224 protein-coding genes, 3 tRNA genes and 1 riboswitch (2 of these 228 cut by a window edge) are annotated in these 223,680 nt (G+C 64.8%); of the genes, 111 read left to right on the forward strand and 116 right to left on the reverse strand.

Going from position 1 to position 223,680, the window contains the following annotated elements:
* Positions 1-102, forward strand: the 3' portion of a protein-coding gene (locus tag CIT40_RS00800; protein ID WP_162307802.1) for a hypothetical protein. 840 nt of this gene lie to the left of the window's left edge; 102 of the gene's 942 nt are visible here — the last part of the coding sequence; its start codon lies off the left edge, out of view; the stop codon is at positions 100-102.
* Positions 103-202: 100 nt separating this feature from the next.
* Positions 203-925 carry a bifunctional nicotinamidase/pyrazinamidase gene (pncA, locus tag CIT40_RS00805; protein WP_094894105.1) on the forward strand — a complete coding sequence of 241 codons (723 nt, stop codon included), beginning with the start codon at positions 203-205 and terminating at the stop codon, positions 923-925.
* Between the two features lie 64 nt (positions 926-989).
* Here pncA and grpE read toward each other — a convergent pair whose 3' ends face one another.
* Positions 990-1,607, reverse strand: coding sequence for a nucleotide exchange factor GrpE (gene grpE / locus CIT40_RS00810; protein ID WP_094894104.1), 618 nt, complete (start codon positions 1,605-1,607; stop codon positions 990-992).
* A gap of 96 nt (positions 1,608-1,703) precedes the next feature.
* Positions 1,704-2,792 (reverse strand): heat-inducible transcriptional repressor HrcA, encoded by a 1,089-nt coding sequence (gene hrcA, locus CIT40_RS00815; protein ID WP_094894103.1) that lies wholly within the window; start codon positions 2,790-2,792, stop codon positions 1,704-1,706.
* A gap of 181 nt (positions 2,793-2,973) precedes the next feature.
* Between hrcA and rph the strand changes: the two genes are divergently transcribed.
* From rph to hemW, 3 genes are read left to right on the forward strand one after another with little or no spacing between them, the layout of a single operon-like run.
* Complete coding sequence (gene rph / locus CIT40_RS00820) at positions 2,974-3,687, forward strand: ribonuclease PH (RefSeq protein WP_094894102.1); 714 nt, start codon at positions 2,974-2,976, stop codon at positions 3,685-3,687.
* 11 nt (positions 3,688-3,698) lie between these two features.
* Positions 3,699-4,334 carry an RdgB/HAM1 family non-canonical purine NTP pyrophosphatase gene (gene rdgB / locus CIT40_RS00825; protein WP_094894101.1) on the forward strand — a complete coding sequence of 212 codons (636 nt, stop codon included), beginning with the start codon at positions 3,699-3,701 and terminating at the stop codon, positions 4,332-4,334.
* The gene (gene hemW, locus CIT40_RS00830) at positions 4,321-5,475 is read left to right on the forward strand and encodes a radical SAM family heme chaperone HemW (protein ID WP_094894100.1); all 1,155 of its coding nucleotides are present in this window, start codon (positions 4,321-4,323) and stop codon (positions 5,473-5,475) included. Before rdgB ends, hemW begins: the two co-directional genes overlap by 14 nt.
* 113 nt (positions 5,476-5,588) lie before the next feature.
* Here hemW and CIT40_RS00835 read toward each other — a convergent pair whose 3' ends face one another.
* Positions 5,589-6,821, reverse strand: a complete 1,233-nt coding sequence (locus CIT40_RS00835; RefSeq protein WP_193550896.1) for a penicillin-binding protein activator — start codon at positions 6,819-6,821, stop codon at positions 5,589-5,591.
* A gap of 352 nt (positions 6,822-7,173) precedes the next feature.
* On the opposite strand from CIT40_RS00835, the gene rsmI reads away from it, so the two are divergent.
* The 7 genes from rsmI (at position 7,174) to CIT40_RS00870 (ending at position 14,356) form a co-directional block, all read left to right on the forward strand.
* Positions 7,174-8,124 carry a 16S rRNA (cytidine(1402)-2'-O)-methyltransferase gene (gene rsmI, locus CIT40_RS00840; RefSeq protein WP_094894098.1) on the forward strand — a complete coding sequence of 317 codons (951 nt, stop codon included), beginning with the start codon at positions 7,174-7,176 and terminating at the stop codon, positions 8,122-8,124.
* Positions 8,111-8,512, forward strand: coding sequence for a YraN family protein (locus CIT40_RS00845; RefSeq protein WP_094894097.1), 402 nt, complete (start codon positions 8,111-8,113; stop codon positions 8,510-8,512). Before rsmI ends, CIT40_RS00845 begins: the two co-directional genes overlap by 14 nt.
* Positions 8,513-8,522: 10 nt before the next feature.
* Positions 8,523-9,467, forward strand: a complete 945-nt coding sequence (gene gshB / locus CIT40_RS00850; protein ID WP_094894096.1) for a glutathione synthase — start codon at positions 8,523-8,525, stop codon at positions 9,465-9,467.
* Positions 9,468-9,927: 460 nt separating this feature from the next.
* The gene (gene cpaB, locus CIT40_RS00855; RefSeq protein WP_094894095.1) at positions 9,928-10,755 is read left to right on the forward strand and encodes a Flp pilus assembly protein CpaB; all 828 of its coding nucleotides are present in this window, start codon (positions 9,928-9,930) and stop codon (positions 10,753-10,755) included.
* Positions 10,756-10,768: 13 nt separating this feature from the next.
* Positions 10,769-12,286 carry a type II and III secretion system protein family protein gene (locus CIT40_RS00860; RefSeq protein ID WP_094894094.1) on the forward strand — a complete coding sequence of 506 codons (1,518 nt, stop codon included), beginning with the start codon at positions 10,769-10,771 and terminating at the stop codon, positions 12,284-12,286.
* Between the two features lie 49 nt (positions 12,287-12,335).
* Positions 12,336-13,070, forward strand: coding sequence for a CpaD family pilus assembly protein (locus CIT40_RS00865; protein ID WP_094894093.1), 735 nt, complete (start codon positions 12,336-12,338; stop codon positions 13,068-13,070).
* Positions 13,067-14,356 carry a CpaE/TadZ family protein gene (locus CIT40_RS00870; protein ID WP_094894092.1) on the forward strand — a complete coding sequence of 430 codons (1,290 nt, stop codon included), beginning with the start codon at positions 13,067-13,069 and terminating at the stop codon, positions 14,354-14,356. The genes CIT40_RS00865 and CIT40_RS00870 overlap by 4 nt, the downstream gene beginning before the upstream one ends.
* 20 nt (positions 14,357-14,376) lie before the next feature.
* Here CIT40_RS00870 and CIT40_RS00875 read toward each other — a convergent pair whose 3' ends face one another.
* Together CIT40_RS00875 and CIT40_RS00880 are read right to left on the reverse strand one after the other, a co-directional pair.
* Positions 14,377-15,165 (reverse strand): tetratricopeptide repeat protein, encoded by a 789-nt coding sequence (locus CIT40_RS00875; protein WP_094894091.1) that lies wholly within the window; start codon positions 15,163-15,165, stop codon positions 14,377-14,379.
* Between the two features lie 74 nt (positions 15,166-15,239).
* Positions 15,240-15,485, reverse strand: coding sequence for a PilZ domain-containing protein (locus tag CIT40_RS00880; RefSeq protein WP_091965316.1), 246 nt, complete (start codon positions 15,483-15,485; stop codon positions 15,240-15,242).
* 227 nt (positions 15,486-15,712) lie between these two features.
* Between CIT40_RS00880 and CIT40_RS00885 the strand changes: the two genes are divergently transcribed.
* From CIT40_RS00885 to CIT40_RS00900, 4 genes are all read left to right on the forward strand, one after another.
* On the forward strand, positions 15,713-17,251 hold the full coding sequence (locus tag CIT40_RS00885; protein WP_094894090.1) for a YifB family Mg chelatase-like AAA ATPase: 1,539 nt from the start codon (positions 15,713-15,715) through the stop codon (positions 17,249-17,251).
* Between the two features lie 97 nt (positions 17,252-17,348).
* Positions 17,349-17,834 (forward strand): hypothetical protein, encoded by a 486-nt coding sequence (locus tag CIT40_RS00890; RefSeq protein ID WP_094894089.1) that lies wholly within the window; start codon positions 17,349-17,351, stop codon positions 17,832-17,834.
* Positions 17,835-17,959: 125 nt separating this feature from the next.
* Positions 17,960-20,185 carry a PAS domain-containing hybrid sensor histidine kinase/response regulator gene (locus tag CIT40_RS00895; protein WP_162307803.1) on the forward strand — a complete coding sequence of 742 codons (2,226 nt, stop codon included), beginning with the start codon at positions 17,960-17,962 and terminating at the stop codon, positions 20,183-20,185.
* Positions 20,157-21,353: an AI-2E family transporter gene (locus CIT40_RS00900; RefSeq protein ID WP_244611889.1), complete on the forward strand. Its 1,197-nt coding sequence runs from the start codon at positions 20,157-20,159 to the stop codon at positions 21,351-21,353. The genes CIT40_RS00895 and CIT40_RS00900 overlap by 29 nt, the downstream gene beginning before the upstream one ends.
* Positions 21,354-21,357: 4 nt before the next feature.
* Here CIT40_RS00900 and CIT40_RS00905 read toward each other — a convergent pair whose 3' ends face one another.
* The 8 genes from CIT40_RS00905 to hisB all read right to left on the reverse strand — a co-directional run bounded on the left by CIT40_RS00905 (position 21,358) and on the right by hisB (position 26,620).
* Complete coding sequence (locus CIT40_RS00905; protein ID WP_094894086.1) at positions 21,358-21,597, reverse strand: hypothetical protein; 240 nt, start codon at positions 21,595-21,597, stop codon at positions 21,358-21,360.
* Between the two features lie 100 nt (positions 21,598-21,697).
* A complete protein-coding gene (gene coaA, locus CIT40_RS00910; RefSeq protein WP_094894085.1) occupies positions 21,698-22,654 on the reverse strand; it encodes a type I pantothenate kinase in 957 nt (318 codons plus the stop codon).
* Positions 22,655-22,683: 29 nt separating this feature from the next.
* Positions 22,684-23,004: a phosphoribosyl-ATP diphosphatase gene (locus CIT40_RS00915; RefSeq protein ID WP_094894084.1), complete on the reverse strand. Its 321-nt coding sequence runs from the start codon at positions 23,002-23,004 to the stop codon at positions 22,684-22,686.
* An 88-nt stretch (positions 23,005-23,092) separates the two neighbouring features.
* Positions 23,093-23,869, reverse strand: a complete 777-nt coding sequence (hisF, locus tag CIT40_RS00920; protein WP_094894083.1) for an imidazole glycerol phosphate synthase subunit HisF — start codon at positions 23,867-23,869, stop codon at positions 23,093-23,095.
* A gap of 3 nt (positions 23,870-23,872) precedes the next feature.
* Positions 23,873-24,616, reverse strand: coding sequence for a 1-(5-phosphoribosyl)-5-[(5-phosphoribosylamino)methylideneamino]imidazole-4-carboxamide isomerase (gene hisA / locus CIT40_RS00925; protein ID WP_094894082.1), 744 nt, complete (start codon positions 24,614-24,616; stop codon positions 23,873-23,875).
* 166 nt (positions 24,617-24,782) lie between these two features.
* Positions 24,783-25,433, reverse strand: a complete 651-nt coding sequence (hisH, locus tag CIT40_RS00930; RefSeq protein WP_094894081.1) for an imidazole glycerol phosphate synthase subunit HisH — start codon at positions 25,431-25,433, stop codon at positions 24,783-24,785.
* Complete coding sequence (locus CIT40_RS00935; protein ID WP_094894080.1) at positions 25,430-25,960, reverse strand: DUF2628 domain-containing protein; 531 nt, start codon at positions 25,958-25,960, stop codon at positions 25,430-25,432. The genes hisH and CIT40_RS00935 overlap by 4 nt, the downstream gene beginning before the upstream one ends.
* A 66-nt stretch (positions 25,961-26,026) precedes the next feature.
* Entirely contained in the window at positions 26,027-26,620 is a 594-nt protein-coding gene (gene hisB / locus CIT40_RS00940) for an imidazoleglycerol-phosphate dehydratase HisB (protein ID WP_094894079.1), read from the reverse strand.
* A gap of 191 nt (positions 26,621-26,811) precedes the next feature.
* Between hisB and hslV the strand changes: the two genes are divergently transcribed.
* The 4 genes from hslV to CIT40_RS00960 all read left to right on the forward strand — a co-directional run bounded on the left by hslV (position 26,812) and on the right by CIT40_RS00960 (position 30,705).
* Positions 26,812-27,372 (forward strand): ATP-dependent protease subunit HslV, encoded by a 561-nt coding sequence (gene hslV, locus CIT40_RS00945; protein ID WP_094894078.1) that lies wholly within the window; start codon positions 26,812-26,814, stop codon positions 27,370-27,372.
* 181 nt (positions 27,373-27,553) lie between these two features.
* A complete protein-coding gene (locus CIT40_RS00950) occupies positions 27,554-28,186 on the forward strand; it encodes a DUF2585 domain-containing protein (protein ID WP_094894077.1) in 633 nt (210 codons plus the stop codon).
* Between the two features lie 49 nt (positions 28,187-28,235).
* Positions 28,236-29,540, forward strand: coding sequence for an ATP-dependent protease ATPase subunit HslU (gene hslU / locus CIT40_RS00955; RefSeq protein ID WP_094894076.1), 1,305 nt, complete (start codon positions 28,236-28,238; stop codon positions 29,538-29,540).
* A gap of 28 nt (positions 29,541-29,568) precedes the next feature.
* Positions 29,569-30,705, forward strand: coding sequence for a hypothetical protein (locus CIT40_RS00960; protein WP_094894075.1), 1,137 nt, complete (start codon positions 29,569-29,571; stop codon positions 30,703-30,705).
* Positions 30,706-30,885: 180 nt separating this feature from the next.
* On the opposite strand, the gene CIT40_RS00965 is transcribed toward CIT40_RS00960, so the two are convergent.
* From CIT40_RS00965 to CIT40_RS00975, 3 genes are read right to left on the reverse strand one after another with little or no spacing between them, the layout of a single operon-like run.
* The gene (locus tag CIT40_RS00965) at positions 30,886-31,488 is read right to left on the reverse strand and encodes a Smr/MutS family protein (RefSeq protein ID WP_094894074.1); all 603 of its coding nucleotides are present in this window, start codon (positions 31,486-31,488) and stop codon (positions 30,886-30,888) included.
* Entirely contained in the window at positions 31,485-33,020 is a 1,536-nt protein-coding gene (gene mltA / locus CIT40_RS00970) for a murein transglycosylase A (protein ID WP_162307804.1), read from the reverse strand. Before mltA ends, CIT40_RS00965 begins: the two co-directional genes overlap by 4 nt.
* The gene (locus CIT40_RS00975; RefSeq protein ID WP_094894073.1) at positions 32,998-33,705 is read right to left on the reverse strand and encodes a Tim44/TimA family putative adaptor protein; all 708 of its coding nucleotides are present in this window, start codon (positions 33,703-33,705) and stop codon (positions 32,998-33,000) included. Before CIT40_RS00975 ends, mltA begins: the two co-directional genes overlap by 23 nt.
* Positions 33,706-34,118: 413 nt before the next feature.
* Here CIT40_RS00975 and secB point away from each other — a divergent pair, with 413 nt between their 5' ends.
* On the forward strand, positions 34,119-34,601 hold the full coding sequence (secB, locus tag CIT40_RS00980) for a protein-export chaperone SecB (RefSeq protein ID WP_094894072.1): 483 nt from the start codon (positions 34,119-34,121) through the stop codon (positions 34,599-34,601).
* Positions 34,602-34,608: 7 nt separating this feature from the next.
* Here secB and dnaQ read toward each other — a convergent pair whose 3' ends face one another.
* The 4 genes from dnaQ to CIT40_RS01000 are packed head-to-tail and all read right to left on the reverse strand — an operon-like array spanning position 34,609 to position 37,458.
* On the reverse strand, positions 34,609-35,322 hold the full coding sequence (dnaQ, locus tag CIT40_RS00985; protein WP_094894071.1) for a DNA polymerase III subunit epsilon: 714 nt from the start codon (positions 35,320-35,322) through the stop codon (positions 34,609-34,611).
* Positions 35,323-35,363: 41 nt separating this feature from the next.
* Positions 35,364-35,963, reverse strand: coding sequence for a dephospho-CoA kinase (coaE, locus tag CIT40_RS00990; RefSeq protein ID WP_094894070.1), 600 nt, complete (start codon positions 35,961-35,963; stop codon positions 35,364-35,366).
* Between the two features lie 38 nt (positions 35,964-36,001).
* Positions 36,002-36,610 (reverse strand): Maf family protein, encoded by a 609-nt coding sequence (locus CIT40_RS00995; protein ID WP_094894069.1) that lies wholly within the window; start codon positions 36,608-36,610, stop codon positions 36,002-36,004.
* A gap of 8 nt (positions 36,611-36,618) precedes the next feature.
* On the reverse strand, positions 36,619-37,458 hold the full coding sequence (locus tag CIT40_RS01000; protein WP_094894068.1) for a pyruvate, water dikinase regulatory protein: 840 nt from the start codon (positions 37,456-37,458) through the stop codon (positions 36,619-36,621).
* A 458-nt stretch (positions 37,459-37,916) separates the two neighbouring features.
* On the opposite strand from CIT40_RS01000, the gene hemJ reads away from it, so the two are divergent.
* The 7 genes from hemJ to CIT40_RS01035 all read left to right on the forward strand — a co-directional run bounded on the left by hemJ (position 37,917) and on the right by CIT40_RS01035 (position 46,609).
* Positions 37,917-38,351, forward strand: coding sequence for a protoporphyrinogen oxidase HemJ (hemJ, locus tag CIT40_RS01005; RefSeq protein ID WP_094894067.1), 435 nt, complete (start codon positions 37,917-37,919; stop codon positions 38,349-38,351).
* 247 nt (positions 38,352-38,598) lie between these two features.
* Complete coding sequence (gene rho, locus CIT40_RS01010) at positions 38,599-39,864, forward strand: transcription termination factor Rho (protein WP_008133567.1); 1,266 nt, start codon at positions 38,599-38,601, stop codon at positions 39,862-39,864.
* Between the two features lie 313 nt (positions 39,865-40,177).
* Positions 40,178-41,530, forward strand: coding sequence for a tRNA uridine-5-carboxymethylaminomethyl(34) synthesis GTPase MnmE (gene mnmE / locus CIT40_RS01015; RefSeq protein ID WP_094894066.1), 1,353 nt, complete (start codon positions 40,178-40,180; stop codon positions 41,528-41,530).
* Positions 41,531-42,016: 486 nt separating this feature from the next.
* On the forward strand, positions 42,017-43,897 hold the full coding sequence (gene mnmG / locus CIT40_RS01020) for a tRNA uridine-5-carboxymethylaminomethyl(34) synthesis enzyme MnmG (RefSeq protein ID WP_094894065.1): 1,881 nt from the start codon (positions 42,017-42,019) through the stop codon (positions 43,895-43,897).
* Between the two features lie 9 nt (positions 43,898-43,906).
* Positions 43,907-44,680, forward strand: a complete 774-nt coding sequence (gene rsmG / locus CIT40_RS01025) for a 16S rRNA (guanine(527)-N(7))-methyltransferase RsmG (protein ID WP_094894064.1) — start codon at positions 43,907-43,909, stop codon at positions 44,678-44,680.
* A gap of 29 nt (positions 44,681-44,709) precedes the next feature.
* Positions 44,710-45,564, forward strand: coding sequence for a ParA family protein (locus CIT40_RS01030; protein WP_094894063.1), 855 nt, complete (start codon positions 44,710-44,712; stop codon positions 45,562-45,564).
* Positions 45,565-45,721: 157 nt separating this feature from the next.
* Positions 45,722-46,609 carry a ParB/RepB/Spo0J family partition protein gene (locus CIT40_RS01035; RefSeq protein ID WP_162307805.1) on the forward strand — a complete coding sequence of 296 codons (888 nt, stop codon included), beginning with the start codon at positions 45,722-45,724 and terminating at the stop codon, positions 46,607-46,609.
* Between the two features lie 313 nt (positions 46,610-46,922).
* On the opposite strand, the gene holA is transcribed toward CIT40_RS01035, so the two are convergent.
* The 3 genes from holA to leuS form a co-directional block, all read right to left on the reverse strand.
* Positions 46,923-47,951 carry a DNA polymerase III subunit delta gene (gene holA, locus CIT40_RS01040; RefSeq protein ID WP_094894061.1) on the reverse strand — a complete coding sequence of 343 codons (1,029 nt, stop codon included), beginning with the start codon at positions 47,949-47,951 and terminating at the stop codon, positions 46,923-46,925.
* Between the two features lie 63 nt (positions 47,952-48,014).
* Positions 48,015-48,566, reverse strand: a complete 552-nt coding sequence (lptE, locus tag CIT40_RS01045) for an LPS assembly lipoprotein LptE (protein ID WP_094894060.1) — start codon at positions 48,564-48,566, stop codon at positions 48,015-48,017.
* Complete coding sequence (leuS, locus tag CIT40_RS01050; protein ID WP_094894059.1) at positions 48,553-51,189, reverse strand: leucine--tRNA ligase; 2,637 nt, start codon at positions 51,187-51,189, stop codon at positions 48,553-48,555. Before leuS ends, lptE begins: the two co-directional genes overlap by 14 nt.
* A gap of 262 nt (positions 51,190-51,451) precedes the next feature.
* On the opposite strand from leuS, the gene CIT40_RS01055 reads away from it, so the two are divergent.
* Complete coding sequence (locus CIT40_RS01055; RefSeq protein WP_094894643.1) at positions 51,452-52,432, forward strand: GGDEF domain-containing protein; 981 nt, start codon at positions 51,452-51,454, stop codon at positions 52,430-52,432.
* Here the strand turns inward: CIT40_RS01055 and CIT40_RS01060 are convergent.
* From CIT40_RS01060 to CIT40_RS01070, 3 genes are all read right to left on the reverse strand, one after another.
* A complete protein-coding gene (locus CIT40_RS01060) occupies positions 52,429-53,136 on the reverse strand; it encodes a hypothetical protein (protein ID WP_148667250.1) in 708 nt (235 codons plus the stop codon). The genes CIT40_RS01055 and CIT40_RS01060 overlap by 4 nt on opposite strands.
* Positions 53,108-54,130 (reverse strand): thiamine-phosphate kinase, encoded by a 1,023-nt coding sequence (locus CIT40_RS01065; protein ID WP_094894057.1) that lies wholly within the window; start codon positions 54,128-54,130, stop codon positions 53,108-53,110. Before CIT40_RS01065 ends, CIT40_RS01060 begins: the two co-directional genes overlap by 29 nt.
* A gap of 769 nt (positions 54,131-54,899) precedes the next feature.
* Positions 54,900-56,597 carry a diguanylate cyclase domain-containing protein gene (locus tag CIT40_RS01070; protein WP_094894055.1) on the reverse strand — a complete coding sequence of 566 codons (1,698 nt, stop codon included), beginning with the start codon at positions 56,595-56,597 and terminating at the stop codon, positions 54,900-54,902.
* A 108-nt stretch (positions 56,598-56,705) separates the two neighbouring features.
* On the opposite strand from CIT40_RS01070, the gene CIT40_RS01075 reads away from it, so the two are divergent.
* Positions 56,706-57,395 (forward strand): YggS family pyridoxal phosphate-dependent enzyme, encoded by a 690-nt coding sequence (locus tag CIT40_RS01075; protein WP_094894054.1) that lies wholly within the window; start codon positions 56,706-56,708, stop codon positions 57,393-57,395.
* 132 nt (positions 57,396-57,527) lie between these two features.
* On the opposite strand, the gene CIT40_RS01080 is transcribed toward CIT40_RS01075, so the two are convergent.
* Both CIT40_RS01080 and CIT40_RS01085 read right to left on the reverse strand, forming a co-directional pair.
* The gene (locus CIT40_RS01080) at positions 57,528-58,313 is read right to left on the reverse strand and encodes a 2-keto-4-pentenoate hydratase (protein WP_094894053.1); all 786 of its coding nucleotides are present in this window, start codon (positions 58,311-58,313) and stop codon (positions 57,528-57,530) included.
* A gap of 6 nt (positions 58,314-58,319) precedes the next feature.
* Positions 58,320-58,913 (reverse strand): L,D-transpeptidase family protein, encoded by a 594-nt coding sequence (locus CIT40_RS01085; protein ID WP_094894052.1) that lies wholly within the window; start codon positions 58,911-58,913, stop codon positions 58,320-58,322.
* 179 nt (positions 58,914-59,092) lie between these two features.
* Here CIT40_RS01085 and CIT40_RS01090 point away from each other — a divergent pair, with 179 nt between their 5' ends.
* Positions 59,093-59,779: a response regulator transcription factor gene (locus CIT40_RS01090; protein WP_007598630.1), complete on the forward strand. Its 687-nt coding sequence runs from the start codon at positions 59,093-59,095 to the stop codon at positions 59,777-59,779.
* A gap of 58 nt (positions 59,780-59,837) precedes the next feature.
* Complete coding sequence (locus CIT40_RS01095) at positions 59,838-60,281, forward strand: cyclic nucleotide-binding domain-containing protein (protein WP_094894051.1); 444 nt, start codon at positions 59,838-59,840, stop codon at positions 60,279-60,281.
* 113 nt (positions 60,282-60,394) lie between these two features.
* Here CIT40_RS01095 and xth read toward each other — a convergent pair whose 3' ends face one another.
* From xth to CIT40_RS01155, 12 genes are all read right to left on the reverse strand, one after another.
* The gene (xth, locus tag CIT40_RS01100) at positions 60,395-61,210 is read right to left on the reverse strand and encodes an exodeoxyribonuclease III (RefSeq protein ID WP_094894050.1); all 816 of its coding nucleotides are present in this window, start codon (positions 61,208-61,210) and stop codon (positions 60,395-60,397) included.
* Positions 61,211-61,362: 152 nt separating this feature from the next.
* A complete protein-coding gene (locus tag CIT40_RS01105; protein WP_094894641.1) occupies positions 61,363-62,118 on the reverse strand; it encodes an outer membrane lipoprotein carrier protein LolA in 756 nt (251 codons plus the stop codon).
* Between the two features lie 151 nt (positions 62,119-62,269).
* Positions 62,270-64,744: a DNA translocase FtsK gene (locus tag CIT40_RS01110; protein WP_094894049.1), complete on the reverse strand. Its 2,475-nt coding sequence runs from the start codon at positions 64,742-64,744 to the stop codon at positions 62,270-62,272.
* A gap of 9 nt (positions 64,745-64,753) precedes the next feature.
* The gene (locus CIT40_RS01115) at positions 64,754-65,968 is read right to left on the reverse strand and encodes an aminotransferase class I/II-fold pyridoxal phosphate-dependent enzyme (protein ID WP_094894048.1); all 1,215 of its coding nucleotides are present in this window, start codon (positions 65,966-65,968) and stop codon (positions 64,754-64,756) included.
* Between the two features lie 226 nt (positions 65,969-66,194).
* The gene (locus CIT40_RS01120; protein WP_094894047.1) at positions 66,195-66,599 is read right to left on the reverse strand and encodes a GFA family protein; all 405 of its coding nucleotides are present in this window, start codon (positions 66,597-66,599) and stop codon (positions 66,195-66,197) included.
* A gap of 218 nt (positions 66,600-66,817) precedes the next feature.
* Positions 66,818-68,266: an ammonium transporter gene (locus CIT40_RS01125; protein ID WP_094894046.1), complete on the reverse strand. Its 1,449-nt coding sequence runs from the start codon at positions 68,264-68,266 to the stop codon at positions 66,818-66,820.
* A 38-nt stretch (positions 68,267-68,304) separates the two neighbouring features.
* Positions 68,305-68,643, reverse strand: a complete 339-nt coding sequence (locus CIT40_RS01130) for a P-II family nitrogen regulator (RefSeq protein ID WP_008142813.1) — start codon at positions 68,641-68,643, stop codon at positions 68,305-68,307.
* Between the two features lie 403 nt (positions 68,644-69,046).
* Positions 69,047-69,649, reverse strand: coding sequence for an ATP-dependent Clp protease proteolytic subunit (locus tag CIT40_RS01135; RefSeq protein ID WP_094894045.1), 603 nt, complete (start codon positions 69,647-69,649; stop codon positions 69,047-69,049).
* A 39-nt stretch (positions 69,650-69,688) separates the two neighbouring features.
* Entirely contained in the window at positions 69,689-70,045 is a 357-nt protein-coding gene (locus tag CIT40_RS01140; RefSeq protein WP_094894044.1) for an SRPBCC family protein, read from the reverse strand.
* Positions 70,042-70,356 (reverse strand): ArsR/SmtB family transcription factor, encoded by a 315-nt coding sequence (locus CIT40_RS01145; RefSeq protein ID WP_094894043.1) that lies wholly within the window; start codon positions 70,354-70,356, stop codon positions 70,042-70,044. Before CIT40_RS01145 ends, CIT40_RS01140 begins: the two co-directional genes overlap by 4 nt.
* Before the next feature lie 53 nt (positions 70,357-70,409).
* Positions 70,410-71,711 (reverse strand): ammonium transporter, encoded by a 1,302-nt coding sequence (locus CIT40_RS01150; protein WP_094894042.1) that lies wholly within the window; start codon positions 71,709-71,711, stop codon positions 70,410-70,412.
* Between the two features lie 77 nt (positions 71,712-71,788).
* Positions 71,789-72,127 carry a P-II family nitrogen regulator gene (locus CIT40_RS01155; protein WP_094894041.1) on the reverse strand — a complete coding sequence of 113 codons (339 nt, stop codon included), beginning with the start codon at positions 72,125-72,127 and terminating at the stop codon, positions 71,789-71,791.
* 248 nt (positions 72,128-72,375) lie between these two features.
* Between CIT40_RS01155 and CIT40_RS01160 the strand changes: the two genes are divergently transcribed.
* Complete coding sequence (locus tag CIT40_RS01160) at positions 72,376-73,272, forward strand: DUF4339 domain-containing protein (protein ID WP_094894040.1); 897 nt, start codon at positions 72,376-72,378, stop codon at positions 73,270-73,272.
* A 40-nt stretch (positions 73,273-73,312) separates the two neighbouring features.
* Here CIT40_RS01160 and tesB read toward each other — a convergent pair whose 3' ends face one another.
* On the reverse strand, positions 73,313-74,176 hold the full coding sequence (gene tesB / locus CIT40_RS01165) for an acyl-CoA thioesterase II (protein ID WP_094894039.1): 864 nt from the start codon (positions 74,174-74,176) through the stop codon (positions 73,313-73,315).
* A gap of 138 nt (positions 74,177-74,314) precedes the next feature.
* On the opposite strand from tesB, the gene CIT40_RS01170 reads away from it, so the two are divergent.
* Positions 74,315-75,535, forward strand: a complete 1,221-nt coding sequence (locus tag CIT40_RS01170; protein ID WP_094894038.1) for a ubiquinone biosynthesis hydroxylase — start codon at positions 74,315-74,317, stop codon at positions 75,533-75,535.
* Positions 75,536-75,560: 25 nt separating this feature from the next.
* Here the strand turns inward: CIT40_RS01170 and CIT40_RS01175 are convergent, their stop codons facing one another.
* Both CIT40_RS01175 and CIT40_RS01180 read right to left on the reverse strand, forming a co-directional pair.
* Entirely contained in the window at positions 75,561-75,758 is a 198-nt protein-coding gene (locus tag CIT40_RS01175) for a Trm112 family protein (protein ID WP_094894037.1), read from the reverse strand.
* Positions 75,759-75,859: 101 nt separating this feature from the next.
* Entirely contained in the window at positions 75,860-76,390 is a 531-nt protein-coding gene (locus CIT40_RS01180) for a TetR/AcrR family transcriptional regulator (protein ID WP_162307806.1), read from the reverse strand.
* A gap of 103 nt (positions 76,391-76,493) precedes the next feature.
* Between CIT40_RS01180 and CIT40_RS01185 the strand changes: the two genes are divergently transcribed.
* The 7 genes from CIT40_RS01185 (at position 76,494) to CIT40_RS01215 (ending at position 81,237) form a co-directional block, all read left to right on the forward strand.
* Positions 76,494-76,844 (forward strand): hypothetical protein, encoded by a 351-nt coding sequence (locus CIT40_RS01185; RefSeq protein ID WP_094894035.1) that lies wholly within the window; start codon positions 76,494-76,496, stop codon positions 76,842-76,844.
* 33 nt (positions 76,845-76,877) lie between these two features.
* Positions 76,878-77,681 carry a crotonase/enoyl-CoA hydratase family protein gene (locus tag CIT40_RS01190; RefSeq protein ID WP_094894639.1) on the forward strand — a complete coding sequence of 268 codons (804 nt, stop codon included), beginning with the start codon at positions 76,878-76,880 and terminating at the stop codon, positions 77,679-77,681.
* Entirely contained in the window at positions 77,678-78,136 is a 459-nt protein-coding gene (locus tag CIT40_RS01195; RefSeq protein WP_094894034.1) for a PaaI family thioesterase, read from the forward strand. Before CIT40_RS01190 ends, CIT40_RS01195 begins: the two co-directional genes overlap by 4 nt.
* Complete coding sequence (locus tag CIT40_RS01200; protein ID WP_094894033.1) at positions 78,127-78,939, forward strand: SDR family oxidoreductase; 813 nt, start codon at positions 78,127-78,129, stop codon at positions 78,937-78,939. Before CIT40_RS01195 ends, CIT40_RS01200 begins: the two co-directional genes overlap by 10 nt.
* A gap of 220 nt (positions 78,940-79,159) precedes the next feature.
* Positions 79,160-79,438 (forward strand): PepSY domain-containing protein, encoded by a 279-nt coding sequence (locus tag CIT40_RS01205; RefSeq protein WP_094894032.1) that lies wholly within the window; start codon positions 79,160-79,162, stop codon positions 79,436-79,438.
* 100 nt (positions 79,439-79,538) lie between these two features.
* Entirely contained in the window at positions 79,539-80,117 is a 579-nt protein-coding gene (locus CIT40_RS01210; RefSeq protein WP_094894636.1) for a cytochrome b/b6 domain-containing protein, read from the forward strand.
* 160 nt (positions 80,118-80,277) lie between these two features.
* Positions 80,278-81,237: an IS5 family transposase gene (locus CIT40_RS01215; RefSeq protein WP_094894031.1), complete on the forward strand. Its 960-nt coding sequence runs from the start codon at positions 80,278-80,280 to the stop codon at positions 81,235-81,237.
* 213 nt (positions 81,238-81,450) lie between these two features.
* Here CIT40_RS01215 and CIT40_RS01220 read toward each other — a convergent pair whose 3' ends face one another.
* Positions 81,451-82,128 (reverse strand): LON peptidase substrate-binding domain-containing protein, encoded by a 678-nt coding sequence (locus CIT40_RS01220; RefSeq protein WP_094893267.1) that lies wholly within the window; start codon positions 82,126-82,128, stop codon positions 81,451-81,453.
* A gap of 86 nt (positions 82,129-82,214) precedes the next feature.
* On the reverse strand, positions 82,215-83,138 hold the full coding sequence (gene trxA / locus CIT40_RS01225) for a thioredoxin (protein WP_094893266.1): 924 nt from the start codon (positions 83,136-83,138) through the stop codon (positions 82,215-82,217).
* A gap of 273 nt (positions 83,139-83,411) precedes the next feature.
* Between trxA and CIT40_RS01230 the strand changes: the two genes are divergently transcribed.
* A tRNA-Gly gene (locus CIT40_RS01230) sits at positions 83,412-83,486 on the forward strand.
* 140 nt (positions 83,487-83,626) lie between these two features.
* On the opposite strand, the gene CIT40_RS01235 is transcribed toward CIT40_RS01230, so the two are convergent.
* Positions 83,627-84,277, reverse strand: coding sequence for a nucleotidyl transferase AbiEii/AbiGii toxin family protein (locus CIT40_RS01235; RefSeq protein ID WP_094893265.1), 651 nt, complete (start codon positions 84,275-84,277; stop codon positions 83,627-83,629).
* 3 nt (positions 84,278-84,280) lie between these two features.
* Positions 84,281-84,541 carry a hypothetical protein gene (locus CIT40_RS01240; RefSeq protein WP_094893264.1) on the reverse strand — a complete coding sequence of 87 codons (261 nt, stop codon included), beginning with the start codon at positions 84,539-84,541 and terminating at the stop codon, positions 84,281-84,283.
* 163 nt (positions 84,542-84,704) lie between these two features.
* Here CIT40_RS01240 and CIT40_RS01245 point away from each other — a divergent pair, with 163 nt between their 5' ends.
* From CIT40_RS01245 to CIT40_RS01255, 3 genes are all read left to right on the forward strand, one after another.
* Positions 84,705-85,691 carry an NAD-dependent epimerase/dehydratase family protein gene (locus tag CIT40_RS01245; protein ID WP_094893263.1) on the forward strand — a complete coding sequence of 329 codons (987 nt, stop codon included), beginning with the start codon at positions 84,705-84,707 and terminating at the stop codon, positions 85,689-85,691.
* Between the two features lie 345 nt (positions 85,692-86,036).
* Positions 86,037-87,305: a PQQ-dependent sugar dehydrogenase gene (locus tag CIT40_RS01250; protein ID WP_094893262.1), complete on the forward strand. Its 1,269-nt coding sequence runs from the start codon at positions 86,037-86,039 to the stop codon at positions 87,303-87,305.
* 177 nt (positions 87,306-87,482) lie between these two features.
* Positions 87,483-88,067: a c-type cytochrome gene (locus CIT40_RS01255; protein WP_094893261.1), complete on the forward strand. Its 585-nt coding sequence runs from the start codon at positions 87,483-87,485 to the stop codon at positions 88,065-88,067.
* A gap of 81 nt (positions 88,068-88,148) precedes the next feature.
* Here the strand turns inward: CIT40_RS01255 and panE are convergent, their stop codons facing one another.
* From panE to CIT40_RS01275, 4 genes are all read right to left on the reverse strand, one after another.
* Entirely contained in the window at positions 88,149-89,072 is a 924-nt protein-coding gene (gene panE / locus CIT40_RS01260; RefSeq protein ID WP_094893260.1) for a 2-dehydropantoate 2-reductase, read from the reverse strand.
* Positions 89,073-89,185: 113 nt separating this feature from the next.
* Entirely contained in the window at positions 89,186-89,794 is a 609-nt protein-coding gene (locus CIT40_RS01265; protein WP_167443386.1) for a 2-hydroxychromene-2-carboxylate isomerase, read from the reverse strand.
* 102 nt (positions 89,795-89,896) lie between these two features.
* Positions 89,897-91,246 (reverse strand): MATE family efflux transporter, encoded by a 1,350-nt coding sequence (locus CIT40_RS01270; RefSeq protein WP_193550899.1) that lies wholly within the window; start codon positions 91,244-91,246, stop codon positions 89,897-89,899.
* A gap of 81 nt (positions 91,247-91,327) precedes the next feature.
* The gene (locus CIT40_RS01275) at positions 91,328-91,924 is read right to left on the reverse strand and encodes a DUF2239 family protein (protein ID WP_094893257.1); all 597 of its coding nucleotides are present in this window, start codon (positions 91,922-91,924) and stop codon (positions 91,328-91,330) included.
* 160 nt (positions 91,925-92,084) lie between these two features.
* On the opposite strand from CIT40_RS01275, the gene CIT40_RS01280 reads away from it, so the two are divergent.
* A complete protein-coding gene (locus tag CIT40_RS01280; protein ID WP_094893256.1) occupies positions 92,085-92,750 on the forward strand; it encodes a glutathione S-transferase family protein in 666 nt (221 codons plus the stop codon).
* A gap of 44 nt (positions 92,751-92,794) precedes the next feature.
* On the opposite strand, the gene CIT40_RS01285 is transcribed toward CIT40_RS01280, so the two are convergent.
* Positions 92,795-94,090 (reverse strand): MFS transporter, encoded by a 1,296-nt coding sequence (locus CIT40_RS01285; RefSeq protein WP_094893255.1) that lies wholly within the window; start codon positions 94,088-94,090, stop codon positions 92,795-92,797.
* A gap of 84 nt (positions 94,091-94,174) precedes the next feature.
* On the reverse strand, positions 94,175-95,926 hold the full coding sequence (gene ggt / locus CIT40_RS01290; RefSeq protein WP_094893254.1) for a gamma-glutamyltransferase: 1,752 nt from the start codon (positions 95,924-95,926) through the stop codon (positions 94,175-94,177).
* A 104-nt stretch (positions 95,927-96,030) separates the two neighbouring features.
* Between ggt and CIT40_RS01295 the strand changes: the two genes are divergently transcribed.
* Entirely contained in the window at positions 96,031-97,416 is a 1,386-nt protein-coding gene (locus CIT40_RS01295) for an MFS transporter (RefSeq protein ID WP_094893253.1), read from the forward strand.
* Between the two features lie 151 nt (positions 97,417-97,567).
* Here CIT40_RS01295 and purH read toward each other — a convergent pair whose 3' ends face one another.
* The 3 genes from purH to CIT40_RS01310 form a co-directional block, all read right to left on the reverse strand.
* Positions 97,568-99,160, reverse strand: a complete 1,593-nt coding sequence (gene purH, locus CIT40_RS01300) for a bifunctional phosphoribosylaminoimidazolecarboxamide formyltransferase/IMP cyclohydrolase (RefSeq protein WP_094893252.1) — start codon at positions 99,158-99,160, stop codon at positions 97,568-97,570.
* 25 nt (positions 99,161-99,185) lie between these two features.
* A riboswitch (ZMP/ZTP riboswitch) is annotated at positions 99,186-99,267 on the reverse strand.
* Between the two features lie 58 nt (positions 99,268-99,325).
* Complete coding sequence (locus tag CIT40_RS01305) at positions 99,326-101,044, reverse strand: heparinase II/III family protein (protein WP_162307808.1); 1,719 nt, start codon at positions 101,042-101,044, stop codon at positions 99,326-99,328.
* A gap of 156 nt (positions 101,045-101,200) precedes the next feature.
* Complete coding sequence (locus tag CIT40_RS01310; protein ID WP_094893250.1) at positions 101,201-102,547, reverse strand: RsmB/NOP family class I SAM-dependent RNA methyltransferase; 1,347 nt, start codon at positions 102,545-102,547, stop codon at positions 101,201-101,203.
* Positions 102,548-102,731: 184 nt separating this feature from the next.
* Between CIT40_RS01310 and CIT40_RS01315 the strand changes: the two genes are divergently transcribed.
* Both CIT40_RS01315 and CIT40_RS01320 read left to right on the forward strand, forming a co-directional pair.
* Positions 102,732-102,929: a DUF1674 domain-containing protein gene (locus tag CIT40_RS01315; protein ID WP_094893249.1), complete on the forward strand. Its 198-nt coding sequence runs from the start codon at positions 102,732-102,734 to the stop codon at positions 102,927-102,929.
* Between the two features lie 51 nt (positions 102,930-102,980).
* A complete protein-coding gene (locus CIT40_RS01320; protein ID WP_094893248.1) occupies positions 102,981-103,571 on the forward strand; it encodes a thermonuclease family protein in 591 nt (196 codons plus the stop codon).
* Positions 103,572-103,623: 52 nt separating this feature from the next.
* Here the strand turns inward: CIT40_RS01320 and CIT40_RS01325 are convergent, their stop codons facing one another.
* Both CIT40_RS01325 and acs read right to left on the reverse strand, forming a co-directional pair.
* Positions 103,624-104,139 carry a L,D-transpeptidase gene (locus tag CIT40_RS01325; RefSeq protein WP_094893247.1) on the reverse strand — a complete coding sequence of 172 codons (516 nt, stop codon included), beginning with the start codon at positions 104,137-104,139 and terminating at the stop codon, positions 103,624-103,626.
* Positions 104,140-104,583: 444 nt separating this feature from the next.
* Entirely contained in the window at positions 104,584-106,530 is a 1,947-nt protein-coding gene (gene acs, locus CIT40_RS01330; RefSeq protein ID WP_094893246.1) for an acetate--CoA ligase, read from the reverse strand.
* Positions 106,531-106,931: 401 nt separating this feature from the next.
* Here acs and CIT40_RS01335 point away from each other — a divergent pair, with 401 nt between their 5' ends.
* Positions 106,932-108,101, forward strand: coding sequence for a DNA topoisomerase IB (locus CIT40_RS01335; protein WP_094893245.1), 1,170 nt, complete (start codon positions 106,932-106,934; stop codon positions 108,099-108,101).
* Positions 108,102-108,193: 92 nt separating this feature from the next.
* Here CIT40_RS01335 and CIT40_RS01340 read toward each other — a convergent pair whose 3' ends face one another.
* From CIT40_RS01340 to tsaD, 3 genes are all read right to left on the reverse strand, one after another.
* A complete protein-coding gene (locus CIT40_RS01340; RefSeq protein ID WP_094893244.1) occupies positions 108,194-108,607 on the reverse strand; it encodes an EVE domain-containing protein in 414 nt (137 codons plus the stop codon).
* Positions 108,608-108,722: 115 nt separating this feature from the next.
* Entirely contained in the window at positions 108,723-109,703 is a 981-nt protein-coding gene (locus tag CIT40_RS01345) for an NAD(P)H-dependent glycerol-3-phosphate dehydrogenase (RefSeq protein WP_094893243.1), read from the reverse strand.
* Between the two features lie 2 nt (positions 109,704-109,705).
* Positions 109,706-110,779 carry a tRNA (adenosine(37)-N6)-threonylcarbamoyltransferase complex transferase subunit TsaD gene (tsaD, locus tag CIT40_RS01350; protein WP_094893242.1) on the reverse strand — a complete coding sequence of 358 codons (1,074 nt, stop codon included), beginning with the start codon at positions 110,777-110,779 and terminating at the stop codon, positions 109,706-109,708.
* Positions 110,780-110,929: 150 nt separating this feature from the next.
* Here tsaD and CIT40_RS01355 point away from each other — a divergent pair, with 150 nt between their 5' ends.
* The 6 genes from CIT40_RS01355 to CIT40_RS01380 all read left to right on the forward strand — a co-directional run bounded on the left by CIT40_RS01355 (position 110,930) and on the right by CIT40_RS01380 (position 117,216).
* Entirely contained in the window at positions 110,930-111,676 is a 747-nt protein-coding gene (locus tag CIT40_RS01355; RefSeq protein ID WP_094893241.1) for a uroporphyrinogen-III synthase, read from the forward strand.
* 65 nt (positions 111,677-111,741) lie between these two features.
* A complete protein-coding gene (locus CIT40_RS01360) occupies positions 111,742-112,992 on the forward strand; it encodes a COG4223 family protein (RefSeq protein WP_094893240.1) in 1,251 nt (416 codons plus the stop codon).
* A 36-nt stretch (positions 112,993-113,028) separates the two neighbouring features.
* Entirely contained in the window at positions 113,029-114,765 is a 1,737-nt protein-coding gene (locus CIT40_RS01365) for a heme biosynthesis protein HemY (RefSeq protein WP_094893239.1), read from the forward strand.
* A 100-nt stretch (positions 114,766-114,865) separates the two neighbouring features.
* Positions 114,866-114,941: transfer RNA gene (locus CIT40_RS01370), tRNA-Thr, on the forward strand.
* A 124-nt stretch (positions 114,942-115,065) separates the two neighbouring features.
* Positions 115,066-116,715 (forward strand): hypothetical protein, encoded by a 1,650-nt coding sequence (locus CIT40_RS01375; RefSeq protein ID WP_244611890.1) that lies wholly within the window; start codon positions 115,066-115,068, stop codon positions 116,713-116,715.
* Between the two features lie 108 nt (positions 116,716-116,823).
* Positions 116,824-117,216 carry a hypothetical protein gene (locus CIT40_RS01380; protein WP_094893238.1) on the forward strand — a complete coding sequence of 131 codons (393 nt, stop codon included), beginning with the start codon at positions 116,824-116,826 and terminating at the stop codon, positions 117,214-117,216.
* A gap of 132 nt (positions 117,217-117,348) precedes the next feature.
* Here CIT40_RS01380 and CIT40_RS01385 read toward each other — a convergent pair whose 3' ends face one another.
* The gene (locus tag CIT40_RS01385) at positions 117,349-118,410 is read right to left on the reverse strand and encodes a polysaccharide deacetylase family protein (RefSeq protein WP_094893237.1); all 1,062 of its coding nucleotides are present in this window, start codon (positions 118,408-118,410) and stop codon (positions 117,349-117,351) included.
* A gap of 253 nt (positions 118,411-118,663) precedes the next feature.
* On the opposite strand from CIT40_RS01385, the gene CIT40_RS01390 reads away from it, so the two are divergent.
* Positions 118,664-118,984 carry a hypothetical protein gene (locus tag CIT40_RS01390; RefSeq protein WP_094893236.1) on the forward strand — a complete coding sequence of 107 codons (321 nt, stop codon included), beginning with the start codon at positions 118,664-118,666 and terminating at the stop codon, positions 118,982-118,984.
* A gap of 172 nt (positions 118,985-119,156) precedes the next feature.
* A complete protein-coding gene (locus CIT40_RS01395) occupies positions 119,157-119,369 on the forward strand; it encodes a cysteine rich repeat-containing protein (protein WP_094893235.1) in 213 nt (70 codons plus the stop codon).
* A gap of 92 nt (positions 119,370-119,461) precedes the next feature.
* Here the strand turns inward: CIT40_RS01395 and CIT40_RS01400 are convergent, their stop codons facing one another.
* Entirely contained in the window at positions 119,462-121,150 is a 1,689-nt protein-coding gene (locus CIT40_RS01400) for an MFS transporter (RefSeq protein ID WP_094893234.1), read from the reverse strand.
* Positions 121,151-121,288: 138 nt separating this feature from the next.
* Between CIT40_RS01400 and CIT40_RS01405 the strand changes: the two genes are divergently transcribed.
* From CIT40_RS01405 to CIT40_RS01435, 7 genes are all read left to right on the forward strand, one after another.
* A complete protein-coding gene (locus tag CIT40_RS01405; RefSeq protein ID WP_094893233.1) occupies positions 121,289-122,662 on the forward strand; it encodes a hydrolase in 1,374 nt (457 codons plus the stop codon).
* A 31-nt stretch (positions 122,663-122,693) separates the two neighbouring features.
* Complete coding sequence (locus tag CIT40_RS01410; protein WP_094893232.1) at positions 122,694-124,064, forward strand: cytochrome P450; 1,371 nt, start codon at positions 122,694-122,696, stop codon at positions 124,062-124,064.
* A gap of 49 nt (positions 124,065-124,113) precedes the next feature.
* The gene (locus CIT40_RS01415; RefSeq protein WP_094893231.1) at positions 124,114-125,523 is read left to right on the forward strand and encodes an adenylate/guanylate cyclase domain-containing protein; all 1,410 of its coding nucleotides are present in this window, start codon (positions 124,114-124,116) and stop codon (positions 125,521-125,523) included.
* 283 nt (positions 125,524-125,806) lie between these two features.
* Positions 125,807-126,295 carry a tellurite resistance TerB family protein gene (locus CIT40_RS01420; protein WP_094893230.1) on the forward strand — a complete coding sequence of 163 codons (489 nt, stop codon included), beginning with the start codon at positions 125,807-125,809 and terminating at the stop codon, positions 126,293-126,295.
* A gap of 224 nt (positions 126,296-126,519) precedes the next feature.
* Positions 126,520-127,299: an SDR family NAD(P)-dependent oxidoreductase gene (locus CIT40_RS01425; protein ID WP_094893229.1), complete on the forward strand. Its 780-nt coding sequence runs from the start codon at positions 126,520-126,522 to the stop codon at positions 127,297-127,299.
* 121 nt (positions 127,300-127,420) lie between these two features.
* Positions 127,421-128,215 carry a glutamine amidotransferase gene (locus CIT40_RS01430; RefSeq protein WP_094893228.1) on the forward strand — a complete coding sequence of 265 codons (795 nt, stop codon included), beginning with the start codon at positions 127,421-127,423 and terminating at the stop codon, positions 128,213-128,215.
* A gap of 148 nt (positions 128,216-128,363) precedes the next feature.
* Positions 128,364-129,176 carry an enoyl-CoA hydratase gene (locus tag CIT40_RS01435; protein WP_094893227.1) on the forward strand — a complete coding sequence of 271 codons (813 nt, stop codon included), beginning with the start codon at positions 128,364-128,366 and terminating at the stop codon, positions 129,174-129,176.
* A 107-nt stretch (positions 129,177-129,283) separates the two neighbouring features.
* Here CIT40_RS01435 and CIT40_RS01440 read toward each other — a convergent pair.
* A tRNA-Ala gene (locus CIT40_RS01440) sits at positions 129,284-129,359 on the reverse strand.
* 222 nt (positions 129,360-129,581) lie between these two features.
* On the opposite strand from CIT40_RS01440, the gene CIT40_RS01445 reads away from it, so the two are divergent.
* Genes CIT40_RS01445 through folD form a run of 3 tightly spaced genes read left to right on the forward strand, consistent with a single transcriptional unit; the run spans position 129,582 to position 131,126 of the window.
* On the forward strand, positions 129,582-129,872 hold the full coding sequence (locus CIT40_RS01445) for a YggT family protein (protein WP_007598721.1): 291 nt from the start codon (positions 129,582-129,584) through the stop codon (positions 129,870-129,872).
* A 14-nt stretch (positions 129,873-129,886) separates the two neighbouring features.
* A complete protein-coding gene (locus CIT40_RS01450; protein WP_094893226.1) occupies positions 129,887-130,231 on the forward strand; it encodes a DUF167 domain-containing protein in 345 nt (114 codons plus the stop codon).
* Positions 130,232-130,241: 10 nt separating this feature from the next.
* Positions 130,242-131,126, forward strand: coding sequence for a bifunctional methylenetetrahydrofolate dehydrogenase/methenyltetrahydrofolate cyclohydrolase FolD (gene folD, locus CIT40_RS01455; RefSeq protein WP_094893225.1), 885 nt, complete (start codon positions 130,242-130,244; stop codon positions 131,124-131,126).
* 37 nt (positions 131,127-131,163) lie between these two features.
* Here the strand turns inward: folD and ppa are convergent, their stop codons facing one another.
* Positions 131,164-131,700, reverse strand: coding sequence for an inorganic diphosphatase (ppa, locus tag CIT40_RS01460; RefSeq protein ID WP_018318963.1), 537 nt, complete (start codon positions 131,698-131,700; stop codon positions 131,164-131,166).
* Between the two features lie 177 nt (positions 131,701-131,877).
* Positions 131,878-132,387 (reverse strand): GNAT family N-acetyltransferase, encoded by a 510-nt coding sequence (locus CIT40_RS01465; RefSeq protein WP_018318962.1) that lies wholly within the window; start codon positions 132,385-132,387, stop codon positions 131,878-131,880.
* A gap of 263 nt (positions 132,388-132,650) precedes the next feature.
* On the opposite strand from CIT40_RS01465, the gene CIT40_RS01470 reads away from it, so the two are divergent.
* The 4 genes from CIT40_RS01470 to CIT40_RS01485 are packed head-to-tail and all read left to right on the forward strand — an operon-like array spanning position 132,651 to position 135,749.
* A complete protein-coding gene (locus CIT40_RS01470; protein ID WP_094893224.1) occupies positions 132,651-133,550 on the forward strand; it encodes an alpha/beta hydrolase family protein in 900 nt (299 codons plus the stop codon).
* On the forward strand, positions 133,547-134,014 hold the full coding sequence (locus CIT40_RS01475) for a DUF2269 family protein (protein WP_094893223.1): 468 nt from the start codon (positions 133,547-133,549) through the stop codon (positions 134,012-134,014). The genes CIT40_RS01470 and CIT40_RS01475 overlap by 4 nt, the downstream gene beginning before the upstream one ends.
* 8 nt (positions 134,015-134,022) lie before the next feature.
* Positions 134,023-135,342: an SDR family oxidoreductase gene (locus tag CIT40_RS01480; RefSeq protein WP_162307809.1), complete on the forward strand. Its 1,320-nt coding sequence runs from the start codon at positions 134,023-134,025 to the stop codon at positions 135,340-135,342.
* Positions 135,342-135,749, forward strand: coding sequence for a thiol-disulfide oxidoreductase DCC family protein (locus tag CIT40_RS01485; protein WP_094893221.1), 408 nt, complete (start codon positions 135,342-135,344; stop codon positions 135,747-135,749). The genes CIT40_RS01480 and CIT40_RS01485 overlap by 1 nt, the downstream gene beginning before the upstream one ends.
* Before the next feature lie 104 nt (positions 135,750-135,853).
* On the opposite strand, the gene CIT40_RS01490 is transcribed toward CIT40_RS01485, so the two are convergent.
* The 6 genes from CIT40_RS01490 to CIT40_RS01515 form a co-directional block, all read right to left on the reverse strand.
* The gene (locus CIT40_RS01490; protein ID WP_094893220.1) at positions 135,854-137,101 is read right to left on the reverse strand and encodes a flavin monoamine oxidase family protein; all 1,248 of its coding nucleotides are present in this window, start codon (positions 137,099-137,101) and stop codon (positions 135,854-135,856) included.
* Between the two features lie 234 nt (positions 137,102-137,335).
* Entirely contained in the window at positions 137,336-139,162 is a 1,827-nt protein-coding gene (typA, locus tag CIT40_RS01495) for a translational GTPase TypA (RefSeq protein ID WP_094893219.1), read from the reverse strand.
* A 238-nt stretch (positions 139,163-139,400) separates the two neighbouring features.
* Entirely contained in the window at positions 139,401-139,682 is a 282-nt protein-coding gene (locus CIT40_RS01500) for a hypothetical protein (RefSeq protein ID WP_094893218.1), read from the reverse strand.
* Positions 139,679-141,124, reverse strand: coding sequence for a radical SAM protein (locus CIT40_RS01505; RefSeq protein WP_094893217.1), 1,446 nt, complete (start codon positions 141,122-141,124; stop codon positions 139,679-139,681). Before CIT40_RS01505 ends, CIT40_RS01500 begins: the two co-directional genes overlap by 4 nt.
* A complete protein-coding gene (locus CIT40_RS01510; RefSeq protein ID WP_094893216.1) occupies positions 141,121-141,837 on the reverse strand; it encodes a prolipoprotein diacylglyceryl transferase family protein in 717 nt (238 codons plus the stop codon). Before CIT40_RS01510 ends, CIT40_RS01505 begins: the two co-directional genes overlap by 4 nt.
* 81 nt (positions 141,838-141,918) lie before the next feature.
* Positions 141,919-142,683, reverse strand: a complete 765-nt coding sequence (locus CIT40_RS01515) for a Crp/Fnr family transcriptional regulator (protein ID WP_094893215.1) — start codon at positions 142,681-142,683, stop codon at positions 141,919-141,921.
* A 174-nt stretch (positions 142,684-142,857) separates the two neighbouring features.
* Between CIT40_RS01515 and CIT40_RS01520 the strand changes: the two genes are divergently transcribed.
* Positions 142,858-143,241 (forward strand): response regulator, encoded by a 384-nt coding sequence (locus CIT40_RS01520; protein ID WP_094893214.1) that lies wholly within the window; start codon positions 142,858-142,860, stop codon positions 143,239-143,241.
* A gap of 3 nt (positions 143,242-143,244) precedes the next feature.
* Here CIT40_RS01520 and CIT40_RS01525 read toward each other — a convergent pair whose 3' ends face one another.
* Positions 143,245-144,786, reverse strand: a complete 1,542-nt coding sequence (locus CIT40_RS01525) for an alkaline phosphatase D family protein (protein ID WP_094893213.1) — start codon at positions 144,784-144,786, stop codon at positions 143,245-143,247.
* A gap of 122 nt (positions 144,787-144,908) precedes the next feature.
* Positions 144,909-146,354 carry a TAXI family TRAP transporter solute-binding subunit gene (locus tag CIT40_RS01530; RefSeq protein ID WP_094893212.1) on the reverse strand — a complete coding sequence of 482 codons (1,446 nt, stop codon included), beginning with the start codon at positions 146,352-146,354 and terminating at the stop codon, positions 144,909-144,911.
* Between the two features lie 152 nt (positions 146,355-146,506).
* Between CIT40_RS01530 and CIT40_RS01535 the strand changes: the two genes are divergently transcribed.
* Together CIT40_RS01535 and CIT40_RS01540 are read left to right on the forward strand one after the other, a co-directional pair.
* Complete coding sequence (locus CIT40_RS01535; RefSeq protein ID WP_094893211.1) at positions 146,507-146,797, forward strand: 4a-hydroxytetrahydrobiopterin dehydratase; 291 nt, start codon at positions 146,507-146,509, stop codon at positions 146,795-146,797.
* A gap of 95 nt (positions 146,798-146,892) precedes the next feature.
* Positions 146,893-147,282, forward strand: a complete 390-nt coding sequence (locus CIT40_RS01540; protein WP_094893210.1) for a YkvA family protein — start codon at positions 146,893-146,895, stop codon at positions 147,280-147,282.
* A gap of 166 nt (positions 147,283-147,448) precedes the next feature.
* Here the strand turns inward: CIT40_RS01540 and CIT40_RS01545 are convergent, their stop codons facing one another.
* Complete coding sequence (locus CIT40_RS01545) at positions 147,449-148,423, reverse strand: NADPH:quinone oxidoreductase family protein (protein WP_094893209.1); 975 nt, start codon at positions 148,421-148,423, stop codon at positions 147,449-147,451.
* Between the two features lie 221 nt (positions 148,424-148,644).
* Between CIT40_RS01545 and CIT40_RS01550 the strand changes: the two genes are divergently transcribed.
* The 6 genes from CIT40_RS01550 to argG all read left to right on the forward strand — a co-directional run bounded on the left by CIT40_RS01550 (position 148,645) and on the right by argG (position 154,522).
* On the forward strand, positions 148,645-149,481 hold the full coding sequence (locus CIT40_RS01550) for an SDR family oxidoreductase (RefSeq protein WP_094893208.1): 837 nt from the start codon (positions 148,645-148,647) through the stop codon (positions 149,479-149,481).
* Positions 149,482-149,588: 107 nt separating this feature from the next.
* Positions 149,589-150,236, forward strand: a complete 648-nt coding sequence (locus tag CIT40_RS01555; protein ID WP_094893207.1) for an invasion associated locus B family protein — start codon at positions 149,589-149,591, stop codon at positions 150,234-150,236.
* 186 nt (positions 150,237-150,422) lie between these two features.
* Positions 150,423-151,625 (forward strand): dual-specificity RNA methyltransferase RlmN, encoded by a 1,203-nt coding sequence (gene rlmN / locus CIT40_RS01560; RefSeq protein WP_094893206.1) that lies wholly within the window; start codon positions 150,423-150,425, stop codon positions 151,623-151,625.
* A 140-nt stretch (positions 151,626-151,765) separates the two neighbouring features.
* Positions 151,766-152,260: a hypothetical protein gene (locus tag CIT40_RS01565; RefSeq protein WP_094893205.1), complete on the forward strand. Its 495-nt coding sequence runs from the start codon at positions 151,766-151,768 to the stop codon at positions 152,258-152,260.
* Between the two features lie 54 nt (positions 152,261-152,314).
* Positions 152,315-153,091, forward strand: coding sequence for a phosphatase PAP2 family protein (locus CIT40_RS01570; RefSeq protein WP_162307810.1), 777 nt, complete (start codon positions 152,315-152,317; stop codon positions 153,089-153,091).
* A 93-nt stretch (positions 153,092-153,184) separates the two neighbouring features.
* The gene (gene argG / locus CIT40_RS01575) at positions 153,185-154,522 is read left to right on the forward strand and encodes an argininosuccinate synthase (RefSeq protein WP_094893203.1); all 1,338 of its coding nucleotides are present in this window, start codon (positions 153,185-153,187) and stop codon (positions 154,520-154,522) included.
* A gap of 147 nt (positions 154,523-154,669) precedes the next feature.
* Here argG and CIT40_RS01580 read toward each other — a convergent pair whose 3' ends face one another.
* The 10 genes from CIT40_RS01580 to sdhC form a co-directional block, all read right to left on the reverse strand.
* Positions 154,670-156,775 (reverse strand): OmpA family protein, encoded by a 2,106-nt coding sequence (locus CIT40_RS01580; protein WP_109862241.1) that lies wholly within the window; start codon positions 156,773-156,775, stop codon positions 154,670-154,672.
* Between the two features lie 185 nt (positions 156,776-156,960).
* Entirely contained in the window at positions 156,961-157,203 is a 243-nt protein-coding gene (locus CIT40_RS01585; RefSeq protein ID WP_094890224.1) for a hypothetical protein, read from the reverse strand.
* Entirely contained in the window at positions 157,203-157,688 is a 486-nt protein-coding gene (locus CIT40_RS01590) for a pyridoxamine 5'-phosphate oxidase family protein (protein WP_094890253.1), read from the reverse strand. The genes CIT40_RS01585 and CIT40_RS01590 overlap by 1 nt, the downstream gene beginning before the upstream one ends.
* A gap of 66 nt (positions 157,689-157,754) precedes the next feature.
* Positions 157,755-158,141: a VOC family protein gene (locus CIT40_RS01595; RefSeq protein ID WP_094890225.1), complete on the reverse strand. Its 387-nt coding sequence runs from the start codon at positions 158,139-158,141 to the stop codon at positions 157,755-157,757.
* A gap of 20 nt (positions 158,142-158,161) precedes the next feature.
* Positions 158,162-158,983, reverse strand: coding sequence for an FkbM family methyltransferase (locus CIT40_RS01600; protein WP_162307811.1), 822 nt, complete (start codon positions 158,981-158,983; stop codon positions 158,162-158,164).
* A gap of 86 nt (positions 158,984-159,069) precedes the next feature.
* The gene (locus CIT40_RS01605; protein WP_094890227.1) at positions 159,070-161,016 is read right to left on the reverse strand and encodes an ABC transporter ATP-binding protein/permease; all 1,947 of its coding nucleotides are present in this window, start codon (positions 161,014-161,016) and stop codon (positions 159,070-159,072) included.
* 203 nt (positions 161,017-161,219) lie between these two features.
* Positions 161,220-162,002 carry a succinate dehydrogenase iron-sulfur subunit gene (locus tag CIT40_RS01610; protein WP_094890228.1) on the reverse strand — a complete coding sequence of 261 codons (783 nt, stop codon included), beginning with the start codon at positions 162,000-162,002 and terminating at the stop codon, positions 161,220-161,222.
* A 103-nt stretch (positions 162,003-162,105) separates the two neighbouring features.
* On the reverse strand, positions 162,106-163,956 hold the full coding sequence (gene sdhA / locus CIT40_RS01615) for a succinate dehydrogenase flavoprotein subunit (protein ID WP_094890229.1): 1,851 nt from the start codon (positions 163,954-163,956) through the stop codon (positions 162,106-162,108).
* A 3-nt stretch (positions 163,957-163,959) separates the two neighbouring features.
* On the reverse strand, positions 163,960-164,364 hold the full coding sequence (gene sdhD, locus CIT40_RS01620; RefSeq protein ID WP_094890230.1) for a succinate dehydrogenase, hydrophobic membrane anchor protein: 405 nt from the start codon (positions 164,362-164,364) through the stop codon (positions 163,960-163,962).
* The gene (gene sdhC, locus CIT40_RS01625) at positions 164,361-164,759 is read right to left on the reverse strand and encodes a succinate dehydrogenase, cytochrome b556 subunit (RefSeq protein ID WP_094890231.1); all 399 of its coding nucleotides are present in this window, start codon (positions 164,757-164,759) and stop codon (positions 164,361-164,363) included. Before sdhC ends, sdhD begins: the two co-directional genes overlap by 4 nt.
* A 515-nt stretch (positions 164,760-165,274) precedes the next feature.
* Between sdhC and CIT40_RS01630 the strand changes: the two genes are divergently transcribed.
* Positions 165,275-166,135: a sulfite exporter TauE/SafE family protein gene (locus tag CIT40_RS01630; RefSeq protein ID WP_094890232.1), complete on the forward strand. Its 861-nt coding sequence runs from the start codon at positions 165,275-165,277 to the stop codon at positions 166,133-166,135.
* Here the strand turns inward: CIT40_RS01630 and CIT40_RS01635 are convergent.
* Together CIT40_RS01635 and CIT40_RS01640 are read right to left on the reverse strand one after the other, a co-directional pair.
* The gene (locus CIT40_RS01635; protein ID WP_094890233.1) at positions 166,132-166,641 is read right to left on the reverse strand and encodes a hypothetical protein; all 510 of its coding nucleotides are present in this window, start codon (positions 166,639-166,641) and stop codon (positions 166,132-166,134) included. The two genes, CIT40_RS01630 and CIT40_RS01635, sit on opposite strands and share 4 nt — an antisense overlap.
* A gap of 28 nt (positions 166,642-166,669) precedes the next feature.
* Positions 166,670-168,199 carry a malonate--CoA ligase gene (locus CIT40_RS01640; RefSeq protein ID WP_094890234.1) on the reverse strand — a complete coding sequence of 510 codons (1,530 nt, stop codon included), beginning with the start codon at positions 168,197-168,199 and terminating at the stop codon, positions 166,670-166,672.
* Between the two features lie 85 nt (positions 168,200-168,284).
* Between CIT40_RS01640 and CIT40_RS01645 the strand changes: the two genes are divergently transcribed.
* The 4 genes from CIT40_RS01645 to CIT40_RS01660 all read left to right on the forward strand — a co-directional run bounded on the left by CIT40_RS01645 (position 168,285) and on the right by CIT40_RS01660 (position 171,542).
* Positions 168,285-169,046, forward strand: coding sequence for an SDR family oxidoreductase (locus tag CIT40_RS01645; protein WP_094890235.1), 762 nt, complete (start codon positions 168,285-168,287; stop codon positions 169,044-169,046).
* A gap of 335 nt (positions 169,047-169,381) precedes the next feature.
* Entirely contained in the window at positions 169,382-169,936 is a 555-nt protein-coding gene (locus CIT40_RS01650) for a fasciclin domain-containing protein (protein WP_094890236.1), read from the forward strand.
* 182 nt (positions 169,937-170,118) lie between these two features.
* Positions 170,119-170,748 (forward strand): cytochrome b/b6 domain-containing protein, encoded by a 630-nt coding sequence (locus tag CIT40_RS01655; protein WP_094890237.1) that lies wholly within the window; start codon positions 170,119-170,121, stop codon positions 170,746-170,748.
* An 11-nt stretch (positions 170,749-170,759) separates the two neighbouring features.
* Positions 170,760-171,542 (forward strand): molybdopterin-binding protein, encoded by a 783-nt coding sequence (locus CIT40_RS01660; protein ID WP_094890238.1) that lies wholly within the window; start codon positions 170,760-170,762, stop codon positions 171,540-171,542.
* 105 nt (positions 171,543-171,647) lie between these two features.
* On the opposite strand, the gene CIT40_RS01665 is transcribed toward CIT40_RS01660, so the two are convergent.
* A complete protein-coding gene (locus CIT40_RS01665; RefSeq protein ID WP_094890239.1) occupies positions 171,648-172,850 on the reverse strand; it encodes a YbfB/YjiJ family MFS transporter in 1,203 nt (400 codons plus the stop codon).
* Between the two features lie 227 nt (positions 172,851-173,077).
* Between CIT40_RS01665 and leuB the strand changes: the two genes are divergently transcribed.
* Together leuB and CIT40_RS01675 are read left to right on the forward strand one after the other, a co-directional pair.
* On the forward strand, positions 173,078-174,190 hold the full coding sequence (leuB, locus tag CIT40_RS01670) for a 3-isopropylmalate dehydrogenase (protein WP_094890240.1): 1,113 nt from the start codon (positions 173,078-173,080) through the stop codon (positions 174,188-174,190).
* Between the two features lie 118 nt (positions 174,191-174,308).
* Positions 174,309-174,944, forward strand: a complete 636-nt coding sequence (locus CIT40_RS01675; RefSeq protein WP_094890241.1) for a DapH/DapD/GlmU-related protein — start codon at positions 174,309-174,311, stop codon at positions 174,942-174,944.
* A gap of 135 nt (positions 174,945-175,079) precedes the next feature.
* Here the strand turns inward: CIT40_RS01675 and CIT40_RS01680 are convergent, their stop codons facing one another.
* Complete coding sequence (locus tag CIT40_RS01680) at positions 175,080-175,502, reverse strand: hypothetical protein (RefSeq protein ID WP_094890242.1); 423 nt, start codon at positions 175,500-175,502, stop codon at positions 175,080-175,082.
* A gap of 125 nt (positions 175,503-175,627) precedes the next feature.
* Positions 175,628-176,422: a hypothetical protein gene (locus tag CIT40_RS01685; RefSeq protein WP_094890243.1), complete on the reverse strand. Its 795-nt coding sequence runs from the start codon at positions 176,420-176,422 to the stop codon at positions 175,628-175,630.
* 116 nt (positions 176,423-176,538) lie between these two features.
* Between CIT40_RS01685 and CIT40_RS01690 the strand changes: the two genes are divergently transcribed.
* On the forward strand, positions 176,539-177,573 hold the full coding sequence (locus CIT40_RS01690; protein WP_094890244.1) for an aspartate-semialdehyde dehydrogenase: 1,035 nt from the start codon (positions 176,539-176,541) through the stop codon (positions 177,571-177,573).
* A gap of 109 nt (positions 177,574-177,682) precedes the next feature.
* Here the strand turns inward: CIT40_RS01690 and CIT40_RS01695 are convergent, their stop codons facing one another.
* The gene (locus CIT40_RS01695; RefSeq protein WP_094890245.1) at positions 177,683-178,327 is read right to left on the reverse strand and encodes a carbonic anhydrase; all 645 of its coding nucleotides are present in this window, start codon (positions 178,325-178,327) and stop codon (positions 177,683-177,685) included.
* A gap of 110 nt (positions 178,328-178,437) precedes the next feature.
* Here CIT40_RS01695 and CIT40_RS01700 point away from each other — a divergent pair, with 110 nt between their 5' ends.
* Entirely contained in the window at positions 178,438-179,319 is an 882-nt protein-coding gene (locus tag CIT40_RS01700; RefSeq protein WP_094890246.1) for an HpcH/HpaI aldolase/citrate lyase family protein, read from the forward strand.
* Between the two features lie 80 nt (positions 179,320-179,399).
* Here CIT40_RS01700 and CIT40_RS01705 read toward each other — a convergent pair whose 3' ends face one another.
* Positions 179,400-180,371: an AraC family transcriptional regulator gene (locus tag CIT40_RS01705; RefSeq protein WP_094890247.1), complete on the reverse strand. Its 972-nt coding sequence runs from the start codon at positions 180,369-180,371 to the stop codon at positions 179,400-179,402.
* A 525-nt stretch (positions 180,372-180,896) separates the two neighbouring features.
* Here CIT40_RS01705 and CIT40_RS01710 point away from each other — a divergent pair.
* Positions 180,897-182,573: a methyl-accepting chemotaxis protein gene (locus CIT40_RS01710; RefSeq protein WP_094890248.1), complete on the forward strand. Its 1,677-nt coding sequence runs from the start codon at positions 180,897-180,899 to the stop codon at positions 182,571-182,573.
* Between the two features lie 78 nt (positions 182,574-182,651).
* On the opposite strand, the gene CIT40_RS01715 is transcribed toward CIT40_RS01710, so the two are convergent.
* The 4 genes from CIT40_RS01715 to CIT40_RS01730 form a co-directional block, all read right to left on the reverse strand.
* Positions 182,652-183,071 carry a hypothetical protein gene (locus CIT40_RS01715; RefSeq protein ID WP_094890249.1) on the reverse strand — a complete coding sequence of 140 codons (420 nt, stop codon included), beginning with the start codon at positions 183,069-183,071 and terminating at the stop codon, positions 182,652-182,654.
* Between the two features lie 228 nt (positions 183,072-183,299).
* Positions 183,300-184,085 carry a glycosyltransferase family 32 protein gene (locus CIT40_RS01720; RefSeq protein ID WP_094890250.1) on the reverse strand — a complete coding sequence of 262 codons (786 nt, stop codon included), beginning with the start codon at positions 184,083-184,085 and terminating at the stop codon, positions 183,300-183,302.
* A gap of 78 nt (positions 184,086-184,163) precedes the next feature.
* Positions 184,164-184,769 (reverse strand): 3-isopropylmalate dehydratase small subunit, encoded by a 606-nt coding sequence (gene leuD, locus CIT40_RS01725; protein ID WP_094890251.1) that lies wholly within the window; start codon positions 184,767-184,769, stop codon positions 184,164-184,166.
* 243 nt (positions 184,770-185,012) lie between these two features.
* Positions 185,013-185,411 carry a metallopeptidase family protein gene (locus tag CIT40_RS01730; protein ID WP_109862243.1) on the reverse strand — a complete coding sequence of 133 codons (399 nt, stop codon included), beginning with the start codon at positions 185,409-185,411 and terminating at the stop codon, positions 185,013-185,015.
* Between the two features lie 155 nt (positions 185,412-185,566).
* Here CIT40_RS01730 and CIT40_RS01735 point away from each other — a divergent pair, with 155 nt between their 5' ends.
* The 3 genes from CIT40_RS01735 (at position 185,567) to CIT40_RS01745 (ending at position 186,821) form a co-directional block, all read left to right on the forward strand.
* Positions 185,567-185,845 (forward strand): hypothetical protein, encoded by a 279-nt coding sequence (locus CIT40_RS01735; RefSeq protein ID WP_162307812.1) that lies wholly within the window; start codon positions 185,567-185,569, stop codon positions 185,843-185,845.
* Positions 185,846-185,892: 47 nt separating this feature from the next.
* The gene (locus CIT40_RS01740; protein WP_094890666.1) at positions 185,893-186,150 is read left to right on the forward strand and encodes a hypothetical protein; all 258 of its coding nucleotides are present in this window, start codon (positions 185,893-185,895) and stop codon (positions 186,148-186,150) included.
* Between the two features lie 143 nt (positions 186,151-186,293).
* Positions 186,294-186,821 (forward strand): hypothetical protein, encoded by a 528-nt coding sequence (locus tag CIT40_RS01745; RefSeq protein WP_109862244.1) that lies wholly within the window; start codon positions 186,294-186,296, stop codon positions 186,819-186,821.
* Between the two features lie 56 nt (positions 186,822-186,877).
* Here the strand turns inward: CIT40_RS01745 and CIT40_RS01750 are convergent, their stop codons facing one another.
* The 7 genes from CIT40_RS01750 to ffh all read right to left on the reverse strand — a co-directional run bounded on the left by CIT40_RS01750 (position 186,878) and on the right by ffh (position 192,879).
* A complete protein-coding gene (locus CIT40_RS01750; protein WP_094890668.1) occupies positions 186,878-187,087 on the reverse strand; it encodes a hypothetical protein in 210 nt (69 codons plus the stop codon).
* A 95-nt stretch (positions 187,088-187,182) separates the two neighbouring features.
* Positions 187,183-188,589, reverse strand: coding sequence for a 3-isopropylmalate dehydratase large subunit (gene leuC, locus CIT40_RS01755; protein ID WP_094890670.1), 1,407 nt, complete (start codon positions 188,587-188,589; stop codon positions 187,183-187,185).
* Positions 188,590-188,915: 326 nt separating this feature from the next.
* Entirely contained in the window at positions 188,916-189,296 is a 381-nt protein-coding gene (gene rplS / locus CIT40_RS01760) for a 50S ribosomal protein L19 (RefSeq protein WP_094890672.1), read from the reverse strand.
* Positions 189,297-189,407: 111 nt separating this feature from the next.
* Positions 189,408-190,163 (reverse strand): tRNA (guanosine(37)-N1)-methyltransferase TrmD, encoded by a 756-nt coding sequence (gene trmD / locus CIT40_RS01765; protein WP_094890674.1) that lies wholly within the window; start codon positions 190,161-190,163, stop codon positions 189,408-189,410.
* A 127-nt stretch (positions 190,164-190,290) separates the two neighbouring features.
* A complete protein-coding gene (gene rimM / locus CIT40_RS01770; protein ID WP_094890676.1) occupies positions 190,291-190,848 on the reverse strand; it encodes a ribosome maturation factor RimM in 558 nt (185 codons plus the stop codon).
* An 8-nt stretch (positions 190,849-190,856) separates the two neighbouring features.
* Complete coding sequence (gene rpsP, locus CIT40_RS01775; protein WP_007598827.1) at positions 190,857-191,189, reverse strand: 30S ribosomal protein S16; 333 nt, start codon at positions 191,187-191,189, stop codon at positions 190,857-190,859.
* A 142-nt stretch (positions 191,190-191,331) separates the two neighbouring features.
* Positions 191,332-192,879, reverse strand: coding sequence for a signal recognition particle protein (gene ffh / locus CIT40_RS01780; RefSeq protein ID WP_094890677.1), 1,548 nt, complete (start codon positions 192,877-192,879; stop codon positions 191,332-191,334).
* Between the two features lie 315 nt (positions 192,880-193,194).
* On the opposite strand from ffh, the gene CIT40_RS01785 reads away from it, so the two are divergent.
* On the forward strand, positions 193,195-194,259 hold the full coding sequence (locus CIT40_RS01785) for an MBL fold metallo-hydrolase (protein ID WP_162307813.1): 1,065 nt from the start codon (positions 193,195-193,197) through the stop codon (positions 194,257-194,259).
* Positions 194,260-194,419: 160 nt separating this feature from the next.
* Here the strand turns inward: CIT40_RS01785 and CIT40_RS01790 are convergent, their stop codons facing one another.
* Positions 194,420-195,136 carry an SIMPL domain-containing protein gene (locus tag CIT40_RS01790; protein ID WP_162307814.1) on the reverse strand — a complete coding sequence of 239 codons (717 nt, stop codon included), beginning with the start codon at positions 195,134-195,136 and terminating at the stop codon, positions 194,420-194,422.
* 5 nt (positions 195,137-195,141) lie between these two features.
* Positions 195,142-195,939, reverse strand: a complete 798-nt coding sequence (locus CIT40_RS01795) for a GyrI-like domain-containing protein (RefSeq protein ID WP_094890681.1) — start codon at positions 195,937-195,939, stop codon at positions 195,142-195,144.
* Positions 195,940-196,197: 258 nt separating this feature from the next.
* Here CIT40_RS01795 and dapF point away from each other — a divergent pair, with 258 nt between their 5' ends.
* Positions 196,198-197,073: a diaminopimelate epimerase gene (dapF, locus tag CIT40_RS01800; RefSeq protein ID WP_094890685.1), complete on the forward strand. Its 876-nt coding sequence runs from the start codon at positions 196,198-196,200 to the stop codon at positions 197,071-197,073.
* On the forward strand, positions 197,073-198,329 hold the full coding sequence (mtaB, locus tag CIT40_RS01805) for a tRNA (N(6)-L-threonylcarbamoyladenosine(37)-C(2))-methylthiotransferase MtaB (RefSeq protein WP_094890686.1): 1,257 nt from the start codon (positions 197,073-197,075) through the stop codon (positions 198,327-198,329). The genes dapF and mtaB overlap by 1 nt, the downstream gene beginning before the upstream one ends.
* Positions 198,330-198,473: 144 nt before the next feature.
* On the opposite strand, the gene CIT40_RS01810 is transcribed toward mtaB, so the two are convergent.
* Entirely contained in the window at positions 198,474-199,583 is a 1,110-nt protein-coding gene (locus tag CIT40_RS01810; RefSeq protein ID WP_094890688.1) for a DUF2336 domain-containing protein, read from the reverse strand.
* A 285-nt stretch (positions 199,584-199,868) separates the two neighbouring features.
* Positions 199,869-200,570, reverse strand: a complete 702-nt coding sequence (locus tag CIT40_RS01815; protein WP_162307310.1) for an RluA family pseudouridine synthase — start codon at positions 200,568-200,570, stop codon at positions 199,869-199,871.
* Positions 200,571-200,648: 78 nt separating this feature from the next.
* On the opposite strand from CIT40_RS01815, the gene ftsY reads away from it, so the two are divergent.
* Positions 200,649-201,596 carry a signal recognition particle-docking protein FtsY gene (gene ftsY, locus CIT40_RS01820; RefSeq protein WP_094890692.1) on the forward strand — a complete coding sequence of 316 codons (948 nt, stop codon included), beginning with the start codon at positions 200,649-200,651 and terminating at the stop codon, positions 201,594-201,596.
* 2 nt (positions 201,597-201,598) lie between these two features.
* Complete coding sequence (locus CIT40_RS01825; protein ID WP_094890694.1) at positions 201,599-202,198, forward strand: septation protein A; 600 nt, start codon at positions 201,599-201,601, stop codon at positions 202,196-202,198.
* Between the two features lie 134 nt (positions 202,199-202,332).
* Here the strand turns inward: CIT40_RS01825 and CIT40_RS01830 are convergent, their stop codons facing one another.
* The 5 genes from CIT40_RS01830 to ccmA all read right to left on the reverse strand — a co-directional run bounded on the left by CIT40_RS01830 (position 202,333) and on the right by ccmA (position 205,548).
* A complete protein-coding gene (locus tag CIT40_RS01830; RefSeq protein ID WP_094890695.1) occupies positions 202,333-202,926 on the reverse strand; it encodes a DsbE family thiol:disulfide interchange protein in 594 nt (197 codons plus the stop codon).
* Positions 202,923-203,108, reverse strand: a complete 186-nt coding sequence (gene ccmD / locus CIT40_RS01835; protein WP_094890766.1) for a heme exporter protein CcmD — start codon at positions 203,106-203,108, stop codon at positions 202,923-202,925. Before ccmD ends, CIT40_RS01830 begins: the two co-directional genes overlap by 4 nt.
* Entirely contained in the window at positions 203,105-203,896 is a 792-nt protein-coding gene (locus tag CIT40_RS01840) for a heme ABC transporter permease (RefSeq protein WP_094890696.1), read from the reverse strand. Before CIT40_RS01840 ends, ccmD begins: the two co-directional genes overlap by 4 nt.
* A gap of 103 nt (positions 203,897-203,999) precedes the next feature.
* Positions 204,000-204,668 (reverse strand): heme exporter protein CcmB, encoded by a 669-nt coding sequence (gene ccmB, locus CIT40_RS01845; protein WP_028150494.1) that lies wholly within the window; start codon positions 204,666-204,668, stop codon positions 204,000-204,002.
* A gap of 277 nt (positions 204,669-204,945) precedes the next feature.
* Entirely contained in the window at positions 204,946-205,548 is a 603-nt protein-coding gene (gene ccmA / locus CIT40_RS01850; protein WP_094890698.1) for a heme ABC exporter ATP-binding protein CcmA, read from the reverse strand.
* Between the two features lie 238 nt (positions 205,549-205,786).
* Between ccmA and acnA the strand changes: the two genes are divergently transcribed.
* The 3 genes from acnA to CIT40_RS01865 all read left to right on the forward strand — a co-directional run bounded on the left by acnA (position 205,787) and on the right by CIT40_RS01865 (position 210,425).
* Entirely contained in the window at positions 205,787-208,507 is a 2,721-nt protein-coding gene (acnA, locus tag CIT40_RS01855; protein WP_094890700.1) for an aconitate hydratase AcnA, read from the forward strand.
* Positions 208,508-208,725: 218 nt separating this feature from the next.
* On the forward strand, positions 208,726-209,502 hold the full coding sequence (locus CIT40_RS01860) for a DUF1223 domain-containing protein (protein WP_094890702.1): 777 nt from the start codon (positions 208,726-208,728) through the stop codon (positions 209,500-209,502).
* Between the two features lie 554 nt (positions 209,503-210,056).
* Positions 210,057-210,425, forward strand: coding sequence for a DUF2794 domain-containing protein (locus CIT40_RS01865; RefSeq protein WP_094890704.1), 369 nt, complete (start codon positions 210,057-210,059; stop codon positions 210,423-210,425).
* Positions 210,426-210,542: 117 nt separating this feature from the next.
* Here CIT40_RS01865 and CIT40_RS01870 read toward each other — a convergent pair whose 3' ends face one another.
* From CIT40_RS01870 to CIT40_RS01885, 4 genes are all read right to left on the reverse strand, one after another.
* A complete protein-coding gene (locus CIT40_RS01870) occupies positions 210,543-211,073 on the reverse strand; it encodes a GNAT family N-acetyltransferase (protein ID WP_094890705.1) in 531 nt (176 codons plus the stop codon).
* A gap of 339 nt (positions 211,074-211,412) precedes the next feature.
* On the reverse strand, positions 211,413-212,204 hold the full coding sequence (locus tag CIT40_RS01875; protein WP_028139228.1) for a Bax inhibitor-1/YccA family protein: 792 nt from the start codon (positions 212,202-212,204) through the stop codon (positions 211,413-211,415).
* A 282-nt stretch (positions 212,205-212,486) separates the two neighbouring features.
* Positions 212,487-215,057, reverse strand: a complete 2,571-nt coding sequence (locus CIT40_RS01880) for an ABC transporter permease (RefSeq protein WP_094890707.1) — start codon at positions 215,055-215,057, stop codon at positions 212,487-212,489.
* A complete protein-coding gene (locus tag CIT40_RS01885) occupies positions 215,054-215,773 on the reverse strand; it encodes an ABC transporter ATP-binding protein (protein WP_094890767.1) in 720 nt (239 codons plus the stop codon). The genes CIT40_RS01880 and CIT40_RS01885 overlap by 4 nt, the downstream gene beginning before the upstream one ends.
* Before the next feature lie 55 nt (positions 215,774-215,828).
* Here CIT40_RS01885 and CIT40_RS01890 point away from each other — a divergent pair, with 55 nt between their 5' ends.
* The 9 genes from CIT40_RS01890 to CIT40_RS01930 form a co-directional block, all read left to right on the forward strand.
* The gene (locus CIT40_RS01890) at positions 215,829-216,464 is read left to right on the forward strand and encodes an arylesterase (RefSeq protein WP_162307311.1); all 636 of its coding nucleotides are present in this window, start codon (positions 215,829-215,831) and stop codon (positions 216,462-216,464) included.
* 174 nt (positions 216,465-216,638) lie between these two features.
* A complete protein-coding gene (gene thpR, locus CIT40_RS01895; RefSeq protein ID WP_094890711.1) occupies positions 216,639-217,175 on the forward strand; it encodes an RNA 2',3'-cyclic phosphodiesterase in 537 nt (178 codons plus the stop codon).
* A 201-nt stretch (positions 217,176-217,376) separates the two neighbouring features.
* Positions 217,377-218,561, forward strand: coding sequence for a cell division protein ZapE (gene zapE / locus CIT40_RS01900; protein WP_094890712.1), 1,185 nt, complete (start codon positions 217,377-217,379; stop codon positions 218,559-218,561).
* 178 nt (positions 218,562-218,739) lie between these two features.
* A complete protein-coding gene (gene mdh, locus CIT40_RS01905; protein WP_094890714.1) occupies positions 218,740-219,708 on the forward strand; it encodes a malate dehydrogenase in 969 nt (322 codons plus the stop codon).
* Between the two features lie 212 nt (positions 219,709-219,920).
* On the forward strand, positions 219,921-221,117 hold the full coding sequence (gene sucC, locus CIT40_RS01910) for an ADP-forming succinate--CoA ligase subunit beta (protein ID WP_094890715.1): 1,197 nt from the start codon (positions 219,921-219,923) through the stop codon (positions 221,115-221,117).
* A gap of 4 nt (positions 221,118-221,121) precedes the next feature.
* Positions 221,122-221,601: a DUF1579 family protein gene (locus tag CIT40_RS01915; RefSeq protein ID WP_094890717.1), complete on the forward strand. Its 480-nt coding sequence runs from the start codon at positions 221,122-221,124 to the stop codon at positions 221,599-221,601.
* Between the two features lie 3 nt (positions 221,602-221,604).
* On the forward strand, positions 221,605-222,240 hold the full coding sequence (locus tag CIT40_RS01920; RefSeq protein WP_148667161.1) for a hypothetical protein: 636 nt from the start codon (positions 221,605-221,607) through the stop codon (positions 222,238-222,240).
* 23 nt (positions 222,241-222,263) lie between these two features.
* Positions 222,264-223,148: a succinate--CoA ligase subunit alpha gene (gene sucD, locus CIT40_RS01925; protein ID WP_094890720.1), complete on the forward strand. Its 885-nt coding sequence runs from the start codon at positions 222,264-222,266 to the stop codon at positions 223,146-223,148.
* Positions 223,149-223,285: 137 nt separating this feature from the next.
* On the forward strand, positions 223,286-223,680 hold the start of the coding sequence (locus CIT40_RS01930; protein WP_094890722.1) for a 2-oxoglutarate dehydrogenase E1 component. The gene runs 2,587 nt beyond the window's last position; only the first 395 of its 2,982 coding nucleotides appear in the window; it begins with the start codon at positions 223,286-223,288; its stop codon lies off the right edge, out of view.

Raw genomic sequence — 223,680 nt, forward strand, 5'->3', positions numbered from 1 at the left:
GGCGCCTCGCTGCGCATCGTCGCCAGCGCCCCGCGCGACCAGTGGCCGGCCGCCTTCACCCGCTTCCGCGCCGTGCGCGACGGGATCCAGCCGAAGGGGTAGCCCAACCCCTCACCAATGCCGGCCGCATTTTCGGGCTTCTGTTCGTATACGAACGGAACTAGGCTTTGCTCCCGTTGGACCATCCCAAGGGAGGCGAACGATGCTGGACCGACGACAAATCCTCGCAATGCTTGGAACGACGGCGCTCGCGACTCTCGCGCCAACCGCGCTGTTTGCGGCCGCATCGATCAAGCCGGACGATGCATCCGCGCTGCTCGTGATCGACGTGCAGAACTGCTTCCTGCCCGGCGGCAGCCTCGCGGTGAAAGAGGGCGAGCAGGTCGTGCCCGTCATCAACAAGATCTCGAAAGCGTTTGCGAATGTGGTGATGACGCAGGACTGGCACACGCCGGGCCACGTCTCGTTTGCATCGGTGCATTCCGGCAAGAAGCCGTTCGAGACCGTCGATCTTCCCTACGGCAAGCAGGTGCTGTGGCCCGACCATTGCGTGCAGGGCACCGACGGTGCTTCGCTCTCGAAGGACCTTGCGATCCCGCATGCCGAGCTGATCATCCGCAAAGGCTTTCACAAGGACGTCGACAGCTATTCGGCCTTCCTCGAAGCCGACGGCAAGACCTCGACGGGGCTTGCCGGCTATCTCAAGGGGCGCAAGATCAAGCGCGTCTTCGTCGCCGGCCTCGCGACGGATTTCTGCGTCGCATGGACCGCGCTCGACGCGCGCAAGGCGGGCTTCGAGGTCTATGTGGTGGAAGACGCCTGCCGCGGCATCGACAATCAGGGATCGCTCGCCAAAGCCTGGGCCGATATGGCCAAGGCCGGCGTGAAGCGGATTCAGTCTGCGGATATCGCGGTGAGCGCCTAGAACACGCTCTATCCTTCCGTCATTCCGGGGCGCGCGTCAGCGCGAGCCCGGAATGACACCAAATTCAGTTGGCAGCGCCGCTCGACTCGTTGCTGTTCGCGGCCGGCGCGGGCTTCGCGCCGCCCTTGGCGACGCCGACCAGGGCCGGGCGCAACACGCGCTCGCCGATCGTGTAGCCGGCCTGCATGACCTGCACCACGGTGCCTGACGGCACCGACGCATCAGGCACCTCGTACATCGCCTGGTGGAAGTTCGGGTCGAACTTCTGGCCCTGCGGATCCAGCTTCTTCACGCCGTGCTTTTCCAGCGCGCTGTGCAGCGAGCGCTCGGTGAGCTCGACACCCTCGATCAGCGCGGTCAGGCCGGGATCGGCCGTGGCGCGCGCCTCGGGCGGAACGGCATCGAGCGCGCGCTGGAGATTGTCGGCGATGTCGAGCACGTCGCGGGCAAAGCCGGTGATGCCGTAGAGGCGGGCGTCGGCGACCTCCTTGGTGGTGCGCTTGCGCAGATTCTCCATCTCGGCCAGCGTCCGCAGCATGCGGTCACGCGCCTCGGCGGCTTCCTTCTGCAACGTTTCGACTGAGCCGGGCTCGGGATCGTCGGGCATGATGTAGGGTTTCGACACCACGGGCTCGCCGGTCGGCGGGGTCATATCGTCGGGTTGCCGGTCTCGATCGGTCATCGGCTGTAATCTCGAACTCGTTTGCAGGGATTGTTGGCCCGGATATCGTGCCTAAGCCGACGAAAATCAAGCGCCCGTGATCGGATCAACCGCCGGTCAGCCTCCCAGCAGGCGACTGACGATGCGGGCGGCGTAGTCCACGGTCGGGATCACGCGGGCATAATTCAGCCGCGTCGGCCCGATCACGCCCAAAACGCCGACGATATGGCCGGCGGCATCCCGATAGGGCGAGATGATGGTGGAGGACCCCGACAGCGAAAACAGCTTGTTTTCGCTGCCGATGAAGATGCGCACGCCCTCGGCGGTCTCGGCGCGTCCCAGCAGGTCGATCACGCCGCGCTTGGTCTCGAGATCGTCGAACAAGAGCCGGACCCGCTCCAGATCCTCCAGCGCATGCAGATCCTCGAGCAGATTGGCGTGGCCGCGGACGATGAGCTGGCGGTCCTCGTTCTCGCCGCCGGACCAGCTGGCGATGCCGGCGGAAATCACCTTCTGTGCCAGCTGGTCGAGCTCGGCGCGGGCCTCTCCAAGCGCCGTCTCGAGCTCGAGCCTGGCCTCGGCCAGGGTACGGCCGCGGATGCGCGCATTGAGGAAATTGCCGGCCTCGGTGATCGCCGAGGAGGGAACTCCAGGGGGCAGCGACAGCACGCGGTTTTCGACCTGGCCATCCTCGCCGACCAGGATCACCAACGCCTTTTCCGGTTCCAGGCGCACGAATTCGATGTGCTTCAGCCGCGCATTGGATTTCGGTGTCAGCACCACCGCGGCGGCGCGGGTCAAGCCCGAGAGCCGCGTCAGCGCCTGGTCCAGCGCCGCCTCGACCGAGTGCGCCTGGCCGACGGAGGTGAGCTGGCTCTGGATCGACTGCCGCTCGGCCTCGTTGAGGTCGCCGACCTGCATCAGGGCATCGACGAAGAAGCGCAGGCCGAGTTCCGTCGGCAGCCGGCCGGCGGAGGTGTGCGGCGCATAGATCAGGCCGAGCTGTTCCAGATCGGCCATGACGTTGCGGACCGAGGCCGGCGACAGCGGCATGGCGATCAGGCGCGAAATATTGCGCGAGCCCACGGGCTCACCGGTCGCGAGATAACTTTCGACAATTTGACGAAAGATGTCGCGAGAACGCTCGTTGAGCTGAGCGAGGCCCGCGCGCGGCGCGATCAGATGGATCGGATCGTGATGGGCCACAGACGGTAACTCCTGTCAGACGCACGTAATTTGTCCATCCGGGAGGGTTCTGACAAGCGCCGCGTTTGCAGGGCGGAAAACCAGGGGCGAAAAAGCCTTGTCCTTTCCCCTTGCCGCATACCCTCACCCCACCTACAAGCACCGCGAACAGCCCTTACCTGCGAGTTTTGGAGGATTTCCCATGCGGCCAAGCCGCCGTGCGCCCGACGAATTGCGCCCCGTGACGCTGGAGCGCGGCGTGGTCAAATACGCGGAAGGCTCCTGCCTGGTGAAATTCGGCGACACCCATGTGCTGGTCACCGCCACGCTGGAAGATCGCCTGCCGCCGTGGCTGAAGGGCCAGGGCCGCGGCTGGGTGACCGCAGAGTACGGCATGCTGCCGCGCGCGACCTCCGAACGCACCCGGCGCGAGGCCGCCGCCGGCAAGCAAAGCGGCCGCACCGTCGAGATCCAGCGCCTGATCGGCCGCTCGCTGCGTACCATCGTCGATCTCGAAGCGCTCGGTGAGCGCCAGATCACGGTCGATTGCGACGTGCTCCAGGCCGACGGCGGCACGCGTACGGCCTCGATCACAGGCGCCTGGGTCGCGCTCGCCGATTGCATCAGCTGGATGAAGGCGCGCAACATGATCAAGGCCAACGTGATGCGCGACAACGTCGCCGCGATCTCCTGCGGCATCTACAACGGCGCGCCGGTGCTCGATCTCGACTACGCCGAGGATTCGGAAGCCCAGACCGACGCCAATTTCGTCATGACCGGCGATGGCCGCATCATCGAGGTGCAGGGCACGGCGGAACGCGAGCCGTTCACGCAGGACGAGTTCCTGGCGCTGATGGCGCTGGCCCAGAAGGGCATCGCGCGTCTCGTGGACTTGCAGAAACTGGCTGTCGCGTAGTCAATAGGCCCATGCACCGCCGAATCACCGGAAAGCTGGTCATCGCCACCCACAATCCCGGCAAGCTCGCCGAGATGAAGGAGCTGCTCGCGCCTTACGGCATCGAGGCGGTGTCCGCCGGTGAACTCGGCCTCGGCGAGCCCGACGAGACCGGCAACGATTTCCGCAGCAATGCCGCGATCAAGGCGATCGCGGCGGCGCAGGCGACCGGGCTTCCCGCCTTCGCCGATGATTCCGGAATTGTGGTCGACGCGCTCGACGGCGCGCCCGGAATCTACAGCGCGCGCTGGGCCGGCCCGACCAAGGATTTCAACGCGGCGATGGCGCAGATCGAGCGCCTGCTGCAGGAGCGCGGCGCGACCACACAGGACAAGCGCAAGGCGCATTTCGTCTCCGCGCTCTGCGTTGCCTGGCCCGACGATCATCTCGAGGAGGTCGAGGCGCGCGTCGACGGCACGCTGGTCTGGCCGCCACGCGGTACCGCCGGCTTCGGCTATGACCCGATGTTTTTGCCCGACGGCCACAACCGTACCTTCGGCGAGATGGAAAGCATCGAGAAGCACGGCCTGCCCCCGCTCGGCCTCGGCCTCTCGCACCGCGCCCGCGCCTTCGTGAAACTGGCGGAGATCTGCCTTGAGCCGCGCTAACAAAGCTTTCGGCGTCTATGTGCACTGGCCGTTCTGCCTGTCAAAGTGCCCCTATTGCGATTTCAACAGCCACGTCCGCCACGCCGCGATCGACGAGGCGCGCTTCGCCTCCGCCTTCGCGCGCGAGATCGAAACCACCGCGCAGCGCGCGCCGGGCCGTGAGGTCAGCTCGATCTTCCTCGGCGGCGGCACGCCGTCGCTGATGCAGCCTTCAACCGTCGGCGCGGTGCTCGATGCCATCGGCAAGCACTGGACCGTCGCCGGCGACGTCGAAGTGACGCTTGAGGCGAATCCGACCAGCGTCGAAGCCACGCGCTTTGCCGGCTATCGCGCAGCCGGCGTCAACCGCGTCTCGCTCGGCGTGCAGGCGCTCGACGATGCCTCGCTGAAGGCGCTCGGCCGCATGCACAGTGCGCGCGAGGCGCTCGACGCTGTCGCGATCGCGCGCCGCTCGTTCGACCGCTATTCGTTCGACCTGATCTACGCCCGTCCCGACCAGACGCCGGCGATGTGGGCCGATGAACTTCGTCTCGCGATTGACGAGGCGGCCGAGCATCTGTCGCTCTATCAATTGACGATCGAGGAAGGCACGCCGTTCTTCGGCCTGCACCAGGCCGGCAAGCTGAAGACGCCGGACGAAGCGGTCGCGCGCGCGCTCTACGACGTCACGCAGGAAACCTGCGACAAGCTCGGGCTGCCAGCCTACGAGATCTCCAATCACGCGCGGCGCGGCGCCGAGTGCCGGCACAATCTGGTCTATTGGCGCGGCGAGGAATATGCCGGCATCGGCCCGGGCGCCCATGGCCGGCTCGACATCGACGGCATCAGGCACGCCATCGCCACCGAGAAGCGTCCCGAGGCCTGGCTGATGCGGGTCGAGACCAACGGCCATGGTGTCGTCACCGACGATCTCCTCAACAGCGAAGAGCGCGCCGACGAATTCTTGTTGATGGGATTGCGTTTGGCCGAGGGCATCGACCCCGAGCGCTACAAGGCTCTCTCCGGCCGCCCGCTCGACCCCAAGCGCATCGCGCTGCTGCGCGAGGAAGGCGCCATCACGGTCGATGCGACGGGCCGCCTGCGCGTGACCAGCAGCGGATTTCCGGTGCTCGATGCGGTGGTCGCGGATCTGGCGGCGTAAGCAGCTGTCGTAGGGTGGGCAAAGCGAAGCGTGCCCACGCATTTTTCTATCGAAAGAGATCGTGGGCACGGCGCAAGAGCGCCTTTGCCCACCCTTCCGCACCGTCGTCCGGATTAAGCCCCAAAACTCTTCGGCGAGCCCGCGACCGCGACGCCGCCACCTTGCGTCACCTTCATCACCGCAAGTCCGCGCTCATTGGTTCCGTCGGCGCGGAAGCGGAACAGGCCGTCGATGCCGGCGAAGCCCGACGGATTGGTGAGCACGTCCGGCGAGAAGCGCGTGGTGCCTTGCGTACGCGCCAGCGCGGCGACGAGCGCGACCGCGTCATAGGCCAGCGTCGCGGTGCGAATCGGCTCCGCGCCATATTTGGTGCGATAGCGGCCGGAGAACGCGCGAAAACCGGCTGGATCGGGCGCGGCGTAGAGGCCGCCCTGCAGGCTGGCATTGGCATAGACCCGCGGATTGTCCCACAGGCCAGTGCCGAGCAGCTGGATGTTGCGCAGATTCGCGCCTGCGGCTGTCATTGCATCGGCGACCGACACCACGGCGTCGCCGTCATCGGCGATGAGCAGCGCGTCCGCGCTGCCGAGCTGCTGCGCCACGGTGCGCGCCGGCGTGGCGCGATCGGCGCCGTATTTCTCGAAGGCGACGATGCGCCCGCCGCGCCGCGGCACCGCGGCCTTCACGGCGGCCTCGACGACATTGCCATAGGCATTCTCGGGCACCAGCACGGCGACGGAGCGCTTTCCGATGCTGGCGGAATATTCGACGATGCGGTTGACGTCGGACTCCGGCAGGAAGGACAGCAGATAGACGCCGCGGCCGGAGATGCTCGAATCGGTCGAGAACGCGATCACCGAAATGCCGCGCGTGCGCGCGACTTGCGCCACCGCCGGCACCGATTGCGCGAACAGTGGTCCCAGAATGATCTCGGCGCCTTCGTCGACGGCCTGCTGCGCGGCCGCCTGCGCGCCTTGCGGGCTGCCATTGTCGTCCTTGATCAGCAGCTGGATGTTCGGGTTCTGAAACTCCGCCAGCGCCATCTCGGCGGCGTTGCGCATGGATTGCGCGGCCAGGCCGGCATTGCCGGCGGCCGAGAGCGGCAGGATCACGGCGACCTTCACACCTCCGGTACCTGCGGTCGTCGCCTGCTGCGGGGGACCCGCCGGCTGGGCCGGCGGCGTCGAGCTCGAGAACGGGCTGGAAAACTGGCTCAGACTCTGCTGCACGCCGGCGCAGGCCGACAGCAGGGGCGCGCCGAGCAGCAGGCCGAGCGCGCTCCGGCGGGTCGCCCCTGACATCAGGGACCCCGGAATGGGAGATTTTGGATAACGCGGGCCCACCATGGCAGCTTCTCTTCTGACCCGCCGGCGCCGGCCGGTCATGATACTCGTTCCACGACACAAGCCGCGGATTCAGGCATATTGTCGGCAAATAGTTAACCGAAACAAAAGGATAATAGCCGATTAACGCGGCCGCTTTCCGGTTCCAGCAGCTGTTTGCCCTCGCTCATTCAGCATCAAGGCGGCGTTTCGGTCGCGAATATGGCGCGAGAGCCCTCACTGCCTCTCGACGTGATCCTGGATCGATCACATTCCCGTCCGTTCCTCGCCCCTCACCTCGGTACGATCTTTGGGCACGATCTTTTTCGGCGAGCCGGTTCCCAGCCCTACGGATCGTGCCTAAGTTGGCTTCATTATGCGCGCAAAGCCGGCCCCGATAAATACGCCTGAAGCTCAAGACGCCGCCTCGCGCGGCTTCTCCATCGATGCCCATCGTCTAGCGGCGCCGAAGGCGGCACCGGGGCTGCATCTGGTCGCAACCCCCATCGGCAATCTCGGCGACATCACGCTGCGGGCGCTCCAGACCCTCGCGGGCGTCGACGTCATCGCCTGCGAGGATACCCGCATCACCCGGCGTCTGACCGAGCGCTACGCCATCGCGGCGCAGCTCAAGCAATATCACGAGCACAATGCGGAAGCAGCGCGCCCGAAAATCCTGGAGGCGCTGGGGCAGGGCGGCTCGATCGCACTGGTCTCCGACGCCGGCACGCCGCTCATCTCCGATCCCGGCTTCAAGCTGGTGCGCGAGGTCTGCGCCGCCGGCCATGCGGTGTATGCCCTGCCCGGCCCGTCCTCGGTGCTGGCGGCGCTGGCGGTCGCGGCGCTGCCGACCGACCGCTTTTTCTTCGAAGGCTTCCTGCCGGCGAAGTCAGCCGCACGAAAGGCGCGCTTGACGGAACTTGCGCGCATCGACGCCACGCTGGTGATGTTCGAGTCCGGCAACCGCGTGCAGGACACGCTCGCAGAGCTCGCCGAGATCATGGGCACGCGCGAGGCCGCGATCTGCCGCGAGCTGACCAAGCTGCACGAGCAGATCTCGCGCGCACCGTTGAGCCAGCTGGCGCGCGAGGCCGATGCGCTGGAGACGCGCGGCGAGTTCGTGCTGGTGATCGCTCCGCCGGCTGATGACGCCGAGATGCTGACATCGGACGCGCTGGACGATCTGTTGCGCGAGCAGCTTGCCGCGCACAGCGTCAAGGATGCCGTGGCGCATGCGGTCGCGCTCTCGGGCCGGCCGCGCCGCGAGGTCTATGCCCGCGCGCTGGAGCTCGCCAAGGACCTGAGGGACGGCGATGGCGAAGATTGAGGTGCCGGCGGAACCGAAGGTCGCCTCGCCCGAGCGTGTCGCCGCGTTCCACACCGGCATCTCCGCGGAGAGTCGCGCAGCCGCCTATCTGATGGCCAAGGGCTACCGCATCCTCGCCAGGCGCTACCGCACCCCGCATGGCGAGATCGACATCGTGGCGCGCCGCCGCAATCTGATCGCCTTCGTCGAGGTCAAGGCGCGGGCCACGCTGGATGACGCCGCCTTCGCCGTGACGCCGCGCCAGCAGCAGCGCATCATCGACGCCGCGCAAGGCTGGCTCGCCGCGCATCCCGAGCATGCCGAATTCGAATTGCGATTCGACGCCATGCTGATTGCGCCGAAGCGACTTCCGCGCCATGTGTTGGCGGCATTCGACGCCTCGACCTGAAAGGCAGACCATGAAACTGAACGTCGCCGTCCAGATGGACCCCATCGCCCGCATCAACATCAAGGGCGATTCCACCTTCGCGCTGCTGCTGGAGGCGCAGAAGCGCGGCCATGGCCTGTCTTATTACACGCCCGACAAGCTCTCGATGGTCGGCGAGGAGATCGTCGCTCCGGTTCAGCTCCTGACGGTGCGCGACGAGCCCGGCAACCACTTCACGCTCGGCGAGTCCAGGCGCGAGGCGCTGAACGGCTTTGACGTGGTGCTGCTGCGCCAGGACCCGCCGTTCGACCTCGCCTACATCACCTCGACGCATCTTCTGGAGCGCATCCATCCGAAGACGCTGGTGGTCAACGATCCCGCCTCGGTGCGCAACGCGCCGGAAAAGCTGTTCGTAATGAACTTTCCGCAACTGATGCCGCCGACCCTGATCTCGCGCGACCTCGACGAGATCAACGCCTTCCGCGACAAGCACGGTGCCGTCGTGATGAAGCCGCTGCACGGCCATGGCGGCGCGGCGGTGTTCCGCGTGATGCCGCAGGACATGAATTTCGGCTCGCTCTACGACATGTTCTCGGTGACGTTCAAGGAAGCGTGGGTGATCCAGCAATTCATCCCCGAGGTGAGGCACGGCGACAAGCGCATCATCCTGGTCAACGGCGAGTTCGCCGGCGCGGTCAACCGCGTGCCCGCCGCCGACGATCTTCGCTCCAACATGGTGCGCGGCGGCGCGGCGCAGGAGACCGAGCTCACCCCGCGCGAGCGCGAAATCTGTGCCACCGTAGGCCCGGCGCTGCGCGAGCGCGGCCTGCTGTTCGTCGGCATCGACGTCATCAACGGCAACCTCACCGAGATCAACGTGACCTCGCCGACCGGCATCCGCGCCATCGCGCGCCTCGGCGGGCCTGATGTTGCGGCGAAGGTCTGGGACGTGATCGAGCAGAAGCGGGCGAAGTAGGAACTTTAGGGCCCGCCGCCACCAATCTGTCGCCGTCGTCCTGAGGTGGCCGCTTCTTCAGCGGCCCTCGAAGGACGACAGCCCGGCTGCTGCCCCATTGGGGCGTCCATCCTTCGAGGCTCGCCTTGCGATGCGTTGCATCGCAAGGCTCACACCTCAGGATGACGGATCGCCACCGTCGTTGCTTCGGTTTCTTCGCCGTGACGGCTGGTCTTCACATCACTAACCACCCATTCACCATGACGCCCGGCGCTTCATTCGATCGCAGGAGCCGGCCCGCGTGAATCTACGGGGCCGCTGGCCGAGACAATAACGCCTCGTTCACCATCTGCCGAGAACCAGCATCGCAGCCGGCCGGCGCGTTCCGCCTCGCAACACCCCTTATACTTTTACTCCCTACTCATCGACACGGGGGAACACGCCAAGTGCGGTTCGAGTGCCCCGCGTATGAGTAAAGCGTATGAACACCGCACGCATCGTCGTTCTCGTCATCGCGCTGGGCGCCGGCGGCGTCGCGGCCTATCTGGCGAGCGGCTTCGACAACAAGCCCGCACCCGTCCTGCCTGTCGCCGAGAAGCTGCCGACCGTCGAAGTGCTCGTCGCCAAGTCCGACATCGGGCTCGGGCAGGCCGTGAAGCCCGAGGACCTGCAATGGCAAGCCTGGCCGGCAGCGACCGCGAGCAGCGCCTTCATCCGCCGCGACAGCAGGCCCGAGGCGCAGAGCCAGATCGCCGGCTCGATCGCCCGCGTGCCCCTGATGCAGGGCGAGCCGATCCGCGAGCAGAAGCTGGTCAAGGCCGACGGCTCCGGCTTCATGGCTGCGATCCTGCCCGCCGGGATGCGCGCCGTTTCCACCGAGATTTCAGCCGAGACCGCCGCCGGCGGCTTCATCCTTCCGAATGACCGCGTCGACATCGTCCTGACCCGCCGCCTGAAGAACCCCGACGGCGCCAACAACAATAATGGTCCGACCGGCGGCAACGACCTCGTCCTGTCCGAGGTCCTCCTGACCAATATCCGCGTGCTCGCGATCGATCAGGCGCCAAAGGAGAAAGACGGCCAGAACGCCGTCGTCGGCAAGACCGTCACGCTCGAACTCAAGCCGGAACAGGTCGCCACGCTCTCGGTCGGCCGCCAGGCCGGCACACTCACGCTCGCGCTGCGCAGCATCGCCGACGCCAACGCGATCGAGCTCTCGGCCGAAGATTTGGCGGCGAAGCGCTCGGGCGGCGGCGTGAACGTAATCCGTTATGGCGTGCAGGCAAGGCAACTGACGTCACAGAAGTGATGATGGGGATACAATGAACGACGGGGAAGATCGGACCGGCCTGCGCCTTCGGGGGAAGCGCACGCGCTCGTTCTGGACGAGGACGATGCTGTTGCTAGGGCTGCTCGCAGCCCCCGACCTCGTCAGCGCCGCGGATGCGCCGGTGGGCGACCAGGCGCCGATGCAGGCACCGGATCTCGGCGTGTCGTCGGTCGCGACCATCGCACCGGCGAGGACTCGTTTTCTCTCGCTTGGCGTCGGCAAATCCGTCGTCATCGACCTGCCGCGCGAGGTCAAGGACGTGCTGGTGGCAGATCCCAAGATCGCCAATGCAGTCATCCGCTCGGCGCAGCGCGCCTATATCATCGGCGGTCAGGTCGGCCAGACCAACGTCGTTTTCTTCACCGCAGACGGCCAGCAGGTCGCCGCCTATGACATCGCAGTGAAGCGCGACCTCAACGGCATGCGCGCGGCCCTGCGCCAGTCGCTGCCGGGCGTTCAGATCGAAGGCGTCGGCGACAGCGTGATGCTGACCGGATCGGTGTCGAGCCCGGTCGAGGCCCAGCAGGCCGGCGACGTCGCCGCAAAACTGGTCGGCGGTTCGGACAAGGTCGTCAACAACATCGTCGTGCGCGGCCGCGACCAGGTGATGCTCAAGGTCGTCGTCGGCGAAGTGCGCCGCGACATCGTCAAGCAGCTCGGCGTCGATCTCAGCGCCAGCCTGAACGCCGGCACCGCGGTGGTGAATTTCAACAATTCCAACCCGTTCTCGGTCTCGGGCGGGCCGATCGTCGGCAGCAACGGGCTCGGCCTCGGCGGCATCACCAAGGGCGTCGCCACCGTCAACGCGACCATGCGCGCGATGGAAAGCGCCGGCGTCATGCGCACGCTCGCCGAACCGAGCCTGACCGCGATCTCGGGCGAATCCGCCACCTTCATCGCCGGCGGCGAATTCCCGATTCCGGCAGGCTATTCCTGCGATCCCGTCACCCACGTCTGTACCACCCAGATCACCTACAAGAAGTTCGGCATCTCGCTGAACTTCACCCCGGTCGTGCTCAGCGAAGGCCGCATCAGCCTGCGCGTGATGACCGAGGTCTCGGAGCTGTCGAATACGAATTCGATCACCTTGACGCAGGCGGTGTCCTCGACCTCGAGCAACTCGATCACCATCCCCTCGATCCAGACCCGCCGCGCCGAGACGACGCTGGAGATTCCCTCCGGCGGCTCGATGGCGATGGCCGGCCTGATCCAGCAGCAGACCAAGCAGGCGATCAACGGCCTTCCCGGCATCGACCAGGTGCCGATCATCGGCGCGCTGTTCCGCAGCCAGGACTTCGTCAACAACGAGACCGAACTGATGGTGATCGTGACGCCCTATGTGGTGCGCGCGGTCGCCCAGAAAGAATTGGCGCGGCCCGACGACGGCTTCGCGCCGGCCTCGGACGCGCAGACCGCACTGCTCGGCCGCATGAACCGCCTCTATGGCGTCGCGCGCCGCGTCGATCCGATCGCCGGCACGCCGGGCGATTTCGGCTTCATCATCGACTGAGGCGAACGGACGGCCGGGGAACGGGAATCGGGCAAGAGGGGACCAGGCGATGACGACAACATCAGCCGATCGACGTCGCAAGCTGCAGGTCGCGCTGGCACTGACGGGGCTCTCCGTCATGCTGGGCGCCTGCAACACCACCGGTGAGATCGTCACCCAGACGGTGCCGACCGACTATCGCCAGCGCCACCCGATCGCGGTGCAGGAAGGCAAGAAGTCGATCGTGATCTTCGTCGGCAAGGCGAGGGGCGGCCTGTCGCCCGCGCAGCATTCGGACGTCGCGGGCGTCGCCCGGGACTGGGTGCGCGAGGGCACCGGCTCGGTCGTCGTCGACGTTCCCGTCGACAGCGCGAATTCGCGCGCGGCGGCCGCGACCTATCAGGAAATCCGTTCCGTGCTCGCATCCGGCGGCGTGCCGTCGCGCGCCATCGTCCAGCATCCCTATCGCCCCGAGGATCCCGGGCTGCTGCCCACCATCCGCCTGAGCTATTCGAAGATGGCCGCGGTCGCCGGCCCCTGCGGACTGTGGCCGGAAGACCTCGGCCCCTCGATCCTCGATCCCGGCTACAACGAGAACCGCCCCTACTTCAATCTCGGCTGCGCCAGCCAGCGCAATCTCGCCGCGATGATCGACAATCCGGCCGACCTCGAGCAGCCGCGATCCGAAACGCCGGCCTATACCGCGCGGCGCGACATCGCCTTCGATCGCTACCGCAAGGGCACCGCGATCTCGACTCCCAATTCCGAAGCCGACAAGGCCAAGCTCAGCGACACAGGCAAATGACCGTTATCAACGACGAAGAAGCGGACGATCCAGGCCACCCCGAGGAACACATTGCGCCGGTTCCCCGCATCTCGGTGCAGGCGTTCTGCGAAACCGAGAAGACCCTGGCCGCGGTGACCGCGGCGGGGCAGGACCGCCGGCTGGCCAAGGCGCACCTCACCGCCAAGGACGGCGGCCTTGCCGCGGCGATCGAAGTCTATGAAACGATGCCGACGCCGAACGTGATCGTGATCGAATCCGACGGCACCCGCGACATCCTCGAGGGGCTCGACGACCTCGCCGGCGTCTGCGACCCCGGCACCCGCGTGGTCGTGATCGGCAATCCCAACGACACCGCGCCCTATCGCGAGCTGGTGCGCCGCGGCGTCAACGATTATGTGGTGGGACCGGTCGAAACCCTCGACGTGGTCCGCTCGATCTGCAGCCTGTTCTCGGCCTCCGAGGCCATCATCACCGGCCGCGTCATCGCGGTGGTCGGCGCCAAGGGCGGCGTCGGCGCCTCCACCGTCGCGCACAATCTGGCCTGGACCATCGCGCGTGACCTCGCGCTCGATTCCGTCGTGATCGACCTCGACCTCGCCTTCGGCACCGCGGGCCTCGACTACAATCAGGACCCGGTTCAGGGCATCGCCAACGCGGTGCTGTCGCAGGACCGGCCGGACACCGCGCTGATGGAGCGCCTGCTCTCCAAATGCACCGAGCGCCTCAGCCTGCTCGCAGCGCCCGCCACGCTCGACCGGGTCTATGATTTCGGCGCCGAAGCGTTCGACGCCATATTCGACACGCTGCGCATGACCACGCCCTGCATCGTGCTCGACGTTCCCCACCAATGGTCCGGCTGGACCCGGCGCGCGCTGGTGAACGCCGACGACATCGTCATCGTGGCCGAGCCGGATCTCGCCAATCTGCGCAACACCAAGAACATGCTGAGCGTGCTGAAGGCGGCGCGGCCGAACGACCGGCCGCCGCTGTACTGCATCAACCAGGTCGGCATGCACAAGCGCGCGGAGATCGACGTCAAGTCGTTCGCCAAGACCATGGAAAGCCAGCCGATCGCGGTGATCCCGTTCGATTCGAAACTGTTCTCGACCGCAGCCAATAACGGCCAGATGATCGCGGAGGTCTCCAAGGGCCACCGCACCACCGAGCTGTTCCAGAACATGGCGAACCGCCTCGCCGGCCGCGGCGAGGTCAAGAAGCCGAAGCGCTCGCTGTTCGGGCCGCTGCTGAAGAAGCTGAAGAGCAGGTCAAGCCGCAACTCCGCGCCGCATCGCAAGGCGTCGTAAGCGTCCACAAACGGGGCGGATTACTTGTCCGCCCGCTGCTGCTGCTTCTTCGCCAGCAGCTGACGCAGCGCCGCGACCTTGGCCGCGGCCTGGTCAGGCGGCAAATCTGCCTTCACGAGGATTTCGGCCTCGGCCTCACGGCCCTGCAATCCCAGCACGAGCGCGAAATTGGCGCGGATCCGCGCATCGTTCTGATTGCGCTGATAAGCACGGCCTAGCACCTGTTCGGCCTTCGGCAGATTGTTTTGCAGCATATAGGACAGGCCGAGATTGGACAGCACGGCCGGCTCGTCCGGCACGATCTTCAATGCCGCGGCATAATATTGCTGCGCTTCCTCGTTGCGGCCGAGCTGATCGAGCGCCGCACCCTGCGCCGACAGGATGCGCCAGTCCGGATCCTCGGGCGTATGCGCGCGGCTGAGGACGTCGAAGGCCTGCTGGAAACTGCCGCTGTCGGCGAGCGCGCGGCCATAGCCGGCGAGCAGCGCCTTGTTGCTGGGATGGGCGAGCACCGCCTGCTCCATGACCGCAACCGCCTGCGCGCGCTGGCCGCTCTCGCGCAGCGCCTTGCCGTAGGCGAGCGCAATATTGGGATCACTGGGCTTGGCGCGATAGCGCTCGCGCAACGCGTCCAGTTCGGGCCTGGCATCGGCCTTGGTGTTGGCCTTGGCGGCCGTTTCCGATCTGACACCGAGCGCGCCGGTCACATCCTCGATGCCCGCGGTCTGGCAGCCGCCAAGCGCGAGCGCGACAAGGGCGGGAAGCAGCAATCTCGCCGGGGGAGGGGCGAGGGGCGAACGCTTGGACATACTCTGATCACTCGGCAACTGATCAGAGATGCTTACCGATTAACGCTAAAGTCCCGTTAAGGACCCGCGAGACCTCAGTCGGTGAACTCGGCACCGAATTCGCAGCCGATGCGCCAGCGCAGGCGGCACTGGCGGGAATAGTCGGGGGCGAAAATGATGGTGAATTGTGGCGGCACCTCCAGGAATTCCGCCACCACTTTCACGCCGCCATCCGAGATATCGGTGATGGTGCAGTCCCGCGGCAGCGAGCCCGCGCCAAAATGGATCTTGGCGAGCCGGCTGCACATCCGACGTTCGCTTCTCCGGCGATTTGCAAGCATTTGAACTGTTCACCCGTTGACCACGGCCCATCCCGCAAGCGTAGGAATAGCCGACATTTGTTGGGATGTGCTGAGCGGAGCCGGTTGCATTCGAGGCGTAGTGTCGGCGTGGCGTTTACGATTGATTAGGGTTCGCTCCCCGTCCGGGATCGTTCCCGTATTGTTCTTGCGGAGAGCGGCGGGCTCTGCTACCCCTAATTGTGCAAAAGGGGCAGGCTGGTTTGAGCATGGTTCAGCGGGTTTCCACCGTCGCCTTTGAGGGGGTCGAGGCCCGTGCGGTCGACGTGCAGGTGCAGGTCGCGCCCGGTTTGCCGGCGTTCGCGATCGTCGGCCTGCCGGACAAGGCGGTGTCGGAGGCGCGCGAGCGGGTGCGCTCGGCGCTGATTGCCTCGGGGCTGGCGCTGCCGGCGCGGCGGATCATCGTCAATCTGGCGCCGGCCGACCTGCCGAAGGAAGGCAGCCATTACGACCTGCCGATCGCGCTCGGGCTGATGGCGGCGATCGGCGCGATCCCGCCGGATGCGCTGACCGGCTTCACCGTGCTCGGCGAGCTCGGTCTCGACGGCTCGATCGCGCCCGTGGCCGGCGTTCTTCCCGCCGCGTTCGGCGCCAATATGCGCGAGGAAGGGCTGATCTGCCCGGTCTCGTGCGGTTCCGAAGCGGCGTGGGCGAGCCCGGACATCCAGATCATCGCCGCACACTCGCTGATCCAGATCGCCAACCACTTCAAGGGCACGCAGGTGCTGTCGCGGCCGTCACCGAAGGTGCATGAGCCCGCCGCCTCCACGCTCGATTTGCGCGACATCAAAGGTCAGGAAAGCGCCAAGCGCGCGCTGGAGATCGCGGCCGCAGGCGGCCATCATCTGCTCATGATCGGGGCGCCCGGCGCCGGCAAGTCGATGCTGGCGGCGCGCCTGCCCTCGATCCTGCCGCCGTTGTCACCGGGCGAATTGCTCGAGGTCTCGATGATCGCCTCGGTCGCCGGCGAGATCAAGGACGGCGCGCTGACGGCGCGGCGGCCGTTCCGCTCGCCGCATCATTCCGCGAGCATGGCCGCGCTCACCGGCGGCGGCATGCGCGCAAAACCCGGCGAGATCTCGCTGGCGCATCAGGGCGTGCTGTTTCTCGACGAATTGCCGGAGTTCGATCCGCGCGTGCTGGATTCGCTGCGGCAGCCGCTTGAGAACGGCGAGGTCGCGGTGTCGCGCGCCAATCATCGCGTCACTTACCCCGCGCGCTTCATGCTGGTCGCGGCGATGAATCCGTGCCGCTGCGGCAACGCGTACGAGCCCGGCTATGCCTGCAAGCGCGGCCGCGTCGACCGCTGCACCGGCGACTACCAGGCGCGCATCTCCGGCCCGCTGATGGACCGCATCGATCTGCGCATCGAGGTGCCCGCCGTGACCGCGGCGGATCTGATCCTGCCGCCACCGGCGGAAGGCTCCGCCGAAGTCGCCGCGCGCGTCGCGGCGGCGCGCGACATCCAGCTCGCGCGTTATGCCGATGCCGGCCTGCCCAAGGTTCGCACCAATGCCGAAGCCCCGGCCTCCGTGCTGGAGGAGGTCGCAAAACCGGACGCGCAAGGCGCCAAACTGCTGCGCGACGCGGCCGAGACCATGCGGCTGTCGGCGCGCGGCTATCACCGCGTGCTGCGGGTGGCGCGCACGCTGGCCGACCTCGATCGCGCCGACAAGATCGGCCGGCTGCATCTGGCCGAAGCGCTGTCCTACCGCGCACTCGCGGAGGATGTGCGGCAGATGGCTTGATCATTCCACGCATCAACCCGGCGGTAACGAGTTTCCTTTACGCTCTGCAAACCATAAGGCCCACTGAGTTCCCGTACCGGGCCCGGCGAGTAGAGTCATGTTGCGTTTAAAGGTCCTGGCCTCGGTTGTTCCCTTGTTGGCGGCTGCGGTGTTCGCCCGCGCGGAGATCGGATCGGTCTCGCATCCGTGCATCGCCCTCGGCGAAACCTCGGTCGAGCTCACCTCCCTGTTCTGGACCGCCGGCGTCCATGTCGCCTTCACCGAAGATCCCGCCCGCGCCACGGTGCGGGTTCAGATCACCGACGATGCGGACACTGCGGATTTCGCCGTGGTCGACGACGGTCCCGGTTCCGAGCCGGAGTCCTGTCAGGCCAATCCTGCAACGCGCCTCGTCTCGATTGCCGCTCAGCCGGTCGATGGCGGCCAGGTGATCTATCTCTCCGCCGAAGGGCCGGCGGATTACCGCATCTATGTGCGCTCGAAGTCGTTCTCGCAGCGCGAGGCCGCGGCGCTGATCGTCGGCGCTCATGGTAGTCAATATGGCGGCCATCGCCCGCTCCCGCTCCAGGCCGCCTCGCTCTGAAGCATTAACACCTCGTCAACCCTGTTTGGAGGCGGCGCCAAAGCCTCAAGCTGTTCGCAAGGTCGGCGCGACATCGTCGCAGCCGGCGGGTCGCAGGATTTCGAAAAGAGTCAGGGTCGGTGGCGATGGGTCGGACGTTCCGGATCAAGGTGCGCATGCGCCGCTTCAGGCGACAGCATCCCCGCATCGCCTTCGCGATCCGCTCCTTCATGATCTTCTCGGCGACCTTCGGCGGCGCCTATGGTTTCGTGTCCGGCAGCCGGTCTGAGAACTCCGGCTACGATCCCTACACATTTGCGATCGGCGCGAGCTTCCTGTTCGCGCTCGCCTGCCTCGGCCTTGCGACGCTGAGCATGCGCCTGCGCTTCGTGAACAAGCGGCTGCGAACGCTCGCCGCCCACAACGAGGCGCTGATCGATCGCAATTGGGAGCTGAAGGAAGCGGAAGAGCGGGCCCGCAGCCTGTTCGAGCAGCAGGGCGACCTGATCGTGCTGCGCGCACCCGATGGCCGCATCACCTTTGCCAACGACGCCTATTGCGCGCTCGCAGCACAGGCGCGCAGCGCGCTGGTCGGCACCCGTTTCGATTTCGACGTGCTGGAGCAGGGCGACAGCGCCCGCGAGAGCAGCGGCACACGCATCCACGATCAGAAGATCGCAACCCCGCTCGGCGCGCGCTGGATCGCCTGGCGCGAAGGCTATGTCCGCCTCGATGCCGGCCAGCCCGCCGAATTGCAGAGCGTGGGACGCGACGTCACCGATCGCACCGAGACCGAACGCGCTTTGTCCGACGCGCGCGACCAGGCCGACGCCGCCAACCGCGCCAAATCACGCTTCCTCGCGATGGCCTCGCACGAAATCCGCACGCCGCTGAACGGCATCATCGGCATGGGCGGCCTCCTGCTCGACACCAATCTGACCCCTGAGCAGGCGACCTATGCCAAAGCGGTGAAAACCTCGGGCGAAGCCTTGATGGCGTTGATCGAGGAACTGCTCGATTATTCCAAGATCGAGGCCGGCAAGCTCGATCTCGAGCAGCGTCCCTTCGCGCTCTCGACCCTGGTCGAGGAAATCACCGAGCTGCTCGCGCCGCGCGCGCAGGCCAAATCGCTCGAGATCGCCGCCTATGTCGACGAGCGCCTGCCGCTGGAGGTGGTCGGCGACGCCGCGCGGCTGCGCCAGGTCCTGCTCAATCTCGCCGGCAACGCCATCAAATTCACCGCGAGCGGTGGCGTCGCGCTGATCGTCGAGCCCGGCATCTGGCCGAACGAGATCAGCTTCATGGTCCGCGACACCGGTATCGGCATTGCGCCGGAGGCGCAGCAGCGCATCTTCCGCGAATTCGAGCAGGCCGACGAGCGCGTCGCCCGCACCTATGGCGGCACCGGGCTCGGCCTTGCCATCAGCGAGCGCATCGTCAAGCGCATGGGCGGCCGGATCACGCTCGCCAGCGAGCCGGGCAAAGGCTCGACCTTCGAGATCGCGGTGCCGCTTCCGCCGTCGCAGGCCGGCGCAGGACAGACGGCCTTTCCGAGCCCCGACCTTACCGGCAAGTCGATCCTCCTCGTCGCCGACGGCATCGAGGCCTCGCTGATCGCGCGGCGCCTCGAGCGCTGGGGTGGCCAGACCTGCATGGTTGCGGATGCGGCGGTCGCCGAAGCGCTGCTGCCGGAACGCTCATGGCACGCGGTGCTGATCGATCGTGCGATCGGTCCCGCCGCAGCCGACCGGCTGGGGGAAATGGCCCGCACACATGCGCTGCAGCGCCTGGTGCTGCTGACCTCGAGCTCGCGCCACGAAAAACCGTCGCCGGCCTTCACCGGCTTTCTGGTGAAACCGCTGCGGGCGGCCTCGCTCGCCGCGCGCCTTGCGCTGACGCCGGAGGTCGCCTCGCCGGATCTCGCGCCGGAACCGCCGGCTGACGCCGCCGGCGCGATCGCTGCCAAAGGCCTGTCGATCCTCGTCGCCGAGGACAACGAGATCAACGCGCTGTTGATGCGCTCGCTGCTGACGAAGCTCGGCCATCGCGTCGTCATCGCCGTGCACGGCGAGGCCGCGCTGGAATCCTGGCTCGCCGCATCGTCGGCCGGCACGCCCTATGATCTCGTGCTGATGGACATCCAGATGCCGCAGCTCGACGGCATCGAGGCGACCAAGCGCATCCGCGCGCATGAGGCCGCGACGAGCGGCCACCACACGCCGATCCTCGCGCTCACCGCCAACACTCTGGTGGAGGATCGCTACGCCTGCTTCGAGGCGGGCATGAACGGATTCCTGATCAAGCCGCTCGATCGCGACAAGCTGGACGAAGCGCTGGCAGGCCTTGCGGCGTCACGGCGGCTGGCCGTCTGATCCGGCGTCTCGCGGGAACCGGCGCGGGAGGGGCGGGCATGACTTTTCGTCCCGCCGCAGTCCTGTGCTACCAGCGTCCCTTCAGTCGCGACCGAAGGGCCAACGGCAGGTGAAAACATCGGAAGACCGCTCATTCCTCGTCTGGCTTGGCGTCATCTCCATCGCGTTCGGCTGGGTGCTTTGGCCGTTCTCCGGCGCATTGCTGTGGGCCACGCTGCTGGCGATTATCTTTGCGCCGGTCTATCGGCTTTGCCTGAAAAAGTTCCCGGAATGGCGCAACCTTGCCGCAATTTCCACCGTCGTCGTCGTGATCATCCTGGTCCTGATCCCCGTCGGGGTCGTGATCGCTTCGCTCATCGACCAGGGAGGCGAGCTGTATCAGCGCGTTCAGACCGGCGAGATCAGTCTTGCCCATCCCCTTCAGCAACTGAAATCCGCGCTGCCGGACTGGGCTTCGTCCATGTCGGACCGCCTGGCCAGCATCGATTTTTCGGCCGTAAAGGAGCGCCTGTCGAGTCTCGTCGTCCCGGCCGGCCAACAACTGGCGGGGCACGCGATCGATCTGGGCCAGTTGACGCTGGAGTTCGTCGCGAGCCTGCTCGTGATGCTGTACTTGCTGTTCTTCTTCCTGCGCGACGGGGACGAGCTGAATCTGCGCATCCGCGGCGCGGTGCCGCTGCGGGCGAGCCACACCTCCGAGATCATGGATGCGTTCACCCTCGCGGTTCGCGGGACGATCAAGGGAATCATCCTGGTTGCCCTGATTCAGGGCGCGCTCGGCGGAGTGATTTTCTGGCTGCTCGGCCTGACCGCCCCGCTGCTGGCCGGCGCCATCATGGCGCTGCTGTCGCTCTTGCCGGTGCTTGGCTCCGCGCTGGTCTGGGCTCCCGCCGGCCTCTATTTGCTGCTGGCGGGCTCGGTCACGAAGGGAATCATCCTGCTCGCATTCGGGACATTTGTGATCGGCCTTGCCGACAATTTCCTCCGCCCGATCCTGGTCGGCCAATCGATCAAGATGCCGAGCTACATCGTGTTGCTCGCCACCCTGGGCGGGCTTGCGGCTTTCGGGGCGAACGGCTTCGTCATCGGCCCGCTCGTCGCCGCCATGTTCCTGACGGCCTGGCAGGTCTTCGTCCGCTCGAAAGAGCAACGCGACGTCCGGAACTGACCTGCTACGCGGCGTAGGCCATGAAGCGCGGCGCGGAGAGCTTGGGCGGCGGCCCCTGCGTGCCCTCGAATATCGTGTCGGTCTTTGCCGCGCGCTTGCAATGCGGGCAGACGAAGAGATGCGAAATCACCGGAACGGGCACGTCCGCGAGCAGCTCCGAGCGGTACCACCTCATCTCGATATGGCAATCCGGGCAGGTCGGTGCTTCCAGTTGTTCCGCAGCGCTTCTGAGACGATCAACCATCGAACCCTCGCGTTTCCGAAGGTCATAACGCAATACCTTTCGCCGGTCTGCAACAAAAGACACGCGGCGCAAACGCGCAGGGCCCCGCCGGCCGCCGCGATTACAGGCGCCTGAGCGCCACGCTCTCCACGGCGTGATCGGCACCCTTCTTCAGGATCAGCGTCGCACGGGGGCGGGTCGGCAGGATGTTGTCCTCGAGATTGGCGAGGTTGGTCCGCTCCCAGATCGCGGTCGCGGTCGCGGTGGCTTCCTCGTCCGACAGCAGCGCGTAGCGGTTGAAATAGGATTTCGGGTTGGTGAACGCGGTATCGCGCAGCGCCAGGAAGCGCTTGATGTACCAGCGCCGCAGCGCCGCCTCGTCGGCGTCGATATAGACCGAGAAGTCGAAGAAGTCGGAGACCACCGGCACCGCCTTGCCGTCGCGCGGCAGCTTGCCGGTCTGCAGCACGTTGACGCCCTCGACGATCAGGATGTCGGGCTGGTCGATCTCGGCCCATTCGTTCGGCACGATGTCGTAGGTCAGATGCGAATAGACCGGCGAGCGGACATGGCGGCGTCCCGACTTGATGTCCGACAGGAAATTGAGCAGCAGCGGCAGGTCGTAGCTCTCCGGAAAGCCCTTCTTCTGCAGGATGCCCTGCTGCTCGAGCAGGGCCTTCGGGTAGAGAAATCCGTCGGTGGTGATCAGCTCGACCTTCGGACGCGGCGACCAGCGCGCCAGCAGCGCCTGCAGCACGCGGGCGGTGGTGGATTTTCCGACCGCGACCGAACCGGCGACGCCGATGATGTAGGGCATCTTGCGGTCGCGGATGTTGAGGAACTGGCGCTCCGCATAATACAGGCGCTGCATCGCATCGACATAGATCGAGAGCAGGCGCGACAACGGAAGATAGATGTCCTCGACTTCCTTGAAATCGAGGCGATCGTGCAGCGAGCGCAGCCGGTCGAACTCGCCCGGCTCCAGCGTCATCGGCGTATCGTCGCGCAGGCGCGCCCACTCTTCGCGCGAATAGATGCGGTACGGATTATACTGCTGCTCGGGTGCGCGGATATCCATGACGCAACCTTCTCCGTTGGGGGCTTATGTCAGCCCTTACGCGACGCTTTCTCTTCCAGCCCCGACATATTCGTACGCTTGTCGAGCGCGGCTTCCACCTCTTCCAGCTTTACGCCGCGGGACTTGAGCAACACAAGGAAGTGATAGAGCAGATCGGCACTTTCAGCGATCAGATGCGCGCGATCGTTTTCGACTGCTGCGATTACGGTTTCGACTGCTTCCTCACCGAACTTCTTGGCGCAATGCTCGGCGCCCTTGTCCAGGAGCTTGCGGGTATAGGACGCTTCGCCGCCGGCCGCCGCGCGGGCGTCGATGGTCTCGGCCAGATCGTGGATCGTGAAACGCGGCATCGGAATTACTCGGAAACACACTTGGCAGCACATTTGGCCAGAGGCCAATCCCCGGCGGCCTGTGTAGCATTTTTATGAAGCGGAGTCGTCAGGCATCGAGGCGCATGGCCAGTCCGCGCCGGGCCATATGCTCCTTGGCTTCACGAATGGTGAATTCCCCGAAATGGAAGATCGAGGCGGCCAGCACCGCCGTGGCGTGGCCGTCGCGGATCCCGTCGACGAGGTGATCGAGATTGCCGACGCCGCCCGAGGCGATCACGGGCACGGCCACGCTGTCGGCGATCGCCCGGGTCAGCGGGATGTCGAATCCCTGCCTGGTGCCATCGCGATCCATCGAGGTGAGCAGGATTTCACCGGCGCCGAGCGAGACCACTTCCTGGGCGTATTCGATGGCGTCGATGCCGGTCGAGTTGCGGCCGCCATGGGTGAAGATCTCCCAGCGCTCGCCACCGCCCGCGCGCTTGACGCGCTTGGCGTCGATCGCGACCACCACGCATTGCTCGCCGAATTTTTCGGCTGCTTCCTTGACGAACTCGCGCCGGGATACCGCGGCACTGTTGATCGAGACCTTGTCCGCGCCGGCGCGCAGCAGCGTCTTGATGTCGTTGACCTCGCGCACGCCGCCACCGACGGTGACAGGCATGAAGCAGGCCTCCGCGGTGCGCCGGACCACGTCCAGCATGATGCCGCGGTTCTCATGGGTCGCGGTGATGTCGAGGAAGGTGAGCTCGTCGGCGCCGGCGGCGTCATAGGCGATCGCCGCTTCGACCGGGTCGCCGGCGTCACGCAGATCGACGAAGTTGACGCCCTTGACGACACGGCCGTCCTTGACGTCGAGGCAGGGGATCACGCGCACCTTGAACATGTGTCAGCTCCCGGGCGCGCGCGCGTTGCGGATCAAGGTGAGGGCGGCGGCCGGATCGAGCCGGCCGTCATAGAGCGCGCGGCCGGCAATCGCGCCGGCGAGCTTTTTGGCGCGCGGTGTCAGCATGGCTTTCACGTCTTCGATCGAGGCGAGGCCGCCTGAGGCAATCACGGGGATCGAGATGGCGTCGGCGAGCGCGATGGTCGCGTCGAGGTTCAGGCCCTTGAGCAGCCCGTCGCGCGCGATGTCGGTGAAGATGATGGCGGCGACGCCGGCATCCTCGAAGCGCCGTGCGATCTCCAGCACCGTCACCTGCGAGGTCTCGGCCCAGCCTTCGACCGCGACCTTGCCGTCGCGCGCGTCCAGCCCGACCGCGACGCGGCCCGGGAATTTCTTCGCGGCAGCTTTCACCAGCTCCGGATCACGCACCGCGGCGGTGCCGATGATGACGCGGGTGATGCCCTTGTCGAGCCAGGCTTCGACGGTCTTGAGATCGCGGATGCCGCCGCCGAGCTGCACCGGGATCTTGATCGCCTTCAGCATCGCCTCGACGGCCTCGGCATTCACCGGCTTGCCGGCGAAGGCACCGTCGAGATCGACGACGTGGAGATATTCGAAACCCTGCGCGACGAAGCTCTGCGCCTGCGCGGCGGGATTGAGGTTGAACACGGTCGCGCGCGCCATGTCGCCTTGCTCGAGGCGCACGCACTGGCCGTTCTTGAGGTCGATGGCGGGGAAGAGGATCATGATTGAGCCAAGAGTTTTCCGAGCGCACGGTGCGCTCCCTCCCCCCTTGTGGGGGAGGGTTGGGGAGAGGGGTAAGCCACGAGCTCCGCCGTCGCGGCTACCCCCCTCCCGAATGCTTCGCATTCGACCTCCCCCACAAGGGGGGAGGTAACAAGAGAGGCAACCATCACGGTTTCCATCGCAAAAAGTTCGAGATCAAAGCGAGGCCGAAGCGCTGGCTCTTCTCGGGGTGAAACTGCGTGCCGATGGCGGTGTCCTTGCCGACGATGGCGGTGACCGGCCCGCCATAGTCGGCGCGCGCGAGCACGTCCGCCTCGTTGGCAGCATTGAGGTGGTAGGAGTGCACGAAATAGGCGTGCTGGCCCTTGGGGCCGAGCGGCAGCCTCTCCAGCACCGGATGCTCGCGCAGGACGTCGAGCGTATTCCAGCCCATGTGCGGGATCTTCAGGCTCTCGTCGCGCGGGGCGATCTTCTCGACGTCGCCGCCGATCCAGTTCAGGCCTTCGGTGACGACATGCTCCTTGCCGCGACTCGCCATCAGTTGCATGCCGACACAGATGCCGAAGAACGGCCGCGCCTTGACGCGGACCGCTTCGTTGATCGCTTCGACCATGCCGTTGACGGCATCGAGCCCGCGCCGGCAATCGGCGAAGGCGCCGACGCCCGGCAGCACCAGACGATCGGCCTCGTAGGCCTGATCCGGGTCGCTGGTGACGAAAACCTTCTGCGGATTTTCGAGACTGCGCGCGGCGCGCTCGAAGGCTTTCGCGGCGGAATGCAGATTGCCGGAACCGTAATCGATGATGGCGACGCTCATCTTGACCCTCCCGGTTCTGGAAACAACCCGATGATGCCGCCGGCCGGAATCGGCGGCGGGTTCGAGAATGGCTGACCCGGCACGTTGCGGGTCGGCGGCGGGCCGCCGCGGTCGACAGCCCATTGATCATTGACGATGCCGCGCTGTGACTTGCTCCAGCGTTCGAAGAAGCGGCGCTCGGCGGTGTCCTCGTCGTCGGCAATCACCACGTCGAGCTGCCGCCATTTTCCGCGCGACAGCGTCCAGCGGCGCAGGCTCGAGGCCTCGAAACCCGTCAGGAGCGCGACAATGACATCGGCGAAGAAGATCGAACCGCGCCCGAGGCCGAGGCCGGACAGCCCCGCGTTGAACGCAGCGACGAAGACCAGATAGCCGATCAGCGCCAGCCACAGCCTGTTCCACAGCAGCCAGACCGGACCGAAGATCATCGCCCAGAAATGGAATCCGTCGCGCACGAACACGAACTTATCGGTCGCGCGCAGATCGGCTCCGGCGGGGGAGGGAGCATGAACTGTGTAGACAGGCATGGTGATGCCCCGTTGCTCGAGAATTCGGTGATACCGCAAGCGGCGCGTGCCGCCGGCCGAAAGATGTCAGCCGCCGAGCGAGCCCTTGGTGGACGGGATTTCTCCCGCCGCCTTCGGGTCGATCGCGACCGCTGTGCGCAGCGCCCGCGCCAGCCCCTTGAAGCAGGACTCGGCAATATGGTGGCTGTTATCGCCATATAGGGTCTCGACGTGGAGAGTCACGCCGGCGTTCATGGCGAAGGCCTGGAACCACTCGCGCACCAGCTCGGTGTCGAACTCGCCGATCTTGTCGCGGGGGAAGTCGGCCTTGAACACCAGGAACGGGCGGCCCGAGATGTCGATGACAACGCGCGACAGCGTCTCGTCCATCGGCATGTGCACGCCGGCGTAGCGGGTGATGCCCGCCATGTTGCCGAGCGCCTGCTTGACCGCCTGGCCGAGCGCGATGCCGGTATCTTCGGTGGTATGGTGGTAATCAATGTGCAGATCGCCCACCGCCTTGACCGTGAGGTCGATGCGGGAATGGCGGGCGAGGAGATCGAGCATATGGTCGAAAAAGCCGATGCCCGTCGCGATATCAGCCACGCCGGTACCATCGAGGTTCACGGAGACCTCGATCTCGGTTTCCTTGGTCTTGCGCTTGATCGTCGCGGTGCGCATTGAAAGCTGGCTCTCATCCTGGCTCGGGGCCGAAAACGCCGGTCTTTTAACAGCCAAATGACGCCTTCGCTACTGCGGGATCGCGTTGGCAGGCAGCACTTCCACCTATGGTGAGCGAAATTCGGCCCGGAACGGCCCGTTGTGCGCCTGCGCCGGACCGCCTAAATCAGGCGGGACAACGAGGATCATTCATGCAGGCTTCCCAAAACAGCTCGCCGGGCTGGCACGGCACCACGATCCTGACCGTCCGCAAGGGCGGCAAGGTGGTGGTCGGCGGCGACGGCCAGGTCTCGATCGGCCAGACCGTGATCAAGTCCAACGCCAAGAAGGTCCGGAAACTCGGCAAGGGCGACGTGATCGGCGGCTTCGCCGGCGCGACCGCCGACGCCTTCACCCTGTTCGAGCGCCTGGAAGCCAAGCTCGATCAATATCCGGGGCAGCTGACCCGGGCCGCGGTGGAACTCGCCAAGGACTGGCGCACCGACCGCTATCTGCGGCGGCTGGAAGCCATGATGATCGTGGCCGACAAGGACGTGTCCCTGGTGCTGACCGGCACCGGCGACGTTCTGGAGCCCGAGGCCGGCGTGATGGCGATCGGCTCCGGCGGCAATTACGCGCTGGCCGCCGCGCGCGCCCTGCTCGACACCGACAAGGACGCCGAAGCCATCGTCCGCCGCTCGCTGGATATCGCTGCGGATATTTGCGTCTACACCAACCGGAATTTGACCGTCGAAGCGCTGGCGACCGGCTAGAGGATCCATCGGTGGATGAACAGCGCTGCTCCGGGCTCGGTCTAACCTCTCCCGCTTGCGGGAGAGGTCGCGCCAAAGGCGCGGGTGAGGGCTCTCACCTCTTGGGGGTTCTTGCTAGCGGAGACACCCTCTCCCCAACCCTCTCCCGCAAGCGGGAGAGGGAGCGCAGCACCGCCTTGGCATGACGCTCGCGCCCACCAAAAATGCCACGACAACGATCCCCCCAGCCACCTGGGTCGGCATCGCGCTGTTGCTGCTGGCGCTGCAGGCCGCGATCCTGTTCGGCATGGGGCGAGTGCCGATCTGCACCTGCGGCTATGTCAAGCTGTGGCACGGCGTGGTGAACAGCTCGGAGAATTCGCAGCACATCGCCGACTGGTACACTTTCTCGCACGTGCTGCACGGCTTCCTGTTCTACGGCCTGACCTGGCTGCTGTTCGTGCGCCTGCCCTTGCTGTCTTTCCCTCTTCCAAGCTTATCCTGGCCGGCACGGCTGATCATCGCGATGCTGATCGAGGGCGCCTGGGAGATCGTCGAGAACTCGCCCTTCATCATCGAGCGCTACCGCGCCGGCACGATCTCGCTGGATTATTTCGGCGACAGCATCGTCAATTCGGTCTCGGACAATGTGGCCATGATGCTCGGTTTCCTCGCCGCGCGCGTGCTGCCTGTCAGCGTGACAATCCTGCTCGGAGCAGCCTTCGAGATCATGCTGGCGCTGCACATTCGCGACAATCTGACGCTCAATATCCTGATGCTGATCCATCCGATCGAAGCCGTGAAGCAATGGCAATCCGGCCCGCCTATCATCTGACGCAAAATCCGGCTTGTCCTCCCCCGCATCTGACCCTAGCTAAGGTCCCATGACAGACTTCTCTCCCCGTGAAATCGTTTCCGAACTCGACCGTTTCATCGTCGGCCAGGCCGACGCCAAGCGCGCCGTCTCGATCGCGCTGCGCAACCGCTGGCGCCGGCAGCAGCTCGAAGGCTCCTTGCGCGAGGAGGTGCTGCCGAAAAACATCCTGATGATCGGCCCCACCGGCGTCGGCAAGACGGAAATCGCGCGGCGGCTCGCCAAGCTCGCGAATGCGCCGTTCCTGAAGGTGGAAGCGACCAAATTCACCGAGGTCGGTTATGTCGGCCGCGACGTCGAGCAGATCGTACGCGATCTCGTCGAGGTCGCGATCGCCCAGGTCCGCGAGAAGAAGCGCAAGGACGTGCACGCCCGCGCGCAGCTCGCCGCCGAGGAACGCGTGCTCGATGCGCTGGTCGGCGCCAACGCCTCTTCCGCGACGCGCGAATCCTTCCGCAAGAAGCTGCGGGCCGGCGAGCTCAACGACAAGGAAATCGAGGTCGAGACACAGTCGTCCGGCAGCGGCATGCCGATGTTCGAGATCCCGGGCATGCCGGGCGCGCAGATGGGCGCGATCTCGATCGGCGACATCTTCGGCAAGCTCGGCGGCCGCAGCAAGACGCGGCGGCTGACGGTCGAAGGTTCGCACGAGATCCTGGTCAACGAGGAATCCGACAAGCTGCTGGACACCGATCAGCTGACGCAGGAGGCGATCAACGCGGTCGAGAACAACGGCATCGTGTTCCTCGACGAGATCGACAAGATCTGCGCGCGCGAAGGCCGTGCCGGCGGCGACGTCTCGCGCGAGGGCGTGCAGCGCGATCTCTTGCCCCTGATCGAGGGCACCACGGTCTCGACCAAGCACGGCGCGGTCAAGACCGACCACATCCTGTTCATCGCCTCCGGCGCCTTCCACGTCGCCAAGCCGTCCGACCTGCTGCCGGAATTGCAGGGTCGCCTGCCGATCCGCGTCGAATTGCAGGCGCTGACCCGCGACGACATGCGCCGCATCCTGACCGAGCCCGAGGCCTCGCTGATCAAGCAATATGTCGCCCTGATGCAGACCGAGGGCGTGGCGCTCGACATCACCGACGGCGCCATCGACGCGCTCGCCGACGTCGCGGTCGCCGTCAACTCCACCGTCGAGAACATCGGCGCGCGGCGGCTGCAGACCGTGATGGAGCGGGTGCTGGACGAGATCTCCTTCACCGCCCCCGACCGCAGCGGCGAGACCGTCAGGGTCGATGCGGATTTCGTGCAGAAGCACGTCGGCGACCTCGCCAAGAACGCCGATCTGAGCCGGTTCATTTTGTAATTTGGAGCGGTCACGCTATTGATGCGGCGTGACCCTGCGCATCCTGCAAAACACTTGGCGAAATCCTTGGCGGCTCCTGCTCGTGATCAACGCGGCGGTCATCGCCGGCGTATTCATTCACAAGATCCAGCTGCCGCCTTACGTCCCCTACATCCATCTGCTGGTCGACTACCATTTCGGCTTCATCAAGCGCGCACTGATCGGCGCCATTGTCGCGCTGTTCACCGACAAGGTGCCGGTGTGGCTGGTGTTCGCACTGGGCGGTGCGACGTGGCTGGTGACGGTTGGACTGTACGCAAAGTTATTTCAGAAGACGTTCGGCTTTACCGCGAAAACGCTGCCGCTGTTCGTCTTCATCGCGGGCTCGCCGTTCTTCCGGAAGAACTTCATGCACACGCTCGGCCATTTCGACATCTACGGCTGTGCGCTGGCGCTCGTCCTGCTGCTGATGCCGGCGGGCTCGTTGCTGTTCGTTGCAACGGCGGCGTTGTTCTCGATCATCCTCGTGCTGATCCACCACATTCATCTGCTGATGTACGTGCCGACCATCGTCACCATCGTCGTGCTTAGGCATTATCTCGCTTGCGGCTGCACCCGCAGCAATGTCACGTTTGGTGTTGTCGCTCTCGCGATTGTCTCCGCGCTGTTCTTCGCCGCGCAATTCCTGGGAACGATGCCGATCCCGGAAGCGGATTTCGTCGCGTACCTGAAAGCCCGGATGGCCGATCCGTCACGGACCGACCTGCTGCAATTCGCCTATATCTGGTACCAGCCGCTGGCGAAGGAGATCTCGGACACCTGGGACCGCCTGCCGCACAACATCCTCGGCGTACCCGTGTTCGCGTTGCTGATCTGGCTGCACGCCCCACTGTGGCGCTTCTTCGCGAACCTGATCGGCGCGCTTGCCAATGAGACGCACCGTCGTCTCGTGCTTGCGGCGCTGATCGGTGTCAGCCTCGCTTACCTCGTGATGTTCGCGATGGTGTTCGACTATTCGCGCTGGATCTCGAACTGGGCGGTCTGCATGTTCCTGATCCTGCACGCTGTGAAGATGCTGCCCGCCGCGCGGGAGACGCCGCTGATTGCGGCAGAGGATCGGAAGACCAACATCTTCGGCCTGATCCTCACGCTGATCCCACGCGTCGGAATCATCCGGCCGTTTTAAGCTTCGCTCGCAACCACAGCAGCGATGCGCTCCCTCCCCCGCTTGCGGGGGAGGGTTGGGGAGAGGGCTATCTCAACAGCGGGAATCCCCCAGAGGAGAGAACCCTCACCCGCCGCGCGTTCCGCACGTCGACCTCTCCCGCAAACGGGAGAGGCAAGAGAAGCCGCACGCGTCGGGCTGCTAAAACCTCGCCCGCCTGATCCGCACATACAGCGCGCCCTCGCCGCCATGGCCGATATGGGCTGTCTCGAAGCCGACCACGAAGCTGCGGAATTCCGGCAGGCTCAGCCATTCCGGCACCTGACGGCGCAGCACGCCGCTTTCGCCGCCGCTGCGGCCCTTGCCGGTGATGACGAGCACGAAGGTCAGTCCGTCGTGATGGGCGCGGTGCAGGAAGCCGGTCAGGGCACGATGCGCGCGCGTCTGGGTCATGCCGTGCAGATCGAGCCGCGCCTCGATCTCGCTGCGGCCGCGCGACAGCTTTGTCCGCTCGCGCTTGCCGAGCGGCGCCAAAGGCGGGACGGCCGGTTTTACCGCGCGCGGCGCCGGTGCAGCAGCGACCGGCCGTGGCGATGACGCAGGCTGCGTGACGGGTGCTGCGGACAAAGGCTCGCTGCGCGGAGCGGCGTGCGCCTTGACCACTGCCTTGGCCGCGCGCTGCTTCCTCAGCGGCTTGACCTGTTTGGCCACGACCTCCCACAGCTCGCGCTCCTCCTCGCTCAGCGCGCGGCGGCGCGGCGAGGGGCGAGGCTCCAGCACGGGCGGACGGGACGATCGCTTCATTGCTGCCGTTGAGGACGTTTCTTTACCGGCCGCTGCGGTTCGCGATCGGCCTCGATTGCGGGACGCGGCGCCGGCAACGGGACTGGACCCGCGATGGCGACCGTGTCGCTCTTGGTGTCCGCGGGGGCGGCAGCAGCCGGCTTTGCCGTCCCTTTTCCGGGATCGGTTTGCGGAAACAGCTTTGCGATCTTCTCCGAGGGGCGCGGATCAGGCACCGGCAGGCGCGCAGCCCGCGCCGAGGGATCCAGCCCCTTCGGCACCAGCATCACGAAATGCATGGGGTGGCGCAGCCGACCGGAGACGCGGCCTGCTTCCTGACCGGCGCCGAAATAGAGATCGGCGCGCGCGGGACCGATGATGGCCGAGCCGGTGTCCTGCGCGATCATCAGCCGATGGAACGGCGTCTTCGAGCGTTCGGACTCGATCGGCAGCTCGCCCTCGATGAAGAACGGCGTGCCGTAGACATGCAGCGCCTTGTCGACCGCGATCGAGCGTCCCGCCGTCAGCGGAATACCCTGCGCGCCCACCGCCTCCTCCTTGTCGGAGAGATTGACCTCGCGGAAGAAGATGTAGGAGCGGTTCTGGCGGCGCAGGTCCTTGGCACCGTCAGGATTTTGCGCCATCCACTCCCTGATCTTCTGCATCGACATCTCTTCCTTCGGAATGATGCCGCGCTCGATCAGGACGCGCCCGACTGCGGTATAGGGATAACCGTTATAGGCGTCGTAGTTCAGCCGGACCGAGCCGCCGTCGTCGAACTTGATCCGCGCCGAACCCTGGATCTGCGCGAACAACAGATCGGTCGGATCCTTCAGCCAGGCGATCTCGAGCCCGCGGCCGGCGATCTTGCCATCCTCGATCTCGGCCCGATCGTAATAGGGCACCAGCTTGCGGCGGCCGATCTTGCGATAGACCGGCCCCTTGTTGGGCAGGCTCACCGAATCCTGCTTGTAGCCGCGCACGAACAGATTCGAGGGGCGGCGATAGACCGGAACGTTGTAGACGTCGGTCTGCGTCCTCGATCCCTCCAGCACAGGCTCGTAATAGCCGGTGACGAAACCATCGGGCTCGCCGAGTCGCGAGATCCGCAGCGGCGCAAAATTCTCCTCGAAGAAGGTCTTCGCCTTGGCGTCGTCGGCGAGCTCGAGCGATTTCGCCGCCCGGCAAGGTTCGTTCAATGAACCTGCCAGCGCCTTCGGCTCGGATGCTCCGGTCTGCGCATTGATCGGTTTGCAGCTGGCGCGAAACGTCTTGTATGCCGCGAGGTGATTGTCGTCGCTCCAGCCCTTCACGTCCGCCCAGGCCAGCGGCAGATATTGCGCGCCGGGAATTTCGAACGGCAGCGGGAGCTGCGGATAGGGCAAGGCCCGCAGCGGAGCGGCAGGCAATTGCGGCGGATGATGGTGATGGCTGCGATAATGGCGCCGCGCCGCTTCGGCGCCGAGCGAAAACGAGGACAGCGCGACGACGCCTGCGCAAAGCGCGGTCGCGCCGGTCTTCAGAAAGACCTTAATTCGCGCTTCCGGTGCCAACCAGCTTCCAGTTCGGATCGCGGGAGGTGATGTCGCGGGCGAAAGTCCAGATGTCGGTGATGTCGGCAACCGTGTCGGCGCTGCCGTCGACGATGTTGCCGGCCTTGTCCCGGGTGGCGGAGATCATCTGCGAGACGAAGCGGATCGTGAGCTGGGCGGTGCGGTCGCGCAGCTCGGCGCCGACGAGCTCGGCCTTGTCGATCGAGACGAAGCGGGTCTCGGTCTTCTGCTCTTTCGTCTCGCGCTCCTTGATTGCGGCCTCGAAGCTCTCATAGACGTCCGCCGACAACAGGTCGCGCAGCGCGCGGCGGTCGCCGTTGGCAAAGGCCAGCACGATCATCTCGTAGGCACCCTTGGCGCCCGAGATGAAATGACGCGGGTCGAACGTGGAATCCTTCTCGACGATGGCATCCAGGCCCTGCGCCAGCGCGGTGCCCGGCTCGGTCAGACCCTTCCAGCGGTCGGACGGCGGGGTCGGCTCGGCCGTCGGCGCCAGCGGAGCCTGGTCGATCACCTTGCCCGGCATGGTCACGACGTTGTTGTCCTGGGCACCACCGAGCGCATTGCGGGCGGCGGTCCGATCGAACGGCGGCCGCTCGTTGCCGGTTCGCTGCCCGAGCACGCTGCGCAGCCGCAGAAAGATGAAGACCGCCAGCGCCAGGAAGATGATGGTGTAGATGTCCACGTCGGATTCGCTTTCTGGTCTTTGCTCTGGGTCTACGCTTTGGGGTCGTCGCCGGGAAAATCAATCCGGCCAGTCAACCGTTCCACACGGGAACGGCAAGTCTACATCACCATTTTAGGTCCGCGTCAGGTCCTTCGGGATGTAGGCACGAAATCCTGCCCGGCCAATGGCGCCTTTTGGCACAGTGCCGAGTGTAGCGCGTTTTATGCTTAAGGGGAAACCCGATCCTGCCCGGAAATCGCGTATCTTCAATCATTTAAGGCGCAGTTTCGTGGAAAGGGCCGGATCAGTGCGGCAGTTGCGGCGCGGCGGCAAATCCCGCCTCCGGGACCGTTCGTCCTTGTGGAACGAGGCGGCCCTATGTTAGCCAACCGCCGCGAAATTCAGCCCAAATCGGGTAAGGAGAGACTCTCATGACCAACGGTAACGGCACCCCTCCCGAGGCGGCCCAGGCTCCCCAGCTCAACGTGCTGGCGCAATATACCAAGGACCTTTCATTCGAGAATCCGAACGCGCCCGGCTCGCTCCAGCAGCAGAGCCAGCCCCCCCAGATCAACATCCAGATCAATGTCAGCGCCAACAACCTCAGCGAGCAGGAGTTCGAGGTGACGCTGTCGGTCGAGGGCAAGGCCGAGACCGCCGGCAAGATCATGTTCTCGTTCGAGCTGGCCTATGCCGGCGTGTTCCGCATCGCCAACGTGCCGAAGGAAAATCTGCATCCGCTGGTCATGATCGAGTGCCCGCGCCTGCTGTTCCCGTTCGCCCGCGAGATCATCGCGACGGCGGTGCGCGACGGTGGGTTCCCGCCCCTGATGCTGGATCCCGTCGACTTCGTCGGTCTCTATCGCCAGAACATGGAGCGGCAAATGGCCGCCCCGACGAGCGGCCAAGCATAGGCCAAGCCTAACCGGCCGGAGGCGCTGGAGCGGGCAAAAACTCGTTCCAGATCGCTTTGTCGCCGAGCGTTGCGATGAAGGCCCGGTGGGCCTCGCGCTCGGCATCTGAAACCCGTAGCGCGAGCGGCACCAGCCGCTGCCGCCGCGGCGCATCGCCGGCGGCATTGACGCGAATCTCCTGGGCGTCCGACGCCAGCAGCAGCTGCGACTGCCGCGCCCCGACCAGATCCACATAGACCTCGGCCAGCAGTTCGGCGTCCAGCAGCGCGCCGTGCTTGGTGCGGCGTGAGTTGTCGATCGCATAGCGCGAGCAGAGATCGTCGAGCCGGTTGGACACGCCGGGATGCTTGCGGCGCGCCAGCAGCAGCGTATCGACCAGCCGTTCGCGCGGGATCGCCGCGCGTTTGATCTTGTCGAGCTCGGCATTGATGAAGCCGATGTCGAACGAGGCGTTGTGGATCACCAGCGGCGCATCGCCGATGAACTCCAGGAACGCATCGGCGACCTCGTGGAACAGCGGCTTGGTCGACAGAAACTCGGCCGACAGCCCATGCACCGCGAAGGCTTCCGCCGGCATGTCCCGTTCGGGATTGATATAGACGTGATACGTCTGCCCGGTCGGCATGCGGTTGAGCATCTCGACGCAGCCGATTTCGACCAGGCGATCACCGCGAAGCGGATCGAGGCCGGTGGTTTCGGTATCGAGAACGATTTCGCGCATGTCTTGAGATCGGTGTCGTGAGAGCCGCGTGAGACGGCGAATCAGGCTCGCCGCTGCGGCATCTTAACCACCTCGGCCAGGATGTGGGCGATTTGCGCGCGCACCGGTTCAAGTCCGTGCGACGTATCCACCACGAAATCGGCCCGCTTGCGCTTCTCGGCGTCCGGCGTCTGCTTGGCGATGATGGCGTCGAGCTTGGCTTCGTCCATGGTGCCGCGCGCCAGCACCCGCTCGCGCTGGAGTTCCGGCGAGGTCGAGACCACGACCACGGCGTCCACGCGCGTCTCGCCACCGGTCTCGAACAGCAGCGGGATGTCGAGCACCACGACCGGCGCCTCGGCGGCTTCCGCCTCGGCGAAGAACTTTTGCCGGGACGCGCCGAGCATCGGATGGACGATCTGCTCGAGCTGCTTGATCGCGGCGGGATCATGCACGACGCGCGCCGACAGTTTTGGCCGGTCCACCTTGCCGTTCACGGTGGTGCCGGGAAAGGCGGCTTCGATCGCGGGCGCCGCTTCGCCTTCATAGAGCTGATGCACGGCGGCATCGGCATCGTAGACGGGCACACCGGCCTCCGCGAACAATTTCGCGGTGGTGGATTTTCCCATCCCGATTGAGCCGGTCAGTCCCAGGATCCGCATCAGCGTCCAGCCAAGTCCTTTATCCACATGTCTGTCATTCACACGGCAACTAGCCGTTCGCGTCGCAGGAACGCAAGCAGCGGCAGCAGCGGCAGGCCGAGAATGGTGAAATGATCGCCCTCGATCCGCTCGAACAGATGGATGCCCAGGCCTTCGAGCTGATAGGCGCCGACGCTGGTGGTGACCGCGTCTCCGGCAGCGTCCAGATAGGCCGAAAGCTCGTCCTCGGTCATCTCGCGCATCGTCATGCGGGCGACCGAGACGTCCTCGAAAACGATCCGGCCGTCACGCGCCACGGCCACCGCGGAATTCAGCTCATGGCTGTTGCCGGCGAGCTCGCGCAATTGCGCCAATGCCTGCGGACGGCCCGCCGGCTTGTTGAAAAGGCGGTCGCCGAGAGCCAGCGTCTGATCGGCTCCGATCACGTAGCTGCCGGAATAACTGGCCGAGATCGCCTTGGCCTTTTCGCGCGCCAGCAGCAGAGCGATTTCGCGCGGATTTGAAAGCGCTGACGCCGATTGAAGACCGCGCTCGTCGATATCGGCGGTCACCGCCTGGAACTCCAGCCCGGCATTGGCGAGCAGCATCTTTCGGGCGCTGCTTTGCGAGGCCAGGATCAAGGGATGTTTGCCGCGCCACAAACCCATCGCGAAGACTATCCGGAAGGCCGGTTGCGCTGGCGATCGCTGTAGAGCTTCATGATCGCCGCCGCGGTTTCCTCGATCGAGCGACGGGTGACGTCGAGCAGCGGCCAATCGTGCTTGGCGCTGAGCTTGCGCGCAAACGCGACCTCCTCGGTCACCGACTGCCTGTCGGTATAGGTCTCGTTGCCGGAATCGGACCCCATCGAGAGCAGGCGATTCTGGCGGATCTGGATCAGGCGTTCCGGCGTCGCGTGCAGGCTGACCACCAGCGGCCGTGTCAGCTTCCCCAATTGCTCCGGCACGGGAATGCCGGGCACCAGCGGCACGTTGGCCGTGCGGATGCCGCGATTTGCGAGATAGATCGACGTCGGCGTCTTCGACGTGCGGGACACGCCGACAAGGACGACGTCGGCATCGTCGAGGCCTTCGACATGCTGGCCGTCGTCGTGGATCATCGTGTAGTTCAGCGCATCGATGCGCTTGAAATATTCCGCATTGAGGACGTGCTGGGCGCCGACGCGGCCGGTGGTCGCAGCCCCGAGATAGGCTTCGAACAGCTGCATCACCGGGCCGATGATCGACAGGCTCGGAACATTGATCCCCTTGCACTTGTCCTCGAGCCTGGAGACCAGATCTTTCTCAAGCAGCGTGAACAGCACGATCCCGGGCGCTTCCTCGATCTCGTCGAGCACTCGGTCGAGCTGTTTCTGGCTGCGCACCAGCGGATAGACATGCTCGACCGGGGTGACGTTGGCGTATTGCGCAGCGACGGCGCGCGCCACCGTGATCAGCGTCTCGCCGGTCGAGTCGGACACGAGGTGCAGATGGAAATAATTGTTCGAGGTCGGCACAAAAACCCTTTGTATGGAGACGGTGTGGTCTGTGGATTTCTGTGGACCTTAACCCCTCGGAAAGGGTTGCGCGACACCGGGGGCGGGACAACTGCCAATTTTGTTCACACCACTGCCCCTCTGAAGAAGTTCGATGCCCCGGAAAAGCAGACATGGGATTCCGGGGACAACCCCCTTGATAAGCTGCCGACAGACACGCGCAAGCCTTTGAAGCTGGTCGTCTTCTCGGAAGGCGCCGGAGCTGCCTGGGATATGTTGATGGATGTGAACAAACGATCGGGAACGTGCGAACGGAATCTTGTGAGTCCAATTCACGGTCACATAGACTCAAACCTTAAGAATCTAAGATTCTTTATAGGAGAAGGGGCGCTCCAGATGGACTATGTGTGAAGGTGAGACCTTAACGAGTTCTTACTATCCCCAGTTCCATTCCCTGGCAGAAATCCCTGGCGCCAAACATGTTCGAAGACGTCTATCTCTGGATCAAGGCGCTGCATGTCATCGCGGTCATCGCCTGGATGGCCGGCATGCTCTATCTGCCGCGGCTGTTCGTTTATCACTGCGAGGCCGAGATTGGCTCGAAGCAGTCGGAAACGTTTAAGGTCATGGAACGCCGGCTGCTCAAGGCGATCATCAACCCCGCCATGACCGTCACCTGGCTCGCAGGGCTCTACCTCGCCTGGTCCGGCCACTGGTTTTCATTTGGTTGGCTGCACGTAAAATTGGCAATGGTCCTGGCGATGTCGGGGGTCCACGGCTTTTTTGTCCGCTGGGTGAAGGACTTCGCCGCCGACCGGCGTCCACGGACCCAGAAATTCTATCGGATTATCAATGAGGTGCCGACAATTTTGATGATCATCATCGTTGTCATGGTGATCGTGAAGCCGTTCTAGGCAGAACGCGACGAAACGCTCAGTGCTTCGGCTTGCGGAGTGCCGGGCGATTTTCTATATTGTCGATATCCCACCCAACGCAGGCGGATGTGGTTGTGTCTGAGCTTTCCAGAGGCCGGACACCGCATCAGGTTTGAAGCCTCATCGGCACTTAACCTTGCCAGACCTGCGGACCTTATCTTCTCACGTCCGCATTTCAGAGCCTCCTCGCACCCCCCTCCCAAGGTTACCCCACAGGACCACCCCAATGCGGGAAATTAAACTCGAAGACCTCAAGTCCAAGACGCCGGCCGAGCTTGTCTCGTTTGCGGAGGAGAATGGGGTCGAGAATGCCAGCACGATGCGCAAGCAGGAGCTCCTGTTCGCCATCCTCAAACAGCTCGCGCTCGCCGAGACCGATATCGTCGGCCAAGGCGTCGTCGAGGTTCTCTCCGACGGCTTCGGCTTCCTCCGCTCGCCCGATGCGAATTATCTGCCGGGCCCCGACGACATCTACGTCTCGCCGTCGCAGATCCGCCGTTTCGGCCTGCGCACCGGCGATACCATCGAAGGCCACATCCGCAGCCCGAAAGAGGGCGAGCGCTATTTCGCGCTGCTGAAGGTCAACACGCTCAATTTCGAGGACCCGGAAAAGGCCAAGCACAAGGTCAATTTCGACAACCTCACACCGCTGTTTCCGAATCAGCGTTTCCGCATGGAAATCGACGACCCGACGCGAAAAGACTTGTCAGCAAGGGTGATCGACATCGTCGCGCCGATCGGCAAGGGCCAGCGCGCGCTGATCGTGGCGCCGCCGCGCACGGGTAAAACCGTGCTGATGCAGAACATCGCGCACTCGATCACGCACAACCATCCCGAATGCTATCTGATCGTGCTGCTGATCGACGAACGTCCGGAAGAAGTCACGGACATGCAGCGCTCGGTGAAGGGCGAGGTGGTGTCCTCGACCTTCGACGAGCCGGCGGTGCGTCACGTCCAGGTCGCCGAGATGGTGATCGAGAAGGCAAAACGCCTGGTCGAGCACGGCCGCGACGTCGTCATCCTGCTCGATTCGATCACCCGCCTCGGCCGCGCCTACAACACCGTGGTGCCGTCATCCGGCAAGGTGCTGACCGGCGGTGTCGACGCCAACGCGTTGCAGCGCCCGAAGCGCTTCTTTGGTGCCGCCCGCAACATCGAAGAGGGCGGCTCGCTGACCATCATCGCCACCGCGCTGGTCGATACCGGCAGCCGCATGGACGAAGTCATCTTCGAAGAGTTCAAGGGCACCGGTAACTCGGAGCTGATCCTGGACCGCAAGGTCTCGGACAAGCGCACCTTCCCGGCGATCGACATCTCGCGCTCCGGCACCCGCAAGGAGGAGCTCATCACCGATCCGCAGGTGCTCAAGAAGATGTACGTGCTCCGCCGCATCCTCAATCCGATGGGGACGATGGACGCGATCGACTTCCTGCTCGACAAGCTGCGCTCGACCAAGAGCAATTCGGAGTTCTTCGACTCCATGAACACCTGAGTGCGGTGCAACAAGAACCAAAGGGCGCCTTCGGGCGCCCTTTTTCGTTGTGCGGCTTTGCTGCGGCGAAAGCGCAGCATGGAGCAGGTTTCGAGGAGTAGATCTGGGGTTCTATGAAGATGTTGATATAACTGCATAAATCTTGAAATTTTCTGGTAGAAGTTCCTTGAGCGGGTGAGATTTTGCAGCAAACGGCCAGCTTATATTGCACTGCGATATAATCATTGCTGCGGCAGAGGGTGCAGCAAACCGGCCCCGCCGCGCTGCTGGAACGGGCCGTTTGCCTTTTCGTCGCCAGCCGGACAAATAGGCCATGCATCCGCGGGACCAGACCATCTTTGCGCTGTCATCCGGCCGTGCGCCGAGTGCGATCGCCGTGGTGCGCGTCTCGGGTCCGCAAGCCGGCCTGGTGTTGGCGACCTTGGCGGGAAAGCTGCCGGCGCCGAGGCAGGCCAGTCGCCGACTGCTTCGTGACGGCGCGGGCCAGCCGATCGACGATGCGGTGGTGCTGTGGTTTCCGGGGCCGGCCAGCGCCACCGGCGAGGACGTCGCCGAATTCCACGTTCACGGCGGCCGCGCCGTGCTTGCGGCGCTGTTTGCCGAAATTGCTGTAATTCCGAATATTCGAGCCGCCGAGCCGGGCGAGTTCACGCGACGCGCCTTCGAGAACGGCAAGCTCGACCTCACCGAGGCCGAGGGCCTGGACGATCTCATCCACGCCGACACGGACCGCCAGCGTCGCCAGGCGCTGCGGCAGCTGCAAGGCCTGCTCGGCGATCGCGCGCGCGACTGGCGCGAGCGAATCATCGAGGCTTCTGCGCTGATCGAGGCCGGCATCGATTTTTCCGATGAGGGCGATGTTCCCGCGGAATTGAGGGCGCCGGCGATCAGGGCGATCGAGGCGCTACGGGATGAGATAGCAGAAGTCCTTGCAGCACAGGGACATTCTGAACGGCTGCGCGAGGGCCTCGTGGTTGCCATCGCCGGCGAACCGAATGTCGGCAAGTCGACGCTGATCAATCAGCTCGCCCGCCGCGATGTCGCGATCGTCTCACCGCATGCCGGAACCACGCGCGACGTGATCGAGGTCCAGCTCGATCTCGACGGCTATCCCGTCACCGTGATCGACACCGCCGGCATCCGCGAGACCGATGATCCCGTCGAGCAGGAAGGCGTGCGCCGCGCGCGGGCGCGGGCCGAGGACGCCGACCTCGTGCTGTGGCTGGTGGAGGGGGAGCAGGCCGTCGATCCGGGCGCGATGCACTCCCTTCGGAAATCCGAAGGCGGCGATCGACCGGAGGGGGCGGTCTGGATCGTCCGTAACAAGATCGATCTCGTGGCTGGCGGTACCGGACCGAGCGGGGAGTTCGCGATCTCGGCGAGGCAGGGTGATGGCATCCCCGAGCTGGTCGATGCTCTGGTCAAATTTGCTTCCGAGTTTTTCGGGACCACCGAGGGCGCGGTTGTGACCCGCGCCCGCCAGCGCGACCTGTTGAGCCGGGCGTCGGAAAGCTTGCGCCGGAGTCTGGACCTTGTAGAAGACGGCGAGGAGCTGGCGGCCGAGGAGCTGCGAGCGGCGGCTTATGCCTTGGGTCGGCTGCTTGGCCGGGTGGACGTCGAGGACGTCCTGGGCGCGATCTTCCATAAGTTTTGCATAGGAAAGTAGGGCTAGTTCTTGATTGTAGAACTAGCGCTTGTTCCATTTCTTTGTTTCACGTGAAACATCGACCCGGGCCTCAGCCTTCTTCGCCGGGCTCATATTCCGTCAGCTGTTTCACGTGAAACATGACTCGGCTGGCGCGGGGCCGATCCAGTTCCTCTCCCTTCGCAGTCCCGGGTCCATTCTTGGGGTACCCAGGTCACCTCGTCGCATAGCCCTAGCGACCAACGAATCCAGACTGTCGCCGTGAAAAGAGCCTGCTTGCTGCGCTTGCAATACCGAGTGCGAGGCGCTGTCCGGACCCAAACGGGCGTCCTCGGCCGTGAGCACCGACTTTGTTTCACGTGAAACGCGAGACAATTCAATGCCCGTTCTACTGTGCATGGGGTTGTTTTCACAAAATTGCCTCGGCCGGATCGGTGTTTCACGTGAAACATCCGCCTCACGAGTTTCCACTTCCGGCCCAACCGCCCGTGAGCTAGAAGTCTGTCCATGCGAACAGAGCAAGAGAGCTTCGACGTCATCGTGATCGGCGGCGGCCACGCCGGCTGTGAGGCCGCGGCTGCATCCGCTCGGATGGGTGCTGCGACGGCTTTGGTGACGCATCGCTTCGCCACCGTCGGCGCGATGTCCTGCAATCCCGCCATCGGCGGCCTCGGCAAGGGTCATTTGGTCCGCGAAGTCGATGCGCTCGATGGTCTGATGGGTCGCGTGGGCGATGCCGGCGGCATTCAGTTTCGTGTGCTCAATCGCCGGAAGGGTCCCGCCGTCCGAGGCCCGCGGGCCCAGGCTGACCGGAAGCTTTATGCCGCCGCGATGCAGGCCGCGATCCGGGAGACCGAGGGTCTTTCCGTCATCGAAGGCGAGGCAGACGAGCTGATCGTGGTCGATGGCCGCGTCACCGGTCTGCGCCTGGCCAGCGGTCGAGAGCTTCGGGCAGGGGCTGTGGTTGTCACCACAGGCACCTTCCTGCGCGGTCTGATCCATCTTGGAGAGAAGAACTGGCCTGCCGGCCGCGTCGGTGAGGCACCGGCGATGGGTCTTTCGGCCTCCTTTGAGCGCGCCGGCTTCAGCCTCGGACGGCTCAAGACCGGCACTCCGCCGCGCCTCGACGGCACCACGATCGACTGGTCGGCGGTCGAGATGCAGCCCGGAGACGAGCCACCGGAGCCGTTCTCGGTGATGACCGAGCGGATCACCACGCCGCAGATCCAGTGCGGGATCACCCGGACCACCGCTGCGACCCATGAGGTGATCCGGGCCAATGTCCATCGCTCGCCGATGTACTCCGGCCAGATCAAGAGTTCTGGTCCGCGCTATTGCCCCTCGATCGAGGACAAGATCGTCCGCTTCGGCGACCGCGACGGTCATCAGATCTTCCTGGAGCCGGAAGGGCTCGACGACAGTACCGTCTATCCCAACGGCATCTCGACCTCGCTGCCGGAGGAGGTCCAGCTCGCGATCCTTGCCACCATTCCCGGCGTGGAGCGGGCGAAGATGGTCCGCCCGGGCTATGCCATCGAATACGATCACATCGATCCCCGCGAGCTGGATCCGACCCTGCAGACCAAGCGCCTGCGCGGCCTGTTCCTGGCCGGACAGATCAACGGCACCACCGGCTACGAAGAGGCAGCAGGGCAGGGCATCGTGGCCGGCCTGAACGCGGCGCTGGCTGCGAGCGGGGCCGCACTGACCGTGTTCGACCGCGCCGACGGCTATCTCGGTGTGATGATCGACGACCTCGTCACCCGCGGGATCAGCGAGCCCTATCGGATGTTCACCTCCAGGGCCGAGTACCGGCTGACGCTGCGGGCCGACAACGCGGATCAGCGCCTGACCGAGAAGGGGATTGCCCTGGGCTGCGTCGGGAATGCCCGGATCCAGCATCACCGCGCCAAGATGGGCGCTTTGAATGCGGCTCGGACGCTGTCGAAATCACTGACGATCACCCCGAACGAGGCGATCAAGCACGGACTGTCCCTGAACCGGGACGGGCAGCGCCGGTCGGCGTTCTCGCTGATGGCCTATCCGGATATCGGCTGGAGCCAGGTCCGTGCGATCTGGCCGGAGCTGTCCGCGATCGACCCCGTCATCGCCACCCATCTCGAGATCGACGCCAAATACGACGTCTATCTGGAGCGCCAGACCGCCGACGTTGAATCCTTCCGGCGTGACGAGGGGCTGGTGCTGTCGGAGGTCGATTATCAGCAGGTGCCCGGGCTCTCCAACGAGGTCCGCGCCAAGCTGGAGAAGGCGCGGCCGTTCACCGTCGGGCAGGCGGGCCGGATCGACGGCATGACGCCGGCCGCACTCGGCATCCTCGCGGCCTATCTCCGCCGTGAGGCCCGGAAGACCTCCAAAGCAATCGCATAGGCGTTTCACGTGAAACAGCGCGGACCGGGCGGCGACAGACCGCTAACGCGACGACCCGGAACGGGTGAGGGCGCCGATCGCCGATCCGAACCGGCGCCGGTTAAGCCGAAGATCGACAAAGCCAGCGCCAACGATCAGGCGCTCGATTCTGTCATCGCCGCCGACAAGCGCGAGGCGCTGAAGCTCGCGCCTGTTTCACATGAAACGGAGGCGCGGCTCGATCGCTACATCGCCTTGCTCCGGGAGTGGCAGGCCAAGACCAATCTGGTCGCACCCTCGACCCTGCCTCAGCTCTGGACCCGGCATATCGCCGACTCGTTACAGCTGGTCGATCTCGCGCCCTCCGCCAAGCGCTGGGCCGACCTCGGCAGTGGCGGCGGCTTTCCCGGAATCGTGCTCGCCTGCGCCATGGCCGGCAAGCCGGACGCCCGTGTCCACCTCGTTGAGCGAATCGCCAAGAAGGCCGCGTTTTTGCGCGAAGCGGTTCGCGTCACCACATCACCGGGAGTCGTACATCTCGCTGAGATCGGGGATAATGTGGATAGAATCACCGGCCCGGTCGATTGCGTCACCGCGCGTGCGCTGGCTCCGCTAAATCAACTCATCGGCTTTGCGGAGCCGCTGATGCGCCAAGGCGCAAAGGCGCTGTTTCTCAAGGGTCAAGATGTAGAGGCTGAATTGACCGAAGCCGCTAAATATTGGAATATTCAGCCGCAGCTCCACAAAAGCCGTACAGGCGACGGGTGGATCGTTGAGCTGATATCCGTCGAACGGCGCGGGTGAGGCGTCCAGGGGCTGAGTGGGGAATTTCGATGAGCGAGATTGACGAGCCGCAGCAAGAGCAGACTTCCGAGGTCCCGCACGGCCACCCGCGCATCCTGGCGCTGGCGAATCAAAAGGGCGGCGTGGGCAAGACAACCACAGCGATCAACCTCGGCACGGCACTCGCCGCGATCGGCGAGCGCGTCCTGATCGTCGATCTCGATCCGCAGGGCAACGCCTCGACCGGTCTCGGCATCGACCGCCGCAACCGCTCCTGCTCGACCTATGACGTGCTGATCGGCGAAGCTCCGTTGCGCGAGGCCGTGGTCTCGACCGCGGTGCCGCGGCTGCACATCGCGCCCTCGACCATGGATCTCTCCGGCCTCGAGCTCGAGCTCGGCACCACGCCCGGCCGGGCCTTCAAGCTGCGCGACGCCATCGGCGCGCTCAACAACAACGTCTCGCCGGATGCCGACTACACCTATGTGCTGATCGACTGCCCGCCCTCGCTCAACCTGCTCACGGTGAACGCGATGGCGGCGTCGGACGCGATCCTGGTGCCGCTGCAATGCGAGTTCTTCGCGCTCGAAGGTCTGTCGCAATTGCTGCAGACGGTCGAGCAGGTGCGGTCGACGCTCAATCCGAACCTGTCGATCCACGGCATCGTGCTGACCATGTTCGATTCGCGCAACAACCTCTCCAACCAGGTCGTTGCCGACGTCCGGCAGTTCATGGGCGAGAAGGTCTACAAGACCATGATCCCGCGCAACGTGCGCATCTCGGAGGCGCCGTCCTACGGCAAGCCGGTGCTGGTCTACGATCTCAAATGCGTCGGCAGCGAAGCCTATTTGCGGCTCGCCACCGAAGTGATCCAGCGCGAGCGCGAGCTGCGGGTCACGCATTGAGGGAGAGGTCCGTAGGGTGGGTTAGCACAGCGTAACCCGCCGTCTCTCACCTCGAATGTGTCCGTGGCGGGTTACGCTTCGCTAATCCGCCCTACGACCTACAACTTACGACAATTCAGTTCTGGAGTGCTGCAGCGTGAATCCAAGGGAGCTGGCGATGGCCGACGAAGCGCGTTCGCGACTGGGCCGGGGTCTTGCAAGTCTGATCGGTGACGTCGGCGGCGAGGCTCAGCATGTCGATCGGCCACGCGCGCAGCGCAAGGTGCCGATCGAGTTCATCAAGGCCAATCCGCGCAATCCGCGCCGCACCTTTTCGGACACCGAGCTGAAGGAGCTCAGCGAGTCGATCAGGCAGCACGGCGTGATCCAGCCGATCGTGGTGCGTCCCGTGAAGGGTGCACAGGACCGCTTCGAGATCATCGCCGGCGAGCGGCGCTGGCGCGCCTCGCAGATGGCCGGCCTGCATGAAGTGCCGATCGTTCCGGTCGACATCAGCGACAGCGACGCGCTGGAATTCGCGATCGTCGAGAACGTGCAGCGCGAAGATCTCAATCCGATGGAAGAGGCGCAGGGCTATCACGCGCTCGCCAACGAGTTCAAACGCAGCCAGGAAGACATCGCAAAAGTCGTCGGAAAGAGCCGCAGCCACGTCGCCAACATGATGCGGCTGACCAAGCTGCCGGCCGAGGTGCAGGCCTTCATCGCGACCGGTGCGCTGACCGCCGGACACGCCCGCGCGCTGATCGGCGTGCCCGATCCGCTCGCGGCTGCCAAGCGCATCGTCGAGGAGGGTCTCAACGTGCGCCAGGCGGAGGCGCTCGCACATGAAGAGGGCGTGCCGGAGCGCAAGCCGCAAAAAGCGCGCGCCACTGGGGGCAAGGAAAAAGACCCCGACACGATCGATCTGGAAAAGCGCGTCAGCGACGCGCTCGGCCTCAAGGTCACCGTCAATCACCGCGATCCCGGCGGTTCGGTCCAGATCAGCTACAGCAACCTCGATCAGCTCGACGAGGTGATGAAGCGGCTGGCCAAGGGCGTGCTGTAGCTTCGCGGTCTTGTGCCACGGGCATGTCTCTCTATCCCGTCACCCTGAGGTGGCCGCTTCTTCAGCGGCCCTCGAAGGGCGACGGCCCGGCTGCATCGGGGCCGTGCATTCTTCGAGGCTCCCGGCACGATGCTGCGCATCGCGCCACTCGCACCTCAGGATGACGGATTTTGCGCTCCTCGTCGTTGAGGCGCGCAACTCTCTCCGCATCGTCATTGTGAGGAGCACTTTCGACGAAGCAATCCAGAAGCTTTCCGCGGAGGGATTCTGGATTGCTTCGCTCCGCTCGCAATGACGTGGAGAGAGCGGAGGCTCAGCCCCGCCGCTTCGCGTTCGCAGCGATCGCCATCAGCGTGCGCTGGGCGATGGCGGCGGCCAGCGTCGATTGCTTGCGGGTGTCGAGCGCCGCGGTCGCGAGCTGTTCGATGATGGCGGCGAGCCGCGCCACGCTGAAATTGCGCAGCGCCGTTTCGACCGCTGGCTTGCGTGAGAAATGCAGGCGCGGATAGCCGCCGTCGAGCACGGCGGAAGCAGGTTGGCCGTCGGCGATCGCGAGCGCCGATTTGTGCAACCACGCAGCCTGGCGCTGCGCGGCCGAAATGATCACGCCGGGATAAGTGCCGGCGATCATGGCCTTGGCGAATTCGGTCTCGACGATGTCGGGCCGGCCGGCAAAGGCCCCGTCGACGATCGGGTCGAGCTTCAGCTCGGAGGCGTCGGCGACCACCGCCATCACGTCGTCCAGCGTGATCTCGCCCTTGCCATGGGCATAGAGGGTCAGCTTGCGCAGCTCGTTGCGCGAAGCCTGGCGGTCGCCGCCGAGGAACGACATCAGCGCCGCGCGGGCGTCCTGCGCGATGCGTAAATTGGCGATGCGCAGCTCGTCATCCATCAGCTTGGCAAGGTCGCGCTCGGTGTCGGGGTAGCAGCCGATCGCCACCGCGGCCTTGGCCTTCTCGCAAGCCTTGCGCAGCGGCGATTCCGGGCGCAGCTCGCCGGCTTCGATCACGATGCGGCAATCCCTGACGTTCATCTCAGCCAGAGTGTCGATGCCGCTGGCGAAGCTGCGCGAGCCCGCGCGAATGCGGATGGCGCGGCGGCCGCCGAACAGCGGCACCGTCATGGCCTCGTCGACGAGGCGCGAGGGCTCGGCGGAGAGCTCGTCGCCGTCGAGCTTGACCAACGAGAACGGATCGTTGGGATCGTCGACGGCGGAGGCGATCAGCGCATCGGCGCGCTCACGCACCAGGCCGGCATCGGGGCCGTAGAGCAGGATGATCGGACGGCCCGCATCGGGGCGGGCGAGGAAGGCGTCGATCTCTTTTCCACGCAGCGCGACCATCGGGCCTCAAGGACGTCATTGCCTGGCTCGGGATGTCGTCACGCCCGGAGATGACGGAGTGAATCAGGTGCCTGCGGTGAAGAACGCGGCGAGCCGGGTGGTGATGTTCTCAGCGATCTCGTTGGCGGCGCGATCCTCCGCGTCGCGGACGGCGCGGGTGCGGGAGAAGCGCTGATAGGAGCCCGGCATGTCGTAGGACACGCGCGAGAACGTGGTGCCGGTCATTACCGACTTGCCGGTCGCGACCTCGATCAGATTGTACTGGGCATCGATGCCGAGGTTTTCGCTGGTCGGCAGTCCCGTCGTGGCGCTGACGATCAGCGACGAACGGCTGGTCGTAAAGCGGATGTCCAGGCGATGCGTCGGCGGCATCCCCGTTGCGCTTCCGTAGAGCTTGAAAGCGAGAGCATTGCGGACTTCGACGCCGACGCGGGCCTCGCGCGAGGCATTGGGCTTGTTGATCGGGGGCAGCTCGACCCCCATCAGCTTCTCGCGCAAGCCGGGCAAGCCGTCGCCGCGCTCGGCATACATCGGCTGGAAGCAGCCAGCCGTCAGCGCCGCCAAGGCGGCGACCGCCAGCAACCGGGCTGCGATGCGGATCCTAGCCGACAACATTCACGATCCTCTTGGGAACGATAATCACCTTGCGGACGGGCTTGCCGTCCAGGGCCAGCTTTACCGCATCGAGCGCCAAAACGGCAGCCTCGATTTCCGGATTCTGGGCCGCTGTTGCAACTGTGACGTCGCCCCGCTTCTTGCCGTTGACCTGGACCACCAGGGTCACACTGTCTTCGACCAGCAAATCGCGTTCGATTTGGGGCCAATTGGCCTCTGAAACCAGTCCGGTCTGGCCGAGAGCCTGCCAGCACTCCTCGGCGAGGTGCGGCATCATCGGGGAGAACAGCTGGACCAGGATCTGGCTCGCTTCCCGGATCGCCCACGCCAAATCCGGGGTGGGATCGCCTGCCGGCTGGCCGGGTCGCTGCAGGATCTCCGAGAAGCTGTTGGCGAACTCGCGGATATGGGCCAGGCAGACGTTGAAGTGCAGCCGCTCGATTCCCGTGGTGACCTTGTCGAGCGCGCCATGAGCGGCCTTGCGCAGGGCGGTGGCGTCCGGACCGAAGCTGGCCGGCCGGGCCACCGGCGCGGCTTTGCCGAGTTCGATGGAATCGTTCACCAGCCGCCACAGCCGCTGCACGAAACGCGAGGCGCCCTGGACGCGCTCGTCGCTCCAGATCACGTCGCGGTCAGGCGGGGAGTCCGACAGCATGAACCAGCGGGCGACGTCGGCGCCGTAGGTCTCGATGATGTCGTCGGGGTCGACGGTGTTCTTCTTCGACTTCGACATCTTCTCGATCGGGCCGATCTGGATGTCTTCGCCCGTCGTCAGCAGCGATGCGCGGCGCCCATTACCGCCCACCTCGACCTTGACCTCGGCCGGCTGCACATAGGTGCCGTCTGCCTTCTGGTAGGTCTCGTGCACCACCATGCCCTGCGTGAACATGCCGGCGAACGGCTCGTCCAGTGCGATGTGCCCGGTCGCCTTCATCGCGCGGGTGAAGAAGCGGCTGTAGAGCAGATGCAGGATCGCGTGCTCGACGCCGCCGATATACTGGTCGACCGGGAGCATCCGGTTGGCCACCGCGGGCGTCGTCGGCGCGCGCTCGTTCCAGGGATCGGTGAAGCGCGCAAAATACCAGGACGAATCCACGAAGGTGTCCATGGTGTCGGTTTCGCGCTGGGCTTTGCCGCCGCATTTGGGGCAAGTCACGTGCTTCCAGGTCGGGTGATGGTCGAGCGCGTTGCCCGGCTTGTCGAAGCTCACATCCTCCGGCAGCACCACGGGCAGGTCGGCATCCGGCACCGGCACCACATCGCATTTCGGGCAATGGATGACGGGAATCGGACAGCCCCAATAACGCTGGCGCGAGATGCCCCAGTCGCGCAGGCGGAAGTTCACTTGACGCTCGCCGACCGGCGCATTGCCGCGCAGCTCGCTTTCAAGACGTTTGGCAACCTCGTCCTTGGCCTGCTCGATGGTCATGCCGTCGAGGAAGCGCGAATTGATCATGCGGCCGTCACCGTCATAGGCGGTGTCGGTGATGACGAACGATTTTGGATCCTGGCCCTCGGGGCAGACCACCGGAATGTTGCCGAGGCCGTATTTGTTGACGAAATCGAGGTCGCGCTGGTCATGCGCCGGGCAGCCGAAGATCGCGCCGGTGCCGTATTCCATCAGCACGAAATTGGCGACATAGACCGGAAGCTTCCAGCTCGGATCGAACGGATGGACCGCGCGGATACCGGTGTCGAAACCCTGCTTCTCGGCGGTGTCGATGATCGACTGCGCGGTGCCGATCTTCTTGATGTCGGCAATGAACTCCGCAAGCTTCGGGTTCTTCGCGGCGGCCGCCTGCGCCAGCGGATGGTCCGCAGAGATCGCCATGAATTTCGCGCCGAACAGCGTGTCCGGGCGCGTCGTGAAGATCTTCAACTCGTTCTCGCCGGCGGGCGTCGTCGCCTGATCCAGCGCAAAGCGGATCAGCAGGCCTTCGGACCGGCCGATCCAGTTGCGCTGCATCAGCCGCACCTTGTCGGGCCAGCGGTCGAGGCCATCAAGCGCGGAGAGCAATTCCTGCGAGTATTTCGTGATCTTGAAGACCCATTGGCTCATCTCGCGCTGTTCGACGACGGCACCGGAGCGCCAGCCGCGGCCGTCGATCACCTGCTCGTTGGCGAGCACGGTCATGTCGACCGGATCCCAGTTGAGCTTGCGCTTCTCGCGCTCGGCGAGGCCGGCGGCGAGCATGTCCAGAAACATCTTCTGCTGATGCTTGTAGTAGCTGGGGTCGCAGGTCGCGAATTCGCGTGACCAGTCCAGCGACAGCCCGATCGAGCGGAGCTGCTTCTTCATCGCGGCGATGTTGTCGTAGGTCCAGGCCTTCGGCGCGACCTTGCGCTCGATCGCGGCGTTCTCGGCCGGCAGGCCGAAGGCGTCCCAGCCCATCGGATGCAGCACGTTGAACCCCTTGGCGCGCATGAAGCGGGCCAGCACGTCGCCGAGCGTATAATTCCGGACGTGCCCGATATGGATGCGCCCGGACGGGTAGGGGAACATCTCGAGCACATAGTATTTCGGCCGGGAATCGTCGTTCCTGGAGACGAAGATCGCCTGCTCGTCCCAGAGGCGTTGCCAGCGCGGTTCGGCGTCGCGGGCGTTATAGCGTTCGGAGGTCATGGAATCGTTGCGTTTTCGTGGTTTCGGTAGCCTGAAGAGGCCGGACTAGGCCATAGAAGTCGTCGGGGGGTCAATGGGTTGCCGCGGGCGGCGGCAGCCGGCAATGCTGCTCCGCAAAAGTACTGAGGGGGGCATTGGGGTCGGGTTAAGGGGTCGGTGCGAAGTTGGGTGCTGGCAACCCTCATGTCAGGCTATGGATTCAGATTGCTACGATCTCGATTACGACTATGCCGCGTCCATCGCCGGACGGGCGATGCGGAGCATGGTCGAACAGCGGATTCCGCCGACACCGTCAAATTTTGCCATTTGGTTCCACTATTTCGCCGGCAACCATGACGATCTGCGCAACGCCATCGATCTCCTGATCGATCACAATCGTCCCTTCGACGACAGGACCAATCGGGACCTGTTCAAGACCTATATCGCTCCCAAGGTGAACGCCGCGGTCACCGCTGACACGTCCGAGCGCCTTCATGACGTCATGGGCGCGGCGAAGGAGTTCCTGACCACTGCGATTGCCGACAATCGCTCCCAGATGCAGGTCATCAGCGAGGTGGCGGACCAGGGCAAGGCCGGCGTCGATCCGAAGGCGCTGGTCGCCCAGCTCATAAACGAGCTGGCGCGGGCCGCCACGCGGGCGACACGGCTGGAAGCAGGCTTTGCGGAAAAAACCCGCGAGCTCGATGTCATCCGCGATTCGCTATCGAGGTCCGAGGAGCGCGCCCGGACCGACACTCTGACGGGTCTCGCAAACCGCCGCGCGCTCGACGAATTCCTGCGCAAGGCGCAGGCGACCGCGGCATGGGGCGAGCCGCTCAGCGTGCTGATGCTCGACATCGACCACTTCAAGGCGTTCAACGACAATTTCGGCCACGGCGTCGGCGACCAGGTGTTGCGCCTGATGGCGAAGGTGCTGCGCGAAAAGGTTCGCGCGCAGGATCTGCCGGCGCGCTATGGCGGCGAGGAGCTGATCGCGGTGCTGCCGGATGCCGATCTCGCCACCTGCGCCGATCTCGCCGAGCGCATCAGGCACGCGCTCGCCGAGTGCACGATCACCCGCCGCTCGACCGGCGAGGTCCTGCCCAGCATCAGCGTGTCGATCGGCGTGGCGCAATACCGGGCCGGCGAAGCCGTCGCCGATCTCATCGAGCGCTGCGACCGCGCCCTCTATCTCGCCAAGAGCAGCGGCCGCAATCGCGTGATGACGGAGACCGAGCTCGATCGCGCGGGAGCTGCGGGCTAGGCCCTGGCCGCCACGAAACTCTTCCTGATCTTCAATTCAAAACCTTGCTCGATGGTCGCCTTGACCAGGCTCTTAGCGGGCTCAATTTTCCAGTTCCAATTATTACTTCCGATCACAGAGGCTATGATTTTTCGCAGGAACTGAGAGGGAACACCAGCTGCGGGCAATACATATGCTAACGTTTCCCCGCCAATGGCTTTCAAATCGCAAGCATAAATGAAGTCTCTCTCTTTGCTCGCGCGCTTGGGAAGCATGGAGAATGGAATTGGCTGAGCGCCTCTGGATTTGAGTTCTGCAAGGACCAGAGTGAGTTCTTCAGTACCAAGCGGTACAACATGGAGATGCCCATGCTCCGTGGAACAGAGTGAATTTCCAATAGAAGTGGAGCCATGCTCAAACAGTAAGTGGGAGCTTCTCGTCGGCATCGTATATTGAGTAAGAAGCCCTACGAGTTCTTCGAGCAAGCCGTTCGTTCGCGCATAGAGCAGAACATTGGGCTCGTGCGAGAACGGCACGACTAAACTGTGACCAGCAACCAAAGCTCCGATGCTTGGAATTACAGCAAAATTCTTCGTTTGCCGAGCCACAGCGGAGACGATTCCTTCATCCATAAACAATTGTGATAGGAGGGTGTTGTTCTTGCCTACCAACTCCGCACATATCGAGCATGCGTGGTTATGGCGCAACGAAAGATTTGAGTTCATCCGAGATCGATCCCACAGTTCTAAACTGTTCCCAAACGTTGAGAGTGACGCCTGATCGTATTAAGTCGGCTTCGCAAAGGCCGGTGCCCTGCTTGGGCCTCTCTTCAACGATGCCAAGGTAAATGGCACCCATTTTTCTTGCCACATCAGCGATAGGAGTTGTGCCGGTAAATATCAGGCCGTAGTCGCCGCCGACATTGACGTTGAAGTTTTTCCATTTTGCGGAGTCAGTACCTAATGGATTCTGCGCCAGCGGGACTTTTTCGAGATCGATCCGAAACGTAACCCCGCTTGTATCTGCAAGTTGCTCTGCCGAGGCTAATAGTCCATCTGACATATCCATGCATGACGTACAAAAGCCAGATTCGACTAGCTGTAAGCCGGCAGAAACCTGCGCGTGAGGCCTTGAGACGTCCAAAGAGCCGCCTCGTAGTTTTGCGCGAGCTGCGTGAATAAGGCTAGCCACGGATGTACCTAAAGGGGGGCCAACAACGTATATCAAGTCGCCGGGTTTAGCTCCGGAGCGAGTAAGCACCCCTCGCGATGAGGCTTGGCCAATCGCTGTGATCGTCGTCGAGCGCATCCTTGACTGTTTGGTATCGCCTCCGAGCAACCTAAGTCGGTAGTCCGACATCGCGTCGCTTATTCCCTCCAAGTACTTGCGGAGATAGTCGATCGTATCCGTTCGAGTTAAGCTCAGCACCAGAAGCATACCAAGTGGTTGTCCGCCCATGGCGGCGATGTCGCTTACATTCATTGTCACATGAAAGTGTGCGAGGTCCGACGGTGTGCCGACCTCCAAAATCTCCATAAACGTTCGGCTGGGACCTTGGTCGGTCGTGAAAAGAAGGGGCGATGTATCCGGGGCTGTGAACACAGCGCAGTCATCGAGAAGGATGTTTCCAAAGTCCCGACTCATCAGGGGTAAAATCAGCTGCGAGATAATACCACGCTCTCCCAACTCAGAGAGGCTATCATTCATTATCTTGGTCATCGGAGTGCCAGCTGATTAATCGTGTGGGTCGTGCGATACTGCATCGACAGATCTGTCTTCCTGTTCTCCAAAAAGAGCCTCGGTAGCGCGAATAAGGCGCTTTACGAATAACTCGGAAGAGAAACCCACGATAAAGGCAAAGCCCCCGACAAAGAATCCAAACTCCGGACCTACCGCCGGCGAACGGACCATTGCGAGCAACCCTCCGAGGACAACGTAGAGACCGACGACAGCAAGTACACCCCCGTGAAGGGGGGTGAGCAGCTGCCACGCCACCTTCTCGCTCTGATAGTTCTTATACCGAAGAGCAAGCACGACAATCCTGGACGCCGCGAGGGTACTACCCAGAGCTCCGAATAGGAAGACAAAGACTAGAAGCGAGCGGTGCTCGAAACGGCAGATACTAGAAACCGTCGCAGTCTGCATCGTCGTAGCCGAATCGGAACAACTAACCAGCTTTTCTGGCCCAATAACGAATGTAGTGAGGCCCAATGAAATTGCAAAAATAGCTACGTGATAGGCGCATACTAGAACGGCGATTCTTGGGACATGTCCGCTGCTGTCAGATGGAGTGTTCGCCGGTGCGAGCCCGGAGGGGGCGCCCTCTTCTGGTTCATTGGTGAGTGGCTGTAATTCCGACATCTCAAAAGCTCTCTTCGCCGGTGCATATTACAGATTGAACCGCCCGCTGTCAGGCTCTTGAACCCCTGAATTTACGTTAGTTTACCTTAGAGACGGGCCGCAGAGGGCCGTTCCCCGGGAATAACCGTCAGCCCGCCATCATCATTTCCGTCGCGCCGGTCTCGATCGCGTGCACGCCGTGCTCGACGACATTGTTGCGGCCGCCGTGTTTTGCGGCGTAGAGCGCGGCGTCGGCGGCTTCGATCAGGTCGCCGGGACGCAAGGCCTCGTTGGGCTTCGCTGCGGCAACGCCGATCGAGACGGTGACGATCATGTGGGCTGAGGTGATGTGCGGCAGGCACAGCCTCTGCACCGCCGCGCGCACCTGCTCGCCGATCTCGACGGCGCGGTTCACGTCGGTGTTCGGCAGCAGCAGGCAGAACTCCTCGCCGCCATAGCGCGCCGCGAAGCCCATCGTGTCGGCGGCGATGCCGGACAGGGATTCGCCGAGCCGGGTCAGGCAGGAATCGCCTTCGAGATGGCCGTAGGTGTCGTTGAACAGCTTGAAGTGATCGACGTCGATCATCAGCAGCGCGAGGTCGCTGCCATATTGCTGCGCGCGCATCCATTCGAAGTCGAGCCGGCTCTGGAAGCCGCGGCGATTGTTGAGCCCCGACAGCATGTCGATCGAGGCCATCACCGTCAGCCGGTCGTTGCTCGCGATCAGCTCGCGTTCGCGCTGACTCAGCTGCGCCGCCATTGCGTTGAACGCGCGGGCCAGCGGCACGAACTCGGCCGGCAGGCGGTTGCGCGCCGCGCGGGCCGACAGATCGCCCTCGCCGAGACGCTTGGCCATGTCGGCGAGCATCTCGATCGGCTTGATGACGACCTTTTCGGCGGCGATCAGCGCGCCGAGCAGGACGAACACGACGACGAAACCGAGCTGGAGATAGGCGGTACGGATGTCGCGATTGACCGCCGCGGACACCTTGTCTTCGTCGATGCTGGTGATCAGGCGGGCATTGGTGCCGGAGATGCGGATGTAGCTGACCGCGCGACGCGAGCCGTCGGCGGCGAGGAAGGACAATGAGCCTTCATCCTGGTCGGAACGCAGCGCCCTGTCGGCGATCGCCGACATCAGCGGCAGATTGTCGAGCGGACGGCCGACCGCACTGTGCTGATCGGCCGGCGCGGCCAGCACGGTGCCGGCGCTGTCGACCAGCACGGCGGTGATGCCGGCGCGGCCGCCGAGATTGTTCATGACCTTCGACATCCAGTCGAGGTTGACCGTGGCGAGCACGACGGCGTCGGATGTGCCGCTGAAGGCGGATACCGGATAGACCGCCATCACGGTCGGCGTCTGCACCGGCCGCGACAGGATGAAATCGCTCAGCACGAAGCGGCCGCTCGTTTGGGCCTGCTGAAAATAGGGCCGGTCGCTCAGGTCGAGGCCGACATACATGTTGTTGGTCGCGCACTGGATGCGCCCGTCTGCGCCCGCGATCAGAAGCGTGCGGATCCAGGGCAGGTTCGACGGCAGGCTCGCGCGCAGCACGTCGCAGCTCTTGCTGACGCCGCCGGCGGAGGCGCGAATGAAGGCCTCCGATTTCAGGATGGTCTCGACCGACGAGATCACCTCGCGCTGCGCGTCGGCGCTGTGTCTGGCGACGGTGGTGAATTCGGCCGTCGCCTGCGCGATCTGCCGCGTACGGGTGTCTTCGAGCGAACGGATGCGCTCCAGCATCAAGGGCGCCACCAGAATCACCGCGAGCAACGCAAGGCGCGCCCGGATTCCGAGAACCTGCTTGAGTTTCGCTCGTTTGCGGTTGAAACTGACGCTTGCCATCTTCGCTGCCCACCCCGTCGACCAAGGTAAAGCGAAGGGTTCAAAAACTCTTTCTTGAACTCGGTAAAATTGGACTTACCCAGGTTACGACCTTAATCAATCGACCTCATGACAGATGAAAATGATGGGCCGGTCACCGGCCATTCACCAAACGCGCTCGCCGCGGTCGAAGCCGAAATCGCCCGCGCCTGCAAGGATGCGCGACGCGATCGCGCCTCCGTGACGCTGATCGCGGTGTCCAAGACTTTCGACGCGGATGCCATTATCCCGGTTATCGACGCCGGACAGCGCGTATTCGGCGAGAATCGGGTGCAGGAGGCCAAAGGCAAGTGGCCTGCGTTAACGTCCGTTTACCCTGATATCGTGCTGCATCTGATCGGACCGCTGCAGTCCAACAAGGCGAAAGAGGCGGTCGCGCTGTTCGACGCTATCCATTCGGTCGACCGCCCGAGCATTTGCCAGGCGTTAGCCAAGGAAATCGAATCCCAGAACAAGCACCCGGAACTTTTCGTTCAGATCAATACCGGCGAGGAGCCGCAGAAGGCCGGCATCGCTCCCGGCGAGGCCGACGCCTTCATCGCCAGCTGCCGCGACACCTACGGGCTGACCATCTCCGGATTGATGTGCATCCCGCCGGTCGACGAGCCACCCGCGGCGCATTTCGCGCTGACCGCCAAGATCGCCGCGCGCAACGGATTGACCAAACTCTCGATGGGCATGAGCGCGGATTTCGCCAACGCCATCATGCTTGGCGCGACCCACGTGCGCGTGGGAAGCGCGATCTTCGGGCACAGGTGATTGCCGTTAGCGAGGGCGGCGCCTCATACTCTCGAGTTCGTCATTGCGAGGAGCTCTTGCGACGAAGCAATCCAGACTGTCTCAACTGAGGGAGACTGGATTGCTTCGCTGCGCTCGCAATGACGGCGGTGGTTAAACAAACCCCACCGACACCTTCCCGAGCACGCCAAAATCCACTGCAAAATGATCACCGGCTGCAATCGGCAGCGGCGGATGACACGTGCCTGTGGTCACCACCTGCCCTGCCCGCAGAGTGAGCCCGAGGCCGCGCAACTCGTTGGCGAGCCAGGCGAGCGCGGCGCGGGGGTCGCCGAGCACGTTCTTGCCGTGGCCGACATAGCGCTCGCCGCGCAGCGTGATCTGTGGCCGTTCCTCGACGAGATCCATCGCACGCCAGGGCGCCGTCGTCGCCGCGCCCAGCACGAACAGATGCGCGCAGGCGTTGTCGGCGATCAGCTGCGCCTCGCCCGCTCCGGCGAAATCGGTAAAGCGCGAATCGGGAATCTCGATCGCGGGATGGAAGGTCTCGACCGCGGCGAGCACCTCGTCGACAGTGTAAGGCGTTGCGCGCGGCGGCAGATCATGTCCCATGCGGAAGGCGAACTCCGGTTCGCCGACGCGCATCTCATTGCCCTTCATCGACGCGGTGCCGCCATCGGCGATCACTGTGTCGCTCATGATGCGACCGGCCAGCGGCCCCGTGACGTTGATGTGGCTCTGTCCCGAGACGCTCGTGGCCGCGATCTTCCAGCCGAACAATGTCCCGCGCGACGATGTTTCGAGCGCCGCCTGAACGGCGTAACCCTCGGTGCGGCTCTGCGGCCGCAGTCGCGGCTCCAGCGCATCAAGCTTGGTGCCGTCGCGCCAATGTTGAACGAGCACGCGCGAGGCGGCCGCGATCTGATCCCTGTCGAGCATGTGCCCTCACCCGATGATGATTTTCGTTCTTGGTCCCAGTCGCCGCAGCAATTGCAGCATCGCAGATTTCGTCATTGAGACGCAGCCCGCGGTCGGACCGAAATTGTCGCGGGCCAGGTGCAAAAATACCGCGCTGCCACGGCCGGCGATGCGCGGCCTGGTATTGTGGTCGATTTCGACAATGAAGTCATAGAGATGGTCGGTCCGCTTGAGCCGGTCGCCGCCCTGCCCCGCGCCGAGCCGGATTTCCCGGTTGTAATGGCGGTCGTTGGGGTCCTCGCACCAGGCGTCCTCGCCGGTGATGATCCGGGCCGGCAGGAAGGTCTGCGGCCGGCCGTGCCGGTCGCCCCGCCACCACAGGCGCCTGGGACGGAAGCTGCCCCTCGGAGTGCCGCCGTCACCCTCGCGCTTGTTGGCGAGAATGCCGCCCCGGCCCAGCGCCACCGGAATGGTCAGCGTCCCGGCCAACAGCCAGCCCCGGCGCGGATTCCCGGCCGCAGGCTTAACGCGGATCGCGGACAGCGGTCCGGCACTTCGATTTGTGGTGTAACTAGCTGAAGCCGCTTTATTTTTCATGTGAACGTGCAATGTCGAATTCATTACAGGACATTCATCGAACCGGGCTGCTATTCTGAGTTAGAGTGCTTCCGGCTTGTGAATCGGTAACAGCCCACTACTTCAACACGAACAACAATAATAACGGCGACCCCTAAACTTCCCCTCCCGATTGGGTGCAGCATGCATGCGCGCCGAGTCGGACCCCAAAAGGATGACCCCCTATGGCCAATGCCCGCAAGATCCTGATCGTGGATGACGATACCGATCTGCGCGATACGTTGGTGGAGCAATTATCGCTGCACGAAGAATTCGAAGCCTCCGCCGTCGATACCGGCGCCAAGGGCGCGAGCGCCGCCAAGGCCAATGCCCCCGATCTCGTCCTGATGGATGTCGGCCTGCCCGACACCGACGGCCGCGAGGTGGTCCGCTCCCTTCGCAAGGGCGGGTTCAAGGCCCCGATCATCATGCTGACCGGGCACGACACCGATTCCGACACGATTTTGGGGCTCGAATCCGGCGCCAACGACTATGTGGCAAAGCCCTTCCGTTTCGCCGTCCTGCTGGCCCGCATCCGCGCCCAGCTGCGCCAGCACGAGGCCAGCGAGGACGCGGTGTTCTCGGTCGGCCCCTACTCCTTCCGGCCCGGCTCCAAGATGCTCACCGCCGCCAATGCGCGTAAGGTGCGGCTGACGGAGAAGGAAACCGCCATCCTCCGCTTCCTCTATCGCGCCGGCCAGATGCCGGTTTCACGCGAGACCCTGCTCCAGGAGGTCTGGGGCTATAATTCCGGCGTCACCACCCACACGCTGGAAACCCACATCTACCGCCTCCGCCAGAAGATCGAGAAGGACGCCGCCAACCCGGAAATCCTTGTCACGGAAGCCGGTGGCTACAAGCTGGTGCCGTGATACGCTCGAAGGGCGTGCGAATCGTTTTAGATTGCATGCCTTTGAGCCTCGGATCTGAATGTCAATCGACGACGACGTAGCGCTTCTCGAGCGAGTCCCGACACTGCGCCTGTTGGGAGAGGCCTCGTTGCGCATGCTGGCGATCGGCTCCGAGCAACGCAACTTCGTCCGCGGCGACACCCTGTTCAATCTCGGCGATGACGCCGATGCCGGCTTCGTGGTCCAGCGCGGCGCCTTCCGGGTCGATGACGGCGCCGGCGCCGAGATGATCGCAGGTCCCGGCGCGTTGATCGGCGAGCTCGCGCTGGTGGTGCCGATGAAGCGGCCGTCGAGCGCGATCGCGCTGGAGCATTCCTCCGTCATCCGCGTCGCCCGCAGCCTGTTCCAGCGCGTGCTCGAAAGCGATCCGGCCGCCGCGGTTCGGCTGCGCGATGAATTCGCGGTGCGCTCCAGCCAGATTGCGAGCGATATATTGATGGCGGGTGCGAAGCTGACGAGCTGAGATCGTGACGCTTCGCAGCCCGGATGGAGCGAAAGCGCAATCCGAGGTTCGTGCCTCAGGAAAGACCGTCCCGGATTGCGCTGCGCTTCATCCGGGCTACCGACCGCTCGAGATCACACCTCCAGCGTCACCGTGACAGGGACATGGTCCGACGGACGCTCCCAGCTCCGCGCGTCGCGCAGGATCCTGAAATCGCTGACCGCATCCTTCAACGCACGCGAGACCCAGATGTGGTCGAGCCTGCGACCGCGGTCGCCGACGGTCCAGTCGGCGGAGCGGTAGCTCCACCACGTGTAGACCTTCTCCGACATTGGAATCCGGTCGCGCGCGACGTCGACCCATTCGCCTGCGGCCAGCGCGGCCTGCAGCTTTTCGGTTTCGACCGGCGTGTGCGAGACCACTTTCAGAAGCTGCTTGTGCGACCACACGTCGTTCTCGTGCGGGGCGACGTTGAGATCGCCGACCAGGATGTGGCGGTCCTCGCCGCGCGGATGCAGCGGCTCGCACGCCTTCATCTCGTCGAGGAAACGGAGCTTGTGATCGAACTTCTCGTTCAGCGCGGGATCGGGAATGTCGCCGCCTGCGGGGACATAGAAATTATGCACCACCAGCGGCTTGGCGATACTGGCCTTCTCGCCGAACGACACCGAGATGTGACGCGAATCCACCTTGTCGCAGAAGGTGCGGATGTCGGTCGATTCGAATGGAATCCTCGAGACGATGGCGACGCCGTGATAGCCCTTCTGCCCGTTCAGCGCGACGTGCTCATAGCCGAGCCGCTTGAAGCGCTTCAGCGGAAACGCATCGTCGATGCACTTGGTCTCCTGCAGGCACAGCACGTCCGGCCGCGCGCTCTTGAGAAACTTCGCGACCAGATCGATGCGCAGCCGCACCGAATTGATGTTCCAGGTTGTCAGGGAAAAACGCATGAGGGATGCGTCTTAGCATGGATCGACGAGGGGAAAATGCTTGTCCACAACGAGCTGTCTTAGGGTGAGTTAGCCGTAGGCGTAACCCACCACGGTCCATCAACGCAGCAGCAGAAGCGGTGGGTTACGCTGCGCTAACCCACCCTACGCACCTATCCCGGCGCCGGGCCGTAATTGGTGAAATCGATCTTGAACATGCCGGGATCGAGCTTCTTGCTCGAATCCAGATTGTAGACCGCAATCGTGGTGTCGTAGCCCTGCGGATCGGTGACGGTCCATTGCTTCAACTGGCCGTCCTTGGCGCCGAACATCAGCAGCAGCCGGCTGGTGCCGACCAGTGCCTGCTTCTCCTCGATGGTGACGCTGACGAAAACGTCGTCGGCCGATACGCCGACGACATTGGTGTCCTTCATCAGGTCGATGCGATCCGACAGCAGGAAACGCAGCGGCGTCTGCGACAGGGGATAGACGTCCTGGGTCGCGAGCTTGCGGTCGCGCACCACCAGTGAGGATCCGTCGGCCACGATGTCGATCGGGCTCGGCGCATCATATTCGAAGCGAACTTTGCCCGGCTTCTGGATGTAGAAATCGCCTTGCGTCTTGCTGCCGTCGGGACCGACCTGGACGAAATTCCCGACCAGCGTCGACAGCGACGACAGATAGGCGCTGACCTTGGCGGCCTGCGCCTTCTGGTTGGCATCGAAGGTCTGGAAGATGCTGCTCGGCACGTTGCGGCGCGGATCCGGGATCACCGGATTCGGCGGTGTCTGGGTGGCGCCGGTGACTGCGGGGCCGCCAGCTGACGCTCCGCCGTCGCGGCCCTTCGGCGCCGGTTTCGGCACCGGCACGGTCTGCGCGAATGAGGATGCCGTCACCATCGCGGCGGTAACGAGAAGTACGCCGGCCACGCGCGCGCTTCGCGCAGCGATGGTGGCGGCGAATCGAATGTCCGGATGTCTGATCAACGCGTCGTCCTGATGTGGCTGGGCGTCTTTTAGCGTGATTTCGGGCAAAAGCAGATAACGATTTCGCGTGAAATGATGTTGCGAGGTCCCCGCCTCACATATGGCTGTCTTCTTCCTCGACCAGAATCTCCCGCTTGCCGGCATGATTGGCGGGTCCGACGATGCCTTCGAGTTCCATGCGCTCCATCAAGGATGCGGCGCGGTTATAGCCGATCTGCAGGCGGCGCTGAATGTAGCTCGTCGAGGCCTTGCGATCGCGTTTGACGATCGCAACCGCCTGCTGGAACAAATCGCCGCCGCCATCCCCGCCCATGCCGGTGGCGTCGAACACCGCGCCATCCTCGTCCTCGCTGGGCTCTTCGGCCGTGACGGCCTCGAGATATTCCGGCTGGCCCTGCGTCTTGAGGTGACGCACCACCTTCTCGACTTCATCGTCCGACGCAAAGGGTCCGTGCACACGGCTGATGCGGCCGCCGCCGGCCATGTAGAGCATGTCGCCTTGGCCGAGCAGCTGCTCGGCGCCCATCTCGCCCAAGATGGTGCGGCTGTCGATCTTGGACGTCACCTGGAAGGCGATGCGGGTCGGGAAGTTCGCCTTGATGGTGCCGGTGATGACGTCGACCGACGGACGCTGCGTCGCGAGGATCACGTGCAGGCCGGCCGCGCGCGCCATCTGCGCCAGGCGCTGCACCGCGCCTTCGATGTCCTTGCCGGCGACCATCATCAGGTCGGCCATTTCGTCGACGATGATGACGATATAGGGCAGCGGATCGAGCGAGAGCTTCTCTTCCTCGTAGATCGCCTTGCCGGTCTCCTTGTCGAAGCCGGTGTGCACCGTGCGCGTCGGCTCTTCGCCCTTGGCCTTCAATTCGAGCAGGCGCGTATTGTAGCCGTCGATGTTGCGCACACCGAGCTTGGCCATGTTCTTGTAGCGCTCTTCCATCTCGCGCACGGCCCATTTCAGCGCGACCACCGCCTTCTTCGGGTCAGTCACGACGGGCGTGAGCAAATGGGGGATGCCGTCATAGACGGAGAGTTCGAGCATCTTCGGATCGACCATGATCAGGCGACACTGGTCCGGCCGCAGCCGGTACACCAGGCTGAGGATCATGGTGTTGATGGCGACCGACTTGCCGGAGCCGGTGGTGCCGGCGATCAGCATGTGCGGCGTGCGCGCGAGGTCGATGATCACGGGGTCGCCGCCGATGGTCTTGCCGAGGCAGAGTGGCAGCTTGGCAACCGAATCGACCGTTTCCTTGGCGACCAGCAGCTCGCGCAGATAGACCTTTTCGCGATGCGCGTTCGGCAGCTCGATGCCGATGGCGTTGCGGCCGGGCACGACGGCGACGCGCGCCGACAGCGCGCTCATCGAGCGGGCGATGTCGTCGGCAAGTCCGATCACGCGCGACGATTTGATCCCTGGCGCCGGCTCGAGCTCGTACAGCGTGACCACCGGGCCCGGATTGGCCTTCACGATCTCGCCGCGAACGCCGAAATCCTGCAGCACGCCTTCGAGCGAACGCGAATTGGCTTCCAGCTCGGCCTTGCTGAGCGGCTGGCGATCGCCGGCCTTGGGCGCAGCCAGCACGGAGACGGATGGAAGCTCGAACTTGTCGGAGGATTTCTTGGCGGCAGCTTTCGGGGCGGCTTTCTTGCGCGGGGCGCGCGCGGCGGGCTGCTCCTCTTCCTCCTCCTCGTCGTCTTCCTCTTCCTCGTGATGGTCCTCGTCATCCGCGGCCTGCGGCGAGATCGAGGGCGCGGCGCGGCCGCCGCCGAGATTCGGCTCCTGGCGGCTGAACGCCACGGCCTTGGTCTTCGGGCCGCTGGAGACCAGTGAGCGGTAGGCGGCACCACACAGCCAGATCAGCCGCGCCTTGGTGCTCATCAGTGCGTGGAACAGCCAGCCCAGCGACACCGAACCGCGATCGCTGTCCTCGTCCTCGTCGAGCGGCTTGTCGTCGTCCTCGATTTCCGAGAGCTCGTCGTCATGCGCGCGGGCGCCGAGACCGCACGCGATCAGGAAGGTCGCGGCCATCGCAGCGAACAGGATCGTGCCCAGCACGATGCGATAGATCGTGCCGGCCGGCCCAAAAATCACTGCGGGCGCGCGGACGAGCGCATCGCCGACCACGCCGCCGAGGCCGGTCGGGAGCGGCCAGGCACCGCCATGCTGAAAGCAGCTGACGAACCCCGCGGCAATCACCGTGCAGAGAACCCAGGAGCCGATCCGCAGTGCCTCGCGGTCGAACGGGCGGTGGGTCATCATGCGCCAGCCCCAGACCGCGACGGTCAGGACCAGCATGATGGCGCCGAGCCCGAGGATCTGCATCGCAAGGTCGGCGCCGATCGCGCCGGCATAGCCGAGAATGTTGCGGATCGGCCTCGAGGTCGCATGGCTCAGGCTGGGGTCCTGCACCGACCAGGTCATCAGCGCTGCCGAGGCGACGCCCGACAACGCGATCAGGCCGAAGCCGGTGAGCTCGCGCACGCGCCGCGCCAGTCCCTCGCGGATCGAGGGCGGCAGATGGCCGACCAGTGGAATGACACGTTCGATTGCCGACATGCTCATGGGCCCCGCCTAACCCAGAGTTTCGACCAGCCGGTGCAGCGCCTGCGCCGTGGTCTCGCCATCCTGCACCAGCGCCAGGCGAATGTAGCCCGCGCCGGGATTGAAGCCGTCGGGCTGTTGCCGCGCCAGAAAGCTGCCGGGCACCACGCGCACGCCTGCTTCCTTGAACAATTTCAGACACACCGACACGTCGTCGCCGATCCCGGACGTGTTGAGCCAGACGCAGAAGCCAGCATCGGGCCGGCGATAGCCGTAGCGGTTGCCGATGATCTGGTCGGCGAGATCGAACTTGATCCGGTAGAGCCTGCGGTTCTCCTCGACATGCGCTTCGTCGCCGTAGGCATAGGTCGCGACGTGCTGCAGCGGCACCGGCACCTGGGGCGCTGCGATGTTGCGCAGCTCCAGGAACATGCCGATGAACTTCCTGTCGCCGGCGGCGAAGCCGACGCGCAGGCCCGGAAGGTTGGAGCGCTTCGACAGTGACTGGAACGCGGCCACGCGGGTGAAATCGGGGCCGGCGCATTCGAGCGCGCTGCCGGGTGCTTCGCGGGTATAGATCTCCGAATAGCACTCGTCGCTGAGGATCACGAAGCCGTAGCGATCGGCGAGGCTCTTCAGCCGCGTGAAGTAATCGCGCGAGGCGACCGAGCCCTGCGGGTTGGCGGGCGAGGCCAGATAGAACGCCACGGTGCGCGCCAGCGTCGCTTCGTCGATGGCATCGAGATCGGGCAGGAAACCGTTCTCGACGGTGGTCGGCAGATAGACCGGCTCGCAGGCAGCTGCACCGGCGCCCGCGCCATAGACCGGATAGAACGGATTCGGCATCAGGATCGCGGGCTTGCCGGGACGCTGGCCGACATAGCGTTTTGCCGCGATCGCGGCGAGAAACAGCCCCTCGCGGCTGCCATTGAGGACGAGCATCTCGCTCTTGGGGTCGAGGGGCCGGGGCAGCTTGAAGCGAGACGACAGCCAGGCGCTCGCGGCCTGACGGAACGGCTCGGTGCCCTGGTTCATCGGGTAACGGCCGAAATCGGCGATGTGCTTGGCCAGCACCGGGCCGACGAAATCAGGCACGGGATGCTGGGGCTCGCCGACTGCGAGCGAAATCAAGGGTTTGCCGGGCTGATGCGGCGCCAGCAGCTCGTTCAGCCGGACGAAGGGCGAGCGTTCGGTATCGGAGCTTCCACTGGCCTGTGGCGCACGGGATGAAGCGGTCATGACCATTCTGGGCGCCAGCACTCTTGGAACAGCCGGTCGCGCGAAGGCCCCGGCGGGAAGCGGTTCAGCTCACCATAGATAGGGCGAGGTTAAGACGCGATTAACCATCGGTCGGCCGGCCCGTCCAGCGCAGGAATAATGGGGCCGGATACAACGGGATGCATAGGTGTTTTCACCTTCCCGCTGGCCTTGCGGGAGAGGCGCGCGTCGTTCTCCCGGCTCGATTCGACCCTCAACGCCCGGGCAGCTTCTCGAATGTCTTCATGCCCGCCGGGATCGCATGAAACTCCTGCAGGTCGCAGGTGTAGATCGCCATCTGCGGCTTGAACTGTTCCGGTTCGTCCAGCGTGCCGACCTTCAAGACCGCTGCGGGCAGTCCCGGAACCCTGGTCACCAGATGCGTGCCGCATTCGGCGCAGAATTCGCGCGTGACGGCGCGTTCGAGATCCTTGCGCGTGAACTGCCTGGGTTGCCCGATGATGTAGCTGAAGCCGCCCGCCGGCATCGCGATGAAGGTGTTGGGCGCGCCGCCCGAGATGTACTGGCACTCGCGGCAATGACACTGCGCCTGCATCATCGGGTCACCCTCGGCCACGTAGCGCACTTCGCCGCAATAGCATCCGCCTTCCAAACGCATGACGACCTCCCGATTGTTGTTTCTTGTGGTCGATATTTCTGCGCCGCCGGGGCGGAATGGCAATCCCTTTCTTCGCTGCGAAATCAAAAACAACCCTGCCAAAAAGAAAGGGGCTCCAACTTGCGCTGGAGCCCCTCAACGGTCAGGGCATTGCCGGGTATGTGCCCGAACCGTAGTTGTGGACGTGGTCTCCGGGAAGACCACGCCCGGGAGGAGACTTACATGTTGTAGGCGCGCTCGGTGTGCTCGGTGATGTCGAGGCCTTCACGCTCGCTTTCGACATTGGTGCGCAGACCGACGATCACGTCGACGACCTTGTAGAGGATCGCCGAACCGATGCCCGACCACACCAGCGTGGTGCCGACGCCCCAGATCTGGGACATCATCTGCGCCGCGAAGTCGTAATCGGCGACCTTCGGCGGGATCGCGGTGTAGTCGATGATGCCGGCGCCGCCGAGGGCGGGGTTGACGAGAATGCCGGTGCCGAGGGCGCCGACGATGCCGCCGACGCAGTGCACGCCGAACACGTCGAGACTGTCATCGTAGCCGAGCGCGTTCTTCACGACGGTGCAGAAGAACAGGCAGACCACGCCGACGATCAGGCCGAGGACGATCGCGCCCATGACGCCGGAGAAGCCGGCGGCAGGAGTGACGGCCACGAGGCCCGCGACGGCGCCGGAGATGACGCCGAGCACCGAGGGATGACCCTTGATGATCCACTCCGCGAACATCCACGACAGCGCGGCGGCTGCGGTGGCGACGAAGGAGTTGGTCATGGCCAGCGCAGCGCCGCCGTTGGCTTCCAGGTTGGAGCCGGCGTTGAAGCCGAACCAGCCGACCCAGAGCAGCGAGGCGCCGATCATCGACATGGTCAGAGAGTGCGGAGCCATCAGCTCCTTGCCGTAACCGACGCGCTTGCCGATCAGGAGAGCGCCGATGAGGCCTGCGATGCCGGCGTTGATATGCACCACGGTGCCGCCAGCGAAGTCGATCGCACCCTTCTTGAAGATCCAGCCGGCGTCGGCGTTGAGCTCGTCGAGCTTGGCCTGAGCCGCGGTCTTCGCCGCCGCATCAGTGGCAGCAGCGAGCGCCTTGGCCGCATCCTGGATCAGGTCCGGACCCTGCCAGTACCAGACCATGTGCGCGATCGGGAAGTAGATCAGCGTGACCCAGAGCGGGATGAACAGGGCGATCGCCGCGAACTTCATGCGCTCGGCGAAGGCGCCGACGATGAGGGCGGGCGTGATCGCCGCGAAGGTCATCTGGAAGCACATGTAGATGAGCTCCGAGATGTTGGCGTCGACCGAGAAGGTCGCGGCCTTCGAGTCGGTGGTGACGCCCATCATGAAGGCCTTGGAGAAGCCGCCGATGAAGTCGGAACCGCCGGTGAAGGTGAGGCTGTAGCCGTACACGGCCCAGATCACGGTGACGACGCAGACGGTGTAGAACACCTGCATCAGGACGGAGAGCATGTTCTTGGAACGGACGAGACCGCCGTAGAACAGTGCGAGGCCGGGGATCGTCATCAACAGCACCAGCACTGTCGATGTCAGCATCCAGGCGTTGTCTCCCTTGTTGACCGTTGGCTCGGCGTAGGCTGCGGTCGCAGCGAACAGGCCGACTGCGAGAGCCGCCAATCCCGCGCCATAGGGACGCTTGAACGTCATATTATTCACTCCTGATTGGATAAAGGTTGAGCGCGAAATCAAAGGGCCGCGGCATCGGCCTCGCCGGTGCGGATACGCACCGCGTGGTCGAGGTTGATGACGAAGATCTTGCCGTCGCCGATCTGTCCGGTTTTTGCGGCGGACGTGATGGCGTCGATGGTCTTGTCGACCTGGTCGGAGGCGACAGCGACCTCGATCTTGATCTTGGGCAGGAAGCTCACGGCATATTCGGCGCCGCGATAGATTTCCGTATGGCCCTTCTGGCGGCCATATCCCTTGACTTCCGTCACCGTAAGACCGTGAACGCCGATGGCGGTCAGGGCGTCACGGACTTCTTCCAGCTTGAATGGCTTGATAATCGCCATAACAATTTTCATGGGTCCTATCCCCGCTTGGGCCCGGTCCGGACGTGGCCGGGCGTTTCTCGACTGGTTCGCCACGAGGGAGAAAGTTCACTACGCGGGCACAGCCAGAACCCTTAGAATCAAATGCCGTGCCAGATCGGGCCTGTTGCCTAACGGACTATGAAAACGGGTGTTTTCGGGGTGGACGCGCATTGCGGTGCAGTGCGCCATTCCGTCGCGCTTAAAACGTGATCATGCCTGCTCAAAATGAGGGCATGACAGGCTGCCGACACAATATTGCTCACGCGCCGGGCACTCAAGCGGTATTCTGTTACAGGCAAGTGAGCCACGGCGCGGGCTCTGCTCATGCGATACGCGCGGCCACCGAAAAAACATTCGAAGCACATCTGCCCGGAAGGGGTGGCCCTCGGCGCGCTCAGGCGGCGTCCCGCTCCGCAAAAACCCGATCGATCAAGCCCCACTCCACGCCCTGCTGCGCAGTCATGAAATGGTCGCGGTCCAGGGTTCGCTCGACCTCCTGTTCCGACCGGCCGCAATGCTGGGCGTAGAGCCGGATGATGCGCCGCTTGGTTTCCTGCATCTCGTTGGCATGGATCAGGATGTCGGAGGCCTGGCCCTGGAAGCCACCGAGCGGTTGATGCACGTGAAGGCTGGCATTGGGCAGCGCGGCGCGGTGACCGGGCTCGCCGGCCATCAGCAGGAAGGAGCCCATCGAGCGCGCCGTGCCCATGCACAGCGTGTGAACCGGTGCCTTGATGAATTGCATGGTGTCGTACATCGCAAGGCCGGAGGTGACCACGCCGCCATAGGAATTGATGTAGAGATTGATCGGCCTGTTGGGATTCTCCGCCTCGAGAAACAGGAGTTGTGCGCAGACCAGGCCCGACATCGCGTCATTGACCTCGCCGTTGAGGAAGATGATGCGCTCGCGCAGGAGCCGCGAGTAGATGTCGAAGGATCGCTCGCCACGCGCCGATTGTTCGACGACCATCGGGACGAGCTGAAGCATGTCGCGCATCGGCGACCTCCATGTCTTTGGGTGATGAGATTCTTTGTGCTAGGCCGCCGCGCGCATCAGGCGGCAATTGGTGTTGGCCGGCCGCGGCAGCTTCGTTGCGACGTCGCAGGCGTGCTGGATGATGCGGAGGCGGGTGCCGCCGTCCTCATGCGGTTCGATCCGGAAGACGACATGGCTCTCGCGAAACGGCGGGTCGGGGTCGCGAAGCCGGTAGCGGACCTCCTCGCCGGGGATCGATGATTCCGGCTCGGCCTTCGCAAGATCGCAATCGGGCAGCCAGCGTTCGCGTAAGGCCGGAATGGTGACGGCGCGCCAGACCTTTGCCGGCGGCGCGGCGAAATCAAACTCGAGCACCAGGCTTGCATCGTGGTGATCGGGCTTCACGAACTCGCTCATTGATCCATGTCCTTGAGTAGATCGGCAAGTGCTTCCATGCGCTTCGGCCAATAGGCGCGATAGCGCGCAAGCCATGCTCCGATGGCGACGATTCCGTTCGGGTCGACTTCGTAATTCACAAAGCGGCCTTGCCGCTGCTCCCGCACAAGGCCTGCCGAGCGCAGCACGGCGAGATGCTGCGATATCGCCGGTTGGCTGATCTCCAGGCCATCGCGCAGAGCGCTTGCGTTCAGGCTTCCGCCAGCGAGCTTCTCAAAGACCGCGCGGCGCGTCGGGTCGGCCAGTGCCTTGAAGATGTCGGCTTCGATCATGGCAACACATAAGCATACGCTTATGTGTTGCGCAAGCCTTACTGCCAAGCCCTTTACTGTAACGCTTCGCCGTGCTGCGAAATATCCAGCCCTTCGAGCTCGTGCTCACGGGATACGCGCAGGGGCACGAACAGGCCGACCAGCTTGAGCAGGATGAAGCTCACGCCAGCCGACCAGACGAAGGTGACGGCGACGCCGTAGAACTGGATCAGGAACTGCTGCGGGTGGCCCTCCAGCAGGCCGGCGGTGCCGCCGATGGCGCTGGTTGCGAACACGCCGGCGAGCAGGGTGCCGGTCAGGCCGCCGATGCCGTGGACGCCGAACACGTCGAGCGAATCGTCATAGTCGAAGCGGTGCTTCAGCCAGGTACAGGCCCAATAGCAAACCGAACCGGCGACGATACCGATGACGATGCCGTGCCAGGGCGCCACGAATCCGGAGGCCGGCGTAATGGTGCCGAGGCCGGCCACCGCGCCGGAGATCATGCCGAGCACGGAGGGCTTGCGCCGCGTCGACCATTCGATGGCGCCCCAGGTCAATGCGCCGGAGCAGGCCGCCAGATGCGTCGCGATGATCGCCATCACCGCGCGCGAATTGGCCGCGCCCGCGGAGCCGCCGTTGAAGCCGAACCAGCCGACCCACAACAGGCCGGTGCCCATCACCGCGAGCGACAGATCGAACGGCGACAGATTTTCGGTGCCGTAGCCGTGACGTCGCCCCATCACCTTTGCCGCAACGAGGCCGCCGGTGCCGGCCGACAAATGCACTACCAGGCCGCCGGCGAAATCGAGCACGCCCATGCTGTTGAGGAAGCCGCCGCCCCACACCCAATGCGCCAACGGAATGTAGACGAATATGAACCAGGCGACCGAAAACAGGAGATAAGCCGAGAACCGCATCCGGTCGGCGACCGAGCCCGCGACCAGCGCCACCGTGATGATGGCAAACGTCATCTGGTACAGCATGAACAGCGCTTCCGGGATGGTTTTCGCGGCCGGGTTGACGCTGTCCATGGTCATGCCGGCGAGAAACCAGCGGTCGAGCGTACCGATCCACGGGCCATCGCCGACGAAGCACAGCGAATAGCCGAACGCGACCCAGAGAATGGAGATGATCGTCACCGCGGCCAGGCTCTGCGCCATGGTGGCGAGCACGTTCTTCTTGCGCACCATGCCGGAATAGAACAGCGCCAGGCCCGGGATCGTCATCATCAGCACCAGTGCGGTGGCGACGATCATCCAGGCGGTGTCGGCGGTGTTGATCTCGGACGTCGCGGCGCGCGCCGGCGCAGCCATGATCGACACAAGTCCGATCGGCGCAGCAAAAGCAGCTGCGCGGCGCAAATATCCCGCCATGTCGTTCCCCCCGGCATCAATTGGCGTCGCACACTCGGCGTCGCTGCCCGGTGCGATCGTTAGATAGTCGAACTAGATCAGAGCGCGTCGCTGTCGGTTTCGCCGGTGCGGATGCGGACCGCGTTGTCGATCGGCGTGACGAAGATCTTGCCGTCGCCGATCTGCCCGGTGCGCGCGGTCGCAGTGATCACGCTGACCGCCTTGTCGGCGACGTCGGAGGCGACCGCGATCTCGATGCGCAGCTTCGGCAGGAAGTTCACGACATATTCGGCGCCGCGATAGATCTCGGTGTGGCCCTTCTGCCGGCCATAACCTTTCACCTCGGTCACGGTCATGCCGTGGACGCCGATCGCCGTCAGGGCCTGGCGGACCTCATCGAGCTTGAAGGGTTTGATGATCGCGACGACGAGTTTCATGGTCAGGCCTATTCCCCGGGATGCGCCGCGCCGTATGTCCCCGGCGCCGCGTCAATCTGGCATCTTTCCGGGCAAATGGCATAAAAAAGTTGCAGACTGAAGCGGAAAAACGTTTGGCCAAGGGCGGTCATGTGAATGGCCGCCTCTGTACAGGGCAAGTGTTCATCCTTCACAATGCATTTTTGGCATGGATGCGGTGAACCCGCGCCTGCCAGGCGGTACATAAGTATTTTGAGGGGGCGCTTCATATGGCGAGTTGGTTCTACGCATCCGAGGGCAAGCAACAGGGGCCCTTCCCGGAAGGGCAATTCCGCGATCTCGTCGCCCAGGGCGTCGTGCGCCCGGATACGCTGGTCTGGTCCGAGGGCATGGCCGGCTGGCAGAAGGCCGCCGAAATCCCCGGCCTGGTCGGGGGCGGCGGCGCGCCGCCGATGATCCCGGCGGGCGGCCCGCCGATGATGGGCTCCGGTGGCTACGCCGGCGGCGGAGGCGGAGTCGCCGGATCGCTGGCGGTCGATTTCGGCATCCTCGAGTTCACCTGGCGCACGCTCGTGCTGCTGATCGGTTCGTGCTTCGTGATCCCGGTGCCGTGGCTGTTCGTCTGGTACACGAAATGGATCGTGTCCTGCGTGAAGGTCCCTGGCCGGCCGAATCTCAGCTTCACCGGCAACGCGATGACGATGGTGCCCTGGTTTTTCGGCTTCATCGTTCTGGCGATCGCCATCGGCTTCATCGGCAGCACGCTCCTGAGCAATCTGCTGTTCATCGTCCAGCTCGTGCTCTATTGGCTTCTGGTCAAATGGATGGTCGCAAACCTCGCGTCCAACGGGCAGCCGTTGGGCCTGAGCTTCACCGGCTCGATCTGGGCCTATGTCGGCTGGAATCTGCTGTTCGCGATTTCCATCATCACCATCGTCGGCTGGGCCTGGGTCGCTGCAGCCCAGATGCGCTGGTTCTGCCGCAGCATCGAGGGTACGCGGCGCGAGATCGTCTTCAAGGGCAGTGGTCTCGGCATCCTCTGGCGCGGCATCGTCGCAGCGATCCTGTGCAGCCTCATCATCCCGATTCCGTGGGCGTATCGCTGGATCATGAACTGGTTCGCATCGGAGACCGTTCTCGCGCCGCGGGGGTCTCTCGGCGCCTGATTCGAAAAGCCTCGAACGCGAGACCTCGCGTTCGAGGCTTTTATCCCTTCCGCTCGCGCACGGAGCCTTCCTGCGCAACGGAAGCCACCAGCGTCCCGTCCGGCTTGAAGATCGAGCCGCGGGTCAGGCCGCGACCACCGCGCGCGCTCGGCGAATCCTGGGCGTAGAGCAGCCATTCGTCGGCGCGGAACGGGCGGTGAAACCACATCGCGTGGTCGAGGCTGGCCGGCATCATGCGCTTGTCGAACAGCGTGCGGCCGTAGCGCGCCATGATCGCGTCCAGGAGCGAAAAGTCCGACGCGTAGGCGAGCGCACACATGTGCAGCGCCGGATCGTCGGGCAGTTTCGCGGCGGTCTTGATCCAGACATGGATGCGGCCGTCGTCGATCCTCTCGCCGAAATAGCGGCCGAGCTCGACCGGACGCAGTTCGATCGGGCGATCGGATTCATAATAGCGTCGGATGAACTCCGGCATCTCGCGGAACATCGGCTGCTTCGCCACCTCCTCCGCCGTGAGCTTCTCCGGCGGCGGGACGTCAGGCATCTTGTCCTGATGGTCGAACGCGCTTTCTTCCTCGGCGTGGAACGAGACCATGATCGAGAAGATCGCGTTGCCGTGCTGGATCGCGGTGACGCGGCGGGTCGAATAGCTCTTGCCGTCGCGCAGGCGTTCGACCTGGTAGATGATCGGGATCTGCGGATCGCCCGGCAGGATGAAATAGCAGTGCAGCGAATGCGGCAGCCGCCCCTCGACGGTGCGGCAGGCCGCGACCATCGCTTGTCCGATCACCTGGCCGCCGAACACGCGCTGCCAGCTTGTCTTCGGGCTGTTGCCGCGGAACAGGTTCACCTCGAGCTGTTCGAGGTCGAGGATCGAGATCAGGTCGATCAGGCTCTTGGACATGGAGTGAACTTTCTCGCCGTCATTCCCGGGTGGATGCTCCGGAATGACACAATGGGGCCGTTCCGCCCTTGTTTCACCGCACTGTTTCGCCCACCTCAAGTCTGCTAGCAAGACCAGGATTTGACCGGGAATTTGGGTATGTCGGTACAAGGTAGCATAATCATTGGTGGCGGGGCGTTTGCGGGGCTTGCGCTGGCCTTGGCGCTGCGCCAGGGGCTAGGCCCCGAGATTCCCGTCATCGTCGCCGATCCCGCGCTCGCCACCCGGCCGAGCCGCGACCCCCGCGCCACCGCGATCGTGGCCGCCTGCCGCCGCCTGTTCGAGGCGATCGGCGCCTGGGACGACGTCAAGGGCGAGGCGCAGCCGATCCTCGACATGGTCGTCACCGATTCCAAGCTGGAGGACGCCACCCGTCCCGTCTTCCTCAACTTCGCCGGCGATGTCGCGCCGGGCGAGTCCTTTGCACACATGGTCGAGAATCGCCGGCTGATCGACGCGCTGGTGGCGCGTGCGGAAGCCGAGGGTATCGATCTCCGTGCCACCACGGTCGCATCCTACGATGCGCGCGCCGAAGGCATCGACGTGACGCTGGGGGACGGCAGCGTGTTAGCAGCCAGCCTGCTGGTTGCCGCCGATGGGGCGAAGTCAAAGCTGCGCGAGCGCGCCGGCATCGCCACCCATGGCTGGGAGTATGACCAATCCGGCATCGTCGTGACCGTCGGCCACGAGCGCGATCACGAGGGCCGCGCCGAAGAACATTTTCTGCCGGCGGGCCCGTTCGCGATCCTGCCGCTCTCGGGAAAACGCTCGTCGCTGGTGTGGACCGAGCGCCGGGCCGAGGCCGCGCGCATCATTGCGCTCAGCGATGAAGAATTTCACGCCGAGCTCGAGCAGCGTTTCGGCCTGCATCTCGGCGAGGTGAAGGCGCTCGACAAGCCGCGCGCGTTTCCGCTGTCCTATTTCGTGGCGCGCTCCTTCATCGCCCCCCGCCTCGCGCTGGTCGGCGATGCCGCCCATGTCATCCACCCCATCGCGGGCCAGGGCCTCAACATGGGGCTGAAGGATGTCGCCGCGCTGGCCGAGGTCGTGGTCGATGCCGCGCGGCTCGGCATGGATCTCGGCGGCGCCGACGTGCTCGAGCGCTACCAGCGCTGGCGCCGTTTCGACACCATGGCGATGGGCGTTGCCACCAACTCGCTGAACTTCCTGTTCTCCAACCAGTCGACGCTGCTGCGCACCGTCCGCGACATCGGCCTCGGCCTCGTCGACCGCGCGCCGCCGCTGAAGAACCTCTTCATCCGCCAGGCCGCCGGCCTCACGGGCGAGGTGCCAAGGTTGTTGAAGGGCGAGGCGTTGTAGGAGCCAACTCCCCATTCGCGCCCACTCAATCGATCTTGCGCGCTTCTTCCGGCAGCATGATCGGGATGCCGTCGCGGATCGGATAAGCCAGCTTCGCGCTTCGCGAGACCAGCTCCTGCTTCGCGGAATCGAACTCCAGCGGGCCCTTGGTCAGCGGGCAGACGAGAATCTCCAGCAATTTGGGATCGACGCTGGCTTCGGAACGTTCGGTGGGGGCGTTCATGGGAGTCTCCGGCAATCGGTTGCCTCTAGCACAGAAATCCGCGCCCGCCCATCGCGGCGGCCACAGCGTTTTCGCGTCAGGAAGGCGTCAAAGCGAAACATCTACGCGGAGACCATCGTCAAGATCTCGTCGAGCAGGGCCTGCAGCCGTGCAGCCGGGACCGGCGCGCCCGACAGGGCGAAGCCGAGAAATGTCCAATACAGGATCTGCGCCCGCGCCTGCGCGGTTGCCGGGGTGAGCCCGCGCTTTTCCAGCAGCCCTTCGATATAGTCGAGCCGGCGGCGGTCGATCGCGCGCACGGCGCCTTGCGCGGCCGCATCGAAGGCCGCCCAATTGCGCACCGCGCGCTCGAGCTCGAGCCGCGCGCCGAACGACCTCCGCAGCAGCGCCTTCAAGGGCTCGTCGCTGGCGGCCTCGACGTCGGCGATGATCTGCTCGGCCGCGATCTCGCGCCAACGCTTCAGCACGGCGGCCTGGAACGCGCCGAGATCGGCGAAATGCCAATAGAAGCTGCCGCGCGACACCCCCATGGACTTTGCCAGCGGCTCGGCCTTGAGCGCGGTGAAGCCGCTCTTGGCGAGCGCCTTGAGACCTTGCCTGATCCAGTCGTCGGCGGAGAGCTGTTCGGTCATGTCGGGTTCCCGGAAGCGAGCCATACACTAGTGTATTGACAGGCCGCGGACTAGCGCCTATTTGACCATACAGTTGTGTATGGCTATCAGGCGAGGTCTACCGATGCGTGATCTGTTGCTGCAATGTGCCGGCGCCGCGGGAATTGTGGTCGCTCTGATCCATGGGGTGTTGGGTGAGACCAAGGTGTTCGCCAAAGCGACGATCACCCCGGAAAGTCTGCGCACGTTGATCCGGCTGGTCTGGCAGGCCGGTACGGTCGCCTGGATCGGCGGCGGCGTCCTGTTGCTTTCCGCACCTATGTTCGGGTCGGACAGCGCGCGGCACGGGATCGTGGCGACGATCGTCGCCGTCTATGGCTTTGCGGCGGTCGCCAACGCCTGGTGGTCGCGCGGGCGCGGCTTTGGCTGGAAAGCTCTCGCCGCCGTGGTCGCGCTGGCAGTCGCCGGCTACTGAGCCCGCCGATCCGAGCCGCAAAGGATGAGCAAGATGACCGATCGCGTGCGTGTGAGTGTCGAGCATGACGTGGCCCACGTTCGCTTGAATCGACCGGACAAGATGAACGCGCTGGATCCGGCGATGTTCGAGGCCCTCGCCGAAGCCGGAGCGGACCTTCGCGACAGCCCGGACATTCGGGCCGTCGTGCTGTCCGGCGAAGGCGGTGCGTTCTGCGCAGGCCTCGATGTCGAACGCCTGCTCGCGGCCGCGAGTGGCGAGCCGCTGCTTCCGTCCGCCGATCTGACGCGCCGGACCCACGGCATCGCAAACTTCGCGCAGCACATTGTCTGGCTCTGGCGCGAGCTGGCGGTCCCCGTGATTGCAGCGGTGCATGGCGTCGCCTTCGGCGGCGGCTTCCAGCTCGCGCTTGGTGCGGACCTGCGCTATCTCGCGCCCGATACGAAGCTCGCGGTCATCGAGACGAAATGGGGCCTGGTGCCGGACATGTGCGGCACGCAGTTGATGCGCCATCTCGCGCGCGAGGATGTCGTGCGCGAGCTGACCTATACCGGGCGCGTTTTCTCCGCCGACGAAGCGCTGGCCTATGGCTTTGCGACGCGGCTCGTCGATGATCCCGTGGCCGCCGCTCTGGTGACGGCACGTGACATCGCGGGCCGCAGCCCTGATGCGATCCGCGCCGCCAAGCGTCTGCTCAACCTGTCCGCAACTTGCGAGGTGGCCTCCGGTCTCGCCGCGGAGACCTCCGAACAGGCGATGTTGCTCGGCACGCCAAATCACATTGAGGCAGTCAGGAGCAATCTGGAAAGCCGCACGCCGCAATGGAGTTACACATGAGCGAGACGCAGGGATTCGATCTCCAAATGCTCGCCGCGGCGAGCGCGTCTGCGGCCTTCAATCGCCTCGCCGGATTCGAAGTCGTCGCAGCCGGTAATGGCGAGGCGACGATACGCATGACCTGGCACGACAATTTCACTCAATATTCCGGACATCTCCACGCCGGTCTGATCGCGGCTCTGCTCGACACCGCCTGCGGCTTCGCCGCGGCGACGCGCGCGGGGGCTGTCACGGCGTCGCACTTTTCGATGAATTGCCTGAAGCCGGCGATCGGTTGCCATTTCGTCGCCAAGGGAGCGACGCTTCGCGCCGGGCGCAGGCAGGTATTCGCCCGCGCCGAGTTGTTCGCAGCTGATGAGCAAGATCGTCTGGCTCTCGTCGCGACCGGCGAGGCCGTGCTCGTCCCCACCGGGGAGCCGTCGCGCAAGATCGATGGAGTTGGGCCATGGCTCTGACACTCGTCACCGGCGGCTCAGGTCACCTGGGCCGGGACGTCGTCGATCGCCTGGTTCGCGACGGGCGCCGCGTCCGGGTATTCGCGCGATCGCCGCGCACGCGTTCGGACGTCGAATGGGCCGCAGGCGATCTCGCCACAGGCGCCGGCCTGCACGAGGCGCTGCGTGATGTCGATACGGTCATCAATGCGGCGACGGATTCGCCGATCGCGCGGCGGGGCGGCGTCCATCCGATCGATTTCTTCAGGTCGCCCTCCGCCGTGGACGTCGGTGGAACGCAGCGACTGCTGTCGCTCTGCGCGGAGAGCGGAGTGCAACATTTCCTGCACGTTTCCATTGTCGGGCTCGACCAGGCGACCCTGCCTTACGCGCGGGTCAAGCTCGCCGGCGAACGGCTGGTGCGTGCGTCAGCGCTTTCCTGGTCGGTCGTTCGCGCGATGCCGTTTTATTACCTGCTCGACAAATTGCTCTCGCGTCTCGCCTGGCTGCCGGTGTGGCCCGTGCCAACCGCGCTGTTCAATCCAGTCGATACGTCGGATGTCGCCGATCACGTTCTGACCTGCGCGTTCGACGGGCAGCGCGGCGTGCGTGCGGAGATCGGCGGCCCCGAAGCTCTCGATCTCGTTGCCTTCGCCCGCCAGTACCAGACGGCGAGGAAGCTGCATCGGAAAATCCTGGCGATCGGCCTGTCCGAGGCGAAGGCGCAAGGGATGGGCCTTGTCGTCAGCGAGGGGGCGCGCGGAGTTCTGCGCTGGGCGGACTGGCTGCAGCGCAACGATCCGGACATGCGAAATGCGGCCTAGCGCAATTGGCGAAGTCGGTCGTCCGTCCCTGACGTGAGGCCTAAGGCCGCAGCACCCCAGCGAATGCGGGCTGCCTGCGGGGCGCGCTGATCTTTTCGCCGTCGTTAGAAGAACTCTAAATCCGATTGGCCGCGTAACGGATTGACTTCACCATCACCTTTGCTTCCTTCAGTCCGGCTTCGCGGCTCGCGTAGCGCGCACGACAGAGGAGGAGAGTTTCGTGAAGGTCATTCGTTTTGTTGCCATTGCACTGACGGTTGGAATGGGCATGGGGTCGGCGGCCATGGCCGACGGGTTCAAGGATTGCACCAAGCTCGACAAGGCGTCGTGGAAGCCGGCCAGCGAGGCCGAAGCCAAGGCCAAGGCGCTCGGCTACGAGGTGCGGCGCTCCAAGATCGAAGGCTCCTGCTATGAGGTCTACGGCGTCAAGGAAGGCAAGCTTTACGAGCTGTTCTACAGCCCCGAAGATCTCAGCCTCAAGCACACGATCGCCAAGTAAGGCTTCAAGTAAGGCTTGAAGCAGGTCGCGGCCTGGACTGCGCAGACATTGATTGCGCAAGGCAGAGCTCGAGGATGGTCTTTGCTTGATTGAAGAAGCGATGCCACAAGCGCGCGGGGCGTCCGGCGGGACCCCTGCGGATCGAACCGTTCCGCGGACGGTCGCAGTCTGGGACCTCCCGCTGCGCCTCTGGCACTGGGCTCTCGCGGCCTGCGTTCTGGCCGCGTGGTTCACGCCCCCCGTCTACGACCGGCTTCACCGCGTCGTCGGCTATGCGGTGCTGGGGCTTCTCGCGTTCCGCCTCGTCTGGGGCTTCTGGGGAAGCCGCTATTCGCGCTTCCGCATGATCAGGGTCAGGCTTCGCGCGGCGCCAGGCTATCTCTGGAATCTGCGCCGCGGCATGACCGGCCGTTATATCGGGCTCAATCCCGCGGGCACGTTGATGCTGGTGGCCTTGATGCTGGCGCTCGCCGTCTCGGCGATCACGGGCGCGATGTCGGTCACCGTCACCTTCTTCGGCGTCTGGTGGGTGGAGGATATCCACCATTATTCATCCGACGCCGTCATCGTCCTGGTCGTGCTGCACGTCGCGGGCGTGCTGCTGATGGGGCTGCTCCAGCGCGAGAGTCTGGTCCGCGCGATGATCACCGGGCGAAAGCGCATCCGGCATCATCTGTGAAGTTGAGTTGGAATGAGCAAGCTACAGGCTCGGTCTAACCTCTCCCGCTTGCGGGGGAGGTCGACGCGCGAAGCGCGGCGGGTGGGGGCTCTCTCCTCTTGGGGACTGTTGCGTAATCCATCAATTGTGATTCTCTAGGGCGAAGCCTTGGAGATTGACGATGGCAGTGAAGCAGACGGGGCAGCCGAGCTTTATAGAGGCGTGGTTGCCGAAAGGGGCTGGCGCTAATGCGGCGCTGGATCGGCTGTCTGGCTTGGTCAAATGGTACCGGTTCGAGAAGCTGCTCGCCCATTTGCGTGATGAAGCGGGGCCCGGTCGTCCAGGCTATCCGGTGCTGGTGTTGTTTCGCGCTGTGCTGCTGCAGTCACTCTACGGTCTGTCGGAGCGCGAACTCGAGGAGGCGCTGGGCGACCGGTTGTCCTTCAAGCGCTTCGTCGGTTTGAGTCTTGAGGACGCGACGCCCGACCATACGGTTCTGAACCGCTTCCGGAACCAGCTCGTCGAACAAGGTCTGTTGGAGAAGTTGTTTGGTGAACTCGATCGTCAGCTTGAGAATGCCGGCGTCATCCTCAAGCGCGGCACGATGCTGGATGCGACCTTGATCCAGGCAGTCTCGGCTCCTCCGAAGGAGGATCGTCCCTCAAACGACCCTGACGCCCGGTTCACCAAGCGGCAAGGCAAGAGTGGCTCGACCTTCGGCTACAAGGCTCATGTCGGCGTCGACGAAGGATCAGGCCTGATCCGCTCGGTTCTGACCACGCCCGCCAATGTCAACGACACCACGCCGGCCGATGAGTTGATCCGCGGCGACGAAGCCGTGGTGTGGGCCGATGCGGCTTACGATACCCATGCCAGACGAGCCCGGCTGAAGGCGGAGGGCAAAAAGCCCCGCATCGCCCGACGTCCCAACCGCCACCATCCGGAGTTGCCGCCGAGGCTCAAACGCTACAATCTTCTCGTCTCTCGACGACGGGCGACAGTCGAGACCACCTTCGCTACCCTCAAACGCAGGATGCGGCTGACCTGCATCCGTTACGTCGGTCTCATGAAGGCAAGCGGACAAGTCCTGCTTGCCTCCATCGCATTTAACATGAGGCGATGGGCCACGATCGCCGCGTGAGCCGCCCCCCGAGCGCGACCACCACAGACCTTCGCCAGCAATCGCCCCCAACCAAGACCTTCTCCTCTGCCGTCTTCAGCTCCAAAAGCCAATAGCGCAACAGGCCCCTCTTGGGGACACTCTCAAGAGACTTCAGACAATCCCAATGCGGAGACACCCTCTCCCCAACCCTCTCCCGCAGGCGGGAGAGGGAGCGCACCGTCCTCGCGCCCCTCACTGCAACGGCGGATCGCCGCTGGTGCGCTTCTTGGCGAGGTCCATCTCGGTCACTGCGATCAGGACTTCGGCGCGGGTCTTCAGGTCGGGCGCTTCCAGCATGGCCTGCTTCTCCGCGGGGCCATAGGGCGACATCATCGCCAGCGCGTTGACGAGGGCTTCGTTGGGCGCGCTTTCGACGCCTTCCCAGTCGACCTTGAGATTGTTGGCCTTCAGGAAGTCCGCCAGCACGGCCAGCAGCGCCTCGCGATCGACCTCGTCCTCGCCCATGCGCGCGGTGAAGTCGTTGGCGAAGGTGAAGAAATCCACCTTGCACTGCCGGTAGGCGGTGAGCACCTCGAGCTCCTCGAGCACCTTGAAGCGCGAGACGCCGGTGAGCTCGAGGATGTAGCGGCCGTCACCGGATTCGGCCAGCTGGGTGATGCGGCCGACGCAGCCGACCCGGAACAGCGTCGGCTTGTCGGAATTCTTCGGCGAGTGCGCGACGTCCGGCTGGATCATGCCGATCAGGCGATGGCCATCGCGGAAGGAATCGTCGACCATCGACAAATAGCGCGGCTCGAAGATGTTGAGCGGCATCTGGCCACGGGGCAGCAGCAGCGCGCCCGGCAGCGGAAACACCGGAATGATCTCCGGGAGGTCGGCGGGCCCGCGATATTCGATGTTGATCGGCATCTGCCCGGTTCCCCCTTGGACTTGCTAGCGCGTGATTCGGAAAAGTGTGCAGTGGTTTTCCGAACAGATCACGCTCGAAAAAGCCCTCACGAGAACAGGATCGTCGACAAACGCTTGCGGCCCTCGACCGTTGCATCATCCGTGCCGCCCCAGGCCTCGAAGAACTGCACCAGCTGCTTGCGGGCGCCGTCGTCGTTCCATTTGCGGTCGCGCTTGACGATCGCGAGCAGCTGCTCGGTCGCGGCCGCACGGTTGCCTTGCGCGTTCAGCGCGGTCGCGAGGTCGAATCGGGCCTGATGATCGAGCGGGTTTGCGGCGACTTTCTGTTCCAGCTCCGCCACGGGTCCAAGCGATTGCGCCTGCTCGGCGAGATCGATCGCGGTCTGGACCGCCTTCACGGCGGGGTCGTTGCGCTTGGATTCCGGCACCATCGCCAGCGTCTGCTTGGCCTGCTCCATCGCACCGGAACTGGCGTAGCATTTCGCCAGGCCAGCGAGTGCCGCGATGTTGGTGGAATCATGCTGGAGCACCTCGGCGTAGATCTGCGCTGCCGCCGCCGCATCGCCCTCGGCGAGCACGGCTTCAGCCTCCTGCAGGATCTCGGCGATATTGGGCTCGCCCGGCGCAGTCACGCCCTTGGTCAGCTTTTCGATGAAGGCGTTGAGCTGGCTCTCGGGCACCGCGCCCATGAAGCCGTCGGCGGGCTGGCCGTTGACGAAGGCGATCACGGCCGGGATCGACTGGATGCCCATCTGGCCAGGGATCGCCGGATGCTGGTCGATGTTCATCTTGACCAGCTTGACCTTGCCCTTGGCCGCCTTGACCGCCTTTTCGAGCACGGGGGTGAGCTGCTTGCAGGGGCCGCACCACTCCGCCCAGAAGTCGATCAGCACCGGCTGGCGCTTCGATTCCTCGATGACGTCCTTCACGAAGGTCTGGGTGGTGGTGTCCTTGATCAGATCGGCCGCAGCCGGGTTTGCGGCTTCGTTACCCTGGTCGATGATCGTCACGGCATCCCCTCGTCAATGTCTGGAACGGCGGCTCTTTAGCACGTCGCCGCTTCCGATGCTTCGCTGTCGGCTCCTAGATTGGGCCGGGACGGCCGAATTTCAATCCATTGCAGCCGATTCGCCGGTTCCGGGTCACTTTCGAGCCATTTGGCCGCATTCAGGCTCCATATTGGTCCCGGATTGCGCATCTATGCCGCCGGTAGCTGTTGCATTCCCCTCCCGGTTTTGGCATACGACAGCCGTTGCCGGCGCGTCACGCGACCGACACAGGATGCGGGTGTAGCTCAGTGGTAGAGCACGACCTTGCCAAGGTCGGGGTCGAGGGTTCGAGCCCCTTCGCCCGCTCCAGTTTTTCCCAAGCATCCGGATGAGTAGCCTATTCCCGTCGGGGCGAGTTGCCTGCACCGTTTTGACGAAGGCCGTGAAAGCTGCCCCGGGCCGCAAGACTGGATTGGGCGCCAATCCGGAATTCAGGGTAGCCGACCCAGCTAGACAGCGCGCAGGAGTTCTTTGGTCTTTTCCAGCGCTACATCCGCGATCAGCCTATATGGATCTTTGATCGAAAGTTGATTGATCGCGGCCCTCACGAAGTCAGGCTTCAGGTTTTCGATTGTTGCCAGCGTATTTGAGACACCGTCGCGATAGCCGGCCAACTCCTTGATGATCGATTCCGCGTGTCTTTCGCTGCCAGCTGCGATGTCAAATATGTCGCGCGGGGCAATGTTCTTGCCGCGGTGATGGATCTTCTTTGCAATGATCTCCGGGATTGTCTCCAGAAGCACCGCTTCACCCTCTACTGTCGCTCGCGTTGTCGGTGATGATGTCAGCGACGGCGCGACGATAAAGTCGATCTCGCCAAATTCGAAGCCAAGCTTCAGAAGCCGTGTGCCGTCTCCCCCGTAGTCAGTAGGTCTCACCTCGAAATCGAAGTCATTCTTCTGTGGATCGAGGAACGGAAGAACTTGAGGATCCGGGAGAAAGATATCGACATCGTGGCTTATCCGATGATCGATTTGCAGCATCATCGCCGTGCCGCCGCCGAACGTCCAACGATCGATGATTTCCTGCTCGGCGTTCGCCTGCCGAATCATCGCCACGGCAATGCGAAACAGTTGCGCCCAATCTGAATGAGCGCTCATCTGCTACGCCGCAAGCGGATAGGTTTGTCCCGAAAACTCTGCGAACGCCTTCGCCGCTACGACCAGTTGGTCGTGGCTGATGCCATGCATCTCAGCGAAGGCGACCTGCAAGTCGGGATGGACATCCCCAAAAAACGACGACATAGGACCGCAGGCGGCCTTCGCGGAAGAGTGGTCCAGCAGGCAATGAACAAGCTCCTGCGCGTTCAGCCTCTTGCGATACGGCGCATTCACGGTAGCCAGAACCAGGACGGGGATATTCATCTGCGTCACTATCTGATTGCCTGTTCAATATAGGATCGACCGAACGGGCTTGGCAATCGATTGGTTTCCTCTGTGTTCCACTGCAGAGTGGGTCGCACCGAACCTCGCCAGATTCCTCCGCGGAAGATGCCTTCCGCTGTTGAGATGGGGCATTTGAGATCAAATGACAGTTCTCGTCACCGGCAGTGCCGGCCATCTTGGTGAAGCCATCATCCGCACCCTGCGCAGCCGGGGCGCACCCGCTCGCGGGATCGATCTGAAACCATCGCCCTTCACGGACGCCGTCGGCTCGATCGTCGATCCCGGCTTCGTGCGCGAGCAGATGTCCGGCGTCGCTGCCGTGATCCACACCGCGACGCTGCACAAGCCGCATGTGGCGACCCACAGCAAGCAAGACTTCGTCGACACCAACGTCACCGGCACGCTCAATTTGGTCGAGGCGGCGGCGAGCGCCGGCGTGAGGAGCTTCGTCTTCACCAGCACCACCAGCGCGTTCGGCTCGCAGCTTCGCCCCTCGGCCGGACAGGCCGCCGTGTGGGTCACCGAGGATCTGCCGCCGGTGCCGAAGAACATCTATGGCACCACGAAACTGATGGCGGAGACCCTGTGCGAGCTGTTCCATCGCGAGCGCGGCCTGCCGGTCGTGGTCCTGCGGACCTCGCGCTTCTTCCCTGAAGACGATGACGACCCGGCGATGCGCTCGGCTTACACGCCGGAGAACGCGCAGGCCAACGAGCTGCTCTATCGCCGGCTGGACATCGCGGACGCCGTGAGTGCCCATCTGCTCGCGATCGAGCGCGCGCCAGACATCGGTTTCGCCCGCTACATCGTCTCCGCCACCAGCCCGTTCGAGCCGCGTCATCTCACTGCGCTCGCGCGCGATGCGGCCGGTGTCGTGTGCGAGCTCTTTCCAAATTGCGGGCAGCTCTATGCGGCGCGGGGCTGGAACTTCTTCCCCGCGATCGACCGCGTCTACGTCAACGACCGCGCGCGGCGCGAGCTGGGCTGGCGGCCGGAATTCGACTTCGCGCATGTGTTGCGCAGTGTGCGCGAAGGCTGCGATTTTCGCAGTCCGCTGGCGCGCGAGATCGGCGCGAAGGGCTATCACGACACAGTGTTCGACGATGGACCCTACCCCGTGGCCGGTTAAGCCCCGCGATTGATGTTTTGCCCGACGAGTCAACCGCCTGCAGGGTCTTACCTCCGCGACGAGATCTGCGCGGTTCTACTGTGCATGGGGTTGTTTTCGCGTTTTTGGTTTCTGGCTCTCGGTCTTGATTCCGCATTGCAGCGAGATCGCTGTCGCTACGGTGTTCGCTCGTTACATTCCGTCTCAATTTTTATGCGGCGCAACCACTGCGCACGCGACGCCCTTCCCAGCGCTCGCAGATGTGCTAGCCTTTTGCGTCTGCCTCCTGGCAGAACCGAACTTCGCCTCTCGACGAACAAAACAAAATAATCGCAGCCCTGACGGCTGCCTTAGGGGAGTGACGCGATGACATCGATGTTCCATCGATCCGTGTTGGCGCTTGCAGCCGTGGCCCTTCTTGCGGGGACCAGCGCTGGTCACGCGCAGGACAAAAGCAAGCCGCTGAAGAAATACGAATCCGGCACCAAGGAATTCTGGACCCATCCGCCGGATGACTGGTTCCTGGGGGACGAGACCGAGGCGCAGAAGGGCCTCGCGCCGCCATCGGGGCCGCCGACCGGCGCGTCCGATGCCGAGCTCGCCAACATCGTCAAGAAGGTCAAGCTGCCGCCGGGCTTCAAGATGGAAGTCTATGCCTCCGGCGTGCTGGCCGCGCGGCAGATGGCCTGGGGTGACAAGGGCACGCTGTTCGTCGGTTCGTTCGGCCTCGGCAACGTCTACGCCATCAAGGACAATGGCGGGAAGAAAGAGGTCAAGACCATCCTCAAGGGGCTGAACATGCCCACCGGCCTCGCTGTCAAGGACGGGGCGCTCTATGTCATCGCGGTCGACAAGCTGATCCGCTACGACGACATCGAGAACAAGCTCGACAATCCCGGCGAGGGCAAGGTCGTCTATGACGACATGCCGTCCTATGCCGCGCATGGCTGGAAGTACATCGCGGTCGACAAGGAAGGCTGGTTCTACATTCCGTTCGGACCGCCCTTCAACATCGGCATTCCCCCGACCAGCGTCTCGCAGATCCGGCGTGTCGATCCCAAGACCGGCAACGCCGAGATCTACGCGCTCGGCGTCCGCAACTCGGTCGGCGGCGACGTCGATCCGCGCACCGGCAAGTACTGGTTCACCGAGAATGCCCGCGACTGGATCAGCGATGACCTGCCCAGCGACAAGCTGAACATGATCAACAAAATGGGCGAGCATTTCGGCTATCCCTATTGCCACCAGGGCAATCTGCCGGACGACAAGTTCGCGATGGGCCACAAATGCTCCGAGTTCACGCCGCCCGTGCTGAATCTCGGCGCCCATGTCGCTCCGCTCGGCATGAAGTTCTATACCGGCGACCAGTTCCCCGCCGAGTACAAGAACAACATCCTGATCGCCGAGCACGGTTCCTGGAATCGCCACAAGTACCAGGGCGGCCGCATCATGCGCGTCATCGTCGGGCCTGACGGCAAGAACGCCAAGCAGGAGGTGTTCGCCTCCGGCTGGATCGAGGGTGACCAGGGCTATCTCGGCCGCCCCGACGACATCATCCTCGCCAAGGACGGTTCGATCCTCGTCGCCGACGACTGGGCCGGCGCGATCTATCGCATCAGCTACAGCAAGAAGTAGCGCGACGTAACGAAGAGGCTGCGATCGGGCGACCGTCGCAGCCTTTTCCTTGTGACGGGCCTGCGATGGAACACGTCCGTCATGCCCGGACTTGATCCGGGCATCCATCAACGAAGAGCCTGCAAAAGGGATGGATTGCCGGGTCAAGCCCGGCAATGACAGCCGGAGAAATCAGCGATGCGAGTCGGTCGGTTCGGAATTCTGCCTGTGGCGCTTTTGCTCGCATCTATCCCGGCCCAGGCCGCCGACAATGCCGCGATCAAGGAGAAAGCCTCGATCTGCTCCGGCTGTCACGGCGAGAACGGCGTCTCGCAGACCGAGAACATCCCCTCGCTGGCCGGCCAGCCCGATCAGTTCCTGCAATGGCAGCTCGTGTTCTTCCGCGCCGGCTCGCGCAAGAACGAGCAGATGCAGCCGATCGTCGAGCAGCTCACCAACGAGGACATCCGTAATCTCGGCGCCTATTTCTCGCAGCTGCCGCCGCCGAAGGGATCGGAGGACGGGGATCCCGACCTGTCGAAAAAGGGCGGGCAAGTTGCCGCCGGCCGCCGTTGCGCCTCATGCCATACGGACAGCTTCGCCGGCACCAAGGGAGTGGCGCGACTGGCGGGCCAGCGCGAGGAATACCTGGTCAAGGCATTGCACGACTACAAGGCGGGCTTGCGCGTCGGCGGCGGCGTCGCCGCGATGGCCGATGTCGCCTATCGCATGAGCGACGAGGAGATCACGGCCGTGTCGCATTATCTCGCGCATTTGAAATAGCGCGAAGCTGTTGCGGCCAACTTTGCTGTCGTGCCGGGCTCGCGCTTTGCGCGCCCCGGGGATAACGGTCGGGACTACGATCTACCCCGCCCGCTGCTTCTCATATGCCTTCAAATGCGTGTAGGCGATGCGCAGCTTCGGCACCGGCACCTTGCCGGCATCGGCGCGCGCGATGAGATCGCCGATGACGTGGTCGGCCTCGACCGGCAGGCCGGCCTTGATGTCGCGGAACATCGAGGCCGTCATCGGCGAGCCCTCGGTGGTGAGGTTGCCCTTCACCCGCTCGAAGAACGGCCCGCCCGGCGCATAGCCTGCCGCCGTGGCGATCGCGCTGGTCTCGTCGAGCATGCCGAGCAGGAAATCCCGGCCGCCGGGAGCTGCGAGGATGTTGCCGACAGAGGTGCGCATCAGGCTGGTGGAGGCCGCGAGCGAGGAGAGGAACACCCATTTTTCCCACATGTCCTGCATGATGTTCTGGCTGGCGGTGGCACCGTTGATGCCGCTCTTGAAGGCTTCGTCGATCGCCTTAACGCGATCCGACAGCTTGCCGTCGCGCTCGCCGTAATTGATCGACTGCATCGGCTGGAGCTGCACAACCTCGCGCTTCTCGTTCAGGGTCGCCGCGATGGCGCAGAGGCCGCCGAGCACGCGCTCCTTGCCGAATTTGGCATCCAGGATGTCCAGATGCTTCATGCCGTTCAGCATCGGGATGATCGCGGTGTTTGGTCCGACCGCGGGCGCAAACGATTTGATGGCGTCGTCGAGATCGAACGCCTTGCAACTCAAGAGCACGACATCGAACTTGTCCCTGAGCGCATCGGCCTGCACCGTTGGCGGATTCTGCAGCGTCACGTCGCCATTCGGGCTCTTGATGACAAGACCCGCGCTTGCGAGCTCGCCGGCGCGGCGCGGCCGGACCAGGAAGGTGACGTCACGGCCGGCCTGCAACAGCCTGCCACCGAAATAGCCGCCGATGGCGCCGGCGCCGACCACGAGGATACGCATGGGATCTTCTCTCTTTTTGCTGTTGGCGGTCTATCTATAGTCGTCATTGCGAGCGAAGCGAAGCAATCCAGAATGCTACCGCGATCACATTCTGTCGCCGGAGAGAAAAGGGATTACGTCCCCAACACCATCTCCTCGACCTCGCGCAGCTGCTCCTTGCCGAAGAACATCTCGTTGCCGACGAAGAAGGTCGGCGAGCCGAACGCGCCGCGGGCGACCGCCTCCTCGGTGTTCTTGATCAGCCTGCCCTTCACTTCCGGCTCCTGAGCCCGGGTGAACAGCCTCTCGGCATCGAGTCCGGAGGACGCCAGGGCCTTCGCCGCGATCTCGGGGTCGTCCATCTTCTTCGGCTCGCGCCACATGTGGTGGAAGGCAGCCTCGACGTATTTTTCGAACACGCCCTCGAGCTGAGCTGCGATTGCCGTGCGCATCAGGTTCAGCGTGTTGACGGGGAAGTGCGGATTCCAGACGTAAGGCTGGACCTTGAATCGCTTGATGAAGCGCTCGGTCTCGACCTGCTGAAATTCACGCTTGTTCTTGACGCCGGCGAGCGTCTCGGCCGGGGACCTGTTGTTGGTCGACTTGAAGATGCCGCCGAGCAGGATTGGGACGTATTCGAACTTGACGCCGATGCGCTGCTCGATCGCGGGGATCGCGAGGTGGCTGAGATAGGCGTTGGGGCTGCCGAAATCGAACAGGAACTGCGGGGCTATGCGGGTCAATTCGATCTCCCTGAGATGACATCTTGATCTGACTTTCCGCGTATTGTGACGCAGCGTGTCCCACAAATCCACCGTTTAATGATGATCATAATACTTTGACCATCAGGCGATGCGCCGGATCGTCCGCTTGCGCCAGACCAGGAAGTAATAGCCCATCTGCAAAACGAACATGGCGCAGAACACGATGGGATAGGCGGCCCATATGCCCTGAAGGCCGATCGCGCGGCTCAGGATCACCGCGGCCGGCAGCTCAATGGCGAGAATCGCGAAGATCGCGAGCAGCATCGGCGTCAACGCGACACCGGCCGCGCGCATTGCACCCGAGAACACCGTGGCGAGGCCAAACGGCACCGAGCTCCACAAGGCGATGAAGAGCAGCTCTTTCGCCAGATCGAGCACGGCGCCGTTGGTGATGAAGATGCCGAGGATGGCGCGCGGCGCGAGATAGATCAGCGCCACGAGGCCGCCGGTCAGGACCAGGTTGAACACGAGCCCGGTCCGCACGATGCCGTCGAGCCGGGCCCTGTCGCCACCGCCGACAGCCTGCGCGCCGAGGATCGAGACGGCGATGGAAATCGACATCGCCGTGAACTGCGTGTAGCCCATCACCTGGTTGACGGCGCCGTAGGCCGCCGTGGCGTCCGATCCGTAGCCGTTGACGAGGCCGAGCAGCACCAGCTCTGCGATCGCCATCACCACCATGCCGACGGCGCTCGGCAATCCGATGCCGAGGATTTTTCCGAGCATGGCGCCGTCGAGCCTGAGGTGACGCAGCAGCGCCGTGTCCGGCGCGAGCGCGTGCTTCTTCCTTCGCAGATACAGCGCCAGCGCGATCAAGGTGAGCGCGTTCGAGATCGCGGCCGCCCATGCCGGGCTGGTGATGCCGGCCGCCGGCAGTCCGAGCGACCCACGGATCAACATCGGCGTCAGGATCAGGCCGATCGCAGTCGACAACGCCAGCGCCAGCAGCGGCGTCAGCGCATCGCCGACGCCGCGGATCATCGCCGTCATCAGCAGGAAGACGAAACCGAGGGGCATCGTCAGCAGCATGATGCGCGCATAGGCGCTGGCAGGAGCGAGAATGTCGGCCGGCGTCGCAAGCGCCATCATCAGCTGACGGCTGAACAGCCCGCCGATCAGCGCGATCGAAATGGAAAGCAGAAGGCCGATCGCGAGCGTCGTACCCGCAACGCTCCTGATCTTTGCGTGCTCGCCAGCGCCGAAGGCCTGACCGATCAAGACGGTGGCGCCGGTGCTCAGCCCCATGACGAAAGCGAACAGAAAGAACATCACGGGAAAGAAAACCGAGACGGCGGCCAGCGCGTCGACGCCGATCATCTGGCCGAGATAGACGTTGCTGACGGTGCCGAACAACGATTGCAGCGCGTTGCTCAGCATCAAGGGCGCGAGGAAGCGCAGGAATGTCATCGAGAGCGGCTTGGGCGCAGACATGGATCGGCCTTTCATCAGGGCGCACGGAGCCGTTGCCGCGCAAGGCGCGGCCCGGCCGTCGATGGGGTATGTGAGAGCGCCTTAAGCGCGGTCGCTGTAGGCGAGCTTGACGATGTGGTCGCGGATGTCGGGTGGCCAGTCGGCGATCAGTCCGGCAAAGCGCCGCCGGTCATCCGCAAACAATGCGCGCGAAGCTTCCTCGAACTGCGGCAGGTTGCCCGCCATGGTCGACATGAAGTGATAGGCCGCATCGCGCGCCTGCCGTTCGCGGTCCTTGTCGCCGCTGGCGCGCCTCGCCTCGTCGACGAGCTTGCGCAGCGCGACCGAGGCGCCGCCCGGCTGCGCGCCGAGCCACTCCCAATGTCGCGGCAACAGCGTCACCTCGCGCGCGACCACGCCGAGCTTTGGCCGTCCGCGCCCGCGCGGCTCGCTCGGTGGTGCGGTTTCCTCGACCGGCGGCGGCATGAGCTTGGCCAGCCGCGCCAGCACCTCGCGATCCCCGCCGCGCAGATCGAAATCGATCGATCGGCCGGTGCTGTCCTCGAAGATGATGATCGGCTCGTCCGGCCGTGGCGCGACCCGCTTGACGACCAGCGCGACCTCGCCTGCCGGCCCAGACACAAGACGGCGATGCCCTTGGAAGGCGGTAAAAATCTTCTGCATTGGAATCATTGCCATTTTAACGACGTTGATCTGATTATTACCCGGGTAGATTATCGGCGTCAATATACCCGGATTAAAATATCCATCACGATGCTCGACATCGCGTTCCCGGGCTGGCAGGTACGCGGCCGACCGACGACGCCTAGCCACCACGCCTGCCTTGGGGACCTCGCCGATGCTGACCGTTCACCACCTCAACAATTCCCGCTCGCAGCGCGTGCTTTGGCTGCTCGAAGAGTTGGGCGTGCCCTACGAGATCGTGCGCTATCAGCGCCAGCCGGACATGCGCGCGCCGAAGGAGCTGCGCGCCATCCATCCGCTCGGCAAGTCGCCCGTCATCACCGACAACGGCAACACCATCGCCGAGTCGGGCGCGATCATCGAATATCTCGTCGCGACCTACGGCGACGGCCGGCTGATTCCGCCGCCGAATACGCCGGAGAGGCTGCGCTTCACCTATTGGCTGCATTATGCCGAGGGCTCCGCGATGCAGCCGCTGCTGCTCAAGCTGCTGTTCACGCTGATGCCGAAGCGCGCGCCGGCGCTGCTTCGTCCGCTGGTGCGCAAGGTTTCGAACCAGGCGCTGACCACGCTGGTCAATCCGCAGCTCAAGCAGCACATGGATTATTGGGAAGGCGAGCTTGGCAAGAGCGAGTGGTTCGCCGGCAACGAGTTCACCGCAGCCGACATCCAGATGAGCTTTCCGCTGGAAGCGGCGCAAGCGCGCGGCGGGCTCGAGCAGGGCCATCCCAAGGCGATGGCATTCCTCGAGCGCATCCATGCGCGCCCGGCCTATGCGCGCGCGCTGGAGAAGGGCGGGCCGTATCAGGTGGGGCGGTAAGCCTTCTCACCGCCCGGGAAGACGGCGCATGATGGCGCCGCCTGTCAGTGCGCGTGCAGCACGCGGCCGCGCGTTTCCGGCAGCGCAAAGGCGGCGATGAAGAACACCGCATAGGCCACCACCGCGAAGATCGCGATCGCATTCGCAAGCGAGGTCGATGCCGACAGCGCGCCGACGAGGAACGGAAACAGCGCACCGATGCCGCGGCCGAAATTGTAGCAAAAGCCCTGGCCGGAGCCGCGCAGCCGCGTCGGATAGAGCTCGGTCAGGAACGCGCCGATCCCGGAGAAATAGCCCGAGGCGAAGAAGCCGAGCGGGAAACCGAGCAGCCAGAGGATCTCGTTGGTGAGCGGCAGCTGTGTATAGAGCAGCACCACCGCCATGGCGCCGATCGAGAAGATCAGGAACAAATTGCGCCGTCCGATCCGGTCGGCAAGCCAGGCGCCGGTGAGATAACCGATGAAGGAGCCGATGATCAGCGTCGACAGGTAGCCGGTCGAGCCGACGATCGACAGATGCCGCTCCTTGGTGAGGAATTGCGGCACCCAGAACGTGACGGCGTAATAGCCGCCCTGGCAGCCCGTCGCCATCAGCGACGCCAGGATCGTGGTCTTCAGGATCGGGCCGGAGAAGATTTCCCAGATCGCCGGGCGATCGCCGCTCGCGGCGTGCCTGGCGCGAGCCTCGACCGCGATCGCCGGCTCGGTGACGGAGCGGCGGATGTAGAACACCAGAAGCGCCGGCAGCGCGCCGATCACGAACATCCAGCGCCATGCGATCTCCGGCGGCAAGGCCGAGAACAGGATCGCCTGCGACAGCACCGCGAGGCCCCAGCCGACCGCCCAGCCGGATTGCACCGAGCCGACCGCGCGACCGCGATATTGCGGTCGGATCGCCTCGCCCATCAGCACGGCGCCTGCCGCCCATTCGCCGCCGAAGCCGAGGCCGAGCACGGCACGTGCGATCAGGAGCTGGTCGAAATTCTGCACGACCGCACAGACCAGCGAGAAGAACGAGAACCAGATGATGGTGAACTGGAGCGTCCTCACCCGCCCGATATGGTCCGAGAGATAGCCGCCGAGCCAGCCGCCGATCGCGGACGCCAGCAGCGTCACCGTGCCGGCAAGACCAGCCGAGGCCGCATCGACCTTCCACAGCGCGATGATGGTGCCGATCACCAGCGGATAGATCATGAAATCCATGCCGTCGAGCGCCCAGCCCGCCGCGCAGGCCCAGAACGTCCGGCGCTCGGGCACGTTCATGTCGCGATAGAACGCGAGAAGGCTGGTGTCTTCGATCTCCGTGCGCTCGATGCGCTGGTTCGGATCGGCTGGCGTCATGTGCGTTTCCCCGGCTATTTCTTTGGCCGCGGTGGTAGCATGCGCCGTGACCCGCGCAAGCCTTCGGTCCATGCAGGGACGGCGCTACTGCCCCGCTGCTTCCGCGCCCCGCGTGCGCGGATCGGGCGCGCCGAGCGGGCCGTTCGGCGTCACGACAATCGAATTGGCAGACGTCTGCCCCATCGGCTCCACGATCGTGTGGCCCATTGCCTTCAGCTCGCCCAGGACATCATTTGGAAAGCCGGCTTCGACACGGACTTCGTCCGGAAGCCATTGATGATGCAGCCGTGGCGCTGCAACTGCGGCAGCAACGTCCATCTTGTAGTCAAGGACGTCCACGATCACTTGCAGCACCGTCGAGATGATGCGGCTGCCACCGGGCGAGCCCGTCACCAGCACCGGCTTGCCGTCCTTGAGCACGATGGTCGGCGACATCGACGAGAGCGGCCGCTTGCCCGGCCCGGGCAGATTGGCCTCATAGCCGACCAGACCATAGGCATTGGAAGCGCCGACAGCGGCGGTGAAATCGTCGAGCTCATTGTTGAGCAGCACGCCGGTGCCGTCGGCGACGAGGCCGACGCCGTAGCTGAAGTTCAGCGTATAGGTGTTGCTGACCGCATTGCCGCGGGAATCGACGACGGAGAAATGCGTGGTGTTGCTGCCCTCGTGCGGCGAGGAGGCCGCGGAAACGAGCTCCTTGGATGGCGTAGCGCGTTCGGTCGAGATGCCGGAGCGCAGCTTGGCGGCGTAGTCCTTTGCAGTCAACGTCTCGATCGGTGCGTTGACGAAGGCGGGATCGCCGAGATAGCGCGCGCGGTCCGCGTAGGCCCGCTTCATCGCCTCGATCAGAAGATGCAGCGAGGCCGGTGTGCCCTGCTTCAAATCGGTAAGCTGAAAGCCCTCGAGGATGTTGAGCGTCTCCACCAGCACGACGCCGCCCGACGACGGCAGCGGCATCGACACGACGTCATAGCCGCGATAGGTGCCGCGCACCGGCGCGCGGATCACCGCCTGATAGGCCTTCAAATCGGCCGGCGTCATGATGCCGCCGGCATCCGTCACGGCCTTGGCGAGCTTCTCGGCGACCGGGCCCTCATAGAAGCCGCGCGGCCCCTGTGCAGCGATGGCCGACAGCGTTTCAGCGAGATCGCCCTGCACCAGCCGGTCGCCTTCACCGATCGGCCTGCCATCTGGCCGCGAGAAGATCCTGGCCGAAGAAGGCCAGCGTGCCAGCCGCCGGTGCCAGCCCGGCATCGTGTCGGCCATGTCGTCGCTGACGACGAAACCATCGCGGGCGAGCGCGATCGCTGGCGCGAGCAATTGTGCCAGCGTGAATTGCCCCGAGCCGTATTTCTCCAAGGCCAAAGCGAGGCCCGCAACCGTGCCGGGCACGCCGACGCCTAGCGCGGAATCCCGTGACTTCGCAATATCGGGCTTGCCGTCGGCGCCGAGGAAGATTTGCGGCGTGGTCGCCGCCGGCGCCGTCTCGCGGTAGTCGATCGTGACGTCTTCGTTGCGGTCGGCGGAATGGATCACCATGAAGCCGCCGCCGCCGATATTGCCGGCACGCGGATAGGTCACGGCCATCGCAAAGCCGGTCGCGACCGCGGCATCGACCGCATTGCCACCGCTGCGCAAAACATCGGCTCCGATCTGTGCGGATATCTTCTCCTGCGCGACCACCATGCCGTGCTCGGCGGCAACGGCGCGCACCGTGTCGGGCGCCGCAGGAACATAGGCCCGCCGCGCATCCTGAGCGGTCGCGGGTGCGAGACCAAACGCCAGAGTGGCGACGACGGCAAAAAACGTCCGCCTGGTCGAATGTGACGACATCATCAAAATCAAATTCCGTCGTGGCTTCGGACAGTTCACACGCCTCGCGGCAATGCTATACCGTTTGCCTCAAGAGAGGCAAAACTGTTCGTGATGAGGACTGCGCAATGACGACGATCGCCCCGGACGCGCGCATGGGCGGCGTGCCGCGGACCTATCCGCCGCGCGCCGCCGTCGTCAGCTGGATTTTCTTCGACTGGGCCGCGCAGCCTTATTTCACGCTGATCACGACCTTCGTGTTCGCGCCCTACTTCGCCACCAGCATTGCGCCCAATCCCGCCACCGGCCAATCGCTGTGGGGATTTGCGATGGCGGCCGCGGGCCTTGCGATCGCGTTGATGTCGCCGGTGCTTGGGGCCATTGCGGATGCCTCGGGCCGCCGGAAGCCGTGGATCGCGGGATTCGGTGCGCTGCTGGTGGCGGCATCCTGGACATTGTGGATCGGCAAGCCCGGCGATCCCTCCATCATTCCTCCTCTGCTCACCGCCGTCGCGCTCGCCAGCATCGGTGCGGAGTTCGCCACCGTCTTCAACAACGCGATGATGCCGACGCTGGTGCCGCCGGAGCGAATCGGACGACTCTCCGGCACCGGCTGGGCCACGGGATACATCGGCGGCATCGTCAGCCTGATCATCGTGCTCGGTTTCCTCGCCGCGAATCCCGAGACCGGCCGCACGCTGCTCGGCATGATGCCGCTGTTCGGTCTCGATCCGATCAGCCATCAAGGCGATCGCATCGTCGGGCCGCTGACGGGGCTGTGGTTCGTGATCTTCGTGACGCCACTGTTTCTGTTCACGCCGGATTATCCGGCGAAGCGGCCATTGCGCGAGGCGCTGCACGAAGGACTGTCGGACCTGAAGCAATCGATCAAAGGACTGCCGAAGCAGAAGTCGCTCGCGGCGTTTCTGCTCGCCAACATGGTCTACACCGACGGGCTGGTCTCGCTGTTCGCTTTCGGCGGCATCTATGCCGCCGGCACATTTGGCTGGCACACCATCCAGATCGGTACCTTCGGCATCATGCTCGCGATCACCGGCACGATCGGTGCATGGCTTGGCGGAAAGCTGGACGACCGCCTCGGGCCGAAGCGCGTCATCGCCGGCAGCTTGTTGCTGTTGCTGATATCCGTGGCGGCGATCCTTCTGGTGGACAAGGACCGCGTGCTGTTCGTCGCGGTGGCGCCACCGCAAGCTGGCGCTCCCTTGTTCTCGAGCGCGGCCGAGCGCGCCTATCTCGTGCTGGGCTGCCTGATCGGCGCGGCCGGTGGTCCACTCCAGGCCGCCTCACGCACGCTCCTGATCCGCCTTGCACCGAGAGACCGCATTGCGCAGTATTTCGGCCTGTTCGCACTGACCGGGAAGGTGACGTCCTTCATCGGACCGCTCCTGATCGGCATGATCACCGCGGTGACCGCAAGCCAGAAGGCCGGCATGGCCGTGCTGGTGGTGTTCTTCGTCGCGGGATTAGGGCTGTTGATGCGGGTGCGGGACTAGCCGCGCGACGCGATTTCACCGCCGTCATTGCGAGGAGCGACTTGTCCGCCGTAGCTCGAAGAGCGAAGGCGAAAGCGACGAAGCAATCCAGATTGCCTCTGCGGAAAGATCCTGGATTGCTTCGCTGCGCTCGCAATGACGATTTGATAGATCAGTGCCGGAAGTGCCTTGTCCCCGTGAACACCATGGCGATGCCGTGCTCGTCGGCGGCCTTGATCACTTCGTCGTCGCGCATCGAGCCGCCGGGCTGCACCACCGCGGTGGCGCCGGCCTCGATGCAAGCGAGCATGCCGTCGGCGAACGGGAAGAATGCATCCGACGCCACCACCGAGCCCTTGGTGAGCGGCTCGCTGAGCTTCAGCTCGCTCGCGGCATCCTGCGCCTTGCGCGCCGCGATCCGCGCTGAGTCCACCCGGCTCATCTGGCCGGCGCCGATGCCGACGGTGGCAAGATCCCTGGCGTAGATGATGGTGTTCGACTTGACGTGTTTTGCGACCCGGAACGCAAACTTCAGGTCACGCATCTCCGCGTCGGTGGGCGCGCGTTTGGTCACGATCTTGAACGTCATGTCGTCGACCACGGCGTTGTCGCGGCTCTGCACGAGAAGTCCGCCGGCCACCGTCTTGGCGGTGAGGCCGGGCGCCCGCGGATCAGGCAGGCTGCCGGCGAGAAGCAGGCGCAAATTCTTTCTCCCGCCGATGATCGCGATCGCCTCTTCGGTCGCATCGGGCGCGATGATCACTTCCGTGAAGATCTTTGTGATCTCGCGGGCGGTGTCGGCGTCGAGCGGGCGGTTCATCGCGATGATGCCGCCGAAGGCCGAGGTGGAATCGCAGGCCAGCGCCCTGCGATAGGCCTCGACGAGGTTCGATCCCTCCGCGACGCCGCAGGGGTTGGCGTGCTTGACGATGACGCAGGCCGCGGTGCGCTTGGCGTCGAATTCGCCGATGCATTCATAGGCGGCATCGGTGTCGTTGATGTTGTTGTAGGAGAGCTCCTTGCCCTGGAGCTGCCGTGCGGTGGAGACGCCCGGGCGCTTGTCGGGTGTCGCATAGAATGCCGCGGTCTGGTGCGGGTTCTCGCCGTAGCGCAGCGACTGGATCAGCTTGCCGCCGAAGGCGCGGAAGTCGGGCGCATCGATCTCGAGCTGACGATTGAACCAGTTCGAGATTGCCGCGTCATAGGCCGCGGTGCGTGCATAGGCCTTTGCCGCAAGGCGCCGGCGCAGCTTCAGCGTGGTCGCGCCGTTGTTGGCGGCGAGCTCGTCGAGCACGGCCTTGTAGTCATCTGCCTCGACGACGACGGCGACGTCGTCATGGTTCTTTGCGGCGGCGCGGATCATCGCGGGGCCGCCGATGTCGATGTTCTCGATGCAATCCTCGAAGCCGGCGCCTTTGTCGACGGTCGCCTCGAACGGATAGAGATTGACGACGAGAAGATCGATCGGCGCGATGCCATGCGCCTTCATCGCTTCCGCGTGTTCCTTGTTGTCGCGGATCGCGAGCAGGCCGCCATGCACTTTCGGATGCAGCGTCTTGACGCGGCCATCCATCATCTCGGGAAAACCCGTGAGGTCGGAGACGTCCTTCACCTTGAGGCCGGCCGCGGCGATCGCCTTCGCAGTGCCGCCGGTCGAGACCAGCTCGACATCATGGGCGGCGAGCGCCTTGGCGAATTCGATCAGGCCGGTTTTATCGGATACGGAAAGCAGGGCGCGGGTGACGCGGCGGGGATGGTCGGTCATGAGCAAGATCCTCTGTCTTAAGGAGTGTCTATGCCCAGGCGCGCGGCGGATATGTGTCGCGCTTCCCGATGGTGCTCCATCCAAGGTCGCCAGTCGCGCGAACGAGGGCTCGATAGCAGTTTTCGGCGTGTTTCACAACGATCAGATGGGGCCGAATCCGCGCGTTCACAGCGGAAGTTCCGGCTCCCGCCGCGCATTTCTTCGGGCGTTGGTGACGGTCGGCGATGCCGTGGAGCGGACAAAGCTCCAGCGGATCGAGGGCGCCTGCCGCGCGTCCTGGCGGATCACGATCTGCGCGGTGCGGCGGGGGCCGTCATTGCCGGCGAGGAACACGCTGTCCTCGAGGTCGACCTTGTCGTCCAATGCTTCGAAGGTCCAGACGTCGCGGTTCGGCAATACCAGCATGACGCCGCGCGCATCCGACAGCCGGCTCGCCTTCACCGCGGGATGCAGATGGAAACGCAGCGCGAAATCGGCATCCGCGCCCTTGAAGCGTCCGCCCTGCGGCGGCGACAGCGTGTCCTCGCCGTCGATGCGGGCGCCGTCATTGGCGATCATCAGCACGCGGCGGTGGATCGCGCCGAATTTGGCGAGATAGCCGTCATGCGAGGTCGTGAGCAGCGTGCCGTTCTGCACGATCTCGCGATAGCTCTCGACCTCGACCGGCCCGCTGGTGACGGGCGAGCCGTGCAGGAGCCGCTTCATCGCCGACATCTCGACGAACTGGCATGACGACGTCTCGTGATAGGTCAGCGTCGAATGCGCCGCGGTGCCGCGTGCGAACGGCCGCCAATTGTCGCGGCCCGTGGTCGGCATGCCGCAATTGGTGACGATGCGGCTGATGCCGGAGGACAGTTCGAACGACAGGCAGCCGGCATGGGCGTCGTGACTGACGCCGGCCGGCGGCGGCGGGCCGGTGTCGATGATCACGGTGGTCTGGCCGGCATCGAGCCGCTGGAAACCGGTATGCGGCATGTTGGCCATCGGCGCGCCGTGGGTGTCGTCATAGGCGAGCAGCGTGGCGAGCAGGTCCGACGATGTCGCGCTCATGCCGTTGAACAGCGCGAAATTGCCGTCGCCATGCCGGAAGAAGCGCAGCATCGGCATCATGCGGTCGATCGCGTTGAGCAGCGCCGGCGGCGGCGCGATGTTGCGCGCGGCAAAGGTCTGGCGCAGCGGCAGCAGGTCGATCAGGAGCTCGATCAGCGCGCCCGGGTTGCGGGAGATGTGTCCGCCGTCGGGCAGGATCTGCCGCTGCAACTCATCCGACAGCTTCTTCGATGCGCTGCGGATTTGACCCGCCTGGTTGGCGAGGCAGAGGGCCGCATAGCACAGCGCGATCAGCACCTGGAGTTTCGGCACCCCGTCGGGAATGTCGACCATGGTGTAGCGCAGGAAGCGGATCTCGCGGGCGAGGGCGCGCAGGTAGCGGCGGTAGAATTTGTTGTCGGTCTCGTTGAGCACCAGCGGCGCCTGCGACAGCAGCGAGATCACGCGCCGGGCCAGCACGTCGGCGCGTCGCGCGACCGGGCGACGCTTGTTGGCGGGGTTTGCGATCCAGTCCTCGATCAGCGCGCGTGCATTCGCTCGTGTCAGCGCAGTGTCGGCGGCGCGCAAATGGCGTAGCCAGCCGAAGCCGAGCAGCGCGACCTCCCAATCCTCCGACGGCGGCTCGAGATCGAAGATCGAACGGCCGTGGCAATTGACGATCTTGCCGGCGAAGACGAATCGGCCGGCATAGATTTCGGCGGCGCGCGTCGCATCGGCGGTGCGCAGATCGTGCGGCGCGATGATCAGCCTGTCCGTGCGTCCCGGCCAGACCCGCGACAGCGCAACCGAACCGCCGCTCGCGCGCGCAAGCATGTTCCGCGCGAAGCGGTTCATGACCAGCGTCGAGATATGTCTGCGTTGAGCGACCGACACGCCTTGCCTTGAAGGGGGAGAGGATTCCGACGAATCCTTATTAATCCCAAAATCGAACGGCTGACACCACCTTGAACGGCGCGAATCAGTGTCGTGGTCGCAAAATCCGGTGCAAAATCAGGATTTAACGAGTCGGGCCGCGAAAAATCCATCGAGCCCGCCGAGCTTGGGATCGGCGTTCGGCAGATGGCAGGGCAGAGTGCGAAGATCGCCTTCGGGGGTGAGGATTTCGCTCAGGCCCGCGACCTCCGACGCCACGATCGGGGCGCGGCGAAGCGCAGGTTCGGCCGCCAGCAGCGTGGCCACGGCCTGCTCGCCTTCCTCGGGTTCCAGCGAGCACGTGCAGTAGATCAGCGTACCGCCGGGCTTGAGCAGCGTCACGGATTTTCGCAGCAGCCGCTGCTGCAGCACGGTCATGGCGGCGACATCGGATTCCTGCCGCAGCCACGCCACGTCAGGATGGCGGCGGATCGTGCCGGTCGACGTGCAGGGCGCATCGATCAAAATACCGTCGAAGCCTTCGGCAGGGCCGGTCCATTCCACGGCGTCAGCGACGACGGTCTCGGCCTGGAGCGACAGCCGCGCCAGGTTTTCACGCAGCCGCGCCACCCGGGCCGGCGAGCGGTCGATCGCCGTGACATGTGCGCCGGCATGCGCCAGTTGCGCGGTCTTGCCGCCGGGGGCGGCGCAGAGATCGGCAATGGACTTGCCCTTGACGTCGCCGAACAGCCGGGCCGGCAGCGCCGCGGCGGCGTCCTGCACCCACCATTGTCCCTCGGCGAAGCCGGGCAGCATGGTCACCGAGCCGTGCAGCAACATCCGCACCGTTCCGGTCGGCAGCGCCTCGCCATGCAGGCGGCTCGCCCATTGCGCGGCATCGGACTTCACGGTGAGATCGAGCGAGGGCTCGTGGCCGAGTGCCAGCGCCATCTCCCTTGCGGTTGCTTCGCCGTAATGCGCGCTCCAGCGCGCGAGCAGCCATGGCGGCAGATCCAGCGATTGCGCGGCGACCTCCTCGACCAGCGCCGCGCCCTCGCGCGCGCAGCGGCGCAGCACGGCATTGACGAGGCCGGCATAGCGCGCGGCGCGCCGGTCGGATTGCACCAGGCGAACGGAAAGGTCGACGGCCGCGTGATCCGGCACGTCCATCCAGAGGATCTGCGCCGCGCCGATCAGAAGCGCGCTCTGCGCCCGCGGCGCCTCGGAGGGGATGCCCTTGTCGAGCAGGCGGGACAGCACATGGCCGAGCGTGCCCAGCCGGCGCAGCACGGTGGCGACCAGGCGCCGCATCAGCGCGCGGTCGCGGTCGGCCAGCGTCTTCAATCCGGGATGGGCGCCGCTGCCGTCGAGCTGGTCGTCGAGCGTACGGTGCTTGTGCAGCACGCCGTCGACGATGTCGGCAGCAATCCGTCGCGCCGCGAGACCGGGCACTTCGGACGGAGGAGCGAAACGTTGAGATGGCATGCGGCTTAAGGTTCTGAGCGAGCGGCAGTTCCGCCGAGGGGCGCATGCCTTGAGAACCCGATCTCTGGCACGCGAATATGCCAAATGTAAGAAAGGCCTCTCGCCTTTACAGCCCGCCATGACCATCTCAGCAATGCGATATTGGACCTCGCATGTCCCCCGATCCTGCGCTAGGAACCGCGCGATGAGTGACCAGGCCTCCGTTCCCGATCGCAAGAAGCTTCCGCCGGCCGCCCAGCGCGCGCTGGCCGAGGCCGAGGCGCGCCGGCAGGCAGCGGCCGCGCACGACAAGGCTGCGCCGAAGGAATTGCAGGGGCCGAAAGGACCCGAGCCCACCCGCTACGGCGATTGGGAACGCAAGGGTATCGCTTCGGACTTCTGAGCGGTCACTCGCTCTTGCCGGTTCAGCCGACTCAGCCCTAGCGTGCGCGGGATGTCGCGCTTCGATCCCAACCATCCCTACCGGCCCGCCTACAGCGGCTCGCCGTTCGGCCGCCGCTTCTCCGGGCTGCTGCCGTGGATGTTCGTGGTCGGCGTCGTGACGGCGATCGTGCTCGGCTTTCGCCATGGACCGACGTGGCCCGTTCCACATGCGGATGACGGACAGTCGCGCGATGCCGAGATCATCCTGCAGCACTCCGGCAATTCCGACATGCGTCAGCCGGTCGATGTTGTCAGGACCGTGGACGGCGATACTTTCCTTGCGCGCGTGCATCAGCCCAACGGCCGCGATCTCGTTGCGCGCGTTCGCCTGCGCGGCATCGATGCACCCGAGATGAAAGCATCCTGCCAGGGCGAGCTCGACAAGGCGGAGGCCGCGAGCGATGCGCTGCGCAATTTGCTCGGCCAGGGCGGCGTCACGATCTTCAATCTCGGCCAGGACAAATATGGCCGCGTGCTTGCCGACGTTGCGACCAAGCGCACTGCCAACGTCTCGGCGGCGTTGCTCGCGGGCGGCTATGTGCGCAGCTACAATGGTGGCCACCGCGACGGCTGGTGCGGACGCGGCTGGCGCTTCTGGTAACAAAAAGCCGCATCGATCGATGCGGCTTTTCGATTCAGGTCGCGCGCGGCGATCAGCGCGTCACGACCACCGTCGTGCCGACGGAGACGCGGCCGTAGAGATCGGTGATGTCGTCGTTGAGCATGCGGATGCAGCCATAGGAGACGAAGCCGCCGATCGAGCCCGGCACGTTGGTGCCGTGGATCGCATATTCGCCGCCGGCCAGCGTCATCGCCGCGACGCCCATCGGGTTGCGCGGCGAGCCGCCGGGAATGACGTCCGGGATGCTCGGCTTGTCGCGCTTCACCTCGGCGGGCGGTGCCCAGGCCGGATTGCGATACTTTCCGTCGATGCGGGTGGTGCCGGCCCATTGCTTGCCGGACTTGCCGACGCCGACCGGGTAACGCACGGCCTGGCCGTTCCCGACGATGAGATAGAGCCGCCGTTCGCTGGTCTTGACCACGATCGTGCCCGGCGAGTAGTCCGCCAGATGCGTCCCCACCATTTCCGGCCGCGCCTGCGCCGCCGTCGACATCAAGACCCCGGCCCCGATGGTGGCGGCCAGCGCCACAGCAATCCTTATCGACATCGATCTTCCCCTAGCCCGAACGGATCGTCCAAATTACGCAGCACCGGCAATCGCCAGCTTGCCCGTCCTTGTCAGGGGACAATCTTAACCGCGCCCGTTAACCGGTTGGTTTCCAAGCACGGCCGCCAAGGGCCAGCCAGCAGGGGGAACAAAGGAAATGTTCGAAATAAAGTAAATGACCTGAAAACAACACTCGGCGGGAAAGATGCGGCCGCACGGATGCGCGCCCTGACAAGGCCGTGAGGGTGTGAACGGCCGTTGTTTTGGAGGGGGACACGAGCTTGGTCTCGTGTCACGGACGCGACGCGACGCGACGCAACGCGAGGCGGCGCGGCGCGGAGCCGGGACCCAGAGAGCCACACGTTATGCCGTTGGATGGCCCCGACTCGGCAGCGCACCGCGAAGTGCGCGTTGCGCTGCGTCCGGGGTACAAGAGAGCTTGCCTTACGCCGACTTCTTGTTCTGCCGGTTCTGGACGAGATCATCGACCACGGCAGGATCGGCCAGCGTCGAGGTGTCGCCCAGGCTGCCCGGCTCATCCTCGGCGATCTTGCGCAGGATGCGGCGCATGATCTTGCCGGAGCGGGTCTTGGGCAGGCCCGGTGCGAACTGGATCTGGTCGGGCGAGGCGATCGGGCCGATCTCCTTGCGCACCCAGGTGACGAGTTCCTTGCGCAACTCGTCGGTCGGCTGCACGCCGGCCATCAGGGTGACATAGGCGTAGATGCCCTGCCCCTTGATGTCGTGGGGGAAGCCGACCACCGCGGCCTCTGAGACCTTCTCATGCGCCACCAGCGCGCTCTCGACTTCCGCGGTGCCCATGCGATGGCCGGATACGTTGATGACGTCGTCGACACGGCCGGTGATCCAGTAATAGCCGTCCTCGTCGCGCCGGCAGCCGTCGCCGGTGAAGTACTTGCCCGGATAGGTGGAGAAATAGGTCTGCTCGAAACGGGCATGGTCGCCATAGACCGTGCGCATCTGGCCCGGCCAGGAGCGCGTCAGGCAGAGGTTGCCGGTCGTCGCGCCCTCCAACGCCTTGCCGTCGGCGTCGACGATCTCAGGCACCACGCCGAAGAAGGGCTGCGTCGCCGAGCCCGGCTTCAGCTTGGTCGCGCCTGGCAGCGGGGTGATCAGGATGCCGCCGGTCTCGGTCTGCCACCAGGTGTCGACGATCGGGCAGCGGTCGTCGCCGACGACGCGGTGATACCACTCCCACGCTTCCGGATTGATCGGCTCGCCGACCGAGCCGAGCAGGCGGAGCGAGGCGCGCGAGGTCTTCTTCACGGGCTCGTCGCCGGACTGCATCAGGGCGCGTATCGCGGTCGGCGCGGTGTAGAAGATGTTGACCTTGTGCTTGTCGATGACGCTCCAGAACCTGGAATTATCCGGATAATTCGGCACGCCTTCGAACATCAGCGTGGTCGCGCCGTTCGCCAGCGGCCCGTAGAGGATGTAGCTGTGGCCGGTGACCCAGCCGACGTCGGCGGTGCACCAGTAGATGTCGCCGTCATGATAATCGAAGACGTATTGATGCGTCATCGAGGCGAACACGAGATAGCCGGCGGAGGTGTGGAGCACGCCCTTGGGCTGGCCGGTCGATCCGGAGGTGTAGAGGATGAACAGCGGGTCCTCGGCGTGCATGTGCTCGACCGGGCATTCCGTCGTCACCATCGCCGCCGCCTCGTGGTACCAGAGGTCGCGCGTCGGGTTCATGTCGATCTTGCCGCCGGTGCGCTTGACCACCACGACCCAGTCGACGTCATCGGCCTTGGCGAGCGCGGCGTCGACATTGGCCTTCAGCGGCACCTTCTTGCCGCCGCGCAGGCCTTCGTCCGCGGTGATGATGACCTTGGATTTGCAGTCATTGATGCGCTGGGCGAGGCTGTCCGGCGAGAAGCCCGCGAACACCACCGAGTGGATCGCGCCGATGCGCGCGCAGGCCAGCATCGCATAGGCGGCTTCCGGAATCATCGGCAGGTAGATGGTGACGCGGTCGCCCTTCTGGACGTTGCGGGTGCGCAGGATGTTGGCCATCCGGCAGACTTCGTCGTGCAGCTCCTGATAGGTGATGTGCCTGGATTGCGAGGGGTCGTCGCCTTCCCAGATGATCGCGGTCTGGTTGCCGCGCTTGGCGAGATGGCGGTCGATGCAGTTATGGGCGACGTTGAGGATGCCGTCCTCGAACCATTTGATCGAGATGTTGCCGGGCGCGAAGGACACGTTCTCGATTTTCGTCGGCGCGTGCATCCAGTCGATGCGCTTGGCCTGTTCGGCCCAGAAACCGTTCGGGTCCGAGATCGAGCGGGCGTACATTTCCTTGTACTTGGCCTGGTCGACCCAGGCGCGCTTCGCCCATTCCGCGGGAACGTCGTAGATCTTCTCGGACATGCTTTCCCTCCACATACGGCAGGCCGAGCGCTGGCGACTGGCGAGCCGACTTGATCATTGACTGATTATGCGTCGGGCTAACCGGGCCCGACAAGGAGCACAAGCTGGACCTTCGGCGGGCCACCGGCCATGCGGAAGATCAAGGTCACCCGTTGAGATTGTCGCAGATTTGAAACAGGCCGGCGCGGGGCTTCGGGGCCGTGACCCGGATCCGCGCAATGGGCCTGCGCAGAGCCCTCATGCACCAGTTGAGGTATTCAGAAACCGCCTCTCGCTGATTCGGGACTCGCAATAGCGTTCGGAACACCCTAAATGGCCAACCCGGGTCCAACGAGACCCCTAGGAACAAAAATCAGAACAGCGGCATTGACCGATAACAGACAGGGCTAAGGCATAAGGCTATGATGGATCAGCAGAATATCGGGACGATACGGCCCGCTTCAGCCGATCCTGCGGCCGTTGCGCTGGCCAAAGCCCTCGGACAATGGCCGAAACCGGCCCCTTTCAGTCGTCCGAGCCCGAAAAAGGCCTTCGATACGGCGCCCGCGGCGACGGTCGAGGCGCTCGCCAAGGAAGTCGGCCTCCGGCTCGGGGACCAGAACGAGCTGACCATCCGCCGCATCAAGCGCGGGAAGGGTTATTCCTTCGTCCGCCCCAACGGAGCGCATATCCGCGACGCCCGAACCATCCGCCGCCTGCATGCCATGGCGGTGCCGCCAGCCTATCGTGAGGTGCGCTACTCAGCCGATCCGAGCTTGCACCTCCAGGCCGTGGGACGCGATGCCGCGGGCCGGCTGCAATATCGCTATCACGCCGATTGGGAGAAGGTCCGCGAGCACCGCAAGGCGCATCGCCTGGAAAAGCTCGTCGGCGCGCTGCCAAAAATCCGGCGCAAGGTCTCGGCGTTCCTGTCAGGCGACGAACCGACGCGTGAGTTCGCGCTCTCGGCCGTGATCGAGCTGATCGCGCGCACCGCGATCCGCCCGGGCAATGAATCCTACGCCCGTCTCAACGGCACACGCGGCGCGACCACGCTGCTGAAGTCCAACGTCACGCTGGAAGACGATTGCTTCGTGCTGACCTTCAAGGCGAAGGGCGGCAAGGCGGTGCGCAAGGAGTGCGACGCGGCCAAGCTGGTGCGCGCCATCGGTATTTTGCAGGGCGTCCCCGGCAAGCGCATGTTCCAGTACCGCGATGCCTACGGCATCGTGCGCGCGGTCAGCACCACGCAGGTCAACGCGTTCCTGCGCGAGATTGCCGGCATCAAGATTTCGCTGAAGGATTTCCGCACGCTGATGGCCTCGGCCGTCGTCGTGGAATCGCTGTCGCGGATCACGCCGGCGACGAGCCAGCGCGGCCGCAAGAAGCAGGTGCTGGACGCGATCCGCGCCGCTGCCGACAAGCTCTCCAACACGCCGGCGATCTGCCGCAAGAGCTATGTCCACGACACCATCGTCACCGCGTTCGAAGACGGTATCCTCGAACGTTTCGCGGCGACCATGAAGGGCCAGCGCTCGCAGGCACGGCGAGAGCAGCTCTTGCAGCAGGTGGTGGCGACCGCGGCGGTGTAACTGTTCGTTACGACTGTAGCCCGCATGAGCGAAGCGATATGCGGGTACAGTGCTCCCGGATGTCGCTTCGCTCATCCGGGCTATGGTACCAACTAAATCCCGCCCATCTTGCAGACGATCTTCCACTCGTCCGCCGTCACCGGCTGCACCGATAGGCGCGAATATTTCACCAGCGCCATCTCGGCGAGCTTCTTCTCGGCCTTGATCGCGGCCATCGTCACCGGCGTCTTCAACGGCTTGTCGGCCTTGATGTCGACGCAGACGAATTTTTCGGTCTTGTCGGTCGGGTCGGGATAGGCTTCCTTGATGATCTCGGCGATGCCGACGATTTCCTTGCCTTCGTTGGAATGATAGAAGAACGCCTTGTCGCCCTTCTTCATGTTCACGAGATTGATGCGTGCGGTGTAATTGCGCACGCCGGTCCAGGCTTCGCCCTTGGCGCCCTTCGCCACCTGCTGGTCCCAGGACCACACCGATGGTTCGGATTTCACCAGCCAGTAGTTCATAGCGCCGCCCTATCCGTTCGCCATGGCCGGGCTTGCCCCGGCCATCCAATTCTCTGCCATCAATTCAATATCAAGACGTGGACGCCCGCGACAAGCGTGGGCTTGACGGAAGATGTCATTCCTCTGCCTTGAAGGGGCGCGTCATCAGTCCCGAGATCGCGGCGTCGATCGTGCTCCGGCCGCTCAGGATCGAAGCGACGGCTTCCGACACCGGCATCTCGACGTTTTGCGAAGCCGCGAGTTCGATCAGCACCGGCGCGGTGAACTCGCCCTCGGCCAGCCTGCCCGCGGGCGGCTGCTCGCCGCGTCCGAGCGCGAGGCCAAGGGCGAAATTGCGCGACTGCAGGCTCGAGCAGGTCAGGATCAAATCGCCGAGGCCGGACAGGCCGGTGATCGTCTCGCTGCGTGCACCGAGCGCGCGGCCGAGGCGCGTCAGTTCGGCAAAGCCGCGGGTCGTCAGCGCGGCCTGGGCGGAGGCGCCGAGCTTGCGTCCGACCGCAATGCCGACCGCGATCGCCAGCACGTTCTTGGCCGCGCCGCCGATCTCGACGCCGCGGATGTCGGTGGAGTGATAGGGACGGAACGTCGGCGAGCCCAGCGCCTGCACCAGGTTGCTCGCCAGCGCCTCGTCTTTTGCCGCCAGCGTCACGGCCGTCGGCAAGCCGCGCGCGACGTCGTCGGCAAAACTCGGGCCGGACAGGATCGCAGGTTGCGCGTGCGGCGCGGCCTCCGCGATCACGTCGGTCATGAATTTATGGGTGCCGTGCTCGATGCCCTTGGCGCAGGCAACGATCGGCACCGGCCTTGTCAGATGTGAGGCCAGCATGTTGACCGCGCCACGCAAATGCTGCGCCGGTGTTGCGATCAGCAGCATGTCGGCGCGCGCCGACTTGGCGAGATCGCTGGTGACGACGATTTCAGGAGCGATCCGCACGCCGGGCAGCCGCGGATTGTCGCGCGTCGATGCGATCCGCGCGGCATGTTCGACATTGCGCGCCCACAGCGTGACGCTCCGTCCCGCCCGTGCCGCCACGGCTGCGAGCGCAGTGCCCCAGGCCCCTGCTCCGATAACGGCGACGGAATTGAACGCCGGCATCGCTAGTATCCCGCCCGGGTCTTGCCGTAGCCCGCCGGCGCGGTTGCGTTGGCGTCGAGCAGCCAGCGCGCGCGGGGCTGCGCTTCCATCGTGTCGGTCAGGCCGAGCGCGAGGCGTTCGGCCCCGGCCCAGGCGATCATGGCGCCGTTGTCGGTGCAGAGCGCGGGCGGCGGCATGATCAATTGCGTCCCGGCTTGCCGCGCGACCTCATCGAGGGCGCCGCGGATCGCCTGATTGGCGGCGACGCCTCCGGCCGCAACCAGTGCGCGCGGCGCGCCGAATTTTTCGCGGAACAGCCTGAGGCCGACGCTCAACCGGTCTGCGGTCGAATCCAGCACGGCGGCCTGGAAGCTCGCGCAGAGATCGCTGACGTCCTGCGGCGTGATCTCGCCGAGCCGGCTCGCTTCGGTGCGGACCGCCGTCTTCAATCCCGACAGCGAGAAATTGGCATCGGGCCGCCCCTGCATCGGCCGCGGAAACGCAAAGCGCGTGGCGTCGCCGCTTGCGGCCGCGCGCTCGACCTGCGGACCGCCTGGATAAGGCAGGCCCAGCATCTTCGCGATCTTGTCGAAGGCTTCGCCGATCGCATCGTCCACGGTGGTGCCAAGCCGCACATAGTGGCCGACGCCGGTGACCGCGACGATCTGGGTATGGCCGCCCGAGGCGAGGAACAGGCAATAGGGAAATTCGATTCCATCCGTGAGGCGCGGCGTCAGCGCATGCGCCTCCAGATGGTTGACCGCGACCAGCGGCGTGTCGTGCACCATCGCGATTGCCTTCGCGGTGGTGAGTCCGACGATGACGCCGCCGATCAGGCCCGGCCCCGCCGCGGCGGCGACGCCGCCCAGCTGCGCGAAGCCTACGCCGGCCTCCTGCATCGCGTGCTTGATGATGCCGTCGAGCAGGTCGACATGAGCGCGGGCGGCGATCTCCGGCACCACGCCGCCGAAGCGGGCGTGTTCCTCGACCTGGGAACGCACGATGTTGGACAGGATCCTGCCGCTGCCGTCGGGCGCGCGTTCGACCACCGCCGCGGCGGTCTCGTCGCAGGTTGTTTCGATGCCAAGTACCAGCATTGGCGAATTGTTATCCAATTTGCGCCCTTGCGCTCATCCGGAAAGCAGAGTTCTGGTACGTCCGGTAGCATTCCGGGGCCGGATCGCGCAATCGCCATGCGTAATCGTCCTCGTCATGCGTCGCCGCCAATTGGTTCGGGAACACCAGCGATGTCCATTCTCGTTACTCGGCCGCATCCCGACAATGAGGCGACGGCGGAAAGTCTGCGCGCACGGGGGCTTGCCGTGCTGCTTGCGCCGGTGCTCAAGTTCGAGCCGGTCGCCTTCCATGACGAGAGCGAAGCTACCTACGGTGCCATCCTCGTCACATCCGCCAACGCGATCCGTGCCGTCGCGTCACAATCGCATGATCTTGGTCTGCTGGAGCTGCCGTTGTTCGCGGTCGGCGAACATACGGCTGCTGCGGCGCGCGACGCCGGCTTTGCCGAGGTGATCGTCGCCGGTGGCGATGCTGCGTCCTTGCGCGACCAGGTGATGCAGAGCGCGCGCGACAAGGTCCTGAAGAAGAAAAGCACGCTGCTGTATCTCGCAGGCGCGGATCTGTCGCGCGACCTCGGCGGCGAGCTCGGTGCGGAGGGGTTCAGCGTGGTCACGCAGACGACCTATCGCATGGCGCCGGTCAAGCATCTGCCGCGCGAGGTCTGTGAGGGCTTTGCGGCCCACGGCGTCGAGGCGGTGCTGCACTACTCCCGGCGCAGCGCCCGGGCGTTCCTGGATGCGGCCAGGGACGAAGGCGTCGAGATCTCGGCGCTGGCGATACCGCAATGCTGCCTGTCCGAGACGGTTGCCAGCGTGCTGCGCGATGCCGGTGCGTCGCAGGTTCTGGTCGCTGCGACACCGGACGAAAATGCCTTATTCACCACCTTGGAGCGTGCGTTGCGCACCCGTTTGGCGTAAGAGGTCGGGCCGAATCCGACGTAATCGGGTCCGTCCCGAGTATGGAAGTGTGAGGAACCGTCACGATGGCCGACGACAAGCCTGAAGACGCAGGATTGGCTCCTGAGTCCGGCCGTGCCAAGCGCACTCCGCCCACCATCGACCTCGAAGCCACTGAAGTCTCGACCCAGCCGCAGGAAACGGCCGTCGAGCCGGCGGCGCATCCGGAGCCCGAGCAGGCCGCGCACGAGCAGGCCGGGGTCGAGGAATCCGAGGCTGGAGAGATCAAGTCCGAAGCGCTTGGGTCTGAAGAGATCAAGTCTGAGTCGCAGCCTGAACGTGTTGAGGAACAGCCCTCCGTCGTGTCCGCGCCGATTTCGCCCTGGATCATCGCGCCGTTCTCCGGCGCTGTCGCCGCGGCGGTCGTGATCGGGGTCGGCTGGATGCTGGGCTGGCCCGCCGTGCAGGCGCCGCCGGCCGCCCCGCAAGTCTCGAGCGCGACGGTCGATGCGCTCAGCGGCCGCGTTGCGGCTGTCGAAGCCAGGGCCGGCAAGCCCGCCGCCGATCCGGCGATGGCGGCGCGGATCGACGCGCTGGAGAAGTCCGCAAGCAGCTTGCGCAACGACGTCGCCAACCTGCGGACGCAACTCGACAAGACCGCGAGCACATTGAACGATGCGAAAGCGGCGCCGCGCGTGGCCACGCCCGACCTCGCCGCTCTGAGCGATCGCATCGCCCAGCTCGAGCGTGCCGGCAAGACCGAACGCGCCGAGCTCGCGCAGCAGGGCGAGAAGATCGCCGATGCGAAGACGATGGACGACAAGCCGCTGCGCCATGTGGTGGCGGCGGCCCTGCTCGACGTCGCCGTTCGTCACGGCGATGCTTACGAATCGCAATTGGCCGCAGCGCGGTCGCTCGCCGCAAAGCCCGATATGCTGAAGCCGCTCGACACCTTTGCCGCGTCAGGCATCCCGACGCCGGTGGCGCTGAGCCGCGAGCTGCTCAACATCGTGCCGAAGCTGTCGCCGCCGGTGGAAGCCCAGACCAGCGGCACGGGCATCGTCGAGCGCCTCCAGGCGGGAGCGTCGAAGCTCGTCCGCATCGAGCGCACCGACGGGGTCGGCAATGATCGCGGCGCCATCGTCGCGCGGGTGACGGCGGCCGCGTTGCGCAATGATTTCGTGGAAGCACGACGCGAGCTCAAGACGCTGCCCGAGGCCGACCGCGCACCGGCACAGGCCTGGCTCGACAAGGCCGATGCCCGCGACGCTGCGCTCGCCGCCTCCCGCAAATTCGCCGACGATGCGATGGCGGATCTCGTCAAGCCTGCTCAATAAAGGTTCGCGCAACAATCAGCGCGTATAGGGATCGTCATGCTTCGCATCGTCCTCTTCCTCGTCCTGATCGCGCTGGCGGCGGCCGGCGCGGCCTGGGTTGCCGACCAGCCCGGCGATCTCGTCCTGAACGCGGGCAGTTTCCGCCTCTCGACGACGCTTCCCAGATTCGTGTTCATGCTCGGCCTGTTTGCCGCCGCCGTCGTGCTGGTCTGGAGCATCCTGACGATGATCTGGCGCACGCCGGGCCGCCTGCGCCGCCGTCGCCATGACAAGCGCCACGCCCGGGGACGCCACGCCATCACCCACGGCCTGCTCGCGATCGGTCATGGTGACACTGCGCTCGCCCGCCGTCACGCCGAGGCGGCGCGGCGGCATGCGCCGAATGATCCGCTCGCGCTGCTCCTGCATGCGCAGTCGGCGCAGCTCGAAGGCAATCGCGACGAGGCGCAGCGCGTCTTTCGCGTCATGGCCGAGCGCGAGGACACCCGCCTGCTCGGCCTGCGCGGGCTGTTCATCGAGGCGCAGCGCGCTGACGATGCGGTCGGCGCCGTGATGATCGCGGAGGAAGCGATCAAGCTGTCGCCGTCCTCGACCTGGGCCTCGCATGCGGTGCTCGGCTTCCGCTGCGCGCGTGGCGACTGGAGCGGCGCGCTCGCGATCCTCGATTCGAATCTGTCCGCAGGCCTGATCGACAAGCCGGCCTATCGCCGCCAGCGCGGCGTGCTGCTCACCGCACGCGCGCTGGAACTGGAAACCATGGACCGCGATGTCGCGCGCGAGAGCGTGATGGAGGCGATCAAGCTCGCGCCGACGCTGGTGCCGGCGGCGGTGCTCGCGGCAAAATTCGAGAGCGAGGCGCATCAGGTGCGCCGCGCGATGAAGCTGGTGGAGGCCGCCTGGCTCGCCAATCCGCATCCCGATCTTGCGGAGGCCTATGCGCATGTGAAACTCGGCGACTCCGCGCGTCAACGCCTGCAGCGGGTCGAGACGCTCGCGGCCAAGACATCAGCCGACAAGCCCGGCCATGTCGAAGGTCAGCTCGCGATCGCGCGCGCCGCGATCGACGCCTCCGAATTCGCGCGTGCGCGCGAAGTGCTCGCGCCTTACGTCAACGATCCGACCCAGCGCGTCGCGCTGCTGATGGCAGAGATCGAGCGTGCCGAGCATGGCGATAGCGGCCGTGCCCGCGCCTGGACCCTGCGCGCGGTGCGCGGCCGGCACGATCCGGCCTGGACTGCGGACGGTTATGTCAGCGATCGCTGGCGCCCGGTCTCCCCGGTCACCGGGCGGCTCGATGCGTTCCAATGGCAGACGCCGGTCGCGAGCCTGCCTTCGGACAGGGGCACCACGATCGAATCCTCGGCCTTCGAGGAGGCCATGCTGGCGGCCCCGCCGCCGAAGCGGGTGACGGCGGCTCCCAGCGAAGACCCGGCGGAACCGCCTGCGACAGCACCGGCGCCGGTGCCGGCGGCACAGGACAATTCGCCCCCGACGGCCGAGGAAGAGCCGGCCGTTGCGACCGCCGAACCGGTCCAGCCGGCCCCCGAGCCCGCCGAATCATCGCCGCCGGCGGCAACGCCGGTGTTCCGGAGCCGCGCCGATCTCGGCAAACCCGCGGCTGCGCCGATTCCCGCGGTCATCCCGATCGTCCGGGCCCCCGACGATCCCGGGATCGACGACGAGGGTCCGAGCGATGAATTTACGGAACAAATCGGCACGCCCAAGGCCCAGGCCGGCGGCTGGCGCGGATTCTGGTCCCGCTGGGGCGCGTGAGCCGCATTTCGAACCCGGCTTGTCCTTGCCAATTCGGGTCATGCCCGATATCAGGAGCGCGCGTATCGGGGCCGGCATTGCCTTGGCCCCGGCAGGGTTCGCCGCAATAGCTCAGTTGGTAGAGCACGTCATTCGTAATGACGGGGTCGGGGGTTCGAATCCCTCTTGCGGCACCAGCGCCTCGATTGTCCGGTCCTCGCAAGCCTGCGCTCTGCTCGCTGAAGTCGGCTCGCGCGCGTTGCGCTCCGCCCTTGTGTCACTACGATGCGCCGCCGATGAACGCGCGCAACGGGGCAAGTGGTGGGTACGGAGACGAGGGCCAGGACGGATTGGAGCGCATGGCTGCGGATCTCCGGCTTCGTCATTCTCGCCGCCGGCATCACCGCCATCGTCGCTTCCAGATCGCTCGAAGCCTCACGGCTGCACGGGCGCTTGTCCGTTCCTCCGCTTTATGACGACGTCTCCTATTTTCTGGACGCCATCAGGTGGATGAATGCCGTCGGCGACCAGAGCATCGCCGCCAGCGCCTGGAATCTGCTTCACGACCACGCGCCGTTCTCGACGATGGTGGCGATCACGGGATTTGCACTGTTTCCCGGCAGCTTCATCGGGCCTTATCTCGTCCACGCTGTAGTGGTCTTTGCGTTTCTGCTCGGGATTGCCTGGATGGCGTGGCGGCGGCCTGCGCTGGAGGTCGCGTCGTGCCTGATCGCGGTCGCTTGCGTGCCGGTGCTGTGGCACACGGTGACCGAGGCGCGACCGGACCTGCCCTCGGGTCTTTTCATTGGCCTTGCTGTTGGGGCGATCGTTCGCCGCGGCGTGCTCGATCGCGGCGCACGCGCGCTGGCCGGTCTCGGAATTGCCTGCGCACTGGCCGTCGGCATCAAGCCGACCGCGTTCTTTGCCACGCTCGCTCTGCTCGGCAGTGCATTTGCGATCCGGCTGTTCGTCGATTGCCTGGAGGCGGGCGGATTGCGGACTTCGATCCGCAAGGCACTCGGTGCGCTGCTCTGGTTCGTGCTGCCGTTGATCGCGACCACGGCCGTGCTGATCGGGCCCGCACTGGTCGAGACCGTCACCTACATCCTTCACGTTTTCGTCGGTCAGCGCGACCTCTGGACGACAGGCGAAAGTTTCTCGGCCGGTTTGCTGCGCTTCTCGATCGGCGGAGAAGGTCAGTTCGGTCTGCATTATTGGCTCGCCATCGGAACGGGCCTGATGCTGCTGCGTCTGGTGCTTGCGGCTATCTGCGGCAGCGCCGCGCTGCGCGACGCCGTCGTCCTGCTCGCTTCCGTGCTGATCGCCTATGCCATTCCCTCCGTCGCGGCGATCAAGACCTACTATTTCGGCGCGATGTTCTATGGCGTGTTCATCGTCGCGATGGTGCTCAACGGGTGCGCCAGTGTGGCGCTGATCGAACAGCTGCTCGTCCGCTTCGGTTTCCGCGACGACATCCGCCGCTATCTTCTCACGGCCGGCCGGGTGCTGGCGCTCGCATTCGTTCTCCAGCTTTTTCTCAGGCACGTCGTCATCGGCCAGATCAGCACTGCGACACCGCTGAGCGCGCAGCAGCAGGAAAGCATCCGCCTTGCGACCGGGCGGCTCTGGTCGCTGCTGCGGGAGATCAAGCCGGAAACGCCCGGCCCGCTCTATGTCGGCTTCTCGAGCCCTTATCCGGTGACGTCGGCGGCCATCCAGCTCTACGCGGCGCAGGCGAAGATGAATCTCGTCGTACGCGACGAGCTGTATTTTCGAAGCGCACAGGAAACGGGCGATGCGTTGTTGAAGTCGAACATCCTCGTCGTCTCAAGCTCGATCCAGCACACGCTGGTCGGACCGCGCGTCGGCGATGAGCTCATTGCGCGCATGGACGCGGACAAGGGTGTCTGCCTGCTCGACAGCATGAGCTTTCCGGACGTGAGCTTGCGGATCTACCGGCGGGGGTGTTGACCACAGCCGGCCGGTTCGAAATTGCCCCGCGATTGTGTGAGGCCAATCACTTAAATCGGGGCGCCCTCCCCGTAATGTCCCGGCTACGCAAACACGGGGAGATTCCGCATGCGCAAGCTCATTCTGGTTGCCGCCATGGTCCTGGCCTCCGCCTCGGCCCAGGCAGGCGACTCACGCAGCCTCTCACTGTCCGCGACGGGCGCTCAGGCTCCCGCTCCGCTGACCACGCCGACCTCGGCCACCACCACTTCGGCGCAGGTGAGCGAAACGGCGCCGGCCACCGAGGCGCCGAAATATTCCGATCGTCCGCCGGCCGTATCGCTCCCTGCGCCGGCGACTGCGGCGGCTCCGGCGGTGTCCACACCCGCGCCCACGCCGGCGCCGGTCGCGACGACCAGGCCCGCCACCAGGAAAGCGGCAAGCGCGGACAAGCCGAAGTCCAAGCGCTGGACCGAGCGTCGCATCATCAGCGAGCTGCACCGCCACGGCATCTATTGGTAAGCGGCCCTCTCGCTCTCAGTTACCGTCATGCCCGGGCTTGCCCGGCATCCACGATCTTTCGACGCTGCTCTCAAAACGTGGATGGCCGGGACAAGCCCGGCCATGACGCAAGAGTTGGAGATTGATTAGCGTCTACTGCGACACCGTCTGCACCACGCTCCCGAGCGGACGCGTGTTGGTGCTCGCGGTCGGCACCTTCATGTCCTTCATGATCGCTTCGTCGTATTCCGGCAGCGACGCCAGCGTCGTCTTGGCCTTCATCTGCACGACCTTGTAGCCGCCGGCTTTCAGCCGCGCGAGCAGCGCCGGCAGGGCCAGACCGGTATTCTTCTGGAAATCGTGCATCAGGATGATGCCCTTGCCGAGCTTGTCGAGCCGCGTCATCACCGTCTCGATGATCTTCTCCGGCGTCGCGCCCTTGCGGAAGTCGAAGGAATCGACGTCGGTCGAGAACATCGCGACGTTGCGGGTGCCGAAATAGCTCACGATCGCCGGATTGTGCTGGAGCTGCGGGAAGCGGAAGAACGGCGCGGGGTTGGCCCCGAGCGCGAATTTCACCGCGCTGATCCCCTTTTCGACCTCGTCCTTGGCCATCTGCTCGGTCATCTTCTTGCCGTTCAGATTGACGTGCGACCAGGTGTGCGTGCCGACCGTATGACCCTGGGCCAGCACTTGGCGCAGGATTTCCGGATGATAGGTCGCGTGCTTGCCGACCGAGAAGAACAGACCCTTGGTGCATTCATCCGCCAGCGCCTTCAGCACATTCGGCGTGTTCACGGGCCAGGGACCGTCGTCGAAGGTCAGCACGACCTCCTTGTCGGTGAGGAAGTCGAATTGCTTGAAATGATCGAAGCCGAAGCCGGGGCCGCCGGTGGTGTCGATCTCGACCACGCGGGAGACGCCCAGCGCGTTCGGATTGGCGCAGGTCGATTTCTGCTGAACCGGCATGGCCGGGGCGGGCGTCGGCGCGGGCGCCTGGGCAAATGCCGTCGGCCTGGCGGCGATCGTCGCGGTGGTCTCGACGTCATCCCTGGAGGCGAGCTTCGCCGGTGCCGGCAATGGATCGGCGGTACGGGCGGCAATTGTCTTGGGAGCGGCCTGGTCGGCGCGCGAGGAATAATAAAACCAACCGCCGGCGGCGATCACGACCGCCGCAACTACACTGGCCAGCATCAGGCCCAACGCATTACGCATCGCTACTCTTTCCAATCACGCAACCAAACCAGCGGAATTTCCCGCGCGACGAGCCATTAATGCGAAAGAACAGTTAACGTGACACCAACACGACAGCGGTTGCAGAGGAATTTCAGCGAGGTGCTCCAAAGTGACCGAAGTCACAGAGAGAGGGGCTCGCGTGACCATCATCACAGTGGAAACTGTTTTGATGGAGCATCGTCGTTCCCATCAACAACGGGCGCCGTTGCGACGGCGCCAATGGGAGCTTCAAATGACCAAGTCTCTTAACACCAAGTCTCTGACCAAGTCCTTCTCTGCCAGTATCCGCGACACCAGCCTGGCGCTGGGCTTTGCCGCCATCGTCTCGCTCGTCTCGACGACCTCGAGCTTCGCGTTCTCGGCCGAGGCGCAGCAGCAGTGCACCGGCGACGCCTTCCGCCTGTGCTCGTCGGAAATCCCCAACATCCCGAAGATCACGGCGTGCATGATGAAGCATCGCGCGGATCTGAGCACCGGCTGCCGCGCCGTGATGGACAGGGATCTCGCCAAGGGCGCCTCGCGCAAGGTTGCTGACGCCCAGGACAGCCAGTAAGAGCACGCAACACTATCGTCGTTGCGTCGGTTTGCTCCCCTCGCGATATGCCCCGGCATCGAGCCGGGGCAACGCGGCGGCGCCATTGCAGCCTGACAATAAAGCCGTTGCGGCTGAAGGATCGTCGCACTAGCTTCGCCCGCACATTCTTCCGGGCAAGAGGCATTATGCGATGACCAGATTTCTTTTCATTCTTCCATTGCTCCTCGGCGCATCGGTCGCAGCCGCGCAGCAGCCGGGCCACGATGCCTGCGCGCGCGACGTCACCCGCTTCTGCCGCGCCGTGATGAACAATGGCGATGGCGCCGTGCTCGCCTGCCTGAAGCAGAACCGCGCCAAGCTGAGCAAAGGCTGCGAGAAGGTGCTTACGGATCACGGGCAGTAGGGATTTCGTCGTAGCCCGGATGAGCGAAGCGATATCCGGGACGTCGGTTCCCGCATGTCGCTTCGCTCATGCGGGCTACGGACTCGAAAATCCTACGTGCTGCTTCCCGCCGCGGAGGCGACCACCGGCAGCACCTCGGCACTCGCACGATCCGGCGTCTCCTCCTTCCAGCGCACCGAGCCGAACGGACGCTCCAGCATGCGGCGGATTCGCACCGGCCCGGGACCGACGTGGAAAGCCATCGCCTGCTGATGCAACGCGCGTTCGGACTGGGTCGAGCGGTTGCGTTGGCGCAGATAATCGAACCAGGTCGGGCAATGATAGCGCTCGGTCCACAATTCGGGGTCGGCGATGTCGCGGGCGATCGACCAGCCATAGGCGCCGTTGCGTTGCCTCGAGAGCTGCACGTCCTGCATCACGTTGTGGAAGGCGCGCGCGTTCTCCTGAGACACACGGTATTCGATCTCCACCACCAGCGGCCCGCTCCGGCCGGTGATCGACAGCTTGACCTCGGGATCGGCGAGCACGTCAGCGTCCTCATTGCGGGCGCCGACGCGCGGCATCGTCAGCCAGATCCCGAGCAGCGGCGAGACCAGCATCAGGCCCGAGGCGGTCAGCAACGCGACCTCGACACCGGCATAGTCGGTGAGATGGCCCCAGCCCCAGGCTCCGATGGCGATGCCACCCGAAATCGAGGCCTGGAATGCCGCAAGCGAGCGGCCGGCGACCCAGCGCGGCGCCGAGAGCTGCACGCCGATGTTGAACAGCGCCACCGCGGCCATCCAGACCGCGCCGGCCAGCACCAGCGCAGCTGCCGTCAGCACCGGCTCCGTGCTCAGGGCAAGCGCGGCCATCGCGAACGCCATCGAGATGGTGCAGGCGCGGATCGCGGCCTCGCCGCTCATCCGCTTGCGCAATTCGTGGATGTTGAGCGCGCCGACGACGGCGCCCATGCCGAAGGCGCCCAGCATGATGCCGTAGGTCTGCGCGCCACCATGCAAGAGGTCGCGTGCGACCAGCGGCATCAGCGCCATGATCGCGCCGCCGATCAGGCCCATCACCAGCGTGCGCAGCAGCACGATCTTGATCGGCGGTGAATTGGTGATGTAGCGGAAGCCCGACACCATGGCGCGGTTGAGCTTCTCCCGCGGCAGCCGCGAGGGCTCGGTATTGCGCCGCCACATCAGCAGCACCACCAGCAGCGGCAGATAAAGGATCGCGTTGCAGGCGAATGCGGCGACCGCGCCGAGCGAGGCGACGATGACGCCGCCGACCGCGGGACCGAAGCTGCGGGCGATGTTGTAGCTGATGCCGTTCAACGCAACGGCCGAGGGCAGCGCGTCGGGCGGCACCTGCTCGCTGACCGAAGACTGCCATGCCGGGCCGAACAGCGCATTGCCGCTGCCCACCACGAAGCAGAAGGCGAGCAGCGTCTCCGGGGTGATGAGATTGAACCCGGCCAGCACCGTCAGTGCGGTCGCGCCGGTGAGCGCGATCATCAGCGAGACCAGGGTAACGATGCGGCGGTCATACATGTCGGCGATGGCGCCGGCCGGCATGGAGATCAGCATGATCGGCAGCATCAAGGCGGTCTGCACCAGCGCCACCTTGTCCGCGGAGGCCGCCATCTGCGTCATCGCCCAGGCCGCGCCGACGCCCTGGATCAGGAGGCCGAGATTGGAGAGCAGGCTGGCGAGCCAGATGCGCCGGAACACGGTGAACCGCAGAGGCGCGGTAATGCCGTCGGCGGCAATTCTCTGGCGGTTCGTCTGCTCGGTCATATCCCCTTCCAAATGGGCTGGCAGAAGTGGTCTTTGGGTGATTCCGGCAAATTCAGTGATGCCCGCGAAAGTCATTCGCTGTCCAGTGGTTGGACCGCTATAAGCGGTGCAAAGAGGCGGTTTGCCGGGGAGGAACACATGAAGCTGTCGCGACGGACGATCCTGCAGGGCGCTGGCAGCTTGCCTTTCGCAATTGCGAGCTTGCGGACGGGCGCATTGGCCCAATCCGCCCCCGCCGCCGCGCCGGGCGCCGAGGTGCCGCCGATCCTGTTCGTCCACGGCAATGGCGACTACGACGCGCTCTGGATGACGACGCTATGGCGGATGGAATCCAACGGCATCGCGCGCGATCGCATGATGGCGATCAATTTCACCGATCCCAATGCACGCACCGATGACAAGGTCGAGCAGGCGAACCGTTCCTCGACCGAGGACCAGCGCCGCGAACTTGCCGCTGCGATCGCCGAGCTGAAGCGCCGCACGGGTGCGCCTCGCGTGGCGCTGGTCGGCAGCTCGCGCGGTGGCTATGCGATCCGCAACGTCATCAAGAACGGCGGCGCCGGCGATGTCAGCCACGCCGTCTTGTGCGGCACGCCCAATCACGGCGTGTTCGCCACCGACGACCAGCCGAACAGCGAGTTCAACGGCCGCGGTGCGTTCCTGCGCGGCCTGAACGAGGGCGAGAGCGAAGTGACGCCGGGTGTTGCCTTCCTCACCTTGCGCAGCGACGGCATGGACAAATACGCCCAGGCCGATGGCCGTTTCATCGGCAAGCCCGGCACGCCGACCGGTGTCACCGTTGAAGGACCGGAGCTGAAGGGCGCCACCAATCTGGTCCTCGGCGCACTCGACCATCGCGAGGTGGCGTTTCACCCGCGCGCGTTCCGCGAGATCTACAAATTCATCGCGGGTCGCGAGCCCGCGCGCATTGCGATCGTGCCGGACCCAGGCGTCCGGCTGAGCGGTCTCGTCACGGGGACGCCCGGCGGCGTGCCAACCAATCGCCCGGTGACGGGCGCAACCGTCGATATCTTCCGCGTCGATCCTGAAACCGGAGAGCGCAAGGGCGGCGCGCTGCACAGCGCAAAGACCGGTGCCGATGGCCGCTGGGGGCCGGCGCAGGTCGATCCCGCCTGGTCGCTTGAATTCGTGCTGACATCGCCGGACGCGCCGACGACGCATATCTACCGTTCGCCTTTCCCGCGCTCGTCCGACGTCGTGCATTTGCGCGCCGCGCGCCCGCTCGGGCCAGCCGACAAGGACGCAGGAGCTGTCGTGATCATGTCGCGGCCGAGGGGCTATTTCGGCCTGCCGCGGGACGTGGTGTTACTCGACGGCAAGGAGCCGGCCGACGTCAAGCCGGGCGTGCCCACGGATTCGGCAGCAACTCTGCGGCTTCCCACCAGCGAGGTTGGGCGCAACATCGTGGCCGAGTTCGGCGAAGAGCGAATTGTGGCGCGCGCCTGGCCTGCCCTGGAGAACAGGATTGCGATTGCCGAGCTGACTTACTAGCTATTTGCCTGGGTCCTATCGGGAGAGAGCCATGAACATCGCCAGCGTGCGCAGGCCCATCATCCCTCCGGCTCCCCCGCGTGCGCCCGACGACATGTCATTCTTCGGCCGGCTTGCCGTGATCCGGCACAACATGATCGCGACCTGGGGGCAACCCGCCTACGAGGAAGACGTCATCAAGGGCCGCTTCTTCCTCCACAACAGTTTCATCCTGAACCAGCCCGATGCGATCCGGCACGTCCTGCTGACCAATTACGAGAATTACACGCGCACGCCGGCGGGCATCCGCATGCTGCGCCCGGTGCTTGGCGACGGCCTTCTGATCGCGGAAGGTCACTCATGGACGTTCCAGCGCCGCACGCTCGCGCCGGCCTTCACGCCGCGCGCCACCGCCAACCTCGTGCCGCACATGACGGCAGTGCTCGACGAGACCATTGCCAAGCTCGATACGCAGACGGGCGCGCCGGTCGACCTGCGCGAAATCATGCAGCGCATGACGCTGGAGATCGCCGGGCGCACGATGTTCTCGTTCGGGATGGACCGGCATGGCGCGACCTTGCGCAACTTCATCATGGAATATGCGTCCCGGCTCGGACGGCCCTACTTCCTCGACATGCTGCTGCCGGTGTCGTGGCCGAGCCCGATGGATTTTGCCCGCGCCCGCTTCCGCAAGCGCTGGACCGGATTCGTCGCGATGCTGATCGCCGAGCGGCGTTCTGCCGGCAAGAAGGACGGCGCGCCGCCGCGCGACCTGTTCGATCTCATGGACGCAGCGCGCGATCCCGAGACCGGCAAGGGCTTCTCCGACGCGCAGCTCGTCGACGAGGTCGCGACCATGATCCTGGCCGGACACGAGACCACGGCAACCGCGCTGTTCTGGGCGCTCTATCTGCTGGCGCTCGATCCTGACACGCAGGAGGAAGTGGCGTCCGAGGCCCGGGGCGAGCATCTCGACAGCATGGCCGAGATCGATCGCCAGAAATTCTCCCGGGCGGTGATCGACGAGACCATGCGGCTCTATCCTCCGGCCTTCCTGGTCGCGCGCGCCGCACGCGAAAAGGACAATGCGGCCGGAATCGAGATCGGCAAGGGCGACATCATCATGATCGCGCCCTGGCTGCTGCACCGGCACGAGAAGCTGTGGGACCAGCCGAACGCGTTCATTCCTAAGCGCTTCATGGCGACGGCGGCGCCGGACCGCTTCGCCTATCTGCCGTTCGGCGCAGGTCCGCGCGTCTGCATCGGCGCGCCGTTTGCGCAGGCCGAATCCGTGCTGGCGCTGGCCCGGCTGATCGGCGCGTTCCGTATCGAGCTCGCCGACCCGGCGAATCCTGTGATCCCGCTCGGCGTGGTCACGACCCAGCCGGACCACTCACCCATGTTCCGCATCACACGTCGGTGACAGGCCCTCGTCTGGCCGATGGCGTGATCACCCTAGATAGAGTCCCGTCATGAGCGACATCCAGGCCCAGTTTTCCGTTCTCAACCAGACCGCCGACGCGAAGGTGGTCGATGCGATTGCGCGGCTGATCGAGGACGGCGAGGATCACGAGCTCAACCGCGTCAATGTCCTCGACTTCGCCACACAGCATGCCGTCGACGAAGAGCACGCGATTTCGGCCTTCCTGCACGCGGCGCGGCTCGGGCTGTTCGATCTCGGCTGGAACGTGCTGTGTCCGGGCTGCGGCGGCGTGCTCGGCGCGCATACGACGTTGAAGGCGCTCAAGCCCGACGACTATCACTGCGCGCTCTGCGCTTGCGGCTACAAGGCCTCCGTCGACGATCAGGTCGAGGTGTCCTTCACTGTGAATCCGCGGGTCCGGCGCATCGCGGCGCACGACCCCGATACGCTGCCGGTGTGGGAATATTTCAAGCAGGTGTTCTGGAGCTCCGGCGTCGACTTCAACAAGGACTCGTTCGCGACGCTGGCGAACGAGGTGACGCTGGATACGATGGAGTTGCCGGCCGGCGAGAAGGCGACGATGTCGCTGCAGCTGCCTGGTGATTTCATCATCATCTTCGAGCCGGTCACGCACGCCGCCCATTTCATCGACGTCCAGGGCGAGCCGACCAGGGACCGTCAGCAGCTCGCCATCATGTACAACAAGGTGCAGGCCCCGACGGGGACCACGACCATGCGGCCCGGCCCGCTGCGGCTGTCGCTGGAGAACCAGGCCGGTGTGCGCGTGCTGCCGTCGGTGTTCATCGCCGCCGAGGCGCTCCACCATCTGATCGGCAAGCGCAAGCCGTTCCTCACCGCCAAGCGGATGCTGTCGAACCAGACCTTTCGCGATGTATTCAAGGCGGACAATCTCAGTCTCGATCAGCGGCTCCAGATCACGTCGCTGACCTTCCTGTTCACGGATCTGAAGGGCTCGACGGCGCTCTACGAGCGCGTCGGCGATCTCGCCGCCTTCGATCTCGTGCGGGCGCATTTCCATGCGCTGCTCGAGATCATCTCTTCCGAGAAGGGCGCCGTGGTGAAGACGATCGGCGATGCCGTGATGGCCACCTTCGTCCGGCCCGAGCACGCCATCGTCGCGGGCCTGCGGATGCGCGCGGCGATGGACGATCTCAACAAGCGGCGTGGCACCGACGATCTCGTCGTCAAGATCGGCATCCATGAAGGTCCCTGTCTCGCGGTGATGCTCAACGAGCGGCAGGATTATTTCGGCCAGACCGTCAACATCGCCGCCCGCGTGCAGAGCCTGTCGACCGCGCAGGAGATCCACATTACCGGCCCGGTGGCGGATGCGCCGGCGGTCGCCGCACTCCTTCGGCAACGCGAGATCAAGCCAATCCAGAAACAGGCCGCATTGCGCGGCATCGCCGACAAGATGGTGGTGTACGAGATTCCGTGAGGATTTCCGTTGTCGCCCCTGCGAAAGCAGGGGCCCATACCGCGTGATTTCGAGGATGGGCAGGATGGTCATCGCCAATCGAAAGCCTGTGGTTATGGGTCTCCGCGTTCGCGGGGACGACAGCTGGGCTCAGCTTGCTCATCGCGCCCAATGCGTGCCTCTCAGATTGCCGAAACGTAATGCAGCGCGCGGAACTGACGCACGTTGCGCCGGTTGAGTTTGCTGCTCATATAATGCTGGTAGCAACCGCGCCTCGCGGCTGTATCGATCTCGGTAGGACCTTATGCTCGACGGCCTGCGCCAATTTATCGCCGACATCGTCGCCCCCCATGACCAGAGCCGCACATTCGGTGACAGCGACTATCGGTTGGCTGCCACCGCGCTGCTGGTCCACGTGGTCTCGCTGGACGGCCAGCCGAGCGCGGGTGAGCAGCGCAAGCTGCACAGCCTGATCGAAAGCCATTTCGGGCTTGATCGCGGCACTGCGGATCGTCTGATTGCGGACGCAACCCAGGTCGAGGGCGAGGCGGTGGATCTCTATCACTTCACCAGCGTCATCATGCGCTCGCTCGACGAAGACGGCCGCAAGCGCATCGTCCGGATGATGTGGGAGCTGGTCTATGCCGACGGCCAGGTCTCCGAATTCGAAGACAACGTCGTCTGGCGTGCCTCCGACCTGCTCGGGATCTCCCAGCGCGACCGGATCGACCTGAAGCATGCCGTGGCGGAGCGTGCCGGTGGTCAGGTGAAGGACGGCGCCGTCGGCGGCTGACCGACACACGCCGGCGGATCGCCGGTTGTGCTGACCACATGACGAAACTTTAATGTAGGTGCCGGCCGGCCGGCTCCGGATTTATCCGTAAATACCCGGGTTTCCCGCGCCCCTGTCGCCCGCTCAAGCGGCCATGCGGCCGACGGCGCTTGCCTGTCAAGCTCGGCTTATGCTCTCGTTCCGCCATTGCCGGGCCAAGAACTTCAATTCAAGAGACTTCGATCGTGACTGAGCGGGTAACGTTGATCACCGGCGCTTCGGCGGGCATAGGTGCGGAGCTGGCGCGCGTGTTTGCCGCCAATGGACATCGCCTCGCATTGACGGCGCGGCGCGCGGATCGATTGGAAGAGCTCGCGAACGAGCTCGCCGCCAGGGGTGGCAAGAAGCCGATCGTGATTGCCTGCGATCTCGAGAACCCCGACGCCGGCGAGACGATCGCAGCTGCGCTGGCCGCCGAAGGCGTCGAGCTCGATCACCTCGTCAACAATGCCGGCTTCGGCGTGTTCGGCGACGCCATCGAGCGCGATCGTGACGAGCAGGTCGGGATTGTCGATGTCAACGTGCGGGCCCTGACGGATTTGTCGCTGCGCTTCGCCGATCAGCTCATCAGGAACAAGGGCGGTCTTCTCAATGTCGGCTCGGTCGCGGGCTTCCTGCCCGGCCCCGGCATGGCGGTCTATTATGCGTCCAAGGCCTACGTGATTTCCTTCACCGAAGCGCTGCGGGCCGAGCTCGCACCGCGCGGCGTTCGCGTCACCGTGCTGTGCCCGGGTCCCGTGCCCACCGAATTCCAGGCGCGTGCCGGCGTCGGCTCCGGACATGATACGGCCCTTCTCAATGTTTCGGCGGCCGAGGTCGCGCGGGAGGCCTATCGTGGCCTGATGGCCAACAAACGGGCAGTGCTGCCCGGTCTCGGCATCAAGATTGTGCCGTTTGCGCTGCGCTTCTTCCCGCGGGGCTTCATCCTGGCCGCCACCAGCCGATTCCAGCGGCAGAGGCATTAGGTCTCGAAGCGCCCGTGCTGGCCCGGAGCTTGCTTCGGTTTTGATGTGTGCGCGAACTCACACGAAATTAACGATCGCTTAGTTATGCTGGCGGTCTGAACAGATAGCACTCGCAGAGGCCATGTCGTTCCGGACGGACAGGTTTGTTGGCGCAGAATTGGTGCCCTTCCCCAGAAGGACGCCACTCGCCGCCGCCTCAGATGCCCAATTGCCGGTTCTGATCATCCTGCACCAGGAATCCTCGACGCCCGGCCGCGTCGGCAATGCGCTGCGCGCGCTCGGCCATCACCTCGACATCCGCCGTCCGCGCTTCGGCGATGCCTTGCCGGAGACGCTCGACCGGCATGCCGGCGCCGTGATCTTCGGCGGGCCGATGAGCGCCAACGATCCCGATGACTACATCCGCCGTGAGATCGACTGGATCGAAATTCCGCTGCGTGAGCAGCGGCCGTTCCTCGGCATCTGCCTGGGGGCCCAGATGCTGGCGATGCAGCTCGGCGCCCGCGTCGCGCCGCATGCCGATGCGCTGACCCAGATCGGTTACTACCCGATCCGGCCCACAGCCGCGGGCCACGCCCTTTGCCCGGCCTGGCCGGCCCAAGTCTATCACTGGCATCGCGAGGGATTCGAGCTGCCGGCCGGTACGGAGCTGCTGGCGGAAGGCGACGATTTTCCGGTGCAGGCGTTCCGCGCCGGCAACGCCTTCGGCGTGCAGTTTCATCCTGACGTGACCTACGCGATGATGCATCGCTGGACCACGCGCGGCTATGACGGCTTCAGCGCGCCCGGTGCGCGGCAGCGACATCATCATTTCGCGGATCGTGCCGTCTACGATGCCGCAGAGCGCGCCTGGCTCGACCATTTCATCGACGGCTGGCTGGCGCGCCGACCGGTCCTGGCGCAAGCCGCCGAGTGATCCGCGCGTTCGCGCAAGTCCTTGGCGCAAGTCCTTGGCACAGGTCCTTGGCACAGTTTCTTGGCGCAAGTCTCTGCCTCTTCCCTTGATATGCTAGGCTCGTTGCCAACGAGCGCGCGAACGCGCCGGTAGACGAAGGGAGAGCGCCATGGCCTACGAGCACATTCTCTATGAGGTGAGCGACAAGATCGCGACCATCACGCTCAATCGCCCCGACCGCATGAATGCGTGGACGCCGACCATGGAGCGCGACGTGCGCCAGGCGATGGAAGCGTCGAGCAATGATGACAATGTCCGCGTCATCATCCTCACCGGCGCGGGCCGCGCCTTCTGTGCCGGCGCCGACATGGATGCGCTGAAGGGACTCGACCCCGATGACGTCAGGCGCGCGTCGAACCTGCCGCCGTTCGACATGAATCGGCGTCCGGACTGGCAGACGCGCTACGGTTTCTATCCGTCGATCAAGAAGCCTGTGATCGCCATGCTCAATGGCGCCACTGCGGGCATCGGCCTTGTCCACGCGCTCTATTGCGACCTGCGCTTTGCCGCTGACAACACCGTGTTCACGACCGCCTTCGCGCGGCGCGGCCTGATTGCCGAGCACGGCATCAGCTGGATGCTGCCGCGCATCGTAGGTCATGCCAATGCGATGGATTTGCTGCTCTCGGCGCGGCGCGTGCCGAGCGACGAGGCGTTGCGGATCGGCCTGGTGAACCGGCTCTGCCCGCCGGAGAAGCTGCGCGAGGAGACCTATGCCTATGCGCGCGATCTCGCCGATTTCGTCTCGCCAAGCGCGATGGCCGTGATCAAGCGCCAGCTCTACGAGGTGCCGTTCCAGACCCTGGCGGAGGCAACGATCGAGGCCAATCGGGACATGATGGTGGCGCTGGCCGGTAGCGATTTCCGGGAGGGGGTCGCGAGTTTTATGGAGAAGAGAGCGCCGCGGTTTACGGGGAGGTAGGGGGCGAGATCTGAGGACGTAGCCCGGCTTCGCCCTTCGGGCTACGTCGCGGCAGCCTTCGCTACGAAGCGGCTTGCCGAGCCGAAGCAGGCGTAGCCTGCGAAGGCTGGTGGAGCCAGGCGGGATCGAACCGCCGACCTCGTCATTGCGAACGACGCGCTCTCCCAGCTGAGCTATGGCCCCGTTTGCTGGCCACTCTGGTGAATGCGGCCGACAACCGGGCGCCATTTAAGTCCCCGCCAAGGTCAAGTCAAGGACGGGTGTAAGGCGGTTTTAGCCATTCAGGGTGCCGACTTCCCTTGTTTGGGCGGGGGGGAACCGATATCTAGCAAAAGGCGCCAATCCCGACCGCAGCCAGCGTTTTCAAAAGCCCGAGTCTCTTCAAAAGCCAGAGTCTTCCAAATCATGCGTGCCGTTCTCGACATCGTCATCATCGTGCTCGACCTCTACGTCTGGCTCCTGATCGCCTCCGCGATCCTGTCCTGGCTGATCGCATTCAACGTCGTGAACACGCGCAACCAGTTCGTGTCGGCGGTGGCGGAGTTCCTGTATCGGATCACCGAGCCGGTGCTGGCGCCGATTCGCAATTTCCTGCCCAGTCTCGGCGGTCTCGACATCTCGCCGATCATCCTGATCCTGCTCATCATGTTCATCGAGCGGGTGATCCTGTACTACATCTACCCGAACGTGATCTGAGCGGGCTGGAGCCCTTGGTTGCCGACAAAGCTTGTAAGGAACCCTGGCGTTACTCGGCCGCAGGCATCAGCATCGCGCTGCGGGTGACGCCGCGCGGCGGTCGCGACGGCATCGACGGGATCGAGCAGTTGGCCGACGGCCGCAGCGTGCTCAAGGTGCGGGTGCGCGCCATCGCCGATGGCGGCGAGGCCAACAAGGCCGTTCTGGGCCTGCTGGCGAAATCGCTGGGGGTCTCCAAGGCCGGCGTGAAGCTCCTGTCCGGCGCCACCTCGCGGCTGAAGCAGATCGCGGTCGACGGCGATCCGGCACGGCTCGGCGAAGCCCTGCGCCAGCTCGTCTCGGCCCAATCGAAAGACTGAGGGAACTGACATGACCGCTGAGATCATCGATGGAAAAGTCATCGCCGCGGAACTTCGGGCCCGCGTCGCCGACGAGGTCGCCCGCGTCAAGCGCGAGCACAATCTGGTGCCGGGGCTGGCGGTGGTGCTGGTCGGCAGCGACCCCGCCAGCGAGGTTTATGTCCGCTCCAAGCACACCCAGACCCAGGCCGCCGGCATGGCCTCGTTCGAGCACAAGCTGCCGGCCGACGTCTCGCAGGCAGATCTCCTGGCGCTGGTCGCAAAGCTCAACCGCGATCCGGCCGTGCACGGCATTCTGGTGCAGCTGCCGCTGCCGAAAGGGCTGAACACCGAAGCTGTCGTCAACGCCATCGACCCCGCCAAGGACGTCGACGGGTTGCATCCGAACAATGCCGGACGACTCGCCGGCGGTTTCGAGGCGCTGTCGCCCTGCACGCCGCTCGGCTGCATCATCCTGACCAAGAGCGTACACGCTTCGCTGGAAGGCATGAACGCCATCGTCATCGGCCGCTCCAATCTGGTCGGTCGCCCGCTGGTGCAATTGCTGCTGAACGAGAACGCCACGGTGACGATCGCGCATTCGCGCTCGCGCGACCTGCCCGGGCTCGTGAAGCAGGCCGATCTCGTCTATGCCGCGGTCGGCCGGCCCGAGATGGTGCGCGGTGATTGGCTGAAGCCGGGCGCGACCGTGATCGACGTCGGCATCAACCGGATCCCCAAAGAAGACGGCAAGACGCGCCTCGTCGGCGACGTCGCCTATCAGGAAGCGCTTGGGGTTGCCGGCGCGATCACACCGGTGCCGGGCGGCGTCGGCCAGATGACGGTGGCGTGCCTGCTGGTCAACACGCTGCGTGCGGCCTGTGCGATCGCCGAGTTACCAAAGCCGGCGGTGTAGTTCACCTCGCCCCGCTTGCGGGGCGAGGGAGCAGGCTTCAGCCCTTTTTCTTCTTCTCGCGGTCCATGCCTTCGAGGATCAGCTTGTGCGCGTCCTCCGGGCCGCCCCAGCGCAGGATCTTCACCCATTTGCCCTTCTCGAGATCCTTGTAGTGCTCGAAGAAGTGCTGGATCTGCTGCAGCGTGATGTCGGGGAGGTCCGAGTACGATTTCACCTTGTCGTAGCGCTGCGTCAGCTTCGATGACGGCACCGCCAGAATCTTCTCGTCGCCGCCGGCTTCGTCTTCCATGAACAGCACGCCGACCGGGCGCACGCTCATGACGGCGCCGGGAATGATGGCGCGGGTGTTGATGATCAGGACGTCGCAGGGGTCGCCGTCATCCGACAGCGTGTGCGGGATGAAGCCGTAGTTACCGGGGTAACGCATCGGCGTGTAGAGGAAACGGTCGACCACCAGCGTGCCGGCTTCCTTGTCCATCTCGTATTTGATCGGTTCGCCGCCCACGGGGACCTCGATGAGGACGTTGACTTCGTGTGGTACGTTTTTCCCGATCGAGATCGCATCGATACGCATTGAAGGCTCCGTTGTTGCCGAGGGTAAATCGCGCCCGGCAGCGATTTTGGCGCTGTCATACGCGGGCTTGGCCCGCTGATCCATCGCGTTTTTGTGAAATAATGAATCCGGCGATCACCGGCGCAAAGGCAACGGTATCGACGGACGGGAAACGCTGCCAGACAGGCTTTCAGCAGCTCAATTGGTCCAGGCGAAGGCAACCTTGTCGAGCGACTTCGGCCCGAACCGCTCCGAGGAGCGCGCCACCATGCGTCCCCCCAGCGCCCGGTAGAACTCGGTCGCAGGGTCGTTGTCCGAAAGCGCCCACACCACCATGCTCTTCAGCCCGCTTTGCATCAGGTCGCGGCGGGCAGAGGCGAACAGGCGGCGGCCGAAGCCCAGGCCCTGGAATTCGGGGCGCAGGTAAAGCTCGTAGATCTCGCCGTCGAAATGCAGGCTGCGGGCGCGGTTGCGACCGTAATTGGCGTAGCCTGCGATCTTGTCGCCGAACACCAGCACGCTGACGCGGCTGCCCTTGCGGATCGCGCTGTCCCACCATTGCGGGCCGCGGCGGTTGATCAGCTTTTCCAGCTCGGCGCCGGGGATGATGCCCTGATAGGCCGAGCGCCAGGCCTCGTCATGAGTTGACGCCACCGCAGTTGCATCTGCAGCTTTGGCCGGCCGGACCTCGATCAGGGTTGTGCTCATGGGCGCAATCAAACCAAGTCACCGCCTCGGCGGCAAGGCCTATCGTTAATTATCGGTTAACGTGTGGATTTTGTGCATCAGTATCTTGACCATGTTGTACCGAAAAAAGACAGGACGCCGACTCGAATGGCGCCGGCGTACCACGCGTCGGTGCAAAACTCCGTCTGCGGCAACGAATGAACGGCCATGGCAACGCAGAAAGTCCGCCGATACTGATTCGTTCCGACTAATCTGATTGTCGCTGTTCTCGCTTCCGGCCATTCATGCGGCTCCTCAACACCCTCGCACTTCTGCCTCTGCTGGCCCTGCTGACGGCGCCGCCTCTGTGCGCTCAGGTCACGTTTGGTCCTTCGGGCGAGGAGGGCGAACCGTTTCGCCGACAAGCGTGGCTTGTGCCGTCGCCGGATACCGACATTGCTGCGCGTGCCCTGCTGTTTCGCCCCATCGGTGCAGGTCCATTCCGGCTTGCGGTCGTCGCGCACGCCTCGACGCAGAATGCCTTGCGTCGAGCGCAAATGCCGCAGCCGGCATATCGTCCGCTCGCCGGCTATCTCGTCGCGCGAGGTTTTGCCGTGCTGGTGCCGGAGCGGCTTGGCCATGGTGCGACCGGTGGCCGCTATGTCGAGGACCAAGGCGGATGTGACGAGGCCGACTATGCGCGTTCCGGCCGCGCAACGGCCGAGGAAATCCGGCTCGCGCTGGAGTTCCTGCGAAAGCAGGAGTTCATTCGCAAGGATGCCGCAATCGTGCTCGGCCATTCCGCCGGCGGCTGGGGTGCGCTGGCGCTCGCCAATACCGATCCGAAGGAAATTTCCGCGATCACGGTGTTTGCGCCCGGGCGCGGCGGCCATGCCAATGATGAGCCGAACCGGATCTGCGCGAAGCACACGCTCCTTGCCGCCGCAGCCGAGTTCGGCAAGGGCGCGCGGATTCCCGTCACGTGGCTCGTTGCGACCAATGACAGCTATTTTGCGCCGGCGTTTTCGAGAGCGCTCGCCGATGCGTTTCGCGGCGGTGGCGGCAAGGTCGATTTCCGCAGCCTTGCGGCGGTGGGTAGCGAGGGCCACTGGCTGATCGAAACCGAAGCCGGCGTCAAAGCCGCGAGCGGCGAGCTCGACCGCGCGCTGAACCCATTCAAGCCGGTGACGACCAAAAAGCAATGACGCTGTATTTCCTGGTCAAATATCTGCATGTGCTCGGCGCCATCGTCATCCTCGGCACCGGAACCGGCATCGCCTTCTTCATGCTGATGGCGCATCGCACCGACGATGCGCAGTTCATCGCGCGTACCGCTGCGGTCGTCGTCATTGCGGACGCGATCTTCACACTGTCGGCGGTGCTCCTGCAGCCGATCACGGGCGGCTTGCTGATGATGCTCTCGGCAACCTCGATCACCGAGCGCTGGCTGCTCGCCTCGCTCGTGCTGTATGCCGTGGCAGGCCTGTTCTGGATCCCTGTCGTGTTCATGCAGATCGAGATGCGCGACCTCGCGCAGTCCGCCGCGGATCAGCGCAGTGCGCTGCCGGAGCGCTATTTCATCCTGTTTCGTCGCTGGTTCGCGTTCGGAATCCCCGGTTTCGGCGCGACGATGGCGATCTTGTGGCTGATGGTTGCAAAGCCGTTTTGAGAGCAGTGATGAACCCGCGAACCATCTTGGTGCTCGGCGCCTCCGGTCTGATCGGCCGCTTCGTGACGGACGATCTTCGCACGCGTGGCTTTCGCGCACTTGGCGTGGCGCGCAGCCTGTCGCCGGCGCAGAAGACGAGCATGCTCGATATCGAGCTTCCGATCCTCTCTCTCGATGCAGCTGTTTTGGCCCGGCTCCTGAGCGAGCATGCGGTGGATGTCGTCGTGAACTGCCTTGGCGTGCTCCAGGACGGGCCCGGCAGCGACACGGGGGCGGTGCATCGCGATTTCGTCGGGCGCCTGCTTGCGGCGATTGCCGACAGTGGGCGCGCGATCCGTCTGGTGCACATCTCGATCCCCGGAGCGGCCGCAGCCGACCGCACCGCCTTCGCAACGACCAAGCGCGAGGCCGAGCGGCTGATCGCGGCGTCCGGCGTTGCGCACGCCATCCTGCGGCCCGGCTTCGTCGTTGCACCGTCAGCCTATGGTGGCAGTGCGATGCTGCGTGCGCTCGCTGCGTTTCCGCTCGACCTGCCGGACAAGGAGATGGCGACGCCGTTCCAGCCCGTCGCGGTGGAGGACATTTCGGCCACCATCGCCTGGCTTGCCGCGCGCGACATTGACGACGTTGCCGCGAACGCGGTGAGCTGGGATCTGATGCAGGTTGAGCCGGTCACCATGGCCGGCGTCATCGGGGAGTTCCGCCTTGCGTTCGGCACGGCCGGCTGGCCGCACATCGCGATGCCGTCGTTCATGCTGGACCTCGGCGCGAAGATCGGCGATCTCGCCAGCCATCTCGGCTGGATGCCGCCGATGCGCTCGACAGCCATCGCCGAGCTGCGCCGTGGCGTGCGAGGTGATGCTTCAGCGTGGCTCGCGGCAACAGGCATTGCACCGAAGACGCTGGTTGAGACGATCGGCCGGCATCCCGCCACCATTCAAGACAAATGGTTCGCGCGCCTGTTTCTGGTCAAGGCGCTGATCCTTGCGAGTCTGGTTTCATTCTGGCTGGTCTCCGGCTTCATCGCGCTGTTCGTGTCCTACCGCGCCGCCGCCGGCATTTTGAGCGCGCACAACTTTCCGCCGGTGCTGGTCGATCCCATCACCATCTGCACCAGCCTGATGGACATGAGCATCGGGGCCCTGATTGCCTTCCGGCGAACGGCGGCGATCGGGTTGGTTGCGGGCATCGTCGCGTCGCTCGGCTATATGGTGGGTGCGGCGATCCTGACGCCGGATCTCTGGATCGAACCGCTCGGCGCGCTGGTGAAGACGGGTCCGGCGATCGTGCTGATGCTGGTCGCGCTTCTGATGCTGGACAACCGCTGATGCCACAATGGCCCGACGACGACGTGATCCTGTACGACGGCGTCTGCATCTTCTGCTCGCGCTGGGTGCGGTTTGTGGCCAAGCGCGACATGGCGAGACGGTTTCGGTTCACGCCGATCCAGTCGGACTATGGGGCGCAGCTCGCGCGGACATTCGGCATCGATCCTGAGGATCCCGATACGAATGCGGTCGTCCACGGCGGCGACGTGTTCATGAAATCGGACGCCGCGCTGACGGTGCTGTCCCAGCTTCCAGGCTGGGGCTGGGTGCGCGCGTTGTTCGCCGTGCCGAAGCCGCTGCGAGACCCCGCCTACAGCCTCATCGCACGTAACCGTTATCGCATTTTTGGGAAATACGATGCGTGCTTCGTGCCTGATGCGGATTTGCGGGCACGGGTGATTGAATAGTGGCTTCCTTGTCATCGCGAGGAGCGAAGCGACGAAGCCATCCGGAATCTTTCCGCGGCGGCAGTCTGGATGCTTCGCTGGGCTCGCAATGACGGCGTTTGTGGCTACGGCCTGAGCAAAGCCGCCAGTACTTCCTTCGCCGCCCGCTCCCCACTGTCTCGTGCCCCATGCGCCGTCGTGAAGAAGGTCGGCGAAGTCGCTTCCCCGGCGAAGAACAGCCGGCCATCCACCGACGCGGCCAGCACGGCGCGGTCTCCCGCATGGCCCGGCAGCGCATGCGAATAGGCACCGCGCGCGAAGGGGTCGTGACCCCAGCGCGACTCTGCGAGCGGCTTCAGCTTGCGGCGGATGTCGTTGCCGAGATAGTCCGCGATCTCATCGATACTTTGCGCGGCGAAGGCGCCCTCGCCGGCGTCCTCCAGTTCGCGCGCAAAGGTGCCGCCGAAAAAGCCGTCGATGCAGGGCTGGCCGAATGGGCGGATATGGTAGGTGCCCATTGCGGTGCGCATGGTCGCGCCGCGCAGGTTGCCTTCCTTCGGGAAGGCTTCTGCGTCCTCCAGCGCCAGCACCACCTTGTCGTCGACGCCGAGCGGCAGGCCAGCCGCGGCATCGACCTTGGCCGGCAAAGGCGGCGAGAAGCGGATGGCTTCGTCCGCAATCAGGTTGGTCGGCACCGTGACGATCACCTTGTCCGCAGTCAGCGTGCCCGACGACGTCTCGATCCGAATGTGCTTGCCGGAATGGTCGATCAGCGAGACGTTGCAGTTCAACGCCACCGGGCAGGAGGCGCCATAGGCAGCGATCAGCGCGCCATACCCGGCCCGGACGCGCCAATTGAAATAGGTGTCCTCGTAGGCGTCCATGTCGAGGATCGAGACCCGGTCGAGCTCACAGCCATTCACATAGGTCGAGACGGCATTGATCATCGGGTTCCAGCGATTGCCCGGCTCGAGATATCGCTCGGCCGGCGCATCTTCGCCCGCTTCCGCAGCCTCGCTGACGCGGTCGTAGAATGCGTCGATCTCGCGCGCGAACTCATCGCGCTCCCGTTCCGGAAACACCTCGCCAAAGGCACGGTCGCGCCAGGGCGGCAGGTCGGTGTTGACCGCGAAATTCAAGCGCTTGGCGATGGCGACGAAGGAGTTCTTGTCGGCGGAGTGAAGCCAGCCGCAGCCGACATCGAAGATGACCTCAGGCGAGGCCTGCACCGTCCAGGCGCGGCCACCGAGCCTGTTACGCGCCTCCAGCACGATCACGGAGAGGCCCGAGCCTTGCAACGCATGCGCGGCGCCGAGCCCGGCGGCACCGGCACCGATGATCGCGACGTCGACGGAGGACGGGAGGCTGGTCATGTGCGGGCTCTAGCACGTTCGCTGGAACGCAAGAAAGCCAGACAGATATGACGCTCTCGTGTCCCGGACGCGGTGCGGCGTGTAACGCCGCTCCGCAGAGCCTGGACCTGAGGCGATGTTTCGTAGGGTGGGCAAAGGCGCGCTTGCGCCGTGCCCACCATCGTCGATTGGAAATTCAAAGGAGTGGGCACGCTACGCTTTGCCCACCCTACGGCATTCCGGCGAGCGGTGGCCTTACGCCACCGCTTCCTTGGACTTTTCCGCGCGCTTGCGCTCGTTCGGGTCGAGGTGCTTCTTGCGCAGGCGGATCGACTTCGGCGTGACCTCGACGAGCTCGTCGTCCTCGATATAGGCGAGCGCCTTTTCCAGCGTCATGCGGATCGGCGGGGTCAGGCGCACCGCCTCGTCCTTCGACGTGGTGCGGATGTTGGTGAGCTGCTTGCCCTTGAGCACGTTGATCTCGAGATCGTTGTCGCGGGTGTGCTCGCCGACGATCATGCCCTTGTAGACCTTCCAGCCCGGCTCGATCATCATCGGGCCGCGGTCTTCCAGCTTGAACATGGCGTAGGCCACTGCTTCGCCCTGGTCGTTGGAGATCAGCACGCCGTTGCGGCGGCCCTGGATCTCGCCCTTGTACGGCGCATAGCCGTGGAACAGGCGGTTCATGATCGCGGTGCCGCGGGTGTCGGTGAGCAGTTCGCCCTGGTAGCCGATCAGGCCGCGGGTCGGCGCGTAGAACACCAGGCGGAGGCGGTTGCCGCCCGACGGCTTCATTTCGACCAGCTCGGACTTGCGCTCGCTCATCTTCTGCACGACGACGCCGGAATGCTCCTCGTCGACGTCGATCACGACTTCCTCGATCGGCTCCAGGGTGGCGCCCGTGGCCTCGTCCTTCTGGAACACCACGCGCGGACGCGACACCGAGAGCTCGAAGCCTTCGCGGCGCATGGTCTCGATCAGGATCGCGAGCTGCAATTCGCCGCGGCCCGAGACTTCCATCGCGTCCTTGTCGGAGGCTTCGACGACGCGCAGCGCGACGTTGCCTTCGGCCTCGCGCAACAGACGGTCGCGGATCATGCGGCTCGTCACCTTGTCGCCTTCGGTGCCGGCGAGCGGCGAGTTGTTGACGATGAACGACATCGACACGGTCGGCGGATCGATCGGCTGTGCCGGCAGCGGCACCTCGACGGTCGGATCGCAGAAGGTGTCGGCGACGGTGCCCTTGGTGAGGCCCGCAATGGCAACGATGTCGCCGGCCTCGGCCTCATCGAGCGGCGTGCGCTCGAGACCGCGGAACGCCAGGATCTTGGTGATGCGCCCGGACTCGACCAGCTTGCCCTCGGCGTTGAGCACCTTGACCTGCTGGTTCGGCTTCAGCACGCCGGAGGAGATGCGGCCGGTGATGATACGGCCGAGATAGGGGTTGGCTTCCAGGATGGTACCGATCATCCTGAACGGACCTTCCTCGACCTTCGGCGGCGCGACGTGGCGCAGGATCAGGTCGAACAGCGGCTCCATGCCCTTGTCCTTCGGGCCTTCCGGGCTGTCGGCCATCCAGCCCTGCTTGGCCGACCCGTAGAGGATCGGGAAGTCGAGCTGCTCCTCGCTGGCGTCGAGCGCGGCGAACAGGTCGAACACCTCGTTGATGACTTCGGTCGGGCGTGCGTCGGGGCGGTCGACCTTGTTGATGACGACGATCGGCTTGAGGCCGACCTTGAGCGCCTTGGAGACCACGAACTTGGTCTGCGGCAGCGGGCCTTCCGCTGCGTCGACCAGCACCAGGGCGCCGTCCACCATGTTCAGGATACGCTCGACCTCGCCGCCGAAATCGGCGTGGCCGGGCGTGTCGACGATGTTGATGCGGGTGTCCTTCCACTGCACCGAGGCCGCCTTGGCCAGGATGGTGATGCCGCGCTCGCGCTCCAGATCGTTGGAGTCCATGGCGCGGTCGGTCACCTTCTGGTTCTCGCGGAACGTGCCGGACTGCTGGAGGAGCTTGTCGACCAGGGTCGTCTTGCCGTGGTCGACGTGAGCGATGATGGCGACGTTACGGAGGTTCATGAGTGAGCTTCTTTGCGTTCGTACAATGGGTTAAGCGCGATCTCGCCGGTCGGACCGGGACCTCTTCTCGAAACAACGCTGGAAGACTGAAAACGGGGCGCTTTCCGCCCAAAAAGGAAGCCCGGCCATATCGACCGGGCAGCCTACGCGTTGCGGCGCAATATATGCAAAAACGGCCAAAAAACAATGCGTTCTTTGCCCGTTGGTTGATCGAATTTTGTCCGGGAATCCCCGGGGCTTAGCTGCCGTTCCGGGCCGGCGGGGCCTTCCGCCCCTTGATGGCCGCCCAGATCAGGGCGACGCCGCCGATCCCCACCACCAGTCCAAGGAAGACGAACGGCGCGATGTCGGAAGCGATTTGGCCGCTGTCGGACACCGAAATGCCCCCGAACACGAGCGCGCACAGGCCCGGCAGCAGCAGGATCACCCCCGCTATCACCATGAAAGCCGTAAGGCAGCCGCTACGCGCATGGTCCGGCGTGGGCAGAGGCGGCAGAACCGGCGGTGGCGTATCGCTCATTGTGATGCCTCCTCGCTTTGCCTTGCCTCGCGGTAAGTCTGCCCTTCGAGCCCGGCGCGAATGCCGTCGATCTTTCCGCTGCGGTAGAACAGATTGTAGGTGTCGAACGGAATGATCGCGCCCTGCTCGGTCACGAAATGGATGCAGCTGCGCTTGACGTTGCCGACGCAGAAATTGAAGCGGTCGAGAAACTGCACGATGGTGACGCGGAAGACGTTCTCGTAAGAGAGGCCTTCCGGCGCGTTGAAGCTCGGCAGACAGCACAACAATTCGCAGACGCGCTCGCTCGTGTTCAAAGGTCCCGACGACAGCGAGAACAGATCGACGAATTTTTCCCGCAGTATCGGATATTTCTCCGGACTGATGGTGTTGGGCATCACGGCGACGAGCTGTTCCTGCGGGATCAGCGAGGTCAGCGGCAGCACCTTCTCGCCGTTGCGCAGGCCGTAGCCGATCGAGATGCTTTCGGGATTGCAGGGCAGCGGGATCATGTCCTTGTCGCCGAACACCCCGGTCTCGATCACGCGCTTGCGGATCTCCGACAGCATGATGCGGTCGGTCTTCTCGTCGAAATTTTCGTTGCGGCCGGCGTCCTGCACCGGCTGCAGGGTGACGCCGCGCACGCATGACCAGGTGAGCGCGTGGCGGACGATGTCGCCGATCTCGGTGTCGTTGACACCGCGCTTGATGGTCGCGACCAGTGTGGTCGAAACGCCAAAATGCTCGAGATTCTCCAGCGCCTGCTGGCGGATTTTTCGCAAATCCGCGCCGCGCAGGTCGATCAGCGCATCGCGCTGTAATGAATCGAACTGGAGATAGACCTCCAGCCCGCGCTTGTTCTCGGCCAGCCGTGCCACGAAATCCTTCTCACGCGCAATGCGCAGGCCGTTGGTGTTGATCATGACGTGGCGGATCGGGCGAGCGCGTACGGCGTCCAGGATTGCGAAGAAGTCCGGATGCAGCGTCGGCTCGCCACCGGATATCTGCACCAGGTCAGGCTCGCCCTCGCTCGCGACAAGCGCATCCAGCATCTTCTCGATGGTGGCGAGCGGGGTGAATTTCGTTCGCGCGGGCGAGGATTCGGCGAAGCAGACGGGGCAGGTCAGATTGCAGTGCTCGGTGATCTCGATCAGCGCCAGGCAGGAATGCTGCTCGTGATCGGAGCAGAGACCGCAATCATAGGGACAGCCGAACTCCGTGCGCTGCTGGAATTGCAGCGGCCGGTCGCCGGGCTTGATGAAATCCTTGCAGAGGCGCCAATAGGCGGCATCCGTCGACACCAACGTCGATTGGACGCCGTGCTCTTTGCAGCGCTTTTCGTGCCAGACCTCGCTGCCCAGGATCTGGATCTTGGTCGGCACCAGCTTCAGGCAGGTCTCGCAAAGAGATTGGGTCTGGCCCCAGAAAATATAGGGTCGCGACTTACGCAACGGCGCGTTCATGCAAGTAACTCGCTTTGTATGGGTCTCGCTTTGGGCGCCGTCGCGAGCATGACGCCGGCGTAGAGCAAAATTGACAGCGACAGCAGATGAAACAGGGTGAAGGGGCCGATCAGCGTGCCGTAGGGCTTGAGGAATTCCCACAGGAAGCGTTGCGCTCCATAGTAGACGAGAACCAGGTAGAAACCATTGGTGATCACAAAGCCGTTCCGGTTCACGACCGCCAGCACATAGAGCAGCGCGAAGGCGGCCATGGCCGCGCTCTCGTAGAGCTGCACGGGATGGCGCAGAATGCCGTCGCCAAAATCATGGGCGAAGGGCAGCGCGGTCGGCGTGCCATAGGTGAAATCGTCGAGGCCCGCGAAGTAGCAGCCGAGCCGGCCGATCGCGATGCCGAGCGCCAGCGGCAGCGCGAAACGTGCGCCGGTTCGCGCGGAAATCCCTGCGGACCATTTGTAGAACTCGATCGCGACGATGCCGCCGGCGATCGCGCCCTCGACCGAGCGGGCGATGCCGCTCTCGCCCGACAGCCACAGATTGGCGGAGCCGAACAGGTAGGCCCCGAGGCCCGCGCCGAACACCAGCGCGGCGACATAGGGCAGCTCGAAGGATTGCGCCGGAAACCGCAGGCGCTGTCGCGACAGCCAGTAGACAGCCGCGGCCGCCGCCAGCCATGCGGCAATGTCGAAGACGGTGTGAAGGAATGCCCCGCTCATGCGGGGATATTAGCCCAGGTTCCAGCCGCGCGGGATAGTGCGCCCCGCTCGTTCTCCACGCCGGGGAAGCGAGGCGGGGCGCTAGCCGGCCTCCCGCTCCTCGGTCGGGTAGACGCCGCGCAGCACCTCCTCGAAGTGCATTTTCACCGCGTCGTTGCACAGGCAGGCGCGAAGCTTCAGGCCGTCGCGGTTGCGAACCAGGATCGATCCGCGTCTCGTGTCGAGAATCCGTTCCGCCTTGAACGACTGGAGCACGCGGCTGGCATAGCTGCGGCCAACGCCGAGCAGCGTCGCAAGCTGTTCGTGGGTCAGCGGCACGCTGTCCTCGTCGCCGGTCCGCTCCATCGCCGCCAGGATCCATTTGGCGGTCCGCTGTTCGATGGAATGGATCGCATTGCAGGCGGTCGACTGGAAGATCTGCGCCAGCATGCAATCGGCATAGCGGGCAAAGATATTGCGCAGCGATACCGAGCGCAGCTTGGCCGCTTCCAGCTTGGCGACATGGACGCGCGCAAACGGGCCGCTGAATTTCACGCAGATCCGGGTATAGGCCGGCAGGAACCCCTCGCTGACGATGCCGCCCACCGCGCCTTCGCGGCCGACCAGGATGGTCTCGACGTCTCGGCCATCCTCGTTGGGGACGAGAAAGGTCGCGAGCGCCGGTCCGCAGGGGAAGTGGACGACCTGGACGTCGTCACCGGGGCTGTAGAGCAACTGGTTCGCTGCGGAGTTTTCGACGGTCACGTGCGGCGCGAGCAGGGCGTAGTCTGCCTGGCTCAGACGCCGCAACAGATTGTTGGCCGGACGGTTCTCGACCTCGGTCATCTTGCTGATATGCGCATCCATCGTGAACTCCCATCCCCTCGCACCTTAACGAGTTCCGTGCCTTCCCTGTGTGCACAAGTGGACAGACTGGAGAACGGCGATGTGGTGGGTTTCGTTCCGGGAACCCTCCGCTGTGCGCAGGCATCGTGTCGCGGCAGTCCTGATCCGAACCCCTACTACACACAAGATGCGATCATGACACCCGCACTCCCCAATGGCGCAAGTTGGCCGGCCGATGTTCTGATCGTCGAAGACGACCCGATCATCGCGATCGATTTCGAGGACCGTCTGCTCGGGTTTGGGGTTACGGGCGTGCGGAGCGTCGGGTCGGTGACCCAGGCGCTGGGTGCCATCGCCGAGCGAGCGCCCGATTTCGCGCTGCTCGATGTCGAGCTTATTCGCGAGACGAGCTTTGCGGTCGCCGAGCGGCTGGCAGCGCTGAAGATCCCGTTCGTGTTCGTCACCGGTTATGGCGCCGAGGCGCGCATTCCGCCTGAATTCTCCGGCCAGCCGCGGTTGCAGAAGCCGTGCTCGAGCGACGCGCTGGAGGCGGCGCTCAAGGTGCGCGCCCGCGATTAGCGATCAGACCTGCTTCGGATCGAGCGTGGTCGACCACAGCGCGACGTCGGCGCGGTCGCGCAAGGTCACGGTCATCTGGCCCGAGGCTCCGTCGATCTTGACGTGACCGAAGAACTGCATGCCGGCGGACGGCGGCAGGTTCTGGCTGTCCTTGCCGGGCGCCTTTACGAAGCGCACCTCAGGTCCGAAGGTGTTGTCGAGCGCAGCCGGACCAAAGGTGCCGGCATGCAGCGGGCCCGACACAAATTCCCAGAACGGCTCGAACTCCTGGAATTGTGCCTTGTTCGGATCGTAATAATGCGCGGCGGCGTAGTGCACGTCCGCGGTCAGCCACACCGTGTTGCTGATCGGCGCCATCTTGATGAAGCGTAGAATGTCGGCGATCTCGAGTTCGCGGCCGCGCGCCGGCCCGTCGCCCTGCGCGATCGCTTCCGAGCCGCCCTTCGGCGTGTCCGACACGACGAGGCTGAGCGGCATGTCGGAGGCGATCACTTTCCAGGTCGCGCGGGAATTGAGCAGGCCACGCTTGAGCCAGGCGATCTGGTTCGGACCGAGGAAGTAGCTGGCGGGGCCGTAGGCGGTTTCGAGATTGGGGCCGTTCGGACCGCGATAGCTGCGCTCGTCGAGTACGAACACGTCGAGATGCGGGCCGTAGGAGATCTGGCGATAGACCCGGCCCGGCTCAACGATGCTCTCGCGCATCGGATACATCTCGTGGAAGGCGCGGCCGGCGCGGGCGGCGAGCAGCGAAATGTCGCGCTCCTTGTAGGCCGCCGGCAACTCCTTCGACAGCGACCAGTTATTGGTCACCTCGTGGTCGTCCCATTGCACGAAGATCGGGACCTCGGCATTGAAGGCACGTAGGTTTTCGTCGGTGAGATTGTATTTATGCGCGGCGCGGTACTCGTCGAGCGTCTCCGCGACCTTGGACTTCTCGGGGATGGTGACGTTCTTCCAGATCTTGCCGTCGGCGAGCTTCACCTCCGATTGGATCGGGCCGTCGGCATAGATGGTATCGCCGGAATGCAGGAAGAAATCCGGACGGTGCTTGCGCATCGCCGAGAAGGTGAACATGCCGCCGTCATCGGGGTTGATGCCCCAGCCTTGTCCTGCGACGTCGCCGCCCCAGACGAAGCTGACATCACGGCGGTCGGCGGGCGCGGTGCGGAAGCGGCCGGTCACCGGTTCGCCCTCGATCGCGCCATGCGAGAGATCGCGGAAGCGGATGCGGTAAAGGATGTCCTGGCTGGCAGGCAGGTTATCGATCAGCATCTTTGCGGTGAAGTCGCTCTCGGGCAGCGCCGCGATCGGCGGAAGCGCCCGGGCATCCCTGAAGGATTCGGTCGTCGCGACCTCGACCAGCATCTGCGCGGGCCGGTCGGTGCGGGCCCACACCATGCCGCCGTCGACCGTGACGTCACCCGATTGCACGCCGTGGGTGACCGCGGGCCGATCGGCCGCTCGCGAGAGATAGGGCATCGCGACGGCACCGAGCGCACCGGCGCCGGTGGCGAGGAAACGGCGGCGGGAGAATTTGATGTTCATGAAGGATGGCTCCGAACCCTGCGAGATGCGGCTCGATGGATTCCGGGTTCGCGTGGTGCGCGCCCCTGAATGACGGTAACCTATATTGAGACAATGTGACGCAGCGATAACGCGCGCAAGCGTTACGCGTTGCCAGCGGCCCTGAACTGCGCGCCCGCACGTTGCAGGTTCTGCGGCAGGCTGGACAGCACGGCCTTGCGGTCAGCGACGGCGGCGTGGAACTGATCCAGCGCGATGTTGAAGGCCGTCAGCGAGCCCTCCTCGATCGCGCCGTGATCGAAGCAGCGCAACGTGTCGCGCAGGATTTCGTCGGCCTCGGCCTGCATCTGGTCGAGCTCTTCGGTCGCCTCGCTCTTGCGCGCGGCCGCGATCATGTCGAGCAGCCTTTCGCGCAGATGGCTGTTGTTGTCGCGCTCGTCCTTCTTCAGATAGCCCGCGAACCAGGCGCCGATCGAGCCCATGGCGGAGAGCGCCATCAGGCTCCACCAGATGTAATCGCTGTATTTGTCGAGGAAGGTCTTTTCCTCGCCGTCGACGAAGGCGGCCGCGCCGGGATGCACCGGGATCACCGCGTCCTTGTCGGTGTCGGGCGTCTCGATCTTCGCCGCCAGCGGGAATTCCGTCACCAGCTGCTGACGCACGGCGAACAGCTGGCGCGTGAACGCCGCGATGGTGGTGTCGGACACGCCCTTTCGCGCCACGATGTGATGCGAGAAGCTGATGGTCTTGACCTCGTCATCCGGCCGGGCGGGTGAGCCGCCATAGGTGCCGGCGGGAATCTCGGACGCTTCGTAGACCGGATGATTCTGCGCTATCGCATCCGCCGACTCGATCGCGAGGAAGCTGGGCGCGCCGAAATCCTTGGTGGAGGCGGCGATCGCGTCCGCGGTGATCTTGCTGTTGACCGGGCCGGCCGCGAGATAGACGTCGGCCTTCTGGGCCTTGATCGCCTCGGCGGCTTCGTTGGCCGGGAATTGCACGATCTCGACCTTGGCGGGATCGACGCCGTATTGCTGGAGGATCACCTTGAGCAGATTGACGTTGGCCTGGGTGCGGCCGACGACGCCGACGCGATGGCCGGCGAGCTGCGAGATCTTGGTGATTTTCGGGCCCCGCTTCTTGCCTTTGCCCGGTACGGACCACAGCACCACGACGTTCTTGCGCAGGGTCGCGACCGCTTGCGCGTTCTTGGGCACGTCGATGTCGCCGCGCACGATGGCGAGATCGACCTTGCCTTCCGAAAGCGCATCGGCGCTGGCCGTGGCGCCGTCGGTCTGGATTGGACGCAGCCGGATCTGGCTCTTGTGCTGCGCAAAGGCTTGCGTCAGCGCCTGCACGACCTTGACGTCATCGCTGTTGGCGGGGCCGACCGCGATCTTCAGCGTCACGGGCCGCATGGCGAAGTAATAGCCGCCGGCGAGCGTGCCGATGATCGCGAGCACGAGCGCAAGAGTCACGAGTGCAGTCTTCCGCGCCGCGGATCGCGGCGAAGGCGGAGAGGGCGTTTCGGCCAGGTCCAATCCCCCGGTCATCGATCTCCCAAACAGGCGCTTCAGGCTCAGTTTCATCTTGGCCGGCGATTTACGCTCGCAATTGTAGCAAATTTCTTGTCCGGCGGGGTTACATCTCCGTCATGGTTAGCGGATGGCGGAAATCCCCGTATGAACCCGGGCCTCACCGGGGTGTTAGGGTAAAGTTCCCCTGAAGGACGGAGACGAGCATGGCAGAACGACTCTCGGCGGAGGCGCGCAGGCAGGCGCTGGGCGGACTACCGGGCTGGACCGAGGTCCAAGGTCGGGATGCCATCGCGAAAACCTTTATCTTCAAGGATTTCAACGAGGCGTTCGGGTTCATGACCCGGGCCGCGCTGGCCGCCGAGAAGATGGATCACCACCCAGAATGGCGCAACGTCTACAAGACGGTGGAGGTGGTGCTGTCGACCCACGATGCCGGCGGCGTCACCGCGCTCGACATCGCGCTGGCCCGGACGATGAATGCGATCGCAGGCTGAGATCGGCCAACGTCTTGCAGCGCTCGGCCACATCCCCATCTTGTGATCAGCCGGGATGCGGCGCCGCTTTGGGCTGAACCAGGAGTTTGTCGAACATGGCTGCCGAGCACAGCGTCGGTTTCGAGCCGGCCGATCGCCTCGCGGAAGATCGCGAGAGCGTGCGCCGCCGCTTCTGGCGCAAGCTGAAGCGTGTCGCCGCGCATCTTCCATTCGCGGAAGACCTGCTTGCCGCCTACTACTGCGCCTTCGATCGGCAGACACCGCGCCATGTCCAGGCCGCGCTGCTGGGTGCGATCGCCTATTTCATCCTGCCGTTCGATTTCGTCGCCGACGTGATGCCGGTCCTCGGCTTCGCCGACGACGCTGCCGTGCTCGCCACCGCCATTCGCATGGTTTCCGGCCACATCACGAACGAGCACCGCGAAGCCGCGCGGACGGTGCTGAAGCGTGGGGTGGACGAGGCGAGTGCGGAAGCCGAAGCTTAGGAGCGTTTACCACAAGCGCGGTGTCATTCCCCGCGCAAGCGGGGAATCCAGTACGCCGCGGCTTGTCGGTTCAATCGCTGGTGTCTCTGGAATACTGGATCGCCCGCCTTCGCGGGCGATGACAGTTGAGTGTGGCGAGCCTGGGCGGCGCCACGCATGCACATCCTCACGGATGCAGGATGACCTTGCCCATGGCCTGGCGTCCCGCCAGCACCTTCAATGCGTCAGCGGTCTGCGCCAGCGGGAAGGTGCGATCGACATGCGATGAAATCTTTCCTTCCGCAGTCCACTTCACCAGCTTCTCGAGATTGGCACGATTCTTCTCCGGGTTGAGCCGGGTCCAGGCGCCCCAGAACACGCCGCGGATGTCGCAGCCCTTCAGCAGCGCGAGGTTCAGCGGCATTTTCGGAATGTCGCCCGCGGCAAAGCCGATCACGAGGAAGCGGCCTTCCCACGCGATCGAGCGCAGCGCCTGCTCGGCATACGCGCCGCCAACCGGATCGAAGATGATGTCGACGCCCTTGCCGCCGGTGAGTTTTCGCAAGCCTTCCTTGAGATCTTCCTTGCCGTAGTTCAACGTCAGCTCGGCGCCATGCGCCTTGGCGAATTCGAGCTTCTCGTCCGACGAGGCGCAGGCAATCACCTTCAGTCCCATCAGCTTGCCGAGCTCGCAGGCGGCAAGGCCGGTGCCGCCGGCCGCGCCCAACACCGCAAGCGTTTCGCCCGGCTTCGGGCTGGCGCGATCTTCCAGCGCATGCAGCGCGGTGCCGTAGATGATGATGATGCCGGCCGCGCGGTCATAGTCGAGATTGTCGGGGATCTTCACGATCGACGCCGCCGGCAGCGCGATCTTCTCGCGCGCGCCGTTGTGGCCGCAGGAGGCGACGACGCGATCACCGACTTTCAGATCGGTCACGCCGGCGCCGATGCTCTCGATCACGCCCGCGACTTCCGCGGCCGGCGAGAACGGAAACGGCGGCTTGATCTGGTACTTGCCCTGAATCATCAGGATGTCGAAGAAGTTCAGCGCAGCCGCCTTGATCGCGATCACCGCTTCGCCGGGACCGGCCACCGGATCCGGCACCTCAGCCAGCACGAGATCGTCGGGCTGGCAATATTGCGAGCAGAGGATGGCTTTCATGGCGGCACCTGAAGCGTTTCGAGTGGAGTTTTGGTTGCCCGTTTCTGCCGGATTTAGGCACGGGCGACAATCCGGTTTCTTTGCCCGAGCGATGCGAAGGCCTATCCTCGCGTTATTGCGAGCGGAGCGAAGCAATCCAGACTATTTCCACAGGACGGGCTCGGTATTGCGTCGTTTCGCTCGCTGCCACGAAACAAGAAGAACAAGAAGGGATTCAAACGATGTTTGAAACGGGTCTGCTCAGGGGCAAGCGTATCCTCGTCACCGGCGGGGGCTCGGGCCTTGGCGCCGCGATGGGACGCCGTTTTCTTGCACTCGGCGCCGAGCTCGTGATCTGCGGCCGCAAGCGCGACCGGCTGGAAGCAACCGCAAGCGAGATGCGCCAAGAAACCAGCGGCAAGGTCACCACCATCGCCTGCGATATCCGCGATGGTGCCGCCGTCGACAGCATGATGGACGGGCTCTGGCGCGAGGCGCCGCTCGATATCCTCGTCAACAACGCAGCCGCGACTTTCATTGCACAGAGCGAACATCTGTCGTTCCGCGCGGCCGATGCGATCCTGGCGCCGACGCTGCATGGTGCGATGTATTGCACGCTCGCCGCCGGCAGGCGCTGGATCGAGGGCAATCACAACGGCGTCGTGCTCTCGATCCTCTCGACGTCGACCATCACCGGACGCGCCTTCACCGTTCCCTCCGCGATGGCGAAGTCGGCGGTGCTGGCGATGACCAAAAGCCTCGCCGTGGAATGGGGCCCGAAGGGCATCCGCACCGTCGCGATCGCACCGGGTCCGTTCCCGACCGCGGGCGCATCCGGACAGTTGCGGCTGGAGGGGCGTGACGACACCCTGATGCGAAATCCGCTCGGCAGGACCGGCGAGCACAGCGAGCTTGCCGATCTCGCCAGCTTCCTGGTCTCGGACCGCGCCGGTTACATCAATGGCGAGATGGTCGTGATCGACGGCGGCGCGCATTTGCGCAGTTCCGGCGCCGAGGATTTGTTGCAATGGACCGAGACGCAATGGGCTGACCAGCGCGCTGCGCGATCCAAAGGCTGACACCGCTAACTGCCTTCCCAAATTGGACTTTCCCGGCTATGCCTGCCGCGGGGACAAAGCGCGGCCGGGCCATCTTCCAGTCACAATATTGAGGGAACCACTCCAGCATGTGGCGGGTGCTGATTTTAGCTTTGATGACTGGCGTGGTCGCCGGGGGAATCTTCGATTCTGCGCGGGCGCAGACGGCGCAACCGGCGTCGAAAGCGACGCCGAAGCCGGCCGCGCCGGCCGCCCATACGACGGCCAAGTCCACGGCAAAGCCGGAGAGCAAACCATCGGCTCCGCCCGCGGCGGTTGCGGGTGGTGCGGAGCCCACCCTGATCGGCCAGTTCGGCACCTGGGGGGCCTATTCGGCGACGCCCAACGGCAAGAAGGTCTGCTTCGCGCTGGCAAAACCCTCCTCGTCGAAGACCAATCCGCCGAACAGGCCGCGCGATCCCGCCTATGCCTTCGTCTCGACCCGTCCGGCCGAGAAGGTCAACAACGAAGTTTCGGTCATGATCGGCTACGCGCTGAAGCCGGGCTCGGAATCCTCGGTCGAGGTCGGCGGCGCCGCCTTCTCGATGTATACGCAGGGCGACGGGCTCTGGATCAAGAACGCGGCCGAGGAGGAGCGGATGGTCGAGGCCATGCGCAAATCCGCTGATCTCGTGGTCAAGGGCGTCTCGGCCAAGGGAACGGAGACGACCGACACGTTCTCGCTGAAGGGTCTCGCCCAGGCGCTGGACAAGATCGGCCAGGATTGCCGGCGTTAAGGCTGCGCTGGAGAAGGTCGCAATCGACTGTTCCGGTTGCTATATAGGGGCGGTTCCAGATTTTCGGTCGTCATGGCCGGGCTTGACCCGGCCATCCACGCGCAACCGCGATTGACGAAAGACGTGGATGCCCGGGTCAAGCCCGGGCATGACGAACTCAAACAGCAGTAATCCCAGGTCCCACCAATGCAACCGACGACCGAGCCGCACAACGCAATCCTCGTGGAGAAGACTCCGCTCGAAACCTATGTGCCGCCGGCAAAGCCGTCGCTGATCGGGCTGTCGCGCACCGAGCTTGCCGACCGCCTCGGCGAGATCGGTGTTCAGCCTTCGCAGCGCAAGATGCGGGTGCAGCAGCTGTGGCATTGGATGTATTTCCGCGGAGCCCAAGGCTTCGATGACATGACCTCGGTCTCGAAGGGCATTCGCGCTGAGCTCGCGCAGCATTTTACGGTCGACCGGCCCGAAGTCGTGGCCGAGCAGATCTCCAACGACGGTACCCGCAAATGGCTGCTGCGGCTGCCGAGCGGCGACAATGTCGAGCGCGCCCATGAAGTCGAGTGCGTCTACATTCCCGAGACCGATCGCGGCACGCTCTGCGTCTCCTCGCAGGTCGGCTGCACGCTGAACTGTTCGTTCTGCCATACCGGCACGCAGCGCCTGGTGCGCAACCTCACCGCCGGCGAGATCGTCGGGCAGATCATGGTCGCGCGCGATCGCCTCAACGACTGGGCCGATCGCGAGGACGGCACGCGCCGCGTCACCAACATCGTGATGATGGGCATGGGCGAGCCGCTCTACAATTTCGACGCGGTGCGCGATGCGCTGTTGATCGTGGGCGACAATGAAGGCATCGGCATCTCCCGCCGCCGCATCACGCTGTCGACCTCGGGCGTGGTGCCGAACATCGTGCGCGCCGGTGAGGAGATCGGAGTGATGCTTGCGATCTCGCTGCACGCGGTGCGCGACGAATTGCGCAACGAGCTGGTGCCGCTCAACCGCAAATATCCCATCAAGGAGCTGCTGCAGGCCTGCCGCGATTATCCCGGCGCCTCCAACGCGCGCCGCATCACCTTCGAATATGTGATGCTCAAGGGCGTCAACGATTCGCTCGACGATGCAAAGCTGCTGGTGAAGATGCTCAAGGGCATTCATGCCAAGATCAACCTGATCCCGTTCAATCCCTGGCCCGGCACGGCCTATGAATGCTCGGACTGGGACCAGATCGAAAAGTTCTCCGAGTACATCTTCAACGCCGGCTATTCCTCGCCGGTGCGCACGCCGCGCGGCCGCGATATCCTCGCCGCCTGCGGTCAGCTGAAGTCGGAGACTGAAAAGCTCTCGGCCAGGGAACGCCAGGCGCTGCGCGCCATGGCGATGACGGATTAGCCAGTTATGTGCACGCTAGCGCAACCTCGTCATTGCGAGGAGCGTAGCGACGAAGCAATCCAGAGTGTCTCTGCGCAAGCGGTCTTGATTGCTTGGTCGCAAGTGCTCCTCGGAATGACGGCTGCGGTGGTTTTGACGCCATGTCCCTGATCGGCCGCCTTGTCGTCATCTTCATCGGCTTCCTCGCCGCCTGTTTCGTCGGCGGCATGATCGTGGTCGTCGCACTGCTGTTTCCGGAATTTTCCGATCTCGGCGCCGGTCCGGTCGATCAGGGCACGATCGACATCCTGCTCGGCTTCGGCTTCATTTTCGTATCGGGCTTTGCGCTGGTGCCGGCGGCCGTGATCGTTGCGATCACCGAGGCGCTCTACATCCGCAGCGCGCTCGCTTATGCCGTCGGCGGCGGTCTCGTCGGGCTCGCCTGCTATCTCGGCCTCGTCCCCTTTCACTCCGACACGTTTCAGTTCGAAGGCATCGTGCGGCGCCATCTGGAGATCATGACCGGCGCAGGCATCGTTGCCGGCGTGGTCTACTGGCTGATCGCCGGCCGCAATGCCGGTGCCTGGCGCATTCCGCCGCCCCCGCGCAAGCCGCCTCCGCCACTGCCGTCGAATTCGAGGCCGGACGCGCGATGAGCCGTGCCGCCTCCGGGGTTTCCATCCCCGTCCCACTCCGCTAAACCGCGCGTCATGAACCGTACCGGACTCTTCATCGCCCTGGCGCTGTGGCTCGTCATTGGCGTCGTTTTCGGCCTCTATCCCGAGCTCGATCTCAAGCTCGCGTCGCTGTTCTTCGACCCCGAGACGAAAACATTTCCGCTCAAGCTGAACGACTGGGCGGGCTTTGCGCGTGACGCTGCGATGTGGGTCGCCTGGGCCTTCGTGGCGCCGTCGCTGGTCGCGCTCGTGGTCAAGATGATCCGGCCCGACCGTCCCTTGATGGTGTCGGGGCGCGCGATCGTGTTCCTGCTTCTCACGATCATCCTGTCGGCCGGCATCCTCACCAATCTCACCTTCAAGACCTATTGGGGCCGGCCGCGCCCGGTGGTGGTGACTGAATTCGCCGGTGACCAGCAGTTCGTGCCGTGGTGGGATCCGCGCGGCGGCTGCGCGCGCAACTGTTCGTTCTTCTCGGGCGAGGGCGCGACCGCGTTCTGGACGCTGGCGCCGGCCGCACTGGCGCCGCCGGCGTGGCGACCGCTCGCCTATGCCGCGGCGGTCGTCTTCGGCGCCGTCACCAGCGGACTGCGCATGGCCTTCGGCGGGCACTTCTTCACCGACGTGTCGATTGCCGGTCTCGTGACTTTCGTCGTGATCTGGTTCGCCTACGCTCTGATTTACCGGTGGCCACGGACGCGGTTTTCCGATGAGGCGGTCGATGCCGCCCTGACCCGGCTGAACATGCCCGCCTACCGCCTCCGCCAGCGCCTGTTCGGCCGCAAGACCGGTCCCGAACCCTCGGTTTAAGCCATTAAAGGGGTGCCGAGCCCCGCGAAATTTGATATTCGCGCGGTCAAACCCGTCCATGACATCAGCCCTTGAGACCCGATTGGAAGCGCCATGACCACGATCCTGAAAAGCCTGCCCAAGGGTGAGAAAGTCGGCATCGCTTTTTCCGGCGGCCTCGACACGTCTGCGGCGCTGCTCTGGATGAAGCAGAAGGGCGCGCGCTGCTACGCCTACACCGCCAATCTCGGCCAGCCCGACGAGGCCGACTACAACGAGATCCCGCGCAAGGCGATGGAGTTCGGCGCCGAGAAGGCCCGGCTCGTCGATTGCCGCACGCAGCTGGTCCATGAAGGCATCGCCGCGATCCAGTCGGGCGCCTTCCATATCTCGACCGGCGGCATCACCTATTTCAACACGACGCCGCTCGGGCGCGCGGTGACGGGCACGATGCTGGTCGCGGCGATGAAGGAAGACGGCGTCAACATCTGGGGCGACGGCTCGACCTTCAAGGGTAACGACATCGAGCGGTTCTATCGCTACGGCCTGCTCACCAATCCCGGCCTGAAGATCTACAAGCCCTGGCTCGACCAGCAGTTCATCGACGAGCTCGGCGGCCGCGCCGAAATGTCGGCGTTCATGACCGCGCAGGGCTTCGCCTACAAGATGAGCGCCGAGAAGGCTTATTCGACCGACAGCAATCTGCTCGGCGCCACGCACGAGGCCAAGGACCTCGAGAGCCTCGACAGCGGCATCAAGATCGTCAACCCGATCATGGGCGTGCCGTTCTGGCGCGACGACTGTGCCGTGAAGGCCGAGAAGGTCGTGGTGCGTTTCGAGGAAGGCCAGCCGACAGCGCTGAACGGCCAGAGCTTCGCCGATCCCGTCGCGCTGTTCCTCGAAGCCAACGCGATCGGCGGCCGTCACGGTCTCGGCATGAGCGACCAGATCGAGAACCGCATCATCGAAGCGAAGAGCCGCGGCATCTATGAAGCGCCCGGCATGGCGCTGCTGCACATCGCCTATGAGCGCCTCGTCACCGGCATCCATAACGAAGACACCATCGAGCAGTACCGCATCAGCGGCATGCGGCTCGGCCGCCTGCTGTACCAGGGCCGCTGGTTCGACTCGCAGGCCCTGATGCTGCGCGAGACCGCGCAGCGCTGGGTCGCGCGCGCCGTCACCGGCGAAGTCACGCTGGAGCTGCGCCGCGGCAACGACTATTCGATCCTCAACACCGAGAGCCCCAACCTCACTTATGCGCCTGAAAGGCTCAGCATGGAGAAGGTCGAGGATGCCGCGTTCTCGCCGGCCGACCGCATCGGCCAGCTGACCATGCGCAATCTCGACATCGCCGACACCCGCACCAAGCTGAAGCTTTACAGCGACACCGGCCTGCTCTCGGGCAGCGAAGGCTCGCAGATCTTCAGGCTGGAGAGCGACAAGGGATGATGCTCTTGTAGCCCGTTTGAGCGAAGCGACATCCGGGACTTTCTCACCAGGTGGACAGATTCCCGGATGTCGCTTCGCTCATCCGGGCGACCACCCCAAACAAAAATGGCCGGGATTGCTCCCGGCCATTTTGCATTCGTGTTCGCCTCAGCGCGGCGGCGCGGTGCCGGGCGGGGGCGGCGGCAGCGAGGCCTGGCCGCCGTTGAGCAACGGCGTGATGTTGCGGATCGTGACGCGACGGTTGATCGCGCTCGGCCCTTGCGTCTGCTCCTTCAGATATTGCTCGCCGTAGCCCTGCGACGTCAGGTTCTCGGCGGGCACACCAAACTGCTGCGTCAGCAATTCGGCTGCGGACTGCGCACGGCGGTCCGACAATGACAGATTGTCGACCTCGTTGCCGACCGCGTCGGTGTGTCCCTCGATCAGGAACACCTCGCGCGGGTTGCGCTGGATTGCCTGGTTGAGGCCGTCGGCGATCACCTGCAGCCGCGCCGCCTGGTCCGGCGGGATAGTCCACGATCCCGTTTCGAAGATGATCGTGTTGACATCGATGCTCGGCATCTGCATGCGAACATTGGGGCTGTAGCGGATCTCGTCGAGCGAGTAACGCCGATCGATCCGCTGCACCGGCGGTGCAACCATGGTTTGGTAGATCACGTCCGGCGACGCCTCCTGGGCGTCGACGATGTAGCGATCATAGGGGATGTTCACCACCGGCGGCGGCACGTCGACATAGAAGCCGCCGACCGCGCGCGGATCGCGGTAGGTGTTGTCGATGATGATGATCTCGCGCCCGCGGGGATCCCTGCGGATGCGCCGCATCAGCCGGCCGTCCGCGCCGACCACGGTGATGATCTCGCTGCCGTCGGGACGCACCACGACGGTGCGGGTTTCCCCGCCCACGGTATCGGTGCGGATGTCGCGAGCGCCATAGCGGAAGCGATAGAGATCGTTGCCGCGGACATAGGCCTGCCCGCCCGGATCGCGGATGATGATGCGGTCCGGTTCGGTGTAGACGGTGCGCCCGCCTTCGATGGTCTCGCGCCGCTGGTTGTGGAGGTCGGCGATGGTGGCGCCGATCACGGCGCCAGCCACCACGCCTGCACCGATCGCGAGCGGCTTCAGGTCACGCTGCGGCGGACGCGGCGCAGGCGGCAAGGGCGCCGAGACTGTCGGCGCGGCCCGGAACGCCGGTGAAATCGTCGGCGGAGCATTCCGCACCCTGTCGGGCGGCGGCGTTGCGGCCGCCGAGCCCGATACGCTGCTCGGTGCCGCGACGCCGGCGGGAGGCGCCGGCGGCCGTGGCGGAGCGCCAGCCTGCGGCCCGGCAGTCGGAGTTCCGGCTGCGGGCGCTCCCGCGGGCGGCGTGCCGCCCTGTTGGGCAGGGGCCGGCGTCGCAGTTGGGGAAGGGGTTGCGCCAGGCGCAGGCGCGGCCGCACCTGGTCGTCCAGAAGGCGTCGTCGGCGGCGTGCCACCGGGAGCAGGCGTCGCTGTCGGAGCGGGCGTGGCACCGGGAGCCGGTGATCCTGCTGGAGGAGGCGGAGGCGCGCCGGGACGCCCGGGCGGCGGTGTGCCGGGGCGGCCGGCGGGCGCTGCGCCGGGAGCGGGCGTTGCGGTCGGCGCAGGCGTTGGTGCCGGCGCAGTTAAGCCGGGGCGGGCCGCAGGCCCTGCCGTCGGAGCTGGCGGTGTCGCGGTGGGCGCAGGCGCGGGTCGTGCCGAGGGAGCCGCTGCCGGAGGTGGCGGAGGCGGCGGAGTCGGGCGAGCCGAAGGCGGCGGCGTGGGCGGCGTGTGCTGCGGTGCTGCTGCGGGAGGCGGCGTCGGAGCCGGGCGTGCCGCAGGCGGCGGAGGTGTCGGGGCATGCTGCTGCGGCGCCGCGGCCGGAGGCGGCGACGGCTGCTTCGGGGCAGCAGGCGGCGGGGGTGGCGGCGGCGGCGCCGGACGGGCCGCAGGTGGCGGCGGAGGCGGTGGCGGCGCGGCGGGACGCGGCGGTGCGGCGGCCGGCGGCGGCGCAGCGGGCGGGCGGGGCGGTGCAACGGCGGGTGGCGGAGCGGCCGGGCGCGCGGGCGCAGCAGGCGGCGCAGCCGCTGGCGGTCCCTTCGGCGCTTGCTTCGGTTTTCCGTCAGGGCCTGTGTCTTGAGGCTGCGCCTGCGCGACCACGAGCGGCGGCGCACTTTGCGCTTGCGATGCGGAGCTTGCGAATTGCATCGCGGTCAGCGCCGTCGTCGCAAGCAGCACGAAACGAAGATTGGTCATGATGGTGAACTTCCCCGGAAGGTTCTTTGACGAAGTGTTGGGATGAACAGCTACGCGTTAGGCCGGATTGTGGCGGGCGAAGCGGTCGCCGCTCGATTTATTTCTGCACGGAAATCACGTCACTCCGGCAATGTTCATTGCGCATTCAGGCGCTGGTTGCAATTGCCCGCATGTAATCGGTCGCTTCAGGTGCGATCCTGCGGCGGATTTGCATCCGTCGCAGGATTCGGGGTCAGCGGTCCGTTCGGACCGCGTGACGGAATCTCTTCAGGCATGCGGCCCGGCAATTCGTCGGGCGGCGGCGGCGCGCCGGGCTCGCGCACCGGCGGTGCGATTTCAGGCTGTGGACTGCCGGGCGGAATTCCCGGCGGCGGCTCCGTCGGAGTCCCCGGTGTCGAAGGTGGAATCTCGGGCTGCTCGATCGGCATCACAGCGAGACCTTGCGGTTCTCGCCGAGGTCGGGACGCGTGTTCGTCACCGCCGCCGCAGCCATCTTCACATAGGAGATCACGGTGCCGGGCGAATCCCAGAATTCGGCATCGTCGGGCGTGATCTTGAGCACGCGGATGTTGGGGTCTTCAGCGCTGTCCCACCATGCCTTCGCCGGCGTCGAAAACAATTCCTTGATCTTGGCGCGGTCGTTGGAGACGACAGCGGTACCCGTCAGCGAAACATATTTCTGGCTGCCCGCATCGGCGAACGACAGGTTGATGGAGGGATTGCGTGCGATCTCCTCGTCCTTGTGGCGCCGCGCGTCGGTCAGGAAGAAGATCGTGTTGGCGTCGCGATCGAGAAAAGCGCTCATCGGCCGGGCACGCAGCTTGTCGCCGTCGCGCGTCACCAGCATCGCGAAGCCGATCTTTTTCATCAGATCCCAGGCGCGGTCCACATCGCCATTATTGTCATTGGCCATATCGTGCTCCTTCTGCAAGGAACGACAACGACCAGCATGGAACGATGTTCCTGCCGGAACCAAGGCCTATGCCGGTGCGTGGCACACGGCCTCGATGTTGTGGCCATCGGGATCGAGCACGAAAGCGCCGTAGTAGTTCGCATGGTAATGCGGGCGGATGCCGGGCGGGCCGTTGTCCCGGCCGCCGGCCGCGATGGCCGCCTTGTAGAAGGCATCGACGGTGGCGCGGTCTTTGGCCGCGATCGCGACATGCACCGGCTTGTTCATGGCGCCTTCGCCGCCGATCCAGAAATCCGGCTTGCCGTCGGCGCCGAAGCCGGCGGCGGCGGCGTGGCCGGTCTGCTCCGCCGTGACCTCCATGATCAGGACGTAGCCGAGCGGGGCCAGCGCCTTGGCGTAGAACGCCTTGGCGCGCTCATAGTCGGAGACTGAGAAACCCAGATGGTCGATCATCGCAACCTCCTTCGTCCTTGTCAGCGCGAGAGGAACGTATTGCTTCGTGTCCTGCGCGCAATCGCGAATCCACGTGCGACCATGTCGGCAATACAATCCTGCTGCCATTCGTTTTGTGACAGATGCTCGATGACGACCGCGCGCGGCCATAGCGCGGGCGGCGCGTTGCGGAAGAAGCCGATCAGCACGCGGTCCTCGAAACCCTCGACATCGATCTTCAGCGAATCGACTTGGGCAACGCCGGCATCGTCGAGAATGCTTGTCAGCCGCAGCGACGGCACCTTGATGGCCTCGGCGCTCGCCGGGCCGGTGACGACGTGAGTGGCGCCAAGATTGCCGCAGCTCTCGATCATCAGCTCGCCGTCGCTGTCGCCGGCCGCAGCCTGTACCAGGCGCACCTGCGCCGTCTTCGACGCGGCGTGATTGAACGAAAGCCGTCCAAACGTCAGCGGATGCGGCTCGATCGCGACCACCTTGCCCTTGGTGCCGACCTGCCGCGCCATCACCAGCGCAAACGTGCCGACATTGGCGCCGACGTCCACGAAGGTGCCGCCCGCCGGGGTGTGCCGGCGCAGAAAATCGAGCTCGTCGAGATTGTAATCGGGATTGAACAGCGCGCCGCGTTCGGTCGCGCTGCCCTGATGATAGAAGCGGAACGATGCGCCCTGATATTGCACGTCGAGCGGGCCGTCGCCCAGCACATTGACCAGCCGCGACATCCATGGCCGGAACGCGCCGCGCTTCAGCCCCGACCGCTGCGCGAGGCGAACGATCGCAGCCTGCGCCGCATTGGGCGCAAACGCGCCGAACGGCGCGGTTGAAAGGGCATTGTCGGTCGTCAAGCAGGCGATCCTCGTTGCAAGCGGCGCATGCATAGCCGGTTTTGCCGAGGACTCCAACGTCGTGGGAAAAGAATGTAGCCCGGATTTCACGCCGCTTTCTTCCGCTGCCGCAGAAATCGCCCGAGCAGCTTGCGCTTGCCCTTGCGTGGGATCAGCTCGATGTCGCTGACGAGCTTGGCGCCGCCCTTACGGCGCTCCAGCACGATCTTGCGGCTGTGGAAGGCTTCCAGCTCGACGCGATGCGCGACGCTGACGATGGTCGCCTTCGGCAGTTCGTCCGTCACCATCTTCATCATCTTGTCCTGGCTCTTCTCGTCGAGCGCAGAGGTGGCTTCGTCCAGCACGACGATGTCGGGGCTGTGCAGCAGCAATCGCGCGAAGGCGAGGCGCTGTTTCTCGCCGCCCGACAGGGTCTGGTCCCAGGGCGCATCCTCCTCGATCTTCTCCTTGAGATGATCGAGCCCGACCTTGTGCAGGGCCCCGCCGATTTCCTCGACGGTCCAGTCGTCTTCGGCTCCGGGATAGGCAACGGCGCGGCGCAAGGATCCGGACGGCACGTAGGGCCGTTGCGGCAGCATGAACAGGCGCCGGTCGGGATGAAAGTTGACGCTGCCGCCGCCCCATGGCCACAGGCCCGCGATCGCGCGCACCAGCGTGCTCTTGCCGGTGCCGGATTCGCCGGCGACCAGCAGACGTTCGCCGGCCTCGATCACCACTTCGGTCTCGCCGACCACGGCGGTGCCGTCGTCGAGCGTGACAGAGAGATCCTTCATCTCCAGCATCGCTTCGTTGCTGGTCTCGCCGCGCTTGATGCGGCCGAGGCCGTCGCCCTGCTCGGCGCGTTCGAGGCCGTCGAGCGACATCATCAGCGAGGCGATGCGGCGCGCGCAGGCGTTCCAGTCGGCCAGCCGCGGATAATTGTCGACCAGCCAGCCGAACGCGCTCTGCACGATGGTGAAGGCGGAGGCCGCCTGCATCACCTGACCCAGCGTCATGCTGCCGTCGAGAAATTTCGGCGCGCAAAGCAAAAGCGGCACGACCGGCGCAACCAGGCTCGACCCCTGCGACACCAGCGTGGTGCGCATGTGCTGGCCGGCGAGCCGCGCCCATTGTCGCAGCACGTTGGTGAAGTTGCGGTCGATGCCGTCGCGCTCTTCCTCCTCGCCGCCGAGCAGCGCAATGCTCTCGCCGTTCTCGCGCACGCGTGTCAACGTGTAGCAAAAGTCGGCTTCCGCCTGGTTTTTGTCCTCGGACACCTGCACGAACTGGCGTCCGATCACCAGAATCGAGCCCGAAGCGATCGCGGCATAGAGCATCGCGGCGATCACGAGGAAGCCGGGAATGGTGAGCGTCGTGCCACTGATCGTGACGGTGAGCGCACCGCCGATGGTCCAGAGCACGACGATGAAGGTCGCGGCCGAGAGCATCGCCGAGGTCACGCCGGCGAGGAAATCGACCGGCGAGTCGGTCGAGATGCGCAGATCCTCGGCAATCCGGTATTCTGGATTCTTGTGGTCGCCGCCGACGAGGTTGAGCTGGTAGTAGCGACCGTTCTTGAGCCAGCGCGTCAGCACGCTGTTGGTCAGCCAGGCGCGCCACCGCCGCTGGATTCCCATTCGTGCGAAGACTTGGGCGACGCCGAGCACGATGCTGCCGATCGCGAGCGGGAAGAAGATCGCGGTGAGATGGAAGACGGTCGCAGCCTCACGCTTCTCGATCGCGTCGAAGATCGCCCGATTCCAGACGTTGATGCCGTACTGGAAGGCGACGGTGAGAACGATCAGGAGGCCAAGGCCCAGCGAGAATGGCCAGGCGAGACGGTCGCCCTTGCGGCCCCAGAAACCGCGCGCGCTGATCCAGAAGCGCGTCAGCAGGTAATCCTTGCGCGCCTGCTCGGCCTCTTCGGGCGAGAGCTTGGGGTCGGGCTCGACCAGTTCGGGCGGCGGAGGACTGACTTCGTCGCCGCTCTCGCCTTCGATCTTGACGATGGGCGGTTTCCCGCCCCGTTCACGCTTACCGGCCAGCTTGTTCATGCGCGGACAACGCGATGGAACTCGGCGGGTTCCATTGAGTTCCCGAGGGACAAAAGGCGGTGTTCAGGCGTCGTGCTGGTCCCGCATTGCGCGCGCCGTCTTCTCACCAATGATGGCGCAAGGCGCCATCGTATTCACCGCCCCCGCCCGGCATCAAGCGTATCGCCGAGCATCACTAGCCGCCGGCTGCGCGTAACTCCAGATCAGATCTGGCGCTCGACCATCTTGAGCTTGAGCTCGGCGATGGCTTCGGCCGGATTGAGACCCTTCGGGCAGGCCTTGGCGCAGTTCATGATGGTGTGGCAGCGATACAGCCGGAACGGATCCTCGAGATTGTCGAGCCGCTCGCCGGTCGCTTCGTCGCGCGAATCGGACACCCAGCGGTTGGCCTGCAGCAGCGCGGCGGGGCCGAGATAACGTTCGCTGTTCCACCAATAGCTCGGGCACGAGGTCGAGCAGCAGGCGCACAGGATGCACTCGTAGAGGCCGTCGAGCTTCTCGCGATCCTCGTGGCTCTGCTTCCATTCCTTCTGCGGCGTCGGCGAGGTCGTCTTCAGCCACGGCTCGACGGAAGCGTATTGCGCGTAGAAATTGGTGAGGTCGGGGACGAGGTCCTTCACGACCGGCTGGTGCGGCAGCGGATTGATCTTCACCGCGCCGTCCTTCACGTCGTGCATCGAGCGGGTGCAGGCCAGCGTGTTCTGGCCGTCGATGTTCATGGCGCAGGAGCCGCAGACGCCTTCGCGGCAGGAGCGGCGGAAGGTCAACGACGGGTCGATGTGGTTCTTGATCCAGATCAGGCCGTCCAGCACCATCGGACCGCAATCATTGGTGTCGACGTAATAGGTGTCGACGCTCGGATTCTTTCCGTCGTCCGGATTCCAGCGATAGACGCGAAACTCGCGGGTCTCGGTCGCGCCCGCGGGCTTCGGCCAGGTCTTGCCGCCAGTGATCTTGGAGTTCTTCGGAAGTGCGAATTCAACCATAAGTCCTGCCTCTGGTTTCTTCCGTCATTGCCGGGCCTGACCCGGCAATCCATCTCTTCGAAAGATGGATGCGCGGGTCAAGCCCGCGCATGACGAGTCCTGATCAATACACGCGCGCCTTGGGCGGGATGTACTGCACGTCGTTGGTCATGGTGTAGTCGTGAACCGGACGATACTCGATCTTGACCTTGCCGGAGTCCTCCAGCCAGGCCAGCGTGTGCTTCATCCAGTTCTTGTCGTCGCGATCGGAGAAGTCCTCGCGCGCATGCGCGCCGCGGCTCTCGGTGCGATTGGCGGCCGAGTTCATCGTCACCACCGCCTGCGAGATCAGATTGTCGAATTCCAGCGTCTCGATCAGGTCGGAATTCCACACCAGCGAGCGGTCGGACACGGCAATGTCGGTGATGCCGCTGTGGACCTTCTCGATCAGGTTCTGGCCTTCGCTCAGCACTTCGCCGGTGCGGAACACCGCGCAATTGGTCTGCATCACGTTCTGCATGCCTTCGCGCAGTTTCGCGGTCGGCGTGCCGCCGGAGGCGTAGCGGTAATGGTCGAGGCGACCGAGCGCGAGATCCGACGAGTTCGCCGGCAGCTCGGGTTGCTTGGCGTTCGGCGTCAGCTTCTCGGCGAGACGCAGCGCCGCGGCGCGGCCGAACACGACGAGATCGATCAGCGAGTTGGAGCCGAGCCGGTTGGCGCCGTGCACCGAGACGCAGGCGGCTTCGCCGATCGCCATCAGGCCGGGGATGATGGCGTTGTCGTCGCCGTCACGCTTGGTCAGCACCTCGCCGTGATAGTTGGTGGGGATGCCGCCCATGTTGTAGTGCACGGTCGGCACGATCGGGATCGGCTCGCGCGTCACGTCGACATTGGCGAAGATCTTCGCGGATTCGGAGATGCCCGGCAGGCGCTCGGCCAGAACGGCGGGATCGAGATGGTCGAGATGCAGGAAGATGTGGTCCTTCTTCTTGCCGACGCCGCGTCCCTCGCGGATCTCGATGGTCATCGCGCGCGAGACGACGTCGCGCGAGGCGAGGTCCTTGGCCGACGGCGCATAGCGCTCCATGAAGCGCTCGCCCTCGGAGTTGACGAGATAGCCGCCTTCGCCGCGCGCGCCCTCGGTGACGAGACAGCCCGAGCCGTAGATGCCGGTCGGGTGGAACTGCACGAACTCCATGTCCTGCATCGGCAGGCCGGCGCGCAGCACCATGCCGCCGCCGTCGCCGGTGCAGGTGTGGGCCGAGGTGCAGGAGGCGTAGGCGCGGCCGTAGCCGCCGGTCGCCAGGATCACGGTCTGGGCGCGGAAGCGGTGCAGCGTACCGTCGTCGAGCTTGAGCGCGATGACGCCGCGGCAGGTGCCCTGGTCGTCCATGATCAGGTCGATGGCGAAGAACTCGATGAAGAACTCGGCGGCGTGGCGCAGCGACTGGCCGTACATCGTGTGCAGCATGGCGTGACCGGTGCGATCGGCGGCGGCGCAGGTGCGCTGCGCCTGGCCCTTGCCGAAGTCCATGGTCATGCCGCCGAACGGGCGCTGGTAGATCTTGCCGTCCTCGGTGCGCGAGAACGGCACGCCCCAATGCTCGAGTTCGTAGACCGCGTCGGGCGCGTTGCGCACCATGTATTCGATCGCGTCCTGGTCGCCGAGCCAGTCCGACCCCTTCACGGTGTCGTACATGTGCCAGCGCCAGTCGTCCTTGTGCATGTTGCCGAGCGAGGCCGAGATGCCGCCCTGCGCCGCGACCGTGTGCGAGCGGGTCGGGAACACCTTGGTGATGCAGGCCGTCTTCAGGCCGGCTTCGCTGCAGCCGACCACGGCGCGGAGGCCCGCGCCGCCGGCACCGACCACGACGACGTCATAGGTGTGGTCTTCGATCGGATAGGCTTTCCCGTTGGTGGCGGGAGCGCCGTTGCCCGTGCCATTCGTTGTGGTGGCCGATGTTCCCGTAGCCATGGGTTACACTCCGGAGGACAGTTTCAGGATCGCGTAGGTCGAGGCGAGCGCCACGGCGACCGAGAAGAAATTGTTGAGCATGACCGAGACGAGCTTCAGCTTCTCGTTATGGACGTAGTCCTCGATCACCACCTGCATGCCGATCTTCATGTGCCAGGCGCTGGCGAAGATGAAGAGGAGCAGGATCACCGCGACGGGAATCGAGCTCAGGGTCTGCGCAACGTAGACCTGGTTGCGGCCGAGCAGCATCACGATGATGACCAGCGCCGGGATCATCAGCAGCGTCATGGCGACGCCGGTGATGCGCTGGCGCCAGAAATCGGACGTGCCGGAATGCGCGGCGCCGAGATTGCGGACGCGGCCGAGCGGGGTGCGCAGGCTGCGCTTCGGCGTATCGGATGCGCTCATCGGCCACCTCCGTTCGCATAGGCGACGATCCAGATCAGCACCGTCAGCGCGATACCGCCGATCAGTGCGCCCCAGGTTAGCGCTTCCCGCTCATTGGCCTTGAAGCCGTAGCCGAGGTCCCAGATGAAATGCCGGATGCCGCTGAGCATATGGTGCATCAGCGCCCAGGTGTAGCCGAACACGATCAGCCGCCCGATGATGCTGCCTGCGAAGGCCTGGACGTGCGCGTAGGCGGCAGGGCCGGAAGCCGCGGCAACCAGCCACCAGACCAGCAGCAGGGTTCCGAAATAGAGAGCAATACCGGTGGCGCGATGGATGATGGACAGAGCCATCGTCAGCGTCCAGCGGTACACTTGCATGTGCGGCGAGAGTGGTCGTTCGATCCGTGCGGTCATGGGCTTTGATGTTTTATGGCGGCCCGGCAGGGGCGCGCGGGGATCGGAAAGGTCGGCTCTATTTACGGAGTCGATTTGGCCTGCGCAATCTCCAAATTGCCATAAATCGAACTGTGATTCAGCTCTAGAGCCTTGATGAAACAAGGCCAATCAGGGGCTTGGTATACCAGAGCGCCGGTCCGCCAGCTAAACTACGAATAAGAATTCATTGCTTTAGGGGCGCGCGAGGCGCATTGAAAACACTATTGGAACGCCTCTAACCCTCCGTCCGGGGCCTGCCGCTCGCTCCGGCTGGTCCGCGCGGCCCCAGTAGCCCTCTCCGCGACCGAGGCGACCCGGACCCCTGCGCGCCGGCCCTGCCCGCTACGGCCGAGGATATGCGCAGCCCGCAATCCACCCCAGCCGGAACGTCCCGAGCGTCGACCGGGCCAATCAGATCGCCTAAAGCTGCGAACGCAGCCGTCTTCGAACCCGAATCTCGGAGAAGTTGCGACCGGTCGCCGGGGCAGGTCAGGGTGATTGCAGGACTGGATATCAAGGACATCGTCGAGCTCGCGCTGTTGCTGATCGCAACCGGCGCGCTTTCGGGATTCCTGGCCGGCGTGTTCGGCATCGGCGGCGGCGCGATTCTCGTGCCGGTGTTCTACGAATGCTTCCGCATCGCCGGCGTGCCGCTGGAGGTGCGGATGCCGCTTTGCATCGGCACCTCGCTCGCGGTGATCATCCCGACCTCGATCCGTTCGTTCCAGGCGCATTACAAGCGCGGCGCCGTCGACTTGGCGATCCTGCGGGTCTGGTGGCTGCCGATCGTGATCGGCGTCGTCTCGGGGAGCGTCGTCGCGCGCTATGCGCCGGAGCGGCTGTTCAAGATCGTGTTCGTCTGCGTCGCCTATTCGGCGGCGGCGCGACTGATCTTCGCGCGCGAAGGCTGGAAGTTCGGTGACGACCTGCCGAAGGGCCCGCTGATGCGCGTCTACGGCTTCTGTGTCGGCATCCTCTCGACCCTGATGGGCATCGGCGGCGGCCTGTTCTCGAATCTGCTGATGACGTTCTACGGCCGCCCGATCCATCAGGCGGTGGCAACATCGTCGGCGCTTGCGGTCTTGATCTCGATCCCCGGCGCGCTCGGCTACATCTATGCCGGCTGGCCGGCGGCGGCGAACTATCCGGCCGTTGCAGCGCTGCAAGTGCCGTTCGCGCTCGGCTACGTCTCGCTGATCGGCGCCGTGCTGGTGATGCCGATGAGCCTCGTCACCGCGCCGCTGGGCGTGCGGGCCGCGCATGCGATGTCGAAGCGGACGCTGGAGGTGGCGTTCGGCTGCTATCTATTTGTCGTTGGCAGCCGATTCGTGCTGAGCTTGGTCGGCGGACACTAATTGACCGCCCGGTCCTTCAATCTCACTTCGCTGTGGCCCCACATTTGAAGATTGCCTTGCGCTTCCAGAAGATCGGCATCGACCAACGCCTGAATGCGGGCTGCAAAGACCTCAAAATCGACAGGAGCCGCTAGCGCTTCTTCTTTTTCGACCCTCTCAACCGCGCGATACAGGATCATTGCCACCTTCTGCCATCGTGGCTCCATGACAGAGAAAATGACGCGATCCAAATCGGTCTCCAGCACAGAGGACGGAAGTGAAGCGTCTTCCCACCGAAGTGTGCCGTGGATGGTGGCAGGCGGTCCCGGCGGTTCAAGGTCGGGAAATCGCTTGTAGATCAGTCGCAGAAGCTCGAATTGCAAATGGAAAACTGCCGTTACGAGCGGTTCTGCAAATAGCCTTGTGCCGTCATCGCCGACCTCGACGATCGCGGCCTCCGCTCGCCGGAATGCGGCGGCTGCATCGAGCAGATGCTTGTGTACCTTCTTGGCTTGCTCTCGGTTCATGTCCCCCCATCCCCTTGAGCGATCGCCCCTATTTCTTTGCGTAAATGTCCTTGTACGTATCGCGCAGCACGTTCTTCTGCACCTTGCCCATCGTGTTGCGCGGCAGTTCGTCGACGACGAAGACGCGCTTGGGCATCTTGAATTTTGCGAGACGCCCGTCGAGCGCCTTCAGGACCGAGGCTTCGCTCACGTCCGCGCCCTTGTTGCAAACCAGCACCGCCGTAACGCCCTCGCCGAAATCGGCATGCGGCACGCCGATCACGGCGGATTCCACCACGCCCGGCATGGCGTCGATCTCGCTTTCGATCTCTTTCGGATACACGTTGAAGCCGCCGGAGATCACGAGATCCTTGCCGCGGCCGAGAATGTGGACGTAGCCCTTGCCGTCGATCTTGCCGAGGTCGCCGGTGATGAAGAAGCCGTCGGGCCGGAATTCGGACTTGGTCTTCTCCGGCATGCGCCAATAGCCCTTGAAGACGTTCGGGCCCTTCACCTCGATCATGCCGATCTCTTCGCGCGGCAGCTCCTTGCCGGTCTCGGGTTCGGTGACGCGGACGGAGACGCCGGGCAAGGGAAAGCCGACCGCGCCGGGCACGCGCTCGCCGTCATAGGGGTTCGACGTGTTCATGTTGGTTTCGGTCATGCCATAGCGCTCCAGCACGGCATGCCCCGTCCGCGCCGACCATTCGCGATGGGTTTCCGCCAGCAGCGGCGCCGAACCCGAGATGAACAGCCGCATATGCTTCGTGGTGTCGCGCGACAGCGCGGAATTTTGCAGAAGCCGCGTGTAGAAGGTCGGCACGCCCATCAACACCGTGGCGCGCGCCATCAGCTTGATGATCAAATCCGGATCGAGCTTCGGCAGGAAGATCATCGAGGCACGTGCGAACAGCGTCACGTTGGTCGCCACGAACAGGCCGTGGGTGTGATAGATCGGCAGTGCGTGGATCAGCACGTCCTGGTCGGTGAAACGCCAGTAGCCGACGAGCGAGAGCGAGTTCGACGCCAGATTGTCATGCGTCAGCATCGCGCCCTTGGAGCGCCCTGTCGTGCCCGAGGTGTAGAGGATCGCGGCGAGATCGTCGCTCGCCCGCGCCACGGTGGCGAATTCGGGGTTCGCCTTGTCGGCGGCCTCCGTCAGCGAACCCTTCCCGTCGGGCCCAAGCGTCTCGATCTTCGCTTTTACCTTGGCGGCGATCGGGGCGAGGCCTTCGGCCTTGGAGGGATCGCAGACCACCAGCGACGGCTCGGCGTCGCCGATGAAGTAATCGAGCTCGTTCAGCGTATAGGCGGTGTTGAGCGGCAAATAGACCGCGCCGGCCCTGACCGTGCCGAGATACAGCACGATATTGGCGACGGACTTTTCGACCTGCACCGCGACCCGGTCGCCGGGCTTCACGCCGCGCGCGACCAGCACATTCGCCATCTGCCCGGCCCGTGCGATCAGATCGCCATAGCTGATCTGGCCGCCGTCCTGCGTCTCGATCGCGAGGCGCGCAGGGTCGTCCAGGCCGTCGAACAGTCGGGAAAACAGATTGGCGTTGGCAGCTGGGTTCATGCAACATTCCTCGCCGGCGAAGGCCGGTCAAACCGAGGGCTGGATTAGCAAAAACCGCCCCGATGAAGCAACGGAGACAGTTTGCATGTCAAAAAACGGGAAACGCGTAGCCTGGGTCACGGGTGGCGGCAGCGGGATCGGGGAGGCCGGCGCCGAGGCGCTGGCTGCCGACGGCTGGACGGTGGTGGTATCGGGCCGGCGCAAGGACGCCCTGGATGGCGTGGTGGCAAAGATTGCCGGGGCCGGCGGGGCGGCCGAGGCCATCGCGTTGGACGTCTCCAACGCCGCGCAAGCCCAGAAAGCCGCCGATCAGATCGTCGCTAGGCACGGCCGCATCGACCTCCTGGTCAACAACGCCGGCATTAATATTCCCAAGCGCAGCTGGAAGGACATGGAACTGGAAGGCTGGGACCAACTGGTCCAGGTCAATCTCAACGGCGTGCTCTATTGCATGCGCGCGGTGCTGCCGACGATGCGCAAGCAGCAGGACGGCGCGATCATCAACGTCTCGTCCTGGGCCGGCCGCCACGTCTCGAAGATGCCGGGCCCGGCCTACACCACCACCAAACATGCAGTGCTGGCGTTGACCCATTCCTTCAACATGGACGAATGCGTCAACGGCCTGCGCGCCTGCTGCCTGATGCCGGGCGAGGTGGCCACTCCCATCCTCAAGCTGCGCCCGGTGGTGCCGAGCGAGGACGAGCAGGCGAAGATGCTGCAGTCCGAAGATCTCGGCCGCACCATCGCCTTCATCGCGAGCATGCCGGCGCGCGTCTGCATCAACGAGGTGTTGATCAGCCCGACGCATAATCGCGGCTTCATCCAGACGCCGAACAACAGGGATTGAGGCGGGCACAACTGCCGCAACGGGCGCCCTGCCATAGGCTGGGCAAAGCGAAGCGTGCCCACCATGTCTCTCAATCATGCAGAGATGGTGGGCACGGCGCTTCGCGCCTTTGCCCGCCCTGCGGCACCTTTTGCTTCGCGCACGCCTTACACGAACTTCCCCGCGCATAGTTTCACGCATCACAAAGAATTTTAATCCGAAACCGCACGGCGAACCCTCCCGTAGTTCGGTCCAACGACGGCGCTGCTGCTCCAAGCCAAAAGGTCGCAGCCGTCGTTGTTGCCCCAACGCAAACGCCGGCCATCGCCGGTCACAATCCAATCGGGAGTCTCTCCATGTCGAAGCGCATTGCCTATCTCGCTGCCGCCGCCTTCAGCGCCCTCGCCATCACCGCGACCGTCGTCGCGCCTGCCCGCGCCGAGGAAAAGACCGTCATGGTCGGCGGCGCCGCGATGTTCCCGTCCAAGAACATCGTGCAGAACGCGGTCAATTCGAAGGACCACACCACGCTGGTGGCGGCGGTGAAGGCGGCCGGCCTGGTGCCGACGCTGGAAGGCAAGGGTCCGTTCACGGTGTTCGCGCCGACCAACGCCGCCTTCGGCAAGCTGCCGGCCGGCACCGTCGACAACCTGGTCAAGCCCGAGAACAAAGCGACGCTGACCAAGATCCTCACCTACCACGTCGTCCCCGGCAAGCTCGAGGCCTCCGACCTCAAGGACGGCCAGAAGCTGAAGACCGTCGAGGGCGAGGAGCTTACCGTGAAGAAGTCGGGCAGCTCCGTCATGATCGTCGACGCCAAGGGCGGCTCCTCCACCGTCACCATCCCGAACGTCAACCAGTCGAACGGCGTCATCCATGTCGTCGACACCGTGCTGATGCCGGCGTCGTAACACCGCAAGCTCCTGTTTCATCCCCGACAGGATGTTTCGAGATGGCGAGCCGGGGGTGCCCGGCTCGCCTTTTTGTGACCGCCATAGCCTGGCGGCATCGATTCAATGGCTGAGAAGGACGTAACGAAAGCCGGCGGCTCGGCGTATAATTGCCGACACACGATCCTCAGGACGGAACCATCATGGCGAGCCTTACAGTCAGCGACGAGCAGGTCAGGGCCAACCCGGCCAAAGTGATCCAGCCGGCCTGGGTCCGCGTCATGCACTGGGTCAATGCACTGGCCATGATCCTGATGATCCTGTCGGGGTGGCAGATCTACAACGCCTCGCCGCTGTTCGGCTTCAGTTTTCCGCGCGAATACACGCTCGGCGGATGGCTCGGCGGTGGCCTGCTCTGGCATTTTGCCGCGATGTGGCTGTTGATGGTCAACGGCCTCGCCTACCTCGTCACCGGCTTCGCCACCGGCCGTTTCCGCAAGAAGCTGTTACCAATCACCCCGTCCGGCGTGCTCCACGACGTCAGGGCTGCGCTGACCTTCAAGCTCGGCCATGACGATCTCAGCGTCTACAATTACGTGCAGCGCACGCTCTACGCCGGCATCATCGTGATCGGCGTGCTGATCGTGCTCACGGGCCTGGGGATGTGGAAGCCGGTGCAGCTGCATTGGCTCGTCTCACTGTTCGGCGACTACCCGACCGCGCGCTACATCCATTTCTTCTGCATGGCCGCGATCTGCGCGTTCCTCGTCATCCACGTCCTGCTCGCGCTGCTCGTGCCGAAGAGCCTGCGCGCCATGATCATCGGCCGTTGAGGGAGCAAGTCATGGCCAAGCGCTCATTCCTGATCCCCGGCGTCGACAAGCGGCTGCTGATCAAGGACTCCATCAAGACCATGCCCGACGTCACCCGCCGCCGCTTCATCGCGGGCGGCGCCAGCCTGGGCGCGCTGACGCTGCTCACCGGCTGCGACGTCGTCGATTCGTCCTCGGCTGAAAACATGCTGGCCCGGATCTCGAAATTCAACGATTCGGTGCAGGCCTTCATCTTCAACCCCGACGCGCTGGCGCCGACCTTCCCCGAGAGCGCGATCACGAAGCCGTTTCCGTTCAATGCCTATTACGATCTCGACGATGCGCCCGACGTCTCGGCGGCGGATTGGAAGCTCGAAGTGCGCGGCCTCGTCGACAACAAGAAATCCTGGACGCTGGACGAGCTTTACAAGCTGCCGCAGGTCTCGCAGATCACCCGCCACATCTGCGTCGAGGGCTGGAGCGCGATCGGCAGCTGGACCGGCACGCCCTTGCGCGATTTCCTCAAGCTGATCGGCGCCGACACGCGCGCCAAATACGTCTGGTTCCAGTGCGCCGACAAGGACGGCTACAACTCGCCTCTGGACATGCGCTCCGCGCTGCATCCGCAGACGCAGATGACGTTCAAATATGCCAACGAAATTCTGCCGCGCGCCTATGGCTTCCCGATGAAGATCCGCGTGCCGACAAAGCTCGGCTTCAAGAACCCGAAATACGTCGTCTCGATGGAAGTCACCAACGACTACAAGGGCGGCTATTGGGAAGACCAGGGGTATAATTCGTTCAGCGGGAGCTAGCACCGCTGTCGCAATTTCGTAGGGTGGGCAAAGCGAAGCGTGCCCACGAATTTGTTGCGATTCGAGAGAGATGGTGGGCACGGCACAAGTGCGCCTTTGCCCACCCTACGGCACCGATTGCTTGGCCGGCCCTACCTTCCGCTGGCACAACGCCGCAACCGCGCCGAGCGCCAGCAATGCAGCTGACACATTGAGCGCGTAGCTCAGGCTCCCCAGCGCATCCGTGATCGCGCCGACCACGATTGGCCCCAGCGTCTGGCCGACACCGAACGAGATCGTCATCGCCGCGATCGCGGTCGGCCACATCGCCGGCGGATAGTTGAAGCGCACGAAGGCGGTGGTCGAGCCGACCACGGCGAAGAAGGCGACGCCGAACACGATCGCCGAGACCGCGAGCCATGCCGGCGAATGCCCCAGCATCGGCAGCGCCGCACCGAGCGCGTTGGTGCCCAGGATGATGGCGGTGGCGAGCCCGCCGCGATCGAGCGCCAGCACGCCGCGCCAGGCCCAGGGCGTGACGAAGGCGCTCAACCCGATCAGGCCCCAGAACGCGGCCTGCGCCGCGGCTCCGCCGCCGCCGTCGCGCACATAAGCGATCATGAAGGTCATGTAGGCGATGTAGCCCGCGCCGAACAGGAAGTAGCCGGCGAGATAGATCAGCACGGGGAGAATGGCGAAGGCGGCGTGGCTGCCCTCGGAGAAGCGGACGCTGCTCTCGATGCGGATCAGAAACAGCGGGATCGTCATCGTGATGGACAGCAGCGTCAGCGCCCACCACACGATCCACCACGAGCCCGGCCCGAAATATTGCAGCGTGAACGGAGCGATCAGCCCTGAGGACAGGATGCCGATGCCGGGCCCGGCATAGAACAGGCTGAGCAGGAAATTGGCCCGCTCGGGGCGCGATTGCGCGATGGTCGCAGCGAGCGCGCCGCCGGCGACGAAGCCGGCCGCGGCGCCGAGACCCAGCACCAGGCGCGCCAGGCTCAGCGCGACGAAATTCCCCGTCAGCGCGCAAGTGGCGAGCGCGGCGACGCAGGCCAAAGTCCCGCCGCGGATCGCCGCCGACCAGCCGACGCGCTGGATCAGGCGCGACGCCACCAGCGCGCCGACGAGATAGCCGACGGCGTTGATGGTGTTCATGAATCCGGCCGCCGAGTAGGACCAGCCGAGGTCCTCCCGCATGTCCGGCAGCACCAGCGCATAGGCAAAGCGGCCGATGCCAAGCCCGACCGTGGCGGCCAGCGACAGGGTCAGGATCAGCCGCGCGGGGTGCGCGTCGGGCGGGGGGCGGTCAGGTGTGTGCAAGGGATACTCCGGCGTGCCGCACTGTGGCAGGCCCCGCCCGCCTTGCACAGCCGCGCCGCGGCAATGGTGTCTTGCCAAGCGCGCAACGCCGCTCTAGCACTCCGGCCGAAATTCACGAGAGGCCGTCATGCCCGGCCTTGTGCCGGGCATCCATGTTCTTCGCGTCGCAAGCGAGAACGTGGATGGCCGGGTCAAGCCCGGCCATGACGAAACGGAGGAAGAACGTCATGGCGACCCACAAACTGCTGCTGCTTCCCGGCGACGGTATCGGCCCCGAGGTGATGGGCGAGGTGAAGCGGCTGATCGACTGGCTCAATTCGGCCGGGATCGCCAAGTTCGAGACCGATACCGGCCTCGTCGGCGGCTCCGCCTATGACGCGCACAAGGTGTCGATCTCCGAGGGCGACATGGCCAAGGCGCTTGCCGCCGATGCCATCATCTTCGGCGCGGTCGGTGGCCCGAAATGGGACGCGGTGCCCTACGAGGTGCGCCCTGAAGCCGGCCTGCTGCGCCTGCGCAAGGATCTGGCTTTGTTCGCCAACCTCCGCCCCGCCGTGTGCTACCCGGCGCTGGCCGATGCCTCCAGCCTGAAGCGTGAGGCGGTCGAAGGCCTCGACATCATGATCGTGCGCGAACTCACCGGCGGCGTCTATTTCGGCGAGCCCAAGACCATCACCGATCTCGGCAACGGTCAGAAGCGCGCCATCGATACCCAGGTGTACGACACCTATGAGATCGAGCGCATCGGCCGCGTCGCCTTCGAGCTCGCGCGGAAGCGCAAGAACAAGGTGACGTCGATGGAGAAGCGCAACGTCATGAAGTCGGGCGTGCTCTGGAACGAGGTCATGACGGCGGTCCACAAGCGCGAATATCCCGATGTCACGCTCGAGCATCAGCTCGCCGATTCCGGTGGCATGATGCTGGTGAAGGCGCCGAAGCAGTTCGACGTCATCGTCACCGACAATCTGTTCGGCGACATGCTGTCCGACATCGCGGCGATGCTGACGGGGTCGCTCGGCATGCTGCCCTCGGCTTCGCTCGGCGAGGTCGATGTGAAGAGCAAGAAGCGCAAGGCGCTGTACGAGCCCGTGCACGGCTCGGCGCCTGATATCGCCGGCCAGGGCCTCGCCAATCCGATCGCGATGATCTCGTCCTTCGGCATGGCGCTGCGCTATTCCTTCGACATGGGCGCGCTCGCCGACAAGGTCGACGCGGCCATCGCCGCGGTGCTCGCCAGCGGTCTGCGCACCGCCGACATCAAGTCGGAGGGCACCACCGCCGCTTCGACCACGCAGATGGGCGAAGCGATCCTGAAGGAATTGCAGAAGCTGCACGCGTAAGCCGTTCGGTCGTAGCCCGGATGAGCGAAAGCGACATCCGGGTCTTTGCCTGCAGCGTTCCCGGGTGTCGCTTCGCTCACCCGGGCTACGATCTACGACTTTCTTTCGGAGCCGCCTCATGGACACGTCACGCCCCAAGATCGCGGAAACGTTCGTCCACGACACGGTGCGCCGGCGCGAGGCGCAGATCGGGCGACGCTGCGAAATTCTCAGCCACACCCGCATCGAATATGCCTCGCTCGGCGATTACTCCTATCTCGGCGAGAATTGCGAAATCGCCGACGCGGAAATCGGAAAGTTCACGGCCATCGCCAATTCGGTGCGGATCGGTGCGCCCAATCATCCGATGGGCCGGCCGTCGCAGCATCGCTTCACCTATGTTCCGGAATATTACGAGGCGGGGGTGACGCGCGACCGTGACTTCTTCGCGGACCGTCGCGGCGACCGCGTCATCGTCGGCAACGATGTCTGGATCGGGCACGCCGCCATCCTGCTGCCCGGCGTGAATGTCGGCGACGGCGCGGTGATCGCGGCAGGCGCGGTCGTCAGCCGCGATGTCGAGCCCTACACCATCGTCGGCGGCGTCCCCGCGCGCCCGATCCGCCAGCGCTTTCCTGCTTCGGTCGCGGACAGCCTGCGCCGCATCGCCTGGTGGGATTGGCCGGATGAGCTCGTTTTCGAGCGTCTCGCCGATTTCCGCTCCGAGGCGATCGAAGAGTTCTGCAGGCGTTACGATCCCGCGGCGAACGCTTAAACCGAATCTCGCTTGAACAACCGGTCTCGTCGGGTGGGCACGGCGCAAGGGCGCCTTTGCCCGCCCTACGGCACCTTCCAAAAGAAAAACGGCCGGGCGCGAGCCCGGCCGTTTTGATTCGGTCGGTAACTCCGCTCAGTACAGCGGGAAATTCTGCGGATAGCCGCCGACGTCCTGTGGCGGCGAGAGCGGCTGGCGGTCGATCGGGCGGTTGAGATTCTCGCGGGCGAAGGTCGGATAGCCCACGGCCGGCGGGAAGGCGTAGTCGGAGAACTTGCGGTCGCCCGGATTGACCTCGGTGCCGCCGTCGAGCCAGGAGCGCTTGCTGACATAGATGCGGGTGCGGCCCTGCTGGTAGACGGCGTTGGGGCCGCTCGGGCCGTAATAGTGCCGGCCGCGCTCGTCATAGCGCTTGGTCTTGTTGTCGGCCGAGGCGGGCGTCACAAGGGACGTTGCAATCACGGCGCCCGCTGCAAGCATGGTCGCCAATTTGGCAGAGAATTTCGAGCTCATCACGTCCCCTTCAGGCGGCAGGCCGCCAGTCGATTTCATCCTCATACTAGCCCGGCCGGGGTGGGCACAACTAGGTCTATTGGGTCACACCGGCTCGGAATAATCGTGCGCACAGGCAAAAGTTGCATCAATACCAGCCACTTGAGCTTGATGCAGGAGCTTGACGTAAGTCAAAGCGCCCCGCGCAATTGCGCGTTGGCCGCGCCCAGCAGCCAGTCCGGCGAGCCCGCGACGTCGCAGCCGCGGCGCTTCAGCTCGGCACGGGCGAAAAATTCCGCCAGCTTCGGCTCGTTGCCCGAGGCGAGCTGCGTCAGCCGGTTCAGCGTGCAGGCGATCGCCGCACGCCGTGCGGGCATTGTCTCGCCCTGGCAGGAGAAGCCGGAGATCTGCAAGCCGGGCTCCTCGTTGCGCTTGAGGTAGCCGAGGCAGGCCGGAATCCCCTTGTCCGCGCCGATCGGCCGGAACAGGGCGACGGGGCCGAATTTCGTCTCGATCAAGCCGGCCTGCTCGAGCGGGGTCCCAGCTCCGAGGCCCATCTGGACGGCGAGGTCCATCGCGACGGGCTGTGCCACGTCGAATTCGCCGCCTTCCCGATAGATTTCGAGCCCGGCCAGCGGCTGGTCCGCCGCGCCCGTCCAGCGCATTACGTCTTTGCGGCCGCCTTCGGGATGCCGGAGGATGGTGTAAGAGGCTGGTTTCTCTGATGAATCGGTCCGGCTCAGGGCGAAGGCCGGATGCGAGCGGTCGGCCGTGCTCCAGCCCGGCTTCAGCACCGGCGCGTCGTCGCGCAGTTCGGGCAGCTGGCCGAGCGCCGCGAGGGCGAGGATGGCAAACAAAGCGAGCGCCCCCACATAGGCAATCAGGTGCGCCAGCGTGCCGACCACCTCGTCGGCGAAGGCTGCCAGCGTCAGATAGAGACTGGTCCGGGTGGGGATTGTGGCCATGCCGGCCTCAGGCGACTGCATCCACGTCCCTAAGGCATGGTCCAACGTTGTCTTGCGCCCGGTTCTCGCATAGAAGCGCTGCTCTTCCTGTTTAAGCGTCAGCTTCGGGAACGGGCTTTTTCATCGGAGAGTGAACGATGGGTTACAAAGTCGCAGTCGTCGGCGCGACCGGCAATGTCGGACGGGAAATGCTCAACATCCTGGATGAGCGCAAATTCCCCGCGGACGAGGTCGTGGCCCTGGCGTCACGCCGCAGCATCGGCGTCGAGGTCTCCTATGGCGACCATACCCTGAAGTGCAAGGCGCTCGAGCATTACGACTTCTCCGATGTCGACATCTGCCTGATGTCGGCCGGCGGCGAGGTGTCGAAGGAATGGTCGCCGAAGATCGGCGCCGCCGGCGCTGTCGTGATCGACAATTCCTCGGCCTGGCGCATGGACCCGGACGTGCCGCTGATCGTTCCTGAAGTGAACGCGGATGCGACGGCCGGCTTCAAGAAGAAGAACATCATCGCCAACCCGAACTGCTCGACCGCGCAGCTCGTGGTCGCACTCAAGCCGCTGCACGACAAGGCGACCATCACGCGCGTCGTGGTCTCGACCTATCAATCGGTGTCGGGTGCCGGCAAGGACGCGATGGACGAGCTGTTCTCGCAGACCAAGGCCGTCTACACCAACAGCGAGATCGTCAATAAGAAGTTTCCCGCGCGCATCGCCTTCAACGTCATCCCCCAGATCGATGTCTTCATGGAGGACGGCTACACCAAGGAAGAGTGGAAGATGATGGCGGAGACCAAGAAGATCCTTGATCCCAGGATCAAGCTCTCCGCCACCTGCGTGCGGGTGCCGGTGTTCGTCGGTCACTCCGAAGCCGTCAACATCGAGTTCGAGAATCCGATCACCGCCGATGAAGCGCGCGACATCCTGCGCAAGGCGCCCGGCTGCCTCGTCATCGACAAGCAGGAGCCCGGCGGCTACGCCACGCCGTATGAAGCGGCCGGCGAGGACGCGACCTATATCAGCCGCATCCGCGAGGACGCCACGGTGGAGAACGGCCTCGTGCTGTGGTGCGTGTCGGACAACCTCCGCAAGGGCGCAGCCCTCAACGCGATCCAGATCGCGGAAGTGCTGATCAACCGCAAGCTGATCAGCGCGAAGAAGAAGGCGGCGTGAGATGGTCTCGTAGGGTGGGCAAAGGCGCGTAGCGCCGTGCCCACGATCTCTCTCTATTGAAACAGGTGGTGGGCACGCTTCGCTTTGCCCACCCTACAAGAGTGGCGGACTACACCACGCTCCGCGCGTTCTTGAATTCCTTGCTCGTCTTGTCCAGCACGAACAGTGATCCCTCCGCGACGCCGAAATAGGCGCCGTGGGTCTGCATCTGGCCGCTGTCGACCGCCTTCCGCACGAACGGGAACGTCATCAGGTTTTCCAGGCTGCGGAACACCGCGGCCTTCTCGATGCGCTCGACGAACTGCGCCATGGACTCGTGGTCGCGCTGCTCCACCACTTCGCCCGGCTTGATGAACATCTGCATCCATTTGCCGATGAAGTCGCCGGGCGTCAGCGGCTCGATCTTGTCGACGAAGGCGCGGATGCCGCCGCACTGGGCGTGGCCGAGGATGACGATGTGCTTCACCTTCAGCACCGTCACCGCATATTCCAGCGCGGCCGAGACGCCGTGGGCGTTGCCGTCGGGCTGATACACCGGCACCAGATTGGCGATGTTCCGGACCACGAACAATTCGCCCGGCCCGACGTCGAAGATCACCTCGGGCGAGACGCGGCTGTCGCAGCAGCCGATCACCATCACTTCCGGAAACTGCCCCTTCACGGAGAGCTCGCGGTAGCGGCTCTGCTCGGTCGGCAGCCGCTGGGTGGCGAAGGCCTGGTAGCCTTCCAGCAAATGCTTCGGGAATGTCATCATGGCCAATGCCTAATCACATACCGCTGGGGTGAACAAGCCTTTCGAACAGGCAGGCCAGGTGCTATCGGCTCCGCCAGGACGCCGCTTGGACAACCGGAAGGAACATTTGCATGACCCGCCCGCGCCGCAGCCATCTGTTCATGCCAGGCTCCAACCCCCGCGCGCTGGACAAGGCGCGCAACCTCGCCGCCGACGGCCTGATCCTTGACCTGGAAGATTCCGTCGCCCCCGATGCCAAGGCCGCGGCGCGCGATGGAATCGCGGCTGCCATCGCGGCCAAGGGGTTCGGCAAGCGCGAGATCCTGATCCGGACCAACGGCCTCGACACGCCCTGGTGGGCCGATGACGTCGCGATGGCCGCCAAGGTCTCGCCCGACGGCATCCTGGTTCCAAAAGTTTCAAGCATCGAAGATCTCGATACGATCGGTTTTCGCCTCACCGAGCTTGGCGCAGCGCCGACGGTGAAGGTCTGGGCCATGATCGAGACGGCCCGCGCCGTGCTGCATGCGGAGGAGCTGGCCGAGGCCGGGCGCGATCGATCGCGGCGTCTCGCCGGGTTCGTGTTCGGCCCGAACGATATCTCGCGCGAGACGCGCATCAGGATGATGCCGGGCCGCGCCGCGATGATTCCGATGATCACTCACTGCATCCTGGCGACGCGCGCACATGGCCTCGAAATCCTCGACGGCCCCTACAGCGACATCGCCAATCCCGACGGTTTTGCCACCGAATGCGCGCAAGGCCGCGACCTCGGCTTCGACGGCAAGACGCTGATCCACCCCTCGCAGATCGACGCCTGCAACGCGATCTTCACCCCGCCCGAGGAGGAGGTCGCGCGCGCCCGAAGGATCATCGCGGCGTTCGAGCTGCCGGAAAACGTCTCGCGCGGGGCGATTCGCCTCGACGGCGCCATGGTGGAGCGGCTGCACGCCGACATGGCGCGGCGCACGATCGAGATCGCCGATGCGATCGCGGCGATGGGGAAGGGTTGAGAGCGTACTCAGCTGCTGCGCCATTCCAGACGACGCGTTGCTCATTCGCAGCGCGGCGCAGCCGTTGAGCGCACGGTCTCTTACTGCTTGCGTCTCGCGTTCTTCAACGTCTCGGATGGCAGCTCGCCTACGGCCCGACGATATTCGGATGCGAAGCGTCCGAGATTCTGGAAGCCGCATTTGAACGCCACGGCCATCACGCTGGTTTGCTCGTCGGGTCGTCGCAACAGCTCTGCCGCGCGATCGAGCCGGATGCGCCGCGCGAACTGGCCGGGTGATCCCCGTCCGGCATCGGAGAACTCGCGGAAAACCGTCCGCACGCTCACCTTGGCGATCTCGGCGATCTTTTCCAGATCGAGCGGCTCGTCCCAATGCGCCGCGACATAGGACTCCACGAGATCGACCACGGTCCGATTGGCGCCGGGCGGCGCGCGGTGAAGCCGATCCGTGAAGCTGTGCGGATGCGCCAGAAGAATTCGCACCATCAGCGCCCGCTCGAGCTCGGCGATGGCTATGGGCGCGTAATCCTGCCCGAACCGTTCCAGCTCCTCGGCAAATCTGAAGACGTCCTGGCGCACATGCGCCATCATCGCGGAATCGGCCTTGCCGTCGAGGAAGCGCAGCTTCGTGCTGCTGTCGTCGCCGACCAGGCTCTTCGCCAAACGCTCCAGCGCGGCGGCATCCATCCTCAGCACCAGTTGCCGGTAGCCCGGCGCAAAGTCGAGATCCAGCCTCGCGTTGCCGCGGATCATCGGGCTCCAGGCCCCGATCGATTGGCCATGTCCGTTGGTCCTGAAGCCTGCTTCTCCCTGGATGGAGAAGAACTGGCGGAGGATTTGCGATTCCGGAAAGGACAGTGATGCTGCGCCATCGTAGGCGCAGAAAGCGAGCCCGATTGAACTCAAGCGGGCAAGATTGGCCTGCATACCGAACGCGCGGTCATGCGCCTCGAACCGATCGGCGCCATACGCCGCGAACAGGCGGTCGCGCGCGAACTCGCTGTCGCGCGACCGAAGCAGCGAATAGCGGTCGAGGTAGGAGACGGCGCCCAAATCAGAATCCTCAAAAGCTCAAACTACTGAATCGGAATCGCGGCGCTACCAATTGGAGATTGCAGGGAATGAGGGGTTGCATCGGTGATCCTGCCGGAGTGTGCCGCGGCATCGGATTGCCAGCCACTGCGACAAAATGCCGGGGGCACTCTGCGCAGGTGCGAGTTTCATCCAGCAGGCTTGCAAATCGGCCGCGCGCCAGCGTGCGAGCGGCGTATTGACGCCCTGCCGTCTGCGCCTTGCCGAATACCGATAGCGATTTTAGCGTGGCCTTCGCGGTTCAAGGCCTGCGGCGTCGCAGAGGTGGCGGCGCGTCATTGTCAGGTTAATCGCGCTGGCAAAATCCGGCTGTTGTGTCTTCGATCGGACAAACACTCTGATAATTCGATTCAGATATCTGCTTTTTGCGCGTGGATGCGTGCCGGATGAGATTCGGACCGCAAGGCATCCGGGCAAAACGATGAATGCTGAAGCCGCTTCAGGCGACTACGCCGCGAGCATGCTGTCAATTTTGGAGCAAAAGAAATGTTCGGTCGCAAATCCCACGGCGATGCTCAGGCGCAGATCGATGCGATCGGCCGTTCGCAGGCAATGATCGAGTTCAACATGGACGGCTCGATCGTCACAGCCAACAAGAACTTCCTGGACGCGCTTGGATACCGCCTGGAGGAGATCCAGGGCAAGCACCACTCCATGTTCGTGCCGGCCGATCAGCGTGACGGCGCCGAGTATAAGGCGTTCTGGGCTGCCCTGCGGCGCGGCGAATTCCAGGCGGCGGAGTTCAAGCGCGTCACGAGTAGTGGCGGTGAGATCTGGATCGAAGCGTCCTACAATCCGGTGCTCGGCAACGACGGCAAGCCCGTCAAGGTGATCAAGATCGCGACCGAGATCACGGCGAAGAAGCTTCGCGGCATGGCCGACGCGTCCAAGCTTGCCGCCATCAACCGCGCCCAGGCGGTCATCGAATTCAAGCTGGATGGCACCATCGTCACCGCCAACCAGAATTTCTGCGGCGCGCTCGGTTATTCGCTGGCCGAGATCGAAGGCAAGCATCACAGTCTCTTCATCCCCCAGGCAGACCGTGGCAGTGCTGCGTATCGTGAATTCTGGGCGAAGCTCAATCCAGGTGAGTACCAGGCCGGCGAATTCAAGCGCATCGGCAAGGGCGGCAAGGAGGTGTGGATCCTGGCGAGCTACAACCCCGTGATGGACGATACCGGAAAGCCCTTCGGCGTGGTCAAGTTCGCCACCGACGTCACAGCCGAGAAACTGAAGACCGCAGATCTCGCCGGCCAGATCGCGGCGATCGACAAGGCCCAGGCCGTGATCGAGTTCAACATGGACGGCACGATCATCACCGCCAACCCGAACTTTCTCGGTGCGCTGGGCTATTCGCTGGCCGAGATCAAGGGCAAACACCACAGCATGTTCGTCGAGGCCGGCGAGCGCGACAGCGTCTCCTACCGCGAGTTCTGGGCAGCGCTCAACCGGGGTGAGTACCAGGCGGCCGAATACAAGCGCATCGGCAAGGGCGGCAAGGAGATCTACATTCAGGCCTCCTACAATCCGATCCTCGACCTCAACGGCAAGCCGTTCAAGGTCGTGAAATACGCGACCGACACCACGAAGCAGGTGCTGGTCCGCATGGGCAACGAGCGCGTCCGCGGCATGATGGAATCGGTCGCAGCCGGCTCGGAGGAATTGAATGCCTCGGTGCGGGAGATCTCCGAGGCCATGACCAAGTCCCGCCAGACTGCCAGCAGTGCGGTCGATCAGGTCGCCGCCGCCGACGCCCAGGCCCAGCGCCTCACTGAAGCGGCGCTGGCGATGAGCGGGATCGTCGAGCTCATCAACAACATCACCGGGCAGATCAACTTGCTGGCACTCAACGCCACGATCGAATCCGCGCGCGCGGGCGAAGCCGGTCGCGGCTTCGCGGTGGTCGCCTCTGAGGTCAAGAGCCTCGCCAACCAGGCCAAGCAGGCCACTGACAAGATCGGCGCTGAGATCGGCAGCCTCAACGGCATCTCCGGAGACGTCGTGACGGCCCTGGCTTCGATCAAGACGGCCATCAACAACGTCAGCGAATATGTGACGTCGACGGCCGCGGCAATCGAGGAGCAGAGCACGGTGACGAACGAGATGTCGACCAGCATGCAGCGCGCCGCAGCGGAAGCCGCCGCGATGGCCGCTAATGCCTGATCAGGCAAGCTGCCGCGTCGGCATTCTCCGCTACGAAAATGACGAAGGACGCCTCCGGCCGGGAATCTCCCGCGCCGCTCAGCGTGGCGCGACGTCGGCGCGATCGAGCGATTCCAGCGTCGACGCGTTGCCGCAATAGCCGTGATAGTTCTGCGCGGCGGTGCCGTCGGCGAGATCGCGGTCGCACTGTGCCTTGTGAGCGCAAAGCGAACAAACCCGCTCCATGTCGCGGAGCAACAGCGGCTGCGCGCGGCCGAGCCCGTCTGCGTTGATGCCGAGCTGTTCGAGCATCATCGGCAGCTCGTCGGCAGAATGCTTGCCGTGACGGACCAACTCCTCCAGATCGTCAGGCGCGATCCGCAGGTCGCTCGCGATCCGGTCGAAATCGGCGCGATCGAGTTGCCGGATCTCGTTCAGCTCGCGGCGATGCTTCAGCCAGCTCGCGAAGGAGTCGATCAGGTCCTGGACGATGGGATAAGGCCTGCTTGCGGTGCTCATGGAAAGCTCCCTTCGGACAGCGGAATTGGAGCGAATTAAGCACAATGTTGCAGAGGCGCGTTGCGCTGGATCAAATTCGGAAGGAGTACCGCAATTGGTCTGGTGTCCCGGACGCGCTGCAGCGTGAAACGCTGCTGCGCAGAGCCGGGACCCATCGCTCCGCTGTGTTGGGCCCCGGCTCTGCAGCGCATCACCAAGGGGTGCTGCGCAGCGTCCGGGGCACGAGAGTTACGCGAATTTCTCCGCCGCCCACGCATACAGGCTGCCCGGGATCGGCTTCTCCCCGCCGCGGCCCTTGGGCGAGATGTGGAGGCCGATGATCTCGGGGTTGGTGACGAGGCCGAGATAGCTCGAGGGATCGAAGAACAGTTTTGGCTCCGCGTGCACGGCGTAGAACGACTGCTTCGGCAGCGCGCAGGCGAGCTCGCCGGTGCGGCGGGCGAGCGCGGTGAGCGCCGCGGGGCCGAAGATGGCGACACGGATATCCGAGAGACGGCTCGAGCCGCCGCGCAGGCGGCGCATCAGGAAGGTGACGCGATGGCGCATCGACAGCCAGTTCGGCGTCAGCTCCTCCTGCTCCATCAGCTCCTCGAAGGCTGCGACGATGCCGTGCCCGGGCGGCAGGTAGATCACGGAATTGCCGAGCTGGCGCGGCCGCTCCCAGGCAAAGTAGGGCTTTGCCGGATCGATCTCGACCGGCTTCAAGAGCAGCACGTCGGCGTCGAGCCAGAGGCCGAGATTCTTCGCCATCAGCTTCATGCGGAAGAAATCGCTGAACTGCAGCGTGGTCCAGTCGCGCCAGCTTCCATCCGGTTGCGGCGGCCGCAAGCGCTCCGAGAACGCGTGCGGCAGGATCGCTTCGGCGTCCGCGTTGGCGATTCCGACGGGCAGGCCGGGAATGGTGTCGAAGCTGTAGACCGTGACCCTGTGACCGGCCGCCAGCTGCGAGCGCAGACAGGTCTTGCGCAGCGCATCCATCGGGCCATGCCAGAAGGTGACGATCTCGGGCAGCATATGCGGAAGCTATAATATTCAGAGCAAAGAAAAAGCCCCGGCGCTGTCGGCACCGGGGCGTCGAATGAAGACGCGAGCTCAGGCCCAGGCGCGTTCGCGCTTGAGCTTGTCCTCATAGGTGTCGATCGAGGCCTTCTTCTCCATCGTCAGGCCGATGTCGTCGAGGCCGTTGATCAGGCAATGCTTGCGGAACGGGTCGATCTCGAACTTGACCGTGCCGCCGTCGGGGCCACGGATCTCCTGGTTCGGCAGGTCGATCGTCAGGGTCGCGTTGGCGCCGCGCTCGGCGTCATCGAACAGCTTGTCGAGGTCTTCCTGCGACACGCGGATCGGCAGAATGCCGTTCTTGAAGCAGTTGTTGTAGAAGATGTCGCCGAACGAGGTCGAGATCACGCAGCGGATGCCGAAGTCGAGCAGCGCCCAGGGCGCGTGCTCGCGGCTCGAGCCGCAGCCGAAATTGTCGCCGGCGACCAGCACCTTCGAATTGCGATAGGCGGGCTGGTTGAGGACGAAATCCGGGTTCTCGCTGCCGTCGTCCTTGTAGCGCTGCTCGGAGAACAGCCCCTTGCCAAGACCGGTGCGCTTGATGGTCTTGAGGTACTGCTTCGGAATGATCATGTCCGTGTCGACATTGATGATCTTCAGCGGCGCCGCGACGCCTTCCAGCGTGGTGAACTTGTCCATGGTTGCGCTTTCCGGGGGTGGTTCTGGGAAGGCGTATTTATCGCGTCCGGAGCGTGAATCCTAGGCTGAATTTGGCAGGGCTCGGTTGCTCGGTAGCCCGGCAGGTGGTGCGCCCCCTCGCCCGCTTGCGGGAGAGGGTCGGGGAGAGGGCTCTCTCCTCTTGGGGAGTGTCCCATTGCGGAGACACCCTCTCGCCAACCCTCCCCCGCGCGCGGGGGAGGGAGCGCACCTGCTTTGGAGCCTCTACTCCGCCTGCGCTTCGATGGCTTCCATATCGTCGTCCGACAAACCGAAATGGTGGCCGATCTCGTGGATCAGGACGTGGCGGACGATGTGGCCAAGGCTCTCGTCGTGCTCGGCCCAGTAATCCAGGATCGGACGGCGGTAGAGCCAGACCATGTTGGGCAGCCGCGCCACGTCGCCCAGGCTCTGCTGCGGCAGGCCGACGCCCTGGAACAGGCCGAGCAGGTCGAACTCGCTCTCGCATTCCATCTCGTTCAGGACCTCCTCGGTCGGGAAGTCGTCGACGCGGATGATCACGCCCTCGCACAGGGCGCGAAATTCCGCCGGCAGGCGCTCGAAGATCTCGTGTGCCGTCGCTTCCATCTCGGCCAGCGAGGGCGCTTTCAGTTCCGTCCACATGGGGTTCTCCTAGCGCGGGTTTCCCGCTGATGCATCCCGCTTTATAAAGCGTGGCGAGGTTGACGGGCGCCGCCAAAACGGGGAGCGTGGACCTCGATCGAGAGCTTCGGGTGGGCAATAAAATGCGAGCAAAAACAGCGCTGACGCTACTGTGCATGGGGTTGTTTTCGCAATTTTGCGGTGGCGCCGAGGCCCAGACGGCGGCGGGCCCCGAGATCCGCCTTGCCCAAGCGGCCCCGCCGGATGCCCGGCCGCGCAAGCGGCTCCCGCCGCGCTTGCGCGTCACGCCCTATTACAGCCCTGACGGCGTCTATCCGCGCTACAATCCCGGCCCCGATGCGGTGCGCGAATGCAACGCGACCTATGTGCAGGAATTCAGGCCGAGCGGCACGGTGATCGTGCCGCGCGTGAGCTGTTACTGGCGCCGCGGCTGATGCCGGTTCAGCGCCGGCGCACAGCGCGGGAGGCTCGAGGAGGCGTCATGGCGAGATGGTTTGCATTGGCCGTTGTCGTCGCGCTGGCCGCCGGCCTGTCGCGTGCTTCCGCTGCGCAAAGGGTGACGATTCCAGAGGCCTCGGCCGGCATCGCGGTTTTCGATGTGCGACACGCGCGAACCCACGGCATGGTGCGGCCTGTCGTGCGCCGTGATCCACGCTATTACGCACGGCCGGTCTCCTATCGTCCCTATCCCTACGGAGTTCCCGCGCCGTTCGTGTTCGGCTACGGCCCCTTCTGGTGACGTCGCAACGCGACGCCGTTCATTCATGAGGCATTCACGTCGGCGTCCCTAGCGTGCCCTCGGGAGCGACTGCAATTGAACAGGGATGACGCGTGCCGGGAACGAGCATCGCCACTCCGCTGTCCATATCCACGGAGAAGTCCATGCTTAAGAGTTTGGGTCTGAGGGCAGGCCCGGCGCGCCTGCTCGGGATCGCGGCCGCCGCGACGCTGATGCTGTCGGTCGGAACCGCGCGCCGTGCTGAAGCGCTGAACCTGATCAATCCGGCGTCGTCACAAGCGGCCAAGGGCGTGAGTGAGGCTGCGAGCGACGACCTCGTCACGCAGGTTCGCCACGGCGGCGGTGGTCATGGCGGCGGCGGACATTTTCACGGCGGCGGCGGCTTCCGCGGCGGTGGATTCCATGGCGGCCATATCGGCGGCTTCCGCGCCGCGCCGGCCTTCCACGGCGGCGGTTATCGCTACGGCGGGGTTCACCGCTACGGCGGATTCCATCGCTACGGGATCTATCGGCCTCACTACGGCCACCGCCACTTCCACCGGCGCTATTATTACGGCGGCTATTATCCCACTTACCATCACGCGCGCCGTTGCCGGGTCATCTGGACCTATTACGGCCCGCGCCGCATCTGCCGCTGGCATCGCTGGCACCATCCGTATCGGTACTATTGATAAGCACGATCAAAATAAAAAGGGCGCCTCAGCGGCGCCCTTTGTCTGTCCGGCGGTTAAAGCCAGTCCTTCAGCTTCCACGACGAAGCTTTCCAGGGCATCAGGGTCTCGACCTTCCACTGCCTGAACATCGCGGGCGGCCAGCGGCTGAGCTTCGATGTTTCCTCGACGTCAGGCTTGGCGACGATGTGCAAGCGTGGCGCGCGCCGGCGGTGCTGCCGCGTGGCCTCGCCGATCAGGTCGACATATTCGGGCTTGTTGGCCATTTGCGCGCGTCCTCGCGAAAACCTCGCGAGGACGAGAGTGTCAGGCGATCGTTTAACGGCGGTTTGCCGCGATCGCTACAATTGCAGGGAGTGGCTCAGCGCCAGTCCCTGACGTCGACGAAATGACCCGCGATCGCCGCCGCCGCCGCCATCGCCGGCGACACCAGGTGGGTGCGGCCCTTGAAGCCCTGGCGGCCCTCGAAGTTGCGGTTCGAGGTCGAGGCGCAGCGCTCTTCCGGAGCCAGCTTGTCCGGGTTCATCGCGAGGCACATCGAGCAGCCCGGCTCGCGCCATTCGAAGCCGGCCTTGATGAAGATCTTGTCCAGACCCTCAGCTTCGGCCTGTTCCTTCACGAGGCCGGAGCCCGGCACGACCATGGCGTTGACATGCGCCGAGACGGTCTTGCCTTCGGCAATCTTGGCGGCGGCGCGCAGATCCTCGATGCGGCCGTTGGTACAGGAGCCGATGAAGATGCGATCGACCTTGATGTCGGTGATCTTCGTGCCCGCCGTCAGGCCCATGTACTTCAGCGCGCGATGCTTGGAGAGGCGCTTGGCCTCGTCTGCGATCTTGTCGGGATCGGGCACCATGCCGGTCACCGAGATGACGTCCTCAGGCGAAGTGCCCCAGGTCACGATCGGCGGCAGCTTGGCGGCATCGAGGCGCAGCTCGTTGTCGAAATGCGCGCCGTCGTCGGAGCGCAGTTTTTCCCAGTAGCGCATCGCCGCATCCCACTCCGCGCCCTTCGGCGCCTTGGGACGGCCGCGCAGGAAGTCGAACGCTTTCTGGTCGGGCGCAACCAGGCCGGCGCGGGCGCCGCCTTCGATCGACATGTTGCAGACCGTCATGCGGCCTTCCATCGACAGCGCCTGGATCGCGTCACCGGCGTATTCCAGCACATAGCCGGTACCGCCTGCGGTGCCGATCTCGCCGATGATGGCCAGGATGATGTCCTTGCCCGTCACGCCGTCGGGCAATTTGCCGTCGACGGTGACGCGCATGTTCTTTGCTTTTTTCTGGATCAGCGTCTGGGTCGCCAGCACGTGCTCGACCTCGGACGTGCCGATGCCGTGCGCGAGCGCGCCGAACGCGCCATGCGTCGAGGTGTGGCTGTCACCGCAAACGATGGTGGTGCCGGGCAGGGTGAAGCCCTGCTCGGGACCGATGACGTGGACGACGCCCTGGCGCTTGTCGAACTCGTTGTAATATTCGATGCCGAATTCCCTGGCGTTGTCGGCCAGCGCCTTGATCTGCTCGATGCTTTCCGGATCAGGGTTCGGCTTGGTGCGATCGGTGGTCGGCACGTTGTGGTCGACCACGGCGAGCGTCTTCTCCGGCGCGTGCACCTTGCGGCCGGTCATGCGCAGGCCTTCGAACGCCTGCGGCGAGGTCACCTCGTGCACCAGATGGCGGTCGATATAGAGCAGGCAGGTGCCGTCGTCGGCTTCGTGCACCAGATGGTCGTTCCAGATCTTGTCGTACAGGGTGGTGGGCTTGGACATGAGCTTGAGCTCCGAAAGAATGTTGAGTCAGCGGATAGGCGCGCGCGGCGCGCGGGCAACGAAAACGTCAGCGCAGCTTTTAGGCTGCGCGCGTAAGCTCTGACGTTGCCGAGGTCGCAAAGCGTCCGAAGAACCGGCCAGGCAGCCGCGAGCGATCGTCGATGACGACGCGCTTGACGGGGGCGAGGCTGGTCGGATCTGGAAACATTCCAGGAATATATAGCAGGCCGAACCGGAATCGCGAGTGGTTTGACACGCACGGCTGACGCAACAAAAAAGCGCGGGGTTTTGCCCCGCGCCTTTCGAAACCCGATTGTAAGCGGAGCTTACTCGTTCACGGCCTTGGCGTGCTCGGTCTTCTCGACGATACGGGCCGACTTGCCGCGCAGCTGGCGCAGGTAATAGAGCTTGGCGCGACGCACCTTGCCGCGGCGCACCACCTTGATCGAGTCGATCATCGGCGACATCACCGGGAACACGCGCTCGACGCCTTCGCCGTAGGAGATCTTGCGGACGGTGAAGCTCTCGTTGAGGCCACCGCCGGAACGGCCGATGCAGACGCCTTCATAGGCCTGCACGCGGGTGCGGTCGCCTTCGACGACCTTCACGTTGACGATCACGGTGTCGCCGGGACCGAATTCCGGAATGTCCTTGCCGGCGGACAGCTTGTCGAACTGCTCTTTTTCGAGCTGTTGGATCAGGTTCATGGGGTAAATCTCCATCGGCGCGCCCAGCCGCGAGACACGGGGGCTGCGCGAAATTCGTTGATCCAGCTATTGCGGATGTGGCCGCTCCTATAAGGCAAGCCGGAGGGTTTGTCACCCGTCTGTCTTGTTTTTTGGCGTTTTTTGGCGTCCGGCCCGATTCGGGGGCTTTGCCGGGATCTGGGCCCACAAATCGGGCCGCCGGGCCGCCGTCAGCGCTTCGGATTGCGCCCGCCGCCAGGCCGCGACCTTGGCATGGTCGCCAGAGGTCAGGATATCAGGGATCGGGGCCCCCTCGAACAGCTGCGGGCGGGTATATTGCGGGTATTCGAGCAGGCCGTCGGAGAAGCTTTCCTCGGTTCCCGAGGCTTCCTTGCCCATCACCCCCGGCAACAGCCGGACGCAGGCGTCGATCAGGGCCAAAGCTGCGATTTCGCCCCCGGACAGGACGTAATCGCCGATCGAAACCTCCTCCAGGCCCCGCCCGTCGATCACCCGCTGGTCGATCCCCTCGAACCGGCCGCAGACGATCAGGGGGCCTGGGCCCTGGGCGAGCTCTGTGACGCGAGCCTGGGTCAATGGCCGACCCCGGGGGCTCATCAGCAGCCGGGGCCGCTCAGGGGCGATCCCGGCGGCATCGATGGCAGCCGCCAGAACATCCGCCCGCAGCACCATGCCTGGCCCGCCGCCGGCGGGGGTGTCATCGACGCTGCGGTGGCGGTCGGTAGCGGACGCCCGGATGTCGCGCGCCTCGAGCTGCCAGAGCCCGGAGGCCAGCGCGCGGCCGGCGAGGCTCACGCCGAGCGGCCCCGGAAACATTTCCGGAAACAGCGTCAGCACCGTCGCGCGCCAGGGGGTGGGGTTGGTCATCGGATCTCAGTTCTCGTCGTCCCGGACAAGCGCAGCGAAGCGGAGCGCAGATCCGGGACCCATAACCACCGCAGGCAGTTTTGCGACGGCTGGAGCGATCAGCTTAGCCAAAAATTTCGGCCTGTGGTTATGGGTCCCGGCTTTCGCCGGGACGACTCGGGGAAAGAGCTTCGCCTCGCTCCTCTCCCTCGATCTCCTGCGGTAGCGCGATCACCACGCGGCCGCCTGTGAGATCGACCTCCGGCACCACCGCGTTGGTGAACGGCAGCAGCATCGTCGCGCCCCTGGGCGGGGCGATCTCGATGATGTCGCCGGCGCCGAAATTATGGATCGCGAGCACGCGGCCGAGCGCGTCGCCGTCGGTGGTGACGGCGGCGAGCCCGATCAGATCAGTGTGGTAATATTCGTCCTCGTCCGTCGCGGGCAGTTTCTCGCGCGCGACGTAGAGCTCGATGCCGTTGAGGCGCTCGGCCTCATCGCGGGTCGTGACGCCCTTGAACGTCGCGACCAGATGATCCTTGGCCTCGCGCGCCGTCGCGACCTCGAAATGGCGCTTGCCGTCCTTGGACAGCAGCGGACCGTAGCGCTTCACGGCAAAGGGATCTTCGGTGAAGGTCCACAATTTGACCGCACCGCGCACCCCATGCGCGGCGCCGATCCGCGCGACGCAGATCAGCGCCGACATGATTTAGCTTAGCCCTTCGCGGCGGCTTCGGCCTGCGCCTTGCGCTCCTTGCGCGGCACGGCCTTTTCCGGATTGTTGCGCACTTCGCGCTTCTTGACGCCGGCGGCGTCGAGGAAGCGGGACACGCGGTCCGACGGCTGCGCGCCCTTGGCGAGCCAGGCCTTGACCTTGTCCATGTCGAGCTTCAGCCGGGTCTCGTTGTCTTTCGGCAGCAGCGGATTGAAATAGCCGAGACGCTCGATGAAGCGGCCATCGCGGGGGAAACGCGAGTCGGCGACGACGACGTGATAGACGGGACGCTTCTTGGTGCCTGCGCGGGCGAGGCGGATGACGACGGACATTCAGTTCTCCTAAGTGTTGCTAATTCAAAGGTCGATTTGATTCGTCATTGCGAGGCGCGAAGCGACGAAGCAATCCAGACTGCTTCTGCGGAAGCATCTCTGGATTGCTTCGCCTCGCTCGCAATGACGGGTGAGAGTGACATCATTTCTTCTTGCCCGGGAAACCGCCGAGGCCCGGCAGCATCGGCTTGCCGCTGAGGCCTGTGAGCCCCGGCACGTTCGGCAGGCCCTGACGCAAGCCGGCCGGCAGATCCTTCGGCAGGCTGGGCAGCCCCTGTCCGCCGCCGCTCTGCATCTTTTCCTGCAGCGCCTTCATCTCTTCCGGCGAGGGCGGCTTCATGCCGCCGCCAAAGCCCATGGCCTGTGCGATGCCGGCGAGCGGGCCGCGCTTGCCGGAGCCCATCGCCTTCATCACGTCGGCCATGTTCCGGTGCATCTTGAGCAGCTTGTTGACTTGCTCGACGCTCTGGCCGGACCCCGCGGCGATACGCTTCTTGCGGCTGGCCTTGAGCAAATCGGGGTGGCGGCGCTCGTCGCGCGTCATGGAATCGATCACCGCGACCTGGCGCTTCAGGATCTTGTCGTCGATGCCGGCGGCCGCGATCTGGTTCTTCATTTTGGCGATGCCGGGCATCATGCCCATCAGGCCGCTGATGCCGCCCATGCTGGCCATCTGCAGCAGCTGCTCGCGCATGTCGTTGAGGTCGAACTGACCCTTGCGCATGCGCTCGGCGGTGCGCGCGGCCTTCTCGGCGTCGATATTGGCGGCGGCACGTTCGACCAGCGACACCACGTCGCCCATGCCGAGGATGCGGCCGGCAATACGGTCCGGGTGGAAATCTTCCAGCGCATCGGTCTTTTCACCGGTGCCGATCAGCTTGATCGGCTTGCCGGTGACGGCGCGCATCGACAGCGCAGCGCCGCCACGGCCGTCGCCGTCGACACGGGTCAGCACGATGCCGGTGAGGCCGACGCGCTGGTCGAAGGCGCGGGCGAGGTTGACGGCGTCCTGGCCGGTGAGCGAGTCCGCAACCAGCAGCACTTCATGTGGATTCGCAGCGGCTTTGATCGCGGCTGCCTCCGCCATCATGTCTTCGTCGAGCGTGGTGCGGCCGGCGGTATCGAGCAGCACGACGTCGTAGCCGCCGAGCTTGCCGGCTTCCAGCGCACGCTTGGCAATCTGCGGCGGCTGCTGGCCGGCGACGATCGGCAGCGTCGGAATGTCGAGGTCGCGGCCGAGCACGGCCAGCTGTTCCATCGCCGCCGGACGATAGACGTCGAGCGAGGCCATCAGCACCTTGCGCTTGTCGCGCTGGACCAGCCGGCGGGCGAGCTTTGCGGTGGTGGTGGTTTTGCCCGAGCCCTGCAGGCCGACCATCATGATCGGCACCGGCGGCACGGAATTGATGTCGATGGTCTGGCTTTCGGCGCCGAGCGTGTTGATCAGCTCGTCATGGACGATCTTGACCACCATCTGGCCGGGGGTGACCGACTTGACGACGGTGGCGCCGATCGCCTGCTCGCGGACGCGCTCGGTGAAGCTACGGACCACCTCGAGCGCGACGTCGGCCTCCAGCAGCGCGCGGCGCACTTCGCGCATCGCGGCGTCGACGTCCTTTTCGGTCAGCGCACCGCGCCCCGTCAGACGATCGAGAATGCCACCAAGCCGTTCCGACAGATTGTCGAACAATGAAGTCGTCCTTGTCCTGCTCGCCAGAACGGCGATCTTCCAAACACCTTTACGCCCGAGGGCGCATCGCGCTGTCGGGCGTTGACCTCCGGCCTCCAGGGCCAGTCGGCGGGTCGAAAAGAAAGCCTTTCCGAGAAAGTGGCGGGGTTAAACGCCGCTCCCGCCTAAAAGTCAAGGAAAGTTCGGGCGCCGGGCAGCCTTGGCCATCGCAACGCCTTGAAATGACGGGCTTTCCACCGGCGGGTTCCTTTTTCGACCATCCCGCCCATATAGCGGTGATGCCATACCGGCCCGACCGCCCCTGAAGCCCGCCCCGTGACGATCACCCGCCGCCGTGTTTTCGGACTGCTAGCCGGCGCCGGTGCGCTGGTCGGCGGTCCCTCGCTCTGGATGTCCCGCATGAAAACCTATGACGGCCCGGTTTCCGACCATTTCGACGGCCTGACCTTTTTCGATCCCGACGGTGTGCCGCCGAAATCGCTCCGAGAGGTGCTGCGCTGGCAGTTCGGCGGCGGGCGGCAACGGGCGACATGGCCCGTGTGGGCGCCGAGTCCCCATGCCGACACCCCGCCCGCCCGTGTCGATGGCGACAAGGTCCGGCTCTCCTTCGTCGGCCACGCCAGCTGGCTGATCCAGGCCGGCGGCCTCAACATCCTGGTCGATCCGGTGTGGTCGGAGCGGGTCTCCCCGGTCAGCTTCGCCGGACCGAAGCGGCACAACGACCCCGGCATCGCCTACGAAAGCTTGCCGAAAATCGACGTCGTGCTGGTCTCGCATGGCCATTACGACCATCTCGATATCGCCACGCTGTCGCGGCTTGCCAAGGATTTTGCCCCACGCGTCGTCACCCCGCTCGGCAACGACGTGACGATGCGCAGCACCGATTCCGCGATCAAGGCCGAAGCGTTCGACTGGCACGACTGCGTCGAGCTCGGCGGAGGCATCGCCGTGCATCTGGTGCCGACACGGCACTGGACCGCGCGCGGCATCCTCGATCGCAACAAGGCGCTGTGGGCGAGTTTCGTGCTGGAGACGCCGGCCGGGAAAATCTACGTCGTCTGCGATTCCGGCTACGGCGACGGCAGGCATTTCCGCCGCGTGGCCGAACGGCACGGCAAGCTGCGGCTGGCGATCCTCCCCATCGGCGCCTACGAGCCGCGCTGGTTCATGCGCGACCAGCACATGAATCCGGAAGATGCGGTGAAGGCGCTGGCCGATTGCGGCGCCGAGGCCGCGCTCGGGCATCATCACGGCACGTTCCAGCTCACCGACGAAGCGATCGACGCGCCGGCCAAGGCACTGGTGGAAGCGCTCGACGCGGCGGAGATTTCGCAGCAGCGGTTCGTGGCGATGAAGCCCGGGCAGGTGGTGGAGATATAGCTCTCTCCACATACACCTCTCGTGCCCCGGACGCAGCGCAGCACGTAAGTGATGTGTTGCTGAGCCGGGGCCCATGTCGATGCAGAGTTACTGTGTCAGCTTCTGGATCCCGGCTCTGCGCAGCGTCACTACGTGCCGCAGCGCGTCCGGGACACGAGACCTATTGCGCAGGCTTGATCGCCCAGCGTACAGCCACCGAAACGGATAGCGTCTCCTCGCCAGGCGAAATTGAAACGGGAGCCGCGGCCATCGGGGCTGTTGCCATTCGTGGCTTTAGTAGCATCCCTATCTGACCTCCCTCAGTGACGCTCAGCGGTGCGCCGAGCGTGACGCCGGTGGCCTTGGCGTAGATCTCGGCCTTGCGGCGCGCGTCGGCGACTGCCTGCTCACGGGCATCGTCGAGCAGCTTCGAGGCCTGCGTCACCTCGAACGAGATGTTGCCGATGTCGTTGGCGCCGGCGCCGACCAGCGTGTCGATGACGGCGGCGACCTTGGTCACGTCGCGAATTTTGACCGTGACGCGATTGCTCGCGCGGAAGCCGACCACGGGCGAGGCGCCGGTGGATTTGTTCTGGCCGTATTGCGGCTGCAGCGACAGCCGCGAGGTCTGATAATCCTTCTCGGGAATGCCGGCGCCCTTCAGCGCCAGCAGCACCTTGCCCATCGCGGCATTGTTGGTGTCGGAGGCTTCCTTCGCCGACTTGGCGTCGTTGGCGACGCCGGCGTCGATCTGCGCGAGATCGGGCGCCGCGGAAATGTTGGCTTCGCCGCTCACCGTAATGGCGGATGGAAAATCATCGGCAAGCGCAGGCGTTGTCAGCAGCGCCGCGGCGAAAGCGGCGGCAAGAGACGTAACGAGTACGGCAGGCTTTTTCATTGGTCTCACTTCAGCGGCACGAAAACATTGATCACGAGCTTGTCCTCAGCCGTCTTCAGGGGATCGGTGAGGTATTCCTCGATGAAGGTGTCCTTGGCTTCCAGCCTCTTGTCGTCGAGGTGGTTGGTGATCGCCTCGTAGGTGTTGTCCATGTTGTCGTAGGAACCGCGATGGACGAATTTCAACACCTTGCCCTCCGGCGACTTGCCGATGCTCATGTCCTTGGACAGGTTCTTGGGATCCTGCTCGACCGGGATTTCAGCAAGGAAAGTGAATCCGGTATCGTCCGTCGAGGTGTAGACGATCATCGCATTGCCGGCGTGCTTGATGCCCTGCTTGTCCAGCAGCGTGTTCAGCGCCTTGAAGGCGTCGATCAGCGTGTCGAAGGCCGAGTCCCAATTGGCGGTGCCTTTGACCATCACGACCTTCTTGGCCTCGAGCGAGGTCTCCAGGCCGAACGGATCGGCGGTCTGCACCGGGGCAGGGGTCGCGGCCGGTGTCGCCGGGCCGGGTGAGGCACTGGCTGCGGGTGAGGGCGAATTTGTCGGGGTGGGCGAAGCGCTGGCTGCAGGCGACGGCGCAGGTGAAGGCGTCGCAGCAGGAGCGGGCGAAGCGCTCGCGGCCGGGGACGGGGACGCCGAAGGGGCCGGCGCAGGGTTTGTCAAAGAGGGGCTTGTCGAAGGGGGACTTGTCGAGGCGGCGGGAGCCGGGCTCGGGGATTGCGCCACGACCTCCGGCAGGCCGAGCGACAAGGCCGCGGCCGGGATCAGCGCGGCCAAAGCGAGACGACGAAACCCGATCATTTTATTCTCCCCAAGGCCTTCACTGTTAAGGCCTTAACTACCAAGGACTTCGTCACCAGGACCTTGCCCACCAAGGCCCAAATCCGGCTCCGGCCCAGCCGCGCATCCCGGTTCGCAGCGAGCCGCGCCGTTCTAACACGCGAGCGCGGAATTCGTCTCATGACAGATGCGTCATGCCGGACCTCGACCACCGACCGCAAATCACTGGCCAAGCCGCCAAGGATCGCCATATAAGACAGGCGAAATTCGGGAATTTTCATGAGCGCGCTGGCCAACCATGCATTTGCCAAGATGAACGGCATCGGCAACGAGATCGTCGTTGTCGACATGCGCGATTCCGCAGCGAAGGTGACGCCGGACGACGCCCGAGCGGTGGCGTCGGCACATGGCGGCGTGGCTTACGACCAGCTCATGGTGCTCTCGAGGCCGCGGTTCGACGGCACCGAGGCCTTCATCAGCATCTACAACAATGACGGCTCGGAGGCCGGCGCCTGCGGCAACGGCATGCGCTGTGTGGTGCGGCGCATCTTCGAGAAGACCGGGCAGACCACCGCGACTTTCGAGACCGCGGCCGGCTTGCTCAACGCCTGGCAGGGCCCGGCGCCGGATCTCTACACCGTCGACATGGGGGCGCCGAAGTTCGGCTGGCAGGAGATTCCGCTGGCCGAGGAGTTTCGCGACACCCGCTACATCGAATTGCAGATCGGGCCGATCGACAATCCGATCCTGCATTCGCCCTCGGTGGTGAGCATGGGCAATCCGCATGCGATCTTCTGGGTCGAAGACGTCAACGCCTATGATCTCGAGCGTTTCGGTCCGCTGCTCGAAAACCATCCGATCTTCCCGGAGCGCGCCAATATTACGCTCGCCCACATCGTCGATCGCGACCATGTCACCATCCGCACCTGGGAGCGCGGCGCCGGCCTGACCAGGGCCTGCGGTTCGGCGGCCTGCGCCACTGCGGTTGCCGCCGCGCGGCTGAAGCGCACGGAGCGCTGTGTCGAGATCACGCTGCCCGGTGGCAAGCTCGGCATCGAATGGCGCGAGCGCGATGACCACGTGCTGATGACGGGTACGGCGACCTTCGAATATGAGGGCCGATTCGATCCGGCGCTGTTCGCGCCGGCCGCCTGATGGCGGTCGATATCGTCACCTTCGGCTGCCGCCTCAACGCCTTCGAGGCCGAGGTGATCCGCAGCAAAGCCGAAGGCGCGGGCCTTTCCGACACCATCGTCATCAACAGTTGCGCCGTCACCAACGAAGCGGTGGCGCAGGCGCGGCAATCGATCCGCAGATTGAAGCGCGAGCGGCCCGAGGCGCGCATCGTCGTCACCGGCTGCGCGGCTCAGACGCAAAGCGGCATGTTCGCCGACATGGCCGAGGTCGACCGCGTCGTCGGCAATGACGACAAGATGCGCGGGCAGGCCTGGCGCGAGGCCCGCGATGCCTTCGCTCTCGGCGCCGGCGAGAAGGTCGCCGTCAGCGACATCATGGCGGTGACGGAGATGGCGCCGCATCTGATCGACGGCTTTGCGAGCGGCCTGCCGCGCGTGTTCGTGCAGGTGCAGAACGGCTGCGACCACCGCTGCACCTTCTGCATCATCCCGTTCGGCCGCGGCAATTCGCGCTCGGTGCCGATGGGCGCGGTGGTCGAACAGGTGCGGACGCTGGTCGAACGCGGCCATGCCGAGATCGTGCTGACCGGCGTCGACCTCACCAGCTACGGCACTGACCTGCCCGGCACGCCCAAGCTCGGCATGTTGACCAAGCAGATCCTGCGGCACGTACCGGAGCTGAGGCGCCTGCGCATCTCCTCGATCGATTCGATCGAGGCGGATGCCGACCTGCTCGATGCTATCGCGGATGATGCGCGGCTGATGCCGCATCTGCACCTGTCGCTGCAATCCGGCGACGACATGATCCTGAAGCGCATGAAACGGCGGCATTTGCGGCAGGACGCGATCGCGTTCTGCGAGCAGGTCCGCCGCCTGCGCCCGGACATCGTCTTCGGCGCCGACATCATCGCGGGTTTCCCGACCGAGACGGAGGAGATGTTTTCGCGCTCGCTCGATCTCGTCGAGCAATGCGGCCTGACATTCCTGCACGTGTTCCCTTATTCGCCCCGTCCCGGCACGCCGGCCGCTCGGATGCCGCAGGTGGCCGGCGCTGCGATCAAGGAGCGTGCGAAGCGGCTGCGGGCGGCGGGCGAAGCGGCGCTGCGCAAGCGGCTGCAAGCGGAGATCGGCCTGATGCGCGAGGTGCTGATCGAGAGCGAGGGGCAGGGACGCACGGAGCACTATCTGCCGGTAGCGATTGCGGGCGAGCGCGTGGGCAGCGTGGTGCCGCGGACGATCACCGGCAGCGATGGCGAGCGGCTGGTCACACGATAGGTGTCGTCGCCCGGCTTGACCGGGCGACCCAGTACGCCGCGGCTTCTCGATTCAATCTCCGGCGTCTCTGGAATACTGGATCACCCGCCTTCGCGGGTGATGACAGTGTCAATCTTGGCGATCAACTGTGCTTCAAACGCCCCGCTACGACGCCCGCACCTGCCAGAACCGCAGCGTCCGCTTGGCATTCTCCGGCGTCATCCGCACGTAGTGCGCTTGCGCTCGTGCGAGATCCGCCGGCTTCATCGCGCCGGTCGCAAAACGGCATTCGAGCACGGCGGCGGTCGCTTCCCAGCTCAGCTGCGCCGCCTTGCACGGCACCAGGAGGCCGTCCTCTCGCAGGCTTTGCATCAGCGGGCGGATCACCTCGACGGTCGATCCGGACAGCGCGGCCAGCGCCGCGGCGGTCTCTTCATAGCGCCGCTGCGTGGCGAAACCGAGCAGCGTCGCTTCGCTGAGCTGGCCAGTCGCCTTGAGGCCTGCAACGGCGCGTTTGGCACCTTCGAAGTCGCGGACGCCCGACATCTCGCGATCGACACCGACCGCGACGGCGGCGATCGCGCTCTGGATTTCCTCGAACAGATGCGGCGGTGCGCGCGACAACAGGCGGGCGCGCACGGCATCGCTGGCCGAGCGCAGCAACCGGCGGCGCAGCTCCGACGGCAGATCGACGCGGACGCCGACGCCGACGGCAAGTTCGGGATCGGCCTCGGCCTGCCCGACCATGATTGCGAAACCGCTTCCCGAGACGCGCGCGCCGGGATTGGCGGCGAGCCGGCGGCTGACGCTCGGATAGCGGCGTGCCAGAAGTGCGTCGGTGACGATCTCCTTCAACCACCAGCGGCCGGCGATCGCGAGCAGATGCGGCTCGCCCTTGCTGGAGGCGATCTTCACCAGCTCGCCGTCGTCGAGGCGGGCGGATTCCTGCAGGACGGGACCTGCGATGCGGATCTCGTCATTGCTGGCGAGGCGGCGGATCACCGAGGGCGGCGCCTGCGCGACCGGCGCCAGCTGCGCGCTGATCTCGGCGAGCGCGATGCGTGCGCCCACGTCGGCAAGTGCCCGCAGCTCGATCGTGCCGATCAGGCGCTCGAGCACGTCGTCGAACAGCGCGATCTGCTCATCGTCAAAACTGCCGGCGGAGGACAGGAACAGGTCGGTGACGCGCCGGGCCGTTTCCAGGCCCTTTTCCGCCGAGCCGAGCCGAATCGCGGATTCGACTTCGTCGATGATCGATAGCCCGGCCGTGGACATGACGCGCAGCTCGTCCTGAGCAGATTGACGGAAGCTTGTTCTAAGCAACCGCTATCATGAGAGACGAGCACTGAAGGTTTCGTAAACCATCGGCGGGGAGTTGCTGGTTGGCGAGCTTCCGCCGCGAATGCGGTGCGCTCCCTCCCCCGTTTGCGGGGGAGGGCTGGGGAGAGGGTGTCTCCACATCGGGACAATCCCCCAGAGGAGAAAGCCCTCACCCGGATCGCTCCCGCGATCCGACCTCTCCCGCAAGCAAGCGGGAGAGGTGCACCGAGATTGCGGTGGCTACTCCCCGTTCCACCCGCAGGCCCTGAGCTTCTCGTGCATGTGGGGCGGGGCCGGCGCGACGACGCGGACGGGCTCCTTGTTCCGGGAGATCGGCACCACGATCTCGCGGGAATGCAGATGCAGCTTCGGCTCGCCGAAACGCGGACCGTTGCCGTAGATGTTATCGCCGAAGATCGGCCAGCCGCTGGCTGAGGCATGCACGCGCAATTGATGAGTGCGGCCCGTCACCGGTTCCATGGCGAGCCAGGTGAAGCCGTCGCCGCGGCCCATCACTTTCCAGTTGGTGACCGCCTTTTGTCCTTCCGGATCAGGCTTCTGCCACCAGCCGCGTTCGGCGTTGAGCCGGCCGAGCGGCATGTCGATGGTGCCCTCATCCTCGGCAGGGCCGCCCTCGACCACGGTCCAGTAGGTCTTGCCGATCTTGCCGTGCTTGAACAGGAGGCCGAGCGAGGCCGTTGCCTTGCGGTGGCGGCCGAGCACGAGGCAGCCGGAGGTGTCCTTGTCCAGCCGGTGAGCCAGCACCGGCGGCCGCGGCAGGCCGAAACAGAGCGCGTCGAACGAGGCCTCCAGATTGGCGCCACCCTTGGGGCCGCGATGCACGGGAAGCCCGGCCGGCTTGTCGATAATCAGCATCAGCCCGTCGCGATGGAGCACGCGCGCCAAAATATCGTCGGCGGTCAATTGGGGAACATCGAGCAATTGCAACACTTTCGTTATCGGCGAGACTTTCGGTCAAGACTTTCGTTTAGGGGCGGGAACGGCTAACACACCGGCACCATGAACGATACCAATTCAGATCCCCCCAAGTTGAGCTGGTGGCGCCGCCTGTCGAACGGGCTGAAGCGCACCTCGTCCTCGCTCGGGACCGCGGTCGCCGACCTCGTCACCAAGCGCAAGCTCGACCGCGCCATGCTCGACGACATCGAGGACGTGCTGCTGCGGGCCGACCTCGGCACCTCAGTCGCGGTCCGGATCGCGGAAGCCGTCGGCACCGGCCGCTACGATAAGGCGATCTCGGCGGACGAGGTCAAGGACGTCGTCGCCACCGAAGTGGAGAAGGTGTTGGCGCCGGTGGCAAAGCCGCTCGAGATCGATAGGGCCAAAAAGCCGTTCGTGATCCTCGTGGTCGGCGTCAACGGCTCCGGCAAGACCACCACCATCGGAAAACTCTCGCAAAAACTCGCATCCGAAGGCCGCAAGGTGATGCTGGCCGCCGGCGATACGTTTCGCGCCGCGGCGATCGAGCAGCTCAAGGTCTGGGGCGAGCGCACCAAGACGCCGGTCATCGCGGGCGCGCAGGGCTCGGATTCGGCGAGTCTCGCCTTCAACGCGCTGACGGCGGCGAAGGAGCAGGCCATCGACGTGCTGCTGATCGACACCGCCGGCCGCTTGCAGAACAAGGCCGAGCTGATGAACGAGCTCGAAAAGGTCGTGCGCGTGATTCGCAAGGTGGATGACACTGCGCCGCATGCCGTGCTGCTGGTGCTCGACGCCACCGTCGGCCAGAATGCGCTGTCGCAGGTCGAGGCCTTCCATCGCACGGCGGGGGTCACCGGCCTCGTGATGACGAAACTCGACGGCACCGCGCGGGGCGGCATTCTGGTCGCGCTCGCGGAGAAGTTCAAACTGCCGGTGCACTTCATCGGCGTCGGCGAAGGCGTCGACGATCTCGCACCGTTCACCGCGCGCGACTTCGCCCGCGCCATCGCCGGGATCGAAAGCTGAGAATGGACAAGACCCAGCCGCATCCGCTGTTCAAGCTCGCGACCGAGCTCGGTCCGCTGCTCGTGTTCTTCTTCGTCAATGCGAAGTTCAATCTGTTCGCCGCCACTGGCGCCTTCATGGTCGCGATCGTGGTGGCGATGATCGCCTCCTACGTGGTGACGCGCCACATCCCGATCATGGCGATCGTCACAGGCGTGATCGTGCTGGTGTTCGGCACGCTGACGCTGGTGCTGCACGACGAGACCTTCATCAAGCTCAAGCCGACCATCATCTACGGCCTGTTCGCCGCGATCCTCGGCGGCGGCCTGCTGTTCGGCCGCTCCTTCATCGCCGTGATGTTCGACCAGATGTTCAATCTGACGCCGCAAGGCTGGCGCATCCTCACGCTGCGCTGGGCGCTGTTCTTCGCCGGCATGGCGGTGCTGAACGAGATCGTCTGGCGCACCCAGAGCACGGACTTCTGGGTGAACTTCAAGGTGTTCGGCGTGACCCCGATCACGATGATCTTCGCCATCGCCCAGATGCCGCTGACCAAACGCTACCACCTCGAGCCGGCGTCGCTGGAGGCGAGCGAGGCCGAGGCGGGGGATGTGAGGAAGTAGCTCTCGTGTCCCGGACGCGCGAAGCGCGAGCCGGGACCCAGACTCTCTCCGAAAATACTGCCGTTGTGACATGGGCCCCGGCTCTGCTGCGCATCACTTCGTGCTGCGCAGCGTCCGGGGCACGAGCCAGGAGCTTAGCTCCCCGCCTTCAGCGCTTTCTCCATCTGCGGCAACAGCACCGTGCGCAGATTGTCCGGCGTGATCGGGCCGACCAGCTTGTAGACGATGGTGCCCTCGCGGCCCACGACGAAGGTTTCGGGCACGCCGTAGACCCCCCATTCGATCGAGGCGCGGCCGTTGGCGTCGACGCCGACGCGGCCGAACGGGTTGCCGTAGCGCCCGAGGAAGCGGCGCGCATTGTCGGAGGCGTCCTTGTAATTGATGCCGACCAGCTCGAAGCGCTTGTCCTTGGCGAGCTCGGTCAAAAGCGGCGCCTCGTCGTGGCAGGGCACGCACCAGGACGCCCAGACATTGACGAGGCTGACCTTGCCCTTGAACGTGGCGGGATCGAGACCCGGCACCTGCGCGTTGTCGATCTGCAATCCCTCGAGCGGCGGCAGTGCCGTCTGCGGCGCCGGACGACCGATCAGCGCGGAGGGAATCCGCGAGGGATCGCCGCTGCCGAGCCGGAACCAGAACAGCAGCGCCAGGCCGATGAAGGCGATCAGCGGCAGCACCATCAGGAAGGTGCGGCGCTGCGGCGGTACGGAAGTCGATTGTTCGCTCATGACGCGTCCATCGCGCTGCGGCCGGAGCGGCGGGTGATGCCGCGCTCCTCGAGCTCGCGCAGGCGCTGCGTCTGGTTGCGATAGTCGAGCACGATCCAGCCGATCAGGATCGCGACCACGACGGCCGCCGCGGCATAGGACGTCACGATGAAAGATGCATAGGGACCGAGCGACATGATCAGGCGGCCCCGACTTCGTTCGACGCGTTGTGTCCGCGCGCGCCGGCGCCCATTTCGCTCGAGAACGCGACACGGCTCGCCTGCATCATCTGCAGGGAGCGGACGCGGCGACGCAGGATTTCGTTGCGCATCGCCGCCAGATGCAGCGTGACGAACAGCAGCGTGAATGCGATCGCCATCACCAGCAGCGGAATCAGGAACGACTTGTCGAGGGCGGAGCCGCCCATGCGCATCACCGAGGCCGGCTGGTGCAGCGTGTTCCACCAATCGACCGAGAACTTGATGATCGGCAAATTGAGTGCGCCGACAAGCGTCAGCACGGCGGCGGCGCGCGCCGCGCGCGAGGGATCGTCGACCGCGCGCCACAGCGCCATCAGGCCGAGATACATCAGGAACAGGATCAGCACCGAGGTCAGCCGCGCATCCCACTCCCAATAGGTGCCCCACATCGGCCGGCCCCACAGCGAGCCCGTCAGCAGTGCGAGGAAGGTGAAGGCCGCGCCGATCGGCGCTGCGGCCTTGGCGGCGACGTCGGCAAGCGGATGCCGCCACACCAGCGTGCCCAGCGAGGCGATGCTCATCACGCCCCAGACGAACATCGACAGCCACGCATTAGGCACGTGGATGAACATGATCTTCACCGTCGCGCCCTGCTGGTAGTCGTCGGGCGCCAGCGCGGCCTGGTAGAGACCGATCGCGAGCAGGAGCACGGTGGCGGCCGCAAGCCACGGCAGGACCCGCGCTGTGAGCGCGAGGAACCGCGTGGGGTTGGCGAGGTCGATCAGCGTCATGGTACCCTGATAATCGTCGGTGGCCGCTCAGGCAATCAGCACGAAAGACCGTCGCGAAAGTTGATCGGGGTCAAGGTCAATCGCGCTCTCAGTCGAGCCCATTTCAGTCAAGTCCGTGCCGCAGGCTCGCTGCGGCTGCGAAGGGGCCGATCACGAGGCTGACCAGCGACAGCGCGCACAGGATCGAGAACGGCGCCCCGAATGTCATGGGGCCAACGATCACGGCCTGCGAGGCCGCAACCCCGAAGATCAGCACGGGAATCGACAGCGGCAGCACCAGCACCGCCATCAGCAGACCGCCGCGGTGCAGCGTCACCGCCAGTGCCGCGCCGATCATGCCGGTGAAAGTCAGCGCCGGGGTGCCGGCCAGCAGCGTCAGCGCCACCGCTCCGGTCGCGACCATGTCGAGGTTGAGCAGGAGGCCGAGCACGGGGGTTGCGACAATCAGCGGCAGGCCGGCCGCCAGCCAATGCGCCAGCGCCTTGGCGGCGCAGGCGAGTTCCAGCGGCGTCCGGCTCATCGTGATCAGGTCGAGCGAGCCATCCTCGTGATCGGCCATGAACAGCCGGTCGAGGGTCAGCAGGCTCGCCAGCAGCGCGCCGAGCCAGAGGATGGCCGGCCCCAGCCGCGACAGCAGCGCCAGATCCGGCCCGACCGCGAACGGCATCAGGACCACGACGGTCAGGAAGAACAGCACGCCGATCAGCGCCCCGCCGCCGACGCGGAGGGCGATCCTGATGTCCCGGCGGATGAGGGCGGAGAGGGCGGTCATCGGAAGGCCCTTTCGGCGGTCCGGCCATGGGAGCCGGGCTGGGGCCGCGAGGACGGTGCGCTCCCTCCCCCCTTGTGGGGGAGGGCGGGGGAGAGGGGTAGCTCCGGGAGTGATGTTCGATAAGCGCCAGTCGCTAGCAACAGAGCCCCTGTTTCGCCAACGCTAGAAACGAGAGGTCTTGCCGAGTGGCACCCCCCTCCCTGACCCTCCCCCGCAAGGGGGGAGGGAACGGAGAGGCCGAGGGCCAGCCGCTCGGAAAGCTGAGGGTCCATCCGCATCACGCCACGCCCCCGATCCGCAGCTCCCGCGCCTCGATCCCCAGCGGCGCATGGGTCGCCGCAACGATCAGGCCGCCGCGCGCGAGGTGTTCGCGCATCAGGCCGCCGAACATGTCCTGGCCGGCCACGTCCAGCGCGTTGGTCGGCTCATCCAGCAGCCAGACCGGGCGGCGGACGGTCAGCAGCCGCGCCAGCGACAGCCGGCGGCGCTGGCCGGCCGACAGGAAGCCGGCGGGCAGGTGGGTGGCATGGTCGAGCCCCACCGTGGCGAGGCTCCCGGCGAAGTCGAAACGCTCGCCGCCAAGGAAATCGGCCCAGAATGACAGGTTTTCCGCCACGCTGAGCGCCGGCTTCAGGGCATCGCGATGGCCGAGATAGTGGCACTGCTCCGGCAGCGTCAGCTCGGCATCGCCGCCCTCCAGCGCGATCGTCCCGCCCGCCGGCACCAGCAGGCCCGCGATCAGCCGCAGCAGCGAGGTCTTGCCCGACCCATTGCGGCCGACGACCGCCACCGCTTCGCCGGCGACGGCTGCGAAATCGAGCCCGGCAAATACCTCGCGGCCGCCGCGCACGCAGGCGACCCCGCGTCCGGCGAGTCTCATCTGGCCTGGTATCAACCCGCTCACAGTCAGGCCCAGGAAAACTTGGGGTAGCGCATCAGAATTTTTGGCTCGCGACTTGCTGGGTTCGATTGTGGCTGTGGCGGCGCGGTTAGAAAGCTTCTATAAGCCCGGAACTACTTGATGCAGCAACTCAACCTGCCCCTGCAAGCGGCCCAGCCTGATACGCTGACGGTGTTAAGATACCCTGCCGGGTATAGCTAACAATTGGGATTCCTACATGACCTCGCTCGACAGCTTCAAATGCAAAAAGACCCTCAAGGTCGGCGCCAAGACCTATGTCTATTACAGCCTGCCCACGGCCGAGAAGAATGGTCTGAAGGGAATTTCGAAACTTCCCTATTCGATGAAGGTCCTGCTCGAAAATCTCCTGCGCAATGAAGACGGCCGCACGGTCAAGAAGGAAGACATCGTTGCGGTCTCGAAATGGCTGCGCAAGAAGTCGCTGGAGCACGAGATCGCCTTCCGCCCGGCGCGCGTGCTGATGCAGGACTTCACCGGCGTGCCGGCGGTGGTCGACCTCGCCGCGATGCGCAACGCGATGCAGAAGCTTGGCGGCGATGCCGAGAAGATCAACCCGCTGGTCCCGGTCGACCTCGTCATCGACCATTCCGTGATCGTGAACTTCTTCGGCGACAACAAGGCCTTCGGCAAGAACGTCGCCGAGGAATACAAGCAGAACCAGGAGCGCTACGAGTTCCTGAAATGGGGCCAGAAGGCGTTCTCGAACTTCTCCGTCGTGCCGCCCGGCACCGGCATCTGCCACCAGGTCAATCTCGAATATCTCTCCCAGACGGTCTGGACCAAGAAGGAGAAGATGACGGTCGGCAAGAAGACCGGCACCTTCGAGGTCGCCTATCCCGATTCGCTGGTCGGCACCGACTCCCACACCACCATGGTCAACGGTCTCGCCGTGCTCGGCTGGGGCGTCGGCGGCATCGAGGCGGAAGCCTGCATGCTCGGCCAGCCGCTGTCGATGCTGCTGCCGACCGTCGTCGGCTTCAAGCTGAAGGGCGCGATGAAGGAAGGCGTCACCGCGACCGACCTCGTGCTGACCGTGACGCAGATGCTGCGCAAGCTCGGCGTGGTCGGCAAGTTCGTCGAGTTCTTCGGCCCCGGCCTCGACAATCTCTCCGTCGCCGACAAGGCGACGATCGCCAACATGGCGCCCGAATACGGCGCGACCTGCGGCTTCTTCCCGGTCGACGCCGCCACGATCGACTACCTCAAGACTTCCGGCCGCGCCGCGCCGCGCGTTGCGCTGGTGCAGGCCTATGCCAAGGCACAAGGGCTGTTCCGCACCGCCAAGTCGGCCGATCCGGTGTTCACGGAAACCCTGACGCTCGATCTCGCCGACGTCGTGCCGTCGATGGCCGGTCCGAAGCGTCCCGAAGGCCGCATCGCGCTGCCGTCGGTCGCGGAAGGCTTCTCGCTTGCGCTGGGCACCGAGTACAAGAAGGCCGAAGAGCCGACCAAGCGCTTCGCCGTCGAAGGCAAGGACTTCGAGATCGGCCATGGCGACGTCGTCATCGCCGCCATCACCTCCTGCACCAACACCTCGAACCCGAGCGTGCTGATCGGCGCCGGCCTCTTGGCCCGTAACGCCGCCGCGAAGGGCCTGAAAGCAAAACCGTGGGTGAAGACCTCGCTCGCCCCGGGCAGCCAGGTCGTTGCGGGTTATCTCGCCGATTCCGGTCTGCAGAAGGATCTCGACAAGGTCGGCTTCAACCTGGTCGGCTTCGGCTGCACCACCTGCATCGGCAATTCCGGTCCGCTGCCTGAGGAGATCTCGAAGTCGATCAACGACAACGGCATCGTCGCCGCCGCCGTGCTCTCCGGCAACCGCAACTTCGAAGGCCGCGTCTCGCCGGACGTGCAGGCGAACTATCTGGCCTCGCCGCCGCTGGTGGTCGCGCACGCGCTCGCCGGCAGCGTTACCAAGAACCTCGCCGTCGAGCCGATCGGCGAGGGCAAGGACGGCAAGCCGGTGTACCTCAAGGACATCTGGCCGACGACGAAGGAGATCAACGCCTTCATGAAGAAGTTCGTCACTTCGGCGATCTTCAAGAAGAAGTATGCCGACGTGTTCAAGGGCGACGCCAACTGGCGCAAGATCAAGACGGTCGAGAGCGAGACCTATCGCTGGAACATGTCGTCGACCTACGTGCAGAACCCGCCCTATTTCGAAGGCATGAAGAAGGAGCCGGAGCCGGTCACCGACATCGTCGAGGCGCGCATCCTCGCCATGTTCGGCGACAAGATCACCACCGACCACATCTCGCCGGCCGGTTCGATCAAGCTCACCTCGCCCGCCGGAAAATATCTCAGCGAGCACCAGGTGCGTCCCGCCGACTTCAACCAGTACGGCACGCGCCGCGGCAACCATGAAGTGATGATGCGCGGCACCTTCGCCAACATCCGCATCAAGAACTTCATGCTGAAGGGCGCCGACGGCAACATTCCCGAGGGCGGTCTGACCAAGCATTGGCCCGACGGCGAGCAGATGTCGATCTACGATGCCGCGATGAAGTACCAGCAGGAGCAGGTGCCGCTGGTGGTGTTCGCCGGCGCCGAATACGGCAACGGCTCCTCGCGCGACTGGGCGGCCAAGGGCACCCGTCTGCTCGGCGTCCGCGCCGTGATCTGCCAGAGCTTCGAGCGCATCCATCGCTCCAATTTGGTCGGCATGGGCGTGCTGCCGCTCACCTTCGAGGACGGCACCTCCTGGTCGTCGCTCGGCCTCAAGGGCGACGAGAAGGTCACGCTGCGTGGCCTCCAAGGCGACCTCAAGCCGCGCCAGAAGCTGACCGCGGAGATCGTTTCCGGCGACGGCTCGCTGCAGCGCGTTTCGCTGCTCTGCCGCATCGATACGCTGGACGAGCTCGACTACTACCGCAACGGCGGTATCCTGCACTACGTGCTGCGCAAGCTCGCTGCTTAAGCGCGAATTTGTGAACGGTGGCTCACCGCGACGTGAGTAGAAGGTTAAACGAAGGCGGCCTATCACAAGGCCGCCTTCGTGCGTTTGCGGCATGTTTCAGATGGGCCCGTCCGGCGAGAATCGCCTGGATGGTTGAGCATGTCGCGCCCCGTAAGACTACGGTGACCATCCGGCGATAAGATCACCCTTCCCACGAGCAATGGTGTGCGGCGTTCGACATGACAACAATGACGGCTTCTCATCTGGGTTCACGTTGGTCCGGCGCGCTCTGGTCGGGAGCTCTCGGCATCTGTGCGATCGTCGCCGTCATCCGTCCTGCCGAGGCTGACCCCCGCGCCGTCGTCGAATTGTTTACCTCGCAGGGCTGCTCGTCATGCCCGCCCGCCGACCAGATCATCGGCGATCTCTCCAAAGACCCCTCGATCATCGCGCTGAGCATGCCGATCGACTATTGGGATTATCTTGGCTGGAAGGACACGCTGGCGGATTCGCGTTTCTCTGCACGGCAACGTGCCTATTCGCGCATGCGCGGCGACCGCGAGGTCTACACGCCGCAGGTCGTGGTCAACGGCTCCACCCATGTCATCGGCAGCGATCGTGCCGGCATCGAGAGCGCGATCGGCAAGACCGACAAGGGTACGGGCGTGATGAGCGTGCCGGTGACGATGTCGCTCGCGGGCAAGCAGATCAACGTGTCGGTGGCCGCGAGCAACGAGCCGGCCGTCTCACATGGCGAGGTCTGGATCTGCTCGATCGCCAAGTCGGTCCCGATCGCGATCACCCGCGGCGAGAATCGCGGGCAGCAGGTCACCTATCACAACGTGGTGCGCAACCTGCTCAAGGTCGGTGACTGGACCGGGCGTTCGGAAAGCTGGACGGTGCCGATCGAGAACCTCACACGCGACGGCGTCGACGGCGCGGTGGTCTATGTCCAGGACGGCAGCCGCGACAAGCCCGGCACGATGCTGGGCGCGGCGTACACGTCGCTGCACTGAGTCGAGATACGCAAAGCTGCTAGCGCTTTGTCATTCCGGGGCTCGCGGAGCGCGAGGCCGGAATCCATTTGTCAGCGGATATGGTCTCGATGGTTTCTCAGGTGCGCAATTGCGCACGATAGCTCGCGCCGAGTGGCGCGCCCCGGAATGACAGCGGGCCCAGAAACATCCTGACATAAACAAAAAGGACCAACTTGCGTTGGCCCTCCTTGTTGTGCGCACAGACCCGATCCTGTTCGACCCCGGGGGGCTGGGGGCTGAGGAATCCGGAACCGAAAGGACCGGGTCAACGCACATGAATCTTTTCGCAATGCAGGGCGGCAGGCGCTAGGCGGAAAAGCGGCGAGACTATGATTCCTGCTAACGATCCCGTGACGGTTTGCCGCGACAGAGTTCCACCATTGCGTGTGCACTGATTGGCACCCGATTCGACCAGTTGAATCAGGAGCCTCTTGCGGCGCTGACCGGTTGGCGCAATCATGCACTTGTCATGATCCGGGTTCCGGGGACGGTCTTCGCGGACGGGGTCATGCCGTGCGATGAGGAAGCGCTCCATGAGTCTGTCGGAGGATGCCGATCCGAGCGAGCAGCGCGCGGCGGCGCGCCCCGCTGCTGCGGCCGCGCAGCTGAGCCGGGTGACGTTCAACCGGCTCGAGCTGCACCGTATTCTCAATCTCTACGGCCGCATGGTCGCCGACGGCGAGTGGCGCGACTACGCCATCGACTTCCTCAGGGATCGCGCCGTGTTCTCGGTCTATCGCCGTGCCTCGGAAGTGCCGATCTACCGCATCGAGAAGGACCCGCGGCTGGCGCGCAAGCAGGGCATGTACAGCGTGATCTCGGCGACCGGCCTGATCCTGCGCCGCGGCCACGAGCTGGAGCGCGTGCTGCTGGTGATCGATCGCAAGCTGGCGGTGGTGTAGCCATCCGAATGGTGCCGTAGTGTCGTAGGGTGGGCAAAGGCGTTCTTGCGCCGTGCCCACGTCTTCTCTCGATCGCGACGAGCGCGTGGGCACGCTGCGCTTTGCCCACCCTACCAACTACTTCGTCGGAACGCTCTTCCCGCCCTCGCCGAGATCCCGCTGCATCATCACCGTATCGAGCCAGCGGCCGAACTTCAGCCCGACATTGGGATGCGTGCCGATCATCTTGAAGCCGCCCTTGGTGTGGACGCCGATCGAGCCGGCATTGGCCGAATCTCCGATCACCGCGATCATCTGGCGGAAGCCCCGCGCCTCGCATTCGGCGACCAGCCGGTCCAGCAGCTTCGAGCCGACACCGCGGCGGTGGAAAGAGGGATCGAGATAGATCGAGTTCTCGACCGTGAAGCGGTAGGCCGGGCGCGGGCGGTAGGCGCCGGCATAGGCATAGCCGGCCACGCGGCCGTCGAGCATGGCGACGAAATAGGGATAGCCGCCGTCCACCAGCGCGCGGTAGCGCCGCGTCATCTCGGCGAGATCAGGCGGTTCCAGCTCGAACGTCGCGGTGCCCTCGCGGACGGCCTGCTGGTAGATGGGGGTGATGGCGGGAAGGTCGGCCTCGGTCGCGGCCCTGATGTCTGGTGCGGTCATAGGGGAGAGATTAGAGCGTTCCCGCGGTGGCCGGAAGAGGCGTCGCCGCCCCCGCACCTGTCATTGCGAGCGCAGCGAAGCAATCCAGAAATGCATCCGTGGAGGGACGCTGGATGCTCCCGCCTTCGCGGACAAGTCGTCGCGCCACAAATGGGAAGGCCATCTTCGTAGCCCGGATGGAGCGCAGCGAAATCCGGGGCAGGTTCATCTGCGGGCTCGACCTTCCCGGATTGCGCTGCGCTCCATCCGGGCTACGGGCACGGGATGTGGCTGCCATCCCCCAAACAAAAACCCCGGCCTTTCGGCCGGGGTTCGTGTCCGTTCGTCCTGGTCTATCGCTTAGTCGCGCTGGCCGAGGAGCTGCAGCAGCAGCGTGAACAGGTTGATGAAGTTCAGGTACAGCGACAGTGCGCCGGTGATGGCCGCACGCTCTGCGATGTCACCGCCGGCGGAAGCATAGCCGTAGATGTAGTCGTTCTTCAGCCGCTGGGTATCCCAGGCGGTGAGGCCCGCGAACACCAGCACGCCGACCACCGACACGATGAACTGCAGCATCGAGCTCGCCAGGAACAGGTTCACCAGGCTCGCGATGATGATGCCGATCAGGCCCATGAACAGGAACGAGCCCATTCCGGTGAGGTCACGCTTGGTGGTGTAGCCGTAGAGGCTCAGCGCACCGAAGGTGGCCGCGGTGATGAAGAACACCCGCACGATCGAGGTGTGCGTGAACACCAGGAAGATCGACGACAGCGAGATACCCATCAGCGCCGCGAATACCCAGAACAGGATCTGGGCGGTCGAGGGAGCCAGACGGTTGATGCCCGCCGAGATCACGAACACCATGGCGAGCGGCGCCAGCATGAACAGCCATTTCAGCGGGCTGACGAACATCGCGTAGCCGAACGGCGTCAGGAACAGCTTGCCGACACGGACGGCGTCCGCGGTCGGCACGTCGGTCACGGCGGCCATGTAGACGCCGAGCGCGGCAAGGCCGGTGATGGCGAGGCCGATGCTCATGTAGTTGTAGATGCGCAGCATGTAGGCGCGCAGGCCGGCATCGACCGTCGCGGCGTCAACACGCCCGGCGGCCCTGCCGAAAGGAGAAGCGTAGTTACGGTCTAGGTCCGACATGGTCGAATTCCCGTTGGTTGGTCCGGTCCGGCATGAGGGTCGCCATGCCGCCCGGTTCGTCAAATTCTATCTCGGATACCGATGCCTGCCGACTAAATTCTGGCTAACAATCGGGACTCCGAACCCATTGGATATGTGGGAAACTAACACATCAGCTGCAACCTTCCACGCGCGGCTGAATGTCGCCCTTGGCGGCAATCCTGACGCGAACCTGACGAGCGATCGTGGTTAATCGCGGGAATCGTGCGATTTCGCGCTCCTGCCGCCATCCGCTACATTTTGTCACAAATTCCGCAACACCGTGGCGGGCTTTTTGTTCAATGCCAGCAGCGTGCCGGCAAGCCCGAGCCCGACGGTGACGACCAGCGCGGCTGCGACCACGCCGGCCGCGCTGCCGGCCTGCCAGACGAAACTCAGCGTCATCAGCCGCGTCACGATCATCCAGGCCGCGACGCTGCCGGAGATCACGCCGAACATCGCGGTCGCGAGCCCGATCAGGAGGTATTCGAGCGCATAGGCGCCGAGCAGCCGCAGCCGCGTCGCGCCCAGCGTCTTCAGGATCACCGCATCGTAGACCCGGTGGCGATGGCCGGCGGCCAGCGCGCCGCCGAGCACCAGGATCGCCGAGATCAGGGTCACGGCGCTGGCGCCGCGAATCGCCAGCGCCAGATTGGTCACCACGGAGCCGACCGTCTCCATCACCTCGCGCACGCGCACGCTCGTCACCGTCGGATAGGCGTCGGCGACCTGCTTGATGATCTTGCCGTCGCCTGCGGCAGTTCCGCCCGTTTCCGTCAGCGTCGCGATATGAGTGTGCGGGGCGCCCTTGAACGCGTTCGGCGAGAACACCAGCACGAAGTTGATGCCCATCCCCTGCCAGTCGATGGTGCGCAGATTGCCGATTTTGGCCGGGATGTCGCGGCCGAGCACGTTGACCACGATTTCGTCACCGAGCTTGAGGCCGAGCCCGTCGGCGATCTTCTTCTCCATCGAGACCAGCGGCGGCCCGGAATAGTCGGCGCGCCACCATTCGCCCTCGACCACCTTGGAGCCCTTCGGCAGCTCCGCCGTATAGGTCAGGCCGCGGTCGCTCTGCAGCACCCATTCCGAATCGGTGGTCGGCTTGAGGTCCTCGGCGCGCACGCCGCGCGCTCCGACGATGCGCCCGCGCAGCATCGGCACGTCCTCGACGGTCGCGCCCGGCGCGATCTTGCGGAGATAGTCGTCGAACGGTGCGGCCTGCGTGCTCGGGATGTCGATGAAGAAGAACGACGGCGCGCGGTCCGGCAGGGCCGCCAGGAACTGCCGTCGCAGATTGCCGTCGATCTGGGTGATGGTGACGAGCACGGCCAGCCCGAGCCCCAGCGACAGCACCACCGAGGGCGTCAGCGCGCCCGGCCGGTGGATATTGGCAATCGCGAGCCGCAGCATCGGCAGCCGCGAGCGCGGCAGCCGTCGCGCGATCGCCATCAGCAGGGCGGCGATGCCGCGCAGCAGGGCGAACACGACGACCGAGGAGGCCACGAACACCGCGGCAATGCGCTTGTCGAACGACAATCCGATCACGACCGCGATCAGCAGCGCCACCACGACGGCCATGAACACGAGATAGCTTGCGCGCGGCCGATGCCATTCCGAGCTGATGGTGTCGCGGAACAGCGCGGCCACCGGTACGTCGTGGACGCGCCCGAGCGGCCACAGGCCGAAGGCGAGCGCGGTGAGCAGGCCATAGAGGAAGGACAGCGCGAGCTCGTCGGCATGCACGGCCGGCACCACAGGCAGCGGCAAGAGCTTGCCGAACAGGCCGACGATGGCGAAGGGCATGGCGGCGCCGAGTACGAGGCCGATCGCCGAGCCGATCGCGGCGAGCAGGAGAACCTGCGCCAGATAGATGCCGAACACGTCGCGTCCGGTGGCGCCGACGGCCTTGAACGCGGCGATCACCTCGAGCTTGCGGTCGATATGGCTCTTCACGGCATTGGCGACGCCGACACCGCCGACCAGCAGCGCGGCAAGGCCGACCAGCGTCAGGAACTGCGTGAAGCGGCTGATGTTGCGTTCGAGCTGCGGCGAGGCGTTGGAACGGCTGCGGATCTCCCAGCCGGCCTGCGGCGCGGCGCTCCGCGCGTCCGAGATGAAGGTCTCGGTGGCACGCTCGCTGTTGCCGGCCTCAGGCAGCTTCACCCGGTAGACCCAGCGCACCAGGCTGCCGGGCTGGATCAGGCCGGTGGCGCGCAGGCCCGCCTCGCTGATCAGGAAGCGCGGGCCGAAGCCGATGCCGCCGGCGAGCTTGTCGGGCTCGGCTTCGACGGTCGAGCGGATCTGGAAGGTCGCGGAGCCGATGGTGACGCGGTCGCCGGTCTTCAACGACAACCGCGCCAGCAGCGTCGGATCGGCGGCGGCGCCGAATGCGCCGTCGCGCTCCGCGAGCAGTTCGGACATCGGCAGCGGCGGCGCCAGCGTCAATTGTCCCAGCATCGGATAGGTGTCGTCGACCGCTTTCATCTCGACCAGCGCGAGCTGGCCGTCGGCCGCGCGCGCCATGCCGCGCAGGGTCGCCGCGGTCGAGACCGTGCCGCGCGAGCGCAGGAAGGCGACCTCTTCGGGCTTGGCTTCGCGCTGGAACAGCACGAAGGAGACGTCGCCGCCGAGCAGGGTGCGGCCCTCGCGGGCAAGACCGTCGGAGAGGCTCGCCGACACCGAGCCGACGCCGGCGATGGCCATCACGCCGAGCGCGATGCAGGCGATGAAGACGTAGAAGCCGCGCAAGCCTCCGCGCAATTCGCGCAGCGCGTAACGCAGCGACAGCGCGATGCCGTTTGGCCTCGCGAACGGTTCGGCAGCGATGCTCATGCCGGCACAGACTGGGTGTCGATGCGGCCCGAGCGCAGGCGGATCACGCGATCGCAGCGATGCGCGAGTGAGGAATCGTGCGTGACCAGCACCAGCGTCATGCCACGCTCGGCATGCTTGCTGAACAGCAGGTCGACGATCTGCTTTCCGGTCGTCTCGTCGAGATTGCCGGTCGGCTCGTCCGCGACCAGGATGGCCGGATCGGGCGCCAGCGCGCGGGCGAGCGCGACGCGCTGCTGCTCGCCGCCGGACAATTGCGTCGGATAATGATGCAGGCGGTCGCCGAGCCCGACCGATTGCAGCTCCTGTGCCGCGCGCTTGGCGGCATCGGGATTGCCGGCGAGCTCCAGCGGCACCGCGACGTTCTCCAGCGCCGTCATGGTCGGGATCAGATGAAAGGACTGGAAGACGATACCGACCTGGCGGCCGCGGAAACGGGCCAGCGCGTCCTCGTCGAGGGCATTGAAAGGCGTGCCTGACACCACCACCTCTCCGCTATCAGGACGCTCCAGCCCCGCCATCACCATCAGCAGCGTGGATTTGCCCGAGCCTGACGGGCCGATCAGGCCGATCGTCTCGCCCGAGCCGACCCGCAAGCTGATATCCTTGAGGATGTGAACGCGTGCCGCCCCCGTTCCCAATGAGAGATTGACGTTGGAGATGGCGATGGTGTCCGCCGAGGCGGCAAGCGATGAGGATTCGATGCGAGTGTCCATGGTCCGGTCATATGGCAACTCCGCTAGCGCGGTCGAGGGGCGTTACGGATTGTTCATGCACATAGCCGTGTTGATGCTCGCCTTCATGACAATAACGAACCCGGCTTGGGCGGACGCGACAAAACCGGTCACGCTCGTCGTTCTCGGCGATTCCTTGAGTGCGGGACTCGGTCTCCCGGCTCAGGCGGCATTCCCGCAGAAGCTCCAAAAGTCTTTGCAGGCCAAGGGTATAGCCGTCGACATCACCAATGCCGGGGTGTCCGGCGACACCTCCTCGGGCGGCCGCGACCGGCTCGACTGGTCGGTCCCCGACGGAACCGACGGCGTCATCGTCGAACTCGGCGCCAACGACGCACTGCGCGGCGTCGATCCCGATTTGACGCGCGCCGCGTTGACCGACATCGTCCAGCGGCTGAAGGCGCGCAAGATCGCGGTGATGCTGTGCGGCATGCTGGCGCCGCCGAATTACGGCGCCGATTATGCCGCGCGCTTCAATTCGATTTATCCGGACCTCGCGAAGACATTCGACGTGCCGCTCTATCCGTTCTTCCTCGACGGCGTTGCGGCCGACGCCAAGCTCAACCAGGCCGACGGCATCCATCCGACCGCCGAAGGCGTCGACATCATCGTCGCCAACATCATGCCCACCGCGGAGGCATTCCTCGGCGCGATCACTGAGCAACGACGTTGAAAAGCAGGCAACGCTAACCTTAATTCCCAGGGTTTTCACGGGGTAAGGTTCGCGATGCTTCGCAGAGTCACACAAACGCGATAGGAATCAGGGTACCGGTGATTCGTCACCGGCTCTAAAATTTGGATATGATCCTTCCCAGGGATCATGCCCAAGCATCGGGAGTGAGAAACGATGCCGCGTTTGTTCACTGGTCTGGAAATCCCGGCTGAAGTCAGCCAGACGCTTTCCAATTTAAGGGGCGGCCTTCCCGGCGCCCGCTGGATCGATCCCGAAAATTATCACGTCACCCTGCGCTTCATCGGCGATATCGACGGCCTGTCCGCCAACGAGATCGCATCGATGCTGTTTCGCGTCGACCGCAAGCCCTTCGAGGTGAAGGTGCAGGGGCTGACGAGTTTCGGCGGACGCAAGCCGCGCGCGGTGGTCGCCACCATCGCGCCGAGCAAGCCGCTGATGGACTTGCAGGCCGAGCTCGAGCGCATGATGCAGCGGATCGGCCTCGATCCCGAAGGCCGCAAGTTTATCCCGCATGTCACGCTGGCCCGGCTGCACGACGCCACTGATCGCGACGTCGCCGATTATCTCTCCATGCGCGGCTACTTTCCGAGCAAGGCGTTCACGGCGGAACGGTTCGTGCTGTTCTCGTCGCGCGCATCGACCGGCGGCGGTCCGTATGTGGTCGAGGACGCCTACGAGCTGTGTGAGTAGCGCCGCTCTCGTGCCCCGGACGCAGTGCGCCACGCAGTGGTGCGCTGCTGAGCCGGGGCCCATCGCTCCATGAACGAAACAGTGGGTCCCGGCTCTGCGCAGCGTCACTGCGTGCCGCAGCGCGTCCGGGACACGCAACGCATAGCGCCCTGCACCAATTGACGGCTTGCAATTTCCCCCGGTCTCTGGCGGTAAAGGGCCATGCTCTCGACCCCCAGTTCCCCCTTCAGCGAAGCCTATCAGGCCCAGATCGCCTCCGGCGCGATCGAGCCGGATGCCGCGCAAGCCGAGGTCGCGGCGGCTTATGCCGCGCTCGACCAGCGGCTCGCGGCTTACAAGCCCGCGCGCAAGCAGGGCCTGCTCGCCCGCCTGTTCAGCAGCGACAAGGACGAGGCACCGCACGGGCTCTACATCCACGGCGAGGTCGGCCGCGGCAAGACCATGCTGATGGATCTGTTCTTCCAGCATGCCTCGGTCGAGCACAAGCGGCGGGCGCATTTCCACGAATTCATGGCGGATGTGCACGAGCGCATCTACGATTACCGCCAGAGCATCGCACGCGGCGAGATCGCCGACGGCGACGTCATCGCGCTGACTGCGAATGCGATTTTCGAGGAGAGCTGGCTGCTCTGCTTCGACGAATTCCACGTCACCGACATCGCGGACGCGATGATCCTGGGCCGCCTGTTCGCAAAGTTGTTCGAGCTCGGCACCGTCGTGGTCGCGACCTCCAACGTCGCGCCCGACGATCTCTACAAGGGCGGCCTGAACCGGTCGCTGTTCCTGCCCTTCATCAAGCAGATCACCGATCACATGGACGTCGCGCGGCTCGATGCGCGTACCGACTTCCGCCTGGAGAAGCTGCAGGGCGTGCCGATGTGGCTGACGCCGGCGGACGCCGATGCGGACGCCGCGCTCGACCGCGCCTGGTCGCGGATGTCGGGTAGCGCCAAATGCCGCTCGCGCGACATTTCGATCAAGGGCCGCATCCTGCACGTGCCGTGCTCGGCCCATGGCGTTGCGCGGTTCTCGTTTGCCGATCTCTGCGAGAAGCCGCTGGGAGCATCTGACTACCTCAGGCTGGCGCACGACTATCACACCATCCTGGTCGACCATATTCCAGTGATGGACCTGTCCCAGCGCAATGCCGCCAAGCGATTCATCACGCTGATCGACGCGCTCTATGACAATGCGGTGAAGCTGATGGCCTCGGCCGACGCCAACCCGATCTCGCTCTACCTCGCCCATGAGGGCACCGAGGCCATGGAGTTCAAGCGGACCGCCTCGCGCCTGATCGAGATGAGCTCGGAATCCTATCTGGCGCTGGCTCACGGCCGCAAGGATTCCACCGCCAGCGGCTCCACCAAGGGCCTGGTAGAGACTTAAGTCCTATCCCCGCCGTGATTCCGGGCTCGTGCTTCGCGCGCCCCGGAATGACGGGCTTGTATGGCTGCTATCGCGCCAAGCCCGACAATTGGGCATCCGGCGACTTGAACGGGGGAGGCGAAAGGGATAACCACCCGTCTCAGTTTTCCCTCCTTACGTGTCTAAAGGACAGGCTCACATGGCGCGCGACAAGATTGCTTTGATTGGCTCCGGTCAGATCGGCGGAACGCTGGCTCATCTCATCGGCCTGAAAGAGCTGGGCGACGTGGTGATGTTCGACATCGCCGAAGGCGTGCCGCAGGGCAAGGCGCTCGACATCGCGCAGTCCTCGCCGGTCGACGGTTTCGACGCCCACTACACCGGCGCCAACTCCTACGAAGCGCTCGACAATGCCAAGGTCTGCATCGTCACCGCCGGCGTGCCGCGCAAGCCCGGCATGAGCCGGGACGACCTTCTCTCCATCAACCTCAAGGTCATGGAGCAGGTCGGCGCCGGCATCAAGAAGTACGCCCCCGACGCCTTCGTCATCTGCATCACCAACCCGCTCGACGCGATGGTCTGGGCGCTGCAGAAGGCCTCGGGCCTGCCGCACAAGAAGGTCGTCGGCATGGCCGGCGTGCTGGATTCCTCGCGCTTCCGCTACTTCCTGGCCGACGAATTCAACGTCTCGGTCGAGGACGTCACCGCCTTCGTGCTCGGCGGCCATGGCGACACCATGGTGCCGCTGGTGAAGTACTCCACCGTCGCCGGCATCCCGCTGCCAGACCTCGTCAAGATGGGCTGGACCTCGCAGGCGCGCCTCGACGAGATCGTCGACCGCACCCGCAACGGCGGCGCCGAGATCGTCAATCTGCTCAAGACCGGCTCGGCCTTCTACGCGCCGGCCGCCTCCGCGATCGCGATGGCCGAGAGCTATCTGCGTGACAAGAAGCGCGTGCTGCCCTCGGCCGCGTACCTGAACGGCGAATACGGCGTGAAGGACATGTATGTCGGCGTGCCCGTCGTGATCGGCGCCAAGGGCGTCGAGCGCGTCGTCGAGATCGAGCTCGCCGGCAAGGACCGCGAGGCCTTCGACAAGTCGGTCGGCGCGGTACAGGGCCTGGTCGACGCCTGCAAGAAGATCGCACCCGACCTTCTCGGCAAGTAATTCAAGCATTCCCCGCCGAAGACCGAAACCCGGTCTTCGGCGGTTTCACTTCCGGGGCCTGGTTGACGAACTTGGCGGGGTTTCCGGATCCGGCAGTCCAGAGATTTGAGGCAGAGAATCCGGGTTTGCAGTTCCTGTGGTATATGGTATGCCAGCCACAAGACTGAGGTGGGCCCAAGAGGTCACCGCCCGCGGGTTCAGGGAGCGACCATATGAATATCCATGAATATCAGGCCAAAGCGCTGCTGGGTGAGTTCGGCGTCCCGATCTCCAAAGGCGTGCCGGTGCTCAAGGCCGCAGATGCGGACGCCGCCGCCAAGGCGCTCCCCGGTCCGGTCTATGTGGTGAAGAGCCAAATCCATGCCGGCGGCCGCGGCAAGGGCAAGTTCAAGGAAGCTTCCGCCGGCGACAAGGGCGGCGTCCGCATCGCCAAGTCGGCCGCCGAGGTCACCGAATTCGCCAAGCAGATGCTCGGCGCCACGCTGGTGACGATCCAGACCGGGCCCGCCGGCAAGCAGGTCAACCGCCTCTACATCGAGGACGGCTCCGACATCGACAAGGAATTCTATCTCTCGATCCTGGTCGACCGCGAGACCTCGCGCGTCTCGTTCATGGTGTCGACCGAAGGCGGCGTCAACATCGAGGACGTCGCGCACAACACGCCGGAGAAGATCGTCACCTTCTCGGTCGATCCCGCGACCGGCATCATGGCCCATCACGGCCGCACCGTCGCCAACGCGCTGAAGCTCACGGGCGATCTGGCCAAGCAGGCCGAAAAGCTCACCGCGCAGCTCTACGCGGCGTTCGTCGCCAAGGACATGGCGATGCTGGAGATCAACCCGCTGGTCGTGACCAAGCAGGGCCAGCTCCGGGTGCTCGACGCCAAGGTGTCGTTCGACGACAACGCGCTGTTCCGTCATCCCGAGGTGCTCGCGCTGCGCGACGAGACCGAGGAAGACGCCAAGGAAATCGAGGCGTCCAAATACGACCTCAACTACGTCACCCTCGATGGCAACATCGGCTGCATGGTCAACGGCGCCGGTCTTGCCATGGCGACGATGGACATCATCAAGCTCTACGGCATGGCGCCGGCCAACTTCCTCGACGTTGGCGGCAGCGCCAGCAAGGAGAAGGTCGCCGCCGCGTTCAAGATCATCACCGCCGACCCGAACGTGAAGGGCATCCTGGTCAACATCTTCGGCGGCATCATGAAGTGCGACGTGATCGCCGAGGGCGTCACCGCTGCGGTGCGCGAGGTCGGTCTCAGCGTGCCGCTGGTGGTTCGTCTCGAAGGCACCAATGTCGAACTCGGCAAGAAGATCATCCGCGAATCCGGCCTGAACGTGGTGCCGGCCGACAATCTCGACGACGCCGCGCAGAAGATCGTGAAGGCCGTCAAGGGAGGCTAAGGCCATGGCCCAGGACCATCTCGCCGCATCATCCTCGCTTCCCGAGCACGCGCGTCTTTCCGCGTTCGCCGGCGAATGGGATGGCGAAGAGGTGGTCTTCCCGTCGCGCTGGACGGCGGGCGGGCCGGCGACATCGCGCACCGTCGCGCGCATGGATCTCAACGGCTTCTATCTGATCCAGGACAGTGTCCAGATGCGCGACGGCAAGCAGGTCTTCGCCACCCACGGCATCTTCACCTGGGATCGCGACGACCGGACCTACAAGCTGTTCTGGTACGATTCGCTCGGCTACACGCCGCCTTCGCCCGCTTCCGGCGGGTGGGTCGGCAACACCCTGACGCTGGTGCGCGGCTCGCTCCGCGGCAATGCGCGCCACGTCTACGACGTCATCGACGACAATTCCTATTCGTTGAAGATCCAGTTCTCGCCGGACGCGGAAGGCTGGGCCGACGTGCTCACCGGCGTCTACCGTCGGGTGCACTGACCCGTGGGCGCGTTAAACGAAAGCTTGTCCGTCGATATGCGCTTTGCGGTCGCCTTCGTATCGGCGCAGGTTCTGGCGTCGACCGCTTTCGCCGAAGTGCCGTCGGACAAAATGGTCACGACTCTCGATAGTATCTGTGTCGCGCCGACGTCCTCCGAAGCGATGATGGCTGCCGGTGAAAAAACTGCCATCGCAGGAAACTGGAAGTCGCTCCGGTCGGGCCCCGCGCCGATGCCAATTATGCACAATGAGAATGGTCCGAAGATGTCCTTCGAAAGTGCATGGGATCTCGGTGCCGGCGCATCTTTGACCATCTCGATTGTGCGGCCTGAGCAGCCCGGTCTCAAGTATGACATTTGCCTCATTAAGCCGGCCGCCCACGTAGACAGCGAAGAATTGACTGCCGCGATTGCCCGCCAATTCGGCTCGACGCTCACGAAGGACACATCGGGAAGGTTCAAGAACCAGGAGGCGTGGTTCTTCACTCAAGAGAAGGCACGAGGAAACTGCGGAAAGCAGGTCATCTTTTCGCGCGGTTCAGGCCAACCTGAAGCTCTCATCTTTACGAACTTTGCATACCCCAACGACGGCCAATGGGACGTGATGGCTAAACACACGACGCGCTGTCCAACTCAATAACTCGTTCTGAAAGCGGAAAACTCATGTCCATCCTGATCGACAAGAACACCAAGGTCATCTGCCAGGGCTTCACCGGCAAGAACGGCACCTTCCATTCGGAGGCCGCGATCGCCTATGGCACCAAGATGGTCGGCGGCACCTCGCCGGGCAAAGGCGGCGCGACCCATCTGGGCCTGCCGGTGTTCGACACCGTGCGCGAGGCGCGTGAGAAGACCGGCGCCGATGCGTCGGTGATCTACGTGCCGCCGCCGGGCGCGGCCGACGCGATCTGCGAAGCCATCGACGCCGAGATCCCGCTGATCGTCTGCATTACCGAAGGTATTCCTGTCATCGACATGGTGCGCGTGAAGCGCTCGCTGGCCGGTTCCAAGTCGCGCCTGATCGGGCCGAACTGCCCGGGCGTCATGACCGCCGGCGAGTGCAAGATCGGCATCATGCCCGCCAACATCTTCAAGACCGGCTCGGTCGGCATCGTCTCCCGCTCGGGCACGCTGACCTATGAGGCCGTGTTCCAGACCTCCCAGGAAGGCCTCGGCCAGACCACCGCGGTCGGGATCGGCGGTGACCCGGTCAAGGGAACCGAGTTCATCGACGTGCTCGAGATGCTGCTCGGCGACCCCAAGACCGAGTCGATCATCATGATCGGCGAGATCGGCGGTTCCGCCGAGGAGGACGCCGCCCAGTTCCTCAAGGACGAGGCGAAGCGCGGCCGCAAGAAGCCGATGGTCGGTTTCATCGCCGGCGTAACCGCACCTCCCGGCCGCCGCATGGGCCATGCCGGCGCGATCATTTCGGGCGGCAAGGGCGACGCCGGTTCCAAGACCGACGCGATGAAATCGGCAGGGATTACAGTGTCTCCGTCTCCCGCCCGCCTCGGCCACACGCTTGCCGAAAAGTTGAAAGGCTAATTCACTTCTTCGTACTTTTCCGGGCGAAGTTTCGCAGCAAATAGGGTAAAGGGTGCCTGTCGCGCCGAGCCTCTGCCGGGGAGCTCGGTGCCAGCGCCGTTTGTTATGCGCGAACCGAAATTGCCAGGAACTCCAGTATGTCTCGCCAGGACGCGAACGCAGCCTTTGCCCTGTCATCCTTTCTGCAGGGTACCAACGCCACCTACATCGACGAAATCTACGCCCGCTACGAGAAGGACCCGTCCTCGGTCGATGCCGAGTGGCAGGAGTTCTTCAAGAGCCTGAACGACCAGCCGGCCGACGTCCGGAAGAACGCCGCGGGCCCGTCCTGGGAGCGCGCCAACTGGCCGCTGACCCCGCAGGACGATCTCACCTCCGCCCTCGACGGCAACTGGGCCGAAGTCGAGAAGGCGATGGGTGCCAAGATTGCCGCCAAGGCGCAGGTCAAGGCAGGCGACAAGGGAGGCGATAAGGGCGCCGGCCTCTCTTCCGCCGACCTGCTTCAGGCGACGCGCGATTCCGTCCGCGCCCT

This window comes from Bradyrhizobium amphicarpaeae (assembly GCF_002266435.3).
Classification (GTDB): domain Bacteria; phylum Pseudomonadota; class Alphaproteobacteria; order Rhizobiales; family Xanthobacteraceae; genus Bradyrhizobium; species Bradyrhizobium amphicarpaeae.

Coding starts and splice junctions, on each gene's coding strand:
- CIT40_RS01875 (WP_028139228.1), bottom strand. CDS start 212,204: ATGTCGGACCTAGACCGTAACTACGCTTCTCCTTTCGGCAGGGCCGCC.
- CIT40_RS01520 (WP_094893214.1), top strand. CDS start 142,858: ATGACACCCGCACTCCCCAATGGCGCAAGTTGGCCGGCCGATGTTCTG.
- CIT40_RS01490 (WP_094893220.1), bottom strand. CDS start 137,101: ATGACCAGCCTCCCGTCCTCCGTCGACGTCGCGATCATCGGTGCCGGT.
- leuB (WP_094890240.1), top strand. CDS start 173,078: ATGGCGACCCACAAACTGCTGCTGCTTCCCGGCGACGGTATCGGCCCC.
- grpE (WP_094894104.1), bottom strand. CDS start 1,607: ATGACCGATCGAGACCGGCAACCCGACGATATGACCCCGCCGACCGGC.
- CIT40_RS01215 (WP_094894031.1), top strand. CDS start 80,278: ATGGCAGTGAAGCAGACGGGGCAGCCGAGCTTTATAGAGGCGTGGTTG.
- CIT40_RS00905 (WP_094894086.1), bottom strand. CDS start 21,597: ATGGTTGATCGTCTCAGAAGCGCTGCGGAACAACTGGAAGCACCGACC.
- dapF (WP_094890685.1), top strand. CDS start 196,198: ATGAGCGCGCTGGCCAACCATGCATTTGCCAAGATGAACGGCATCGGC.
- hisB (WP_094894079.1), bottom strand. CDS start 26,620: ATGCGCACCGCGACGATCAAGCGCAAGACCAAGGAAACCGAGATCGAG.
- CIT40_RS01120 (WP_094894047.1), bottom strand. CDS start 66,599: ATGCGTTTGGAAGGCGGATGCTATTGCGGCGAAGTGCGCTACGTGGCC.
- CIT40_RS01130 (WP_008142813.1), bottom strand. CDS start 68,643: ATGAAAATTGTTATGGCGATTATCAAGCCATTCAAGCTGGAAGAAGTC.
- CIT40_RS01385 (WP_094893237.1), bottom strand. CDS start 118,410: ATGCGTAATGCGTTGGGCCTGATGCTGGCCAGTGTAGTTGCGGCGGTC.
- CIT40_RS01430 (WP_094893228.1), top strand. CDS start 127,421: ATGTCGTTCCGGACGGACAGGTTTGTTGGCGCAGAATTGGTGCCCTTC.
- CIT40_RS01380 (WP_094893238.1), top strand. CDS start 116,824: ATGCGCAAGCTCATTCTGGTTGCCGCCATGGTCCTGGCCTCCGCCTCG.
- CIT40_RS01660 (WP_094890238.1), top strand. CDS start 170,760: ATGGCCAAGCGCTCATTCCTGATCCCCGGCGTCGACAAGCGGCTGCTG.
- ggt (WP_094893254.1), bottom strand. CDS start 95,926: ATGATGTCGTCACATTCGACCAGGCGGACGTTTTTTGCCGTCGTCGCC.
- rimM (WP_094890676.1), bottom strand. CDS start 190,848: ATGTCGGCGCTGATCTGCGTCGCGCGGATCGGCGCCGCGCATGGGGTG.
- rsmI (WP_094894098.1), top strand. CDS start 7,174: ATGCGCGCAAAGCCGGCCCCGATAAATACGCCTGAAGCTCAAGACGCC.
- CIT40_RS01685 (WP_094890243.1), bottom strand. CDS start 176,422: ATGCAGTCGCCTGAGGCCGGCATGGCCACAATCCCCACCCGGACCAGT.
- CIT40_RS01035 (WP_162307805.1), top strand. CDS start 45,722: ATGGCCGACGAAGCGCGTTCGCGACTGGGCCGGGGTCTTGCAAGTCTG.
- CIT40_RS01070 (WP_094894055.1), bottom strand. CDS start 56,597: ATGGCAAGCGTCAGTTTCAACCGCAAACGAGCGAAACTCAAGCAGGTT.
- CIT40_RS01650 (WP_094890236.1), top strand. CDS start 169,382: ATGTCGAAGCGCATTGCCTATCTCGCTGCCGCCGCCTTCAGCGCCCTC.
- CIT40_RS01140 (WP_094894044.1), bottom strand. CDS start 70,045: ATGAGCGAGTTCGTGAAGCCCGATCACCACGATGCAAGCCTGGTGCTC.
- sucC (WP_094890715.1), top strand. CDS start 219,921: ATGAATATCCATGAATATCAGGCCAAAGCGCTGCTGGGTGAGTTCGGC.
- CIT40_RS01245 (WP_094893263.1), top strand. CDS start 84,705: ATGACAGTTCTCGTCACCGGCAGTGCCGGCCATCTTGGTGAAGCCATC.
- holA (WP_094894061.1), bottom strand. CDS start 47,951: ATGGTCGCGCTGCGTGGAAAAGAGATCGACGCCTTCCTCGCCCGCCCC.
- pncA (WP_094894105.1), top strand. CDS start 203: ATGCTGGACCGACGACAAATCCTCGCAATGCTTGGAACGACGGCGCTC.
- CIT40_RS01680 (WP_094890242.1), bottom strand. CDS start 175,502: ATGAGGATGAAATCGACTGGCGGCCTGCCGCCTGAAGGGGACGTGATG.
- gshB (WP_094894096.1), top strand. CDS start 8,523: ATGAAACTGAACGTCGCCGTCCAGATGGACCCCATCGCCCGCATCAAC.
- CIT40_RS01155 (WP_094894041.1), bottom strand. CDS start 72,127: ATGAAACTCGTCGTCGCGATCATCAAACCCTTCAAGCTCGATGAGGTC.
- CIT40_RS01175 (WP_094894037.1), bottom strand. CDS start 75,758: ATGAACGCCCCCACCGAACGTTCCGAAGCCAGCGTCGATCCCAAATTG.
- mnmE (WP_094894066.1), top strand. CDS start 40,178: ATGCATCCGCGGGACCAGACCATCTTTGCGCTGTCATCCGGCCGTGCG.
- hslV (WP_094894078.1), top strand. CDS start 26,812: ATGCAGGCTTCCCAAAACAGCTCGCCGGGCTGGCACGGCACCACGATC.
- CIT40_RS01420 (WP_094893230.1), top strand. CDS start 125,807: ATGCTCGACGGCCTGCGCCAATTTATCGCCGACATCGTCGCCCCCCAT.
- CIT40_RS01810 (WP_094890688.1), bottom strand. CDS start 199,583: ATGTCCACGGCCGGGCTATCGATCATCGACGAAGTCGAATCCGCGATT.
- CIT40_RS01135 (WP_094894045.1), bottom strand. CDS start 69,649: ATGCGCGACATGCTTCAGCTCGTCCCGATGGTCGTCGAACAATCGGCG.
- mdh (WP_094890714.1), top strand. CDS start 218,740: ATGGCGCGCGACAAGATTGCTTTGATTGGCTCCGGTCAGATCGGCGGA.
- rplS (WP_094890672.1), bottom strand. CDS start 189,296: ATGAACCTGATCCAACAGCTCGAAAAAGAGCAGTTCGACAAGCTGTCC.
- CIT40_RS00915 (WP_094894084.1), bottom strand. CDS start 23,004: ATGCCGCGTTTCACGATCCACGATCTGGCCGAGACCATCGACGCCCGC.
- CIT40_RS01310 (WP_094893250.1), bottom strand. CDS start 102,547: ATGCCATCTCAACGTTTCGCTCCTCCGTCCGAAGTGCCCGGTCTCGCG.
- cpaB (WP_094894095.1), top strand. CDS start 9,928: ATGAACACCGCACGCATCGTCGTTCTCGTCATCGCGCTGGGCGCCGGC.
- CIT40_RS01825 (WP_094890694.1), top strand. CDS start 201,599: ATGGACAAGACCCAGCCGCATCCGCTGTTCAAGCTCGCGACCGAGCTC.
- CIT40_RS01200 (WP_094894033.1), top strand. CDS start 78,127: ATGGCTCTGACACTCGTCACCGGCGGCTCAGGTCACCTGGGCCGGGAC.
- sdhA (WP_094890229.1), bottom strand. CDS start 163,956: ATGGCTACGGGAACATCGGCCACCACAACGAATGGCACGGGCAACGGC.
- trmD (WP_094890674.1), bottom strand. CDS start 190,163: ATGACCAACCCCACCCCCTGGCGCGCGACGGTGCTGACGCTGTTTCCG.
- leuC (WP_094890670.1), bottom strand. CDS start 188,589: ATGTCCAAGCCCACCACCCTGTACGACAAGATCTGGAACGACCATCTG.
- CIT40_RS00965 (WP_094894074.1), bottom strand. CDS start 31,488: ATGAAGCGATCGTCCCGTCCGCCCGTGCTGGAGCCTCGCCCCTCGCCG.
- CIT40_RS01360 (WP_094893240.1), top strand. CDS start 111,742: ATGGCCGACGACAAGCCTGAAGACGCAGGATTGGCTCCTGAGTCCGGC.
- sdhC (WP_094890231.1), bottom strand. CDS start 164,759: ATGACCGCACGGATCGAACGACCACTCTCGCCGCACATGCAAGTGTAC.
- CIT40_RS01400 (WP_094893234.1), bottom strand. CDS start 121,150: ATGACCGAGCAGACGAACCGCCAGAGAATTGCCGCCGACGGCATTACC.
- CIT40_RS01240 (WP_094893264.1), bottom strand. CDS start 84,541: ATGAATATCCCCGTCCTGGTTCTGGCTACCGTGAATGCGCCGTATCGC.
- sucD (WP_094890720.1), top strand. CDS start 222,264: ATGTCCATCCTGATCGACAAGAACACCAAGGTCATCTGCCAGGGCTTC.
- CIT40_RS01185 (WP_094894035.1), top strand. CDS start 76,494: ATGCGTGATCTGTTGCTGCAATGTGCCGGCGCCGCGGGAATTGTGGTC.
- sdhD (WP_094890230.1), bottom strand. CDS start 164,364: ATGAGCGCATCCGATACGCCGAAGCGCAGCCTGCGCACCCCGCTCGGC.
- CIT40_RS00950 (WP_094894077.1), top strand. CDS start 27,554: ATGACGCTCGCGCCCACCAAAAATGCCACGACAACGATCCCCCCAGCC.
- panE (WP_094893260.1), bottom strand. CDS start 89,072: ATGCGTATCCTCGTGGTCGGCGCCGGCGCCATCGGCGGCTATTTCGGT.
- CIT40_RS01410 (WP_094893232.1), top strand. CDS start 122,694: ATGAACATCGCCAGCGTGCGCAGGCCCATCATCCCTCCGGCTCCCCCG.
- CIT40_RS00880 (WP_091965316.1), bottom strand. CDS start 15,485: ATGCTTGCAAATCGCCGGAGAAGCGAACGTCGGATGTGCAGCCGGCTC.
- tsaD (WP_094893242.1), bottom strand. CDS start 110,779: ATGCTGGTACTTGGCATCGAAACAACCTGCGACGAGACCGCCGCGGCG.
- CIT40_RS01030 (WP_094894063.1), top strand. CDS start 44,710: ATGAGCGAGATTGACGAGCCGCAGCAAGAGCAGACTTCCGAGGTCCCG.
- CIT40_RS01415 (WP_094893231.1), top strand. CDS start 124,114: ATGAGCGACATCCAGGCCCAGTTTTCCGTTCTCAACCAGACCGCCGAC.
- CIT40_RS01915 (WP_094890717.1), top strand. CDS start 221,122: ATGGCCCAGGACCATCTCGCCGCATCATCCTCGCTTCCCGAGCACGCG.
- hslU (WP_094894076.1), top strand. CDS start 28,236: ATGACAGACTTCTCTCCCCGTGAAATCGTTTCCGAACTCGACCGTTTC.
- CIT40_RS01585 (WP_094890224.1), bottom strand. CDS start 157,203: ATGCCGATCGAGCAGCCCGAGATTCCACCTTCGACACCGGGGACTCCG.
- CIT40_RS01090 (WP_007598630.1), top strand. CDS start 59,093: ATGGCCAATGCCCGCAAGATCCTGATCGTGGATGACGATACCGATCTG.
- CIT40_RS01885 (WP_094890767.1), bottom strand. CDS start 215,773: ATGGACACTCGCATCGAATCCTCATCGCTTGCCGCCTCGGCGGACACC.
- CIT40_RS01510 (WP_094893216.1), bottom strand. CDS start 141,837: ATGAGCGGGGCATTCCTTCACACCGTCTTCGACATTGCCGCATGGCTG.
- CIT40_RS01640 (WP_094890234.1), bottom strand. CDS start 168,199: ATGAACCCAGCTGCCAACGCCAATCTGTTTTCCCGACTGTTCGACGGC.
- CIT40_RS01325 (WP_094893247.1), bottom strand. CDS start 104,139: ATGTCGATAAGGATTGCTGTGGCGCTGGCCGCCACCATCGGGGCCGGG.
- CIT40_RS01280 (WP_094893256.1), top strand. CDS start 92,085: ATGCTGACCGTTCACCACCTCAACAATTCCCGCTCGCAGCGCGTGCTT.
- CIT40_RS01890 (WP_162307311.1), top strand. CDS start 215,829: ATGCACATAGCCGTGTTGATGCTCGCCTTCATGACAATAACGAACCCG.
- CIT40_RS01485 (WP_094893221.1), top strand. CDS start 135,342: ATGCCACAATGGCCCGACGACGACGTGATCCTGTACGACGGCGTCTGC.
- CIT40_RS01190 (WP_094894639.1), top strand. CDS start 76,878: ATGACCGATCGCGTGCGTGTGAGTGTCGAGCATGACGTGGCCCACGTT.
- thpR (WP_094890711.1), top strand. CDS start 216,639: ATGCCGCGTTTGTTCACTGGTCTGGAAATCCCGGCTGAAGTCAGCCAG.
- CIT40_RS01720 (WP_094890250.1), bottom strand. CDS start 184,085: ATGCTGCCCGAGATCGTCACCTTCTGGCATGGCCCGATGGATGCGCTG.
- rho (WP_008133567.1), top strand. CDS start 38,599: ATGCGGGAAATTAAACTCGAAGACCTCAAGTCCAAGACGCCGGCCGAG.
- CIT40_RS01860 (WP_094890702.1), top strand. CDS start 208,726: ATGACAACAATGACGGCTTCTCATCTGGGTTCACGTTGGTCCGGCGCG.
- CIT40_RS01555 (WP_094893207.1), top strand. CDS start 149,589: ATGTGGCGGGTGCTGATTTTAGCTTTGATGACTGGCGTGGTCGCCGGG.
- ccmA (WP_094890698.1), bottom strand. CDS start 205,548: ATGAGACTCGCCGGACGCGGGGTCGCCTGCGTGCGCGGCGGCCGCGAG.
- CIT40_RS01115 (WP_094894048.1), bottom strand. CDS start 65,968: ATGGTCATGACCGCTTCATCCCGTGCGCCACAGGCCAGTGGAAGCTCC.
- CIT40_RS01275 (WP_094893257.1), bottom strand. CDS start 91,924: ATGGCAATGATTCCAATGCAGAAGATTTTTACCGCCTTCCAAGGGCAT.
- argG (WP_094893203.1), top strand. CDS start 153,185: ATGACCACGATCCTGAAAAGCCTGCCCAAGGGTGAGAAAGTCGGCATC.
- acnA (WP_094890700.1), top strand. CDS start 205,787: ATGACCTCGCTCGACAGCTTCAAATGCAAAAAGACCCTCAAGGTCGGC.
- CIT40_RS01125 (WP_094894046.1), bottom strand. CDS start 68,266: ATGACGTTCAAGCGTCCCTATGGCGCGGGATTGGCGGCTCTCGCAGTC.
- CIT40_RS01335 (WP_094893245.1), top strand. CDS start 106,932: ATGATGGATCAGCAGAATATCGGGACGATACGGCCCGCTTCAGCCGAT.
- rph (WP_094894102.1), top strand. CDS start 2,974: ATGCGGCCAAGCCGCCGTGCGCCCGACGAATTGCGCCCCGTGACGCTG.
- CIT40_RS01505 (WP_094893217.1), bottom strand. CDS start 141,124: ATGAACGCGCCGTTGCGTAAGTCGCGACCCTATATTTTCTGGGGCCAG.
- CIT40_RS01220 (WP_094893267.1), bottom strand. CDS start 82,128: ATGCCGATCAACATCGAATATCGCGGGCCCGCCGACCTCCCGGAGATC.
- CIT40_RS01390 (WP_094893236.1), top strand. CDS start 118,664: ATGACCAAGTCTCTTAACACCAAGTCTCTGACCAAGTCCTTCTCTGCC.
- CIT40_RS01635 (WP_094890233.1), bottom strand. CDS start 166,641: ATGAACCGAGAGCAAGCCAAGAAGGTACACAAGCATCTGCTCGATGCA.
- CIT40_RS01085 (WP_094894052.1), bottom strand. CDS start 58,913: ATGAATTCGACATTGCACGTTCACATGAAAAATAAAGCGGCTTCAGCT.
- CIT40_RS01700 (WP_094890246.1), top strand. CDS start 178,438: ATGACCCGCCCGCGCCGCAGCCATCTGTTCATGCCAGGCTCCAACCCC.
- CIT40_RS01550 (WP_094893208.1), top strand. CDS start 148,645: ATGTTTGAAACGGGTCTGCTCAGGGGCAAGCGTATCCTCGTCACCGGC.
- CIT40_RS01690 (WP_094890244.1), top strand. CDS start 176,539: ATGGGTTACAAAGTCGCAGTCGTCGGCGCGACCGGCAATGTCGGACGG.
- CIT40_RS01395 (WP_094893235.1), top strand. CDS start 119,157: ATGACCAGATTTCTTTTCATTCTTCCATTGCTCCTCGGCGCATCGGTC.
- CIT40_RS01580 (WP_109862241.1), bottom strand. CDS start 156,775: ATGACCAATCTTCGTTTCGTGCTGCTTGCGACGACGGCGCTGACCGCG.
- CIT40_RS01570 (WP_162307810.1), top strand. CDS start 152,315: ATGAACCGTACCGGACTCTTCATCGCCCTGGCGCTGTGGCTCGTCATT.
- purH (WP_094893252.1), bottom strand. CDS start 99,160: ATGACCGACCATCCCCGCCGCGTCACCCGCGCCCTGCTTTCCGTATCC.
- CIT40_RS01435 (WP_094893227.1), top strand. CDS start 128,364: ATGGCCTACGAGCACATTCTCTATGAGGTGAGCGACAAGATCGCGACC.
- CIT40_RS00875 (WP_094894091.1), bottom strand. CDS start 15,165: ATGTCCAAGCGTTCGCCCCTCGCCCCTCCCCCGGCGAGATTGCTGCTT.
- acs (WP_094893246.1), bottom strand. CDS start 106,530: ATGTCCGAGAAGATCTACGACGTTCCCGCGGAATGGGCGAAGCGCGCC.
- CIT40_RS01715 (WP_094890249.1), bottom strand. CDS start 183,071: ATGAGCACCGCAAGCAGGCCTTATCCCATCGTCCAGGACCTGATCGAC.
- CIT40_RS01530 (WP_094893212.1), bottom strand. CDS start 146,354: ATGAAACTGAGCCTGAAGCGCCTGTTTGGGAGATCGATGACCGGGGGA.
- CIT40_RS01295 (WP_094893253.1), top strand. CDS start 96,031: ATGACGACGATCGCCCCGGACGCGCGCATGGGCGGCGTGCCGCGGACC.
- CIT40_RS01145 (WP_094894043.1), bottom strand. CDS start 70,356: ATGATCGAAGCCGACATCTTCAAGGCACTGGCCGACCCGACGCGCCGC.
- CIT40_RS01525 (WP_094893213.1), bottom strand. CDS start 144,786: ATGAACATCAAATTCTCCCGCCGCCGTTTCCTCGCCACCGGCGCCGGT.
- CIT40_RS01595 (WP_094890225.1), bottom strand. CDS start 158,141: ATGATCGACCATCTGGGTTTCTCAGTCTCCGACTATGAGCGCGCCAAG.
- mtaB (WP_094890686.1), top strand. CDS start 197,073: ATGGCGGTCGATATCGTCACCTTCGGCTGCCGCCTCAACGCCTTCGAG.
- CIT40_RS01195 (WP_094894034.1), top strand. CDS start 77,678: ATGAGCGAGACGCAGGGATTCGATCTCCAAATGCTCGCCGCGGCGAGC.
- CIT40_RS01475 (WP_094893223.1), top strand. CDS start 133,547: ATGACGCTGTATTTCCTGGTCAAATATCTGCATGTGCTCGGCGCCATC.
- CIT40_RS01840 (WP_094890696.1), bottom strand. CDS start 203,896: ATGACGCTGATCGACCTCGCCAACCCCACGCGGTTCCTCGCGCTCACA.
- CIT40_RS00890 (WP_094894089.1), top strand. CDS start 17,349: ATGTTGCGTTTAAAGGTCCTGGCCTCGGTTGTTCCCTTGTTGGCGGCT.
- rlmN (WP_094893206.1), top strand. CDS start 150,423: ATGCAACCGACGACCGAGCCGCACAACGCAATCCTCGTGGAGAAGACT.
- CIT40_RS01480 (WP_162307809.1), top strand. CDS start 134,023: ATGAACCCGCGAACCATCTTGGTGCTCGGCGCCTCCGGTCTGATCGGC.
- CIT40_RS01740 (WP_094890666.1), top strand. CDS start 185,893: ATGGCGAGATGGTTTGCATTGGCCGTTGTCGTCGCGCTGGCCGCCGGC.
- CIT40_RS01065 (WP_094894057.1), bottom strand. CDS start 54,130: ATGACCAAGATAATGAATGATAGCCTCTCTGAGTTGGGAGAGCGTGGT.
- CIT40_RS01545 (WP_094893209.1), bottom strand. CDS start 148,423: ATGAAAGCCATCCTCTGCTCGCAATATTGCCAGCCCGACGATCTCGTG.
- CIT40_RS01540 (WP_094893210.1), top strand. CDS start 146,893: ATGGCTGCCGAGCACAGCGTCGGTTTCGAGCCGGCCGATCGCCTCGCG.
- hisF (WP_094894083.1), bottom strand. CDS start 23,869: ATGTTCAAGGTGCGCGTGATCCCCTGCCTCGACGTCAAGGACGGCCGT.
- CIT40_RS01735 (WP_162307812.1), top strand. CDS start 185,567: ATGGGGTTGTTTTCGCAATTTTGCGGTGGCGCCGAGGCCCAGACGGCG.
- CIT40_RS00885 (WP_094894090.1), top strand. CDS start 15,713: ATGGTTCAGCGGGTTTCCACCGTCGCCTTTGAGGGGGTCGAGGCCCGT.
- folD (WP_094893225.1), top strand. CDS start 130,242: ATGACCGCTGAGATCATCGATGGAAAAGTCATCGCCGCGGAACTTCGG.
- CIT40_RS01445 (WP_007598721.1), top strand. CDS start 129,582: ATGCGTGCCGTTCTCGACATCGTCATCATCGTGCTCGACCTCTACGTC.
- CIT40_RS01730 (WP_109862243.1), bottom strand. CDS start 185,411: ATGTGGACGGAACTGAAAGCGCCCTCGCTGGCCGAGATGGAAGCGACG.
- CIT40_RS00835 (WP_193550896.1), bottom strand. CDS start 6,821: ATGGTGGGCCCGCGTTATCCAAAATCTCCCATTCCGGGGTCCCTGATG.
- coaA (WP_094894085.1), bottom strand. CDS start 22,654: ATGGATATCCGCGCACCCGAGCAGCAGTATAATCCGTACCGCATCTAT.
- CIT40_RS01345 (WP_094893243.1), bottom strand. CDS start 109,703: ATGCCGGCGTTCAATTCCGTCGCCGTTATCGGAGCAGGGGCCTGGGGC.
- leuS (WP_094894059.1), bottom strand. CDS start 51,189: ATGACCTCCGAACGCTATAACGCCCGCGACGCCGAACCGCGCTGGCAA.
- CIT40_RS01095 (WP_094894051.1), top strand. CDS start 59,838: ATGTCAATCGACGACGACGTAGCGCTTCTCGAGCGAGTCCCGACACTG.
- hisA (WP_094894082.1), bottom strand. CDS start 24,616: ATGATCCTCTTCCCCGCCATCGACCTCAAGAACGGCCAGTGCGTGCGC.
- secB (WP_094894072.1), top strand. CDS start 34,119: ATGACCAACGGTAACGGCACCCCTCCCGAGGCGGCCCAGGCTCCCCAG.
- CIT40_RS01315 (WP_094893249.1), top strand. CDS start 102,732: ATGAGTGACCAGGCCTCCGTTCCCGATCGCAAGAAGCTTCCGCCGGCC.
- CIT40_RS01305 (WP_162307808.1), bottom strand. CDS start 101,044: ATGAACCGCTTCGCGCGGAACATGCTTGCGCGCGCGAGCGGCGGTTCG.
- CIT40_RS01255 (WP_094893261.1), top strand. CDS start 87,483: ATGCGAGTCGGTCGGTTCGGAATTCTGCCTGTGGCGCTTTTGCTCGCA.
- CIT40_RS01235 (WP_094893265.1), bottom strand. CDS start 84,277: ATGAGCGCTCATTCAGATTGGGCGCAACTGTTTCGCATTGCCGTGGCG.
- CIT40_RS01880 (WP_094890707.1), bottom strand. CDS start 215,057: ATGAGCATCGCTGCCGAACCGTTCGCGAGGCCAAACGGCATCGCGCTG.
- CIT40_RS01865 (WP_094890704.1), top strand. CDS start 210,057: ATGAGTCTGTCGGAGGATGCCGATCCGAGCGAGCAGCGCGCGGCGGCG.
- CIT40_RS00895 (WP_162307803.1), top strand. CDS start 17,960: ATGGGTCGGACGTTCCGGATCAAGGTGCGCATGCGCCGCTTCAGGCGA.
- CIT40_RS00995 (WP_094894069.1), bottom strand. CDS start 36,610: ATGGGTTTGTGGCGCGGCAAACATCCCTTGATCCTGGCCTCGCAAAGC.
- CIT40_RS01250 (WP_094893262.1), top strand. CDS start 86,037: ATGACATCGATGTTCCATCGATCCGTGTTGGCGCTTGCAGCCGTGGCC.
- CIT40_RS01160 (WP_094894040.1), top strand. CDS start 72,376: ATGGCGAGTTGGTTCTACGCATCCGAGGGCAAGCAACAGGGGCCCTTC.
- xth (WP_094894050.1), bottom strand. CDS start 61,210: ATGCGTTTTTCCCTGACAACCTGGAACATCAATTCGGTGCGGCTGCGC.
- CIT40_RS01340 (WP_094893244.1), bottom strand. CDS start 108,607: ATGAACTACTGGCTGGTGAAATCCGAACCATCGGTGTGGTCCTGGGAC.
- CIT40_RS01465 (WP_018318962.1), bottom strand. CDS start 132,387: ATGAGCACAACCCTGATCGAGGTCCGGCCGGCCAAAGCTGCAGATGCA.
- CIT40_RS01745 (WP_109862244.1), top strand. CDS start 186,294: ATGCTTAAGAGTTTGGGTCTGAGGGCAGGCCCGGCGCGCCTGCTCGGG.
- ppa (WP_018318963.1), bottom strand. CDS start 131,700: ATGCGTATCGATGCGATCTCGATCGGGAAAAACGTACCACACGAAGTC.
- CIT40_RS01060 (WP_148667250.1), bottom strand. CDS start 53,136: ATGAACTCAAATCTTTCGTTGCGCCATAACCACGCATGCTCGATATGT.
- CIT40_RS01075 (WP_094894054.1), top strand. CDS start 56,706: ATGACAGATGAAAATGATGGGCCGGTCACCGGCCATTCACCAAACGCG.
- ftsY (WP_094890692.1), top strand. CDS start 200,649: ATGAACGATACCAATTCAGATCCCCCCAAGTTGAGCTGGTGGCGCCGC.
- CIT40_RS01405 (WP_094893233.1), top strand. CDS start 121,289: ATGAAGCTGTCGCGACGGACGATCCTGCAGGGCGCTGGCAGCTTGCCT.
- CIT40_RS01795 (WP_094890681.1), bottom strand. CDS start 195,939: ATGATCGGGTTTCGTCGTCTCGCTTTGGCCGCGCTGATCCCGGCCGCG.
- CIT40_RS01710 (WP_094890248.1), top strand. CDS start 180,897: ATGTTCGGTCGCAAATCCCACGGCGATGCTCAGGCGCAGATCGATGCG.
- CIT40_RS00860 (WP_094894094.1), top strand. CDS start 10,769: ATGAACGACGGGGAAGATCGGACCGGCCTGCGCCTTCGGGGGAAGCGC.
- CIT40_RS01355 (WP_094893241.1), top strand. CDS start 110,930: ATGTCCATTCTCGTTACTCGGCCGCATCCCGACAATGAGGCGACGGCG.
- CIT40_RS01170 (WP_094894038.1), top strand. CDS start 74,315: ATGTCGGTACAAGGTAGCATAATCATTGGTGGCGGGGCGTTTGCGGGG.
- hisH (WP_094894081.1), bottom strand. CDS start 25,433: ATGAGCGTCGCCATCATCGATTACGGTTCCGGCAATCTGCATTCCGCC.
- tesB (WP_094894039.1), bottom strand. CDS start 74,176: ATGTCCAAGAGCCTGATCGACCTGATCTCGATCCTCGACCTCGAACAG.
- CIT40_RS01110 (WP_094894049.1), bottom strand. CDS start 64,744: ATGAGCATGTCGGCAATCGAACGTGTCATTCCACTGGTCGGCCATCTG.
- rpsP (WP_007598827.1), bottom strand. CDS start 191,189: ATGTCCGTCGTCATCCGCCTCGCCCGCGCAGGCACCAAGAAGCGTCCC.
- CIT40_RS01830 (WP_094890695.1), bottom strand. CDS start 202,926: ATGAGCGAACAATCGACTTCCGTACCGCCGCAGCGCCGCACCTTCCTG.
- CIT40_RS01790 (WP_162307814.1), bottom strand. CDS start 195,136: ATGAAAAAGCCTGCCGTACTCGTTACGTCTCTTGCCGCCGCTTTCGCC.
- CIT40_RS01645 (WP_094890235.1), top strand. CDS start 168,285: ATGTCAAAAAACGGGAAACGCGTAGCCTGGGTCACGGGTGGCGGCAGC.
- CIT40_RS00865 (WP_094894093.1), top strand. CDS start 12,336: ATGACGACAACATCAGCCGATCGACGTCGCAAGCTGCAGGTCGCGCTG.
- zapE (WP_094890712.1), top strand. CDS start 217,377: ATGCTCTCGACCCCCAGTTCCCCCTTCAGCGAAGCCTATCAGGCCCAG.
- CIT40_RS01270 (WP_193550899.1), bottom strand. CDS start 91,246: ATGTCTGCGCCCAAGCCGCTCTCGATGACATTCCTGCGCTTCCTCGCG.
- CIT40_RS00935 (WP_094894080.1), bottom strand. CDS start 25,960: ATGCCTGTCTACACAGTTCATGCTCCCTCCCCCGCCGGAGCCGATCTG.
- coaE (WP_094894070.1), bottom strand. CDS start 35,963: ATGCGGATCCTGGGACTGACCGGCTCAATCGGGATGGGAAAATCCACC.
- CIT40_RS01470 (WP_094893224.1), top strand. CDS start 132,651: ATGCGGCTCCTCAACACCCTCGCACTTCTGCCTCTGCTGGCCCTGCTG.
- CIT40_RS01285 (WP_094893255.1), bottom strand. CDS start 94,090: ATGACGCCAGCCGATCCGAACCAGCGCATCGAGCGCACGGAGATCGAA.
- CIT40_RS01750 (WP_094890668.1), bottom strand. CDS start 187,087: ATGGCCAACAAGCCCGAATATGTCGACCTGATCGGCGAGGCCACGCGG.
- mnmG (WP_094894065.1), top strand. CDS start 42,017: ATGCGAACAGAGCAAGAGAGCTTCGACGTCATCGTGATCGGCGGCGGC.
- CIT40_RS01180 (WP_162307806.1), bottom strand. CDS start 76,390: ATGACCGAACAGCTCTCCGCCGACGACTGGATCAGGCAAGGTCTCAAG.
- CIT40_RS01655 (WP_094890237.1), top strand. CDS start 170,119: ATGGCGAGCCTTACAGTCAGCGACGAGCAGGTCAGGGCCAACCCGGCC.
- dnaQ (WP_094894071.1), bottom strand. CDS start 35,322: ATGCGCGAAATCGTTCTCGATACCGAAACCACCGGCCTCGATCCGCTT.
- CIT40_RS01870 (WP_094890705.1), bottom strand. CDS start 211,073: ATGACCGCACCAGACATCAGGGCCGCGACCGAGGCCGACCTTCCCGCC.
- typA (WP_094893219.1), bottom strand. CDS start 139,162: ATGAACCTCCGTAACGTCGCCATCATCGCTCACGTCGACCACGGCAAG.
- CIT40_RS01210 (WP_094894636.1), top strand. CDS start 79,539: ATGCCACAAGCGCGCGGGGCGTCCGGCGGGACCCCTGCGGATCGAACC.
- CIT40_RS01365 (WP_094893239.1), top strand. CDS start 113,029: ATGCTTCGCATCGTCCTCTTCCTCGTCCTGATCGCGCTGGCGGCGGCC.
- CIT40_RS01605 (WP_094890227.1), bottom strand. CDS start 161,016: ATGAACAAGCTGGCCGGTAAGCGTGAACGGGGCGGGAAACCGCCCATC.
- CIT40_RS00845 (WP_094894097.1), top strand. CDS start 8,111: ATGGCGAAGATTGAGGTGCCGGCGGAACCGAAGGTCGCCTCGCCCGAG.
- CIT40_RS01515 (WP_094893215.1), bottom strand. CDS start 142,683: ATGGATGCGCATATCAGCAAGATGACCGAGGTCGAGAACCGTCCGGCC.
- CIT40_RS01320 (WP_094893248.1), top strand. CDS start 102,981: ATGTCGCGCTTCGATCCCAACCATCCCTACCGGCCCGCCTACAGCGGC.
- CIT40_RS01080 (WP_094894053.1), bottom strand. CDS start 58,313: ATGCTCGACAGGGATCAGATCGCGGCCGCCTCGCGCGTGCTCGTTCAA.
- CIT40_RS01500 (WP_094893218.1), bottom strand. CDS start 139,682: ATGAGCGATACGCCACCGCCGGTTCTGCCGCCTCTGCCCACGCCGGAC.
- rdgB (WP_094894101.1), top strand. CDS start 3,699: ATGCACCGCCGAATCACCGGAAAGCTGGTCATCGCCACCCACAATCCC.
- CIT40_RS01695 (WP_094890245.1), bottom strand. CDS start 178,327: ATGATGACATTCCCGAAGCATTTGCTGGAAGGCTACCAGGCCTTCGCC.
- CIT40_RS01675 (WP_094890241.1), top strand. CDS start 174,309: ATGGACACGTCACGCCCCAAGATCGCGGAAACGTTCGTCCACGACACG.
- CIT40_RS00870 (WP_094894092.1), top strand. CDS start 13,067: ATGACCGTTATCAACGACGAAGAAGCGGACGATCCAGGCCACCCCGAG.
- CIT40_RS01150 (WP_094894042.1), bottom strand. CDS start 71,711: ATGGCGGGATATTTGCGCCGCGCAGCTGCTTTTGCTGCGCCGATCGGA.
- lptE (WP_094894060.1), bottom strand. CDS start 48,566: ATGTTGTCGGCTAGGATCCGCATCGCAGCCCGGTTGCTGGCGGTCGCC.
- ccmB (WP_028150494.1), bottom strand. CDS start 204,668: ATGACCGCCCTCTCCGCCCTCATCCGCCGGGACATCAGGATCGCCCTC.
- CIT40_RS01565 (WP_094893205.1), top strand. CDS start 151,766: ATGTCCCTGATCGGCCGCCTTGTCGTCATCTTCATCGGCTTCCTCGCC.
- CIT40_RS01055 (WP_094894643.1), top strand. CDS start 51,452: ATGGTCGAACAGCGGATTCCGCCGACACCGTCAAATTTTGCCATTTGG.
- CIT40_RS01535 (WP_094893211.1), top strand. CDS start 146,507: ATGGCAGAACGACTCTCGGCGGAGGCGCGCAGGCAGGCGCTGGGCGGA.
- CIT40_RS01610 (WP_094890228.1), bottom strand. CDS start 162,002: ATGGTTGAATTCGCACTTCCGAAGAACTCCAAGATCACTGGCGGCAAG.
- leuD (WP_094890251.1), bottom strand. CDS start 184,769: ATGGACAAGTTCACCACGCTGGAAGGCGTCGCGGCGCCGCTGAAGATC.
- CIT40_RS01590 (WP_094890253.1), bottom strand. CDS start 157,688: ATGGCCAATGACAATAATGGCGATGTGGACCGCGCCTGGGATCTGATG.
- hemJ (WP_094894067.1), top strand. CDS start 37,917: ATGTTCGAAGACGTCTATCTCTGGATCAAGGCGCTGCATGTCATCGCG.